This window comes from Streptomyces sp. CA-135486, assembly GCF_050936555.1.
Taxonomy (GTDB): domain Bacteria; phylum Actinomycetota; class Actinomycetes; order Streptomycetales; family Streptomycetaceae; genus Streptomyces.
Map to the genome: position 1 here is coordinate 1,471,229 of NZ_JBNJMM010000002.1, position 228,491 is coordinate 1,699,719.

Sequence of the window (228,491 nt, forward strand, 5' to 3'; positions counted from 1 at the left end):
CCCTGAACGCCCTGCACGGCAAGCTGCGGGACCTCGGCGTACGGGCCGAGCGGCTGGACAGCGACCGCGGCGACCTGGCCGGCGCTCGCGACGCGCTGGCCGCCGAACTCGCCGCCGAACGCGCCGAACTCCAGCAGCGCACCCACGAGCTGACCGCCGAACTCGAACAGCTGCGGCACGCCGTCCAGCACACCTTCGTCAATCTCTCGCTGCGCACCCTCGGTCTCGTCGAGCGGCAGCTCGGCGTCATCGAGCAGCTGGAGGACCGCGAGCAGGACACCGAGCGGCTCGCCACCCTCTTCAAACTCGACCACCTGGCCACGGTCATGCGCCGCCACAGCGAGAATCTGCTGGTCCTCGCGGGCGCCGAGCACGGCCACGGGCATCAGGGCCCGGTCCCGCTCGTCGACGTACTGCGTGCTGCCGTCAGTGAGATCGAGCGGTACGAACGGGTCGTCATCCAGTCCCTGCCGCCGCACTCCCAGGTCGCCGGCTTCGCCGCCGACGACCTCAGCCATCTGCTCGCCGAACTCCTGGAGAACGCGACCTCCTTCTCACCGCCGGACGCCCAGGTCGAGCTCTCGGGCTGGCTGCTCGAGAGCGGCGAGGTGATGCTCTCCGTACAGGACACCGGCATAGGGATGACCGCCGGGCGGATCGCCGAGCTGAACGCGTGTCTGGAAGACCCGGTGGCGTACGGGGCGGGGACCGGCCGGGACGGCGAGGGCCTCGGGTTGCGGGTGGCCGCGCTGCTGGCGGCGCGTCATGGCGTACGGGTCCAGCTGCGCGAGCAGAAGCAGGGCGGGATCGCGGCGGTCGTCGTGCTGTCGCAGGCGTTGCTGCCGGCCGGGCCGCCGGCCGCGGAGTCGCAGCCGGCGAAGCCGGCCGGCGGGGCGCCCGGGCTGCAGCTGCCCGGGTCGGTGGCGGAGGCCAACTCCAACGCTCTGCCGACCAGTTCACGCCGCCTCGACCCGGCCCCGGACGCCCCGGCGGCCCCGGAGCCTTCGGCCTGGGAGGACCCCCTGGTGGCGGCCGCGGAGGCGGCGATACAGGAGCGGCAGGCAGAGCCCGATGCGCAGCCCGAGGCGGCGGAGATCGAGCCCGCCGTGGTGCGTGCCGGGGAGCCGGACGCGCACGAGCGGACGGTGGACGGCGAGCCGGACGGCGCCCTGGCCGACCAGGACCAGGCGACCTTCGAGTTCAGGCTTCCGGAGCCGGAGCCGGAGCCGGGTCCGGGTCCGACGGCCGAGCCGACGCTCGCGCCCGCGCCGAGGACCGAGGCCGTGCCCGCGCCCGAGCCGGTGGACGTGCCCGAGGCCGAGCCGGCAGCCGAGCCCGAGCCGCAGGCCGCGCCCGTCTGGGACCGCGTCACCGACAAGGGCCTGCCCAAGCGCACTCCCAAGGTCGTCAAGCCCACGTCCGCGCCCAGTGAGCGCTCCGGCAGCGTCGACGCCGAAGCCCTGCGCCGCCGCCTCGGCGGCTTCCACCAGGGCGCCAAGGACGGCCGCCGCGACGCCGAGGCGGAGATCGCCGAGCAGTCTGAAGTACGCGCCGAAGCAGCAGAATCGGGGGACACAGTCGAGGAGGCACGCAGTTGACTGCGACCGGGACATTCGGCCTGAGCAGTGAAGCCCGCAATCTGCACTGGTTGCTGAGCAATCTCGTGGAGGAGGTACCAGGGGTCCGCTCGGTCGCCGTCGTCTCGTCCGACGGGCTGCTGCTGCTCTCCTCCGACCCGGCACAGAACGCCGCCCCGGCGGCTGCCGCCCGCCCGGACGGCCCCAGGGGTTCCAGCGCGGACCTCGCCACCATCGTCTCCGGAATCGGCAGCCTCACCATCGGCGCCGCGAAGCTGATGGACGGCGGCGGCGTCAAGCAGACGATGGTCGCGATGGAGGAGGGCAGCGTCTTCGTGATGTCGATCAGCGACGGCTCGCTGCTCGGCGTGCAGGCCGCACCCGACTGCGACATGAGCGTCGTCGCCTACCACATGGCGCTCTTCGTCGGCCGCGCCGGACATGTCCTGACCCCCGAACTCCGCAGTGAGCTGCGCAAATCGTTGGAGAGCGCCAAGTGACGCCCGCCGCCGAACCCATCCGAAGGCTCCCCGTACGCGGCGAGGGCCGCCGCCCCGCCCGGGTCCGCCCCTACTCGCTCACCGGCGGCCGCACCCGCTTCGGCCATGTGCTGCTCGTCGAGACCTTCGTCGCCGCGCTCGAAGCGCCGGCCGAACGCAGGGAGCTACCCAAGGGCGATCTCTCCTCGCGGGTCATGCCCGAGCTGCGGGCCATCGTCGAGCTGTGCCGGCGTATGCGTACCGTCGCCGAGATCTCGGCGCTGCTGAAGATGCCCCTGGGCGTGGTCCGGGTGCTGCTCAGCGACCTGGCCGACCAGGGAAAGATCCGCGTCTACGGGACCGGGCACGGCACCGGCCAGCCCGACCGCGCGCTGCTCGAAAGGGTGCTGAGTGGACTCCGCCGACTCTGACACGCTCCTCGCCCGGCCTCACCCGCAGCCCGAAGAGGGACCGCGTCCGCAGTCCGCACCGGGACCGCGTCCGCAGCCCGACGAGGGACTGCAGGACTGGCAGTTGGACCACACCCGCGCCCCCATCGCCACCAAGATCGTGGTCGCGGGTGGCTTCGGTGTCGGCAAGACGACCTTCGTCGGGTCGGTCTCCGAGATCACGCCGCTGCAGACCGAGGCGCTGATGACACAGGCGAGCGAGGAGACCGACGATCTCGCCGCGACGCCCGACAAGCTCACCACCACCGTTGCCATGGACTTCGGCCGGATCACGCTCGACGACGATCTGGTGCTGTACGTCTTCGGCACGCCGGGACAGCAGCGCTTCTGGTTCATGTGGGACGACCTGGTGCGCGGCGCGATCGGCGCCGTCGTCCTGGCAGACACCCGCAGGCTGTCGGACTGCTTCCCGGCGCTGGACTACTTCGAGAGCAGCGGCCTGCCGTACATCGTCGCGGTCAACCACTTCGAGGGTACGGAGCTGTTCGAGGCCGAAGACGTGCGCGAGGCCCTGACGGTGCCGCCGCACGTGCCGGTTGTGATCATGGACGCGCGCAGCCGGATCACGGTGGTCGAGTCCCTGCTCGCGCTGGTCGCCCACGCCCTCGAAGCAACTCCCGAATAGCTACGCAACGGAGAACACCCGCCATGCGGAAGATACTCATCGTCGGAGCCGGCCAGTCCGGTCTCCAGCTCGCGCTCGGCCTCCAGTCCCAGGGCTACGAGGTCACCCTGATGTCCAACCGCACGGCTGACGAGATCCGGTCCGGCCGGGTCATGTCCACACAATGCATGTTCGACACGGCGCTGCAGCACGAGCGCGATCTCGGCATCAACTTCTGGGAGTCCCAGGCCCCGCGCATCGAGGGCCTGGGCGTCTCCGTCGCCGCCCCCGACGCCTCCCGGCCCATCGACTGGGTCGGCAAGCTGGAGGGCTACGCCCAGTCGGTCGACCAGCGCGTGAAGATGGCCGGCTGGATGGAGACCTTCGCCCAGCGCGGCGGGCAGCTCGTCATCCACGGCGCGGCAGTCTCCGACCTGGACTTCTTCTCCCGTACCTACGACCTGGTGATGGTCTCGGCCGGCAAGGGCGAGCTCGTCTCGATGTTCGGCCGGGACGCCTCCCGTTCGCCGTACGACGCCCCGCAGCGCGCGCTGGCCGTCTCGTACGTGCACGGCCTCGGCCCGCGCCCCGAGCACCCCGAGTACGACGCGGTCCGCTGCAACCTGGTCCCGGGCGTCGGCGAGCTCTTCGTGATGCCGACCTTCACCACCACCGGCCGCGCCGACATCCTCTTCTGGGAGGGCATCCCCGGCGGCCCGCTCGATGTCTTCCAGGGCGTCAAGGACCCGGCGGAGCACCTGTCGCTCACCCTCGAACTCATGGAGAAGTTCACGCCCTGGGAGTACGCGCGTGCCACCAAGGTCGAGCTGACCGACGCGGGCGCCACCCTCGCGGGCCGTTACGCCCCCACCGTACGCAAGCCGATCGGCCGCCTTCCCGGCGGCGGGCTCGTGCTCGGCGTCGCGGATGTCGTCGTCGCCAATGACCCCATTACCGGACAAGGCTCCAACTCGGCGTCCAAGTGCGCCGCCGCATACCTTGCCTCGATCACGGAGCACGGTGACAAGCCGTTCGACGAGGCGTGGATGCAGTCGACCTTCGACCGCTACTGGGACACCGCCCAGCACGTCACCAAGTGGACGAACGCGATGCTCGGTGTCCCGCCGGAGCACGTACTGAACCTGATCGGGGCCGCGGGTCAGCTCCAGCCGGTCGCCGACCGGTTCGCGAACGGCTTCAACGACCCGGCGGACTTCGAGAACTACTTCTACGACCCGGCGCTCACCGACGCCTACCTGGCCGAGGTGTCGGGAGCGTCGTCCGGCGGCTCCGTCCCGGAGTAGCCGGTGTCCGGCCCCGCCGTGGCTCCGTCCGGGAGCCGCGGCGGGGTGTACTCGCCCAGCGGGCGCCCGTCCGGGTCCGGGCGGACCGCGCCGAGCAGCGGATTCGCGGCGATGGGGGAGACCTTGACGGTGGCGCCGGGGCGCGGCGCGTGGATCACCATGCCGTTGCCCAGATAGATCGCCACATGCGTGGCGCCCGGGAAGTAGACCACCAGGTCGCCGGGGCGCAGTGCGGTCAACCGGACCTTGGGGAGCTCTTCCCACTGCTCCCGGCTGGTCCGCGGGATCTCGACACCGGCCCGTGCCCAGGCCCCCGAGGTCAGCCCCGAGCAGTCGTACTCCGCGGGGCCTTCCGCGCCCCACAGATACGGCTTGCCGATCTGTTCGACCGCGTACTCCAGCGCCCGGGCGCCCTCCTGGGTGGGCATGCGCCTGCCGTCGAGCGCACCGGACGCGATGAGCTCTGCCTGGGCCTTCGCCGTGGCGGACCGCTCCAGAGCGGCCACTTCGGCGATCTGATCCGGGGAGAGGGAGGCGAGCAGTTCCTCGACGCCCTTCAGCCGGGCCTTCGCCCGGTCGCGGGCCTGTTTGTGCCGGGCGGCGAGCGTCTGCTCGCGGTCCAGGGCTTTGCGGGAGGCGGCCGCGAGGTAGCCCGCCCGCTTGGCACCCCACTCCAGCCTGGCCATCCTCGCCAGCCGGTCGCTGGCCAGGCGCTCCATCAGATGGCCCTCGTCCAGCGCCTGCTGGGGGTTCCGGGCGAGCAACAGCCGCAGATACGAGGAGAGCTCGGACCGGCCCTGGTACTGCTCGCGGGCCAGCCGTCCCGCGTCGTCGCGGCCGATGACGACCGCGTTGCGCGCCTCGGCGAGCTCGTGGCCGAGACGTGCGGTCTCGGCGTGCTGCCTCCTGAGCTCCTCCTTCATGGCGTTGTACGTCTCCCCGGCCTCCTCGGCCTGCCGGTACCGCTTCTGAAGTTCCGTCAGCATTCCGGAGACGGTGGCGGGCGGGCCTGCGGCGGGTTCGGCGCCGGGATCGGCTGACGGGGGGACCGCCGCGAGGGCGGTCGCAGCCGCCAGCGCCGTCGTGCAGACCGAACGGAGCAGGCTGCCTGACATCTCGTCACCTCCGGCTGCGGGCGGGCCGTCCACTCCCCAGCCGATCATGCGAGCGCGCAACGGGGGGCGCCCGGCGGGTGGTCGGTTCAGCGCAATCCGGCCACTCGTCCAGGGGGTGTCGCGAGCCCAGCAAGATCCGCAAGACACCCCCTGGGTCCCTCCGGCGTGTCAGTCCACGGGCAGCGCGTAGAAGGCCCGGTCCCGCTGGACGACGACATTGCGGCCCCCGCCGGGCAGCGGCACATAACGCGGCCCGCCCGGGGTGTCCTGCACGCCCGCCTCCTGGAACTTCCACAGCCGTCTGCCGTCCCGCGCGGCGAACGCGGTGAGCTGCGCGCCGTCCCCCGCGAGTACCGTGCGGCCGCCGGCGCTCAGGGCCGTTGCCGGGACGCCGTTCCAGACCGGGGCCTCGGTGGAGCGCCGCCAGAGCGGGCGGCCGGTCGCGGTGTCGACGGCGGACACCTGCTGATGGCGGTTGGCGACGTACAGCACCGGACCTCGCAGGACGCCCTTCCCGTACGGGAAGATCCCCGTCTCACCGGCCGCGGGCGCGGCCGCGGCCACCCGCCACAGCCGTGCGCCGGTACGGCTGGTGTACGCGTGGAGCTCGCCACCCGCGGCGGCGAAGACCTTGTCCGTCGCATCGCCGACGAGGGCCGCGGCGGGTACGACGCCGGGGAGCGCGAACAACTGACGCAGCTTGCCCGTCGTCCGGGTGAACACAAGCAGCGTGGCGGCGCCCTTGGAGGCCTTGCGCTGCGCGGGGGTGAGCGATGCCGCGTCCTGCCGTACCACGATGTCGGCCGGGCGGACGGCGATCAGCTCGTACCGGGGGATGAGCGGCGGTTCGCCGCCTGCGATCGGGGTGCGCCAGAGCAACTTGCGCGCGACGAGGTCGTACGCGAAGAAGTACGCCGCGAGCGCGGCGCCCTTCTTGATGTGGCCGGTCAGCCAGAGCGTGGCGCCCTCCGAGCCGGTGATGCTGCCGAGAGTGAGCGTCTCGCCCAGGCCGGCGAGGGTGGTCTTGGCGATCCGGTGCTTGATCTGCCCGTTCAGCGCGGAGATCCACAGGAACTCGGCGGCGGCGTCGACGAGACAGAGCGCGTCGTCGACGGGCACGGCGCGGGAGGCCGACGCGGCCTCCTCGAGCCGCCAGATCTGCCGCCCGGTGCGCACATCGACGCCGACGGCCCGGTCACTGCCGGTCAGTACGAGTACGCGGTCGCCCAAGAGGGTGGCACTGGGCGCGGCGTCACCGTCCTTGCCGGGATGCTCGTACCGCCAGCCGGGCTCGGGCGCCACCCCGACGACGCGGGTGCGCCGGGGCGCGGGGGCGGCCTGGGGCTTGGCGTCTGACTCTCCGTCACCGATGGCGTATCCGGCCCCACCTCCGACCACGATCCCGGCGACACCGGCGGCGACCCCGAAGAGGAGGGCACGCCGGTCGGTCGCGGGGGCGGCCGGTGGCGGCGCGGCGGGCAGGGGCAGGGGTGCGCTCCGGGCGGCGGGCACGGCGAGGACGGCGGTGGCCCGATCGCCGGGGCCCGATCCGGGCGGCGGCCCGGGTACGACTCCGCACCGGCCCGACACCGACGGAATACTGCGCGGGCACAGTGCTCATGGGCATCGCGGCCTGAGGCGCCGGGCTCAGCGCGGGCGCACCTGCCGGATACTGCCCAGGCACCGCACCCGCAGGAACCGCCGCCACGAGTGCCCTATCCCCGGGCGCGCCCGCGCCCGCCCCCGCGCTCCCGCCGGACCGCAAGGACTCCGCCCCGCCCGCCTGGGACTCCACCGCTCCCACCAGGACCGGCGGCAGCCAGCCCTCACGCGCCAGCGCCGATGCGCCCTCCAGCGCGAGCTCCGCCGCCACCTTGCCCGCCGGCGGGCGGTCCTCCGGGCGCTTCGACAGGCAGCTCGCCACCAGCGGGCGCAACTCCGACGGCACCCCGGCGAGGTCCGGCTCCGCATGGGCGATGCGGTCCGCGTCGCCCAGCGGAGTGGTGCCCGTCGCCGCGTACGCCAGAAGCAGGCCCAGGACGAAGATGTTGGACGCCGGGCCCGGCTCCGAGCCCGTCGACTGTTCCGGGGTCAGATAGTTCAGCTGGACCGACAGTTGCCCGCCGGGACCGGCGTGGGCGACCGCCGCCGCGCCCAGTGCGCCGAAGGCCGTCAGCCGGGGGCCGTCCGCCGCGAGCAGCACCGTGTCGGGTGCCAGTCCGTGCAGCACCGTCCCGGTCGCATGCACCCGGGACAGGGTCTCCGCGAGCCCCGCGCCCAGTATCCGCACGGCACGCTCCGGCAGCGGCCCGGCGAGCGCGATCGCCTCACGCAGGGTCAGCGCCGGGACGTACGCACTTGCCGTCCACAGCAGTTCCCCGTCCGTACGGGACTCCAGCGGCTCCTGCACCCACCCGCCGGCGAGGCGCTCCGCGGTCCGCGCCTCCGACTGGAAGCGCCGCCGGAACGCCGGCACCGCCGCGAGCGCGGGCCTGGCCACCGACACGACCGCGACCGCACCGTCGGGCCCCTGCGCCAGATAGCGGACACTGCTCGCCGACTCCCCCATGCGCGCCAACGCGCCGTAGGGGCCGATCTGGCGCGGATCATCCTGCTGCAGCGGCTCCATGGCGAGCATCCCCCCTGGCGACACGGTCCTCGCGATCTTATGGCGCGCTGTTCGGCTTCGACCAGGGCCACTTCAGCGCGCGCCGCGGCACGCCCTCGGGGGCGTACTGGTACTTCCAGCCGCGCAGCAGACCGAGCCGCCGGGTGTGGCCCGCGGGGACGCGCTGGTACGCGTACACCGTCGGCGGTGTGCCGTCGTCGTTCGGCACGGGGATCTCGTACCACTTCGGGGGATGCCCGGTCGGCCCGACCAGGACCGGCAGCACCCGCCCGTCCAGTGGCCCTCCCTCGAAGGGGGTGTTCTCGCTTCTCACACGGGCCAGTCTCACGCAGTCCCGGCGCGTCGCCCGCACCGGGCGCGCCCGCTGTCCGAAGGATGGCCATTGCATGGGCCCAATGGAGTGCTGTCCCGTTCCCGCTCGGTCCGCGCCGTTGACGCCCCAGTGGGCGTGGCGTATCACTTTCGGCTAGTGCCGTAACTCCCGTTCTTTTCGGAGGTGTTACCACCTGTGACGACGCGACGAGCGTTTCTCGCCGGCTCGACCGCAGCACTCTCCGCCTCTGTACTGTCGTTAGCAGCTCCGAGCTCCGCGTCCGCCGAGGAGGCTCTGATGCGCGACCCCGTATCACTGGGTGTACCACTGGCCGACGTTCTCCTTCTGGGAGGCACGGTCGCACCGGGACCGGGTGGCAGGCCGGCCCTGTGGAACGTTTCGACGGGCAAGCCCGCCTATCTCAACGCCATCGACCCGGCCACCGGAAACCAGCTGGTCAGCGTCCCGCTGACCGGCGCCGACGGCTCCTGGGCGGTGGCCGCCGCGCCCGACGGCGTGTACGCGGGGACCTACGGCAACGCGCATCTGTACCGCTGGCGTCCCGGCAGCCCCGACGCCGCGGAGGACCTCGGCCTGGCGCTTCCCCGGCAGACCTTCATCTGGTCGCTGACCGCCGACGCCGACGGCAAGATCTGGGGCGGCACCTTCCCCGAGGGCAAGGTGTTCCGCTTCGACCCCGCGACCAAGGCGTTCACCGACTTCGGGCAGGTCGTCGCCGGTCAGACGTACGTACGCTCCATCGCCTGCTCCGGCGGCAAGGTCTACTCCGGCTCGTACGCTGCGGCACACATCGCCGAGCTGAACCCGGCGACCGGCTCGGTCACCGAGCTCCCCAAGCCGCCGGGCCTGGGCACCATCGAGGGCAAGGCCGTCTACGACCTGGACGCCTTCGGCGGCCGACTGTACGCACGCATCGGCTCCGACCTGCCGGGACCGCTCTTCGTCTACGACCTCGAGGCGCGCGCCTGGACCGACGAGATCCCCGACGCGCACGGCCTGAAGATCTCCCCGCCCGACTCCGGGGGCGGCGTCCATCTCATTCAGCGCAGCGAACTGCGCCGCTACGACCCGGCCACCAAGCAGCTCACCGGCACCGGTCTCACCTTCACCGGCAAGGTGCAGAACACCCGGTCCATCGGCTGGGCCGAGCTGGGCGTCGCGAACTACCCGGGACGCAGCGTCGTCGGCACGCTCTGGCGTGGCGAGATGTTCCGCTACAACCCCACCTCCGGGGCGTTTGCGATCCTCGACACCAAGGTCCGCAAGGAGCCGATCGAGATACTGGCGCTGGGCGCGGGCGGACGCAAGACCGTGTACGCGGGAGGGTTCCTCAACGGCGGCCTGGGCGCTGTCCGTACGGACACCGGCGTCTCGTCGTTCCACCGCTTCGCGCAGATCGAGTCGATACTGACGGCATCGGACGGCACGGTCTGGCTCGGCGTGTACCCCGAGTCGAGGCTCTACCGCTACCGGCCCGACCAGCCCTGGAACAGCCCCGAGTACTCACCGGGCGGCCCTCCCGGCACCGCCCCCAACCCGGAGCTGGTCTTCAATCTGGGTCCGCAGCTGCAGGCCCGCAGCAAGTGTCTCGCGGAGGTGGACGACGGCAGGATCGCCGTGGGCACCGTCCCGGCCGGCGACCGGCTCGGCGGCGGGCTCGCCGTCTACGACCCGTCCTTGGGCGACTGGCACTTCACCCGCAATGTCGCGCAGGACCAGAGCCTGTTCGCCCTCGCGGCGTACGACGGCGTGGTCTACGGCGGCGGGTCGGTGACCGGCGGTCTGAGCACCACGCCGCCCACGCGCAAGGCGGGCGCGGTCTTCGCCTGGGACGTGGACCGCGCCGAGAAACTGTGGGAGTTCGAGCCGGTCGGCACCGAGGGAACGGTCAGCGCGCTGGCCATCGGCCCCGACCGGAAGCTGTGGGGACTCGCCGGGCACACGCTCTTCGCGCTCGACCGGCAGGACCACCGGATTCTGCACACCATCGAGCTGGGCACCCGGAGCACCGGCGGTTCCATAGTGGTGTCGCGCTCGAAGCTGTTCGTGAGCGTGGACGGCGGGCTCGTCTACCGCATCGATCCGTTCGCGCCGCACCGCGACCCGGTGCTGATCGTCGCTTATCCGCACCGGCGGCTGATGGCACATCAGGGGCGGCTGTACTTCAACCGTGTCGCCGAGCTGTTCGTCGTCGATCCGCGCAACTGACTCCGCGCCTCTGACCATGCGCCCCTGACCAACCGTCATCGATTCCCGGTCAATTGGGCATTGACATGTCAAATCCTGCCCGGTTACTTTCGGCCCAGGCCGAAACTAGCCGGGCTCTGGCTCCCTTCTCAGGCCTTCCGGAGGCCCCCATGAAGACAGGCTTCACGCGCGCCGCCGCACCTCTCGCGCTGTTCACGCTCGCCGCCCTGCTCACCGGCTGCGGCGGCGACAGCAGCTCGGGGTCGAAGAAGGTCACCGTCTGGATGTATCCGGTGATCGCCGACCCCAAGGCCAACACCGCCTACTGGACACAGATCGAGAAGGACTTCGAAAAGGCGGAGTCCGGCACGCAGCTCACCATCGAGCAGCAGCCCTGGGAGAACCGCGACGAGAAGCTCGCCACCGCGCTCAGCGGCGGCAAGGGCCCGGACGTCGTGCTGCTCGGTCCCGACCAGATCCCGCAGTATCTGAGCAATGGCGCCATCCGGCCGGTCGACGGGGCACTCAAGGGCACCGAGGACAAGTTCCTGCCGGCCGCCCTCGAAGCCATGAAGCAGAACGGCAAGCTCTACGCCGCGCCGATCTACCACACCGTCACCACCACGCTCTACAACAAGAAGCTGCTGGACAAGGCGGGCATCACCAAGCCCCCGGCCAGCTGGGACGAGATCAGGGCCGCCGCCCCCAAGCTGAAGCAGTCGGGCGTCGCCGCCCTCGACTACTCCGCGGGCAACGAGGCGACCCAGAACCTCAACTTCTACCCGCTGCTCTGGCAGGCGGGCGGCAAGGTCTTCGCCGACGGAGGCAAGAAGGTGGCCTTCAACGGTCCCGAGGGCGTCGAGGCCCTCACCTTCATCACCGACCTCTACAAGGCGGGTGAGATCCCCAAGTCCGCGCTGACCAACATCAACGCCGTTGCCGACCAGGCGCTCGGCAAGCAGCAGGCGGCGATGGGCTTCTCCAACACCCCCGCCGACGCGGCGACGGCGGCCAAGGCCTGGGGCGCGGATAACGTACTCGTCGGGCCGCCGCTCACCGGCGCCAAGCAGGTGACCTTCGGCATCCCCGGCGGGCTCGGCATCAGCGCCAAGTCCAAGAACGTCACCGGGGCGGAGAAGTTCCTCGCCTTCATGACCAAGCCCGAGCAGCTCCAGAGCATGGGCAAGGCCAGCGGCTTCCTCTCCCCGCGTACGGACGTCACGGTCTCCAGCGACGCCCCGTTCGCCCAGGAGTTCCAGGCGGCTCTCGCCAAGGCGTACCCCGGTGAGCCCAACCCCACCGCGCGCCAGCTCATGTCGCTGATCGCGCCCGAGATCCAGGCCGCGCTCACCGGCAAGAAGACCCCGAAGGAAGCCCTCGACTCGGCGGCCAAGCAGGCCGACGACCTGCTGGCGCGGCAGCGTTGACCAGGACCACCCTCAGCACGGTTCCCCCCGCCAAGACCACCGCGCCGGGGCGCGGAGGTCGCGGCGGGGGCTCGCTCAGCAAGGCCGTACGACGGCGCGAGGCGCGCGTCGGCCTGGTGTTCGTGGCCCCGATGCTGCTGCTGTTCATCGTCTTCCGCTTCGGACCGACCCTCGGCGCGGCGTTCCTGTCGCTCACCGACTACCGGCTGAACGGGGAATGGCAGTTCATCGGGGCCGAGAACTACACCAGGCTCCTCCACGACGACCTGTTCTGGTCCAGCCTGGGCGTCACGGCCCTGTACACCGCGTTCTTCGTACCGCTGACCGTGCTGCTCTCGCTCGGTACCGCCCTGCTGCTGCACCGCACCCTATGGGCGCGCGGCTTCTTCCGCGGGGTGTTCTTCCTGCCGTACGTCACCAGCATCGTGCTGGCGGCCGTCATCTGGAAGTGGATCTACGAGGTCGAGGACGGCCTGCTCAACGCCTCGCTCGGGGTGTTCTCGCTCGGCCCGATCGACTTCCTCGGCAACGAGCACCTGGTCCTTCCGTCCATCGCGGTCACTTCCGCCTGGAAGGGCTTCGGCTACTCGATGCTGATCCTCCTCGCCGGGCTGCAGTCGATCCCGCGGCATGTCGTCGAGGCGGCCACCATCGACGGCGCGAACGGCTGGCAGCGGCTGTGGTGGGTGACGCTTCCGCTGCTGCGGCCCGTGCTGTTCTTCGTCCTCGTCATCGAGGCCATCGGCTCGTTCCAGGTCTTCGACGCGATGTATGTGATGACGGCGGGCGGCCCCGTACGGGCCAGCTACTCGCTCGTCTACCTGCTGTACGACACGGGCTTCAAGTTCTTCGACTTCGGCTACGCGAGCGCGATCGGCCTGGTGCTCTTCCTCGTCGTACTGACCTTCTCGCTCATTCAGCGCCGGCTCATCGGAAGGGACGCGGACTGATGGCGCGGCTGCGACTGCCCGTCCTGCTGATCCTGGTGGCGCTCGTGACCGTCACGCCCTTCGTGGTGATGGTGCTGGTCGCCTTCGCACCGGCCGGCGGCCAGACGCTGCCCGGCGCCTTCAACCTCACCAGGGCCACCTGGCAGAACTTCTCGGACGTCCTCGGCAGCGAGGACATCATGCGCTGGGCGTTCAACTCGCTCATCTACTCGGTGGTCTCCGTCGCGCTCATCCTGCTGTTCTCGTCCATGGCGGGATACGCCTTCGCGAAGAAACGGTTCCCGGGCCGCGAGGTGCTCTTCTGGTCGTTCCTGGCGACCCTGATGGTGCCGTTTCAGGCCACGCTCATCCCGTACTACGTCCTCGTCTCGCAGCTCGGCGGCGTGGACACGTACTGGGGAATGATCGTGCCGACGCTGGCCAACTCACAGGCGGTCTTCCTCATGCGGCAGTTCATCCACCAGCTGCCCGACGAGCTCTTCGAGGCCGCGAAGATCGACGGGGCGTCGGAGTGGCGCATCTACACCACCGTCGTCATCCCGCTGATCCGGCCGGTCCTCGCGACCCTCGGCGTGTTCGTCTTCCTCTGGCACTGGAACGACTTCCTGTGGCCGCTCGTCATCGGCCAGTCCTCCGAGATGCGCACGCTCACCGTCGGCCTCGCCACGCTCGAGGGCGAGAACGTCGCCGTCAACCAGATCATGGCCGGGGCGACCATCACCGTGATCCCCTGCCTGCTCGTCTTCGGGCTGCTCCAGCGGTATCTGACCGACTCGATCGCCACCACCGGCCTCAAGACGTGACCGCCCGGGACCTGACCGCGCAGGAGGTCGGCGCCCGGGCCATGACCGTCGTCGACATCAACCGGCTGCTCGGGCCGCTGCCGTACGAGGAGGTGGCGAGCCGCGATCCGGCCGGACTCGTCGGCGAACTCGACCGGCTGCGCATCGACACCGCGTGTGTGGTGCACACCCACGCGCTGTACGGGGACCCGCGCGACGGGAACGCCGCGCTCAAGGAGGCCGACGGCGCACGGCTGCAACCGGTGCCGGTGCTGATCCCGGGACCGCTCGGCACGGCGGAGAGCGATGCCCCGCTGGTGCGGCTCTGCCCCGCCGAGCACCGCTGGTCCCTCACCGGCGCGCATGCGCTCACGCTCGCCGCCGCGCTCGCGAAGGCGCGTACCACCGTGCTGCTCGGCTGGGAGTCCACGACCGCCGCGGAGATCCATCAGCTGGCGAGCGCCCTGCCGATGCTGCGGATCGTGCTGACCGGCACCGGCTACCGCAGCATGCGGGAGCTCGCCGAACTCATGGACCACCACGTGGAGTTGTCCGTGGACACCTCCACCCTCGCCGGACACCTGCAGGTCGAGTGGTTCGCCGGACGGTACGGAGCCCGCCGCGTCCTGTTCGGCACGGGCGCCCCGGTCACCGACGACGCCGGACCCCGCTACCAGCTCGACACGCTGGAGCTCCCGGAGGCCGACACGGCCCTGATCGCGGGCGGAAACGCGCTGCGGCTGCTGGGCGTTGTCGACCCATGAGGATCGTCGACGCCCATGGCCACCTCGGCCGCTGGTACGCCTTCGCCGTCACCGACGGCTCCGCACGCGGCCTCGTCTCCGTGATGGACCGGTGCGGGGTCGCCACCGCCTGCGTCTCCCATCTGCTCGCCGTGGGCCCGGACGCCCGCGCCGGAAACGAGCTGCTGCTGACGGAGCTCGCACAGTACCCCGGGCGCCTGCTCGGCCATGCCGTCTTCAACCCCCACGATCCCGAGGCCCCGGACCGGCTGCGGGATCTGCTGGAGGTGCCCGGCGTCATCGGGGCCAAGCTCCACCCCGAGGTCCATGAACTTCCGCTCGACCACCCGGCGTACGTCCCGGCCTTCGACATCGCCGCCGAGCGCGGCCGTATCGTGCTCGCGCACAGCCAGCACGCCTCCACCTTCTGCGACCCGGTGCGCTTCGCCGCCGTCGCCCCCCGCTACCCCGAACTCCCGCTGCTGATGGGCCACTCGGGCCTGTGGACCAGCGGCTTCGCGCCCGCCGCCGACGCCGCGTCCCGCTGCCCCAATCTGATCCTGGAGACCTGCGGCTCCCGGATGACCGCCCGCCATCTCGGGCGGCTCGTCGCCGAGGCCGGAGCCGAGCGCATCGCCTTCGGCTCCGACGCCGTCTTCCTCGATCTGCGCACCGGACTCGGGCGCGTGCTGCTCGCGGACATCAGCGAGGCGGACCGCGAGCAGATCCTGCACGGCACCATGGACCGCCTGCTGAAGGGGCTCCGTTGACTCCCGTACGTACCAAGGGGTGGCCGCAGTGGCCCCCGCCGGCGACCGACGAGCAGCGCGAGCGGCTGCTGCGGGTGCTGGAGGGCGGCGCGTGGGGAGCGACCGCGGGCGGCGAGACGGAGTCCTTCGCGACGGCCTTCGCCGAGAGCGTCGGCGCTTCGTACGGCGTCTGTACGGTCAATGGCACCGTCGCGCTCTTCCTGGCGCTGCGCGCGCTCGGTGTGCGGCCCGGGGACGAAGTGATCGTGCCCGCCTATACGTTCGTGGCGAGCGCGACCGCGGTGGTACTGGCGGGGGCCCGGCCCGTCGTCGCCGACGTACTGCCCGACACCCTGCACCTCGACCCGGCGGCCGCGCGGCGGCTGGCGGGCCCGCGGAGCCGGGCCGTCATGCCGGTGCATCTGGCGGGGGCGCCCGCCGACACCGCGTCGCTGCGCTCCCTGGGCGTCCCGGTGGTGGAGGACGCGGCCCAGGCGCACGGGGCCCGGCTGCACGGACGCCCGGCCGGGAGCCTCGGGGACGCCGGCTGCTTCAGCTTCCAGTCGGGCAAGGCGATGACCGCGGGCGAGGGCGGCATCGTGGTGACCGACGACCGGCACGTGTACGAGCGGCTCTGGTCGCTGCACAATGTCGGCCGCCGTATCGGGGGCGGCTGGTACGAGCATCCGCAGCTCGGCTGGAATCTGCGGATGACCGAGTTCCAGGCCGCGGTACTGCATCCTCAACTTGCTGTTCTGGAAGCCCAGTTGGAGCACCGCTCGGCACGGGCGGCGGCACTTGCGGGGGCCCTGAGGGAGGTCGAGGGGCTGGAGCCGGTGGGGGTCCCGGAGGGCACCACGAGACACACCTGGCACCTGGCCATGCTGCGATACGACCGGGCGGCGTTCGGCGGGCATCCCAAGGCCGCGTTCCTGGACGCCATGGCCGCCGAGGGCATCCCGCTGGACGCCGGCTACCGCTCGCTGTCCCGGGAGCCGTACACCGAGGGTGGGCCGTGTCCGGTCGCGGAGGCCGCCGAGGACACGGTCGTCTGGGTGAGGCAGCCGATGCTGATGGCCGACGACGCCGCCATGGCGGACATCGGCCATGCGGCTCTCGTCGTCCAGCAGGCCTTCCGGAAGCGCCCGTTCAGCCGTTGAGGCGCGCGCGTTCAGCCGTTGAGTTGCGGCAGCACCTCGGTTCCGAACGACTCGATCGCGCCGAGCGCGTCCGACTGCGGCATGCCGGGCGGCTGGACGCGCAGCACCACGCCGTCGGCACCCATCTCGCCGTACTCCCCGAGCCGCTGCACACACTGGTCCACCGAGCCGATCACGGAGCGCGCCTCGATGTCCTCCCACTGCTGGGCATAGCGCGCGGCATCGGCCGAGGTGCGCTTCCAGTCGCCGTACGCGTCGTACAGACCGCGCAGCGGGCCCTCCAGGGCGACCCGTGCCTGCTTCGACGTGGCGGCGGCATAACCCTCGCGGCAGACGATGACCTCCGCGCCGAGGCTCGCCGCGCCGCGCGGGTAGGAAAGGTACTCGGCGATCTTGCCCGGGAGTTCGGAGTCGAGCTCGTTGAAGGACGTCGTCCAGCCGTCGCACATCCTGGCCGTACGCTCCAGAGCGGCGGAGACCCGGCCGCCGTTCCAGATCCGCGGCCGCGGTTGCTGCACCGGCCGCGGCGAGAGAAACGCTCCGTCCACCGATGTCCAGCGCCCCTGATGGCTGACCTCGTCCTGCATCCACAGCGCTTTGACCAGCTCCAGACACTCCTCGAAGCGCGACACGCGCTCGCGCGGCTGGGTGCCGTAGAGGGTGAACTCCTCGGGCCGGTAGCCCAGTACGAATCCGGCCGTGAGCCGCCCGCCCGACAGCACATCGATGTGCGCGAGCGTCTCGGCGAGCCACACCGGCTGGTAGACGGGTGCGATCAGCCCGGCCGTGGCAAGCCCGATCCGCTCGGTGTGCGCGGCGAGATACGCCAGGGAGGTGACGGCCTCGTGGTAGCCGGGCCGGTGCAGATGGCGTTCGCCCAGCACCACCCAGTCGAACCCGGCCTGCTCGGCGAGGATCGCCTGCTCCACCGCGTCGGCGAGCCGGGGCCGGTCGGCCTTGTCCGCGTAGAGATTGACGTACAGGCCGAGACGCATGGGGCGCTGGGACATTCGCGGGGCCTTTCCTTTACGGTCCGGGCCGTAAAGGCTAGCGTGTCGGCAACGACCGCAACAGACGGGAGAGATCGCCCATGTCTGCGCCGGAGACCCTGACGGAGAGCCTGGTGCGCAGGCTGCGCGGCACGGTGCTGCCCGCGGTGGCCACCCCCATGGATCCCAGGGGTGTCGTGGATTTCGGCGCGCTGCGCGGATACGCGGAACGGATCGCGGCCGCCCCGATCGGCGGGGTCGCGGTCTGGGCACACACCGGCCGCGGCCTGTACCTCTCCGAGGCCGACCGGCAACAGGTGCTGCGCGTCTGGCGTGCGGCGGTCGCCGGCCCGATCGTGGCCGGAGTGGGGGTGCCGCGATCGGTCCCCGCCGGCACCTTGCGGGAGGCCTGGGACGCAACCATCGACATGGCCGTACAGGCCGCGGACCTCGGCGCGGACGCGGTCATGGTCTATCCGCTGGCACAGTTCGCCTCCCGCCCCGAGGGCGGACACGAGGCCGTACGACTGCACGAGCGGGTGGCCGAGGCGAGCGGCCTGCCGGTGCTCGGCTTCTTCCTGCACGGCGAGGCGGGTGGCTACCCCTACCCGCCGGAACTGATCCGCCGGCTGCTCGCCCTGCCGTCCGCCGCCGGGGTCAAACTCGCCACCCTGGACCGGGCGATGTCCTGCCAGGACGCGATCCGCGCGGCCCAGGAGAGCGGAAAGCTTGTGATCACGGGCGAGGACCGGATGTTCGGCCCCTCGCTGATGTGGGGCGCGGACTCGGCGCTGGTGGGCATCGCGGCGGCGCGGGTGTCGTTGACGAGCGCGGTGCTCGGCGCGTGGACGTCGGGCGACCACACGGGCTTTGTGCGGGCGTCGGCACGGCTGGACCGCTTCGCGGAGTCGACGTTCCTGGCACCGATCGAGGGATATGTGCAGCGGATGCTGTGGGCGGCGGTGTGGGAGGGCCTGCTTCCTGAGGAGGCGGCGCATGACCCGTACGGGCCGAGGCTCGGTGGGGGAGAGCGGGATGCGGTGGTGGCGTGCCTGGAGGACCTGGCGAAGGAGGAGGACTAGGGGGTACCTTCCGTGCCCGAACGGCTACGGGGGAGTGCGTGCCAGGGCACGCGAGCCCGGCAAGATCCGAAAGACACCCCCTAGGGCGGGGTGGGGGAAAACTCAAGCCCGAACAGATCCACCGCGTTCCGCCACAGCACCCGCTCCAGTTCATCCGGACCGAACCCCGCGTCCCGCACCACCCCCAGCGCCACACAGGGATCGATCAGCGTCGAATCCGTTCCGAACAGCAGCCGTTCCACCGGGACCCCGACCTCGCGTGCGTACGCGATCCGGCCCGCGTCCGTCACCGTGCGGCAGTGCTCCAGGTACAGCCGGTCGCAGGCCGCCGCCGCGTGTGCCGCCTCGCGCCAGGCATCGCCGCCGGCGTGGCCCACGATCACCCGCAGCCCCGGCCGGGTCTCCAGCAGCGAAGGCAGCAGCGCGACCTCCGGGCCCCAGGTGTGCAGCAGCAGCGGCACGCCCGCCTCGGCGATCAGGTCGAACGCCTCGTCCATCTCCCGTGAGCCGATCAACCGCCCCGGATAGTGCGTATGGATCTTCGCGCCGACGAACCGCCCCGTGTCCAGGCAGCGCCGCAGATCCTCCGCGCTCGCCTCGATGCGGTTCGGGTTCACCACGGCGTAGCCGAGCAGCCGCGGATGGACCGCCAGCACATCCCGCAGCGCCGCGTTGCCCGCGACCGCGTCGTACACCACCGCCTCGGCGGCGGAGACCAGTTGCAGGTCGATGCCGTAACGGTCCATCAAGCGGAGGTTGAACCCCGCGTCTCCCGTGTCCATGTGGAACGGCCACGGACCCACATGCGCATGCACATCGATGATCGGCATCAGCCCAGCAGCTCCTCGACGTTACCGCCCGCGATCGCCGCGCGCTCCGCCGCCCCGATGCCCGCGTACCGCAGCCGCAGTGTCTGCGGGGAGATGTCCATGAAGGGGGTGCGCGAGCCGAAGACCAGGTGGCGCGCCCCGACCGTCTCGACGACCCGTTCGATCGCGTCGGGCGCGGAGAACAGCCGGGTGGTGGCCCGGAAGCCCGGTTCACCGCGGGCCAGCAGCAGAAAGTCGGCCAGGTGGTACGAGTGGACGTCGAGGAAGACGACATCCGCGCCGCGTCCCGCCAGCACCGGGCCGTAGCGGCGCGGGTCCCCGTCGTGGAGGAGTACGAGTCCCCGGGCGACGGCCTGCCCGACCACATGGCGGTAGCCGGGGAAGTCCGGGCCCACGTCCTGCTCCTCGGTGAACAGCCGCAGGAACCGCACCCCGTCCGCGTCCAGCGCGTCCAGCCGCTTCTCGACGGCCAGCGCGTCCCGCAGATCCACCGTGCCGACCGGCAGCAGCTCGGGACAGTCGGCGAGCTCCTTGACCGTGGCCATATTGCCCGCGGCGTCGTCGAACAGGGCGCCGCGCGTGGACATGGCCAGCGCCCGGGAGACGGGGGAGCGGGCCAGGCGCGCCCTGACCTCGGCGAGGCCGATGTCGGCGTGGTGCCTGGGCCATGGCCCGTACAGCACGTCGACGTCCCAGCCGATGTGCTCCTCGGGCGTGGTCCGCAGCCAGTCGTACGTGCTCAATGTGCACCGGCCCGGTGGTGGACGGCGCGGACCGCGCGGGCGATGTGCTCGACGTCGGCCTCGGTGTACGCCTCGTTCCAGGGGAGAGCGAGCAGCGTACGGGCCACCAGCCGCTCCGCCTGCGGGCACAGGCCCGGCGGATACCCGGGCAGCGCCGGATTGGCGTACAGCACTCGCTCCAGATAGCCCGGCATCGCGGGGACGCCCTCCGCCTCCAGGTCCTTCGCCCAGCGGGAGTTGTCGTCGACCAGCAGCGGGAACACCCACCAGGCGTGACCCGGCAGGGGCTCGGGCACGGTGACCCGGTCGAGCCCGCCGAGCGCGGAGACGAGCTGTCCGGCCCGCTCCCGGCGGCGCCGCACCACGCCCGCCACCTTGGTGAGCTGCGCGCGGGCCACCGCCGCCGTGAGCTCGGTCATGCGGTAGTTGAGGCCCATCTCGCGGTGGATCCGGCCCTCCGTACGGTCCCAGCCCTTGTCCATGAACAGCCGCATACGGCGGGCGAGCTCGGGGTCGTCGGCCAGCGCCAGACCGCCGTCGCCCGCGGTGATGTGCTTGTACTGCTGAAGACTGAAGCAGGCGATGTCGCCGACGGTGCCCAGCAACCGGCCCTGCCCGTCCTCGCCCAGCCAGGCCTGTGCGCAGTCCTCGATGAGGACGAGCGAGTGCCGGTCGCAGATCGCGCGCAGCGCGCCGATGTCCGCGGCCGCGCCGAAGAGATGTACGGCGATGACGGCCTTGGTGCGCGGGGTGAGCGCCGCCTCGACCGCGCCCGGGTCGAGGTTCCCGTCGTACGGGCGTACGTCGGCGAACACCACGCGCGCCTGCTGGGCCAGTACCGGCGCGACCGTGCCGAAATCCGAGATGGGCGTGGTGATGACCTCGTCGCCCGGGCCGACCCCGGCCGCCGCGACCGCGAGATGCAGGGCCGCCGTGCCCGAGCTGCAGGCGACCGTTTCCGCGCGGGAGTACAACGTGCTCATCTCGGCTTCGAGGGAACGTGCTTCACTGCCGAAGGCACTGCACAGCACCGCCGATTCCACAACGCGCAGCACCGCGGCCCGTTCCTCGTCGCCGAGGGTGCGGCCGCGCGGGCCGAGAACTGTGGGCAGCGGCATTTCCCGTTCGGGCATCGGGGCACTATCCTCTCCGCAAGTCTGCGGTTATGGCCTGGGCCGAAATTAGGGCCGCGATCGGCGGGGCGTCAACCCCGTCCAGGCGGGCTTCAACCCGTCCAGAAGTACCTCAGAACCACTCCAGAAGAACGGAGACCGGCCGATGTCTCTCACGGTCGGCGTTGTCGGTCCCGATGACCTCGTGCACAAGGTGGTCGCCGTCGGCGGCTCGTCCGGGGCGGACCGGCTTGTGCCTCTCCCGTACCGCCACGAGAACGAGACCCCCGACGTGGTCGGCAGGGCACAGGCCGAGGTGGACGCGCTGCTCTTCACCGGGGTCGTGCCGCACACCCTCGCCACGGCCGCCGGCCTGCTCGACCGCCCCGCCATGTACGTCCCGTACAGCGGTGCGACCCTGCTGCGCGCCCTGGTCGAACTGCTCCGCCTCGGCCATGACGTCTCCCGCATCTCCATCGACACACTGCGCCGCAGCGAGGTCATGGAGACGCTCACCGAGGCCAAGCTGCCGACCGAGCATGTGCATGTACTGCCGTACCGGCCGGGGCTGACCTCGCAGGACCTCGCCGAGTTCCATCTCGCCGCGCGGGACAGGAAGCAGACCAGGGTCGCCCTGACCTGCCTCGGCTCGGCGTTCCATCTGCTGGACCACGAGATGCACGCGGTACGGCTCGCCCCGTCCCGGCACTCCATACGCTCCACGCTCCAGGCCCTCGTACTGGCCACCGCGGGGGCGCACAGCGGCGACGCCCAGGTTGCCCTCGGCATCATCGACCTCCCGGCGGCAGACCGCGAACTGGCCGCCGACCTGCGGGTGCTGGGCGGCAGCCTCGCCGATCTGCCGGACGGGCAGCGGCTGGTCGTCACCACCCGCGGTGTCCTGGAGAAGGTCAGCGAGCAGTTCACCCGGCTGCCCTTCCTCGACGACCTGGCGGCGCGGCACGGCGCCGCCCATGTGGGCTTCGGGCTCGGGCGCACCGCCGCGGAGGCCGAGTCGCTGGCCAGGCGCGCGGTCAACCGGGCACGCTCGGTGGGCGCGGTCGCCGGAGTGGTGTCGATGACCGACGACGTCGACATCGTGATAGACGCGGAACGGACCGCGGGCGCGCTGTTCTCGGCGGGACCGGAGAGCAGCGTCACCCTCGCCCGGCGCGTCGGACTGAACCCCAGGACGCTGGACCGGCTGCGCGAACTGGCCGCGGCGGAAGCGGACGACGGCATCACCGCGCACCGCGTGGCCGAACACCTCGCCGTCCAGCAGCGCACCGCACGCCGCATCCTCAAGCGACTGGAGCGTGCGGGCGTGGCCGTGCCGACCGGCAGCCGGCAGGAGGGCCGCACGGGGCGGCCCCCGATCGTGTACCGCGTACGCCTCTGAGCCCGCCCTTTACGGTCCGGGCCGTAACTCGAAGGAGCCGTGCTTGAAGATCGCCTCGGTCCACACCCGCGTCGTCAGGGCCCCGTACCGGCGCCCCTTCGTCATCAGCAGCGGAACCAGCCCCGAACTGATCAGCCTGGTCGTCGAAGTGCGCACGGCGGAGGGCGAATCCGGGTTCGGCGAGGCCTCGCCGATGACCGCCTACACCGGCGAAACCCTCGCCGGCCTCGAGTCGGCGCTCACCGAGCACGCCGCCCCCGCGCTCATCGGCCGCGACCCGCGCGACCTGGCGGGTGCGCACGCGGCCATGGACGCCGCGATCCGCGGCCAGCATCTCGCCAAGGCGGCGCTGGACATCGCACTGCACGACCTGGCGGCGCGGGCCGCGGGCTGGCCCGTGCACCTGCTGCTCGGCGGCTGCGTCCGCCCGCGGGTCCCCACCACCTGGGTGGTCGGCCTCGGCACGATCGAGGAGATGGTGGAGGAGGCGACCGCGTACGCCGCGAAGGGCTTCACCCACATCAAGGTCAAGGGAGGCGAGGACCCGGATCTGGATGTGCGACTTGTGAGAGCCGTACGGGACGCCGTGCCGGACGCCGTCGAGCTCTGTCTCGACGCGAACGAGGGCTACGACCCCGGGACCGCGGGCCGGACGGTGGCCAGGCTGGCCGACGCGGGGCTCGATCTGGTCGAACAGCCGCTGCCGCGCTGGGACTTGACCGGCCTTGCCGCGCTGCGCAGCACCGGGGGTGTGCGGGTGATGGCCGATGAGAGCATGCAGTCGCTGCACGACGCCATGGGGATCGTCCGCCGCGGCGCGGCCGACGTCCTCAACATCAAGATCCTCAAGGTGGGCGGGCTGCACCGGGCGCGGCAGATCGCCGGGCTCGCGGAGTCCGCGGGCCTGTCCGTGAAGCTCGGCACCATGCCGGAACTGGGCGTCGCCACACTGGCCGCGGCCCATCTGGCGGCCGCGCTCCCGCAGGCGACGGTGCCGGCGGACCTGGTGGGGCCGCTGCTGGTGGACGCGGAACCGCTCGCGCCGACGGCGTTTGCGGGGGTGGGGGACACGGGGTGGGTGGACGTGCCGGTGGGGCCGGGCCTGGGCCACGACTTGTGACGCCTGCGGCGGGCTTTCATCCCCCGCATCTCAACCGTATAGCGGACAGGGGGCCTTGCCGCAAGGCCCCTATGAGGGGCGAAAATCGCTTCCCACGCGCCGGGGCTCCGGCGCGAGAGGGGGAGCGGGATGCGTTTTCTGTTGTCCACGATCGGGTCACGTGGGGAAGTCCAGCCAGTCGTGGCGCTGGCCATGCAGTTGACGGCAATGGGTCAGGACGCCGTGGTGTGCGCGCCCCCTGACTTCCATGAATGGGCCGAGTCTCTGGGGATCACGTACGTGTCCGTCGGACCCGAGCTGCGTGGGACCGCAAAGCAGAGCGCCGGAACCATCCCCACGCCTGAGCAGCGGCGTCAGATGATCGAGGGCACGGTCGCCGCGCAGTTCGAGGCGGTCCGCGCGGCCGCCGAGGGCTGCGACGTCATCGTGGGAGGCGGAGGGCTGGCGATCGCCGCTCACTCGGTGGCCGAGCAGTGTGGCATCGGCTACGTCTACGCCGCATTCGCCCCGATCACGCTGCCGTCTGCGCACCATGCACCGCCTGTCTTCCGGATGCTCGGACAGAAGCCGGCGGACGGGGCGGTCGACGACCGCACGCTCTGGGCCGAGGACGCCGAACGCTGGAACGCCCTGTGGGGCGCAGCTCTCAACGCGCAGCGTGCAGCCGTTGGATTGCCGCCCGTCGAGGACGTGCGCAGCCACATCTTCACCGGCGCCCCGTGGCTGGCCGCAGACCCGACACTGGCACCCTGGCCGAAGCCATCCGAGCTGGACGTGGTTCAGACCGGAGCCTGGGTGATACCGGACAACCGGCCGCTGTCTCCCGAACTGGAGACGTTCCTGGATGCCGGCGAGCCACCCGTCTATTGCGGGTTCGGCAGCGTTCGCGCGCCCGAGGGCGTCACCAAGACGATGATCGATACGGCCCGCACGCTCGGACGGCGCGTGATCCTGTCGAGCGGCTGGGCCGACCTGTCGCTCGTGGACGACGAGCCCGACTGCCTGTCGATCGGCGAGGTGAACCAGCAGGCCCTGTTCCAGCGGGTCTCCGCGGTGGTGCACCACGGCGGCGCCGGCACCACCACCGCCGCCGCGACATCCGGAGCACCGCAGGTGATCGTCCCGCAAATGTTCGACCAGTTCTACTTCGCCCGCCGCGTCGACCGGCTCGGCATCGGCAGTGCACACCCGTCCAGCGAACCCACCGCCGACTCGTTGCTCGCAGCTCTCCGCCACGCCCTCGACATCAAGGTGGCGGACAGGGCCCGAACCGTCGCCGGCGAGGTGCGCACCGACGGCGCATTGACCGCCGCCCGGCGACTGATCGAAATGCAGTAGCGAAGTCTCCCCGACCGGAGGGGCTGGGCTTGAGTCCTGCACGACGGCCTCGCCACTACGAGGTACGCGAGGGCAGGGGCACTCGCACAGGCAGGCGTCGCCCACTTCGGGTAACCGGCCGCCTGCACCAACCTGATGCTCGGTGGACGGCTCGCCCGCCCGGACGGCCTTGCCGCCTGACGTCGGCTAAAGCGGGCGCCCCGCGTCCCCCACCACCGGACCCACCCGCCTCGCCAGCGTCCCCACCGGACCCGTCGGCGTCTCCAGCGCCACCAGTGAACGCATCGCCCCCGCCGTCTCCTCGTCCGTCGCCGCCGTCGCCGCGAGCAGCGCGATCAAATGGTCCACCAGCCAGTCCCGCAGCTCCTCGGCCGACGGCTGCTTCCCCTCGTCCAGCCAGATCAGCGACGCCGCCTCGACCGCCGCGATCCACGTACGCACCATCATCCGCAGCCGCGGTCCCGGCCGGTCCACGCCGATGTGGACCAGGATCTGTTCGGCCGCGGCCCGCCGCACCTCGTCCACGATCGCCGTCGTACGGGAGGTCTCGGCGACGCTCCCGCCCCGCAGCAGCGCGCTGAACCCGGCGTCGTGCTTGTCGACGAAGTCGAGGTAGCGGTCGAGCACCCGGGAGAGCCGCTCGGTGGCCGGCCCGGCCGGCGGCTCGGTGAAGCACAGTTCCAGCTGGTCGGCGGCGGAGCGGAGCGCCGTCTCGTACAACTGCTGCTTGCCGCCGGGGAAGTAGCGGTAGACGAGGGGCCGGGAGACCCCGGCCGCCTCGGCCACATCGTCGAGGGAGACCTCGTCCGGCGGCTGGTGCGCGAAGAGCGTGAGCGCCGCGGCGAGGAGCTGCGTACGGCGCTCTTCGACGCTGAGCCGTCGGTACGCACGGGTCGCTGGAGCGGGACTGGTCATGCTCGCAGCGTAACCGCACGGTTCGCCCCGCACCGGGTGAGCGACGACTATCACGCCAGCAGCCCGGAGCTCTTCCACAGCCTGCGTCCGGGTCCTCGCAGGACCCCGATGTCGTCCAGGAAGTCCGTCAGCCGCTTCGCGCCCGACTGCATCACCTCTCGGCGGTGTCCGCTCGCCTTCACCTGGGCGACCGCCTCCCGCCGGTCGAGCCCGATGTTCGTGTAGACCTGCGGATTCACGAAGCAGATCGAGAAGACCCGCGCCGCCTCCCCGCAGCTGAGCCGGGTGAACTCCTGTTCCCAGCGTGACGCGGTCACCATCTGGCGGCGCAACTCCTCGCGGGCGTAGCGGACATGGCGCGCCTCCTCGACCACGTGGATACGCGTGACTCCGCGCACCAGTGTCTGGACGCGCTCGTCGGGGAAGGTCAGCCGCTGCATCCAGTCGAGGATTTCCTCGCCGAGCAGTGTCGCCGCGAACGAACCCGGCGTGGTCGAGACGGCCTTCAGCACGCGCGCCAGATTGTGGTAGAGCCGCGGTACGGGATATGCGGGCGCCCCGGCCTTCTGGATCATCCTGGCGAACATCATCGAGTGCCGGCACTCGTCCGCGATCTCGGTGAGCGCGTACCGCACATGGTTGCTGGTCACGGACTTGTCATAGATGTGCCGCACCAGCAGCTGCATCAGGATGATCTCGAACCAGATGCCCAGGGAGGCGAGCGACGCGCCCTCGTGCCGGGCCAGTTCGAAGCGCTGTTCCTCGGACATCTTGTGCCACAGCGGGGTGTCGTAGAGGGAGAGCAGCTCCGGCGGCCAGAACCACTTGCCGTCCTCGACGGGGGAGTCCCAGTCGAGCTCCTTGTCGGGGTCGAAGGAGTGCTTGGCGGAGGATTCGAGCAGGCGCTGGGCGACCTGTTCCCGGTCCCGGAGGGGGCCGAGTGCGTCGCGGAGCAGCCGCACGTCGCGTTCGGTCACTGTCGTCATGGCTGAGGGCACCTCGCGAATGGGTTACCTGATGTCGCCACTTATGAGACTGCCTGTCAGCAAGGTCGTCAATCCCTCGCACACGACTTGTTGACTCCGCGTCTACCAACGTGTGAGCCTGCCAATTGTCCTTAGTCGTTGGCGATATGAGGCGAAGGAGCCGTCAGTGTCGACGCACGATCGCTACACGAACGCCCCCGAAAGCACGCTCTGGCAGATCCCGGCCACCGGCGCCGCGCGCTTCAGCTGGGAGTACGAGGACGGCCGGGACCGGCTCCTCGCCCTGTACCAGAAGGGCAAGGACAAACAGTGGGACGGCGCCAAGCGCATCGACTGGGACCTGGAGGTCGATCCGTACGACCCCCTCGGCACCCCCGACGAGGTGCTCAATCTCTACGGCACCCGTCACTGGGCGAAGATGACCGAGAAGGACAAGGGTGAGCTGCGCAGGCACTACACGTCCTGGCAGTTCAGCCAGTTTCTGCACGGCGAGCAGGGCGCGATGGTGTGCGCGGCACGGATCGTCGAGTCCGTCCCCGATCTGGACGCGAAGTTCTACTCCGCGACCCAGACCATGGACGAGGCCCGGCACGCCGAGATCTACAGCCGGTTCCTGCACGAGAAGATCGGGATGCTCTACCCGATCAACGACAACCTCCAGGGGCTGCTCGGCGACACCCTGCGCGACTCCCGCTGGGACATGCCCTATCTCGGCATGCAGGTCCTCATCGAGGGGCTCGCGCTGGCCGCGTTCGGCATGATCCGCGACACCACGGACAGGCCGCTGCCCAAGCAGATCCTTGCGTACGTCATGCAGGACGAGGCCCGTCATGTGGCCTTCGGGCGGATGGCGCTGCGGGACTACTACAGACAGCTGACGGACGCCGAGCTGCGCGAACGCGAGGAGTTCGTGATCGAAGGCTGCTATCTGATGCGCGACCGGCTGCGTGGGGTGGAAGTCCTGGAGAACTTCGGTATCCCGCGGAAGGAGGCCGAGGAGATCTCCGAGCAGTCCGAATTCCTGGCGCTGTTCCGGAAGCTCCTCTTCAGCAGAATCGTGCCGTGCGTCAAGGACATCGGACTGTGGGGCGAGCGGCTGCAGAAGGCGTATCTGGACATGGGTGTCTTCGAGATGGGCGACGCCAACCTCGACCTGCTGATGTCCGAGGACGAGGAGATCGCCGAGCAGCTCGACCGCGAACGCTTCGCGGCGGAGGAGGAGGCGCGGGTGGCTGAGGTCGAGGAGGCGATCGCGGCGGGAGCGGAGGACGCTCAGGCGGCCGGCTGACGCGTGAAGCCCGCCGGGATGCCGGCTGAGGCCCTTCGAGTGCGCCTCCAGCAGCGTGTCGAACGATTTCCTGCCGGGCCCCGGCGGCTGCGGACGCCGGGCCCGGACCATGTACGCGGTAGCGGGCGGTCAACGCAGGAGTGTCGCTCACTCGTACGAGGGGCGGGTGCGCATCCCCGCTGGGTACGCTGGCTGTACCAGGCAGACTCCGCCGCATGGGAGCAATCATGAGCGCCGCACGCGAGTACGGGCTGGACGAGCAGTATGAGTGGGCCCGTCCGCCGGCCGGCGGCTGGACGGGACCTCGACCTCACCGCCATCGGCCGGCGGGGCGGCTGATCACTCCGCCCCCGGCGGCGGAAACGACGTCCGCAGGGTGAACGCCCTCCGTGTCGGGCCGTGTTCGCGGATGTGGAGCAGGCGTTCCTCCGCTTCCGCGACCGTCGGGCGGTGGCCCTGCTCCACCCACCACAGCGTCGACATGACCTCCTCCATCCGCTCGAAGAACTCGTGGCGGCGGGCCAGCAGCTCCCGGTGCAGGCCCTGGTACATGAACGCCGTCAGCGCGTTCGGGTCCCGCCAGACCGACATGTTCACCAGCATCCAGTCGTCGCCGAAGATCCGCAGATCCGTCGCGTTCCCGCTCTCCTCCTGCATGCGCCAGATGAAACCGTCCGCCGCGTCTGCGATCGCGTTCACCGGGTCGAGGCCGTCGACGAAGGGCTTCAACTCCGGGGAGTCCAGGGGGAATTTGAGGCGGGCTATGTTCACTTGGGCGAGTTCGTGGGTCATGGGCGCACGATAATCGCGTGCGGCTCCGCCGCCACCGCCATTTCGAGGAGTGAGACGTCCGTGCCGCGCGGCGTCACCAGTTGCAGGCCGACCGGGCAGCCGTCGCTCGTGAAGCCCGCCGGGATGCTGGCCGCCGGGTGGCCGCTCAGGTTGAAGGCCCAGGTCAGGGCCGTGGAGTAGAGCTCGCCCGGGCCGTCGTGGCCGTGCGGGCGGTTCGGGGTCGAAGGCGTCAGCAGCAGGTCCACGTCCGCGAAGAGAGCGTCCAGACGGCGGTCGTTCTCCGCGCGTACCGCCGCTCCCGCCGACGGGTCCGCACGGCGCACGGACTGCCAGGCCCCGGCCGGGTCGAGCAGGGCGAGCGGGCGCCCGTCGAGGTGCACCACTCCCGCCGAGGCAAGCCGTTCCGCCGCCGCCAGCGCGACCGACTCCACCTCCGGTTCCGTCCGCGCGAAGCCCAGGTCGGGCGACCAGCGCGCCCGTACGGGATACTCCAGGCCCACCGGCGCGTATCCGTCCAGTACGGAGTCCAGATACGGCCGGGCGTCCGCAGCCGAGGGCGTCAGCACGCCCGCCGACGCCAGGCCCGTCCGGTCCGGCGACGGCAGCAGCCCGTTCGTCGTCTTCAGGCCGAACACCCCGCACCACGCCGCCGGGATCCTTACCGACCCCGCCCCGTCGCTCCCCGTGGCCAGCGGCACCATCCCCGCCGCGACAGCCACCGCCGAACCCGCCGACGAACCGCCCGGTGTGCGGTCCGCCCGCCAGGGGTTGAGCGTGCGGCCGTGCGCGCCGAGACCCCAGGTCTGCCAGTACGTGCCCGGGCCCGGCACCGATGTCGCGCCGACCGGCACCGCGCCCGCCGCGATCAGCCGCCGGGCCTCGTACGAACGGATTCCGGACGGGCCTTTGACGGCGAACGGCAGCCCTGCGAGGGGGAGTTCGGACTCCGGTGCGCCAGTCCGCGCCGCCTCGGGCCACACCTCGATGAACGCGCACAGGGACGGGTCGAGGTCCGCGATCCGGTCCAGGGCTTCCTCGACCCTCGTGCCGGCATCCCTGACGTGGTCAGTGCTCACGCGACCAGTCTCCCAGCGCCGCCTCCATCACCGCACGCGCGATCGGCGCCGCGCTCCCCCCGCCGCTGATCTCACGCCGCTCGAACGACGCCTCCTCGACGACCACCGCGACCGCCACCGCCGGCCGGCTCGCGCCCCGCACCTGCGCCCAGGAGATGAACCAGGCGTACGGCGTACCGGCGTTGCCCAGTCCGTGCTGTGCCGTGCCGGTCTTGCCGCCGACCGTAGCCCCCTCGATCGCCGCGTTCTCGCCCGTACCCTCCTCGACCGCCTTGATCATCAGCCGCTGGAGCTGCTGCGCCGTCACGGGCTTCATCGCCTGCCGATACCGCCTCGGGCTGTTCTGCGCCACGATGTCGCCGTTCGACCTGGTCACCTTCTCCACCAGATAGGGGTATCTGATCTCCCCGCCGTTGGCGACCGCGGCCGACACCATCGCCATCTGCAGCGGCGTCGCCGTGGTGTCGAACTGCCCGATCGAGGAGAGCGCCAGCTGATCGACGGTCATATTGCGGTCGAAGTTGGACGGCGCGACGCCCGAAGGGATCCTCAGCCGACGGTCGTTGAAGCCGAACCTGTCCACCGTGTCCAGCATCGAGACCAGCCCGACCCTCACCCCGATGTGCGCCATCACCGTGTTGCACGACCACTGGATCGCGTATGCGAGCGAGGCGTCCTCACAGCCGTCCGCCGCGTTCGGCAGCGTGGTGCTCGTGCCCGGCAGGACATACGGATCGGGCGCGCCGCTCGGCGCGTCGACATCGGTGACCACGCCCGAGTCCAGCGCGGCCGCCGCCGTCACGATCTTGAAGGCCGAGCCCGGCGGATACGTCTGCCGGATGGCCCTGTTGAGCATCGGCTGTCTGCCCGAGGCATTGAGCCTCGCCCACGCGGTCTTGACCTGTGCCCCGGTGCCGGAGAGCTCTCCGGGATCGTACGAAGGGCTGCTGACCAGCGCCAGAATCCGCCCGGTCGACGGCTCGACCGCGGCGACCGCACCCCGTCGGCCGCCGAGCCCGTCGTACGCCGCCCGCTGCATCGACGGCCTGATGGTGGTGACGACATTGCCGCCGGGCGGCCGGCCGCGGCTGACGTCGTTCCAGAAGGGCAGCCGCGAGAGCAGCGTGTCCGTGCCGGACAGGACGCCGTCCTCGGCGTTCTCGATCAGGCTGGTGCCGTAGGTCTGCGAGGCATAGCCGGTCACCGGCGCGTACATCGGGCCGTCGGCGTAGGTGCGTTCGTAGCGCAGCTGCTGGCCGGTGTCCTTGGAGCCGGTGACGGGCTGCCCGCCGACCAGGATGTCGCCGCGCGGCGCGTGGTAACGCGCAATGGCCACCCGGCGGTTGGCCGGGTTCTTGTCGAGCGAGGTGGCCTCGAAGATCTGCACGCGTGCGGCGTTGACGAGCAGGGCGACAAGGAGCAGCAGACACAGGACGGCCGCGCGCCGGATGTAGCGGATCACCGTTCGTTCTCCAGCACCGGGGCGACGACCCCTGTTTCGACGCTGTCGGGGTGGGGCGCGCGGGCCGAGTCGCTGACCCTGATCAGCAGCGCCACGATGATCCAGTTGGTGACGACGGACGAACCGCCCTGGGCCAGGAAGGGCATTGCCATACCGGTGAGCGGGATCAGGCCCATCACCCCGCCCGCGATGACGAAGACCTGAAGGGCGATGATCGAGGCGAGCCCGATGGTGAGCAGCCGTCCGAAGGGATCGCGCAGGGCGAGCCCGGTGCGGTATCCGCGGGCCACCATCAGCGCATACAGCAGAAAGATCCCGGTCAGGCCGACCAGGCCGAGCTCCTCGCCCGCGGTGGCCAGGATGAAGTCGGACTTGGCGGCGAAGCCGATGAGGATGGAGTGCCCGAGGCCGAGGCCCGCGCCGAGCATCCCGCCGGCGGCGAACGCGAACAGTGACTGGGCGAGCTGGCTGGGCCCCTGGCCGGCGTCGATGGTGGCGAAGGGGTCGAGCCAGTCCTGCACCCTGCTGTGGACGTGCGGTTCCAGGGCGCCGACGGCGAACGCGCCGGCCCCGGCGAGCAGCAGACCCACCGCGATCCAGCCGGTCCGGCCCGTCGCCACGTACAGCATGATCACAAAGAGCCCGAAGAAGAGCAGCGAGGTGCCGAGGTCGCGCTCGAGCACCAGCACGATCACGCTGAGCAGCCAGATGGCGACGATGGGGCCCAGCACCCGGCCGGTGGGGAGTTGGAGCAGCCGCCAGATCCGGCGGCCGGTGTAGGCGAGCGCGTTGCCGTTGGCGGAGAGATACGCCGCGAAGAAGACGGCCAGCAGGATCTTGGCGAACTCCCCGGGCTGGAAGGAGAATGCGCCGATCCGGATCCAGATCTTGGCACCGTTCACGGCGGGGAAGCCGATCGGCACGATCATCAGGACGAGAGCCGCGGCCATCGAGAGATACGCGTACCGCTGCAGGACCCGGTGGTCGCGCAGGAAGACGACCACGGCGATGAACAGCGCGACGCCGATCGTGGACCAGATCAGCTGGGTGGGCGCGGCCTCGAAGCGCGGTGTCGCCAGGTCGAGGCGGTAGATGAGCACCAGGCCGATGCCGTTGAGGAGTACGGCGATGGGGAGCAGCAGCGGATCGGCGTAGGGGGCGCAGAAGCGTACGGCGAGATGGGCGAGGAGGGCCAGCACGCCGAGGCCGGCGCCGTACCGGGCGGCGTCCGGCGGAACCGCGTTGTTCCTCGTCATGCCCACGTCGATATAGCCGTAGACGGAGATGAGGACGGCGCAGACGAGGAGCGAGAGCTCGACGCCCCGCCGCTTGGCCAGGCGTAGTTCCGGCGGGGGAGCGTCCACCGCTGTCGTTGCGGTCATGACCCGCAACGTAGCCGGGGCTCAGTCCCGGACCCCGGTCGTGAGGCGCCGGACGGGCTGAATTCAGCCCGTCCGGCCCCCTTCCGCCGCATCGTCATCCAGGAACCGCACGTACTCGGGCAGCGTCAGCCGGGCCACCGCGCCGCCCTCGGCGGCGTTCAGGAAGCACAGCTGAGCGCCGATCACCGCCGACTGCCCGACCGCGATGGTCAGCCCGAGGCCGTGCCCCTTGCTGTTGCCGTCCGTGCGGAAGCGCTGCGGCCCGTGCGCCAGCAAATACTCCGGATAGCCCGGGCCGTGGTCGGCGACCGTCACCTCCGCGCCGTCCACGGTGAGCACCACCGGCGGCTTCCCGTGCTTGTGGGCGTTGGCGACGAGATTGCCGAGCACCCGCTCCAGGCGGCGCCTGTCGGTCTCGACGGTGGCATCGCGTACGACCCGTACCTCCGTGTCGGTGGCGGAGGCCAGCACCACCCGCTCGGCCAGGTGCGCCAGCTCGTGCACATCGAGGTCCACCCTCTCGCTGCCCGCGTCCAGCCGGGAGATCTCCAGCAGATCCTCGGTCAGCGAGCGCATCGCCCGCACCCGATCGCGCACCAGCTCGGCCGGACGCCCCTCGGGCAACAGCTCGGCAGCGGCACTCAGCCCGGTCAGCGGGGTACGCAACTCGTGCGCCACATCAGCCGTGAAGCGCTGTTCGCTCAGCAGCTTGCCCTGCAGGGACGAGGCCATCGTGTCCAGGGCACCGGAGACCGTCGCGACCTCGTCCTGGGGGCGCGAAGGATTCCTGGTACGCGGGTCGTTGACGCGTGCGTCCAGATCGCCCGCGCTGATCCGCCGAGCCACCTGCGCGGTGAGATGGAGCCGCCGCGTGACCCTGGTGACGGCGAACGCGCCGACCAGCAGGGTCGCCCCGATGGCGAGCACCGAGGAGCCGACGATGGCCTGGTCGAGGCCGTTGATCGTGTTCGCGCTGGTGGTGAAGTCGACGCGGACGGCGATCGCCCGGCCGTCGGCGGGACCGGCCGCCCACATGACGGGGCGGCCGTCGAAGGTGGCCACCATCGTGCCGCGCCGTCCGCCGACGGCGAGTTCGCGCAGCGAGTCGGGCAGGCCCGGCGGGTCGATTCCGCCGTACCGCGGCACCGGCTCGCCCGACTCGTACTCCCGGGTGACCTCGACCAGCCGGCCCAGCGCCTTCTCGCGCGACTGGTCCACCGTCTGCTTGGTGACCGCGGCGTGCACCAGGGCGCCGAGCAGCGCCGCGAGAGCGCAGCACATCACCGTGATGAAGACCGCAGCCTTCCAGGTGAGGGTCGCGGTCCAGCGGGGCAGCCGAGGCCGCCTCACGGTGCGGCCGCCGGGGGCTTGGGCTCGGGGGAGCGGGACGGCTTGACCCGGACGATCTCGTCGCGCGTGGGCAGCATCGCGCGCTGATGCCCGTCCCAGGACCAGGCCGTGCGGTACTCGTATCCCGGAATGCCCGCCGAGACGGACCGCAGGATCACGTCCCGGCCCGCCAGATCCACGCTGACGAGCTGGTCGGCCGTGGCCATGATCCGGGTGAGGCCGTTCCTTCCGGGCATGTAGCAGCGCACCGCCGTCTGCTGCTCGGGCATCCTGATGCCGATGATCAGCTCGTCCCGGCCGTCGCCGGTCAGATCGCGGTAGTACGGCTTGAGCACCGGGCAGGACTTCGGCCTCTGCCCGCACTCGCCGATCTTCTTGACCGTCTCCTGAGAGAGCCCGTCGATGCCGGTGAACGAATCGGGGTGCGCCTTGGCGTCGGCCTGGACGACGTCGACGGGGTCGAGGGCGCGGACGTCCTGGCCCGGCACCTTGATACCGGGCACGAGCTGGGTGTCCGACTCGCCGTAGTCGTACGGCGGCGCGGTGACGGGCGGCAGATCCGGCCACAGATGGACGGGGCCGACGGCCGTCGGGGTCTCGCCCGCGCTCTTGATCCGTCCCTCGCTGCCGCAGCCGGACAGCAGTACGGCTGCGGACGCCGTCAGCAGGACGGCGTACCGCAGGCGGTGCGGGCTCGGGCTCAAGGTTCTCCTCGCCGGGCGGGCACCCGGGGTGCTGCTCTCCTTCACCGGGCCGGGCGAGGGAGTTGGTGTTGTCGGTGCGGCCGCCGCCCTTGAGGGGACGCCGCGGATGATCAGGCGGAGACGAGTTGTGGAGCCGCCCGCCCGGCCGGCCTCGATTGTGCCACCGACCTGCACGTTCGCGATGTGCCGCAGCAGGGCCCCGGCCCTGCTGCGGCGCCGGGTGCCGGCCCCCGGCCCGTGCCCGCGCCTCGTCAGTGCTGGTACGGCTGCCCGCCGGGCTGCTGCTGCGGCTGCCCGTACGGCTGCCCGCCGGGCCCGCCCGCGCCCTGCGTCTGCAGCTGCTCCGCCTGCTCCTTGCTGATCTGCTGCTCCATGCCGCAGAACGTGCACTGCGTCGCGAACTTCGTCGAGAACGGGAACAGCGGCACGAAGAACAGCGTGAACTTGGTGACGCGCTTCCTGAGTGTGTGTGCGGAGGGATTGCCGCAGTGCCCGCACACCAGCGTCATTATCGCCAGCTGGTAGAGGTAGCCCCTGGTGCCAAAGATGATCATGCTGGTGGTCTCTCCCTCGTCAGTGCTCGCCGGCACAGAGCCAGCAGCTTCTCGTCCGTAAAGATGTCATGGCTGCCGTATCCGCCGTCGATCGCGTTATGCCGTCGTACGGATCCGAGCTCCTCGCGCAGCAGTTGGTCCGCTCCCTCGGCCGCCAGCTCCACCAGGCAATGGGCGATCGGAACGCGCGTGTACGGCAGCCGCTCCCAGGCCGACAGCAGCACCGGCCACGCCCGGCCGGCATCGCCCGTCACCCGCCACAGCGCGATCGCCGCGTCCACCCGGGTCCATGGCTCGGCCACCCGCAGCAGCTCACCCAGCGCCGGAGCGGCCTCCTCGCCCGTCGGTCCCAGCGCGCCCAGTGCCGTCGCCGCCGAGCGACGGCCTCCGATGTCCGCCCCCGACAACGCCGCGCACAGCACGGGCAGTACGGCCTTGGCGTCACCCTCTATCGCCCACAGCGCCCCCGCCGTGCGCGCCGCGAGGGACGCCGACAGGCCGGAGCCGACGCCGACGCGGCGCATCAGCGCGCGTAGATCCGGCACAGCCTCGTGCGCCGCGGGCCCGAAGGCGGTGAGCGCCCGCAGTGCCGACTCGGCCACCCACTCCTTGCGGTACTCGGGCGCGCCCCGCAGCACACGCAGCACCTCCGGCACGGCATCGGTGGCCCGCAGTTCGGCAAGTCCGTGCAGCAGCGGCCCGGCCAGGTCGTACAGCCGCTCGTCAAGATCCAGCTCGCCGAGCCGGCGCCGCAGCGCGGGCGCGAGCGGTGCCGCGGCCGTGCCGAGATGGCCGAGCGCGTACCCCAGGTCGCGCGGCGCCTCGGGCAGTTCCAGCGTCCGCGCGAGCGCGGGCACGGCCCGCCGGTCCCCCGTCCGGGCCAGCGCCAGGACCGGGCTGCCGAGCGAGGGCGGGCCGTCGTTCCACTGACGCACCCAGGCCCCGGGCTCCGCGCTCACCCGGTCGGCGAGCGCGTCCGCGGCGGGCGCGGCCAGGCCGAACAGCTCCGCCAGCGCATCGGCGGCCGCGTCGGCCAACCGTTTCTCCGGGTCGGCCAGCTGCTCCCCGACCAGGCCGACCAGCTCCTCGTACGCGCCGCGCCAGGTCCGCAGCAGCCCGCTGCTCATCCGTACGGCATCGATCCGCTGCCCCCAGTCCGGGCTGCACAACTGGTCGGCGAGGAGCGCTATCCGGTCATCCACGCGATCGCCGAGACCGGAGTGGAGCGTGCGCAGCAGATCCGCCGTCCACGGTGCACCGCGGCCGACGGTGTCCTCCTCGTGCGCCTCGCGCAGCCGCCCGAGCAGCGTGGGTGTCGACGGTCGTTCGGGCACGGGCTCCGTGACCGGGGCCGCCACCGGCTCGGCGCGCAGCTCGCGCAGCAGGCCCGTCACCCCCGGCACCACATCGGCGGGCAGCGCCCCCGGCGCGCAGCGGGCGAGCTGGGCGAGCGCGGCCAGCCGCAGCCCCGCTCCGTACGGGACCCGGGTCAGCCCGGAGAGCCACCCCACCACCTCGGGCGCCAGCTGCCGGTGCCGCAGGGCTATCCGGCCGGCGGCCTCGACGCAGGCGAACCGCACCTCGGCGTCCGGCTCCGCGCCGAGCCGCTCCCGCAGCAGGACGAGCACCAGCTCGGGGTCGTCGTGCAGGGTGGCGAGCGCGAGCGGGGCGGCGAGCCGCACCCCGCGGTCCGCGTCGTCGATCAGTGCGAGGAAGACGTCCGCGCCCGCGGTCACGGCCGATGCGGCCATCGCATAGTTCGCGGCGTACTCGAACTCCTCGTCGTCCGGGTCCAGTTCGTCGTCGCCGTCCAGATCGATGCCGCCGATGCTGGTGAGCAACTCGACGATGCCGCCCCGGTCCTGGACCGCCGGATCGGCCACGAGCTCCAGCAGGAAGGGAATGCAGGCGAGCGTCGAGTCGTACACATCGCCCTGGTGGTGCACCGCGCCGTACATCCCGTCGAGCGCCGTCTCGCGCTCGGCGGGGTCCGCGGACGCCAGTCCGTACAACAGGCCCGGCACATCGTCGGCCGGTCCGTAGGCGTGCCCCATTGACGCCCAGTCGACCTCGTCGATCCCCCCGAACACGCTTGCCCCCTCCCAAGAACTTGCGCTTGGGGAGAGTGTGCACCACGGCTGAGACATCGCGTGGATATTGCCCCGAAGGCCACCGGGCTGTTCCCATGGTCGGGGGGTGGTGGCATGACGGAACTGCGCGTGACACCCGCACGGGAGCAGGGCCGGGAGAGGCTGTACGTCAGCCTCCCCGACGGCCGCCATGTCGCCTGGTACGACCAGGACAGCGGCCGGGTGAGCCTGGTCCTCGAGTCCCACCGGGCCGCGGTGCTGGCGGCGCTCGCACCGTATCTGACGGGCGATGTCACCGTCGGCCCGCCGCCCGTGCCCACCTCCGCCGACCTCGCCAGGCTGTCCCTGCACCCGGACGACGACCTGGCTCCCAACCGTCCCGGCGAGGCGCTGCACGCCGCGCTCGACTCCCTCCCGGTGAGCGCCCGTTCCCTCGCTGTGAGTCCCCGGCGCCTGCGGCAGGACCCGCGCCGCGGCGAACTCGCCGCCCAGCAGCTGCTCGGCGACGAGCTCGACCGGCTGGAGGGCGCGGGCTGGCGGATCCTGCACTCGGTGCCGCTGCCCGGCGCCGACCACATCGACCATCTGGCCGTCGGTCCTGGCGGGGTGCTCGCCGTGCACACCCTCGCGGCCCGCCGGCTGCGGGTGCGGATCGCCGACCCGATGGTGCAGGCCGGCCGCGGCGGGCCGAGTCCGTTGCTGCGGCTGACCCGCCGCCGGGCCGAGCGCGCGACGCTCGCGCTGGCGACGGCGGTGCGCCCGGTGCTCGCGGTGGTCGGGGCGGCGCGGCTGGATCTGCTGCCCGCGCCGCCGGACGTACGGATCCTGCGGGACGACGAGGTGCCGGCGCTGGCCAGGCTCGGCGGCGTGCTGAAGCCCGCGGACATCGAGTCGCTGTACGCGACGGCCAGGGACCGCCGGACCTGGCTGCGCGCCTAACCCGGTCGGGGTCGAGGTTGTGGCCCCGGCCGCTCGGGGCCGTTCCTCGTACGCCGGAGGGCGCAGCCGCATGGCATGGCCACGTTCCTCAAGCGCGGGCGGCACCCAGGAGCCCGGCTGCCATTGCCTGGTCTAGACCTTTTTGTTTTCCATGTGATGGTATGCCCTTGCCTGCGCGAGTAGGTCACTATTCACTTACTCTTGAAGAGTTAATCCAAGTTTATATACGCATTGTGTAAACCTGAATCACCGCGTCGACAGTGGGGCTAAAATCTCTTGACGTGCGCTCCTGGTGATCGATAACGTTTGAACATCAGGAGCGCAAAACGAAACGGGAATCCACACGGGGCGCGCGTGGTTGCGCCTGATGAATTCGGCACATGTGGATCGGTCATGGGGGAGATTTAGGTGTTGCAGGTTCCAGGTGATTTAGGTGTTGTCGGTGCCAGGCGTGGCCTCGAACGATTACCGTCCCCGGACGAAAATTCTCCCCCCACCTGCCCACAAGTCGCTCTCACGGTTGACGTCACGCCGTTGACCGACGCCCACCTCGGCATCGCTGACCTGCACTGATTGCCAGGCTCGGCCGACTTTGCGGACTGCGTCCGCATGCTCGCACGCCTCGTCGCGGCCCTCCGGAAGCGACCGAGCGCAACGACCCAACAGCCGGAATCCGACTTCCCAAGTCACTTCTGTCGACCCCGGACGGTATTTCCCTCCCGCATTCACCGGCGTGCCTACGGCCGCCCGTCAACGCCGACGGCGTGGTATCGCGATTTCGCGACCGCCGAAGTGAATTCTCAAGCCCCCGCCGTTCAATTGACGACCGATAAGACCAGTCACAGCGGTGTGCCGGCCCGGGCTTCGGCCTGCCCTGCGCGCGGCACGGTCGCGCCGTCGCCGGCGGTTCCCTGTCCACCATCGGTTCCATCGAGATCATGCCAAACGGAAGGATCCCCATGACGGTGAACTCTGACCTTACGCAGGCGCAGATCTTCCAAGAAAACGGATTCGTCACCACTGGCTCCTTACTCTCCGTCTCGGAGGTCGAAACCTACCGGGAGATTTACGACCGCTTCCTGAGCGGGGAGATCGAAAGCGGTGACAAGCGCTCCGACCTCGGTTCCCACGTACCGCGCCGGGACGGGGTGAAGGAGAACATCACCCAGATCATGTGGCCCTCCGCCCTCCACGCGCCGCTGCTGGAGATGCCCCTGCACGCCCGGGCACTTGAGATGGCCAAGGCACTGATCGGTGACGACGCCGTGCTCGACTTCGACATGCTGATCCACAAGGCGCCGCACACCGACGTACCGACGCCGTGGCACCAGGACGCGGCCTACTGGATCGACCTGCCCGACAAGCGAGCGGTGTCGATCTGGGTGGCCCTGGACGAGGCCGTTCTCGACAACGGCTGCATGTGGTACGTCCAGGGCTCGCACAAGCAGCCCCTGCGCCCGCACTACCCGACCAGCGACGGCAAGAACATCCAGTGCGACTGTTCCGAGGACGAGCCCGGTGCGACCGCTGTGCCACTCGGGCCGGGCGAGGGGGTCGCGCACTCGGGCAGCACGCTGCACTACTCCCGCGGTAACACCACCGACTCGGTGCGCCGTGCTTACATCCTCAACTTCCGGTCCGCCGAGATGCTTCGGCTCGAGCGGGAGCGGGGCTTCGACGTGGGCCTGACGAACAACGTGCGCCTGGTGCGCAATTCCAACGCCGTTGATTCCGGCAACTGAACCACACTCCGCCCGCCCCTACTCACGCCTACGAGGTATTTCATGGACACCCTGAATCGTCCGGTGAAGCTCAGCGGCGCGGTGATGACACACCCGCGCCGACTGGAGGAAGCCCAGCTCCTCGCCGCCGTCGACGTCCAAGGCCGGATCAAGGTGGTGGTGGACCCCGAACCCGAGGGCCGGCCGACCGCGCTGCGGGTCGCGCCGCTGTCGTGGGAGTGCGTCGATCCCGACGCCACGCACCACCTGGTACTGCAGGACGACGTGGTGCTCGCCGAAGGGTTCTTCGACTACGCCGAGCAGGCCGCGGCGGCGGCCGGGGACGAGGCGGTCGCCTTCTACGCGGGCTGGGAGACCCGCAACGGTGCCGTGGCCCGTCTCGCGGCGCTGACCGGCGCACCGTGGGCGTACACCCTCCAGGAGCACGTGCCCTGCTACGCGCTGATGCTGCCGGCCGAAGTGGCCCGGGGGTACACGCGCTTCCAGCAGGAGGACGAGCCCGGCTGGCCGTACGACGTGGTGGTGCAGCGGTACCTGAACGCCCGCGGCATCCCCGTCCGGTTCTGCACTCCCAGCCTGGTGCAGCACATGGACATGCCCAGCCTCGCAGGCAACGCCTACCACGGGCTCCGCCAGGCCACGCTGTTCGCCGACAAGGCCGTGGAATCGGCGACGTACGACAGCGTCCGGTTCCCTGTTGTGCCGTTCTACCAGTACGGCCAAGCCCGGTGCGCGGTGCAGAACGGCACGGGCTGGGAGTACGTCGAGACCGAACGGCACCTGCGCCGGACCGGACTGCTGGACGCGTGCCTGACCGGCTTTGCTTCGGCCGCCCCCTCCCCGCTCCCCGAGCAGGTGCGCCGGGCCGTATGGGTGACCGCGTTCGCCACCGGTGTCGTCACGGCCGACGCGCCGGAGCCGGATCCGGCGACCGCGACCGCGGCGATGCAGACACTGGGACCCGGCGGTCTGTGCGAGGACTACCCCGTCGATGAACTGCTCGCCCTGGCCCACCCGGTACGCGACCTGGCGCTGGCCGCGCTCGAAGAGGGACGCAAGGCCCCGCGTTCCGGCGGACGCCCGGCAGGGTCCACGCCTCGTGCTCGGATCGCCGTGACCGGGGGCGAGAGCAGCTTCGGAAGCCAGTTGGCGCGGCTGCTGGGCGACCTGGACCACCCGGCCGACCATCTGGCGGGATCGCCGGCGGTCCATGACCTGGACGATGTCTCGTACGTGGTCCATCTGGGACGTCCTGCCGCCGGCGTCCAGGTCTTGGAGGACGTGCTGAAGGCCGCGGAGAAGGCGGGGGTGGAGCGCCTGATCTACGCCGGCTCCGCCGCGGTGTACCGGGGCAGTGGTGACCAGGCCGCCACCGAGGGAGGTCTGACCGAGCCGCCTGTGGACCCGATCGCCCTGGCGTGGTGGCAGGAAGAGGAGCGGTGCCGCCAGTGGGGCGAGGACACCGGGGTCGCCGTACAGGTGCTGCGGCTGGCCGACCCGGTCGGACCCCACGCGCCCCGGGAGAGCCCGTCCGTGCGGTGGGTTCACCTGGCCTGGACGCGCCGCCCGCTGTCGCTGAACCCCCAGGGGGTCCACCAGGTACTGGACTACCGGGACATGGCCGACGCGATCGGCGCCGTCCTCGCCGCACCGCCGTCGCAGCCGGTGCTCAACGTGGCCTCGGCGACCTACGCGGAGGAGGAGCTGGCCGGGTTGCTCGCGGAGGTCTCCCGCCGTACGCCCTGGGAACGCAGCCCGGAGGACGGGGCGGAGAGGTGGAGCATGACGACGGAGCTCATGGAGAGCGAACTGCGCTGGACCGGCTCGGCCTCGGTCTTCGAGGGCATGCGTGACCTGGCCCAGTGGTACGCCTGCGACATCCACGGCGGCGAAAACATCCGGTAGCCGGACAACGATGTCTGGGGCCCGTGTTCGCCCATGAGAAACGATTCCCTGATGTGGCGAACCCGGGCCCGCCACCGACAGTTCCGCAATTCTTCAAGGAGCACATGATGTCCGGTATCGCCGGGTTGGTAGATTTTTCGCGCAAAGTAACGGAAAGCTCGAACATCGCAAGGGCCATGACGGAGACCATGGTTCGGCGCGGTCCGGACGCCGGAGGTGTCTGGTTCTCGGACCATGCCGCCCTGGGACAGCGGAACTTGTCCGCGGCCGGCCTCGAAGGCGAAAGCCTCCCGATCGCATTCACGGACGGCGCCGGCTCGCATGCGGTGATCACCTACAGCGGAGAGCTCTACAACGTCCGGGAGTTGCGCGCCCGGCTCCAGTCTCTTGGTCATTTCTTCAAGACCAGGAACGACGCCGAAGTGGTCCTCCACGCATACCTGGAATGGGGGGCGGATTTCGTCGCGCAGATCGAGGGGGTCTACGGGTTCGCCATCTGGGACGAGCGCCGCCAGGAACTGCTTCTGGTGCGTGACCGGATGGGCGTAAAGCCGCTCTTCTACGCGCCGACCCCCGCGGGAGTCCTCTTCGGCTCCGAACCGAAGGCCATCCTCGCCCATCCGGACTTCTCTCCCGTTCTGGACGCCGACGGGCTGCGCGACATCCTGTCGGTCGCCAGGGTGCCCGGACACGCGATCTTCCGCGGCATGAAAGAGGTCCTTCCGGGCTGTACCGTGCGCGTCACCCGGTCGGGCACAGCGGAACAGCGCTATTGGGGACTGCGGGTCAGGGAGCACACCGACTCGCTGGACCAGACCATCGCGACCATTCGCGAGCTGCTCGAATCCGCCGTGGCCCAGCAGATGGTGGCGGACATCCCCCCGTGTTCACTGCTCTCGGGAGGTCTGGATTCCAGCTCTCTCACCGCGCTCGCGGCTCAGGTCGCCCGTCGCGAGGGTCTGGGACGCATTCGTTCCTTCGCGGTCAACGACCACGATCCCTCACAGGCGGGCGACGCACTCGGCAACGAAGACCACATCTATGCGCGCCTGATGGCAGAACACGTCGGTTCAGACCTGAGTGAACTGTCGCTCAACGGACTTGACCTGCTCGACCCGGCGCTGCGGGCATCCGTACTGGCTGCCTACGATCTGCCCATCAACAAGGGCGATCAGTACGCCTCACTGCATCAGCTCTTCGGCACTGCGCGAGAGCACGCCACCGTGGCCTTGTCAGGGGAGTGCGGTGACGACGTCTTCGGGGGGTACAACTGGCAGCGCCTTCCTGAGTGGGTTTTCAGCAACACCTTCCCGTGGGTGCAGGAAGGCCGGGGACGCTACAAGGGGAATGAGGCCATCTTCGATTCCGGCCTGCTCTCCAAGCTCGACCTCGCCGCGTACGAGCGCGACTCTCACAGCACGGCGGTGGCGGAGATCGCGGCCGCGGACCACATAGCCGATACGGACGAGGCGCGTTATCGGGAGGTCACCTATCTCGCGCAGACACGCCATTCCCGCGTGCTGTTCGATCGGCTGGACAGGCTGGGGATGACGTGCGGACTCCAGATCAGAGTCCCGTTCGCCGACTATCGGCTCGTCGACTACACCTTCAACATCCCATGGTCCATGAAGAGCTTCGACGGCAGGGAGAAGAGCCTGCTGCGCGCGGCAATGCGCGATCTGCTCCCGGACTCGGTGGCCCTGCGGATCAAGACGCCGTATCCCAATCTCCGGGCCGGCGCCTATGACCAGATGCTGCGAGCACGACTCGTCGATGTCGTACAGAACGCGGAGAGCCCGAGCGCGCCGCTCTTCTCTGCCGAACTCAAGCAGGCAGTGGCGAGGAGCGGTGCGGCCGCACTGGAAGGCGGTGTGAGCCGGGCGGCTCTGGAAACTGCGCTCCAACTGGACAGCTGGCTGCGGTCCTACGGCGTGCGAATCGCTCTCTGAGTCCGGCTCTCGCTCACCGGCTCTCCAGTACCGCACGGCCCTGGAGAGCCGGTGAACCAAGGCTGGAACAACCAGAGAAGTCCCAGCACGATCGGTTCGGCCGTTCGCGCCTGACGCGATACCCATAGACCTTGAGTAGGAACCTCAATGAGCTTGTCCGTCGCCCTACCGTCCCGTCTGTGGACGTCGAACTTCGGCCTCTATTTCGTCGCCCGCGTCGTCTCGCAGGTGGGCGACACGATGATCCCGGTCGCGACGGCGGTCGCGATGTTCTCGCTCGGATACGGCGTGAGCGGTATCGGGTTCGCGCTCGGTGCCTGGATGGGCGCGTTCGCGCTCTTCGTCGTGTTCGGAGGGGTGTTCGCCGACCGGTTCCATCCCAGGCCGCTGATGATCGGCGCGGACGTCGCCCGGTTCCTGGTCCAGGGCTTGCTCGCGATCTATCTCTGGCTCGGGCACCCGCCGCTGTGGATCATGATCGTCGGGGCACTGGTCGGCGGTATCGCGACGGCGATGTTCCAGCCGGGCACGTCGAGCCTGGTGCCCCAGGTCGCCGCCGACGCGCAGAAGGCCAACGGGGTGCTGCGGGTGAGCGAGGGGTTCGCCACGATGGCCGGCCCGGCGCTCGCCGGGACACTGGTCGCCGCGACGTCGCCGGCCTGGGTGTTCGGGATGGACGCGGCCACCTTCGCGGTCAGCGGGATCTGCATGGTGGCGCTGCGGCTCCCCCCGTTCGAGGTGGACCGGACCGCCTCCACGCTCACCAACCTCCGCACCGGATGGGATGAGTTCCGGTCCCGGTCCTGGTTGTGGGGGGTCATTCTGATCTGGTGGGTGCTGGGCGTGTTCGTCTGGGGCCCGATCACCCCGCTCGGCGCCGCGTCGATCATCGAGGCGCACGGCAAGGCCGCCTTCGGCTACGCCGAGGGGGCGTTCGGCGCGGGCTGTGTCGTCGGCGGCCTGATCGCGATACGCATCCGCCCCGCCCGCCCGCTCCTTGGCGGCGGCATCGCGATGCTCCTGTTCCCGCTGATGCCGCTGGCGGCCGCCCTGGTCCCCGCCCTGCCGCTGGTCATGCTCGGGTACGCGGTGAGCGGGATCGGCTGGGCCTTCTGGGGCGTCCAGTGGTCCACCACGGTGCAGACCCAGATCCCCGAGGACCGGCTCAACCGGGTCGCCGCCTACCAGGTCGCCGGTTCCATCCTCGCTGTCCCGCTCGGCCAGGTGATCGCGGGCCCCGCCAGCAGCCTCGTCGGACTCCACCGCCTCCTGCTGGTCGCCACCGTGGCCGCTCTCGGCTGTGCCATCGCCCTGCTCGCCAGCACTCCCATTCGCGGCCTGCGGCGCATCCCGAAGTGAGACCGGGCCGCACCCGGCCGACCACCCGGCGAGTCCTTTGTCGAACATGTCAGGCAAATCCAGAACTTGGCTTTCGGAGGATTGAGATCTTGCGCGCACGGTATCGAATGACAGTGATCGGAACCGGCTATCTCGGAATCACTCACGCTGCATGTATGGCGGAGCTGGGCTACGAGGTCCTGGGCCTGGACATCAATGCGGAGAAGGTCCGTCAGCTGAACAACGGCGAGTTGCCGATCTACGAGGGCGGCCTGGACGAACTACTGCGACGGGGCCTGGAATCAGGAAATCTGAAGTTCACCACCTCTTTTCAGGAGGCAGCCGAGTTCGGTGATGTGCATTTCTTGTGCCTGGGCACGCCGCAAGTCGGAGGTGGGTGCGCTGCGGACACCTCGCAACTCGATGCGGCAGTTGAGGCTCTGGCGCCGCACCTGGAGAGGCAATGCCTCGTCGTCGGAAAGTCCACGGTGCCGGTGGGGACGGCTGAACGGCTCGCTCACAAGCTGATCGATCTCGCACCGTCCGGTGCGGCCGTCGACCTGGCGTGGAACCCTGAATTCCTGCGTGAAGGGTTCGCCGTCAAGGACACGCTCAGTCCCGACCGCATTGTCCTCGGTGTGCGCACCGAGGCCGCTGAGAAGACGCTTCGTGATATCTACCAGCCCCTCGGTGACATCCCATTGGTGGTAACCGATTTCGCCACCGCCGAGCTCGTGAAGGTTGCGGCGAATTCGTTCCTGGCCACGAAAATTTCGTATATAAATGCCATGGCCGAGGTGTGCGAGGCCGCTCACGGCGACGTTATGGCATTAGCCGAGGCCCTGTCCTATGACGACCGTATCGGCAGGCGTTTCCTGAGCGCCGGAATCGGGTTCGGCGGTGGCTGCCTGCCGAAGGACATCCGTGCCTTCATGGCCCGCGCCGAGGAACTGGGTGCCGGCGAAGCGCTGTCGTTCCTGCGCGAGGTCGATGCCATCAACATGCGTCGCCGTGCCCGGGCCGTCGACCTGGCGCGTGAGCTTGCGGGCGGATCGCTCGAGAACTGCGCCGTGGCCGTCCTGGGAGCGGCCTTCAAGCCGGATTCGGACGATATCCGCGATTCGCCCGCCCTCGCGGTGGCGAAGGCGATCGAACAGGAAGGCGGACTCGTCTCCGTGTACGACCCGGTCGCGCTGGACAATGCCCGTAAGGCTTATCCCGAGCTGAGCTACGCCGGCTCCGCGATCGAGGCGGCACAGGGGGCACGTGTTTCGCTTCTGCTTACCGAATGGTCGGACTTCACGGAGCTTGACCCGGAAGAATTCGGCTCGGTGGTTGCTGCGCGCAACATTGTCGACGGACGTAACGTCCTTGACCCGGTTGTCTGGCGGGCGGCCGGGTGGAACTTCCGGGCTCCGGGGCGTCCCTGAGGCCGACCGAATTCCCTGCGCGTGCAATGGCGCCGCGCCACCCATGGCAGGTCCCGTAGAACCACTTGCCCGAGTTGAGACCTGGAGTGCGTGAAAGTGTCCCCACCTGATCCGCGACTGGCCGGAATCATAGTTGTGAACGAGAGATATTTTCCCGAAAGTGAGTTAGTGCCGGCGAACGTCGGCGCCACATCGTTCTCCCGCTCCGTGTTGCGCTGTCTTCAGCGGGCCGGCCTCTCCGCCGGGATAATTCTCTACAAGCGAGATGAGCGGCTGGACGAGCCCCGGGTCGATATCGTATGCCGGTCGGGCGTCATATGCGCGATCCTTCGGTTCAATTTCGACATGAGCGAAGGTGCGGTGAGCCGCGCCATCGCCGAGGCCGCGACGCTTCTGCTGGCCGAGCACGGCATGAACGGCCAGGGGATGCTCTACTACCAGACGGACGCGCTGCTGGGATTCCATCCGGAAGAGTTCGCATGCTGCGTGACTCACCATGGACCTTTCGTGTACGACTTCATCGGGACGTTCCCCGCGGTGGCGACCGGAAGGGCGTTCGGTGACGCCGGCAAAGCGCTGCACCTGCTGAAGCACCAGGAGTTGGGCCTGAGCAAGGTCCGGTCGAGCGAACGAATGTTTGTGCTGCAGCACTCGCATCTGCAACGGGAGCATCTGGTCAGCCGGGGTGTCGATGAGCGACGCATACGCGCGGTACGGCCGCCCATCGCGCTGATAGAGGAGCCGGAGACCCTTGAGGACGAGAACCTCCGGGCGTTCGCCGAGGACGCCGAGCTGCTTGTGTTCACCGCGGTCGCTCGACTGGACTACTTCAAGAACGTCGAACTGCTCGTCGACGGCTGTGTCCAGGCGCGCAGGCGTGGCGTACCTCTTCGGATCCTGGTCGTCGGAGACGGCACTGACGACGATGTCGCGCGGGAGGGGCTTCGAGCCCGTGTACCGGCAGAGCACGCAGCGGAGTTCATGGCGATCGGGAAGCTCTCCAAGCCTCAACTCTATGCCCTGTTCGGCCAGGTGAGGTCCAACGGGATCTTCGTCTGCCCCTCGCGGTACGAGACGCTCGGTATCACTCCGCTCGAGGCTGCGCTCTCCGGTATCTGCACCCTGATGACCGACTCCGACAAGGTGGAAGCGCGCAGGTTCTTTCCCGCCGCTCATCGGTTCGGACCCAGCAGTGACGGTCTTGCCGATGCGATCGAGCGCATGCACGCGAGTCACTTGGGCGTTGAGCAGCTGGGCAAGGAACTGCAGGCAACTATTTCGGCCGAGATCTCCGAGGAGAATTTCGAGCGCGACACCCTCAGCGCCTGGCGCCACTTTTCGCGAGCCGCACAGAGGCTCAATGTCTGACCTGCCGACGGCAGAGCGTCCTCAAGACCTTACGCAGGGAGCAGCGATGGGATTCCACGAAACGATCTCGCCCGACGGCCTCCCGGTGCGCGCCGCGCACCGGCGCAATCCGTACGAGTACCTGATGAACGGTCAGCAGCTCGACGAGCTGCTGACGCGGCTGGGCCAACGCCGCGCGGCCAGCATCTGGCGCAACCGCACCGTGGCCGCGGAGCGCGCGCCTCGTGATGTCTACCCGCGACCGTGCATGGCGTTCGTCCTGATGGACCCGACCGCGGGACCGTGGGTGTCCAATGCGGATGCGGTCCTGGGTGTGATCACCGTAGGTGAGGGTGGATCTACGTTCCTGCCCTACGCCGCGGCCAAGGCGGCCGGGCATCGACGCCTGGGCCGTAACTACGGTGAAGCGGTCCTCGTCGACCCGCACCTGTGCGGTGACGGAAACTTCCGGTACGGCCACTCCGCGCGGGTCCGCGGCCAGATCGTCGGCTCCAGCTCGCAGACACCGGACCAGGACCTGTACGAGGCCGCGGCACTCGCCACCGACCTGGTCAACGAGTTGGCCGAGCTGCATCTGGCCTGGGAGGAGCGCACCGGCCCCGGCGAGTGGTTCACCGGCGACGGCCGCCCGGGTGCGGAGTACTCCGCGATGGTGGAGTGGTTTCCCAGCAGCGACAACGCCGCCGTCTGAGGCCGGCGACGTCGGATGGGGGAAGGCCCGCGTCCTCGCGTGTCGGTGCTCACCCATCGGGCCGTACGCGGACGAAACGGGCGGTCTCGTGGCGTCCGGCTGCCTGGCGCAGTTCGACGAGGAGAGGCGCGGTGAGCATCCGCACGGGCCCGTGGTCCGGGTGGTCCGTCAGCTCTCCCAGGCGACCGCGTACCAGCTCGCCGACCTGCCGGGACTGCGTCGGGGTCAAGCGAGGCGACGTCTTCACGGTGCGATCGTCGGGAAGCTGGACGAGAAGGGCCTGCGGCCGCTCCACCGGGCCGAAAACGCCGAGTAGCGCGCCGTCCCGTGTATCGGAATGCCGGATCTTCCGCCAGGCCCAGGTTCCTCCTGCCCGATAGGGCGAGCTCAGTGCTTTCGCCACGATCCCCTCGACGCCCACGGCTCTCATGTCGCGAAACCACACGTGGGCGGTTTCCTCGTCCAGCGTTGCCAGCACACGCTGGAGGGGTGGGCCCACGTCCTGCAGCGAGGCTCCGAGCAGCTCCCAACGCTCCCTCAGGGGCAGGGCCCTGACATCCCGACCTGGAACAGCGAGAATGTCGAACGCGATGTAGGACACGGGGACTCCCAGCCGCTCGCGATCACGGTGCGACCGGAGCAGGTCGGTAAAGCTCAATCGCCCCTCCCGGTAGGCGCACAATTCACCGTCCAACACGATTCCCGGCGGCACGTTCTCGCCCAGATATCCGGCGATCTCGGGGAATTCTCTGGAGAGGTCTCTTCGTGAGCGAGACTGCAAGAAGACTTTTCCGCCCTCGAGGATGAAGGCGAGGGCGCGGAAACCATCGAGCTTGAGGGAGTACTGAAAGCCTCCGGGCGTGCTGCCCGGCTCGGGGATCTCGTCCGCCGGCCGGGGGCGCATGACGTCGACGGGTGGTCGTAGGGCTACTGCCGGCGACGACCGCGCGTTCATGGCAGCGGCCCGGCCCGGCCGGGATCGAGGAGCGGGCCGAGCAGATCCCCGTACCGCTCGACCCGTGGCGCGATGTCGTCGATCCGGAAGACGAGGTCCGCCGGCGACCCGGCCTCCTCGACCTCCTCCCAGGAGACGGGCGCCGAAACGGTGGGCTCGGTACGGGCGCGCAGCGTGTAGGGGGTCGCGGTCGTCTTCTTCGAGGAGTTCTGGCTGTGGTCGACGAACACCTTGCCCGGCCGCAGGGAGCGCTTCATCCGGTGCAGGATCAGCCCGGGCTCCGCCGCCTCGCCCTCCACGGCCAGGCTCTTCGCATACGCCGACACCTGCGCGGAGGGGGTGCGCTCCAGCGGCACCAGGATGTGCAGCCCCTTGGAACCGGAGGTCTTGGCGTACGCGTGCAGCCCGTCGGCGGCCAGCCGATCGCGCAGCCACAGCGCGACGGCGCAGCACTCGACGACGGTCGCGGGGGCGCCCGGGTCGAGGTCGAAGACCATGCGGTCGGCCATGCCCGGCTCGTCCGCCTGCCACTGGGGCGTATGGAACTCCACCACCAGATTCGCCGCCCACATCAGCGAGGCCAGGTCCTCCACGACGACCTGGTGCGCGTGCTTGTCCTCGGAACGCGGCACTGCGACGGTCCGTACCCAGGACGGCGTACCGGGTGGCGGATTCTTGGTGAAGAACACCTCGCCGTCCGGTCCGTCCGGATATCTGAGGAAGGAGAGCGGCCGGTTGCGCAGATGGGGCAGGATCGCGTCGGCCGTGGTGGCGTAGTAGTGCAGGATCTCGCCCTTGGTGGTCCCGGTGGCGGGGTGGATGACCTTCTCCAGGTTGCTGAGCGCCAGCCGTCGCCCCTCCACGTCGGTGATCGGCGTCATACGATGAGAATCCCACGAATCCTGAAATTTCGGATGAAAGGGATCAAAGGTGCGATCCATATGGAACGGCGCGATCTCCTTCGGCCTGGTCAGCATCCCGATCAAGCTGGTGAACGCCACCGAGAACCACTCCATCTCCTTCCGCCAGATCCACACCGCCGACGGCGGCCGGATCCGCTACCGCAAGGTCTGCGAGCTGGAGGAGAAGGAAGTCCCGACCGAGGAGATCGGCAAGGGGTACGAGGCCGCGGACGGGTCGATCATCCCGATCACGGACGAGGACCTGGCGTCTCTGCCGCTCCCCACCGCGAAGACGATCGAGATCGTGGCGTTCGTGCCCGCCACGCGGATCGATCCGCTCCAGATGGACGCGGCGTACTACCTCGCCGCGAACGGCGTCCCGGCCGCCAAGCCGTACACGCTGCTGCGTGAGGCGCTCAAGCGCAGCCAGAAGGTCGCCATCTCCAAGTTCGCCCTGCGCGGCCGGGAGCGGCTGGGCATGCTGCGGGTCGTCGACGATGTGATCGCCATGCACGGACTGCTGTGGCCGGACGAGATCCGTTCCCCCCAGACCGTGGCCCCGGACACCGAGGTGACGGTGCGGGAGGCCGAACTCGACCTGGCCGATGCCCTGATGGACACACTGGGTGAGGTCGACCTGGACTCGCTGCATGACGACTACCGGGCGGCGGTGGAGGCGATGATCACGGCAAAGGTGGAGGGCGGCGGGGTACTGCCGGAGGCCGAACCGGTGGAGCGCGGTGGGCAGGTCATCGACCTGATGGCGGCGCTGGAGAGCAGTGTGCGGGCGGCGAAGGAGGCGCGGGGGGAGGAGGGCGCGGAGGTCGCCGAGGTCACGTCGATCAAGGGGCGCAAGCGGGCGGCGAGTGCGCCGAAGGGGTCGGGAGGGAAGAAGTCGACGACGGGGGCCGCGAAGAAGACGGCGGCGAGCAAGTCGACGGCGAGCAAGTCCACGGCGAGCAAGTCCACCGCGGGGGCGAAGAAGACGGCCGCGAAGAAGACTGCGACGAAGAAAACGGCGGCGAAGTCCACGGCCAAGAAGGCCACTCCGAAGAAGCGCGCCTCGGCCTGACCACCGGGTCTCCGCCCCGAGCCCCGCGCAGCCACCTACTCGCGTCGCAGCAGGTTGTCCAGCACCGATTCGAGATAGCCCTGGCGCTCCGGACCCACCGGCAGCGCCTCCGGCACCGCATGGCTCAACTGTGTGTGTCCCAGATAGCTCGTGTACGCCAGCAGCCCACGCCGGCGCGCCTCCTGAGGCGGGAATCCCAGTTCCTCGAAAAGGTGCGCGACGTAGCCGACCCGACGCTCCGTCACCCGCTGCAGCACGGGCGCGACGTGGGGGTCGTCGGCGGTGGCGAGCAACGAGACCTCGAGCGGGTCATCCGCGGCCAATGCCGTCGCCTGCGCGAAGAGGGTACGCAGCCGCCGCTCCGGGTCCGGCTCGGCCTCCAGCGCAGTGATGATCTCTTCGGTGTCGATCTCCTCCCAGCGGACCAACGCCGCCTCGATCAGCGCGTCCCGGCTGGCGAAGTGCCAGTAGAAGCTGCCCTTGGTGGTGCCGAGACGGGCGGCCAGCGGCTCCACGGCGACCCCGGCAAGACCGCGCTCCCCGATGGCGGCGAGCGCCGCATCGGCCCAGTCGCGTGCCGTGAGTCTCTTGCGGGACTGCCCCGCCCGCTCTTCCCTCATGTCCATACGCTACCGTACGGTGAAACATACGCCACCGTATGGAGGTGCGTCATGCGCACGGTACGGAACGTCCACGAACGCAACGTCGACGCCCCGGTCGAGGTGGTCGGCGCCCTGCTCGACCGCGTCTCGTCCCCCGACGACCCGCTCAGCCCGACCCCTGTCTGGCCCCCGATACGCTTCGACGGCCCCCTCGCCGTCGGGGCGGACGGCGGCCACGGCTTCATCCGTTACTCGGTGGGTGCGTACGACCCCGGGCGCCGTATCCGCTTCGACTTCGCCCCGCCGTCCAACGGCTTTCACGCCCTTGAGCTGGAGCCACTGGACGGAGGCGGCTGCCGGGTCCGCCATGTCCTCGAACAGAAGCAGGGCCTGAAGTCATCGCTGCTCTGGACGCTGGTGATCCGCCCGCTGCACGACACGATGATCGAAGAGCTCTTCGACAACGTCGAACGCGCCGCGACACCCGGCGCCCTGGCCCGGCCCTACCGATGGACCCGCCGCGCGCGCCTGCTGCGCCGGCTGATCTGGGTCAGACCGGTCGCCACGGCAGTCCCCACCGCGGCCACGCTGGCCCACCAGGCCTTCGACCGTCCGGACTTCGCGGACGCCTGCCGCATCCCGCTGGCCCCGGGGATGCCCCTCGACCCCGTGGCCTGGCACGGTGTCCTCCCGTTCGAGATCAAGGCGACCGCCCCGAACGAGCTCCTGCTCGGCGAGGACGCCGGGCATCTGGACTTCCGCGCCTCGGTACTGATCGCCGACGACGACGTCACGCTCACCACGGTGGTGAAGTTCCACAACTGGCGCGGCAGGCTCTACTTCGCCGTCGTACGCCGCTTCCATCCTCTGATGGCCCGCATGATGCTGCGCCGGGCCCACCGCCGGCTGGCCTTCGCGGCGCCACCGGCCCCCGACCGGACAGCACCCGTACGGACGGACGGCTGACGGCAGGGCACGGGCAACAGGCCTCCCGGCCGCCCAGTAGAGTGCGCCTTCGTTCTCTCTCCGTCCCCGAGGTGTACGTCCGTGAGTCCCGCTTCCCCCACCACACCGGCAGTGACCGTCGTCGGGATCGGAGCCGACGGGTGGGAAGGGCTGCCCGCCGTCTCGCAAGCCGCCCTCATCGACGCCGAGGTCGTCGTCGGCGGCCCGCGTCAGCTGGAGTTGCTGCCGGAGGTGTGCGCGGGGGAGCGGGTCGGCTGGCCGTCGCCGCTGCGGCCCGCCGTGCCCGGGCTGCTCGCCGCACACGCCGGGCGGCGCATCGCCGTGCTGGCCAGCGGTGACCCCATGTTCTACGGGATCGGGCGGGCGCTCACCGAGGTGCTCGGCGCCGACGCGCTGCACGTACTTCCGCATCCGTCCTCCGTGTCGTACGCCTGCGCCCGCCTGGGCTGGCCGCTGGAGGACACCGAGGTCGTGACGCTCGTGGGCAGGCCCATCGCGCAGCTCGGCGCGGCCCTGCACGACGGGCGACGGCTGCTCGTGCTCAGCGCCGGGGCCACCACGCCCGCCGAGGTCGCCGGCTTCCTGCGCGAGCAGGGGTTCGGCCCCAGCCGGATGCGCGTCCTCGAACAGCTCGGCGGCGAGCGCGAGGCGCAGGCGGACGGGACCGCCGGCGGGTGGGAACGGCCGCCCGGCGACCCGCTGAACGTCATCGCCCTCGACTGCCGCCGCGCGCCCGGCGCCCTGCGGCTCGGCGCCGTGCCGGGGCTGCCGGACACCGCGTACGAACACGACGGGCAGCTCACCAAGCGCCATGTGCGGGCCGCCACGCTCGGCGCGCTCGCACCCGCGCCCGGCGAAACCCTCTGGGACATCGGCGGCGGCTCCGGCTCCATCGCCGTCGAGTGGATGCGTACGCACCGGTCCTGCCGGGCCGTGACCGTCGAACGCGACCCGGTGCGGGCCGAACGGATCGCCCGCAACGCCGAGCAGCTCGGTGTCCCCACGCTGCGGGTGGTCACGGGAGCGGCACCCGCTGCCCTGACCCGACTTCCCACGCCGGACGCCGTGTTCATCGGCGGCGGCCTGACCGTGCCCGGCCTCATCGAAGCGTGCTGGGAGGCGCTGCCCGCCGGCGGGCGTCTGGTGGCCAACACCGTGACCCTGGAGTCCGAGGCGCTGCTCGCCGACTGGTACCGGCGGCACGGCGGCGACCTCGTACGTCTCGCGGTCGCGCACGCCGTCCCCGTCGGCGGCTTCACCGGCTGGCGACAGGCCATGCCCGTCACCCAGTGGGCCGCAACCAAGTCTGGATCTGGAGAAAAGCGATGACTGTGTACTTCATCGGCGCCGGCCCCGGCGCCGCCGACCTGATCACTGTGCGCGGCGCCAGGACGCTCGCGGCGTGCCGGGTCTGTCTGTACGCGGGCAGCCTGGTGCCGCGCGAACTGCTCGCCGAATGCCCGCCGGACGCCCGTCTGGTGGACACCGCGCAGCTCAACCTGGACGAGATCACGGCCGAGCTGATCCGCGCGCACGAGGAGGGCGACGACGTGGCGCGGCTGCACTCCGGCGATCCGTCCGTCTTCAGCGCGGTCGCCGAGCAGATGCGCCGCCTCGACGCGGCGGGTGTGCCGTACGAGATCGTGCCGGGCGTGCCTGCGTTCGCGGCCGCGGCCGCCGCGCTGAAGCGGGAACTGACCGTGCCGACGGTCGGCCAGACGGTCATCCTCACCCGGATCGCCAACCGCGCCACGGCCATGCCCGAGGGCGAGGACCTGGCGACGCTGGGCCGCAGCGGGGCGCTGATCGTGCTGCATCTGGCCACGCGGTATGTGGACCGGGTGGTCGAGGAGCTGGAGCCGCACTACGGGGCGGACTGTCCGGCGGCGGTGGTGGCGATGGCGAGCCGTCCGGACGAACTGATCCTGCGCGGCACACTGGCGGACATCGCGGACCAGGTGAAGGCGGCGGGTGTGCTGCGCACGGCGGTGATCATGGTGGGGCGGACGTTGGGGGCCTCGCAGTTCGGGGACAGCCACCTGTACTCGGCGGAACGGGAGAGGCGGGGGTTCTGCGCGCCGGTCCCGGGGGCGCCGGTCGCCTGAACATCTCAAGCCCGTCCGGCGATTGAGGACGAACCCCCCGGCCCGCGCGCAGTGCAGCGGCCCACCACGGCGCCCCCGCGGTCGATGCAGACCACGTCCACCTCCACCGGTGCTCCCCGCAGCACACCCAGCGCCTGGTCCCGCGCCGCCACCGCCACCAGGTCGCCCAGCCGGACGCCGCGCGCAGCGCACAACTGGAGTGCGGCCAGGCCCGTGTTCGCCGCGGCCACCTCGGCTGCCAGGGAATCGGACGCGCCGCCCGTACGAGCCAGTTCCGCCAGGAAGCCCTTGTCGACCTGGGAGCGGGCCGAGTGCAGGTCCAGATGGCCCGCCGCCAGTTTGGACAGCTTGGCGAAGCCGCCGCAGAGGGTGAGCCGGTCCACCGGATGCCTGCGTACGTACTTCAGCACCGCGCCCGCGAAGTCCCCCATGTCCAGCAGCGCGTCCTCCGGGAGGTCGTACAGAGCCATGACCGTGTTCTCGGACGTCGACCCGGTGCAGCCCGCGACATGCGTGCGCCCCGCCGCCCGCGCCACATCCACACCGCGCCGGATCGAGTCGATCCAGGCCGAGCAGGAGTACGGGACGACGATCCCGGTCGTCCCCAGGATGGACAGACCGCCCAGGATCCCCAGGCGCGGATTCCAGGTCGAGCGGGCGATCTCCTCACCATGGTCGACGGAGACGGTGATCTCGACGTCGCCCGTCCCGCCGTACCGCTCGGCGACCAGCGCGACATGCTCGCGCATCATCTGCCGCGGCACGGGATTGATCGCGGGCTCGCCGACGTCCAGCGGCAGTCCGGGCCGCGTGATCGTGCCCACACCCGGCCCGGCGGCGAAGACCACCCCGGCCCCGCGCGGCGCGGCCCGTACCGTCGCACGGATCAGCGCGCCGTGCGTGACGTCCGGGTCGTCACCCGCGTCCTTGACCACGCCCGCCATCGCCCGGCCGTCCGCCAGCTCCTCCGCGGCCAGCGCGAAGGACGGCGTCTGCCCCTTCGGCAGTGTGATCGTCACCGGGTCGGGAAAGTCGCCGGTCAGCAGCGCGGTGTACGCCGCGGTCGTCGCGGCGGTCGCACAGGCCCCGGTCGTCCACCCGGACCGCAGACCGGTGTGCTTCAGTTGGGCGCTGCGCCCGCCCTTCGCTTCACTCATGAACGGACCCGAGACCCGATGCACGTACTGATCCTCGGAGGCACGACGGAGGCACGGCGGCTCGCCGAGATCCTGCACGGGAGGGTACGCGTGACCTCCTCGCTCGCCGGGCGGGTGGAACAGCCGAGGCTGCCCGCCGGCGAGGTCCGTATCGGCGGCTTCGGCGGCGCCGAGGGCCTCGCCCAGTGGCTGCGCGCGCACGACGTGGACACCCTCATCGACGCCACCCACCCTTTCGCCGGGACGATCAGTTTCCATGCGGCCGCTGCCGCCGCCGAGACCCATGTTCCCCTGCTCGCCCTGCGCCGCCCCGGCTGGGTCGCGGCCGAGGGCGACGACTGGCGCCCGGCCGCGTCACTGCACGAAGCCGCGGCGCTGCTGCCGGGCCTCGGGCAGCGGGTCTTCCTCACCACCGGCCGGATGGGTCTCGCCGCCTTCGCGGACCTCGCCGAACCATGGTTCCTCGTACGGTCCGTGGACGCCCCCGAGCCCCCGCACCCGCCCCGCATGGAGGTGCTGCTCGACCGCGGCCCCTTCACCCTCGACGGCGAGCGCGAACTGCTGGCCCGCCATCGCATCGATGTCGTGGTCACCAAGGACAGCGGAGGGGCCGCCACCGCCCCCAAGCTCACCGCCGCCCGGGAGGCCGGACTCCCGGTGGTCGTCGTGCAGCGGCCCCCCGTCCCGCCGGGCGTCCCGGTCGCGGCCACCCCCGACGAGGCGGCCGGCTGGCTGGCTCAGCTCCCGCTCTCGGGATAGCGCCGCGGCGTCCAGACGATCTGCTCGCCGTCCCCGCGCCGTACCGTCTGCGTCTGCGACGAGCCGACGATCAGGATCGTGCGCATGTCGACCTCAGCCGGATCGAGTTCGGCGAGCCGCACGATGCGTACGCTCTCCTGTGCCCCGCCCACGTCCCGGCCCAGCACCACCGGCGTGTCCGCAGCCCGGTGCTCAAGGAGCAGATCGCGCGCCTTGCCGACCTGCCAGGTCCGGCTCCGCGACCCGGGGTTGTAGAGGGCGAGCACCAGATCGGCCGCGGCGGCCGCGCGCAGCCGTTCCGCGATGACCTCCCACGGCTTGAGCCGGTCGGAGAGCGAGATGGTCGCGTAGTCGTGGCCGAGCGGCGCACCCGCGCGGGCAGCGGCCGCGTTCGCGGCCGTCACTCCCGGCAGCACCCGCACCGGCACGTCCTTGTACGCGTCCTGTCCGGCAGCCTCCAGTACGGCGGTGGCCATGGCGAAGACGCCCGGGTCGCCGCCGGACACCACGGCGACCCGCCGCCCGCGCCGTGCGAGGTCGAGCGCGAACTCGGCACGCTCGGACTCGACCCGGTTGTCGGAGCCGTGCCGAAGCTGGCCGGGGCGCACCGGCACCCGGTCCAGATACGTGGTGTAGCCGACGAGATCGTCGACCGCGGCGAGTGCGCCCCGCGTCTCGGGGGTCAGCCACAGCGGACCCGCGGGCCCGGTGCCGACCACGACGACCTCGCCCCGTTCCCGTACCTCCGAGGGAGCATCGATACGGCTCGGCAGCACCGCCACCGAGAAGTACGGCACCGACTCCGGGTCCACGTCGGCCAGTTCGCCCGTACGCTCCCCGGCCATCGTGGCGCGCTCGACATAGCGCGCCTCCTCCAGCCGCCCGGAGCCCTCCATCGCCCGGCGCACCTTGGTGAACGTACGGCCCAGCTTCATCACCACCGCCGAGTCCGTCGAGGCGAGGCGCGCGGTCAGCTCCTCCTCCGGCAGCGTGCCGGGCAGGATCGTCAGCACCTCCTCGCCCTCCGCCAGCGGTGTGCCGAGCCGGGCGGCCGCGGCGCTCACCGAGGTGACTCCGGGGATCACCTCCGTCGGATAGCGGTCGGCCAGCCGCTTGTGCATGTGCATGTACGAGCCGTAGAAGAGCGGGTCGCCCTCAGCGAGCACCGCGACCGTGCGGCCCGCGTCGAGATGCACGGCCAGCCGGGCAGCGGCCTCGGTGTAGAACTCCTCCATCGCGCCCCGGTAGCCGCCGGGATGGTCGGTGGTCTCCGTGGTGACCGGGTAGACCAGCGGCTCTTCGACATGGTCGGCCCGCAGGTGCTTCGCGGCGATGGATCGCGCGATGGAGCGGCCGTGCCGGGCACTGTGGTACGCGATCACATCCGCCTCGGCGATGACTTCCACGGCACGCAGGGTCATCAGGGACGGATCGCCGGGCCCGAGCCCGACCCCGTACAGCCGGCCGGTCTGTTTGGTGCTCATTCCGCCTCGCTCGCTATCGCGTTGATCGCGGCCGCGGCGATGGCGCTGCCGCCACGGCGTCCGCGTACCACCAAGTGCTCCACGCCCGAGGGGTGTCCGGCGAGCGCGTCCTTGGACTCGGCGGCGCCGATGAAGCCGACCGGCACCCCGATGACCGCGGCCGGGCGGGGAGCGCCCTCTTCGATCATCTCCAGCAGCCGGAACAGAGCGGTCGGGGCGTTGCCGACGGCCACCACCGCCCCCTCCATGCGATCGCGCCACAGTTCCAGGGCCGCGGCGCTGCGGGTGGTGCCGAGCTTCGCCGCGAGGTCCGGGACCGAGGGGTCGGACAGCGTGCACACGACGTCGTTGTCCGCGGGCAGCCGCTTGCGGGTCACCCCGCTGGCCACCATGGCGACATCGCACAGGATGGGGGCACCGGCCCGCAGTGCCTCACGGGCGCGGGCCACGACGTCCGGCGTGAACGAAAGGTCGCGTACCAGGTCGACCATGCCGCAGGCGTGGATCATCCGGACCGCGACCTGGCTGACGTCGGCGGGCAGCCCCGTGAGGTCCGCCTCCGCGCGGATGGTGGCAAAGGACTGGCGGTAGATCGCCGCGCCGTCCTTCTCGTAGTCGAACACTGTGCTCTCGCTCATTTCGTCAACGCGTCACGGCGGTCGTGCGCGCAGCCGCCACGGTGGCGGCGAGTTCTGAGGGTGCGGTCACGCCGGTGTGCCGGCGCTCGCCGCGTACGGAGATGTCGTAGCCGTGGGCGGTGGCCACGACGTCCACCCGGTCACCGTGCGGGTGACCGCAACGGCGCTCGCACCCGGACCAGTACACGGGCAGCCCGGAGGCCTCCGGGCCGAGTGCCGCCGCCGCGTCGGCGCGTACGTCGGCGAGGGACTTGGCACATCCGGGCCGTCCGATGCAGGCGCCGACGCCGAGCCAGGGGGAGGCGGGGGAGGTGACGAGCCCGGCGGCAGCCAGGTCGGCGCCGGGGACGTCGCACCCGGGCAGGACCACACCGCGCCAGGGAGTGAGACGCAATTCACCGCTGCCGTCGCGCTCGGCGACGGCAGCCAGCAGCCGCCACTGTGCGCCGGTGAGCCGCCCCAGGGGAGCCACGACCGACAGCGAGGTGCGCCCGCCCGGACCCGTGACGGTCCCGGGAGCGGGCGCGGACCCGGCGGCCGGGGCAACGGCGGACAGCCGGCCACGGACCCCTTCCGCGGCCAGCCGATGTGCCACGCCCCGGGTCAACTGCGCGGTACCACCGGGCAGTTCACTCACCCGCCAGGAGCGGGAGCCGGCGGCGTCCAGAAAGACCTCGGCGGCGAGCAGCGCGGCGCGCGGCGCATCGTCGGCACCTACCGACAGCGCCGCATCGTCCGGTCCCAGCCGCAGCAGCGCACACCCGCCGTCCGCCGCGACGAGCGTCACATCCGCGCCCAGCGCGGCCACGTCCCCGCGCCCGTCGTCGCACGCGAACAGAAAGCGTCCGGACAGACCGAGTGCCGCCTCGCTCGCGCACAGCAGCCGGTCCAACTCCCGTGCCCAGGGCTGCACATCGGCATGACCGAGCCCGTCGAGACCGGAGAGAGGGGAGGCGAGGATGTTCCGCACCCGCTCGTGCCGGGGCGAGGGCAGCAGGCCCGCCGCACCGAGTGCGTCCGCCAGCTCTGCGCCACACCCCGCCGCGAGCCCACGCAGCTGCACATTGCCGCGGGACGTGAAGTGCAAAGACCCGTCGCCCAGGCGCTGCGCGGCATCCGCAAGGGCCAGCGCCTGCCGCGCCGTGAGCACCCCGGCCGGTATCCGCACCCGGGCGAGCGCCCCGTCGTCCGCCGTGTGCAGCCGCAACGCGCCGGGGCATGCGTCACCGCGATCCCGCAGGGGAAACGTCGCCCCGGTCGTGCGGGGGCCCGGGGTCGTCGGCATGGCGGCGAGCATACCCACCGCCCCCTCACCGCCCCGTACGCCCTCCACCTGCGGCCCGGGCCTTACTATGCTCATCGACGGGCCACCCGGCCCGTCATCGCCTGCGACGGCGACATGGAGGAAGCCCGGTGCGAATCCGGCGCGGTCCCGCCACTGTGAGCCCGGTCCACACCGGGTGAGCCAGGAACTCCCGCCGTCCACACCGCCCGGGGCGCGGACACCCCGAGGAAGGCCTCCGCACGCATGCTTCTGCTGCTGTCGACCTCCGACACCGACCTGCTGAGCGCTCGCGCGGCCGGGGGCCCGGTCGAGTACCGCTTCGCCAATCCGACTCGGCTGGACCTCGCCCGGCTGCCCGCCCTGCTGGACGGCGTACAGCTCGTCGTCGTACGTCTCCTCGGCGGCGTACGAGCCTGGCAGGACGGACTCGACCAGCTGCTGGCGGCCGGCCTGCCGGTCGTCGTACTCACCGGCGAACAGGCACCGGACGCCCAGCTGATGGAGGCGTCCACGGTCCCGGTCGGCATCGCCGCCGAGGCCCACGCCTACCTGGCTCACGGCGGCCCCGCCAACCTGGAACAGCTGGCCCGCTTCCTCTCCGACACCGTGCTGCTCACCGGCCACGGCTTCGAGCCGCCCGCCCCCGCGCCCACCTGGGGCCCGCTGGAGCGCTCAGCCCGCGAGGTCAGCGGCCCGACGCTCGCCGTGCTCTACTACCGCGCCCACCACATGAGCGGCAACACCGCCTTCGTGGACACCCTGTGCGGCGCGATCGAGGACGCGGGCGGGCGGCCTCTGCCGCTGTACGTCGCGTCCCTGCGCGCCCCCGAACCCGAGCTGATCGACGCGCTGGGCGCTGCCGACGCCATTGTCACGACGGTCCTCGCCGCGGGCGGCACCCGCCCGGCCGACGCGTCCGCGGGCGGCGACGACGAGTCCTGGGACGCGGGCGCGCTGAGCGCTCTGGACGTGCCGATCCTCCAGGCCCTGTGCCTGACCGGCTCGCGCAGCACCTGGGAGGAGAACGACGAGGGAGTGTCGCCGCTGGACGCGGCGAGCCAGATCGCCGTGCCGGAGTTCGACGGCCGTCTGATCACCGTCCCGTTCTCGTTCAAGGAGATCGACGAGGACGGTCTTCCGGCGTACGTCGCCGACCCCGAGCGGGCCGCCCGAGTGGCCGGAATCGCCGTACGCCACGCGCGTCTTCGCCATATCCCGGCCGCCGAGAAGCGTCTGGCGCTCGTGCTCTCCGCCTACCCCACCAAGCACTCCCGTATCGGCAACGCGGTCGGCCTGGACACCCCCGCCTCCGCGGTCGCCCTGCTGCGCCGCCTCCGGGCGGAGGGCTACGACTTCGGTACGGAGGAGGTCCCCGGCCTTGCATCGGGCGACGGCGACGAGCTCATCCACGCCCTCATCGAGGCGGGCGGCCACGACCAGGAGTGGCTCACCGAGGAGCAGCTGGCGCGCAACCCGGTCCGTATCCCGGCGGCGGACTACAAGCGCTGGTACGCCACGCTGCCGGAGGAACTGCGCTCGTCGGTCGAGGAGCACTGGGGCCCGCCGCCCGGCGAGATGTTCCTGGACCGCAGCCGCAACCCGGAAGGGGACATAGTCCTCGCGGCCCTGCGCCGCGGGAACCTCCTCATCCTCATCCAGCCGCCGCGCGGCTTCGGCGAGAACCCGATCGCGATCTACCACGATCCCGATCTGCCGCCCTCGCACCACTACTTGGCCGCCTACCGCTGGATCGCGGCCACCCGGTCCGACGGCGGCTTCGGCGCCGACGCCATGATCCACCTGGGCAAGCACGGCAATCTGGAGTGGCTGCCCGGCAAGAACGCGGGCCTGTCCGCCGCCTGCGGCCCCGACGCGGCGCTCGGCGACCTCCCGCTGATCTACCCCTTCCTGGTCAACGACCCGGGCGAGGGCACCCAGGCCAAGCGGCGCGTCCACGCCACCCTCGTCGACCACCTCGTACCGCCGATGGCCCGTGCCGACAGCTATGGCGACATCGCGCGCCTGGAACAACTCCTGGACGAATACGCCCAGATCTCCTCCATGGACCCGTCGAAGCTCCCGGCGATCCGTGCCCAGATCTGGACCCTCATCCAGGCCGCCAAGCTGGATCACGATCTGGGCCTGGAGGACCGCCCGGACGACGACGGCTTCGACGACTTCCTGCTCCATGTCGACGGCTGGCTGTGCGAGATCAAGGACGCCCAGATCCGCGACGGACTCCATGTCCTGGGCAGCGCCCCTTCGGGTGCGGACCGCGTCAACCTCGTCCTGGCCATCCTCCGGGCCCGCCAGATCTGGGGCGGCACGTCGTCGCTGCGCGGGCTGCGGGAGGCGCTGGGCCTGGACGAGTCGGCGGCGACGCGTACGACGGCCGACGAGGCGGAGGACAAGGCCCGCGCCCTGGTCCAGGCAATGGACGACGCCGGGTGGAACCCCGGGGCAGTGCCCACCGAGTACGGGGAGGAGGTCGCCGCCATCCTGGACTTCGCCGCTCGGGAGGTCGTCCCCCGCCTTTCCGCCACCACGTCCGAGCTGGACCACGCGGTTCACGCGCTGAACGGTGGCTTCGTGCCGGCCGGCCCCTCCGGCTCCCCACTGCGCGGCCTGGTCAATGTCCTCCCGACGGGCCGCAACTTCTACTCGGTCGACCCGAAGGCGGTCCCGTCCCGGCTGGCCTGGGAGACGGGCCAGGCCCTGGCGGACTCCCTGCTGGAGCGCTACCGCACGGACAACGGCGACTGGCCGCCCTCCGTCGGTCTCTCCCTCTGGGGAACGAGCGCGATGCGCACGAGCGGCGACGATGTCGCGGAGGCGCTGGCGCTGCTGGGCATCCGCCCGGTCTGGGACGAGGCGTCGCGACGCGTCACGGGCCTGGAGCCGATCCCGCCGGCGGAGTTGGGCCGCCCCCGTATCGACGTGACGCTGCGCATCTCGGGCTTCTTCCGGGACGCGTTCCCGCACACGATCGGCCTGCTGGACGACGCGGTCCGCCTGGCCGCGTCCTTGGACGAATCGGAGTCGGAGAACTTCGTACGGGCCCACACCCAGGCGGACCTGGCGACCCACGGCGACGAACGCCGCGCCACGACCCGCATCTTCGGCTCCCGCCCGGGCACCTACGGCGCGGGCCTGCTCCAGCTGATCGACTCCCGCGACTGGCGTACCGACGCCGACCTCGCCGAGGTCTACTCGGTCTGGGGCGGCTACGCGTATGGCCGTGAGCTGGACGGCCGCCCCGCCCGGGCGGAGATGGAAACGGCGTACAAGCGCATCACGGTCGCGGCGAAGAACACCGACACCCGTGAACACGACATCGCGGACTCGGACGACTACTTCCAGTACCACGGCGGCATGATCGCCACGGTCCGCGCGCTGCGCGGCACGGCCCCCGAGGCCTACATCGGCGACTCCACCCGCCCGGAAACGGTCCGCACCCGCACTCTCGTCGAGGAGACCTCGCGCGTCTTCCGCGCCCGCGTGGTCAACCCCAAGTGGATCGAGGCGATGCGCCGCCACGGCTACAAGGGCGCTTTCGAACTCGCCGCGACAGTGGACTACTTGTTCGGCTACGACGCGACAACAGGGGTGGTGGCCGACTGGATGTACGACAAGCTCACCCAGACGTACGTCCTGGACCCGACGAACCGCGCATTCCTCCAAGAGGCCAATCCCTGGGCCCTGCACGGCATCGCGGAGCGGCTGTTGGAGGCGGAGTCGCGCGGCATGTGGGCGAAGCCGGACCCGGACGTCCTCGCGGCCCTGCGCCAGGTCTTCCTGGAGACGGAGGGCGAACTGGAGGGTGAGGACTGACGGGTGAGGGCCGAAGTGTGAGAGGAAGGGCACCATGGATCCTCAAGAGCTTCGGCGGCGGTTCGCGACCCTGACGACCGCCCACCTGGCGGATGCCTGCATTCGCGCTCGTATCCCGGTGCGCTGCGCGCCTGCGCCTGTGCACGCCGTGGTGCCCGGGAGCCGCTTGGCGGGGCGTGTGTCCCCTGCTCGCCATGTCGGCAGCGTCGACATCTTCCTGGAGGCGTTCGAAGGGGGCGCGCCCGGCGATGTGCTGGTGGTCGACAACGGCGGACGACTCGATGAGGCGTGTGTCGGAGATCTCGTCGTTCTGGAGGCCCGGGCCGCCGGGCTGGCGGGAATCGTGATCTGGGGCCTGCATCGCGACACGGCCGACATCCGGGCAATTGGCCTGCCGGTCTTCAGCCTTGGAGCGATCCCCACCGGCCCGCTGAGCCTGGATGCCCGTTCCCACGATGCGCTGGAGTCCGCCGGCGTGGGCGAATGGACGGTGAGCCGTGAGGATGTGGCCCTGGGCGATGACGACGGCGTGCTCTTTGTGCCGGCCGCCCGCGCCGCGGACATCTTCACGCTTGCGGAGACGATCCGCGACACCGAGCGGCGCCAGGCGGAACAGATCCGCGCGGGTGTCTCGCTGCGCAGTCAGGTGCGGTTCGACACCTACCTCGCCCGGCGCCGGCCTGCGCCTTCCCTGAGCTTCCGTGACCATCTGCGTGAAGTGGGCGGTGCGATCGAGGAATAACCCGCATCGGGTCCGGCCGGACGCGAACAGCGCCTCAACTGGGGTGACCCCGGGTAGCGCCACCATACGTCTGCTGTCAAGTGGTGTGACGCTCACGAATGTTTAACGAATCGCTGACTTTTGCGCCGTCGTGCTGTCACAGTGACTGATGAGGCTGGTGTTACTGACCAGTTGGACCAATCGCTGAGACGAAGCCAAGGACGAAGTCGGGGTGGGACCGTGACACGGCGTACCGCAGTACCGGACACACTCGCCGCACTGTGCTCCCTGTTGCTCACGGTCTTTCTGCTCTGCCAGTCGGCGGTATCCGCCGCCGGGGGAGTGGAGTTGGGCGCCGGAAAGACTTCCCGCGAGGCCGACGCCTTACCCGAGTCGCAAGGTGAACCCGAGTCGCCAGGTGAACCCGAGTCGTCCGGTGAATCGGACCCGGCCAGTGACTCGGGCCCGGAGCCCAACTCGCCCAACGGGCCCGGCTTTCGCTTCTGGCCCGTCGGCTTGTCCTGGGACGATCCGGATCCCCTGGACGAGCCGCCCCCCTCCCGCAACGGCGGCCGGCCCAACAGGCTGCCGACCGCCCACGCCCCGCCCACAGGCAATCGCCCTTCCTCGGCCACGACGGGTGCGGACGGCTCCGCCGCCTTCCTGGTGCTCCGCCGCACAGCGGGACCACCCCCTGGTCCACCCGTACAGCCCCCCGCAGCACGGCTCCCCGTTCTGCAGGTGTTCCGCCTCTGATCGTTTCGTCGCCCGCACGGTTTCCCCCACTCCGTACCTGCGATTCGACATGACGACCCACCACCGCGCGCCCTGGGCGCGCTGGAGGAACACCCCCATGCACATGCTCATGCAGAATGCCCGTGCCTTCCGGGACCGGGCCGCCGCCCGCGCCGACGAGTTCGGCCGCCTCGCGGACGGTCAGTCCCCGCAAGCGCTGTTCATCACCTGCTCCGACTCGCGGGTGATCCCCTCACTGATCACCGGAGCCCGCCCCGGCGAGCTCTTCGAACTCCGCACGGCGGGCAGCATCATCCCCGAACACGACCCCGACCGGCACTCGAGCGAGGCGGCGACCATCGAGTACGCCGTCGAGGTGCTCGGTGTCGCGGACATCGTCGTCTGCGGCCACTCCCACTGCGGTGCCGTCGGCGCGATGGTGCGCGGCGAAGACCTCTCCAACGTCCCCGCGGTCCGCGGCTGGCTGGAGAGCACGTCACCCCCGCCCCTCTTCACCGACTCCTCGTCCCCTGCCATCGCCGAGGCGGTCCAGGACCATGTCCTGCGCCAGCTCGGGCGGTTGCGCGACTACCCGTGCGTCGCCCGCCGGGCAGCGGAAGGACGGCTGATGGTGCACGGCTGGTTCTACGAGATAGACACCGGCTCCGTGCTCGCCCACCGGCCGCACGACGACGCGTTCCTTCCGCTGTGAGCGCCGCCGACACTCGCGAACGCGACGCCCGCGAACGCGACACCAGCGAACCGGACACCAGCGAACGCGGGAACCGCGGACGCCACCGACGGGCGGCGGCGCAGCGCGGGGAGCGACCATCCGCCTCGACGCTGCGAGCCGATCTCACCGCGTCCGTCGTCGTCTTCCTCGTCGCCCTGCCGCTCTGCGTGGGCGTGGCCGTCGCCTCCGGCGTCCCGGCCGAACTCGGCCTGGTCACCGGCATCGTCGGCGGGCTCGTCACCGGACTGCTCCCCGGGAGCAGCCTCCAGGTCAGCGGACCCGCCGCGGGGCTGACCGTCCTCGTCCTCGAAGCCGTCAACGAATTCGGACTCGGGGCCCTGGGCGTCTTCGTCCTCACGGCGGGCGTGCTCCAGCTGGTCATGGGCGCGCTGCGACTGGGCCGCTGGTTCCGCGCCATCTCCATCGCCGTGGTGGAAGGGATGCTCGCCGGGATCGGCCTCGTACTGATCGCCGGTCAGCTGTACGCGATGACCGACGCGAAGGCCCCCGGCTCGGGCCCCGCCAACCTCATGGGCCTGCCCGGGCTGCTCATCCGTACGGCCGGCTCGTCCGAGGCGCTGACCGCATTCGGTCTGGCCGCGGTCACCGTGGCGATGATGGCCTTCTGGAAGCATCTGCCGCCGAAGGTCCGGCTGATCCCCGCACCGCTGGCGGCCGTGGCTCTGACCACCACCGTCGTGGCGCTGTTCGGGCTGCCCGTGAAGCGGGTCGAGGTGCAGGGGCTGCTGGGCGCGATCCGGCCACCCTCCGCCGACGACCTCGGCGCGATCGCGGATGCCGGAGTGGTCGGGGCGCTCGGCACGGTCGTCGCCATCACGCTCATCGCGTCGGCGGAGAGCCTGTTCAGCGCCGCTGCCGTCGACCGGCTGCACACCGGCCCCGGCACCGACTACGACAAGGAGCTGATGGCGCAGGGCGCGGGCAACGCCTTCTGCGGAGCCCTCGGCGCACTGCCGATGACCGCGGTCATCGTGCGCAGCGCGGCCAATGTGCAGGCGGGTGCCCGGACCAAGGCGTCACGGGTACTGCACGGCGTATGGCTGCTGCTCTTCGCGGCGCTCGTACCGGCCGCGCTCGGCCTCATACCGGTCGCCGCGCTCGCCGGCATCCTGGTCTTCTCCGGCTGGAAACTCATCCCGCTGAAGGAACTCGGGCCGCTGTGGCGCGAGCACCGCGGGGAGGCGCTGATTCTGATGGCGACCGCGGTCGCCATCGTCGCGACCAACATGTTCGAGGGCGTGCTGGCCGGGCTGCTGCTCGCCGTCGCCAAGACGGCGTGGGAGACGTCGCACGTCCAGGTGCACGTCGACGAAGACGGCGACCGGAGCGAGCCCCTGCGTGTGGTCGTCTCGGGCAACGCGACCTTCCTCCGGCTGCCCCGGATCCTCGACACCCTCGAGGGCCTGCCGAAGGACCGGCACATCGAGCTCGACCTGCTCGATCTGCGCCATGTCGATCACGCGTGCAGTACGGCCCTCGCCAACTGGGCCGACCGGCACAACAAGGAGGAGGGAGCCACCAAGGTACTGATGCCCGCGGTCTGACCTGACCTGACCCGGCATGGTCCGTACGGCGCCCCGACCGGGCCGCCGTACGGACCATGCCTCGGCCGCGACGGCGGAGGACGAGCGTTCTCTGCGTCACCCCATCTCGACGGGCGCGCGTACCAGTGAGCCGTACTCGGTCCAGGAGCCGTCGTAGTTCTTGACGTCCGGGTAGCCGAGCAGCTCGTGGAGCGCGAACCAGGTGTGCGAGGAGCGCTCTCCGATACGGCAGTACGCGATGATCTCGCGGTCCGGCGTGATGCCCTGCCGTGCGTAGAGCTCCTTGAGCTCGTCGGCCGATTTGAACGTCCCGTCGTCGTTGGCCGCCTGCGCCCAGGGGATGTTGGCCGCGCCGGGGATGTGGCCGGGCACCTGTGCCTGCTCCTGCGGCAGATGAGGCGGCGCCAGCTTCTCGCCCCGGTACTCCTCCGGCGACCGTACGTCGACCGTCCGAGTGGCGGACCCCAGGCCTTCCAGCACTTCGCCGCGCAACGCGCGGAACTGCGGGTTCTCCTGGCCCGTCACCGTGAAGCCGGTGTGCGGGTAGTCCATGACCTCCTGAGTCATCTCGAGGCCTTCCAGCTCCCACTTCTTCCGGCCGCCGTCGAGCAGCTTCACCTTGTTGAAGCCGCGCAGCCGCAGGATCCAGTAGGCGTACGCCGCAAACCAGTTGTTGTTGCCCCCGTACAGCACCACGGTGGTGTCGTCCGCCACGCCGGCCGCGGCCAGCAGCTGCCCGAGCGCCTCCCGGTCCAGATAGTCCCGGCCCACGGCGGTGTGCAGATCCTTGGTCCAGTGCCAGCCGACGGAACGTGGAATGTGGCCCTGTTCGTACGCGGTGGTGTCCTCGTCCACGTCGATGACGCGTACTGTCCCGTCGTCGAGATGGGCGGCCAGCCAATCGGTGTCCACCAGCGTCTCGGGATGTGAGTAGCCGGTGTCGCCCATGATCGTCTCCTCTCTCGGGTCTCTCGGCTCTCTCGGGCGTGTGGCTTTCACCATGCAGCTCTCAGGCGTGTGCCATCAGGTCCCCCACACCACCGCTGACCACCCCCGTCACGGGGATGCCCACCCGGTCGAGCAGACTCGCCGCGATGGTCGCCCGCCGGCCGCTCCCACAGACCGTCCAGATCTCGCGGTCCCTGGGCAACTCGCCGAGCCGCTTGGGCAGTTCGGCGAGCGGCACGGCGAGCGTTCCCGGGATTCCGCCCTCGGGGCGCTCCGGCCGTACGTCGAGCACCCGCCGTTCGGCGATGTGCCCGGCCAGTTCGGCCACGTCCGCGGCACGGAAGGAACGCAGCGGCCGACCGGCCGCCTGCCAGGCGTCGATGCCACCTGCCAGATACCCCGCGACGTTCTCGTATCCGATCCGCAGCAACTGCATCAACGCCTCGTCGGCCGCTCCCTCCTCCGGCTCCGGCAGCACCAGCACCAGGCGCGCGCCGAACGGCACGACCTCCCCGACCAGGCTCGCGAAGCGGTCGTCCAGCTCGTCGCAGAGCGACCCGGGCAGATGGCCTGCGGCGAACGTTCTGCGGTCGCGCCCGTCGATGACCTGCGCACCGCCCCCGACCAGCCCCTCCACCATGCTCGGCGTGAGCGCCCGGAGTGTGGGCCGGCCACCGAGCACCTGCGGTCCGGATCGGTTGATCGGTGCCATGTAGCGGTAGTAGGCGGGGTACGGCGGCAGGCCCGACAGCCGCCCGCTGACGAACCTCTCCTCGTCCTGGATGGTCAGCGAGGGGTTGGTACGCCGCTCGGCCCCCACGGTGGTGGTCCTGTTCCCCGACACCGGCCCGGCCGCACAGGAGCTGCCCGCTCCGTGCGTCGGCAGCACCCGGGTGGCGTCCGGCAGCAGCGACAGTCGCCTCAGCGAACGGAACTGTGCCCGGGCCAGCTCCTCCGTACGGTCGTCCCCGGACAGGTCGGTACGGCCCGCGCTGCCGACGAGCAGACTGCCTCCGGTGAAGACGGCCGTCGGCGCCAGTCGTGTGTCCTCGAAAACGAGGTATGAGGTGTGCTCCGCCGTGTGCCCGGGCGTCTCCATCGCCCGCACGGTCACATCGCCGACGACGATCTCGTCGTCCTCCGCCAGCGGCAGATGATCGAAGGCGTACGGCGCCCGGGCGGGGCAGGCCACCGTGGCCCCGGTCGCCGCGCGGACCTCCAGTGCCCCGGAGACGTAGTCGTTGTGCACATGCGTCTCCAGGACGTACCGGATCCCGACCTCCCTGTACGTACAGGACTCCATCAGCCCCCAGCTGTCCCGCTGCGGGTCGACCAGCGCGGCCTCGTCGCCGCTGACGAGGAGATAGCTGGTGTCACCGAGTGATGGGGTGGTGATGATCTCGATCTCGCTCATACCGTCACCTCTGTTGCCTGTACGGGGCCTGCTGTCCCGGGGCCCTCTCGGCTCCGGCGAAGACGACTTCCACGGCAGCCGGCTCGAGCCGGGCCAGTTCGGCGAGCGGGCGGAACGGCACACCCGCGAAATGTGCGCAACCGACGGCCCGTTGGTCCCACTGCAGAAGGCTCATGGCGAGCCGACGAGGGTCGCTTCCAGCGTACGACCGGGATCCCTGCGGGAGATATCCGCAGATATAAGAACAAAAACCTTGACTCGTGCGAAATATGGAGGAGACTCATTAATACACCGGACAACCGGAAAGAGCCGCACCGCCCGAGGAGACGTCCAAAGGCCCGCGTGACCCTTGTCCCGGCTCTGGCCAGGCCCCCGGCAGATTCTGTCGGTGAAGGAGCGTCTAGCGACGACTGAGACGCTTCGCATCGACAAGAACCGCCGGGGACTGTCGTGTCTGCGCCTGTTCTTGGCGCAGCGTCCTCCTCCATCAATGGCAGGACGACGGAGCATGCACGGCAACCACGTGGCCTTGCGCATCGACGGTCAGCGCGACCCGCTCGACCCTGTTCGTCACGCTGAGAGCGACCCACACGAAGGCCCACAGAAAACAGGTGACGAGGCTCAGGATGGCGTGCAGCACGTGGTTCACCGGCTCGCCGCGGACCAGGATTGCCTGCGTCTCCGAGCGGGACTCCACCCGCCATCCGCTCGCGATCCGCTGATTCACCGCCCAGTCGAGGATGAGACGCCGCTGCATTTCATCGGGCACGCTGCCGTCGAATCCGAAGTAGCCGGGTGGCGGCTGAAGAGGCTCCCCCCACCCGGGTGGCATCTTGCGGAGCTTCATGAGCTCACCTCCGGATGCGCGGCCATGTGTCCAGGGTGCGTCGAGTGGACGTACACAGCACGCCGAGATCGACACATGCCGCACGGCTGATGCGGACCCCGCGGGCCGACTCTAGACTGACGAAAACGTGGGAAAGTCTGGAAAGTTCTGAATGAGGGAGATGCGCACCATGGCCAAACGAGGCAATAAGCGACGCGCCCGCAAGAAGAAGAAGGCCAACCACGGCAAGCGCCCCAACGCCTGAGCGGCCCGAGCGCACCGCCCCCTGAATTGCGCGTGCGTGCGAGATGAGAGCCGGACCCGGTGAGACTGGGTCCGGCTCTTGATGTCTGCCACTTCGGCTGATCAACGGGCCGATGCCGTCCGCCCGGGCCAGGGCGAGCCGGCCGAACGTCCCGGTCGCGCAGTGCGACCTTGGTCGGCCCTTCCCTGTCGAGGACCCTCTTGCGTGTTCTCTCTTGGTCGCGAGAGGTTTGACGCAACCCGGTGGAGGTACCACACTGGTTGCGTGTTCTCTCTTGCTTTCGCGAGAGAAGACGCAAGGAGGTGTGATCGTGGAATTTGTGTCTGTGAGGGAGGCGGCCGAGGGCTTGGGCGTGCATGACTCGCGTGTGCGCCAGCTGCTCCAGGCCGGCAAGCTGCACGGTTCGAGAGTCGGGGGCCGATGGCTCGTTGACGCCGGCAGCCTGCGGAACCGCAAGAAGTTCGCCCCTGAGCCAGGTCGGCCTCTGTCGGCACGCAACGCCTGGGGTGCCCTGGCCATACTCTCTGGCTGCCGCCCGCCCGGGTTGTCAGACCCTGAGCGCTCACGCCTTCGGGCACGGCTACGAGACATTGCTGCGCACGAGGAAGTGCCGGCAGCGCGCATCCAACAGCTTCTCGTATCGAGAGCCGACGTGAGGCGATACAGCGTGCACCGTGGCCTCTTGCCGGCGCTGCTCGGCGAAGCGGACGTTGTGCGCGCCGGCGCCAGTGCGGCACCGCGCGTGGGCGCCGACTATGTGGCTCCGGGCCGAGCCGAGATCTACGTACATCCGGAGCGGATCGGAAAGCTGGAGGCTGCATTCGGTCTCGTCCTGGACGCTCAGCGCGGAAACCTCGTTGTTCGCGTGCCGCCGGCCGGCGCCTGGTCGTTCCTGGTGTCGGCTGCTCGGGATGCGGACGAAGGGAAGGACGCCCCGGCCGCCGTGATTGCGGCCGACTTGCTCGATGCGCACGAAGACCGAGCCAGTGTTGCGGCCGTCGGCATTCTTGAATCATTGCTCGAATCCGCGGTGCTGAGGAGGGACGCTACGTAATGCTTGAACCCAGGGTCCGGATTCAGTCCGACTTGCTGACAGGGCCGGTTGTGGGGCTGTGGCACACACTCTTGGATTTATCGGAGAAGGTGCCACAAATGTGGACCCTGATCGGCGGTCAAATGGTGCTCCTGCACGGTCTGGAGCACGACAGGACCCCGCCGGCTGCGAGTCTCGATCTCGATGTGCTGGCTGATGTGGTTTCCCACCAGAGAAGCCTCCGACTGCTCGTGGCTGCGCTGCAAGGGTTGGGGTTCGAATCTGCCGGAGTATCACCTGAGGGCAAGACGCACAGATACAGGCGTGATGACGGTGCGGGAGAACTGGTGGTCGACCTGCTTGCTCCGGACAACCTCGGGGAGAGGGCCGACCTCACGACCACGCCTCCAGGCTCAACCCTTGAGGTTCCCGGCGGCCGCCAGGCAGTGCAGCGGACTCAAAGTGTGACAGTCCAGCTTGATGAGCGCGCCGGAGTCATCTACCGCCCCAGCCTGCTGGGCGCGATCGTGGGAAAGGCTGCGGCGCTGAGCATCCCGACTGCTCCCAAGGACAAGCACTACCGGGACCTGGCGTTCTTGCTCTCGCTGCCGGCCAATCCGCGAGCCTTGAAGCAGGAGCTGACGCGGGGGGATCGCAGGAGGCTGGCCACGGCGACGGCGCTGCTTGACCCTGCCCATGAGGCGTGGCGGGAACTGGGCGATGCCGATGCTCAGGCCGACGGTCAGGCCATGTACCGCTTCCTCTCATCATGAGTGGCGCTGCTGCTCCCGGGCGCGCTGCAGCTGATCCCCCTCGGTCTCTTTGTCGGTGATCGGTCCGTCCGGCGGGCCTCCCACAACCAGGAGCTCAGGCCCAGACCGTCTTCCCGGACGGCGGCCGTGGGCCGATGCCCCAGCGGTTGGCGAGCGCTTCGATCAGCAGTAGCCCGCGCCCGCACTCCTCGATGGGCAGCGGGGCGAGCGGGCCGGCGGCCTCATTTACGGGTCAGCCTTAGGACTGCCGGGCGGTCTCGGAACGGGTGCGTTCGTATTCGGTCGGGTCCAGGATTTCCCAGACTGCCTGGCCGATGGCGAGGACGCCGCGGGCCGGCAGGGCCACGTCACCGATCCGCGGATTGTCCTGCAGCCGGACGGGGAGTCCGAGGTCGACGCCGTCGAGCGTGGCTCGTGAGTCATTGATGAAGTACATCTGCTGCGGCATGAGGGTTCCGGTGTGACCGCTCGGCATCACGCCGGACATCTGAAGGCGCCCCATTCCCAGTGCGCGGGCCGCTCGCTCCCGAGCCCGTACCAGAGATCGCGCTCGCCACGTGGCGAGCGGCAGCGCCACGCTGATGCTGTTGAGGAAGCCGAGGAGGCGGGTCGAGGAGGCGGTGAGAGTCCAGTCCAGTGAAGGAGCATCCATCGTCACCCGCAGGGAGGCCGGGCCCGTCCAGGTGAGCCCGATACGGGAGTATCCCGTGTGGTCGCAGGCCGCGCCGTAGTACCGGGGGCATGCTGTGTCCAGTCGTGCCCCGTGGACGTGGATCGACCAGCTTCGGCTCGGATCGCGATGCCACAGCGTGCGGTAGGGCCCGAAGCTGTTCTCAGGAAAGACTCGGAGCGCGAGCACGTGACCGGAGTCGAAGGGCAGCGCAAACACGCCCCAACCCTTGACGTACTCGTGATGGGGCCAAGGTGCCCGACCCCGCACAGTGGGGATGTCCGACAACCTGGATGCCAAGTCGAGCATCGTCATCACCCCGGGGCGTTGACCAAGAATTTCGATGCCTCGGTTCAAGCGTAGGACGGACAGGAGGCGGGAACCCGTCGAAGCCTGCCCATGGGCTCTCCGACATTGGGGAGTGAGGACAGCGCCGGGTCGGCCGTGCATCTTCGGTCGGTGTCCCGCTGCTCGTCGAGGGAGCACAGGGCGGCAACGGGGACGGCCGACAAACCGGCAAAGCGAACCAACACGTGCCCACCTCAAGGGTGGACAGCATCTGAGGTTGTGTCGGAGGTCTATCGCGACCAGTGCGAAACAACGAGAGAGAGCGGGAGTCAATGAGACTGGCTCCCGCTCTCTCATGCAGACATCCACCCTGGTCAGACCTTGATTTCTGCTGACTGTCGGCGAGTGCCCTCGGCAGGACTCGAACCTGCGCACACGGCTCCGGAGGCCCCTTGAGCCCCGGGCATTCACACTGGTCACAGGCCTGTCGATGATCCTCTTGCGTCATCCTGTCCACGAATAGGCCGCAGCTCGGTGATCAGCGTGATAGTCAGCTGTGCGTGACCTACTTTGAGGACCTGACGCCGTACAGCTACGCCGATGAGGGGATGACGGGGGAGCCAACCACGCACTGGCGGGGCATGCCAGTGGTCAACGTCGGCTGGCTCTCGCGCCGCAAGCGGTTCCCGAAGTGTGCTCCTCCGCAAGGCCTGGTCGATGCCTTGGCGTACCTGACGCGCGAAGGGAGGGTGCTGCAGACGCGCGGCTACCACTTCTGCCCCTGGTGCTTTGGATGGCTTGTTGGCGCGCGGGATGACTGCCCGAGAGGGAGCGCTGAGATACGAGTGATGGGCAACGGAGTGGCGTACGCCGCCCCTGAACTCGTCGCCCACTACGTCAAGGCGCACCACTACCGTCCGCCGGCCGAGTTCGTTCGAGCTGTCATGGAGCCCGGTGGTTGATTGCTGTTGGTCGCTAGGGCCGATGTACTTCGAAGGCGCCTGGAGGCTCAAGCCAGCCAGAGTGTGTGACCTGCACGAATACGCTGAAGGGCGCCGCTGATCTGGCTTACTTCGACACGCGTTCGACAGACAGCGTCAACGAGCCGTAGGGCAATGCCTGGTGGCCCGGCCCGCCTCAGTCCTCTTCGGCTTCGTCGCGTCGTTCCAAAACCAACCCGACGGATCCACCCTTGAGCGCAGCCTCATCGATGCCACGAGGTCTGCATCGGTGACTCCCGTCGTGCGCCCTTGTGGCAAGCCTGACCGTGGGCCACTGTCGGAGCTTGGCAGTTGCCTCTGACAGTGCCATCTGTACACGGGGGAACGTTGATGCGGGAACGGACCGCAGGATCGTGGTCACGTATCGTTTTCGGGGAGCTGGCCACCCCACTGTCCCGACTCGTACCAGCGTGCATCGTCCGAGCTCACGAGCGGGCGCGAAATGGTCATCAGGGAGTGCGTACTCAGACTCTGGAGGCGTACGGGCACGGCCTCCATGCATGCCAGTACGAGGAGCTGTCTACCGGCTTAGCCGACCTCCCCGGCGCCATTCCAGTGCGGCTTCAAGCTCGGACGGTGATGGTGGTCGCCAGCCAGGTCCTCTACCCGATCCGCTACGCCAAGCGGGATGTCCCCGTAACCGTGGCTCGGCTCCGGCGAGCCGTTGGTCTTCGCGCTGACCTGATCCGCCGACACGGACCGGAACCCATGCAGGAAGAGCTGGACTTAGGACTCGAAGAGTTGCAGGAGCAAGAGTTTCACGAGGATCTCAACCAGCTCGATCCAGAGGTGGGGCTCGTGCTCGTTGCCTACGCATGCGCCATGGACAAGGGGGTTATGCGCCTCGAGTGGGGCGATGCAGAGTTGCGCCGCGGCGACCGCCACCTGCTGTGGCACCACCATGAGCCACTGGACCTACCCGGCGAACAACGATCCGCATAACGGTGCGAGGCAGGCGGCCAGGGGCGGTCACGCTTGGGCCCTCGTTGTGACGACTGTTCCTTTGAGGAGCAGTGTGGGGTCCTGGCGTTCTATTGGGCAGGCGCAGGGCATCGAAAGGAGATCGTGCTCTCGATAGGAAATGATCTGGTCAGCAAACCCGATCTTGCATTTTCGGCACGGTCGTTCGAAAGTACCCTCGATCGAGGTATGGAACCTTCCACTCCGGGGACGGCGGCCATGCTAGCCTCCCGATCTGGGGATATTGAAGGGTCATCTAGCTTTCGGTTGGGGCAAGTTGGAGGCGTCCCGCCGATGCGGGGTCTTCGATGGATCAGGGCGCGAACTGTCGCCAGTCGGCCACAGATGGTTATTTATCTGCTACTTTGGGTAGGCGTAATAGGCGGGGCGTGATCTTCGGGGGGTGGTCGTCGTGCGTTGGGACAATTTCGGAATTGGTGCGCGTGCTCTCCTGGATCCGACTGGCACGGTTTTGCCTGCGCGGGCAAAGAGTCGTCAGATCGATTTGCGAAGCTTCGATGACGGGGTTGAAGCGCTGATTTCGGCCTTGGATTCAGAAGATTCCAGCCGTCTCGCCTTGGCGATGAAATCTGAAGATACTTTGCGTTCCTTCGGTGTCTTGCCAAACTTATCCTCCCTGCGCCTTGTGGCTGTAACGGGAAGTTTTCTCTCCGCTGTGCTGACGTCAGTTCTGGGAGCACTTGCGTTGGTGAGTGGCACGAGCTGGCCTATCGCCGTAATCTCGGTCAGCTCGGCAGTTGCCACGCTCGGAATCGGTGTATTTTTCGTTGCACTTCAACATTCCCTGAGGCAGAAAGCTCGAAGTCTGCATGAGAGGGAGCTTGAGCTAGTGCGTGAGGCAGTGCAGCGAATGGCGAAGAGTCAAGTTGAGGCTCTTGAAGCAAGAGGGCTCATTAAGCGCAGTAAGGGGGATCCCGAGCTAGCGGGGGCCCTATTAATGGAGATCGTCTCAGAATACAACGAGGAAAAGAGCAGCGGCATCACGGCTCCGGAATTTCATTCTCCTGCAGTCACCGTTGAGCAAGTTATGAGCACGGCAAGCGAAGATCACCCTGTCGTCCGTATGCTCCGACGCCTGGCGTCAGACGTGCAGGAGGCGCGCTGAAATGCCCGAGCTGGGCGGCGATGATGGCTCGAAGGTCGAAGTCGATCAGATTATCGAGCTGGCGGCGAAACTTGAGAACGTTCCCAAGGGGAACCTGCGTCGGGCTTTGAAAGCGATAAACTACACCGCGCGCACGCAACGTCTTGATGTATACCTTGGACACGCCACGACGGCCATGGGAAACCTGGTTGCCGCGGGTATTGTGGCCGCCTTCTTGTGGCTAGGCTACTCGATGGTCGAGGCTAATGAGGCGGGTTACGGTGTCCTTTTGTGCGGGCTTCCGACTTCTTCAGTAGCAGCTATTTTTGTCGTAAAGAAACTTCCAGACTTTAAAGCTCTTGCGGCTATGGCGCGACAAATTCAGCCGCCACAGCAGCCTGTTGATCAGGTTCCGCCCGCGCGGGTGGCTCCGGAAAGCGGCATGACGGCAACCGAACAATCTGGAGGGGCCGTTCCATAGGTGGACACCCGCCTAGAGTGAGACCGGCACCAGGCCTCTGCGTTGGCGTCCAGGCGGGATCCCCGGCGGTGCGTACTCGTGCGCCTGTCGCTGACCCACTCAACCTATGTGGGGTCATCGAGCAGGGCAACGCGGTCGGCAGTCCGACTCGGTCTAGGCCCTGGCCGCCTGGCCCTGATTGGCCGTCCTTGTTCATCGCTGGCCACTGCCGATCGGCCTCCTCCGCTTCCTCTGGCACGAGCTGCCCGCCATCGTTGCATCCGGAATTCGCCCCCCACCCCCCGGTCGGCGCCGCCGGGCTGTGCGCGGCACCCTCTGATCCTTGCATCAGACTGCTACGCAGTTCAGGAGGGCCTGGACTGCAGACGTTCGCGCATGGCGGGCGTGGGAAGAGGCCAGCCCTGCTGGGCTTGCGATGATCCCCTGTTCACGCCCCTAACTGGGAGCGAGCGCAGCGAGCCTTGATAGACGTAGGGAAACTCTGTCCGCGGACGAGCTCTGAGAAGAAGTCCGGGCCTCGCGGCGGCTCACCAGCGCGTGCTGACCGGGCTTCGCAGAATGGACCGTTTGTGAGAGGGCACACGAGGTCCGGAGGTGGCACTCCTGTCCCTGGGGTCCGAGGATGCTCGTATGAAGGTGCCGATCGGTCGCCCGAGTCTGCGGCCCTACCTGCCTTACCAGCAGCGCACTGCAGCGCACCGTGAGGGGCTGAGCGCTCACTTCTTGGGCACCAGTTCAGTGCTGCTGTCGGACGGGCAGACCTCGGTGCTCAGCGACGGGTTCGTCACCCGCCCGGGGATTCTGCGAGTGGGCGTGGGCAAGATCGCCCCGAACCGCGGGCTGGTCCGTGCCGCCATCGAGCGGCTGCGGGTGGACACCCTCGCCGCTGTGGTGTGCGCGCATTCCCACTACGACCACGCCCTCGACGCACCGGTGTGGGCGCTGGAGACCGGCGCCGAACTGGTCGGGTCGGAGTCCACCGCCAACATCGGCCGCGGCCTGGGGGTCCCCGAGTCGTCCTTGCGGGTGGTCGGCGGCGGCGACACCGCCACCTACGGCAGCTTCACGCTGACCTTCCTGGACTCCGTGCACAGCCCCGGCGACCACTACCCCGGTACCGTCGACCGGCCCTTGGTCCCGCCGGCCCGCGCCGGTGCCTGGAAGACCGGCACCGCCTACTCCGTGCTCGTCACCCACCCCCAGGGCCGCGTGCTGCTGCAAGCCAGCGCCAACTACCGGCCCGGCGCGCTGCGCGGTCATCACGCCGACGTCATCTACCTGGGCGTCGGCATGCTGGGCAAACAGCCCGCCGAGTTCCTTCACACCTACTGGGACGAGGTCGTGGCCACGACCGGGGCCAGGCGGGTCATCCTGGTGCACTGGGACGACTTCTTCTTCGGCCTGGACCGGCCACTGCGCCCCATGCCCTACCTGCTCGACGACCTCGACACCACCATGAGCCGACTGCTGCCCCTGGCCCGCCGTGACGGCGTCGACGTCGTTCTGCCCGTTTCCTGGCAACCCAGCGCCCCCCTCAACGGTCTTGCGTGAACCGTCACTGAACCTAGACAGGCTGCGACATCGTGTGCAGCCCATGCACCGAAGGTCAGCAGCGGGACGTTGTAAAGGTCCGGATTCTGCGGACGGTCATGACCGGTGAGATGACCTCGACCACGAGCATCTCGACAAGGAATTGCACGTGCGCGCTGAGCAGATGACTCGTGTGTCCGTTGGCCGAGCGGCCCTTCTCGCCGAGTGAGGTATGGATGTGCGGCAGCACGGTGTCCGTCTCGGCGTCGTACGCGAGAGTTCCGCATCCCATCGCCTCGACCCCGGCCAAGTGGACCTTGCTCCACACGGGGGCCTCTGGGTCTTCCAACTTCTCGCAAGCGCCGACGATCTCGGCCTCGGCGCAACCCGCGATGAACATGGGGATGGATCCGTGCCGAACGCCGTTGCTCCGGCAGAACTCGTATCGAGGATCTGTTACGTGAGTACGAGTGGCATGCCCACTGCGGTATGTCCCGAGGCCTCTGGATCTTTCCGAGGGCCTTCGCCATATCGAAAACCGACCTGGGCCGATGCTCGGCATTCCTGTCCCCAGACAGTCCGCAGCAGTGAGCTTTGGGACTCGGTGTTTCGGGTTCGTGCTGGGGAGCCGGCCACCGCTCGAGGAGTTCGATCGCTCATTGCTCGTATCACTCGTCCGGCCTGCTTCTACATGCGCCTTGCGCGCATGGTGATCAGAATTGAGCGACGATGTGTTGTGTCTCCTTCATAGGGGTGAAAGACCATGCCGACGTACGTCTCGTTGCTGAACTGGACCGATCAGGGGATCCGGGGCTACAAGGACACTCCGCAGCGCGCCGAGGCCTTCGCCGCAGCGGCACAGAAACTGGGGGTGAAGGTCCTGAACCTCTACTGGACCGTCGGTCCGTACGACATCGTGGCCGTCGTAGAGGCGCCCGACGACGAGACCGCCACTGCGGTGCTCCTGCAGGTCTCTGGGGTGGGCAACGTCCGTACCACCACCCTGCGGGCCTTCGGCCGGGAGGAGATGGACCGCATCATCGCCAAAGCCACTGGCTGAGGGTTTTGAGATCGAGGACCCGCTTCGCGAGTATGTGTGACCCGCCCAGGGGCGGGACACTCCGAAGCCTCCGGATCGGTCCCAGGGCTTCGCCATGTCGCGGCCGACCTGCGCCGATGACCGGGCTTTCCTGTCCACGAACAGTCCACGGACGCCGACATACGGCGGCTTTGAGTGGCGTACCGCTGCACATACGCGAAGACCCCGTTCTCAGCTAAAGCGCTGATGGCGGGGTCTTTGGGCACCTCATACCGGCTGCCCCCGGCAGGATTCGAACCTGACAGGGCTCCGGAGGCCTCGCGCCGACGACTCTCCATTGTACCGTTGACCTGCGAAAACGCTGGCGCGAGATCGCCCGCTGACGAAGCTCACTCGCCACTCACTCGTACGCCCCCCGAGAGCGGTCTGATCGTGGAGTGACGCACGCCCCTCAAAGGACTACTCCGAGGCCTCGAATTGCAGCTGGGCGCTGCAGAGTATCCGCCCGTTGGCGTGCTCGGGGCACCAGCGGTAGCAGCTGTCGTCGAGGCTCCAGCTGGGTGCTGCCCGGCCGTGCTGGGGCTGCCGGCCGTGCCAGTGCCGGGTGTTGCACAGATTGCACAGCGGCGCGCGCACAAACCCGTGTGTGTGGCAGTGGTCCCACACGCTCGCCCGCACGGTCATACAGCCGGCGCACATGAACCGTGCAGTGGTCGGCCAGCCCCGTCGGCCGGCGCGATCGACGCGGTAGCGCTCGCCTGCCAGTTCGCCGTCATACACCACGGCGTCCACGTCGCTGCCTCTCGCGCCGTAGACGACCGCGGTGCGGGTGCACTCGCCGCGGTCGGCCGCCACCGCGTCCCCGACGCGTTCGAACCATACGGAGCTAGCGATCGAACTCGTGGAAGCCGTGGATGCAGCCGCGGATCCGTTCCTCGTTCCTGAACTTCAACACGGAGCTGCAGAGGCACAGTCGATCGTTTTGGGCCAGAGTGATCGACTCGTTCGACGCGGTTTGATCGAACTTCGGTGCCCACCCCGCCATGTTGTGCCCGTACTGGCCGTTGCCCAGCGGCTTTATTCGATCCATGGGATGACCCCAATCGAAACGGACTGATCAAGCCAACCTGGGCCGACTGCGTCACGGGCAAGATCGGGACTACCTAGGGTTGCGCCGACCGCTTGATCAGTTCGAAGGGGAACGCTCTTGAAGAAACTCCTGGCAACAGTTGCGGTTTCAGCCGCTGTCGTCCTGGTGGCGCCAACTTACGCCGCCGCGGACGCTGTTGACACCACCCAGGTTCAGGCCGCGAACTGTGTGAATCATCCTTGGGGGCACCTTAAGCTCGGGGGCTACAACCACGTGGCTTGCTGGGACCTGAGCCAGCATGGTGACTACGTTCGGGCCTGGGTGAAGTGCTCACGGGCCAAGACCTCGCCATCGTCGGCTTGGGTCACCCGCTGGGGTCCGTATGTGAAGGAGCAGACGGCGTCGTTCGCCTACTGCGACGACAACGAGTACCTGCAGGACTGGGGATACAAGTACAAGCGCTAGTCGAAGGATTCCTTCCCCCAGGCCGCGCCTGGGGGAAGGGGCGATCCTGCGGCCTCAGAGGTCGTTGAGTCCGTTTCTAGTAGTGGCCTTGCGCGGTTGGGTGAGGAAGCCTTGGCGTCCGAGGCGGCTGCGGGTGACGTTCATGTCTGGGCCGTCGGTGGGCAGGCCGAGTAGTCGTGCCGTTCGCAGACCCTGAATGTCTGGTCGGGGGTGCTGGTTGAAGGCATGCACGATCTGCTGGTAGGCGGTGCCTTGGTCGTGAGGGCCGGACCGTGATCGGATATTCGGTGTTCTGCCCGCCCCATGAGGACACAAGATGGTGCGCATGACTGTGGCCACCCCCATACTGCACACCGCTCGCCTGCGACTGCGACCCATCACCGACGCCGACACGGACCCCCTGTTCGCGCTGCACAGCAGCACCTACGTGATGCGCTACTGGGACTCCCCGCCGTGGACCGACCGGGCCCGCGCCGAGCGTTTCATCGCGATGTGCCGGACGATGGCGGACGAAGGCACCGGGGCGCGGGTGGCCATCGACCGTGCTTCTGACGGGGCCTTCGTCGGCTGGTGCGTTCTGGCCGAATGGAACCCGGACTACCGCAGCGCGTCGTTGGGCTACTGCCTCGCCGAGGCGATGTGGGGCCACGGCTACGCGACGGAGGCGGCACACGCCCTGCTGCAGTGGGCATTCGACACACTGGACCTGAATCGAATCCAGGCCGAGACCGACACGCGCAACGTGGCATCTGCCCGGGTCCTGGAGAAGATCGGATTCATGCGTGAAGGGACGTTGCGGGAAGACTGCGTCGTGAACGGCGAAGTGTCCGACTCGTGGGTGTTCGGATTGATCAGGCGAGAGTGGCGGCCGTCGGACGTGCCGATTCCAGCCCACGCAAGGCGGCGCTAAGCCCGTTTCTGGTAGAGACCGCGTCCGGGTTGAGTGAGGAAGCCTTGACGCGTGAGGCGTCCAAGACGGCTGCGGGTGACGTTCATGGCCGGGTCGTCGGTGGGCATGCCGAGGAGTTCGTGCAGCTCACGGACCTGGAACGCCTGGTCGGGGTGGGTGTTGAAGGCGTTCACGATGACCTGGTAGGCGGTGGTCAACTCAGGCGGTTCGGATTCGGGTCCTGCCAGTGCGACTTCTGCGATGACCTTTCGGGCAGTGGCCAGATCGGCAAGCCGTCCTTCGGTTTTGGCCAGGGCGGAGGTCAAGTGCTTTATCTGGTCGTGTAGTTCACCGGCCCGGGCGGTGGTCTCGTCGTGCTGGGCCTGGAGGTCTGCCAGGAGTTCGTTGACGTTCATGCGGCCAGTCCGAGGGTGTCGCGCCAGGCCGGACTCGGGGTGGTGAGGCGGCGGGTCATGTTCGCGGTGGAGGCCCAGTAGACGCGCGAGGCGGAGGTGTCTGGTCGGTGGTCGTACTCACGGGCGAGGCGCCGGTGCAGGAGCAGGGTGCCGTTCGTCTGCTCCACCACCCACCGCTTCGGCTGCGGGACGAAGCCTTTGGCCTGGTCGGCGGGGTTGCGGCGGACGACGTCGACGGTGATGTCGAGCATCGCGCCGTGGGTGACGACTTCGTCCTTGAAGCCCTGGTCCACCAGGGCCTTCTCCAGGCGGTGTCCGCATCGTTCGGCGGCCTGGTCGAGCAGAGCGGTGCCGGCGGCGTTGTCGTGGGCGGACGCGGCCAGCACGACGACGCCGATAATCAGCCCCATCACGTCCACGGCCAGCCCCCGCTTGCGGCCCGACACCTTCTTGTTGGCGTCCAGTCCCGTCGTGGTCTTCGGGACACCGGCTGCCGCGCGGACCGACTGGGTGTCGGTGACCACGAGGGACGGGTCCTCTAATCGCCGGGCTCTCTCCCGCACCTGGCAGCGCAGGAGTTCCTGGATCCGCTGGTCAAGCCCGTCCTCGCGCCACGACGAAGACTCCCCCTCCGCACAGGAGACAAGCAGCCCGCGATCACCGAATGGGAGAGTCGCGCCACCACCGACCGCGAACGCATCCACCGTTGCTGGACCCGCGCTCCCTACAACATCGGCATCGCCACCGGCCCCTCCCGCCTGGTCGTCCTCGACCTGGACACCGCCAAAAGCCCGGACGACCTTCCGCCGGCTCAATGGGGGGGAGCACGGCGTGCGCAACGGAGCCGACGTATTTCGCGTGCTGCGTGAGCAGCACGACACGTACCCCTTCCCGCCGGACACCTTCGGAGTGGGCACCGTCAGCGGCGGGGCGCATCTGTACTTCGCCGCCCCCGCCGGGCCGGAGCTGAGGAACAGCGCGGGCAAGCTCGGTTGGAAGGTCGACACCCGTGCCGCAGGCGGGTACGTCGTCGCCGCAGGCAGCTTCGTCAACGGCCGCGTCTACGAGATCACTTCGGATGCTCCCGTACCCGCCCTTCCGGAATGGCTGGCGGAGTTGCTGTGGCCAGCACCGCTTCCGCCGCAACGGCCCATCACGGTCACGCTCGCATCCGACCGGCGCGGCAAGTGGCTGCAGGCCGCGGCCAACGGGGAGTTGGAGCGCGTCACCCGCGCCCAGGAAGGGGCGCCGCTCTACCTCGCCTCCATCGCCCTCGGACAGCTCGTCGCCGGGGGAGAGCTGGGCGAAGCCGAGGTGGCCGAATGGCTCACCGCCGCCCCGCTCCAGACCGGGCAGGGCGAGCGTGAGGCCCGGCGCACCATCGCCTCGGGTCTGCGGGCCGGAGCCAAGCGCCCCAGGACGGTCGCGGCATGAGCACCAACCCGATCCCGCCCCTGCACCTGTACTCCGTGCCCAGTGACCCGCAGACTCCCGCTGCGGCCCCGGCTGCGCGGGAGCGGCCGCGGACCGCGGATCAGCTCAAGGCTGAATGCCGGGGTGCCCATTGCCGAGGTGGCTCGTCGTGTCGGCAACTCGCCCGAGGTGATCCACCGCCGCTACCACGGATGCGTGGACGGACATGAGGAAGCCGCCAACGCGAAGATTGCAAAAGTCACTAGAGCAAGACGGTGACGCCGTATAGCAATGCGCCAACATCGTGAGGGCGGTGCTGGAACTTCCCGACCGCCCTCGTTTGCGTAGCTCGGCGAGTGGCTGGACACACGCTCCGGCCGCAGAACTACTCCTAGTAGTCGCAGGTCAAACGCGATAAGCTGGCCGAAAATCGCCGCCGTCTCGGTACCATCCTAGGCGGATAACGTCGTTTGCCAAGTCTTCAAAAGATTTGCGCTGGGAGGCGCCAGTGCGATCCCGCAGGTCTTCTATATAGGGACGCAGTACGTTCCAGTGGCGAACGACCGTATTTCCGTACGCATAGTGAAGATAGAGGTTTGGAAGCGCGCCAACCATCCATAGATCAGCTGCGATGGTCCAAATTCTCGCGACTATGTCGGCACTCTGAACTTCCTCGGCAGTCCAGTCTGCGTGGGGCTTGCCAGCTAGACTCCGCATTGCCGCTCGCGCTTGCAGATTTCGAGGCTCCTCAAGCATTTTAATTATCTCCAGCGCGGTCTGGCGTTGCATCTGTGCGGTCATTGCGTTGACGCTCTCGCTGACGCCGTCGCGCTGCGCTTGGAGCTGGTGACCCATTAATCGAAACTGTAGGAAGAAAATCACCAGGTTGAACAGCACCAGGAGTGTGTTGGTGATTTGACTGGCGACGTTCCACGTATCCATTGCTCCCCCGGCAAGAAGCGTCTTGCTGACAGTCTTTAAGTGGACAGTGCCACGGCCCGGCGTCCGGCAACCGAGCACATCGAGGGCGGGCCCCCGAGTGGCGGGTCGCAACTGCGAGTGTGTCGGACGTGTGTTGCGAACAGTGAGACACAACGAGAAAGAGCGGGAGTCAGTGAGACTGACTCCCGCTCCTTCATGTCGGCATCCGCCCAGGTCAGAGCTTTAATTTGCTGGCTGACTGGCGAGTGCCCCCGGCAGGATTCGAACCTGCGCACACGGCTCCGGAGGCCGTTGCTCTATCCCCTGAGCTACGGGGGCGTTCCGCCGCTCTTCGCGGCGACGGGTAGAACCCTACCAGCTCCCACACGGTCCCCGTGAACAGGTATTTCGGGCCCCTGAGCCGTGCTCTCCGAGTCCGAAAGGTCGCCCGCACGGGGTGGAAGTGGGCAAAACCCGGACGCAGCCCTGCCCCCCGACCTACTCTCGAGTTGTGTCAGGCGCGTCCGGTCGGGTGCTCGTTGTCGACGACAACAGGGTCATCCGGCAGCTGATCAGGGTCAATCTCGAGCTGGAGGGCTTCGAGGTCGTGACCGCGGCCGATGGTGCCGAGTGTCTGGAAGTCGTCCATCAGGTCTGTCCCGATGTCGTCACCCTCGATGTTGTGATGCCCCGGCTCGACGGGCTGCGCACTGCCGCGCTGCTGCGGGACGATCCGCGGACCAGTCATCTGCCGATCGCGATCATCAGTGCCTGTACGCAGTACGAGGTGGAGAGCGGCCTCGTCGCCGGTGTGGACGCGTTTCTCGCGAAGCCCTTCGAGCCTGCCGAGCTCGTCCGTCTCGTACGGCAGTTGATGCACAGGGAGGGTCCGCCGTCTGTCGACGGCAGGCATGGTGCCGGGCGGGCGGGGAGCGCGCGCGGTTGACCGCATGGCGAAACCGGTTCGCGAAGGGCCCCCCTCCCTCCCATACGCTTGTCCCGTGACCCCCGCTGAGCTCTCCCGTACCGTGCTGCACGCCGTGTGCCGTGCGGTGGAGGACGGTGTGCTGGATGCGCCCGTGCCCGAGAGTGTCAGTGTCGAGCGGCCGCGGCCCGGGGGGAGTGGTGATTACGCCACCAATGTCGCGCTCCGGCTGGCCGGGCCTGCCGGGCAGCAGCCCCGTGACGTCGCCGAAGTGCTGCGGGACCGTATCGCCGAGGCTCCGGGGATCGCTTCGGTCGAGATCACCGGGCCCGGGTTCCTCAACATCACCCTGGGCGAAGGTGCGCAGCAGGCTCTCGTACTCCGTGTGCTGGAGCAGGGGAGTGACTACGGGTGGGTCGAACTGACCGGTGAGGTTGCCCAGCCCAGTTATCGCGCCGAGGTGCGGGCGGCCGTCGTCGCCGATGCTCTGCGGCGGATTCTGGGCTCGCAGGGTGTCCTCGTCCGTACCAGCTGTGCGGGGAAGGCCGATCCGGCCTGGGTGGAGCTGCGCGTACGCATCGAGGCTCAGGAAGGACGCGACCATTTGCCCGCCGACGTGACGCCGGTCCCCGCCGATGACGACGCGACCACCCTGGTGCGGCGGCTCGGGGTCGATGCCGCCCGGTGGGGGCTCCTGTCCGCCGCCTCGCACGACCGCCCGAGGACCGGCGACGAGCTCCTGGTGCAGCAGGAGAGCAATCCGTTGTTCAAGGTGCGGTACGCCTGCTCCCGCACCCGAGCCCTCGCCCGCGGTGCCAAGGAGCTCGGGTTCTCACGCGCCGCCGATGCGCACGTCGACGCCCCGGCGCTCACCGCCGCCATCGGCGACTACCCCGCCGTCCTCGCCTCCGCCGCCCGACTGCGCGCGCCCGACCGGCTCGCCCGGCATCTGGAAGCCACCGCCGACGCTCTGCTCGCCTTCCAGCACACCGTGCTGCCCTTCGGCGACGAGAACGACGAGAAACCCATGGCCGCCCACCGTTCCCGCCTCGCGCTCGCCGAAGCCGCCGGGACGGTGCTCGCCGGTGGCCTGTCCCTGCTCGGCATCAGCGCACCCGAATATTTGTGAGACGTGAGAGAGACCGAGAAATGAGCCGTTCCGCACATCCCGCCGGGCCCCGTCACGCAGACGTCTATCCCGAGGGGCACTACACCGCCCCTCCCACCGACCTCAACGTCCTCGACGAGAAGGTCTGGGCGAAGACCGTCTCCCGCAACGGTGACGGCGTCGCGACCGTCGGCGGAATCGAAGTGACCAGGCTGGCCGAGGAGTTCGGCACCCCCGCCTACTTCCTCGACGAGGCCGACTTCCGCGCCCGCTGCCGCGCCTGGGCCGACGCCTTCGGCAAGGACGCGGATGTCTTCTACGCCGGGAAGGCGTTCCTGTCCCGGGCAGTGGTGAAGTGGCTCTACGAAGAAGGGCTCAACCTCGACGTCTGCTCCGGCGGCGAGCTCGCCACGGCCCTCGGCGCCGGCATGCCCGCCGAGCGCATCGCCTTCCACGGCAACAACAAGTCCGCGGACGAGATCGAACGAGCCGTGAGCGCCGGCGTCGGGCGCATCGTCCTCGACTCCTTCGAGGAGATCGTCCGCGTCGCCCACACCGCCCAGCGCCTCGGCAAGCGCCAGCGGGTCCAGATCCGCGTGACGGTGGGAGTGGAAGCGCACACCCATGAATTCATCGCGACCGCGCACGAGGACCAGAAGTTCGGCATCCCGCTCGCCGGCGGCCAGGCCGCCGAGGCCGTACGGCGCGCCCTCAAGCTCGACGGCATCGAGCTGATCGGCATCCACTCCCACATCGGCTCGCAGATCTTCGACACCTCGGGCTTCGAGGTGGCCGCCCATCGCGTGGTCCGCCTTCTCGCCGAGATCCGGGACGAGCACGGGATCGAACTGCCCGAGATCGACCTCGGCGGCGGGCTCGGCATCGCGTACACCTCCGACGACGACCCGCGCGAGCCGCACGACATCGCCAAGGCGCTCAACGAGATCGTCACCCGTGAGTGCGAGGCCGCCAAGCTGCGCACGCCCCGGATCTCCGTCGAGCCGGGCCGCGCGATCGTCGGGCCCACCGCCTTCACCCTGTACGAGGTCGGCACCATCAAACCGCTCGAGGGCCTGCGTACCTACGTCAGTGTCGACGGCGGCATGTCCGACAACATCCGGACCGCTCTCTACGACGCCGAGTACAGCGTCGCGCTGGTGTCCAGGACGTCCACCGCGGCGCCGATGCTCGCCCGCGTCGTCGGCAAGCACTGTGAGAGCGGTGACATCGTGGTCAAGGACGCGTTCCTGCCCGCCGATCTGGCGCCCGGTGATCTGATCGCCGTGCCCGCCACCGGCGCGTACTGCCGATCCATGGCCAGCAACTACAACCACGCACTGCGCCCGCCCGTCGTCGCGGTCAGGGACGGCGAGGCGCGCATGATCGTCCGGCGTGAGACGGAGGAAGATCTCCTGCGTCTTGACGTCGGATAGCTGAGATACATGTCTCGTATGCCGGACGGGGGATAGAAACTTCCGTCCGGTGAGTGAGACTGGTCCACACCGTAGAAGTAATGAGAAGCGAGGTCGGATGATGCGTACGCGTCCGCTGAAGGTGGCGCTGCTGGGCTGTGGAGTGGTCGGCTCAGAGGTGGCGCGCATCATGACGACGCACGCCGACGACCTCGCCGCGAGGATCGGCGCCCCGGTGGAGCTCGCCGGGGTCGCGGTCCGCCGGCCGTCCAAGGTGCGCGAGGGCATCGACCCGGCGCTGATCACCACCGACGCGACCGCCCTGGTCAAACGCGGCGACATCGACGTCGTCATCGAGGTCATCGGTGGCATCGAGCCCGCCCGCACGCTCATCACCACCGCCTTCGAGCACGGCGCCTCCGTCGTCTCCGCCAACAAGGCGCTGCTCGCCGAGGACGGCGCGACGCTGTACGCCGCCGCCGAGGAGCACGGCAAGGACCTCTACTTCGAGGCTGCCGTCGCCGGCGCGATTCCGCTGATCAGGCCGTTGCGCGAGTCGCTCGCGGGCGACAAGGTCAATCGGGTGCTGGGAATCGTCAACGGCACGACGAACTTCATCCTGGACAAGATGGACTCCTCCGGGGCGGGGTACTCCGAAGCGCTCGACGAGGCCACCGCCCTCGGATACGCCGAGGCCGACCCGACCGCCGACGTCGAGGGCTTCGACGCCGCCGCCAAGGCCGCCATCCTCGCCGGGATCGCCTTCCACACCCGCGTACGACTCGACGACGTCTACCGCGAGGGCCTCACCGAGGTCACCGCCGCCGACATCGCCTCCGCCAAGCGCATGGGCTGTACCGTCAAGCTGCTCGCCATCTGCGAGCGCGCGGCCGACGGCCAGTCCGTCACCGCCCGCGTGCACCCCGCGATGATCCCGCTCAGCCACCCGCTCGCCTCCGTCCGCGAGGCATACAACGCGGTCTTCGTCGAGGCGGATGCCGCCGGGCAGCTGATGTTCTACGGTCCGGGCGCCGGCGGCGCGCCCACCGCGTCCGCGGTCCTCGGTGACCTCGTCGCCGTCTGCCGCAACAAGCTTGCCGAGGCCACGGGCCCCGGCGAGTCCGCGTACACCCAGCTGCCCGTGAGCCCCATGGGCGACGTGGTGACGCGATACCACATCAGCCTCGACGTGGCCGACAAGCCTGGCGTGCTCGCCCAGGTCGCGACGGTCTTCGCCGAGCACGGCGTATCGATCGACACGGTGCGCCAGCAAGGTCGACAGGGCGGAGTCGGCGAAGCCGACCTCGTCGTCGTCACTCACCGTGCGCCCGACGCCGCCCTGTCCGGGACCGTCGAGGCGCTGCGCAAGCTCGACACCGTGCGCGGTGTCGCCAGCATCATGCGGGTTGAAGGAGAGTAACCAGCAATGACTCACCAGTGGCGCGGAATCATCGAGGAGTACCGGGACCGGCTGCCGGTCACGGACACGACCCCGGTCGTCACACTCCGTGAGGGGGGCACGCCGCTCGTGCCCGCGCAGGTTCTCTCCGAGCGCACGGGCTGCGAGGTGCACCTCAAGGTCGAGGGCGCCAACCCCACCGGGTCCTTCAAGGACCGGGGCATGACCATGGCCATCACCAAGGCCAAGGAGGAGGGCGCGCAGGCGGTCATCTGCGCTTCCACCGGCAATACCTCCGCCTCCGCCGCCGCCTACGCCGTACGGGCCGGAATGGTCTGTGCGGTCCTGGTGCCGCAGGGCAAGATCGCGCTGGGCAAGATGGGGCAGGCCTTGGTGTACGGCTCGCGCATCCTGCAGGTCGACGGGAACTTCGACGACTGCCTGAACCTGGCCCGGAGTCTGTCGGAGAACTACCCGGTGGCGCTGGTCAATTCGGTCAATCCGTATCGCATCGAGGGTCAGAAGACCGCCTCGTTCGAGATCGTCGACGCGCTCGGCGACGCCCCCGACATCCATGTGCTGCCGGTCGGCAACGCCGGCAACATCACGGCGTACTGGAAGGGGTACAAGGAGTACGCCGCGGACAAGGTGTCCACGCACGCTCCCCGAATGTGGGGCTTCCAGGCCTCGGGTTCGGCTCCGATCGTCCGCGGCGAGGTGGTCAAGGACCCCTCCACCATCGCCACCGCGATCCGCATCGGCAACCCGGCCTCCTGGAAGCAGGCGCTCGCCGCACGCGAGGAGTCGGGAGGCTTCATCGACGAGGTGACGGACCGTGAGATCCTGCGCGCCTACCGGCTGTTGGCCTCGCAGGAGGGTGTCTTTGTGGAGCCCGCCTCGGCCGCGTCCGTCGCGGGCCTGCTGAAGGCCGCCGAGCAGGGCAAGGTCGACCCGGGTCAGCGGATCGTGTGCACGGTCACCGGCAACGGTCTGAAGGATCCGGACTGGGCGGTCGCCGGAGCGCCCCAGCCGGTCACCGTGCCGGTGGACGCGGCAGCGGCGGCCGAGCGCCTCGGCCTCGCCTGAGCCGTCCCGACTCGTGGGGACCTTTACAGGGAATCCTCCGTAGGGAATTCTCGTACGGACTTCTCGTACGGGCGTCTCGTCTGAACGCTGTCCGCGGTGCGGCCGTACCCCTTGGGGAAGGCGCCATACCCCTTGTGAAAGCAAGGCAAGCCGGACAACGGCGTACGTAGGGGCACAGGAGGCTTGCGACACGCATCGTGCGCCTCCTGCGCGCCCTATGTCGCCACTGAACCTTCCTTCGATAAGCTGTACCGAACCCGCCCCGCCGCATATGCCGCGGTGTTGTTGCCGTCACGGCCCACGGGTGTTGGTACCTCTCGAAAAAACCTTCGCAGTCAGAACCAAGGAGAGTCATCGAGCGATGGCCGGTCCAGCGTTCCGCGCCGCCGCCGTCCGAGTGCGCGTCCCCGCCACCAGCGCCAATCTCGGCCCGGGCTTCGACGCCCTGGGGCTGTCCCTGGGGCTGTACGACGATGTCGTCGTACGGGTCGCGGACTCCGGTCTGCACATCGACATCGCGGGCGAGGGCGCCACGACGCTGCCCCGCGATGAGAGCCATCTGCTCGTACGTTCCCTGCGTACGGCCTTCGACCTGCTCGGCGGACAGCCGCGCGGCCTCGAGGTCGTCTGCGCCAACCGCATCCCGCACGGGCGCGGCCTGGGGTCCTCGTCGGCAGCCATCTGCGCCGGCATCGTCGCCGCCCGCGCGGTGACCATAGGCGGCGACGCGAAACTCGACGACGCGGCCCTCCTCGAGCTCGCCACCGAGATCGAGGGGCACCCCGACAATGTCGCCGCCTGTCTGCTCGGCGGCTTCACGCTCGCCTGGATGGACGGGGGAGCGGCGCGCGCCATCAGGATGGAGCCGGCCGATTCCGTCGTTCCAGTGGTTTTCGTGCCGGCCAAGCCGGTGCTCACGGAAACGGCGCGCGGGCTGCTGCCGCGCTCTGTCCCCCATGTGGACGCAGCCGCCAACGCCGGTCGCGCCGCCCTGCTCGTCGAGGCGCTGACCAGGCGTCCCGAGCTCCTGCTGCCTGCCACGGAGGACCGGCTCCACCAGGAGTACCGGGCCCCGGCGATGCCGCAGAGCGTCGACCTCGTCAACCGACTGCGCGCCGACGGCGTCCCAGCAGTCATCTCCGGCGCGGGTCCCACGGTCCTTGCGCTGGCCGAGGACAGTGCGGCCGACAAGGTCGCACGGCTGGCGGGCGAGGGGTGGGCGGCCAACCGGCTCACCTTCGACGCCGCGGGAGCGAGTGTTCTGCCGCTCGCCCCGCAGTGACACGAGATTGCCGGTGATGGAGAGGGGGAATGTTTGTTGGAGCCGGTAGTGTTAACCTCAAGTCTGCAACCGACGTCTTTGTGGCGCGGTGCTTCGTGTCCCCATTAGGGACCAACATTCTTCCGGGAGCCTCCCCGACTGCCTGAGCAGCCTGCCTGAGCAGTTTCGAGCACGCTCCGGAACCGGCACGACACCCCTCGCTTTGCCAGGAGTGGGCCGAGCAGGGGGACCTCGGGCCGGGCCTTGCACGTTTATTTCTCCGCCGTTACTCCCGGCGGGACCACCGCCCCGGCACCGGTCCGTGATACGCAACATCACAGGCCGACGTCGGACAGCACAACCGGTCGCCGAGCCAGAAGGCCGACGTCCGCTCCAGGGAAGGACCCTTCGTGAGCGACACCACCGATCTGATGGGCGTGAGCGCCGACAACAGTGTCGACACCTCCGCGCCCGCCGCAGGTGCTGCCTCCGGCACCACCTCACGGCGCCGCCGCTCCGGCACCGGCCTCGAGGGCATGGTCCTGGCCGAGCTGCAGCAGGTCGCGTCCGGCCTCGGCATCAGGGGCACCGCGCGGATGCGCAAGAGCCAGCTGATCGAGGTCATCAAGGAGGCGCAGGCCGGAGGCTCCGCGCCGGCGAAGAGCGCCGACGCTGCCGAGGCCAAGCCGAAGCGCCGCGCCACCTCCAAGGCCCGTACGGGCGACGCGCCCGCCGCTGCCGAGGAGAAGGCCGAGAAGGCCGTGGCCCAGCAGCAGATCGACATTCCTGGCCAGCCGGCCAGTGACGACCAGCCGGCCGGCGAGCGCCGCCGTCGGCGGGCCACCGCGCAGGCGGGCAGCCCGGAGGCCAAGGCCGAGGGCTCCGTCGACGTCAAGACCGACGTCAAGACGGAAGCCCAGCCGGACACCAAGGCCGAGGCCGCCGTCGCCGTCTCCGCACAGGACGGTGAGGGCCGTCGCGACCGCCAGGAGCGGGGCCAGCGAGGCGAGCGCGGCGGCGAGCGCCGTGACCGCCAGCGCGAGCGCGGCCGCGGCAAGGGCGACGAGCAGCAGGGCGGCCAGCGCCAGCAGCGCCAGGGCGGTCAGCAGGGCGGTCAGCAGGGTCCGCGCGCCGACGAGAGCGACGACGACTTCGAGGGCGGTCGGCGCGGACGCCGTGGCCGTTACCGCGACCGCCGTGGCCGCCGTGGCCGCGACGACTTCGCGACCGGCGAGCCGCAGGTCTCCGAGGACGACGTTCTGATTCCCGTCGCGGGCATCCTGGACATCCTCGACAACTACGCCTTCATTCGTACGTCGGGTTACCTCCCGGGTCCGAACGACGTGTACGTGTCGCTGGCCCAGGTCCGCAAGAACGGTCTGCGCAAGGGTGACCACGTCACCGGAGCGGTCCGTCAGCCCAAGGAGGGCGAGCGCCGCGAGAAGTTCAACGCGCTGGTCCGCCTGGACTCCGTCAACGGCATGGCGCCCGAATCCGGCCGTGGCCGCCCGGAGTTCCAGAAGCTGACCCCGCTCTACCCGCAGGACCGGCTCCGTCTGGAGAGCGACCCGGGTGTGCTGACGACCCGGATCATCGACCTCGTCGCGCCCATCGGAAAGGGCCAGCGAGGCCTGATCGTGGCCCCGCCGAAGACCGGCAAGACCATGATCCTTCAGGCGATCGCCAACGCGATCACGGTCAACAGCCCCGAGTGCCACCTGATGGTCGTCCTCGTCGACGAGCGTCCGGAAGAGGTCACCGACATGCAGCGGTCGGTGAAGGGCGAGGTCATCTCCTCGACCTTCGACCGCCCGGCCGAGGACCACACCACGGTCGCCGAGCTGGCCATCGAGCGCGCCAAGCGTCTCGTCGAGCTGGGTCACGACGTGGTCGTCCTGCTGGACTCGATCACCCGCCTGGGCCGTGCGTACAACCTCGCGGCCCCGGCCTCCGGACGCATCCTGTCCGGTGGTGTCGACTCGACCGCGCTCTACCCGCCGAAGCGCTTCTTCGGTGCCGCGCGCAACATCGAGGACGGCGGCTCGCTGACCATCCTGGCCACCGCGCTGGTCGACACCGGCTCGCGCATGGACGAGGTGATCTTCGAGGAGTTCAAGGGCACCGGCAACATGGAGCTCAAGCTCGACCGCAAGCTCTCGGACAAGCGCATCTTCCCGGCGGTGGACGTGGACGCGTCCAGCACCCGCAAGGAAGAGATCCTGCTCGGCAGCGACGAGCTCGCCATCACCTGGAAGCTGCGCCGGGTGCTGCACGCCCTGGACCAGCAGCAGGCGATCGAGCTGCTGCTGGACAAGATGAAGCAGACGAAGTCGAACGCCGAGTTCCTGCTGCAGATCCAGAAGACGACGCCGTCCGCCGGCAACGGTGGCGACTGACGCCCTTCACGGCGGCCCCTGGAGAGGCCTTTCCAGAGCCTCTTCAAGGTCGCGGGCGGGAGACCTTCGCCACAGTCGTAGGACGTGACCCGGCTCCCGCGCCCCGGCTCCCCGCTCCCCGAACTCGCAGGTGAGAACGGAGAGTCAGGCCGGCAGGCAACGCAATGTGCCCACCGTGCGATGCACGGTGGGCACATTGCGTTCTTAAGAAGTCTCAAAACCCCTGTGCAACCCTTCTTCCTGCTTCACCGTCTGAACAAGTAACAACAAACCGCGCCTGAACAGCACGGCAGGGGGTAGCGGGAAGAGCGGAAGCAAGGGAGACCATGACCGAGCAGAACAGCGGCGGCCGAATACGCAGCCGCGGCAAGCGCCGTAAAAAGCCCACCACGCGCCGCAGGGCACTGACCGTCGCCGCATGGTCGGCCGCGGGTCTGGTGCTGATCGGCGGATCCGGACTCGGTTACGTCTACTTCAAGCTCAACGGCAACCTCAAGGGCGTCGACATCAACGCCGCACTCGGCACCGACCGCCCCGAGAACGTCGACAACGGCTCCATGGACATTCTGGTCCTGGGCTCCGACTCCCGCTCCGGCGCCAACGCCAAGTACGGCGTCGACGAGGGCGTCGCCCGCTCCGACACCGCGATGATGGTGCACGTCTACGAGGGCCACAAGAAGGCCAGCGTCGTCTCCATCCCGCGCGACACCCTCGTGGACCGCCCGCAGTGCACGGACGGCAAGGGCAAGTCCGTCTCCGGCGGGAAGCGCGCCATGTTCAACACGGCGTACGAGGTCGGCGGCCCGGCCTGTGCGGTGAAGACCGTCGAGAAGATGTCCGGTATCCGCATGGATCACTACATCGAGGTCGACTTCACCGGCTTCAAGAAGCTCATCGACGAGCTGGGCGGCGTGGAGATCACCACCACCAAGCCGATCCACGACGGCAAGAGCCATCTGGACCTGCCGCCGGGCAAGCACACCCTGAACGGGGAGCAGTCGCTCGGTCTCGTACGCACCCGCAAGAGCGTCGGCGACGGCAGCGACCTCGGACGCATACAGCTCCAGCAGGCCTTTATGAAGGCCTTCATCAACCAGGTCAGGGGCATCGGTCTCTTCAGCAACCCGAAGAAGCTCCTCGACGTCGCGGACACCGCCACCAAGGCGATCACGCCCGACTCCGAGCTCGACTCGGCGAAGGAGCTGATGAGCTTTGCCCAGGGCCTGAGCGGGCTCGGTGCGCAGGACGTGCAGATGATCACGATGCCGGTGCAGTACGACCCGGTCGACCCCAACCGCGTGATTCCGCTCAAGGCCGCCTCCCAGCAGGTGTGGACCGCGCTCCAGCAGGACAAGCCGATCCCGCCGTCCGCGATCAAGAAATCGGCGGGCGACAAGGGCGCGGCCGGCTCGCTCGTCCAGAGCCGCTAGGCACGCCTCGGCAGCCACCGGCGGCAGGGCTCGGCAGCCGCTGGACACGGCTCGGCGCACCCGCCGCGCGCCGGGGAATAGTTCTGCCCGCCCCCCGGTTTTGGGAGATACGGCCAGTCCTGGCAGACTGGTACGTCGGCCCCGGTTCACGTACGAGCAATCCGCCCGTGCGACCCGGTGCCCTCCCGAAACTAGGAGACACCTTGAAGCGCGACATCCACCCCGAGTACGTCGAGACGCAGGTCAGCTGCACCTGTGGCGCGTCGTTCACCACCCGTAGCACGATCGAGGCCGGCAGCATCCGTGCCGAGGTCTGCTCCGAGTGCCACCCGTTCTACACGGGCAAGCAGAAGATCCTCGACACCGGTGGCCGTGTGGCCCGCTTCGAGGCCCGCTTCGGCAAGGCTGCCGGCTCCGCCAAGAAGTAGCGAGCCACTGCGCCGGTCTTCGGCTGCCCCCGCGCGGGGCGGCTGGGACCGGCGCTTTGCCGTCTCCCGCAGCCCTTCCGTACGCAAACCCAGGAGCCCCCGATGTTCGAGGCGGTCGAGGAACTGATCGGCGAACACGCCGATCTCGAGAAGAAGCTCGCCGACCCGTCGGTCCACGCGGACCAGGCCAACGCGCGCAAGCTCAACAAGCGCTACGCCGAATTGACCCCGATCGTCGGCACGTACCGCTCCTGGAAGCAGACCGGGGACGACATCCAGACCGCGCGTGAACTCGCCGCCGACGACCCGGACTTCGCGGCCGAGGTCAAGGAACTCGAGAAGCAGCGCGAAGAGCTCACCGAGAAGCTGCGGCTGCTGCTCGTGCCGCGCGACCCCAGCGACGACAAGGACGTCATCCTCGAGGTCAAGGCGGGCGCGGGCGGCGACGAGTCCGCCCTCTTCGCCGGCGACCTGCTGCGGATGTATCTGCGCTATGCCGAGCGCGTCGGCTGGAAGACCGAGATCATCGACGCCACCGAGTCCGAGCTGGGCGGCTACAAGGACGTCCAGGTCGCGGTGAAGACCAAGGGCGGCCAGGGCGCGACCGAGCCCGGACAGGGCGTCTGGGCGCGGCTGAAGTACGAGGGCGGGGTGCACCGCGTGCAGCGGGTGCCCGCCACCGAGTCGCAGGGCCGTATCCACACCTCCGCGGCCGGTGTGCTGGTGACGCCCGAGGCGGAGGAGATCGACGTGGAGATCCACGCCAACGATCTCCGTATCGATGTCTACCGGTCCTCCGGGCCCGGCGGCCAGTCCGTCAACACCACGGACTCCGCGGTGCGCATCACGCACCTGCCGACCGGCATCGTCGCGTCCTGCCAGAACGAGAAGAGCCAGCTCCAGAACAAGGAGCAGGCGATGCGTATCCTGCGCTCCAGGCTGCTGGCCGCGGCCCAGGAGGAGGCCGAGAAGGAAGCGGCGGACGCCCGCCGCAGCCAGGTTCGAACGGTCGACCGCTCCGAGAAGATCCGTACGTACAACTTCCCGGAAAACCGCATCTCGGACCACCGTGTCGGGTTCAAGGCGTACAACTTGGACCAGGTGCTCGACGGGGATCTCGACGCGATGATCCAGGCCTGTGTCGACGCCGACTCCGCCGCCAAGCTCGCCGCCGCCCAGTAACAACAACATCCTGCAGCCCCGGAGGACCAGCGTGAACCTGCTGCTTGCCGAGGTGGCCCAGGCCACCCAGCGGCTGGCCGACGCCGGCGTGCCCTCACCGCGCTTCGACGCGGAGGAACTCGCCGCGTTCGTGCACGGCGTGAAGCGGGGAGAGCTGCACAACGTCCCGGACGGTGACTTCGACGCCCGCTACTGGGAGGCCGTGGCCCGCCGCGAGGCCCGCGAACCGCTCCAGCACATCACCGGACGCGCCTTCTTCCGCTATCTGGAGCTGCAGGTCGGGCCGGGGGTCTTTGTGCCGCGCCCGGAGACCGAGTCGGTGGTCGGCTGGGCCATAGACGCCGTACGGGCCATGGATGTCGTCGAGCCGCTGATCGTCGACCTGTGTACGGGCTCCGGGGCCATCGCGCTCGCCATGGCACAGGAGGTGCCGCGCTCGCGGGTGCACGGAGTGGAGCTCTCCGAGGACGCGCTGCGGTGGACCCGTAAGAACGCCGAGGGCAGCCGGGTCACCATTCACCAGGGCGACGCGCTGAGCGCCCTGCCGGAGCTGGACGGCCAGGTCGACCTGGTCATTTCGAATCCGCCGTACATTCCGCTCACGGAGTGGGAGTATGTCGCCCCCGAGGCACGCGACCACGACCCGGACATGGCGCTGTTCTCCGGCGAGGACGGCCTGGACACCATCCGCGGCATCGAGCGCACCGCCCACCGGCTGCTGCGACCGGGCGGCCTCGTCGTCGTCGAGCATGCGGACACGCAGGGCGGCCAGGTGCCGTGGATCTTCAGCGAAGAGGCCGGCTGGGCTGACGCCGCCGACCACCCCGACCTGAACAAGCGGCCGCGCTTCGCGACCGCGCGCAAGGCAACGCCATGACCAAGCTTGTGTACGTGTCCATGTACGAGGAGGCCCGCTGATGGCTCGGCGATACGACTGCAACGACGCGACGGATCGCACCACCGGTCTGCGTGAAGCCGCATCGGCCGTACGCCGCGGCGAGCTGGTCGTGCTGCCCACCGACACCGTGTACGGGATCGGTGCGGACGCCTTCAGCTCGGAGGCCGTCGCGGACCTGCTGGAGGCGAAGGGGCGCGGCCGCAATATGCCCACCCCTGTCCTCATCGGATCCCCGAACACCCTGCACGGCCTGGTCACCGACTTCTCCGAGCAGGCCTGGGAACTGGTCGACGCGTTCTGGCCGGGCGCGCTGACGCTGGTCGCCAAGCACCAGCCCTCCCTCCAGTGGGACCTGGGTGACACCCGGGGCACCGTCGCGATCCGGATGCCGCTGCACCCGGTCGCGATCGAACTGCTCACCGAGGTGGGCCCGATGGCAGTCTCCAGCGCCAACCTGACCGGGCACCCGTCGCCGGAGGACTGTGACGCGGCGCAGGAGATGCTCGGCGACTCGGTCTCGGTCTATCTGGACGGCGGCCCGACGCCGGGCATCGTGCCGTCCTCGATCGTCGACGTCACGGGCAAGGTGCCGGTGATGCTGCGCGAGGGAGCACTCTCGGCGGACGAGCTGCGCAAGGTCGTACCCGACCTCGAGGTGGCCAGTTGACCGCCCCTGAGGGGCGTGGCATAGCGGGACCTACGGACACTTTCCGCATCCTCCACGTCAGCACCGGCAACGTCTGCCGCTCGCCGATCACCGAGCGGCTGACCCGCCATGCCCTGAGCGACCGCCTCGGCGATCCGCTCACGGGCGGCCTGATCGTGGAGAGCGCGGGCACGTGGGGGCACGAGGGCGCCCCGATGGAGGCCAACGCCGAGATCGTCCTTGCCGACTTCGGCGCGGACGCGACCGGTTTTGTGGGGCGCGAGCTGCTCGACGAGCATGTGATCCGCGCGGATCTGGTCCTGACGGCGACCAGGGACCACCGGGCGCAGGTGATCTCGATGGGCCACTCGGCGGGCCTGCGCACGTTCACGCTCAAGGAGTTCACCCGGCTTGTACGGGCGATAGACCCGGCAACGTTGCCGGACCCGCGCGAGGGCGTCGTGGCCCGGGCCCGCGCGCTGGTCCGCGCGGCGGCGGCGCTGCGGGGCTGGCTGCTTGCGCCGAGCCCGGACGCGGATGAGGTGTACGACCCGTACGGGGCGCCGATCACGTTTTTTCGCTCGATCGGGGACGAGATCAATCAGGCGCTGGATCCGGTGGTGACGGCGCTGACGGGGGTGCGGGCGCGGCGCTGAGTCGGTGGCGGCCGCCCCTGAACCGGGGCTCCGCCCCAGACCTCGCGCCTCATCTCGCCCAGACTTCGTCCGGGGCCCCACGGGGCTTGTTATGCCCGGGCCGTTGTCGGGGCTCTGCCCCCGAACCCCCGCGCCTCAATCGGTGGCGGGGCTTGGTTTCGGGTCTCTGCCCCCGAACCCCCGCGCCTCAATCGGCGGCGGGGCTTGGTTTCGGGTCTCTGCCCCCGAACCCCCGCGCCTCAATCGGCGGCGGGGCTTGATTTGGGTCTCTGCCCCCGAACCCCCGCGCCTCAATCGGCGGCGGGGCTTGATTTGGGGCTCCGCCCCGAACCCCCCTGCGGTCCGCCCGCGAAACCACCCACCGGACAACAACCACCAACGCCCCCTGGCCCACGGCAACCACGACCCCGGTGACCTGCCCGGCCGGCGATTGAGGGCAACGCCCGACGGGCCGACGGGTGGTACGCGGCGAAGCCCCCAAGTCCGCGCCGCGGAGCGGGCGCACAGGGGCCTGGGGGCCTGCCCCCAGTTACGGGAAGGGGCGGGGTGGGGAAAAGAAAGATCCCCCGACACCGCGCAGGCCGCGAAACCCCGGCCTACATTGGAGACGCCGCCCACTCCACGCAAGGCCTGGAGCCACAGATGCCGGTCACCGCTGCACCAGACGCCGTCCGCATCACCCATCACGGCGCCGACTTCGACGCCCTGCGCCGCCAGGACCCCGAGATCGCCGAGGTGATCCTGGGCGAGCTGGGGCGGCAGAGCGACAGCCTCCAGCTCATCGCCGCCGAGAACTTCACCTCACCCGCGGTCCTCGCCGCTCTCGGCTCGCCGCTCGCCAACAAGTACGCCGAGGGCTATCCCGGCGCCCGCCACCACGGCGGCTGCGAGCTCGTCGACACCGCCGAGCGGATCGCCGTCGAGCGCGCGACCGCCCTGTTCGGGGCCGAACACGCCAATGTGCAGTCGCACTCCGGCTCCTCCGCCGTCCTCGCGGCCTACGCGGCGCTGCTCAAGCCCGGCGACACGGTCCTCGCCATGGGGCTTCCTTACGGCGGTCATCTCACCCACGGCTCGCCCGCCAACTTCTCGGGCCGCTGGTTCGACTTCGTCGGCTACGGCCTCGACGCCGAGACCGGTCTCATCGACTACGACCACATGCGCACCCTGGCTCACCAGCACCGGCCCAAGGCCATCGTCTGTGGCTCGATCTCGTATCCCCGCCACCCCGACTACGCGGCGTTCCGCGAGATCGCGGACGATGTGGGCGCGTATCTGATCGCCGACGCGGCCCACCCGATGGGGCTGATCGCGGGCGGCGCCGCTCCCAGCCCCGTCCCGTACGCGGATGTGGTGTGTGCCACAACCCACAAGGTGCTGCGCGGACCGCGCGGCGGAATGATCCTGTGCGGTTCCGAGCTGGCCGAGCGCATCGACCGCGCGGTGTTCCCCTTCACCCAGGGCGGCGCCCAGATGCACACGATCGCGGCCAAGGCCGTGGCCTTCGGCGAGGCGTCGACCCCGGCGTTCACGGCGTACGCCCACAAGGTCGTGGCGAACGCCCGGGTGCTCGCCGACGGGCTCGCCGAGGAGGGTTACGCCGTCCTGACGGGCGGCACCGACACCCATCTGATCAGCGCGGATCCGGCGCCGCTCGGCGTGGACGGCAGGGTGGCCCGCGGCCGTCTCGCCGCGGCCGGACTGGTCCTCGACACCTGCGCCCTCCCGTACGGCGACGGGCGCGGCATCCGGCTCGGCACCGCCGCCGTAACCACCCAGGGCATGGGCGAGGCGGAGATGACGCGGATCGCCGCGCTCTTCACGGCGGCGATGCGTGAAGAGGGCGAAGAGGCGAGAAAGGTACGTGCGGAAGTGCGCGAACTGGCCGGTAGATTTCCGCCTTATCGGGGGTAGCCGCGACATTGTGCAACCATCGCGGCTCTCCGTATGTCCTCAAGCATGTGGCTACCAGAGCTAGTGTGTGGGGCTGAGATGGCCAGCGATTCCTGTGGGGCAGCCCGTGCGTGATTACCTGCTGACGCTCTGTGTCACGGCCGCGGTGACCTATCTGCTGACCGGTCCGGTGCGTAAGTTCGCCATCGCGACCGGAGCGATGCCTGAGATCCGCGCCCGCGATGTACACCGAGAGCCGACGCCGCGACTCGGCGGCATCGCCATGTTCTTCGGCCTGTGCGCCGGTCTGCTGGTCGCCGATCATCTGCAGAATCTGAACAGCGTCTTCGAGCTGTCGAACGAACCACGCGCACTTCTGTCCGGCGCGGCCCTGATCTGGATCATCGGCGTTCTGGACGACAAGTTCGAGATCGATGCCCTGATCAAGCTCGGCGGCCAGATGATCGCCGCCGGTGTGATGGTGATGCAGGGGCTGACGATCCTGTGGATCCCCGTGCCCGGCATCGGCACGGTCTCCCTGACCTCCTGGCAGGGCACCCTGCTGACCGTCGCCCTGGTCGTTATCACCATCAACGCGGTGAACTTCGTGGACGGCCTGGACGGTCTCGCCGCCGGCATGGTCTGCCTCGCCGCCGCCGCCTTCTTCCTGTACTCGTACCGGATCTGGTACGGCTACATGATCGAGGCGGCCGCCCCCGCGACGCTCTTCACCGCGATCCTGATGGGCATGTGCCTGGGCTTCCTTCCCCACAACATGCATCCCGCGCGGATCTTCATGGGTGACTCGGGCTCGATGCTGATCGGCCTGGTGCTCGCCGCCGCCGCGATCTCGGTGACCGGCCAGGTGGACCCCGACGCCCTGAAGATCTTCGAGGGCAGCACCCGCCAGGCCACGCACGCGGCGCTGCCCGTCTTCATTCCGTTGCTGCTGCCGCTGACCATCATCGCGATCCCGGTCGCGGACCTGGTGCTCGCGATCGTGCGCCGCACCTGGAACGGACAGTCGCCGTTCGCCGCCGACCGCGGCCATCTCCACCACCGGCTGCTGGAGATCGGACACTCGCACAGCCGCGCGGTCCTGATCATGTACTTCTGGTCGGCGCTGATCGCCTTCGGCGTCGTCGCGTACTCCGTGCACTCGGCGTCGATGTGGATCGTGCTGGCCATCGTGGCGCTGAGCGCCGTCGGACTGGTGCTTCTGCTGCTGCCGCGCTTCACGCCGCGGGCTCCGCGCTGGGCCGAGGCCTTTGTGCCGCCGCGCTACCGGCGCCGTGCGGTGCAGCCCGAGCCGACGGCGGTGCCCGCGCTCGCGTACGGGGCGGAGCTGTCCGAGGCGCCGGAGGAGCGCGCCCCGGTCGCGGTGGGCGCCCCTGGGCTCAACGGCGTCAACGGAGCGACCGCGATCGGCCCCCGTTCGCGTTTCCCGGACCGGAAGAAGGCCGGGACCCGCGGCTGATGATGTACCGGATGTCCGCCCAATAGCAGACATAGCGACCGGCTAGGGTGCACACACGCGCGCGGTCACTCTCATGTGTGATGGTTGGCACACTCCTGGGTAAAGACCTATTCAAATAGTTTGTGATACGGTTCACGAGACCCGGAGACAGCGCCGAAGGGCCGTAGTGCGACGGCCCGTTGGCCCCGAGGCCCATCTCGGACCGGGATTACGCTCGTCCATGACGACACCACTGCCCCCACCAGCAAGCGGAGCTGCCGCCATGCCGACCAATGACGTCCGGACTCTCCTTCACACCGCCGTGCCCGCGGCTGTCGTCGGCGCTGTCGCCGTTGCCGTCAGCGCTGGAGTCGCCGGTGGCAAGGGAGCGATCGGGGCGGTCGTCGGCACCTTGGTGGTCCTCCTCTTCATGGGGATCGGGATGGTCGTGCTGCAGCGGACGGCGAAATCACTTCCGCACCTGTTCCAGGCCATGGGGCTGATGCTCTACACGGCACAGCTGCTGCTTCTCTTCATCTTCATGGCGGCGTTCAAGGACACCACCCTGTTTCACCCCAAGGCCTTCGCTTTCACCATTCTCGCGGTGACCCTTGTCTGGGTCTCCGCGCAGGCGCGCGCCTATATGAAGGCCAAGATCCTCTACGTGGATCCCGATGCCGCGAAGGGTGAAAAGCCCGAGAACGCGGGGTCGTCGACGTGAAGGGTAGGGCCGGGATAAACGCCCGTTCGCGATCCTGCTATCGTCCGGTGCCAACTGCGGCACTGCGGGCGCGGGTGTCCGAGCTGACGCCTGTCCCAGCGCGAGGCTCGATGCCGAACCGTCGCCCCCACATCCGTAAGACCACCAGTCCAGTGCCGTCCCGCGGCTCAGCGCCGCGCCGACACAACGAGGTTGCCGTACCTATGCGCCACGCTGAAGGAGCCCGCGGTGAGTGCTGACCAGACGCTCGCCTTCGACGCGAGTTGCCACATCTTCACCGGATGCGGATTCCCGGCTCCGGGCCTGCATACGTTCATCTACGAACCCATCGCCACGGTGGGCGGCTTCGAATTCACCAAGCCGATGCTGCTCGCGTTCCTGGGCTCGTTCGTGGTCGTCGCCTTCTTCTGGGCCGCCTTCCACAAGCCCAAGCTGGTACCGGGCAAGCTGCAGATGGTCGGCGAGGCCGGTTACGACTTCGTACGCCGCGGAATCGTCTACGAGATCATCGGCAAGAAGGACGGCGAGAAGTACGTCCCGCTGATGGTGTCGCTGTTCTTCTTCGTCTGGATGATGAATCTCTGGTCGATTGTGCCGCTCGCCCAGTTCCCGGTGACCTCGATCATCGCTTACCCGGCGGCGCTCGCCCTCGTCGTGTACGTGCTGTGGGTCAGCCTGACCTTCAAGAAGCACGGCTTCGTCGGCGGCTGGAAGAACATCACCGGGTACGACAAGTCCCTCGGCCCGATCCTTCCGCTCGTGGTCGTGCTGGAGTTCTTCTCGAACCTGCTCATCCGGCCCTTCACCCACGCGGTCCGGCTCTTTGCGAACATGTTCGCGGGCCACCTGCTGATCTCGATGTTCGCCATCGCGACCTGGTACCTCGCCAACGGCATCGGCTTCGTCTACGCCGGAACCTCGTTCCTGATGGCCGTCGTGATGACCGCGTTCGAGCTCTTCATCCAGGCCGTCCAGGCGTACGTCTTCGTCCTCCTGGCCTGCAGCTACATCCAGGGCGCGCTCGCCGAGCACCACTGAGCAGAGCCCGACCCGCACACCTGAAATCAGTCGTCCGGTGGCCAACCCCCACCGGGTCCTTGAAAGAGAAGGAAGAACCGGCATGTCCGCTCTCCAGACCCTTGCTGCCGTCGAAGGTAACGTCGCCTCCATCGGTTACGGTCTCGCCGCCATCGGCCCCGGCGTCGGCGTCGGCATCATCTTCGGTAACGGCACCCAGGCCCTCGCCCGTCAGCCCGAGGCGGCCGGCCTGATCCGTACCAACCAGATCATGGGTTTCGCCTTCTGTGAGGCGCTCGCCCTCATCGGCATCGTCATGGGCTTCGTCTACTAAGCCGGTCTGACGACAGCCCCATCTTTTTCACGGAAGGCACTGATGTGAACGCTCTGTTCCTTGCGGCAGAGGCGGAGACGCAACCTCCGCTCATCCCGCATCTCGACGAGCTCGTCATCGGCCTGATCGCCTTCGTCATCGTCTTCGGCTTCCTCGCCAAGAAGCTCCTCCCGAACATCAACAAGGTTCTGGAAGAGCGCCGAGAGGCCATCGAGGGTGGCATCGAGAAGGCCGAGGCGGCGAGGATCGAAGCCGAGAGCGTGCTCGAGCAGTACAAGGCTCAGCTCGCCGAGGCCCGCCACGAGGCCGCTCGGATGCGCCAGGAGGCGACCGAGCAGGGCGCCGCGATCATCCAGGAGATGAAGGCGGAAGGCCAGCGGCAGCGTGAGGAGATCATCGCGGCCGGCCACGCCCAGATCGAGGCCGACCGCAAGGCTGCGGCCGCCGCGCTGCGTCAGGACGTGGGCAAGCTCGCCATCGAGCTGGCCGGCAAGCTCGTCGGTGAGTCCCTCGAGGACCAGGCCCGGCAGAGCCGCACCGTCGACCGCTTCCTCGACGAGCTCGAGGAGAAGGCCGAGGCCGCCCGATGAACGGAGCGAGCCGCGAGGCACTGGCTGCCGCACGCGAGGCTCTCGACGCGCTGACCGACAACACCTCGGTCGACGCGGCGAAGCTCGCGGAGGAGCTGGCCGCCGTCACCGCGCTGCTCGACCGCGAGGTCTCGCTGCGTCGGGTCCTGACCGACCCGGCGCAGTCCGGCGAGGCCAAGGCCGAGCTGTTGGCGCGGCTGCTCGGCGGTCAGGTGGGCGGCACGACCGTCGACCTGGTCTCCGGCATGGTCCGCTCCCGCTGGTCGCAGTCCCGTGACCTGGTCGACGCGATCGAGGAGCTGGCGGCCACCGCCGACCTCACCGCGGCGCAGCAGACGGGCGCGCTCGACGATGTCGAGGACGAGCTGTTCCGGTTCGGCCGGATCGTCGAGTCCAACATCGAGCTGCGGGCCGCGCTGACCGACCGGTCGGCGACGAAGGCAGCCAAGGCCCAGCTGGTGAGCACACTGCTCGGCGGCAGGGCCAATCCGGTCACCGAGCGACTGGTAGTCCGTCTTGTTACGGCGCCCAGGGGACGTAGCCTGGAGGCGGGACTCGAGTCCCTGTCCAAGCTTGCCGCGGCGCGTCGGGACCGGATGGTAGCGGTCGTCACCTCGGCGGTACCGCTCACCGACCAGCAGAAGCAGCGCCTCGGCGCCGTGCTGGCGGAGCTGTACGGCCGCCAGATGCACCTGAACCTCGACGTGGACCCCGAGGTCCTCGGCGGGATCTCGGTGCGTGTCGGCGACGAGGTCGTCAACGGCACGATCGCGGACCGTCTCGCCGAGGCAGCCCGCCGTATCGCCGGCTGACAGCCAGTAACTGAACAAGCAGGACGAGCGGCCCGGTTGGGCCGTGCAGAAATTGCAGAAGATTCCTGGGGGTCGGCCCCCAGACCCCCTTAAGAAACTTCGGGCCCAACAAGGAGAGCAGGGAACCCAGATGGCGGAGCTCACGATCCGGCCGGAGGAGATCCGGGACGCGCTGGAGAACTTTGTCCAGTCGTACAAGCCGGACGCGGCCTCGCGCGAGGAGGTCGGTACGGTAAGCCTTGCCGGCGACGGTATCGCGAAGGTCGAGGGTCTTCCCTCGGCCATGGCGAGCGAGCTGCTGAAGTTCGAGGACGGCACCCTCGGTCTCGCCCTCAACCTCGAGGAGCGCGAGATCGGTGCGATCGTCCTCGGCGAGTTCAGCGGTGTCGAGGAGGGCCAGCCGGTGCAGCGCACCGGTGAGGTTCTCTCCGTCGGCGTCGGCGAGGGCTACCTCGGCCGCGTTGTCGACCCGCTCGGCAACCCGATCGACGGCCTCGGCGAGATCGAGACCGACGGCCGTCGCGCCCTCGAGCTGCAGGCCCCGGGCGTCATGGTCCGTAAGTCGGTGCACGAGCCGATGCAGACCGGCTACAAGGCTGTCGACGCCATGGTGCCGATCGGCCGCGGCCAGCGTCAGCTGATCATTGGTGACCGTCAGACCGGCAAGACCGCTCTGGCCGTCGACACGATCATCAACCAGCGCGACAACTGGCGCTCGGGCGACCCGAAGAAGCAGGTCCGCTGCATCTACGTCGCCATCGGCCAGAAGGGCTCCACCATCGCGTCCGTGCGCGGTGCGCTGGAGGAGGCGGGCGCGCTCGAGTACACGACGATCGTCGCCGCCCCCGCGTCCGACCCGGCCGGCTTCAAGTACCTGGCGCCGTACACCGGTTCGGCCATCGGCCAGCACTGGATGTACCAGGGCAAGCACGTCCTGATCATCTTCGACGACCTGTCCAAGCAGGCCGACGCCTACCGCGCCGTGTCGCTGCTGCTGCGCCGCCCGCCGGGCCGTGAGGCCTACCCGGGCGACGTCTTCTACCTGCACTCGCGTCTGCTGGAGCGCTGCGCCAAGCTCTCCGACGACATGGGCGCCGGTTCGATGACGGGTCTGCCGATCGTCGAGACCAAGGCGAACGACGTGTCGGCGTTCATCCCGACCAACGTCATCTCCATCACCGACGGCCAGTGCTTCCTGGAGTCCGACCTGTTCAACGCCGGCCAGCGTCCGGCCCTGAACGTCGGTATCTCGGTCTCCCGTGTCGGTGGCTCCGCCCAGCACAAGGCCATGCGGCAGGTCTCCGGCCGTCTGCGGGTGGACCTCGCCCAGTACCGCGAGCTGGAGGCGTTCGCCGCCTTCGGTTCCGACCTGGACGCGGCCTCGAAGGCGCAGATGGAGCGCGGCAAGCGCATGGTCGAGCTGCTCAAGCAGCCTCAGTACCAGCCCATGCCCATCGAGGAGCAGGTTGTCTCCATCTGGGCCGGTACCACCGGCAAGATGGACGACGTCCCGGTCCAGGACATCCGCCGCTTCGAGTCCGAGCTGCTCGAGCACCTGCGCCGTGAGCGCAAGGAGCTGCTGACCAGCATCGCCGAGGGCGCCAAGATGTCCGACGACACGCTCCAGTCCATTGGCGACGCGATCGCCGCCTTCAAGCGTCAGTTCGAGACCTCGGACGGCAAGCTTCTGGGCGAAGACGCGCCGGTCAGCACGGCCAAGTGACGACGGAAGGGACCTGACTCATGGGAGCCCAGCTCCGGGTCTACAAGCGTCGCATCAAATCCGTCACCGCGACCAAGAAGATCACCAAGGCGATGGAAATGATCGCCGCCTCGCGCATCGTCAAGGCGCAGCGCCAGGTGACCGCCTCCACTCCGTACGCGACCGAGCTCACCCGCGCGGTGACCGCGGTGGCGACCGGGTCGAACACGAAGCACCCCCTCACCACCGAGGTGGAGGCGCCGGTCCGCGCCGCGGTCCTGCTCATCACGAGCGACCGCGGTCTGGCCGGCGGCTACTCCGCCAACGCCATCAAGGCGGCGGAGCAGCTCACCGAGCGGCTCCGTACGGAGGGCAAGGAGGTCGTCACGTACATCGTCGGCCGCAAGGGTGTGTCGTACTACGGCTTCCGTGAGCGCAAGGTCACGGACTCGTGGACCGGGTTCACCGACGCCCCGACGTACGCGGACGCCAAGAAGGTGGCAGGCCCGCTGATCGAGGCCGTCCAGCAGGACACGGCCGAGGGCGGCGTGGACGAGCTCCACATCGTCTTCACCGAGTTCATCTCGATGCTGACGCAGACGCCGGTGCAGAACCGGCTGCTGCCCCTCAGCCTCGACAAGACGGTCGAGGAGTCGGGGACGAAGGGCGAGATCCTTCCGCTGTTCGACTTCGAGCCGTCGGCGGAGGACGTCCTCGACGCCCTGCTGCCGCGCTACGTCGAGAGCCGTATCTACAACGCGCTGCTCCAGGCCGCTGCTTCCAAGCACGCTGCCACCCGCCGCGCGATGAAGTCGGCGACCGACAACGCCGGTGAGCTCATCAAGAGCCTCTCCCGGCTTGCCAACGCGGCCCGCCAGGCCGAAATCACCCAGGAAATCAGCGAGATCGTCGGTGGCGCGAGCGCCCTGGCCGACGCGACCGCGGGGAGTGACAAGTAATGACGACCACTGTTGAGACGGCCGCCGCCACGGGCCGCGTCGCCCGGGTCATCGGCCCGGTCGTCGACGTGGAGTTCCCCGTCGACGCGATGCCGGAGATCTACAACGCGCTCACCGTCGAGGTAGCCGACCCGGCCGAGGACGGCAAGCTCAAGACCCTGACCCTCGAAGTCGCCCAGCACCTGGGTGAGGGCATTGTCCGAGCGATCTCGATGCAGCCCACCGACGGTCTGGTCCGCCAGGCCACGGTGACCAACACCGGCGCGGGCATCACCGTTCCGGTCGGCGACTTCACCAAGGGCAAGGTGTTCAACACCCTCGGTGAGGTGCTGAACGTCCCCGAGGCGAACAGCGAGACCACCGAGCGCTGGCCGATCCACCGCAAGGCGCCCAGCTTCGACCAGCTCGAGTCCAAGACCGAGATGTTCGAGACGGGCATCAAGGTCATCGACCTTCTCACCCCGTACGTCAAGGGTGGAAAGATCGGTCTGTTCGGTGGCGCCGGTGTCGGCAAGACCGTTCTGATCCAGGAAATGATCTACCGCGTCGCCAACAACCACGACGGTGTGTCGGTGTTCGCGGGCGTCGGTGAGCGTACCCGTGAGGGCAACGACCTCATCGAGGAGATGACCGACTCCGGCGTCATCGACAAGACGGCGCTTGTCTTCGGTCAGATGGACGAGCCCCCGGGCACCCGTCTCCGTGTCGCGCTTGCCGGTCTGACCATGGCGGAGTACTTCCGCGATGTGCAGAAGCAGGACGTGCTCTTCTTCATCGACAACATCTTCCGGTACACCCAGGCCGGCTCCGAGGTGTCCACCCTGCTCGGCCGTATGCCGTCCGCGGTGGGTTACCAGCCGAACCTGGCCGACGAGATGGGTCTGCTGCAGGAGCGCATCACGTCGACGCGTGGTCACTCGATCACCTCGATGCAGGCGATCTACGTCCCCGCGGACGACCTGACCGACCCGGCGCCGGCGACCACCTTCGCCCACCTGGACGCGACGACCGTTCTGTCCCGTCCGATCTCGGAGAAGGGCATCTACCCGGCGGTCGACCCGCTGGACTCGACGTCCCGCATCCTGGACCCGCGCTACATCGCGCAGGACCACTACGACGCCGCCACGCGCGTCAAGGGAATCCTGCAGAAGTACAAGGACCTCCAGGACATCATCGCGATCCTCGGTATCGACGAGCTGGGCGAGGAGGACAAGCTGGTTGTCCACCGTGCCCGTCGTGTCGAGCGCTTCCTGTCGCAGAACACCCACGTCGCCAAGCAGTTCACCGGCGTGGACGGTTCGGACGTGCCGCTCGAGGAGTCGATCGCCGCGTTCAACTCGATCTGCGACGGCGAGTACGACCACTTCCCGGAGCAGGCGTTCTTCATGTGCGGTGGCATTGAGGACCTCAAGGCCAACGCCAAGGAGCTCGGCGTCTCCTGAGTCGGCTGACTCGTAGAAGGGGGGCGGGCACCGTCCCGCCCCCTCTTCGTACGCCCTTCCCGGGGGCCATCCCCGGACCCCCTGCCGTCAGGCGGGGCGGGCCCCGGCGTTTCGGCGTCCGGAGCCCTACTAGACTTATGACCCAACACCCGGCAGTACCGCCGGGTGGTGACCCGAGGAGCCACCCTTGGCTGCTGAGCTGCATGTCGAGCTGGTCGCCGCGGACCGGCAGGTCTGGTCCGGCGAGGCCACCCTGGTCGTCGCGCGCACCGCGTCCGGCGACATCGGCGTCATGCCCGGTCACCAGCCGCTACTCGGTGTGCTGGAGTCGGGCCCGGTGACAATCCGTACGAGTGAGGGAACGGTCGTCGCAGCAGTGCACGGCGGTTTCATCTCGTTCGCCGACAACAAGCTGTCGCTGCTGGCGGAGATCGCCGAGCTGGTGGACGAGATCGACCCCCAGCGCGCCGAGCGCGCGCTGGAGCGCGCCAAGTCGGACGACGACGCCGCCGCCGAGCGGCGCGCCGATGTCCGGCTGCGTGCGGTGGCGGTGCGCTGAGCACCCCGCCGACAGTCGTAGCCCTCAGCCGCGGCCCGGGCTGGAGTTCTCCAGACCGTGCCGCGGCTGCGGCAATGCAGATGCACGTGGGATTGCGTGAGCAGACTCGGACGAGAACGATGCGAGGAGGTCGGTGGACATGTTCCTCGCTCTGCTTGTGAGCGGCCTGGTCGTCGTCGCACTGGTGGCGGTCGGGCTGTTCGTCTTCGGACTGCGCCGACGGCTGATCCAGCGCTCCGGCGGGACCTTCGACTGCAGTCTGCGCTGGAACGTCCCGGAGAAGACCGACTACTCCGGCAAGGGCTGGGTGTACGGCGTCGCCCGCTACAGCGGTGACCGGATCATGTGGTTCCGGGTCTTCTCGTACGCCCCCCGCCCCCGCCGGGTCCTTGAGCGCTCGGCCATCGAGGTCGTCTCCCGGCGTACGCCCCAGGGCGAGGAGGAGCTGGCGCTGCTCTCCGACGCGACCGTGCTCGGCTGTCTGCACCGCGGGACGCGCCTGGAGCTGGCGATGAGCGAGGACGCGCTGACCGGCTTCCTCGCCTGGCTGGAGGCGGCGCCTCCGGGCCAGAGAGTGAACGTGGCGTGAAACAGGGTTGTGGCGTAGGACATGACAAAGCCCGGGAGAACGAGTCTCCCGGGCTTCGGTGTCTGCGGGATCAGCGGGCTTCGGTGTCTGCGGGATCAGCCCAGACCGCTGTTGATCGCGCTGACCAGCTCTCCGTTCGTCGTGTCACCGCTGAATTCCCAGAAGAAGGCGCCTCCCAGGCCCTGGCCCTTCGCCCAGCTCATCTTCGAGGTGACGGTGGCCGGGGTGTCGTAACTCCACCAGTTGCTGCCGCACTTCGCGTACGCGGTGCCGGCGATGGTGCCGGTGGACGGGCAGCTGTTCTTGAGGACCTTGTAGTCCTCGATGCCCTGTTCGTACGTGCCGGCGGCGGGCCCTGTCGCGGTGCCGCCCGGTGTCGCCTGGGTGACTCCGGTCCAGCCGCGCCCGTAGAAGCCGATACCCAGCAGCAGCTTGGCCGACGGCACACCCTTCGCCTTGTACTTGGCGATCGCCTCGGCGGAGTTGAAGCCCGCCTGGGGGATGCCGGGGTACGAGGTGAGCGGGGAGTGCGGGGCGGTCGGGCCCTGCGCGGCCCAGGCGCCGAAGAAGTCGTACGTCATCACGTTGTACCAGTTGAGGTACTGCGCGGCGCCCCCGTAGTCGGCGGCGTCGATCTTGCCGCCGGACGAGGCGTCCGCCGTGACGGCCGCGGTGACCAGGTTGTTCGTACCGAACTTGGCGCGCATCGCCTGCATCAGGTTCTTGAAGGCGGCGGCGCCGCTGGTGTCGCAGGACAGACCGCAGGCGTTCGGGTACTCCCAGTCCAGGTCGATGCCGTCGAAGACATCGGCCCAGCGCGGGTCCTCCACCAGGTCGTAGCAGGACTGCGCGAAAGCGGCCGGGTTCGCAGCCGCCTGGCCGAAGCCGCCGGACCAGGTCCAGCCGCCGAAGGACCAGAGCACCTTGATGTTCGGGTACTTGGCCTTGAGCTTGCGCAGCTGGTTGAAGTTGCCGCGCAGCGGCTGGTCCCAGGTGTCGGCGACGCCGTCGACGGACTGATCGGCGGTGTACGCCTTGTCGTAGTCGGCGTAGGAGTCGCCGATGGCGCAGCGGCCGCCGGTGACATTGCCGAAGGCGTAGTTGATGTGGGTGATCTTGGCGGCGGAGCCCGAGGTCACCAGGTTCTTCACGTGGTAGTTGCGACCGTAGATGCCCCACTCGGTGAAGTAGCCCAGCTTGACCGAGGAGCCGGGGCCAGGGCCAGGGTCGGTGGTGCCGGTGGTGCGGACCGCGCGGGCGCCGCTGACCGGTCCTGTCTGGTCGGCGGTGTCGCGGGCCTGCACGGTGTACGAGTAGTCGGTGCCCGCGCTCAGTCCGGTGTTGGTGTACGTGAGACCGGTGACCGTGGCGATCTTGGCGCCGTCGCGCAGTACGTCGTAGTTCTTGATGCCCTTGTCATCACTGGCCGCGGTCCAGCTCAGCGTCACCGAGGTGTTGGTGATGTTGCTCGCGGCCGGGGTGCCGGGGGCGGACGGCGGGTTGTCCCCGGGGACGCTGCCGCCGTCGCAGGAGGCGCCGTTGAGCTTGCAGCCGGAGGGGGAGCCGGAGCCGGTGCCGTTGAAGCCGAAGGAGACCGACGCGCCGGGCGCGAGGGTGCCGTTCCAGCTCTTGTTCTTGGCGGTCCAGTGGGTGCCCGCGCTGGTGACGTCGGCGTCCCAGGCGGAGGTGACGGCGGTGCCGGAGGGGAAGTCCCACTCGACGGTCCAGGAGCTGAGGGAGGTGGTGCCGGTGTTCTGCACCGTCCACTTGCCCTCGAAGCCGGTGCCCCAGTCGGAGACCTTGGTGTAGGTGGCGGTCGCCGATGCGGCGGCCTCGGCGGGGGAGGCGAGGCCGACCATGGCGGCCAGCGGGAGGAGCAGCGCGGTCAGTCCCGCGGCGGCTCTGGATCTGAGTCCGAATCTGAATCTGGTTCTGTGCAGTGGAGGTTGCGTGTTCACGGGTGCTCCTCGAGGAGGTCCGGACGAGCGGCGGTTGGTCCGTGCACTGCGCACCCTGCGTGGCTCACCGCAGTGTGTTGTGCCGTGAGACTAGGAAGGTCTGGACCAATCGTCAATAGGTCCAGACCAAAGGTGGGGGAGGCGCGAGGTCAGATGCCCAACTCCTGAGCCAGTACCGCCGCTTGGACCCGGCTGCGCAGCTTCAGCTTGCCGAGGAGACGGCTCACATGGGTCTTCACCGTCGCCTCCGCCATCGCCAGCCGACCCGCGATCTCGGCGTTCGACATCCCCTCGCCGAGGCACGACAGCACCTCGCGTTCCCGACGGGTGAGCCCATCGAGGATCGCGAGTTCGGAAGCGTCCCGTGTCCGTACGGGAGTGGGCGCCGCGAACTCCGCGATCAGCCGGCGGGTGACGGCCGGCGCGATCAGACCCTCGCCGCGCGCCACCGTGCGCACCGCCTCCAGCAGATCCGCGGCCTCGGTGTTCTTCAGCAGAAAGCCCGCGGCGCCCGCCCGCAGCGCCCCGAAGACATACTCGTCCAGATCGAACGTGGTCAGGACGAGCACATCGGCGAGCTGGGCGTCGACGACCTGCCTGGTGGCCGAAACCCCGTCCAGGCGTGGCATCTGAATATCCATCAGCACGAGATCGGGGCGCAGTTCGCGGGCGAGCCGCACCGCTGCCTCACCGTCCGCCGCCTCGCCGACGACCTCGATGTCCGGAGCGCTGCCCAGGATGAGGACCAGACCGGCGCGTACGGCGCGCTGGTCCTCCGCGACCAGTACCCGGATCGTCATGCCTTCGCACTCCCTTCGTCGACGGGCAGCCGAGCCCGTACCCGCCAGATCGTGGCCCCGTCCCCGTTGGTCACAGGGCCCGACTCGAACTGCCCGTCCAGCAGCGCCACCCGCTCGCGCATGCCGACCAGACCGGCCCCCGAGCCGGGCGCCCTCGGCCCGGGCCGCTCGCCGTAGGGGCTGGTGACTTGCACCGTCAGCGTCTCCTCGTCCTGGCCCAGGCTGACCATGATCTGCCCGGGCGAAGCGTGCTTGAGGGCATTGGTCAGCGACTCCTGGATGATGCGGTACGCGGCCAGCTCGACCGGAGCGGGCAGCGGGGGGCCGTCCTTGCGGGTGTCGGCGAGCGTGAACTCGAGGCCACTGGACCCGCCGTTCGTCCGCGCCTGGTCGAGCAGCGCATCGACGCCGGTCAGCCTGGGCACGGCCGCGGGCTCCGCGTCGGCGCCCCGGTCCCGCAACAGGCCGATCAACCGGCGCATCTCGGCCAGGCCCTCGACGCTGTTCTCGCGGATGACGGCCAGCGCGTCGCGGCTCGTTCCCGGGTTGTCGATGGAGAGCGCGGCCGTGGAGTGGATCGCGATCGCCGAGAGATGGTTGGCGACCATGTCGTGCAGCTCGCGGGCCATCCGGGCGCGCTCTGCGGTCACCGCCTGGGTGCGGTCCACCTCGGCGAGCAGGGCCGTCTGCTCGGCGCGCAGCTGCGCCGCCTCGGCGGCATCGCGGTGGGTGCGTACGCTCACGCCGGTCCAGGCCGGGGCCACGCTGACCAACGCGAAGACCAGGCCGAGCAGCACGGCCTGCGCGTCCTGGAAGACGACGAGCGCGGTGACCGTCACGGCGGCCGTGGCCACCATGGACACGGCGGGGATACGGCGGGCGGCGGCGGGGGTTCCGTACAGCACGGCCGCGTAGACCAGATCCGTGAACATCGCGATGGTGGCGACGTTCCCGTCGGTGAACTGGTCGGCGAGCATCGCGGTGCAGCCGATGGCCAGCGCGGTGTTCGGCATCGTCCGGCGCAGCAGCTCGGCGCCGCTCATCGCGGCCAGCGGCAGCAGCAGGAGGGCATGCGGGTCGACGCCGTGGCCGCCGCGGGTGTCCAGCCCCAGCGCCCACAGCACCAGGCCGCCGAGGAATCCGGCCACGGAGATGAGCACATCGTCGCGGTGCCAGCGGGCGGGAGCGGTCACGCACCCATCAAACACGGCGGGCGGCGCGCGGGCCTCCACGTCCGGAGTGAAGGCCGGCTACATCGAAGGATGCAGTGCCACTTCGTCACTGGCGACGACGACCTGCGGCGATACGGACGGGAGGCTTGCGGGGAACGAAAGGGGAGGGCCGTGATCGTCACGCTGATCGTGATCTGCGAGGTCGGCTTCTGGGTGCTGCTGGCCGGCGGACTGGCGCTGCGCTATGCGGCGCGGCTGCCGCGGCTCGGGGCGGGCGTGCTGCTGGTGGAACCGCTGCTGGAGGTCGTGCTGCTGGTGGTGACGGCGATCGACCTCAAGAACGGCGCGGAGCCGGACTGGAAGCACGGGCTGGCGGCGCTCTACATCGGCTACACCATCGCCTTCGGCCACTACACGATCAAGTGGATCGACGGGCACGTGGCGCACCGCTTCGCGGACGGCCCGCCGCCGCTGAAGCCGCCGCGGTACGGAACGGCCCGCGCCAAGCACGAGGGCAAGCTGTGGCTGCGCACGGTCCTCGGCGCGGGGATCGCGATCGGTCTGCTGCAGCTCGCGATCTGGTACGTCGGCGACGCGAGCCGGACCGGTTCGCTCAGCTCCTGGCAGTTCACGGCGCTCAGGACGGCGGGGATCCACGGCGTGATCGCGCTCACGTACACGATCTGGCCGAAGAAGGGGCCCAAGGCGGCGAAGGAGACGGAGCGCGAGCCGGTCCGGGTCGAGCGCTAGGGGCCTGCGGCGGGCCGCACGCGCTTCGAGCGCTCCCCCTCAAACGTCGTCCGGGGGGACCCCAGACGGGCTTGATGTGTGCGGCCCAGCCGCACACATCGAGCCCCACCGGCTACCGCTCCCCGCCCGGGACCCAGAGCACGTCCCCGACCTCTTTGTTCGCCGTCCTCGCCAGAATGAACAGGAGGTCGGAGAGGCGGTTCAGATACGTCGCCGTGAGGGCGTTCATGATGTCGCCGTGCACCTCGAGCGCCGCCCAGGTCGAGCGCTCCGCGCGCCGTACGACCGTGCACGCCTGGTGCAGCAGCGCCGCCCCCGGCGTACCCCCGGGCAGGATGAAGCTGCGCAGCTTCTCCAGCTGCTCGTTGAAGCGGTCGCAGTCCGCCTCCAGCTTGTCGATGTAGAACTGCTCGACCCGCAGCGGCGGATACTTCGGGTCCTCCACCACCGGCGTCGACAGATCCGCGCCCACGTCGAACAGGTCGTTCTGGACGCGGACGAGGACCTTGACGACCTCCTCGGGGAGCTGTCCCAGTGCGATGGCCGTGCCCAGGGCGGCATTGGCCTCATTGGCGTCGGCGTACGCCGCGATCCGCAGATCGGTCTTGACCGTCCTGCTCATATCGCCGAGCGCCGTCGTGCCCTGGTCGCCGGTACGGGTGTAGATGCGCGTCAGATTGACCATGTGACCAGCGTAGTTACGCTCCAGCCCGGCGGAAGACACGTGTGCCGACCGTCACGGCGAGCCCGCGAATCCCAGGGCGACAAGCACGCCGTACAGCATGGCGGCCGTGGCGTACTCGCCGATGTACGCGTCCCGCACCGCGTCCACCAGATAGCGGAACGGCATGAGGTGCGAGAGCACGTTCAGCCAGCCCGGCGCCAGGGTCATCGGCAGCATCAGCCCGGACAGCAGCATCGAGGGCATGGCGAGGGCGTTGATGGCCGGGCCGAACTCCTGCGGCGTACGGACCTTCATCGCCAGCGCGTACGACAGTGAGGCGAGCGAGAGAGTCAGCAGGGCGACGAACGCGAAGCCGATCAGGACCCCGGCCAGGGGCGCGCGCAGACCCAGGGCCAGCGCGGCCAGTACCAGCAGCACCGCCTGGAAGACGAAGAGCGCGGCATCGCGCAGCACCCGTCCGAGCAGCAGCGCGAGCCGGCTGACCGGGGTCACGCGCATGCGCTCGACCACCCCGTGGTTCTTCTCGATGATGATCGAGAAACCCGCGAACGCGGCGCCGAACAGGCCGAGTTGGAGCAGCAGCCCGGGGACGAGAACCTGCCAGGAGTCGGCCTGCGCGGAGAGCGGCAGATCGGTGAGCAGCGGTCCGAAGAAGAGCAGATAGAGCAGCGGCATCAGCACGCCGAAGAGGATCTGGAACCTGGACCGCAGGGTCTGGCGGGCGTACCGCTCGAAGATCAGACCGGTGTCGGAGAGAAATTCACGCATCAGGACTCCTAGACGGCTACGGGGGCTGTGGCCACCGGCGCGGGCCCGCGTCCGGTGATGGCGAGGAAGGCGTCCTGCAGCGTGGCCCCGGAAGACCCGGCGTGCCGCGCCTTGAGCGCGTGCGGGGTTCCTTCCGCGACGACCACGCCCTTGTCGACGATCACCAGCCGGTCGGCCAGCGCGTCGGCCTCGTCGAGGTAGTGCGTGGTGAGGAAGACGGTCGTGCCGTGCTCCTGGCGGATACGGCGTACGAGCTCCCACAGATCGGCCCGGCTGGCCGGGTCGAGTCCGGTGGTCGGCTCGTCGAGGAAGAGGATTGCCGGCCGGTGGGTCAGGCCCAGCGCGATGTCGAGCCGCCGCCGCTGCCCGCCGGACAGCGCCCCGGTCCTGCGCTCGAGGAGGTCGGCCAGGCCCAGGTCCCTGGCCAACTCCTGTGCGCGGGCGTCGGCTTCGGACTTCGGCAGCCGGTACAGCCGTCCCTGGGTGACGAGTTCCTCCCGCACGGTCACCTGCGGGTCGACGCCCCCGGACTGGGCGACATAGCCGGTCCTGCGCCGTACGCCGCCTGGATCGCGGGCCAGGTCGAAGCCCGCGACGGTGGCCGCGCCGCCGGTGGGCGGCAGCAGGGTGGTGAGCATCCTCAGGGTGGTGGTCTTGCCGGCTCCGTTCGGGCCGAGGAAGCCGAGGATCTCGCCCGGCTGGACGGTCAGGTCGATGGAGCGAACGGCCTCGACAGGCCCGTTCTTGGTGTGGAAGGTCCGGGCGAGTCCGGCCGTACTGATGATTGCCATGCCTCAGAAAAACAGAGTCGCTTAAATTTTGCAATGACCCCAAGTTTTCAATGAGCCCAACGAAGTTACGATGAGGTCATGGCTGAGGGACTCAGAGAGCGGAAGAAGCGGCAGACCAGACAGCACATCTCGGACATGGCCACCGGCCTGTTCCTGGAACGCGGCTTCGATGCGGTGACCATCGCCGAGATCGCGGCCGCGGCCGATGTCTCGGTCAACACCGTGTACAACTACTTCCCGGCCAAGGAGGACCTCTTCCTCGACCGCAGCAGGGGCATCGTCGAGCGGCTCTCCCGCTACGTACGCGGCCGCGACATCGGGGAGTCGGCCGCCGAGGCCGTACTGCGTGAACTGCGCGAGCAGGTCGAAACCGTCTCACCCGCCGTCGGGTTGATGGAGGGATATGACCGTTTCCTGCGGGTCATCCATGGTGCGCACACCCTCCGCTCCCGTCTGTGGCGCATCCAGCAGGAGGCTTTGGAGCACCTCGAAGACACGCTCAGACAGGAGACCGGCGCGGCGCCCGACGACACGCTCCCCACCCTTGTCGCCGGCCAGCTCGCCTGGGTACAGGCCACCCTCATGGGTTCCATCGGCCGCGAGATGGTCAAGGGCCGCCCGCCCAACGAGGTTTCCCGCGAGGCTCTCGTGCTCCTCGACGACATGGAGGAAGTGCTGGGGGAGAAGGTGCTCAAGTTCGCGGTCCGTGATGCGTGATGAACCGGGTCGGTGTGATGTCCTCGGGATGAGACGTGACTCGCATCTCTTCGCGCACACACGGCCCCTCACGGGCGCTAACCTCCGCCGGAGAGCAGAAATGTAAACAGGTGTTAAGGGGTGCCGCAGTGGCCAGGAAGCTCGCTGTCATCGGGGCCGGACTCATGGGGTCCGGTATCGCGCAGGTCTCGGCCCAGGCGGGCTGGGACGTGGTGCTGCGCGATGTCACCGACGCGGCCCTGGCCCGTGGCAAGGACGGCATCAAGACCTCGTACGACAAGTTCGTCTCCAAGGGCAGGCTCGAAGCGGCCGACGCCGAGGCGGCGTTGGCGCGCATCACCACCACGACCGACCTGGACGCCGTCGCGGACGCGGACATCGTCGTCGAGGCGGTGTTCGAAAAGCTCGAGGTCAAGCACGAGATCTTCGGGACCCTCGACAAGCTCGTACGGGACGACACGGTCCTCGCCTCCAACACCTCCGCCATCCCGATCACCAAGATCGCGGCGGTGACGGAGCGTCCGGAGCGCGTCGTCGGCGCGCACTTCTTCTCGCCCGTGCCGATGATGCAGCTGTGCGAGCTGGTGCGCGGCTACAAGACCAGCGACGAAACCCTGGCCACCACGCGGGAGTTCGCCGAGTCCGTGGGCAAGACCTGCATCGTCGTCAACCGCGATGTCGCCGGTTTTGTCACCACCCGCCTCATCTCGGCCCTGGTCGTCGAGGCGGCAAAGCTGTACGAATCGGGTGTCGCGTCCGCCGAGGACATCGACATCGCCTGCAAGCTGGGCTTCGGCCACGCCATGGGGCCGCTCGCCACCGCCGACCTGACCGGCGTGGACATCCTGCTGCACGCCACCAGCAACATCTACACCGAGTCCCAGGACGAGAAGTTCGCCCCGCCGGAGCTGATGCGCCGGATGGTGGATGCCGGTGACATCGGCCGCAAGAGCGGGCAGGGCTTCTACGCGTACTGACCTTCATCGACCGATTTGGTGTCACCCGGCAGGGTGAATTCAGTATCGGTTCGCTTACAAGCAGCAACCGCCCTGCCCATGTGGCAGTCAGTTGTTGCAAGGCATTGAGATGTTGCAACGCATCGAGAGCAAACCAGAGCAGCAAGAAGCAACAAGAAGAGTCAGAAGAGACAGACACAGGGCACTGACGCACTCACGGGGAGCGCATATGCACATCAGGGGCGACCACGCCGAGCTGGTCGTCGGGGGCCGCCTCGACGTCCGCAGCGCGGCGGACGCCCGTACGGTTCTGCACTCGGCCGTCGACGACGGAGTCGGCGACCTGGTGCTCGACCTGACCGACCTCGACTCCTGGGACGCCACCGGGCTCGGGGTCATCATGGGCGCACACCGGCGGGCCGGCCGGTGCGGTCGCCGGCTGGTGCTGCGCGGCGTGCCGCCACAGATGCAGAGACTCCTCGTGGCGACCCGGCTGCACCGCATCCTTGCCATCGAAGGCGGCATCGCGGCCGAATCGCTCCCTCGGGTGTGAACCGTACGACGCTCGCAATCCTCACGAGAACGTCACGGCACGGGCGGGGTGGCACCCCACACGTGACGAGATACTGAGCGAAGGTCTAGGGTTCGGACGCCTGCCGAATCCGACGAACCCATGCGGTGGGCACCGGACCGAAGCTACAGCGGGGCGTGCAGAAAGCCGGGAGGGACATACGCACGCGGCTCCGCCACCAGGAATCACACACCTCGGCGGGGACGAAGCTGAGCCAATCGCATCTGGGGGGCTTGACCATGGACAACGACACTTTCGGCGAGGGCGCGGGACAGGCCCGCCCCCAGCGCGACACCGGCAATGCGGACTTCGGGCAGCCCACACCGGCGCTGGCCCGTACCGTCCAGCTCGTCACGGGAGACTTCCTGCTCACGGTCAATCCCGTGGACGGCAGCGAGATAGAGCCCTGCCCGCCGGGAGAGCAGCCCCCGCGGCCGGCCCGGCGCAGCGCCGCCGAGCGTGCTGAGCTGCAGCGCGCCGCGCGGCCGCCCGTGCCGCCGGGTCCGCCCGCGCCGCCGCTGCCACTGCTCGAGCGCGACGAGGAGCGTGAGCGGCTGGTGCGACTGCTGGGCCGCGGGCGTTCCGTACGGCTCACCGGACCCGCGGGCTCCGGGCGCAGCGCCCTGCTCGACACCGTCGCCGAGGACTGCGCGGATCTCGCGCCCGACGGAGTCGTACGCCTCAGCGGCCATCACCGCACCCCCACCGAGCTGCTGTACGAGCTCTTCGCCGTCGTCCACAGCGCTCCCAAGCACCGGCCCGACCGCGCCACGCTGTTCCAGTACGTCCGGGAGATCGGCGCGATCGTCGTCCTCGACGACCTGGAGTTCGGCGGCGCCGCCCTCGGCGAGCTGCTGGACGCCGCGCCCGAGTGCGCCTTCCTGGTCGCCGCCACCCCCGATGTGCCCGCACCCGCCGCCGACTCGCACCTCGAAGAGGTCTTCCTCGCCGGACTGGGCCGCAGTGCCTCGCTGGACCTGCTGCAGCGTGCCGTGGAACGGCCGCTCACCGAGGACGAGGCGAACTGGGCGGGCGACCTCTGGTTCGAGTCCGAGGGACTGCCCCTGCGCTTCATCCAGGCGGGCGCACTGCTGCGGCAGGCCGACAGCCTGCGCTCCGACCCGGACGAGCTCGACGAGTACACACCCTTCGACGGGATCGCGGAGGTCGAAGTACCGCTGCCGACGCTGGGGGAGGGCGCCGCACCGGCGTCACTGCTCGCCTCCCGGCTGAGCGAGGCCGCCCGCGACACCCTGCGCTTCGCCGTCGCGCTCGGCGGCGAGGTCCCGCACCAGGCGCATCTGCCGGCGCTCGTCGGAGACACGCACGCGGACGCCGCGCTCGGCGAGCTGATGGCGTGCGGGCTGCTCTCCCCGGTCGGCAGCCGCTACCGGCTCGCGGCCGGTGTGATCGCCCAGCTGACCGAGAAGGGTTACGCCGAGGACGCCGCCGACCACGCCCACACCGCCGCCCAGCACTACGCCTGGTGGTCCGGGCACCCCTCCGTCACCCCCGAGCGTGCGGTCGCCGAGGCGGACGCCGTACTTGCCACGCTGGCCGCGATGGTGCCGGGGCAGGAGGCGGGACACCCCAACGCGGCCGTACTACTGGCCCGCAGCGCCACGCCCGTCTTCGCTGCCGGACTGCACTGGGGCGCCTGGGAGCGGGCCCTGCGGGTCGGCTCCGAAGCGGCCCGGCTCGCCGGCGAGGTCGCCGAAGAGGCATACTTCCACCATGAGCTGGGCGTCTTCGCGCTCTGCACCGGCAACCTGGACCGGGCCCGTGCCGAGCTGGAGACCTCGATCGGCATGCGCGGCGCGCTCGCCGACAAGCGCGGCACCGTCGCGAGCCGCCGGGCACTGGCGCTTGTCACGGACCGCGAGGGCGGCCTCGTCCCCGCCGGCCGCACCCCCGCGGGCGAGGAGGTGCCGGCCGCGCGCCACGACGAGTCGGCGTCGCCGCCCGGCGGTGTACCGGCGGCCGTGCTGCCGCTGGGCCTGCGTAGGGGAATGGGCACGGGGGCCGCGGGACAGCCGAAGTCCACGGAGGAACCCGCGACGCTGGTGTCGCGGTCGTCGGCGGGCGGTGCGAAGTCCGGCCGCCGCTTCTCCGTCCTCGGCGGAGCCCGCCGCAACCTGGTCGCCGCGGGCGCCGGTGCGCTGCTCGCCGCGGTGCTCGGCACGGTGGTCACGCTCGGGGCGACCTCGGAACACCAGGACCCGCCGGGCAACAAGGTCAGGAACGGTCAGTCCGCGAACGAGGACGACGCCGAGAACGGCCTGGACGCGGATGTGCCGGCCGACGGTTCGACCCGCAGCCCCGGCGACGAACCGAAGAACCCGGCTGCGGTGACGCCGGGGGCGAGCTCGTCCACGGGCAACGCGTCGACGCCGAGCGGGAAGCCGGCGCCGAGTGAGACGCCGGAGGGAATGCCGACGACGTCGGGCAGGCCCACGACGAAGCCGAAGCCGACTCCTTCGGCGTCGAGCAGCAAGCCGACTCCGCCCAGCACGCCTCCGAGCACTCCGCCTACGACGCCGTCCTCCCCTTCGCCGACGACGTCGACGTCGCCGAGCCAGCCCGGCGGGTCGACCTCGGCCAGCGCTCCCATGACCAGCAGCGCCCCCGCGTCCAACGACCCCTCCACAGGCGGCTCACCCGTCATCTGACGGCGCCCAGCACGCAGTACGGCCCCGGGCAGCATCCCGCCCGGGGCCGTACTCATGTCGTAACAGCGCTCAGAAGAGCCGCAGCTTGTCGTCCTCGATGCCCCGCAGAGCGTCGTAGTCCAGCACCACGCACCCGATCCCGCGGTCCGTCGCGAGCACCCGCGCCTGCGGCTTGATCTCCTGCGCCGCGAACAGGCCCTTCACCGGGGCCAGATGCGGGTCGCGGTTCAGCAGTTCCAGATAGCGTGTGAGCTGCTCGACGCCGTCGATCTCGCCGCGCCGCTTGATCTCCACGGCCACCGTCGCGCCGTCCGAGTCCCGGCACAGAATGTCCACCGGGCCGATGGCCGTGGGGTATTCGCGGCGGATGAGGCTGTAGCCCTCGCCCAGTGTCTCGATCCGGTCGGCGAGCAGCTCCTGCAGGTGCGCTTCCACACCGTCCTTGATCAGACCGGGGTCCACACCGAGTTCGTGCGAGGAGTCATGGAGGATTTCCTCCATCGTGATGATCAGTTTCTCGCCCGCTTTGTTGATGACCGTCCAGACGCTGTCGCCACCCTCTTTGAGGGTGCAGGGCGGGGACATCCAGTTCAGTGGTTTGTACGCCCTGTCGTCCGCGTGGATGGAGACGCTGCCGTCTGCCTTGACCAGGATCAGACGGGGAGCGGAGGGCAGATGGGCGGTGAGCCGGCCCGCGTAGTCGACGGAGCAGCGGGCGATGACAAGGCGCATGGTCCGCAACGCTACTCGACGCACGCCGCCGCGCGCGATTCGCCCCGGAAGCCCTGTTCATTATTGGCCGGTTGTGCTCCCAATCTCCTGGTGCGCTCCGGACAGCGCACTTACCGTGGAAGCGAGAGGTTGTCGGTCGTGCACTCTGCGTCGTCGTACGTGTTTTGTATGTCGCCGTTGTCCCTCATCCTCCTTCCCTGCCCGTAAGGCCCCGCAATCCGGGGCCGCGAGAGGAGAACCCATGTCGCTCGACGTCTCACCGGCGCTGTTAGAACAGGCCGAGCGAGGCGAGGTCGACGAAGCTGCCTTCGTCGACTGCGTCCGGACCTCCCTGCCCTTCGCATGGGAGATGATCAGTTCTCTGGTGGCTCAGCTGAAGGTGGACGGCGGCGACTTTGCCGACAACCAGACGCCCCCGCCGGACGAGCAGGCACGTGGTCAGCTGCTGCGCGCGCTCGCAAGTGACGCGATACGCGGGGCGCTCCAGCGGCACTTCGGGGTGCGTCTGGCATTCCAGAACTGCCACCGCGTCGCGGTGTTCCCGCTGGACTCCTCGGTCGACAAGCGGCTCGCCCGCTTCACTTCCGTGCGGGCCCAGTTGCTCAATCAGTCGCCCGAACTGCGCGACTGCTGACGTCTTTCGCTGTCGCTCCGCATCGCGGGAGGTGCTACTGATGTCGGAGCGGCAGCACCTCCCGTACGGCTGCGAAAACCCGGACTCAGCTCAGCAGCGGCAGCACCTCTGCGCCAAGACGCCGTACGTTCTCCTCGGTGGCGGCGAGGTCGCCCGAGCCCTCGGCGAGCAGGGCGAAGCGTGTGATGCCGGTTCGTTCCGCGGTGGCCGCGATCCGGTCGGCGGCGAGCCGGGGCGGGCCCACCGGATGCACCCCGCAGAGCAGTTCGGTGTACGCCACGGGGTCCCGCATCGGGCGATGCCGGCCGTCGACCGTGACATGCGCTTCCAGTCCCTGCTTGAGCCAGCCCGGCATCGCTTTCAGGAGAGTCTCCGTGGCATCGACCCTGCGGTCCGCGATCTGGACCACGCCGGCCGACACATGCCCGGCGTGCTCGATCTCGTCGTGCGTACGCCCCGCGGCTCGCGCATACGTCCGCCACAGGGCGACCATCTCCGCCTTTTCCTCGTCGCCGCAGTGCATCCCGAGCAGCATCGGCAGCCCGCGTGCGGCGGCGAGCCGCGCGCTCTCCTTGGACGTGCAGGCGACGATCACCTCGGGACCCTGGTCGGGGCGGCCGATCGGCTCGGGACCCGGCTCGGGGCCGCCGATCAGCTCGTCCGGCCTTGGTACGACCGGGACTTCACGGAAAGTGAATCGTTCCCCCCGGGCTGCGACGCGGGGTTCGCGCAGCCAGCGCAGCAGCAGGTCCAGGGACTCCGGAAAGTCCTTTTCGTACGCGGCCAGACCGGTGCCGAAGACCTCGAGGTCGACCCAGGGCCCGCCCCGCCCCACCCCGACGGAGAACCTTCCTCCGCTTGTGAGATGCAGCAGGGCCGCCTGCTCGCCGAGCGCCACAGGATGGGCGTTCGGCAGGACGCTCACTGCGGTGCCGACCCGGATCCGCCGGGTGCGGCCGAGCAGCAGGGCGGCGAGTGTCACGGCCGACGGGCACACGCCGTACGGCACGAAGTGGTGCTCGGCGAGCCAGACCGAATCGAGCCCGGATTCCTCCGCGACCTCGGCGGACCGCACCGCCCGGTGCAGCGCCTCCCCCTGCCCCTGGCCCGGGAATTGGGCCGCCAGCACAAAAGTTCCCACGCGCATCGCCTTCTGCCTCCTTGCGGCCGACGCGTCACTCCCCTACTGGCAACAACGTCTGACACGTGCCAAAGGCACGGCCATTCGTGAAGTTGTTGCGATTTTCCGGTAACCGCCCCTTGTGTGTGCCGCGGTCTCACGCCGTGCTGTACGTGTACCCCTGACTGCGGCCCGTAGGCTGGACGGGAACTGTTCTGACTTGCCCCGTGAGGTGTCACGTGTCCCCGCGCCGCAACCGCCCCCGAGGCGGCGAGAAGCCGACCGAGCAAGCCGCCGAGCCGGGCGACAGGTATGGCGGCTTCGGCCGGACCGAGTCCTGGCAGGGGGAGGAGTGGTCGGTCCGCCATGTCGCAGGGGCAAGTGCGGCGGGCAAGCGGTACCGGTGCCCCGGATGCGACCAGGAGATCCCGTCCGGGGTGCCGCATGTGGTCGCCTGGCCTGAGCACGGCGGCGGGGTCGAGGAACGGCGGCACTGGCACAAGGCGTGCTGGAACGCGAAGGACCGCCGCACCACTCGGGTGCAGCGGTCCCGTAACGCGCCGAAGTACTGAAGCCCTTACGGTTCTTGCGCGTCTGTGCTCATGCGTTCCGTGCTCATGCGTCTGTGCTCATGCCGTCCGGACGAATGCCCGCGTGCTCACACGTCGCGCGCGTTGAGTGCGGCGAAGGCGCCGGCCATCGCGGCCGCCGTCACGCCCATGACGATCCACAGCGGGTCCCAGCCGGCCGGTCCGGAGTCGGCGACGGAGGTGTCGTAGAAGACGCCGAGCTGGTTGGGGATCGAGTACTCGAAGAGGGCCTGGCGCAGATCCGCCAGCGACTCCGAGAACATGAACATGGCCAGCACGAGCGGCAGCAGCACCACGCCGATCATGACGGTGATGGCGCCTGCCGAGTGGCGGATCAGCGTGCCGACGGCGAGCGAGAACAGACCGAGGAATGCGACGTAGAGGCCGACGCCGACCGTCGAGCGGAACCACTCCTCGCCGGTGGCGGAGCCCTGGTCGATGATCGAGAGCTGCAGCGCGCCCACGAGCGCGGCGATCACCGTGGTGATGGTGAAGACGAGCAGGAAGAAGACGATCGACTTGGCGATGAGCACCCGGGTCCGGCTCGGGCAGGCGGTCAGTGTCGTCCTGATCATCCCCGTGCCGTACTCGGACGCGATGGTCAGCACGCCCAGCGTGATCACGCAGATGATGCCGAGCAGTACGCCGAAGAAGCCGAGGGAGAGGATCGGCTGACCCTCCAGTTCGGTGCCCGACGAGGCGACGGCCACCGCGGAGAGGATGCCGATGCCGACCATCAGCACGATCATCACTCCGAGCGTCCACATCGTGGAGCGTACGGAACGGATCTTGGTCCACTCGGAGGCGAGGGCGTCGCCGAGGTGCGCGCTGCGCACCGGGATCGGCGACGAGTACGCGCCGGCGGGCGCGCTCTGCTGCTGGTAGGGGGTGGTCATCGGGCGTCCTCGGGCTTGGTCAGGTCGGCGGGTGCGGCGGCCGGGGGCATGGCGGGCGGGGCGGCGGGAGCGCCGTACGGACCGGCCGGAGCCGCCGGAGCGCCCCCGTACGGGCCGGCGGGAGCTCCCGGAGCGCCCGCGTACGGGTTCGGGCCCTGGCCGGGCTGGGGCGGCGGCGGGGCGTACCAGCCCTGCTGCGGCACCTCGGGGATCTGCTGCTGCGGTGGGACGTAACCCATCGGCGGCTGCTGCATCAGACCCGACTTCTGGTCGGCCGTCGAGCGGTAGTCCACGGCGCCCTGCGTCATCCGCATGTACGCCTCCTCCAGTGAGGCCTGGTGCGGCGAGAGCTCCCACAGCCGGACGTCCGCGGCATGCGCGAGATCGCTGATCTGCGGCAGCGGCAGCCCGGTCACGCGCAGCGCCCCGTCCGGCTCCGGCATGACCTGCCCGCCGGCCTCCGTGAGCGCGGCGGACAGCTTCTCGCGCTGTTGCGGCTCGGTCCCCGGCGTACGCACCCGGGCGAAGTCCGCGGAGTTGTGCGAGATGAAGTCCTTGACGCTCATGTCCGAGAGCAGCTGGCCGCGCCCGATCACGATCAAGTGGTCGGCGGTGAGGGCCATTTCGCTCATCAGGTGCGAGGAGACGAAGACCGTGCGGCCCTCGGCTGCCAGCCGCTTCATCAGATTGCGGACCCAGAGGATGCCCTCCGGGTCCAGGCCGTTGACCGGCTCGTCGAAGAGCAGCACCTGCGGGTCGCCGAGCAGCGCGGCCGCGATGCCGAGGCGCTGGCCCATGCCGAGCGAGAAGCCCTTGGAACGCTTCTTGGCGACCTCCTGGAGCCCGACGACGCCCAGCACCTCGTCGACCCGGCGGGCCGGGATGCCGGAGAGCTGCGCCAGCGAGAGCAGGTGGTTGCGGGCGCTGCGGCCGCCGTGCACGGCCTTGGCATCGAGGAGGGCGCCGACCTGGCGGGGCGCGTTCGGCAGCTGCCGGAAGGGGCGGCCGCCGACCGTGACATGGCCCTCGGTCGGCTGGTCGAGCCCGAGGATCATGCGCATTGTCGTCGACTTGCCGGCGCCGTTGGGGCCGAGGAAGCCGGTGACGGCGCCGGGCCGCACCTGGAAGGAAAGGTTGTACACGGCCGTCTTCGCGCCATAGCGCTTAGTCAGGCCGACTGCCTCGATCATGCTCCAGCCCCATCGACTGTTGGGTCGTCGGGGCCCACGCCATCCGGCCGTACGCCCCCGTAAGAGTTAGGAGGATATCCGGGCCTTGACGGTTCCGGCCAAGCCGTAACGCTACGGTCTCGGTGGGAGGGAGTCACCCGGCCATTGTCCGCCAGAAGTCGGCCCCTGTCCGATCACGATCAAGTGGTCGGCGGTGAGCGTCATTTCGCACATCAGGTGCGAGAAGATGAACATCGTGCGTCCTTCTGACGCAAAGTCTTCACCGGAATGCGGATCCCGTGAATTCCCTCCGGATCCAGGCCATTGACCGGCTCGTCGAACATCAAGATCTCCGGATCGATCTCCGTATCACCCGGCGGCGCGGACGGGCGCGTGCCCTTCGCCACCGGGTGCGAACCTGCTTCGCCGGGCGCGGACGCACGAATGCCCGGCGCCGCAAGGACGCCGGGCATTCTCAGACGTACCGCTCAGGCCCTAGCGGGACTGCTGGGCCGGGACGCCGCGGGAGATCGGCTCGTCGTCGGCGGGGGTGCCCGCCGCGGCCACGGCCGCACCGGTCAGCGTGGCCAGCATCTCGCGGACGTTGGTCAGCTGCGCGTTGATCGAGTCGCGGCGGTTGGTGAGCGCCGCCAGCTCGCGCTCCGATTCGCTGCGGATCCGGTCGGCCTTGGCGTTCGCGTCGGCCACGATGTCCTCGGCCTGGCGCTGCGCGGTCTCCACCGTCTGACGGGCCCGGCGCTCCGCGTCCGTACGCAGCTTCTCGGCCTCCAGGCGCAGCTGCTCGGCGCGGTGCTCGATCTCGGCCAGGCGCTTCTCGGCCTTCGCCTGACGCGAAGCCAGGTCGCGCTCGGACTGCTCGCGGCGCTTGGCGAGGTTCGTCTCGAAGTCCGCGGCGGCCTGGGCGGCCTTGGCGCGGGTCTCCTCGAAGAGCGCGTCCGCCTCCTCGCGCTTGGACTGCGCGTCCTTCTGCGCCTCGGAACGCAGCGTAGAGGCCTCGCCCTTCGCCTTCTCGACGATACGGACGCCCTCGTCCTCGGCCTTGGCCTTGCGCTCGGCGGCGAACGACTCGGCGTCGTTGCGCACCTGCTGGGCCGCGGACTCGGCGAGGTCACGGTGCTGCTCGGCCGCGCGACGGGCCTCCTCGCGCAGGTCCTTCGCCTCCTCCTCGGCGAGGCGGAGGATCTTCTCGACACGCGCACCGAGACCGGCGTACGACGGCTCCGCGTCGCTGACCTGGGCCTGGGCGTTCTGCGTCTCGAGGTGGAGCTCCTCGATGCGCTTTTCCAGAGAGGTGATTCGGGCCAGAGCACTGTCACGGTCGGCGACGAGCTTGGTAATGCGGTCGTCCACCTGACCGCGGTCGTAACCACGCCGCACGAGCTCGAAGCCGAAGGGGGAGGAAGTGTCGCTCATGGGGTTCCTGTCGAATGAGACCGGTGAGGTGATAGGGGGAATCCTAGGGGTCGAAGCGGTGTGTCATCGAGCGGATGCCCGTTTGATCTGGAGAATGTCCAGCCTTTTGAGTGGCTAGGTGTCGGACGACTTGCCACTCGAACGTGTAACCCCGGCTGTCACACCCGCTTTCACACCGCCGCCCTCCTTGCTACCCCCCGACGGCGCTTCGAAAGATTCCAACGCTTCAAGAACGTCCTGGACACGGGAAATCTCCGCCTGAATGTCCTCGCGTCTGCGCACCAGCACCTCGAGCTCCCGCTTGCCCTCGCCGACCAGGCGGTCCGCCTCGGCCTGGGCGTCCGCCCGGATCCGCTCCGCCTCGCGGATCAGCTCGGCCTTCTTCTGCCCGGCCTCCTTGAGCAGCCCCTCCGCCTTCTTGACCGCGGCGATACGGACCTTGCTCGCCTCCGAATTCGCGTCGGAGACCAGCTCCTTGGCCTTCGCCTCGGCCTCGGCCTGCTGTTCGGTGGCTGCCTTCACCAGCTGGTCGACGCGCTCGCCGGCCGACTTCATCTGTTCGGCGGTCTCCCGGCGGGCCCGCTCGTGCAGTTCCTCGATCTCGGCCTCGACGCGGGCACGCAGCTCCTCGCCCCGCTCCCGGATGGCGGTGGCGTCCCGGCGCGCTCCGACCAGCAGCTCGTCCGCGTCCGTGCGGGCCTTCTCCACCAGGGAGTTGCCCTCGACAGTCGCCTCGCCGACCAGCCGGTCGGCCTCCGTGCGGGCCGCGCCGACCATCGTGTCGGCCTGCTGCTCGGCCTCGGTGGCAGCGCGCAGCGCCTCCTCCTGGGCCTTGTTGACGAGCTGGTCGGCCTGTTCGGCGGCGTCCGCGCGGCGCTTGGCCGCGGCCTCGCGCGCCTCGTCGACCGTACGCTCCGCCTCCTGCCGGGCCTCCGCGCGCATCCGCTCGGCCGCGGCCTCGGCGTCCGCCTTGATCTTCTGCGCCTCGGACTTGATGCGCTCGGCGGCCTGCTGGGCCGAGCCCACCGTCTCGGCGGCCTCGGCGCGCAGCCGCTCTGCCTCGCCGGACGCCTCGGAGATCAGCTGGTCGGCCTGGGTGGCCGCGTCGCCGCGGCGCTTGTCGGCGGCCTGGCGGGCCTCGTCGAGGATCTGCTCGCCCTCGGCCCGGATGCCGGCGTGCAGCCGCTCGGCCTCGGCCTCGGCGTCCGCCTTGACCTGCTCGGTCTCGGCGCGCAGCCGCGCAGCGGCCGCCTCGGCGCCGGACAGTGCCTCCGCCGCCTCGGTGCGCAGCCGCTCGCTCTCGCTCGACGCCTCGCCGATGAGCAGGTCGGCCTGTTCGGCGGCGTCGGAGCGGATGCGGTTGGCGTCCTCGCGGGCCTCGGCGCGGGCGCGCGAGGCGTCCTGCTCGGCCGATGCCAGGGCGTCCGACGCCTCCATACGCATGCGCTGGACGTACTCGGCGGTGTCGGCGCGCAGCCGGTCCGACTCGGTGATGGCCTCGCCGACGGTCCGCTCGGCGAGCGCGTTGGCCGCGTCCGTCTCCTCCTGGGCCCTTGCCCGCAGGCGGCTGGCGTCCTCGGCGGCCCGCTCCCGCTCGGCGTACGCATCGGCGCGGACCCGGTCCGCCTCCTCCTGCGCCTCGGTCCTGGTGCGGTCGGCCGCGTGCTCGGCGGCGGAGCGCAGTCCGGCGATCTCCTGCTCGGCCTGCTCGTGGAGGCCGTTGACGGAGTCCCGTACCTGCTGGGCGGTCTGCTCGGCGGCGCCGATCATCTCGGTGGCCCGGCGGTCGGCCTCTTCGACGAGGCGCTGCGCCTCGGCCTGGGCCTCCTCCACCCGCTTGCGGGCGGAGGCGAGCAGCTCCTCGCTCTGCTCGCGGGCGAGATCGCGCTCCTGATTCGCTTCCGTGCGCGCGGAGTCGAGGATCTCCTCGGCCTCCCGGCGGCGGCGGTTCGCCTCCTCCTGGGCGGCGGCCAGCGCCTCGGCGGCCTCGACGCCGATCCGGTCGGCGGCGGCCGCAGCCTCGGCGCGCAGCCGGTCGGCGCTCTCCTGCGCCTCGGTCTTGAGCCGCTCGGCCTCGTTGGCGGCGTCGCTGCGCACCCGCACCGCGACGTTCTCCGCCTCGGCCCTGGAACTGGACGCGTCGGCCGCGGCCTCCGTGCGCAGTCGCTCGGCCTCCTGCTCGGCCTGCGCCTGGAGCGTACGGATCCGCTCGGCCGCCTCCGTGCGCAGCCGCTCGGTCTCCTCGGCCGCCTCGCGGCGAAGCCGCTCGGCCTCGCCCCGGGAGTCGGCCAGGTTCTGCTCGGCGGCGGCGAGCCGGGACTCGGCCTCGGTGTGCAGCCGCGTCAGCTCGTCGGCGGCCTCGGCCTGGCGGGCGGCGATGCTCCGCTCGGCCTCCTCGCGCAGTTCGGCAGCGGTCGCCTCCGCCGCGGACCGTACGCCCTCGGCCTGCTCCTCGGCCTCGGTGCGCAGCCGCTCGGCCTCGCCGCGGGTGCGCTCCAGGGTCTCCTCTGCCTGCCTGCGCAGGGTGGTGGCGCGCTCGATCGCTTCCGTACGGACCCGCTCGCTGTCGCTGCTCGCGGTGGCGCGCAGCTCGTCGGCGTCCGCCCGTGCCTTGGTCAGCAGCTCCTCGGCGGTGCTCGCCGCCTCCTCGATCTGCTGAACGGCCTCGCGTCGCGCCTCGCCGCGGATCCGCTCGCCCTCGGCGACGGCCTCGGCGCGCAGCTGCTCGGCCTCGCCGCGCAGCCGGCGTGCCTCCTCCTGCAGCTCGACGGTCTTGGCGCGGTACTCCTTGGTGTCGTCCTTGGCCGCGCCCTTGAGCTGATCGGCCTGTTCGGCGGCCTCGCCGCGCAGCCGGTCCGCCTCGGCCTCGGCCTCGCGGCGGATCCGCTCGGCCTCCTCGCTCGCCGAGCGGATGGTGGCCCGGGCGTCGTCGGAGGCCTTGTTCAGCACGTCCTCGGCGGTACGGGCGGCCTTGGCGAGCTGCGCCGCGGAATCCTCGGCCGCGACCGTACGGGCCTTTTCGGAGGCGGCCGCCAGAAGCTTCTCGGCCTCGGCCTTGGCGTCCGCGAGTGCCTGCTCGGCCTCGCGCTTGAGCGCCTCGGACTCCTTGGTGGCCTCGCCGACCAGCCGGGCGATCTCCGCCTTGGCGGTACGGGTGCGCTGCTCGTTGACCGACTCGGCGGACGTCAGCTGCTTGGCCGCCGACTCCTTGGCCTCGGTCAGCAGCTTCTCGGACTCCGCGCGGGCCTCGCGCAGCTTCTCCTCCGCCTCCTGGATCCGCTGCTCGGCGGCGCGGCTCAGTTCGGCGGCCTGCTGGCGGGCCTGGTCGGACTCGGCGCTGGTGGACGAGCGCAGCTGCTCGGCGTGGGAGGTGGCTTCCTGCGCCTGGTTGGAGGCGGCGTTCAGCAGCCGTTCGGCGTCCTTGCGGGCGCGCAGCAGGATCGCCTCGGCCTCGGCACGGGCGGACTCGGCCTCGGAGCCGAGCCGCTGACGTGCCTCCTCGGCGACCCGGGTGGCCTCGGCGCGGGCCGCGGCCAGCGACTGCTCGGCCTCCGCGCGGGACTCGTCGAGGAGCCGGCGGGCCTGCGCCTCGGTGCGGGCGCGCAGCTGCTCTGCCCAGGCGACGTTCTCGTTGACGTGCGCCTCGACGGTCTGCCGGCGCTCGGCCAGCTCCTGGTCGAGGCGCTGGCGGCGCTGGTTCGCCTCGGAGTGCAGTTCGGCCTGGAGACGGGCCTGGTGCTCGGCGTGCTCCTGGAGGATGCGCTGGGTCTGGGCGCGGGCGTCGCGCAGTTCGCGCTCGGCGTCGGAGCGCAGCTGGTCGGCCTGGATCTGGGCGTTACGCAGCAGCTGCTCGGCCTGGTAGCCGATGTCGGCACTGTCGTAGGCAGGACGGGAGGCCAGAGTGCGCCTCGCCTCATGGAGCTTGGCGCGCAACACCTCGACCTGGTAGCCGAGGTCCTCGGCGTGCTGGACGGCCTTCTCCCGCTCGGTCTTCAGCCGGTCCATCTCGGCTTCGAACCGCGAGAGGTGGTCGTCGTCAGCTCGGTGGCTCTCCTGGCGTTCGTAGCCCCGCACTGCGCGGTCCCATCCGTCCCCTGGTCGCAACTGACTCCTGACGAGCACCGTTCGCCGGCGAACGGCCCCCCGGGGAATGGTGACAGATCAGCGGAGGGAACGCGTCGCGGCCCCGACCCGGCCCCGGCCCGGAATCGCCCACTCTACCGGGCCGGGAATCCGGAGGTCAGTGGTCCGTTGCAGAGGTGACGAGTTCGGTGAGAACGCCGTGGCAGTCCTTGGGGTGGAGAAAAGTGATACGGGAGCCCATGGAGCCGATACGTGGCTGGTCGTAGAGGACTCGCACACCCTTCTCGCGGATGGACTGTGCGTCACCGTCCACGTCGGCGGTGCCGAAGGCGATGTGGTGCACGCCCTCACCGTTCTTGGCCAGCCACTTTCCCACCGCGGAGTCCTCCCGGGTGGGTTCCAGGAGCTGGAGGTAGGAGGCGCCGCCGTCGGACGTCTCATTGATCTTGAGCATGGCTTCGCGTACGCCCTGCTCCTCGTTGACCTCGGTGTGGAACACCTCGAAGCCGTATGTGGCCCGGTAGAACTCAACAGTCTTGTCGAGGTCGAAACAGGCGATCCCGATGTGGTCGATTCGCGTCAGCATTCCCCCAGTGCAGCGCCCCGGACGGTGGTTACGCAACGTGCGCGCGATCACACTGGCTGCCCGGTGACCTGGGACCGTACCGCTCAGTACATTGAGGTAAACCCTCGTTCACTCCTCAGCTCCGTGCTGGAAGGGGATCGTGCCTCATGTCAGGAACGACCGGTAACACCTCAGTGATCGTCGCGGGCGCCCGTACGCCCATGGGACGCCTGCTCGGCTCGCTCAAGTCCTTCTCCGGCGCCGATCTTGGCGGCTTCGCCATCAAGGCCGCGCTGGACCGGGCGGGCATCGGCGGCGATCAGGTGCAGTACGTGATCATGGGCCAGGTGCTGCAGGCCGGGGCAGGGCAGATCCCGGCACGCCAGGCCGCGGTCAAGGCGGGCATCCCGATGAGTGTGCCCGCGCTCACGGTCAACAAGGTCTGTCTCTCCGGGCTCGACGCCATCGCGCTGGCCGACCAGCTGATCCGCGCGGGTGAGTTCGACGTGGTCGTCGCCGGCGGTCAGGAGTCGATGACCAACGCGCCGCATCTGCTGCCGAAGTCCCGCGACGGCTTCAAGTACGGCGCCGTCGAGATGCTCGACGCCATGGCGTACGACGGTCTGACCGACTCCTTCGAGGGCGTCGCCATGGGCGAGTCGACGGAGAAGCACAACACCCGGCTCGGCATCGCGCGCGCCGCGCAGGACGAGATCGCGGCGCGCTCCCACCAGCGGGCCGCGGCCGCGCAGAAGAACGGCATCTTCGAGGCGGAGATCACGCCGGTCGAGATCCCGCAGCGCAAGGGCGAGCCGGTCGTCTTCGCCAAGGACGAGGGCATCCGTGCCGAGACCACGGCGGAATCGCTGAGCAAGCTGCGCCCCGCGTTCGCCAAGGACGGCACGATCACCGCCGGTACGTCCTCGCAGATCTCCGACGGTGCGGCGGCGGTCGTGGTGATGAGCAAGGCCAAGGCCGAGGAGCTGGGCCTGGAGTGGATCGCGGAGATCGGCGCCCACGGGAACGTGGCCGGCCCCGACAACTCCCTCCAGTCGCAGCCGTCCAACGCCATCCGGCACGCGCTGGGCAAGGAGGGCATCGGCGTCGAGGACCTCGACCTCATCGAGATCAACGAGGCCTTCGCGGCGGTTGCCGTGCAGTCAATGAAGGATCTGGGGGTATCCCCGGAAAAGGTGAACGTCAACGGCGGCGCGATCGCACTCGGCCACCCCATCGGCATGTCCGGCGCGCGGGTGGTCCTTCACCTGGCGCTCGAGCTGAAGCGCCGGGGCGGCGGAGTGGGTGCGGCCGCGCTGTGCGGTGGCGGCGGCCAGGGCGACGCCCTGATCGTCCGCGTCCCGGGCAACGGCAAGTAAGGAGCGCTCGCATGGTGGACGTCCCCCAGCTGGTTGCCCAGGCGAGAGAGGGCCGGCCGCGTGCGGTGGCCCGGCTGATCTCACTCGTCGAGGGGGCGTCACCGCAGCTGCGCGAGGTGATGGCGGCGCTGGCTCCGCTGGCGGGCGGGGCGTACGTGGTGGGCCTGACGGGTTCGCCCGGCGTCGGCAAGTCCACGTCCACGTCGGCGCTGGTGTCCGCGTACCGCAAGGCGGGTAAGCGGGTCGGCGTCCTGGCCGTCGACCCGTCCTCGCCCTTCTCGGGCGGGGCGCTGCTCGGCGACCGGGTCCGGATGTCGGATCACGCGTCCGACCCGGGCGTCTACATCCGCTCGATGGCCACCCGCGGGCATCTGGGCGGTCTCGCCTGGGCGGCTCCGCAGGCGATCCGGGTGCTGGACGCGGCGGGCTGCGACGTGATCCTCGTGGAGACGGTCGGCGTCGGCCAGTCGGAGGTCGAGATCGCCTCCCAGGCCGATACGTCGGTGGTTCTCCTCGCCCCCGGGATGGGCGACGGGATCCAGGCGGCGAAGGCGGGCATCCTCGAGATCGGCGATGTGTACGTCGTGAACAAGGCGGACCGGGACGGGGCGGATGCGACGGCCCGCGAGCTGAACCACATGCTGGGCCTGGGCGAGGCTCGTGGCCCCGGGGACTGGCGTCCGCCGATCGTGAAGACGGTGGCGGCGCGGGGCGAGGGCATCGACGAGGTGGTCGAGGCGCTCGAGAAGCACCGCGCGTGGATGGAGGAACACGGCGTGCTGGCGGACCGCCGCGCCCGCCGCGCGGCGGGCGAGGTGGAGGCGATCGCGGTGACGGCCCTGCGGGAACGGATCGGCGACCTGCACGGGGACCGCCGGCTGGGCGCGCTGGCGGAGCGGATCGTGGCGGGGGAGCTGGACCCGTACCGGGCGGCGGACGAGCTGGTGGCAGGCCTGACGGAGGCCTGACGCGGGGGTCTCCTCCGGCGGCCGGCCCCCGGCCCCCGGAGGTGTCCGGGAAGCCCGGGGCGGCACCGGTGCGACGCGCGTAGCGCCGCACCCTCACGGTGCGGCCCGGCGGGCTACGGCTTGCCCCGGTGCCCCCGCAGGTGGTCCGCCACCGGTGACAGTGACTCCCGCAGGTCCGCCAGCGCCTCCGGCGTCAGCAGGTCGATGAAGTGCTTGCGTACGGACGCGACATGATGCGGCGCGACCTTCTGCATCGTCTCCATGCCCTGCTCGGTCAGGACCGCGTACAGCCCGCGCCGGTCCGACTCGCAGTTCTCCCTGCGGACAAGACCCGCGTTCTCCATCCGGGTGATCTGGTGGGAGAGGCGGCTCTTGGACTGCAGCGTGGCCGCGGCCAGGTCGCTCATCCGCATACGCCGGTCCGGCGACTCCGAGAGGTTGACCAGGATCTCGTAGTCGTTGTTGGTCAGGCCGAACGGCTGGAGGTCCTTCTCGAGCTGGTGCATCAGCAGCCTGCTGACGTCCAGGTGAGTGCGCCAGGCGCACTGCTCGTCATCGGTCAGCCAGCGGGTGGCCGTCTCGGTCTCCATATATGGATTCTACCTAAGAAGTTGAAAGACGGACGAAGTCGGGAAGTGTGACGCCCGGCCCCCGGCGCGCAAGAGTCGCCGCGCGCAGAAGGGTGCAGACGTTCGACGTCACACTCCGCAGACTACCGCTCACAGGCCGAAGCGACGCTGGAGGTCCCCCAGCTGACCGGGAAGCCGAGGGGTGGACCCATGTTGACCTGGGACTCCGGCTCCGGCGTGGCCCCCGGGGACCCCCGCCTGCGCGGGCACCGCACCGGTCGCGGTCTCGGCCATCAGCGCCTCCGTCGACTGCAGCAGCACCGTTCCCGCGCCCACGAACTCGAACTGGTGCTCCTCGCCCGAGGCCCCGCCGATCCCCGTCATCGCCCGCAGACCGCCCATCACGCCCGTCATATAGCCGTGGTCGTAGTGGTGGCAGGGGGACGGACAGTCCGCCCACCCCACCAGCGCCTGCGGATCCACCCGGATCGGCGGCTCCATGAAGACCACCGGACCATTGGACGCGGCCACGAACTTCCCCGTGCCGATCAGCGTCAGAAAGCCCGGCACGATCGACTGCTTCAGCGCCAGCGTCGGCTGGTACGCCAGCAGATTCCCGGACCGGATCGTCAGGTTCCCGTTGTCCAGGTCGTACGAGTTGACGTCGAAGGCGCGGTCGGCGAGCAGCATCTTGCCGCTGCCCTCCGCCACCACCCAGTCGCTCGCGTGCAGCGGCGAGTGGAAGGAGGTCCGCAGCAGCCGGTCCAGCCGGCCGTGGCCGATGCCGTTGAAGTCGATGCGCCCGTAGTAGGCGATCATCTTCCCCTTCTGCAGGAACCACTGACTGCCCTTGAGCTCCACGCAGAAGGTGTACGCGTTGACGCTGTCGTCGCTCGGCAGCGTCATGGGGTCGAAGACCACAGGACCGGTCACAGCTTCTCCTCCGAGGCCTGTACGTACACCGCGCCGCTGCCGGTCAGCTCCAGCTGGAACGCCTCGCCGGAGCCGCGCCCCACCATGTCGCGCCAACCCAGCGCCGTGGAGAGCTTGTTGCGTACGTCGCCGTGGTGCGCGACATACGCCTGCGGGTCCACATGGACCGCCCGACCCGGCGTGATCGGCAGCTCGATCACCCCGCCGTGCGCCATGACCGCCACCGCGCCATGCCCTTTGAGGGTCGTCGTGAAGAGCCCCTGACCGGTCACCTGGCCGCGCACCATGCCCATGACCCCGCCCTGCGAGCCCATGAACATCGTGCCCTGCTGGAGTGTCCCGTCGAAGGCGAGCAGCCGGTCCGCCTCGACGAACAGGGTGTCGCCGGTGAGCTGGATGACCTGGATGTGGTGCCCGCCGTGGCCGAACATCACGGTGCCGTTTCCTTCGACCGTCATCAGCGGGGTCGCCTCGTTGGCCACCCGCCGGCCGATCATCGACATCAGGCCGCCCTGGCCGCCCTGGATGTTCGGCGTGAAGCTGACATCGCCGCGGTACGCGAGCATCGCGCCGCGCTGGCTGAACATCTTCTGGCCGGGGACCACCGTCGCCTCGACCATCTTCGAGTTGATCTCACGGAACGGCATCAGACATCGCCCCCGATGGTGTTCCGCTCGCTCGGCTGCACGTACACCAGGCCGTCGCCCTCGAAACGTATCTGGAAGGCCTCGCCGCCGCCCTCGCCCAGGAAGGTCCGGAAGGTCACCCCGGACTGGAAGTCCTGCCGCAGATTGCCCTGGTGCGCGATGTACGCACCGGGGTCGACGGAGAGTGGGTACTGCGGCGTGACGCGCAGCACCACCGCCGGGCCGTCCGACATGATCGCCGCCTGGCCGGTGCCCTCGACGGTCGTGGTGAACAGGCCGTTGCCCGTCGCCCCGCCGCGCAGTCCGGTGAAAGTCGTCCCGGTGCGCAGCCCGGCGTCGGTGGCGAGCAGATTGCTCGCCTCGACGTAGAGCTTGTCCCCGTGCAGATTCACCAGGTTGATCTCGGACGCGCGGTCGGCGAAGTAGCAGGTGCCCTGCCCCTTCACCTCCATCACGGTCATCTGCTCGCCGGTGAGTCGGCGGGTGACCATCCCGCGGATGCCCTCACCGCCGCCGGACATCTTTTTGAACGCCATCTGGCCGTCGTAGGCGACCATCGATCCGTTCTTCGCTTTGACGGCGTCGCCGGTCATGTCGACGGCGAGCACCTTGCTGCCTTGGAGTCGGAACGTTGCCACGGGGTGACGTTAACCGTCGGTGCGCTGCGCGAACAGATCCCCCGGGAGGATACGAACCCCGACTTGTCCCCGATGCCGTGGTTTACGCCGGGACACCCCGGGCCCCGGCTCGGCGCGGACGGCTGTCACAATGGGCGGGCGCTTGTGAGCGCGTTCACAAGATCACTGCCGCCTCACCCCACCGAAGGTGCCCCCGTGGACATCAAGACCGCCTCGTCCCTCCACCGCCTCCGCCTGGTCTCCGCGCCGGAGGCCGTCTCCTTCCTCCTGCTGCTCGTCTGCTCGGTGCTCAAGCGCACAACGGAGTTCAACGCGGTCCCGGTCATGGGCGCGGTCCACGGCGTGCTCTTCATCCTGTACGTGCTCTTCTGGCTGGACGCCTGGAACCGCACCAAGTGGGACAAGAAGACCGCGGCCCTCTACTTCGTGCTCTCCGTCCTCCCCTTCGGCGGCTTCGTCGCCGAGCGCAGGCTCGGGCGCGCCGCCGAGGACGAGGTCATCGCCTCCCGCGCCCGCCGCGAAGGCAAGGTCGACGCATGATCGTCGCCTTCTCCGTCACTCCGCTGGGCGTCGGCGAGGACGTCGGCGAGTATGTCGCCGACGCCGTCCGCGTCGTCCGCGAGTCCGGTCTGCCCAACCGTACGGACGCGATGTTCACGTCGGTCGAGGGTGACTGGGACGAGGTGATGGACGTTGTCAAACGCGCCGTCGCCGCGGTCGAGGCCCGTGCCCCGCGCGTCTCCGTCGTCCTCAAGGCCGACATCCGGCCGGGCGTCACCGACGGTCTCACGTCCAAGGTCGAGACCGTGGAACGGCATCTGACCGCCTGAACCCCCTCGGCCATGACGATCCAGGGCGTCGGCATGGCGCCGGCCGGGCTGGCGGCCGAGTTCTTCCCCGTGAGCACGGTCGTCGCGGCCGCCGGAAGCCTCGGCGCACTCGGCTGCCTGCTGCTGGTCGCCGAGGCCAAAAAGACCGAAGGGCGAGACAGGGCTGACCGCGATATGACCAGTGGGTAGGGTCGGTGCCGTGCCGAAGCCGCTCAGCCTCCCCTTCGATCCCATCGCCCGCGCCGACGAGCTCTGGCAGCGGCGATGGGGCCCCGTGCCCTCCATGGCCGCGATCACCTCGATCATGCGCGCACAGCAGATCCTGCTCGCCGAGGTCGACGCCGTCGTCAAGCCGTACGGACTCACCTTTGCGCGCTACGAGGCACTGGTGCTGCTCACCTTCTCCAGAGCCGGTGAGCTGCCGATGTCCAAGATCGGCGAGCGGCTGATGGTCCACCCCACCTCGGTGACCAACACCGTGGACCGCCTGGTGCGGTCCGGCCTGGTGGACAAGCGGCCCAATCCCAACGACGGCCGCGGCACCCTCGCCTCCATCACCGACAAGGGCCGCGAGGTCGTCGAGGCGGCCACCCGCGACCTCATGGAGATGGAGTTCGGGCTCGGCGCGTACGACGCCGAGGAGTGCGCCGAGATCTTCGCGATCCTGCGCCCGCTGCGGATCTCCGCCAACGACTTCGACGAGAAGTAGGCGAGAAACAGGCGGGGAGCAGGCGGGAAGCTGCGAGAGGCAGGCCACACGACCCGCACGAAGATCGCCCTTTGCGCCCGGTTACGCTCGTATCCATGAAGCAAAGCGTGCTGTCCCGCTACCGGGTGATGGCGTACGTCACCGCCGTCTGGCTGCTGGTGTTCACTGCGGCGATCATCCTGAAGTACGGGTTCGAGACCGGCGACACCATGTTGATCTCGCAGATCCACGGTGTGCTGTTCATCGTCTACGTGATCTTCGCCTTCGATCTCGGCTCCAAGGCGAAGTGGCCGCTCGGCAAGCTGCTCTGGGTGCTCGCCGCGGGCTGCATTCCCGTGGCCTCTTTCTTCGTCGAGCCGAAGATCACCCGCGAGGTCCGTCCGCTGGTCACGGGCGCCCCCGCCACCGCGGAAGCGTAAACCCCAACCGGCGCGCGCAAGGCTCGCGCCGGTCAGCCATCGACATTTACTAGGGCGTCCTAGTAAATTCATAGGTATGGACGCAGACGCCATCGAGGAAGGCCGCCGACGCTGGCAGGCCCGTTACGACAAGGCCCGCAAGCGGGACGCGGACTTCACCACGCTCTCCGGGGACCCGGTGGAGCCGGTCTACGGGCCCCGGCCCGGGGACACCTACGAGGGCTTCGAGCGGATCGGCTGGCCGGGGGAGTACCCCTTCACCCGTGGCCTGCACCCGACCGGCTACCGCGGCCGCACCTGGACCATCCGCCAGTTCGCCGGCTTCGGCAACGCCGAGCAGACCAACGAGCGGTACAAGATGATCCTCGCGGCCGGTGGCGGTGGTCTGAGCGTCGCCTTCGACATGCCGACCCTGATGGGCCGCGACTCCGACGACCCGCGCTCCCTCGGCGAGGTCGGTCACTGCGGTGTGGCCATCGACTCCGCCGCGGACATGGAGGTCCTGTTCAAGGACATCCCGCTCGGCGATGTCACGACCTCGATGACGATCAGCGGGCCCGCCGTGCCGGTCTTCTGCATGTATCTTGTCGCCGCCGAGCGCCAGGGCATCGACCCTGGCGTGCTCAACGGCACGCTGCAGACGGACATCTTCAAGGAGTACATCGCGCAGAAGGAGTGGCTCTTCCAGCCGGAGCCGCATCTGCGTCTGATCGGCGACCTGATGGAGCACTGCGCGCAGGGCATCCCCGCGTACAAGCCGCTGTCGGTCTCCGGCTACCACATCCGCGAGGCGGGCGCGACGGCCGCGCAGGAGCTCGCGTACACGCTCGCTGACGGCTTCGGCTATGTCGAGCTGGGCCTGAGCCGCGGCCTGGACGTGGACACCTTCGCGCCCGGCCTCTCCTTCTTCTTCGACGCGCACCTCGACTTCTTCGAGGAGATCGCCAAGTTCCGTGCGGCACGCCGGATCTGGGCGCGCTGGATGAAGGAGGTGTACGGCGCGCAGACCGACAAGGCGCAGTGGCTGCGCTTCCACACCCAGACCGCAGGCGTCTCGCTCACCGCGCAGCAGCCGTACAACAACGTCGTACGCACCGCGGTGGAGGCGCTCTCCGCGGTGCTCGGCGGCACCAACTCCCTGCACACCAACGCCCTGGACGAGACCCTCGCCCTCCCCAGCGAGCAGGCCGCGGAGATCGCCCTGCGCACCCAGCAGGTGCTGATGGAGGAGACCGGCGTCGCCAACGTCGCCGACCCGCTGGGCGGTTCGTGGTACGTCGAGCAGCTCACCGACCGCATCGAGGCCGACGCCGAGAAGATCTTCGACCAGATCAAGGAGCGCGGCCGCCGGGCGCACCCGGACGGTCAGCACCCCATCGGCCCGATCACCTCCGGCATTCTGCGCGGTATCGAGGACGGCTGGTTCACCGGCGAGATCGCCGAGTCGGCCTTCCGCTACCAGCAGTCCGTGGAGAAGGGCGACAAGCGGGTCGTCGGCGTCAATGTCCACCACGGGTCGGTCACCGGCGATCTGGAGATCCTGCGGGTCAGCCACGAGGTGGAGTGGGAGCAGGTCAGGGCGCTCGGCGAGCGCAAGGACAAGCGGGACGACGCACGCGTGCGCTCCTCGCTGGACGCGATGCTGGCCGCGGCACGGGACGGCTCGAACATGATCGAGCCGATGCTGGAGGCGGTGCGGGCCGAGGCCACGCTGGGCGAGATCTGCGATGCGCTCCGGGACGAGTGGGGCACGTACACCGAGCCGCCCGGCTTCTGACGGACTGTCCGGCGGCGGGGCGCTGTTCCGCCCCGCCGCCGGCGGCCGGTCCGCGCGCCCCGCCTCAGGCGTCAGTTCTCCAGTGAGGCAAGGCCCGACACCAGCAGCGTCGTAAAGCTGCGCGCCCACTCCTGGTCCACCGGCTCCGCGCTGACCAGCGCCCGGTGCACCACGGCTCCCGCGATCACGTCGAAGATCAGATCCGCATTGCGCGCCGCCGCCTGCGCGTCCTCCTCGTACGGAAGCTCGCCGCGGGCCTGCGCGCGGGCGCGGCCCTCCAGTACGAGCCGCTTCTGGCGGTCCACGATCGCCGAGCGGATACGGCTGCGCAGCGCGTCGTCCCGCGTCGACTCCGCGACCACGGCCATCAGCGCCGTCTTGGCCTCGGGCCGGGCGAGCAGCGCCGCGAACTGCAGCACGACCCCTTCCACATCGGCCATCAGGCTTCCGAGGTCGGGGAGTTCGAGCTCGTCGAAGAGGACGGCGACAGCGTCGACGACGAGCTCGTTCTTGTTCGCCCAGCGCCGGTAGAGGGTCGTCTTGGCGACCCCCGCGCGGGTTGCCACGTCCCCCATCGTCAGCTTCGACCAGCCCAGTTCCACGAGCGCGGCGCGCGTCGCCTCCAGGATCGCGGCGTCGGCCTCGATGCTGCGAGGGCGTCCCGTACGACCCGTACGCAGGGATTTGGGGCGGGTGTGGCTGCACATGCGGCCGACCATACCGGCCGGTAGGCGATTCGCTGTGAGCCAGTTCACCGGAGGAATCTCACACGCGTGCGGGCTCATGCAGTTACGCTACGACTCGTAGCGAAAAGCTGGGCGAAAGCCGGGCACTCGCAGCGACAACCACAGGCGCCGGGTGGGGACCCGGTGCCGAACATTCTTGCCAGTGCGGCGGGCTTTTGGCTGCACTTTTCACATGCGCGCGCGGAAGGGGGAGGATGTACGCATGCAGCCTAGGAACATGTCCATGAGCGGCGTCGTCGACCTCGCCGCGGTGAAGGCGGCCGGTGAGGCCAAGGCCAAGGCGGAGCAGGCGCGTGCCGAGTCCGCCCGGCAGGGCGGCGGCGGTGCCGTGTCCCCTGCCAGCCTCGTGATCGACGTCGATGAAGCCGCCTTCGAGCGCGATGTCCTCCAGCGCTCCACCGAGGTCCCGGTCGTCATCGACTTCTGGGCCGAGTGGTGCGAGCCGTGCAAGCAGCTCAGCCCGCTCCTGGAGCGGCTGGCCACGGAGTACAACGGACGCTTCGTGCTGGCCAAGATCGACGTCGACGCCAACCAGATGCTGATGCAGCAGTTCGGGGTCCAGGGCATCCCGGCCGTGTTCGCGGTGGTGGCGGGCCAGGCGCTGCCGCTCTTCCAGGGCGCGGCCCCGGAGGCGCAGATCCGCCAGACGCTGGACCAGCTGATTCAGGTCTCCGAGGAGCGCTTCGGTCTGACCGGTGTCACGGTCGACTCGGACGCGACGGCCCAGCCCGCCCCCGCCGCGGTGCCGGCGGGTCCGTACGACGCCCTCCTGGAGGCGGCCGTACAGGCGCTGGACGCGGGCGACTTCGGCGGCGCCGTCCAGGCGTACAAGAACGTGCTCTCCGACGACCCGGGCAACAGCGAGGCAAAGCTGGGCCTCGCCCAGGCCGAACTGCTGGCCAGGGTGCAGGACATGGATCCGCAGAAGGTGCGCCAGGAGGCCGCTGAGAACCCGGCCGACGTGGCGAAGCAGATCGCCGCGGCCGACCTCGACCTGGTCGGCGGTCATGTGGAGGACGCTTTCGGCCGGCTCGTCGAGACGGTGCGCCGCACCGGGGGCGAGGACCGGGACGCCGCGCGGGTGCGGCTGCTGGAGCTATTCGAGGTCGTCGGTCCGGACGATCCGAGAGTGACGGCGGCGCGCTCGGCGCTGGCACGAGTGCTCTTCTGATCGGATGTTTGAAATGCTTGTGCGGAATGCACGGTTCCGCCTGGTGTGACGGATTTGCGGCGGCGGTGTCTACAAGATGCCGCCGCCGTTTTGGCGACACAGTGACAAAACGCGACCCTGCTTTACCAAAACTTGGCAATCGCACGCGCTGTTACTCGCAGTAAATCAACCTGTATGTTCTGTCCGCTTATTGGCGGTAATTTCCTCCCCCTGCTCACCCCCCTGCTCCACCCTGCGTGGCCACCCGACATCACCCGGTCGTTGCGTGGTTATCGGGCCGTTACTAGTGGGTAACGAAGCCTCTTGTGCCGCGGCCGGGAATGGACCACGATCGGCCACGCTCGGTCCAATACCGCACCAGCCCGGCCCCCAGCCGTGCCGCGGGGTGTTGGGTCCCCACCGAGTCGACCGGCGGCAGTGGCGCCGGTCGCGGACAGGGGGGTTCCTGCTCAACGGCGGGGCCTGTCCGGCAGGTTGTGCGTGATGCGTCAGGCGCGACCAGTGGTTGTCGCTCGGGGGTGATCGCCGGTGTTTCGGACGCAGCAAGCGCCTGAAAGTACAGGCGCTCTCCTTCCCGAGGACGTAGCACTTCTCCCATCCCAGGCCGGACCTGAGGGTCCGGACCGGAGATGTACGTCCGAGAAGGAGGAAAGTCATGGAGTCAGTGACTCGGGGCGGAACCAGATGGAAGCGGTTCGCCCTTGTCATGGTGCCGAGTGTGGCCGCAACGGCTGCGATAGGCGTCGGTCTGGCACAGGGAGCGCTCGCAGCGTCCTTCGCTGTGTCCGGCCAGGAGTTCAAGGTCAAGGCCGGTCACCTTACGGGCCATGGCTTCGCGCAGTACGGCGGCGTGGACATGGGATACGCCGACGTCAAGGGTGACGCGAAGACCGCGCACCCGGTGGCGATCTCGTCGTTCCAGAACGCCACGATCAACAACATGTGCCAGTCCGTGGTGACCGATGTGCCGTTCGTCGGCAAGGTCACTCTGAAGCTGAAGGCCGGCGACAAGGAAGCGGTTCAGGCGAAGAACCTCTACCTCGACGTCTCCGAGCTGGACGCCGATGCGACGTTCACCAACATCGACATCGGCGTCGCGGCCAGGGACACGGCCGCGTCCAAGGGCGGCAAGGGCCCCGAGATCAAGCCGCGCGAGAACTTCCTCGAGAACGGGTTCGCGCAGCAGGCCGAGGTCGCGGAGCTCGATGGTGTCGAGCAGAAGGCGTGGGCGACCACCGCCGGCACCTTCAAGCTCAGCGGTCTGAGCATGCGCCTGCTCAAGGGCTCGGGCGCCGGCATCGAGTGCTACTGACGGTCATCCCGTCAGGGCGGGCGGGGAAGCCTGTGGCAGCCTCGCCCGCCCGCCTTCTTCTTCACAGAGCAACGCCAGTTCCAGGGAGCTGTTTTCCATGAGCGCCGAGTCTGCAGTGTCACCGGGGCGGGACGAGCACAACCTTCGCGCCATTCGGCGGGGCTTCCGCACCTGGCGGGGGCAGCGGCCCTTCTGGGCAGGTCTGTTCACCGTGCTCGGCGGAATCCCCATCGCCTACTTCCCGTACGCGAGCTTCAAGCTCGGCCACATGACGCTCTCCATGTCGACGACCGCGGGCGCTGGCTCGCTGATCATCGGCGTGCTGCTGGTCACGCTGGGTCTGACGCTCTGGTTCCACCCCATCGTCAGGGTATTTGCGGGTGTCGCCTCGATTTTGCTGGCACTGATCTCGATTCCGATCGCCAACCTGGGCGGCTTCGTGATCGGCTTCCTGTTCTCCCTCATCGGCGGTGCACTCGCGCTCTCGTGGGTGCCGGTGAAGAAGCCTGTTGCCCAGCCGGCCGCGGCCGAGGAGTCGGTGCCCACGTCCGATCCCGCAGAGGCACCCGTAGCGGAGCAGTGGGACACGTACGGCCTGGACATGCACAAGACCAATGACGAAGGCAACGGCGGGAGGAACAGTGCCGGGTGATGTCACACCGCTGACCACGGCTGGAGGCGATGGCACGCAGCCGAGAAAGGGGCCGCGGCACGCGGCCCCCCGCAAGTCGCTGCTGACCAAGCTCCAGATGCCGGCCGGCAAGGCGATAGCCCTGGCTGCGATGCCGACCGCCGTGTTCGTGGGCATGGGGCTCACCCCGAAGCTGGCACTGGCCGAGGACAAGGACATTCCGTTCGCCCCGGGGCCATGTGTGACCCGGTCGGACGAGCCCGCGGAGTCCGAGTCCCCGAAGCCTTCCGACTCGGCGAAGCCGTCCGAGTCGCCGTCGGAGAAGCCTGACCCGACCGCGAGCGAGTCGGCCGGTGACAAGGACGAGCCGAAGCCGTCCGAGACGCCGTCGGCCCCCGACGCGGGCAAGACCGGAGAGACCAAGGCGCCCGTGGAGCAGGCGACCCCGACTCCGAGCGCGACCGAGACCAAGAACCCGCTGGACCCGCTGGGTCTCGGCGACGCGCTCAAGGACCTGTTCGACGGCCCCGACAAGGAGCCCACGGCCAGCCCCACGCCGACCGAGACCGAGACCGCCAAGCCGACCGACGAGCCGACGGCGAAGCCGTCTGCGACTCCGTCCGAGAAGCCGTCGGAGAAGCCGTCCACCAAGCCCACCGCCCCGGCCGACGGGACGGCGGACAAGGCCAAGGACGCCATCAAGGACGCGGCGGACAAGGCCGGGGCCACGACCGAGGAACTCGACGACGCGGTCAAGGGACTCGACCCCAAGAAGGACGAGGACATCCCGGACGGCGCCAAGCCGCGCTTCCCGTGTCCGACGTCGGACCCCAAGGCCATGGCCGCGGCGGACATGGAGCAGGGCATCCCACTGCTCCCGGACGACCCGTGGATCCTCGAGAGCTCGAAGCTGACCCTGACGGGCCTGGACTACAAGGGCATCGTCGAGGTGAAGACGGGCAGCGGCAAGGTCAAGAAGGTACTGAAGTTCACGGCGTCAGGTGTGGACATCAAAGACCTGCACCAGCTGGTGGTCGGCCCGAAGGGCACCACCTCGCACGTCGAGGCGAGGAAGGGCTCCACCTCGACGATCCGCAACGGCACGGTGACCATGTACACGGAGGAGCTGAAGGGCAATCTCTTCGGCCTCATCCCCATCACCTTCAGCCCACAGACCCCTCCGCCGCTGAATGTCCCCTTCGCCTTCTTCACCGACGTGAAGGTGACCCAGGCGGGCCAGTTCGGCGGAACGCTGACGGTGCCGGGCCTGCACAACTACTTCACCGGTGGCAGCATCTGATCTTCCGGGAGCCGCGGAAAGGGCTGTGGGCCGCACCCTCAGGGGTGCGGCCCACAGTCGTTTCTCTCAGCGAGTCGTCCATGCGCCGACTGATGGCGGCTCCATGGAGCGACCATGGTCGACCAGCCACACCCGCGCGCGATGCCCGAGGGCGGGACCCCGGATCCTCTCCAGGGTGCCGCCCTCATCGGTCATGCAGCAGGCGCGGGGTCAGGCGTGCGACTCCCCGCCCAAGTGGTGCACCCGCACCATGTTCGTCGTCCCCGGCACACCGGGCGGCGACCCCGCCGTGATGATCATGGTGTCGCCCTCGTTGAAGCGCTGCAGCTTCAGCAGCGCCCCATCGACCAGGTCGACCATCGCGTCCGTCGTCTCCACGAACGGTGCGAGGAAGGACTCCACGCCCCAGCTCAGAGTCATCTGGTTACGCGTGGACTCGTCCGTCGTGAAGGCCAGGATCGGCTGCTCCGCGCGGTAGCGGGAGAGCCGACGGGCCGTGTCGCCGGACTGGGTGAAGGCGACCAGGGCCCTGCCGCCCAGGAAGTCCGCGATCTCGCAGGCCGCGCGGGCCACCGAACCACCCTGTGTACGCGGCTTCTTGCCCGGGACCAGCGGCTGGAGGCCCTTGGAGAGCAGTTCCTCCTCCGCCGCGACCACGATCTTGGACATCGTCTTGACGGTCTCGATCGGGTAGGCGCCGACCGAGGACTCGGCGGAGAGCATGACGGCGTCCGCGCCGTCCAGGATCGCGTTCGCCACGTCCGACGCCTCGGCGCGCGTCGGGCGGGAGTTGGTGATCATCGACTCCATCATCTGGGTCGCCACGATCACCGGCTTGGCGTTGCGGCGACAGAGCTCGATGAGGCGCTTCTGCACCATCGGGACCTTCTCGAGCGGGTACTCGACGGCCAGGTCGCCGCGCGCGACCATCACGCCGTCGAACGCCATCACGACGTCCTGCATGTTCTCGACGGCCTGCGGCTTCTCCACCTTGGCGATGACGGGGACGCGGCGGCCCTCCTCGTCCATCACCTTGTGGACGTCCTTGACGTCGCTCGCGTCCCGTACGAAGGAGAGCGCGACCAGGTCGCAGCCCATCCGCAGGGCGAAGCGGAGGTCCTCGACGTCCTTCTCGGACAGGGCCGGGACATTGACCGCCGCGCCGGGCAGGTTGATGCCCTTGTGGTCGGAGATCACGCCGCCCTCGACGACGATGGTCTTCACGAGCGGACCCACGACCTCGACGACGCGCAGCTCGACATTGCCGTCGTTGATCAGGATCTGGTCGCCCTTGGAGACATCGCCGGGCAGGCCCTTGTACGTGGTGCCGCAGATGGACTTGTTGCCCTCGACATCCTCGGTGGTGATGGTGAACTCGTCGCCGCGGACCAGTTCGACCGGCCCCTCGGCGAAGGTTTCCAGACGGATCTTGGGGCCCTGGAGGTCGGCGAGCACGCCGACAGCGTGGCCGGTGTCCTCGGACGCCTGACGGACGCGGTGATACCGCTCCTCGTGCTCAGCGTGGGTCCCGTGGCTCATATTGAAACGGGCCACGTTCATACCGGCCTCGATGAGCAGCTTCAGCTGCTCGTACGAGTCGACGGCGGGGCCCAGTGTGCAGACGATTTTGGAACGGCGCATAAGGCGGATCCTATCGGTTTGTTTCTATGGGGAATATTCCGTCTGGTGGAATGTACAAATGGGCGGGCCGCCGCTCAGGCGTGGGCCCTTTATGCGCCCTTTATTCGCCCTCGGGGGCGACCAGAGCGAAGGTCTGCCGGGCGATCTCCATTTCCTCGTCCGTCGGTACCACTGCCACCGCGACCCGTGCGGAAGCCGCCGAGATGATCCGTGCCCGGTCGGAGCGCTCGGCGTTGAGCTCCAGGTCCAGAGCCATCCCCAGCTCCTCCAGGCCGGCGATGGCAGCCTCGCGCACCGGCGCCGCGTTCTCACCGACCCCGGCGGTGAAGACGATCGCGTCCACCCTGCCGAGTACCGCGTAGTAGGCACCGATGTATTTCTTCAGCCGGTGGATGTAGATCTCGAAGGCGAGCCGCGCACGCTCGTCGCCCTCGTCGATCCGGCGGCGGATCTCCCGCATGTCGTTGTCGCCGCACAGACCCAGCAGGCCGCTCTTCTTGTTGAGAAGTTCGTCGATATCGTCCGCCGACATTCCCGCGACCCGCTTGAGGTGGAACGTGACCGCGGGGTCGATGTCACCGGAGCGGGTGCCCATCACCAGGCCCTCCAGCGGCGTCAGCCCCATCGAGGTGTCGACGCACCGGCCGCCGGCCACCGCCGAGGCCGATGCGCCGTTGCCCAGGTGCAGCACGATGACGTTCACCTCGGACGGGTCCTTGCCGAGCAGGGCCGCCGTCTCGCGGGACACATACGCGTGCGAGGTGCCGTGGAAGCCGTAGCGGCGGATCCGGTGGGCGTCCGCCGTCTCGACGTCGATGGCGTAGCGGGCGGCCGACTCCGGCATCGTGGTGTGGAACGCGGTGTCGAAGACCGCGACCTGCGGCAGGTCCGGGCGCAGCGCCTGGGCGGTACGGATGCCGGTGATGTTCGCCGGGTTGTGCAGCGGGGCGACCGGGATCAGCCGCTCGATCTCCGCCAGCACCTCGTCGGTGATGACGGTCGGCGCCGTGAACTTCAGCCCGCCGTGCACCACCCGGTGGCCGATGGCGGCCAGTTCGGGTGAGTCGAGGCCGAGTCCGTCCTGCGTCAGCTCCTCGGCGACCGCCTTGAGGGCCGCGCTGTGATCGGTGATCGAGCCGAGGCGCTCGCGCTTGCCGGCGCCGCCGGCAAGCGGGGTGTGCACAAGACGCGATGTCTCCTCGCCGATGCGCTCGACGAGCCCGACGGCCAGCCGGGAGGCGTCGCGCATGTCCAGAAGCTGGTACTTCACCGACGAGGAACCGGAGTTGAGTACGAGGACACGATTGGCGGTCATGCGGGGAGCTCCTGACCCTGGGCCTGGATCGCGGTGATCGCGACCGTGTTGACGATGTCGCTGACGAGCGCGCCGCGCGACAGGTCGTTCACCGGCTTGCGCAGACCCTGCAGCACCGGCCCGACCGCCACGGCGCCGGCAGAGCGCTGCACGGCCTTGTAGGTGTTGTTGCCGGTGTTGAGATCGGGGAAGATCAGCACCGTCGCCCGGCCCGCCACCTCGGAGTCCGGCAGCTTCGTCGCGGCGACGGACGGCGCCACTGCCGCGTCGTACTGGATCGGGCCCTCGATCCGCAGATCCGGGCGCGCCTCGCGCACCAGCTTGGTCGCCTCGCGCACCTTGTCGACATCGGCGCCGGAGCCGGAGGTGCCGGTGGAGTACGAGAGCATCGCGATCCGCGGCTCCACCCCGAAGCGGGCGGCCGTCGCCGCCGACTGCACCGCGATGTCCGCGAGCTGCTCCGCGTTCGGGTCGGGGTTGACGGCGCAGTCGCCGTACACCAGCACCCGGTCGGCGAGGCACATGAAGAAGACGGACGAGACGATCGCGGCGTCCGGCTTCGTCTTGATGATCTCGAAGGCCGGGCGGATCGTCGCGGCCGTGGAGTGCACCGCCCCCGAGACCATGCCGTCGGCCAGGCCCTCCTGGACCATCAGCGTGCCGAAGTAGTTCACGTCCGCCACGACGTCGTACGCCAGCTCCACCGTCACGCCCTTGTGGGCGCGCAGCTGCGCGTACCGCTCCGCGAAGCGCTGGCGCAGCTCCGAGGTCTGCGGGTCGATCAGCCGGCTGCCGCCGAGGTCGATGCCCAGGTCCGCGGCCTTCTTGCGGATGATCTCGGTGTCGCCGAGCAGGGTCAGATCGCAGACGTCGCGGCGCGCCAGCACATCGGCGGCGCGCAGGACCCGCTCCTCGGTGCCCTCGGGGAGCACGACGCGGCGGCGGTCGGCACGGGCCTGCTCGAGGAGATCGTGCTCGAACATCATCGGGGTGACCCGGCCGCTGCGGGCCACCGCGAGCCGGGCCAGCATCTCGCCGGTGTCGACATGGCGCTCGAACAGGCCGAGCGCCGTTTCCGCCTTGCGCGGCGTGGAGGCGCTCAACTTGCCTTCAAGGCCGAAGAGTTCGGTCGCGGTGGGGAAGCTGTTGCCGGGTACGGAGACCACCGGGGTGCCGGGTGCGAGCCGGGCGGCGAGCGTCAGGATCTCCTCGGTCGGCCGCTCGTTCAGCGTCAGCAGTATGCCCGCGATGGGCGGCGTGCCCGCCGAGTGCGCGGCCAGCGCGCCCACCACGATATCGGCGCGGTCGCCGGGGGTGACGACCATGCAGCCGGGAGTCAGAGCGTTCAGGAGGTTCGGCAGCATCGCACCGCCGAAGACGAAGTCGAGCGCGTCCCGGGCCAGGCCCGAGTCGTCGCCGAGCAGCACGGTGCCGCCCAGGGCGTGGGCGATCTGGGCGACCGTGGGGGCCGCGAGCGCCGGCTCGTCGGGCAGCGCGTAGCAGGGGACCGGGAGGCGGGCCGCCAGCCGCTCGGTGATGCTCTCGCGCTCCGCGGGGGCGACCCGGTTGACGACCATGGCGAGGACATTGCAGCCCAGGGCCTCGTACGCGCGATGGGCGTTGCCCGTCTCGGCCCGTACCGATTCGGCGGTCTGGCCCTTGCCGCCGACCACCGCGATCACCGAGGCGCCGAACTCGTTGGCGAGCCGGGCATTGAGCGCGAGCTCGTCGGGAAGCTGGGTGCCGGAGTAGTCGGTGCCGAGTACGAGCACGATCTCGTAGTCCCGGGCGACCTGCAGAAAGCGGTCGACGATCCGGGCGACCAGTTCGTCGGTGCCCTTCTCGGCCTGCAGGGCCGCGGCCTCGTGATAGTCCATGCCGCAGGCCGAGGCGGGATCCTGCGACAGGCGGTAGCGGGTTCTCAGCAGGTCGAAGAGCCGGTCCGGGCCGTCGTGCACCAGCGGGCGGAAGACGCCCACCCGGTCCACCTGGCGGGTCAGGAGCTCCATGACTCCCAGCTCGACGACCTGCCGGCCGTCTCCGCGGTCGATCCCGGTCACGTACACGCTGCGCGTCACGTGTGCTCTCCCGTCCATGCTGTCGTGTACGGAATGGGTGTTCCGCACAAAGGGGCCATATGGTCGTGCGTAAGGTGGTGTATACAAAAAAACCGCTCGGGGCGGCGCCGCCCTCTTGACAGTACCTCCGCGGGTGGTTAAGGCGCCCGCCGGGCGAGGCCGGATCCAAGGGCCCCGCGAGCGAGCGCCAAGCGCGGTCCGGCCCAGTAGGCGGAGCGGCTGGGAGCGCGGGTTCCCCGAGGCCCGTGGAACAATCGAATCCGGGCTCACGTGTACCACCGACGGGCAGGAGACACAGCACAATGCGCATCGGAGTTCTCACGGCAGGCGGCGACTGTCCCGGCCTGAACGCAGTGATCCGGTCGGTTGTGCACCGCGCCCTCACCGGCCACGGCGATGAAGTCATCGGTTTCGAGGACGGGTTCAGGGGGCTGCTCGACGGCCACTACCGCATGCTCGACCTCAACGCGGTCAGCGGCATCCTCGCCCGCGGCGGCACGATCCTCGGCTCCACCCGCCTGGAGCGGTCCAGGCTGCGTGAAGCCGCCGAGAACGCTTCGGAGTTGATGAAGAAGTACGATCTGGACGCGCTCATCCCGATCGGCGGCGAGGGCACGCTCACCGCGTCCCGGATGCTCGCCGACGCCGGGATGCCCGTCGTCGGCGTACCGAAGACCATCGACAACGACATCTCCTCCACCGACCGGACCTTCGGCTTCGACACCGCCGTCACGGTCGCCACGGAGGCCATCGACCGCCTCAAGACCACCGCGGAGTCGCACCAGCGCGTGATGGTCGTCGAGGTCATGGGCCGGCACGCGGGCTGGATCGCGCTGGAGTCCGGAATGGCGGGCGGTGCGCACGGCATCTGTCTGCCCGAGCGGCCCTTCCAGGTCGAGGACCTGATGAAGATGATCGAGGAGCGCTTCTCGCGCGGCAAGAAGTTCGCGGTCATCTGCGTCGCGGAGGGCGCGCACCCGGCCGAAGGCTCGATGGAGTACGGGAAGGGCGAGATCGACCAGTACGGCCATGAGCGTTTCCAGGGCATCGGCAACCGTCTGGCGGCGGAGCTGGAGAGGCGGCTCGGCAAGGAGGCGCGGCCGGTGATCCTCGGGCATGTGCAGCGCGGCGGCACGCCGACGGCGTATGACCGGGTGCTCGCGACGCGCTTCGGCTGGCATGCGGTGGAGGCGGTGCACCGCGGGGAGTTCGGGATGATGACCGCGCTGCGCGGCACGGACGTGGTGGTGGTGCCGTTGGCGCAGGCGGTCACCCGGCTGAAGACCGTGCCGGAGAACCGCATGCTGGAGGCGGAGTCGGTCTTCTGACCCGCGCCTGCGAGGTCTGCCGACGAGTGGCCTTGATCGCACCCCCCGTGGGCGATCAAGGCCACTCGCGCTTCTCCCGCCGTTTTCCGCCGCGGTTGGCGCAGATCACTCTTGAGCGAAGTGGCGTGAATGGCAAGGCTGTTCCGTGTCCGGGACATGTCCCAGCTCTGTCCCAGCACGTGAAGTGGAGAGTGAGGGATGTATGGCCTCAGCCGGGCAGAGCGCTCCGGATCCGGAACTGGCCCAGAATTCGGCCGAGTTCGTCGCCCGGATGCAGGCGCTCAAGGAGTGGTCGGGCCTTACCTACCGGGAGTTGACGGCCCGGGCCGACGCCGCCGGTGACGTACTGCCGCGCTCGACCGTCGCCAATATGCTCAGCCGCTCCACGGTGCCGCGCGAGGAGCTGGTGGCGGCTTTCGTACGTGCCTGCGGCTGCGGCCCCGAGGCGACCGAGACCTGGCTGCGCGTCCGCAAGGAGCTCACCCGGCGGGAACGGCAGTCCCTGGAGGTGCCTGAGTACGGCGTCGGCGACATCGAGCCGGACCCCGGCGCCGATGAGCCTCCGCCGGCCCAGCCGCGCAGGCCCTGGCTGGTCCGCGCCGTACTGCCGTCGGCCGTCGTGGCGCTGGGTGTGGTCGCGCTTGCGGTGACGCTCGCGACCCGCGACTTTGACGACTCGAAGGAGGAGCGCGAGAAGCAGCGGCCGAGCGCGGCGAAGACGGAGAAGCAGCCGACCTTCCTGCCGCCGGGACCACCTCAGCCCGGACGCCTGCAGATCAGGGCCGTCCACTCGGGGCTGTGCCTGGCGGAGGACGGCGGGCAGAACGGACAGCTCTACCAGCAGCCGTGCGCCCCCGGCACCACCCCGCGCTTCTCCCTGAAGCGGGTCGAGCCCGGCTGGCGGATCGTGACCTTCCACAAGCAATACGGCGAGGGCTGCACCGGCGTCATGGAGAAGTCGACGGAGATCGGCGCCCCCGTCGAGGACCAGGAGTGCGGCAAGCGTGGCCCGGCCGAGGCCTTCCGCCTCGAGCCGGTCGGCACGCCGGTACGCGGCTACCGGCTGCGGCCGCTGCACACCGACCTCTGCGCCGGGGTGGAGAAGGCCGTCACCAGGCCCGGCGCCGAGATACGGCAGCTGGTCTGCACGGATGATGCGAAGGGTCAGCTGTTCGCGTTCGAGCGCCAGGCTGGTACGCCGTAGCGGGCACGAGTGGATCGCCGAAATCGACGGCTACGACCTGCTGACCGTTCCCGCGTCGGATCGGCCAGGCCCTGAGCTCAGCACGTGCGGCGGTAGTCGATCCCGGGCAGATACGTTTTCCAGTCCTCCCGCGACAGCCCCGAGCCCGACCGCGCGCACACCCGGGCGGCGACCCGCGCGGGATCGATGTCGTACGTCTGGTACGGCACATGCGCTCCCGCGGCCCGCAGAGCCCCGCCGTCCGGGCTGAACGCGAGCGCAAGAACCATGTCGCCCGGCGTGGGCAGCGCCGAGCCGAGCAGCCTGCGCGAATCGGCGTCCCAGAGCTGGACCGTGCCGACGTCCCCGGCGACGGCCAGCACTGAGCTGTCCGGGGAGAAGGCCAGCGCCGTAACCCCCTCGCTGTCGCCGCGCCGCGCGGTGTACGTACCCGAGAGCGCGCCGAGACGATTGCGCAGCTCCCCGTCCCAGACGGTGACCCGGCCGAAGCCGTCGCCCACGGCGAGATATCTGCCGTCCGGGCTGAAGGCGAGCGTGGTCGTGTCGTCCTCACCGAGCACGAGCGGGCTCACCCGCCCCGACCGCAGATCGGCCGCCTTGTTCTGCCAGGACACGAGCGTGTCGCCGTCGGGGCTGAAGGCCATCTCGGCTCCGGAGAAGTCGCCGAGCGTCCGCAGCCGCTTTCCCTTGCGTACGTCCCACAGTTCGAGCGTCTGGGACAGGGAGGTGAAGGACACGGCCAGAGTGCGGCCGTCCGGGCTCAGGGCGATCCCGCTGACGTCGACGGGGACATCCTCGGCGTCGCGCCGGGGTCCGACGGCCAGGGTCGCGTGCGGGCGGCGGGCGCGTACGTCCCACACGGTGACGCGCTGCGGACCGGCGGAACCGCCATCGGCGTCGGGTCCGTGGAAGCGGCCGTACGCGAAGTATCGGCCGTCGGCGCTCAGGGCCATGAGGTCGCTGCACCGGGAGCCGACGGTGGTACCCGCCGGCTCGTCCGGCAGCCCCTCGGTCCCGTCGGGCCGCCTCTCGGGTTCCTGAGGCGCGTCCGCCTCATCCGGGCCCTGCGGCGGCTCCTTCGCGTCCTCCGCCTCCTGCGGATCGCACGGCTTCCCCGGCAGTTCGGCGGCCTCACTCCCGTCGCGCCCGTCCAGCAGCTCGAACCCGTCGCTGTCGCTCGTGCGGTGCAGGGTCGCCAGCGTGCGGCCGTCCTCGCTCCACGTGGCCCCGCCGACCGGGTACGCCTGCCACTGCCCGGTCACCGCCCCGCCGAGGCTCAGCGAGCGTACGGCCCTGCCGCTGCCCGTCGCATACCGCACGGCGCCCCCGGCGATGTCCAGACGCAGCTCGGACGGGGACTCGCTGATCAGGGGATGACGGAAGACGGGCGCGTCCGGTGCCGTGAGCCGCCACAGCAGGATCTCCCGGGTGGAGGTGGTGGCCGCGAGGAAGGCGCCGTCATCGCTGAAGCGGATGTCACCCAGCCCGCCTTGGGCGTCCAGCCGCGTCAGCACACGTCCGGAGGGCAGGTCACGGATCTCGACGCCGGTGGCGGTCGCGAGCGCGATCCGCTTGCTGTCGGGCGCGAGGACGAACCCGCCGACGAGGCAGTGGTCGTCGCTTCTCAGCCTGTCCACCCAGGGCAGGGGGAGCACCCGGCGCTTGCCGATGTCCCAGATCTCCAGCCCCCGCTTGTCGGTGCACAGCGCCAGCCTGCTCCGATCGGGGCTGACGTCCGAGGCCTGGAGGGCCTCGGACTCGCTCAGGGGAAGGTGCATGAGCCGCTTCCGTTGCCGCAGATCCCACACCTGGACGTCGATCGCGTCCTCGAGGTCGTCCCCCGAGTCCTCGACGAGGAGGATGCGCCCGTCGTCCGCGAACCGGTGTGGCGGGAGGGGCCTGCTGAACAATGGGCGGGGCTGTTGAACTCCTGTTGCCGGCCCGATCGGGGGCCGGACACAGCCCCGGTCGGGGGCAGCAACGGGAGGAACTGATCATGAGCATGCGTACGAGGCGCCCGGCGCGCCGGGCTCTTCAGGCGATTGCGGCGGCGGGCACGGCGGCGGTGGCGGTGGGCCTGCTGCCGGCGGCGGCAGGCGCCCAGGAGACGCGGGAGGCGGCTCCGGTCGCGGCGACCGAGGTGACTGAGGCGGCCAAGGCGAAGAACTTCACTTACCTGTCGTTCAAGAAGAACAAGAAGAACCCGTCGAACTCGCGCCTCTCTCTGGTGTTCGTGCAGCAGGTCAACCCGGACAAGGTACGCACGTGGACCGTCGACACCTGGCGCGCGGGCTCGGGCCTGGGCACGGCGAAGAACAAGATCGGCCGCAATGCGTGCGTCAGCAATGTGGGCTGGCTGCCCAACGGCACGTACAAGATCAAGGGCTACTACAACAACTTCGATGGCCGGATCAAGGGCCATGTGTGGCAGCTCCAGGACATGAGGTGCAAGAACGGCGGCAAGAAGGGCACGAAGCGCGACGCGCTCTTCATCCACAGCGAGATGAGGCGCGACGGCTCGCGGGGCACGTCCGAGCCGCAGCGCTGGGACGGAAACTCGGACTACCTGTCGGAGGGCTGCATCAAGCTGAAGCCGGCGGACATCCGTGAGCTGCGGGACTACCGGTCGGTCTACCCGCGGCCGTCCAAGCTGTACGTGTCGTAGGCCGGCAGGGGCCGGGGTGATGCGCGGCGCGGGGCTGACGAGCCCCGCGCCGCGCGTCCCGGCGCGTCAGTGTTGCGTCAAGCCCCGCCTCATACCGTCCGGAGCGATCCGTTGCCAGGACGGTCACCTCGACCCGTCGGACACGCCCCAGGCGCGGGCCAGCTCCCAGAAGTGCTCGACGATCCGGTCCAGGAACTCCCGGCCCGGCTCACCGGTGTCCTGCGAGGCCGTACCCCAGCTGAGCGTCGCCACCATCCGGGACTGGTACTCCGAGTGCAGCTGCTCCAGCACGTCCTCGATGTGCTCGCGCTCCATCGGCAGCATCTTCACCACCGGGCGCACATATGCCTGCCAGCGCGCCTTCACCGCGTCCCGCAGCACCTCCGCGAGCTCGGGGTCCCGCCCGGTGGCCATCAGCAGCTCGCGCGGCCCCAGGCCCAGCACCTCGGCGAGCAGGCCGGTCTGCCGCTCATTGCCGCGCCAGCGCCCGGCCTGCTCCATACGCAGATACGCACCCGCCTCCATGCCCACCCGCCGCGCCAGGTCGTCGGGCGCGAACCCGCGCGACATCCGGTGTTCGCGCAGGGTGGTGGCCTCGGTGAGCAGATCGGTCGGCGCACACCACAGCACCCCGGCGAGCGCGGTGAGTTCACGCGAGCCGGGAGCGGCGAGCCCCCGTTCCCAGGAGACCACCGTGTCGGGGGAGACATGGAGCCCGTACTGCGCGCGCAGACCGTAGGCGACATGGCCGGGAGCCAAACCGAGGGCCTCGCGCAGTCGGCGCGCGGCCGGGGCGTTGAAGGGCTGGGACGGGGTGGGGTGCACGCGGACACGTTAGAGGAGGAAGGGGCGTGGCGACTACGGTGCGTTCACCCGGCGCCACTTGTTGTAGGAAGGTATGAGCTGATCGCTACCACTTGGTAACGTCGCGTGAGGGATCATGCTGTCGAGGGGATGCACCGGCCGTCAACCCTTGACCGCGCCACCCAGCGCGAAGCCGCCGCCCAGCCTGCGGGCGATCAGCACATACAGCACCAGCACCGGCGCCGAGTACAGGATCGAGAACGCCGCGAGTTGGCCGTAGATCACCGAGCCGTAGTTGCCGAAGAAGGTGAAGATCGAGACGGACGCGGGCAGTTGCTCGGGGCTCAGGATCAGCATGAACGGTACGAAGAAGTTCCCCCAGAGCTGGATGAAGGTGTAGATCGTCACCACGGCCAGCCCCGGGCCCATCAGCGGCAGCACCACCCTGACCAGCGTCTGCAGGCTCGACGCGCCGTCCGTCCAGGCCGCCTCCTCCAGTACCACCGGGACGCCGTCCATGAAGTTCTTCATCAGCCAGATGGCGAACGGCAGGGAGGAGGCGGCGAGGAAGAGACCCGTGCCGTACATCGTGTCGATCAGATCGACCTGTACGAACAGGCCGTAGACCGGGACCATGATCGCGGTGATCGGCAGACATGTCGTGAACAGGACCGTCAGCAGATACGAGCGGCCCCAGCGCGACTGGTGGCGTGAGAGCGGATAGGCGGCGAGCGCCGCGCAGACAACCGTCAGCAGGGTCGCGCCGCCGCACAGCAGCAGGCTGTTGAGCATCGGCGTGAAGGTGATCTCGTCGGTGAGCACCGCGTCGAAGTTGTCCGCGCTGACCGACGAAGGGGCCCGCAGGCGCAGGTCCGCCTCCGTGTCCAGCGAGGCCAGCATCAGCCAGATCAGCGGCAGCGCGAAGGCCGCCGCGGTCAGCAGCAGGGCGGCGTCGGCCGTGAGCCGGGTCCGGGTGGTCCGGCGCATCACGGCTCCACCTTCATCAGACGCAGATAGACGACCGAGAAGAGCGAGCCCACCAGCAGAAGCAGCAGCGCCACCGCCGTGCCGTAGCCGATCAGGCTCTTCAGGAACGCCTGGTCGTACATGAACACCGGCAGCGTCTGGCTGCGGTTACCGGGTCCGCCGCGCGTCATCGCCCAGATCAGGCCGAAGACCGACAGCGTGGAGAGCGTGTTCAGCATCAGATTCGTGCCGATGGAGCGGCGGATCATCGGCAGCGTGATGTGCCAGATGCGACGCGGGCCGCTCGCCCCGTCGACCTCTGCCGCCTCCGTGATCTCGCGCGGGATCTCGGCGAGCGCGGCCGAGTAGATCAGCATCGAGAAGGCGGTACCGCGCCAGACGTTGGCGAAGGACACGGCCAGGATCGGCAGCGTGAACAGCCAGTTCTGGGAGGGCAGATGGAGCCAGTCGAGCAGGGCGTTCAGCGTCCCCTCGCGGCGGAAGAAGGTGTACAGCAAAAACGCCGCGACGATCTCCGGCAGCACCCAGGCCGTGATCACGAGGGTGCCGGTGAGGGTCCGTACACGACGGGACGCGGCCCTCATCAGACCGGCCAGCGCCAGGCCCAGGGTGTTCTGGCCGAGCACCGCCGAGACAAAGGTGAAGACGAGCGTGAGCCGGACGGCGTTACGGAAGTCGGCGTCCGCGAACGCCCGGCGGAAGTTGTCCAGGCCTACGAAGGAGGAGCCGGACGCGCCCGTCAGCTGGGTGTCGGTGAAGGCGATCCAGACGCAGTAGCCGATCGGGCCGGCCAGGAAGAGCAGCAGCAGGAGGGTGGCGGGGGCGATCGGCGCCCACCGCCAGGGCCCCCTTCTCGCCGTGCTCACCTGGTGACGACCGCGCCGTCGACGATGGTCTTCAGCTGGTCGTCGTACGCCTTCGCCGCGTCCTGTGCCGAAGCGTCACCCGTCGTCACCTTCTCCATCGCCTCGCCGATGGCCGAGGAGACCTGCGGATAGACGGGCAGCGCGGGCCGGTAGTGCGTGTACTGCACGAGCCCGGTGAAGAAGTCGATGCCCGGCATCGACTTGAGATACCTCGGATCGCCGGCGACGTCCTTGCGTACCGCGATCTGGGCGTCGACGATCGTCCACTCGACCGCATTCGCCCTGGTCTGCATCGTCTTGATGAACTCCCAGGCCAGATCCGCGTTCTTGGACTTCTGCGGGATCGCCCAGGTCCAGCCGCCGGACATCGACACCTTGCCGGGCGCCTGGCCGTTCTGTGTCGGCATCGGGGCACGGCCGAGCTTCCGCTCCCAGTCGGGCCATGCCTTGGGGCCCTTGTTCACCCAGTTCTGGCCCATCCACGATCCGTCGAGTGCGATCGCCAGCTTGCCCTCGGGCAGAAACTCGGTGGCGACACGGGTGTTGACGTTGGGGTCGAGGGCGTCGGAGACGTCGGGGCCGAGCTTTTGCGCGTACACCGTCCGTACGAAGTCGAGCGCGTCCCTGAAGCCCTTGCTGCCCGTCACCCACTTCTTGGCGGCCGGGTCGTAGAGGGGGTCTGCGCCGGTGCCGTACACCAGCATCTCGAAGCCCTGCATCACGGCGGCCTCACCGACTTCCTTGCCGGTGTAGACATTGAGCGGGATGACGCCGGGGACCTTCCGCTTGATGGTGCGGGCGGCGGTGAGGATCTCGGCCCAGTTCTTGGGCTGCCAGTTCGCCGGCAGGCCGGCCTTGGCGAAGAGTTCCCTGTTGAACCAGAGGCCGCGGGTGTCCGTGCCGTCCGGGATGCCGTACGTCCTGCCGTCCTCGGCCTTGGCCGCGGCCTTCGCCGTGTCGGCGAACCGGCTCCAGTCCGCCCAGGTGGCGAGGTAGTCGTCGAGCGGCTTCAAATACCCGGCCTTGATGTCCGAGTTGATCCGGAAGGTGTCCTCGTAGACCAGGTCGGGCGCGGTCTTGGGGGAGCGCATCATCTGCTGCGCCTTGGTGGCGTAGTCGTTGTCCGGCGCCTGGATCGGGACGAGCTTGACCTTCTTGCCCGGGTGGTCCTTCTCGAACCGCTTCTTCATCGACTCCAGGAACTGGTCCTTGAAGCGGATGTTGTTGTCGGTCGAGCGGTTGTAGGCGACCTTGACGGTGTCGGCGCTGCTGCCGGAGCCGGAGCCGCAGGCGGTGAGCGAACCGGCGGCGAGCGCGGTGGCGAGGAATAAGAGTGGGGCGGTGGGGCGCACGGGCACGACCTCCTCTTCAGCCGTGAGGGCTGCCCGGTGACCGTAGGACTGCCCGTGACCAAGGTCAATCCCCATGCAGGCCAAGGTCGTTGGCTAGTGTTTGGCCGGCTTCCAGCGGTACTGGAGCTCGGGGCGCCCGATCTGCCCGTACTGCGGGGCGCGTACGGCGCGGCCCTCGGTGACCAGATGCTCCAGATAGCGGCGCGCGGTGATCCGCGAGATCCCGACGGCGGCACCGGCCTCGGTGGCGGTGAGCCCGGCGGCGGACGCGCGCAGGGTACGGGTGACCGCGGCCAGCGTCGGGGCGCTCAGCCCCTTGGGCAGACCCCCGCCCTGGGGCGCGCGCAGGGCGCCGAGCGCGCGGTCCACCTCGTCCTGGCCGCTGGCCTCACCGGCGGCGGCGCGGAACTCGGCGTACCGGGTGAGACGGTCGCGGAGGGTGGCGAAGGTGAAGGGCTTCAGGACGTACTGGACGACTCCGAGGGAGACGCCCTCGCGGACGATGGCGAGGTCGCGGGCGGAGGTGACGGCGATGACATCGGCTGAGTGCCCGGCGGCACGCAGGGACCGTACGAGATGGAGGCCGTGCCCGTCGGGCAGATAGAGGTCCAGCAGCAGCAGATCGACCGTGGTCCGCTCCAGCAGTCGCACGGCCTCGGACCGCGAGTGCGCGACCCCGGCGACGTCGAACCCGGCGACGCGACGGACATAGAGGGCGTGTGCGTCGGCGGCGACGGGGTCGTCCTCGACGACAAGAACTCTGATGAGGGTGTCGCTCATGCGGCCCTACCTTCTTGAGTGCGTCCGCGGTCTGGCCCTGCGCGGGGCGTTCGTCATGTGCGCACCTCACTCGTGTGCAGCGGCAGGCGTACGGTGAACTCCGCACCGCCGTCCGGACCCTGGGTCAGGTCCACCGTGCCGCGGCTACGGTGCACAGCCTGGCGGACGAGCGCCAGGCCCAGGCCCCGGCCCGCGCCGTGGGTGGACCAGCCGCGGCGGAAGACCTCCTCCGCGTCCGCCGGATCGATGCCCGCGCCCGTGTCCGCGACACTCAGCAGCAGCTCGTCGTGGTCCACATGCGCGGTGACCGTCACCCGGGCACGCGGCGGCCGGCCTCCGTCCCCGGTCCGGCCGCCCGCCGCCGCCTCCGACGCCGCGTCGACCGCGTTGTCGATCAGGTTGCCCAGGATCGTCACCAGGTTGCGGGCCGACAGCGAGGGCGGCAGGACGCCGTCGTCGATACGGCTGTCCTCCGCGAGGACCAGTTCAACGCCGCGCTCGTTGGCCTGCGCCGCCTTGCCGAGCAGCAGCGCGGCCAGTACGGGCTCACCGACCGCGCCCACCACGCGGTCGGTCAGCACCTGCGCCAGCTCCAGCTCCGCGGTGGCGAAGTCGACCGCCTCGTCCGCCCTGCCGAGCTCGATCAGCGAGACGACCGTGTGGAGGCGGTTGGCCGCCTCGTGCGCCTGGGACCGCAGGGCCTGGGTGAAGCCGCGTTCGGAGTCCAACTCGCCGGAGAGCGCCTGGAGTTCGGTGTGGTCCCGGAGGGTGACCACCGTGCCGCGCTGCTCCCCGCCCACAACGGGGCTGGTGTTCACCACGATGACCCGGTCGGCGGTCAGATGGACCTCGTCGACCCTCGGCTCCGCCGCCAGCAGCGCGCCGGTCAGCGGGGCCGGCAGGCCGAGCTCCGCCACCTGGCGGCCGACCGCGTCCCCGTCCAGGCCGAGCAGCTCCCGCGCCCCGTCGTTGACCAGCGCGATCCGCCGCCCCCCGTCGAGCATCAGCAGCCCTTCGCGCACCGCGTGCAGCGCGGCCTCGTGGTAGTCGTGCATCCGGCTGAGCTCGGCCGCGTTCATACCGTGCGTGTGCCGCCGCAGCCGCGCGTTGATCACATACGTGCCGAGGCCACCGAGCGCCAGCGCCCCGCCCGCCACCACGAGCAGCCCGGCCACCTGCTTGCTCGCCTGCTCGCTGATCTTCTGGATGGTGATGCCCGCGCTGACGAGCGCGGTGATCTTCCCGTTGTCGTACACGGGAGCCACCGTCCGTACCGAGGGGCCGAGCGTACCCAGGTGCTTCTCGCTGTAGATCTTGCCCCGCAGCGCCTCGTCGATGCTTCCCAGGTACTTCCTGCCGATCTCGCCCGGCTCCGGATGCGTCCACCGTGTGCCGTCCGGAGCCATGATCACGACGAAGTTGACGCCCGCGTCGCGGCGCAGCCGCTCCGTGTACGGCTGAAGCTGGTCCGTCGGATGCGCCGAGCGCGCCGCGGCGACCACCGAGGGCGACCGGGCGACGGCGGTGGCGGCAGCCCGGGACTGCCGGCGCGCGGTCTCCTCGGCCTGGGAACGGTCGGTGAGGTAGGTGAAGAGCGCACAGCCCGCGACGATCGCCGCGACCAGCACGACCTGCATCGCGAAGAGCTGACCCGCGAGGCTGCGGGGCCGGGGTATGCGCATGCAGCCAGTCTGCCTGGCCGGGATTGTGTGAACGAAACGAACGTAACGGTGACCGGGGTCACAGGGTGGTGGATAGTCGCGGCATCCATAGGGACATGGACGCATGTGACATCTAGGAGGACCCCGTGGCTACTGGAGCCATTAGGCGGGACCGGACCCACTATCTCTACATAGCCGTGATCATCGCGGTGGCGCTGGGCATCGCCGTTGGCCTGGCTGCCCCCGAGTTCGCCGTCGAGCTCAAGCCACTGGGTACCGGCTTTGTGAACCTGATCAAGATGATGATCTCGCCGATCATCTTCTGCACGATCGTGCTGGGCATCGGCTCGGTACGCAAAGCCGCCAAGGTCGGCGCGGTCGGCGGTATCGCGCTCGGCTACTTCGTGGTGATGTCGCTGGTCGCGCTCGGCATCGGTCTGGTCGTCGGCAACATCCTGGAGCCCGGTACCGGCCTGGCGGTGACCGACGCGGTCAAGGACGCGGGCCAGGGGGCGGTCTCCACCGAGGCCAAGGACACCACCGAATTCCTGCTCGGGATCATCCCGACCACGATCGTCTCCGCCTTCACCACGGGTGAGGTCCTGCAGACGCTCCTCATCGCACTGCTCGTCGGTTTCGCGCTGCAGGCGATGGGCTCGGCGGGCCGGCCGGTGCTGCGCGGCGTGGAGCACATCCAGCGGCTCGTCTTCCGCGTCCTCGCGATGATCATGTGGGCCGCGCCCATCGGTGCCTTCGGCGCGATCGCCGCGGTCACCGGGTCGGCCGGTGTGGACGCGCTCAAGAGCCTCGCCGTGCTGATGCTCGGCTTCTACGTCACCTGCTTCCTCTTCGTCTTCGTCGTGCTCGCCGCGCTGCTGCGCGTCGTCGTGGGCCTCAACATCTTCACGCTCTTCAAGTACCTGGGCCGTGAGTTCCTGCTGATCCTGTCCACCTCCTCCTCCGAGTCCGCCCTGCCGCGGCTCATCGCGAAGATGGAGCACCTGGGCGTGAGCAAGCCGGTGGTCGGTATCACCGTGCCGACCGGCTACTCCTTCAACCTCGACGGCACCATGATCTACATGACCATGGCTTCGCTCTTCATCGCCGATGCGATGGGGCAGCCGATGTCGCTCGGCGAGCAGATCCCGCTCCTCCTCTTCCTGTTCGTCGCCTCCAAGGGTGCCGCGGGCGTCACGGGCGCCGGCCTGGCGACACTGGCGGGCGGTCTGCAGTCGCACCGTCCCGAACTGGTCGACGGCGTCGGCCTGATCGTCGGTATCGACCGCTTCATGAGCGAGGCGCGTGCGCTGACCAACTTCGCGGGCAACGCGGTGGCGACGGTGCTGGTCGGAACATGGACGAAGGAGATCGACAAGGCGCGGGTGGACGAGGTGCTGACGGGCCGGATTCCGTTCGACGAGAAGACGCTGCTCGACGACAGCCACGGTCACGAGACGCCGCAGGCCGACGTCGAGGTGCCGGAGCAGCGGGACGAGGACGGGGTCCCGGCGAAGGTCTGAGAGCGGGATCTTCAGCGGGCCCGACATCCGGAGGGTCTGACCTTACGAGGACCTGACATCCGCAGGGCATGACATGAGCCGGGACCGGCGCACTCGGGGCGCCGGTCCCGGCTCTTTCACCAGCGCCGACCCCCAGCAGGTCGGCGAACGCAGGCTCCGCTCACACCAGTGACCGGCGCCCCCCCACGGACCGGGACGCCCTGCTCCGTTCAGGCAGCTGGGCGCCCCGGACCCGGAGGCGGAGCAGCGGTCACTGCTGGATCGGATTGCCGTCCGTCCCGCAGATGTACCCCGCGACGATGCAGTTGGCCACCCGGCGCTTCAGCTCACCGTCGTCCCAGGCGTTGAAGAAGTCGCCGTGGAAGGTGTAGCCGGGCGCGGTGGTGACATTCGCGCCGTTCCTGGTGCCCGCGAGGGTGAGCCCGCCGCCGTTCACCGGCCAGGTGATCAGCAGTTCAAGACGCGGCACGACCACGGGGTGCGAGGCGGGACAGCTCTGCCCCACCGCGTACGCCATGTGATCCCGGTGGTTGGCGGAGTCCAGGTTCTTCCCGTCCCAGCAGGTCGGGAAGTCCAGATAGTTCTCCAGCTTGGTGCCGGGCGGGCAGTTGATGAAGTCCCGGCCGGACTCCGGCCGGCCGACGCACGACCAGCGTGCGGCCGGGTTCTGGTCGGGCGATGTGGCCAGGGCGTTGCCGACGACATATCGCAGACCGCGCGGATGGGCCACGGCCCGGGTGTGGTCGGTGACGCCCTGGTAGTAGACGGTGACCCGCTCGGGGGCCACGGGCACTCCGTTCTGGTAGAGGGTGGGGGTCCAGTACGAGGAAAGGTCGGTCTTCGGCGTGCAGTTGGTCGTGCCGGCGGCCAGCGACTGGAGCGTCGAGGACGCGTTGGCCGTTCGGTTCCCGTAGAACTCATGGATGTGCGAGCGGCCCGCCTGACCGGGGAAGACGATCGGGTCGTCACCCTGGCGGTGGCTGGAGAAGCAGTCCGCGCGGAATTCGCTGCCGCGGACCGGGGCCGCCGCCTGGGCGACGATCGCGGCCGCCTGTTCAGCGGTGAAGGTGTACGTGTGGCCGGCATGGCCTGTGTGACCCGAGGCCGTGTCAGGGGCCGGTGAATCGCTCCTCGTGGTCACCCATCCCGCCGTGACCAGGAAGATCACGGCCGCGGTGCTCGCGAGCATTCGGCGGAACATGTGTCTGCCCTCCCGTCAGGATCAGCCGAAGGGGATGCGTACGACGGACTGGTTGCCGACGCCGACCGTGCTGGCGCCGTTGCCGATGGCGTTCCAGACCTCGATCCGCACCTTGCCGTTGGTGAGATCGCCGAGTGCTCCGGTGGCCGACCTGAGGCCCTTGGCCTGGGTGTAGTGCTCGTAGCCCGGCACGGGATCGGTGGCGAAGTAGTTGTACGTCTCCGTCCGGTCCCAGCTGCCGTCGCCCGTACGGTCGTAACTCACCCTGATTTGCTGGCCGTTGGCGACCGTGGAGCCCGCGTCCACGAACAGGTCGAACTGCGTGGCCCCGCCGTTGTACTTCCGGGTGATCCCGGTCGAGGTGAAGACCTGTGGGTTGTGCGGGGTGCCGTCGTAGTTGGCGCCGCCCGCCGACGCCAGGCTCACCGTCGCCGCCGAAGCCGCCGCGTCGCCCGCGCCGCCTCCCGTACGCAGATACAGCTGCGAGGAGCCGGACGGGGGAGTCGTGGGCGGCGGAGTGGTCGGCGGGGTCGTCGAGCCGCCGCCGCGGGTCCAGACCGCCACATAGTCGACGAGCATCGGCCGTCCGGGGACGGTCGCCGCAGTGGGGGTCTTGCCCGCCAGCGCGTCGGGGAACGCGCCGCCGATCGCGACATTGAGGAGGATGAAGTAGCCCGCGTGATTGGTCATGTTCGCCCAGGTCCCGGCGTCCACGCGGTTCTCGGCGACGCTGTGGAAGAGCTGGCCGTCCACGTACCAGCGCAGCTCATTGGGGGAGACGGAGCGGTCCCACTCGAAGCGGTAGGTGTGGAAGGCCGACTGGCAACTGGCCCCGGGGCAGGCGCGGTTGTTGGCGATGCCGCTGGTCTCGTTGCAGGGGCCGCCGGGGTTGACGCCGCAGTGCAGCACGCCCCAGACGGAGTTGATCCCGTTGACGTTCTCCATGATGTCGAACTCGCCGATGGACGGCCAGTTCCAGTAGTTGCCGCGGTAGGGGGAGCCGAGGGCCCAGAAGGCGGGCCAGTAGCCGAGCGCGGCCTGGCCGGTGACATTGGGCATCTGGATGCGGCTCTCGATGCGCAGGGTGCCGCCGGCGGGGGCCTTGAAGTCGGCGCGCCGGGTCTCGATCCGGCCCGAGGTCCAGTTGCCCGCGCCGTCACGTAGCGGGTTGATGCGGAGGTTGCCGCCGCCGTCGAGGGAGAGGTTGTCGGGGTTGTCGGTGTAGTTCTGGATCTCTCCGGTGCCCCAGTTGCCGGGCCCGTTCGGGTAGGCGTGGCCGAGGTCGATCTGCCAGTTGGCGGACGAGGGCAGGGTGCGGTTGGCGCCGTTGAAGTCGTCGCTCCACTGGAGGTTCCAGCCGGGCGTGGGGGGTACGTCGCCGCGCGCGGACCCGGCGCCGGTGACGGCGATGAACCCGGCGAGGGCAACGGCGAGGGCGACGATCAGGGTGAGGAAGGGGGTGCGTCTGATGCGGCTCGTGCTCAAGGAACACCTCCGGGAGGATGGTGCATTTGCGGGGCTTGAGAGCGCTCTCAACACAGTTTTGTAGATGTAGACAGTGCAGGCGTCAATGACCCTGGACCCTTAACTTCCTGAACGCAGTATCCGGTTGGGCTGAATGGCTGGTCAGGAGCGAGGAGGGGCGGTGCGCACCCGGAATTTGTTCATCCGCGAGTGCGGCGGTCGCGGGGCCGACGATCGTCTGCGGACCGGCGGTGGTGGCGTCGGCTCGGCGGCCGGGCGGTCGGGGTCCAGGCGTGCGGGCGCGCGGGGCGCCGAGCCCGATGTGAAGTGCCGGCCCGTCCCGAGGTGATCGAGGCGCACCATGTCGTCGGCGAGGACTGCTGGATCCTCAAGGTCGCGGTGACCGACACCGTCCACCTCGAAGACGTACCGGGGCAGACCTCGGCACTCGGGCGCACGACGACATCGGTCGTGCTGGCCTCGCCGCTGGAGCAGAGGCCACTGCTGCCACCGCAGTGACCTCGATGCTTATGCGGTTGCCTTGACGCCGACGTCAAGGCTTACGGTCGAAGGCATGCGAATCGGCGAGCTGGCGGAGCGGGCCGGGACGACCACCCGCACTCTGCGTTACTACGAGTCCCGCGGGCTCCTGCCCGCCCGGCGCGCGGTGAACGGCTATCGCACGTACGACGAGGACGATCTGCGGCTGCTCCAGCAGATCCGGACCCTGCAGGACTTCGGGTTCGACCTGGAGGAGACCCGGCCATTCGTCGAATGCCTGCGTGCCGGGCACCCCGCCGGGGACTCCTGCCCCGCCTCGCTCGCCGTCTACCGGGCCAAGCTCGGCGAACTGGACACGCTCATCGAGCAGCTCCAGTCGGTACGGGCCCAGGTGGGCGCGCAGCTCGCGCGGGCCGAGGCGGAACTCGCGGGCGGTCCGGAACCACGGTGCGAATTCGGAGGGTGACGAATGATTCAGGCAAAGGGTGTCGCGGCGGTGACGGACGCGGACTTCGACACGGAGGTGCTCAAGGCTCCGCTGCCGGTCCTGGTGGAGTTCACCGCCGACTGGTGCGGCCCGTGCCGCCAACTCGCGCCGGTACTGAGCTCGATCGCGAGCGAGGAGGCCGGCCGGCTCAAGGTCGTGCAGCTCGATGTGGACACCAACCCGGAGATCATGACGAGGTACGGCGTGCTGTCGATGCCGACGCTGATGGTGTTCCGGGCGGGAGAACCGGTGAAGTCGATGGTGGGCGCCCGACCCAAGCGCAGGCTGCTGCAGGAGCTGGCGGACGTGATCTAGTCGCCCGCTCCAGTACGTGCCGGTTCGCGCATCGGCGCAGGGCGCCCGGCAGGCTGTTCCGTCCGGGCGCCCGTCCGGACTCCCGTGTTTCACAGACCGGGTCGGGTGGCGTGAATGCTCTGCGTGTCAGAGGCGTGTCAGAGGCGTGCCGGAGGCGTGGGTGCCAGTGTGCGGTGGCACAGATTGATGAACTCGTCGTTCCGGGATGACCCGCCCGCACGGTCCCCCTGGTTCCTCTCTCGTTTCAGGCGGGGAGTTGCCAGGATGGTCCCGTTGGCGTTCCGAGCCAGACGGTCTGCGCGTCGTCCGTGACGGTCATGCCGAACGCGGCTTGATCGGGTGCACCCGCCTCCTGCCAGGTCGTCAGAGCGCCCTCCACCTGGTCCCACAGTCGCAGCGGCCCGTGTTGGTGCACTGCCCAGCCGCCTCCTGCCGGTTCGGTCCATGCCTGAGAACCGGTTGCCACGTCCACGAGGATCACACTGTCGCCGGTCGTGGCGAGTTCGGCGGACGGGGCGGCGAGCTGGGCGAGGAAGTGCCCGGTCCAGGTCTCGATGAGGGCCGGGTCGACGAGGGTGGTGCGGGTGCTGCCAGGGCGCTGGATGAATTGCGGCCTGGGCGGTCGTTCGTGGGGGCGGGCGAGCATGTAGCCGATGGTTTCGCCCGTGAAGCGGCCGGTCGCGGTGCCGTCCTTGCCCATCGTGAGGCGGATCAGGCCGGATGCGAGCATCCATCCACTGATGGTGGTGGTGATGGTGCCGCCTTCACGGAGTTGCCACAGCCAGGAGCGCGGGATGCTGCGCACCGAGCATGTGGCCACGATGGCGTCATAGTCCGCGCCGTCCTTGTGCCCTTGGAGACCGTCGCCGGTGACGAGGGTTGGCGTGAAGCCGACGGCATGGATGCGGTCGGCAGCGAGGGCTGCCAGCCCGGGGTCGTATTCGACGGAGAACACGAGCTTGTCCCCGAGCCGGTGGCACAGGATCGCGGTGGAGTAGCCGGTGCCGGTGCCGATTTCCAGCACTTTGTCACCGTCCCGCAGCCCCGCGAGTTCGAGCATCCGGACGACGAGAGACGGCAGCGTGCTGGACGAGGTCGGCCGCCCCGCCAGCGGGCCGGGCGCGTCGGCAGCGTCAGTGCCGTCGACCTGAGTGACCCATGTGGTGTCGGAGTAGACCAGGCGCAGCCATTCGTCCACACCGAGCTGGTCGCGATGTACGGGGTCCCACTGGGAGCCGGAGGGCCGGTAGAACGTGTGTCCCAGGAATAGTTCCCGGGGCGCTTTCTCGATGGCGGTGCGCCATGCGGGGTCGGTGAGGTGGCCGCGTTCGGCGAGGGTCTCGGCGAGTTCGCGGCGCTGGGTGGCGGCGGTCGTGGTCATGCTGCGGCCCCTGGAGGGTTGTGGAGTTGGTCGGCGATGGCAGCGGTGATCTGGCGGGTGATGGGCTCGGGGAACCATGCCCATTGGCCGTTGGGGTTGCACTCGTAGAACCACCACCGGCCGTCGATGTCCAGCCCGAAATCAAAGGCGCCGAAGGTGAGGCCGAAGGCGTCCAGGTAGGCGCGTACTCCCTCGGCCACGTCCGGCGGAGCGTCGAGCAGTGTGTACGTCAGAGACTCGTAGTGACGCCGCCAGTCCACACCGGGCGAGCCGTCGATACGGACGGGGAACGGGCGGTCGCCGACGACGGTCATCCGGATGTCGGCGATCTTGTTCACGCGCTGCTGGAACAGGTGCGCGGTATGCGCTGTGCCGTCGCCGAGCTGATCGGCTCTCACATCGTCGATCCATACCGTGAGGGCGCGGCCGTGGTCGTCGAGATAGTTGGTTTCCCGTAATGGCTTGTAGATCACGGGCTCGTACTCGTCAGCGAATCGACGCGCCTCGTCGGGCTCGTTGGTGATGACGGTCGGCGGGATGGTCAGCCCACAGCGTGCGGCCGTTGCAAGCTGCGCGGGCTTGTACTCGGCGTCACGGTTGCGCCAGGGGTGGTTCACATAATGCGCGCCGGGTAATGCGCCGAGGAGGCCGCCGAGCCCGTACCGGGCCTCTTCAGCGCACCAGCGGGCATCCTGCCCGGCGATGCCTTCGGGCGCCGCGTAGGGGTTGGGGCGACGCCAGTACACCGACCGCACGTCGCCTACATCCATGGCCCGGGTCGCCGTGCGCAGCATGCCGGAGGGTCCGCAGGAGTCAAATGCCGAGGTCACGGTGACTGTGTCGGGGAAGTTGCCCGGGTCGAGACGGACCACGGGCACCTTGCGCCGGTTCAGTTCGCAGATGACGGTGTCGGCGGTGATGTCGTCCAGACGGGTCACTACGAGCACGGGCGGGTTGCCGCCCGGCATCAGTCGGAGTCTCCGGACTGGTCACTGCCCTGGTCGGAGTTGCCGTCAAGGCTCGTCTTCGTCGAGGTCTCCTTTGATGTCTCCGACCGCTTGTGCCGGTCCCACATCGGGAGGCCGTCGCCAGCCTTGGTGATCCACTGGCCTGTCTGCGCGTCCGGGTCAAGGACGATCGCGGCACACGGGAGAACGGTGGAGGCCGGGAAGGGCTTCATACGGGTGAGCCCCCAGGGGGCTACGGCGGTAGTCGTCATCGCTGTTCACCTTTCGTGGTGGAGACTTTGTCAGGCGGGGAGGTGGCGTGGGCTCTTCACAGTTCGGCCGACATTGCCGAGGAGGGCGGCGTGGCATTGACGTACGCGCGCTGAGCAGCGGTCTTCGTACGGCGTCGCAATGGTTCACTGCGTGCGATCGGCGTCGGGGTTGGAACGTCGAACTCGGCCCACACCTTCTTGCCTCTGGCCGTGGGCTCCCAGCCATTGCGTGCGGCGAGGAACTCCACCAGGGCCAGACCCCGCCCCGCCTCCTCGTCCGCGGCGGCGCACCCACGTCTGGGCTCGCCCGAGTCGCCGTCGTGGACGACCAGGAGGAGGCGGCCATCGTCGTAGTACAGCCCGACCGTGGCGAACCCGCCGCCGTGCACCACAGCGTTTGTGATCAGCTCCGAGGCGACCAGCCTCACGCCCTCCCGCAGCTCTTCGGCCAGCGGCACTCCCCATGCCCGGACGTGAGTGAGGACGCGTTCGCGGGCGAAAGCGACGGCGGATGCGTCACCTGGAACGACAATGCGGGCATGGCGGGTCATGAGGAGGACTCCTCGCGAAGAGGGCGGAGAGCAGTCGATCCCTGACGGGGGCCCAGGGACCGACTGCCGATCTTTGTGCCGCCTGAAGTCCGCTCCCGAGCGGGAGCCCGGTGTGCTTGACCGATAACTCCGGGTGGCTGGTAGTCATTCAACTGGGGTACACCGAACGAGAGAACGGGCCATGCTGGTACGTCCGTTGAATGCGTTGAATACCAGGGAGCTGGAATGGGACGCACGCCGAACACGGCCCTTGCCGCCTTGATGGCTGAGGCCGACTGGGGAAATGGGCAGCTCGCGCGAGCCGTGAACCGTGCCGGTTCGGAGGCGGGCCTGGCGCTGCACTACGGTGCAAGCACGGTGACGTACTGGCTCAGGGGCGCGCTCCCGAAGGAGGCCGCCCGGCCGGTCATCGTCGAAGCGCTCTCCCGCCGGATCAGGCGCCCGATAACGTGCGCCGACGTGGGATTCCCCGGCCACGCAACGGAGGAGGCCGCCGATCTGGCAGACCTCGTTAGGGGCGACATGGACCCGTCACGGCGTGGAGTGCTCTCGGCCGGGCTCTACTCGGCGGCGCTGATGGTGCCCCATTTCTCCGATGTGGGCGACCGGCTCGACACCTCCGACGATGGCGTAAAGGCCGGGCGTACGGTCCGGATCGGCCAGGGTGAAGTCTCCACGGTTCAGAAGATGACGGATCACATCGCGGCGATTCTCGACGACCTCGGCGGTGGCCATGCACGGCCGATGGCGGCGGCGTTCCTCGCGAACACAGTCCTGTCGTGGCTCGACGCCGACGCCACGCCGAAGGTGCATGACGACATGCTCGGCGCTGCCGCTGACTTCGTGTACCTCACGGGGTGGATGGCCATGTACGAGCGGGCACACGGTCTCGGGCAGAGATATTTCGTGCAGGCCCTCGACCTTGCGAAGGACGCACAGGACCACGTCACCTACTGCCGCACCCTGCGAGGCATGGCCCTTCAGGCCTCGAATCTCGGATACGGGCCGAAGGCGCTGGAGTACGCGGATTCGGCGGCGGAAGCTGCACCGGCTGCCGGCCCGAGACTGACCGCATTCCTCCGGGGCCAGCAGGCCCACGGCGCGGCGATGGTGAAAGACCGGCGTCAAGCGTTCAGCCGTCTGCGTGAAACCGAGGCGGCCTTGGCCAAGGCTGACGGCCGCAACGACGCGGTTGGCGGCTACGACCAGGCTGCTTATCAGTTCCACGTCTCCCACGTCCTGTACGAGCTGGGAGACCTTCCCGGGTCGATCAAGGCCATGCAGCAGTCCAACGGGGTCCGGCCCGTGAACGAGCGCCAGGGACGCGTCCACGCGAACGGCGTTCTCGCTTCCCGCCAATGGGAGTTCGGGCACATCGAAGCGGCGTGCGCAACATGGGAACGATTCCTCGACGACTACACGTCACTCTCCACAGCGCGGGGGGACGAGCACTTCGCCACACTGCGGAAGTCCGTCCAGGCACAGCCGAACAGCCGGGTCGTGCGGCAACTTGGCGAGCGGGTCCGGGTGGTGGCTGGACAGAAAGCCGCCACATGACCGCAGGGCATGACGCCGTCCTGGCGGACTGCTCAGCTGCTCCCGTTGAGGCAGAGCGCGAGGCGGACCCGGCGCGAGTTGATGTTGATTGCCGCGATCTCGACGTCGACCTCGTCACCGGGGTGCAGTTCGCGCCCGTCGAGTTCGTCCCGGCCGACGAGCCCCTCGATGCCGTCGTGCACCCGGATGAACACTCCGAACGGCACCGACCTGGTGACCTGACCGCGCACCACGTCTCCGAGTCGCCGCGTGCGCGCGAATTCCCGCATCGGGTCGGGCGTCAGGTCCTTGAGCGAGAGCGAGACCCTCTCGCGTGACATGTCGACGCTCAGGACCGTGAAGGGCAGCTCCTGGCCCTCGCGGATCACATCGGCTGGTGAGTCGACGGGGCTCCAGGACACCTCGGGAATGTTCATCTGCGCCTCTACGCCGCCCAGTTCCACGAAGGTGACACCGAAGCTCGCGATGTGGGAGACCACGCCGGCGACGACCTGGCCCCGCTCAAGGCCCTGGAGAAATTCGAGCCGTTCCTCGGCCCGCAGGGTGAGCACGTCGCGTACGTCCGCCCACGCCGCCTCGCTCAGCAGCCCGCGCCACCCGGTGAACAGCCGCAGCAACTCCCCGCCCCACCGCGCTCGGAACGCGGCGTCTCCCCGCGCCAGGTCGAGCTCGTTGACCGCCGTCAGTTCGGCGAAGTCCTGCCGCTGAGCAAGACTCGGCGTGTACGTCACTCCCGTGAAGCGGTCGCGGAAGGCCGCGTCGTCGTCCGCGAGCCTTGCGTACGAGGCCGACCGGTCGCAGCTCGCGTAGAAGTACACGAGCTCCTCCGCCTCCGTGCCGATCACCGCCGCCAGCTCCGTCCGCCTCTTCAGTGGCAGCAGCCCGGTCGCGAAGCCGTCCGTGCCGTAGAACGCATGGCACAGGCCGGCCAGTTGGAGTTCCGGGCGGGCGCCCCAATCCGACAGGCGCTGCCGGACCCGTTCCAGGTGGGCGAGCAGTGTGCCGCCGGGGTGGTCCAGGTCCCCGGCGCCGTGGCTGCGCAGCAGTGCGGTTGCTTCTGTTGTGCTCCCCGATATGTCCACGAACACAAAAATACCCCGGAACCGAATTGACGGCCGGGGTCTTTCCTTGGGTATATTTGGTGTTTGAGTGTTCGCGTGCACTAAAGAACGCAAAGAAGTTCAATAAAGGCACTGTATCGCGTCAGGAGCTGAATTGTCAACCGGGGAAATGCGGCAGGAGCAGCAATTCGTCTCGCTCGCCCATGAGCGGCTCGACCAGCTCAGGGCCGAGGCCGAAACGGCCATGAACGCCACGATCGCGCAGGTCAGCACGGGTCGTCAGGCGCGCGTGGAACGCGATGTCGGTGTGGTCGAGCACTCCGCATCGCTCGCCGCGCTGAATGCCGCCGACTCCGGGCTCTGTTTCGGGCGGATCGACCGGCGCGACGGAGTCACGTACCACATCGGGCGCACGGGAATCCGGCGGGACGACGCCGAACGGACTCCGTTGCTGATCGACTGGCGGGCTCCCGTCGCGCGGCCGTTTTATCTCGCGACCGGATATGAACCGATGGGGCTGCGCCGGCGGAGGCACATCACCACCGAGGGGCGCACCGTCACCGCCCTGCACGACGAGATCATGGATCTCGCCGACACCACCCGCACCGGATACGAGTCGCACGACGCCGACGAGGTGCTGCTCGCCGCGCTGAACAGCGCCCGTACCGGCCGCATGGGCGACATCGTGTCGACCATCCAGGCCGAGCAGGACCACATCATCCGCGCACCGCAGCGCGGAGTGCTCGTCGTCGAGGGCGGGCCGGGGACCGGGAAGACCGCGGTCGCACTGCACCGGGCCGCGTATCTGTTGTACGCGTACCGGGAGCAACTGGCCAAGCGTGCCGTGCTGATCGTCGGACCCAACCCGGTCTTTCTGGGCTACATCGGCGAGGTGCTGCCCTCGCTCGGTGAGACGGGCGTGCTGCTGGCCACGGTCGGCGAGCTGTTCCCCGGCGTCACGGCCACCGGCACGGACAGCCCCGCGGCCGCGGCCGTCAAGGGCCGGGCGGACATGGCCGGCGTACTGGCGGAGGCCGTACGGGACCGGCAGCAGGTGCCCGAGAAGGATGCGCCGATCGTCGTCCGGCACGACGACGGGGATCTGCTGCTCGACTGGGACATGGCCGTCGAGGCCCGGCACAAGGCCCGTGAGACGGGTCTGCCGCACAACCTGGCCCGCCCGCACTTCGTCTTCCGGATCATCGACGACCTGACCACCCAGCTCGCCGACCGGATCGGCGCCGACCCGTACGGCGGCCCGAACTTCCTCGGCCCCGACGACATCGCCCAGCTCGGCAAGGGCATCGCCGCCAGCGCCGAGGTGCACTCCACCATCGCGACCCTGTGGCCCCCGCTCACCCCCGAGGGGTTCCTCGCCGAATACCTGGAAAATCCGACCCATCTGCCCGAAGACGACGCGGAGTTGATCCGGCGCCCCGGCAGCGCGCGTACCGGCACCGCGTGGACCCCCGCCGACGTGCCCCTCCTCGACGAGGCCGCCGAGCTCCTCGGCGAGGACAACTCCGCCGCCCTGGCCGCCGCCGAGGCCGAGCGGGCCCGGCAGATCGCCTACGCGCAGGGCGTCCTCGACGTCTCGTACGCCTCCCGTACCTACGAGTTCGAGGACAAGCAGGACATCGACGAAGAAGCGTCCGAGGTCCTCGCCGCGCACGACATCATCGACGCCGAGCGCATGGCCGAGCGGCAGGAGGAGGCCGACCACCGCAGCGCCGCCGAGCGCGCCGCCGCCGACCGGACGTGGGCCTTCGGGCACATCATCGTCGACGAGGCGCAGGAGCTGTCGGCCATGGCCTGGCGGCTGCTGATGCGGCGCAGTCCGACCCGCTCGATGACCCTCGTCGGCGACCCGGCGCAGACCGGGGACCTGGCGGGCTGCGACTCCTGGCAGGAGATCCTCACCCCGTACGTCCAGGACCGCTGGGAGCTGGCCCGGCTCGGTGTCAACTACCGTACGCCTGCCGAGATCATGGAGTACGCGTCCCAGCGGCGCCGGGCCAGCGACCCCGGCTTCGAGCCGCCGCGCTCCATCCGCTCGACGGGGGTACCGCCCTGGGAGCGCACCCTGCCGCTCGGCGAGGTCGCCCGGCTCGCCGCCGAGGAGACCCCGCGGGAGGGCAGGCTCGCGGTGATCGCCCCGCGCGAGCGGCACGCCGAACTCTCCGGGCTGGAATCGGGCGACGGGCCGCTGGATCTGTCCCGGCCCGTCGTGCTCATCGACCCTCGCCAGGCGAAGGGCCTCGAGTTCGACACCGTCCTCGTCGTCGACCCCGACCGGATGAGCGCCAACGACCTCTATGTGGCGCTCACCCGGGCCACTCAGCGACTCGGGATCATCAGACCGGCCGCAGCCACACCGTAGCCAGCGGCGGCAGCGTCAGCTGGATGCTCCCCGGGCGGCCGTGCGACGCGACCGACTCGGGCTTCAGCGGGTCCGGGTTGAGTACGTCGCCGCCGCCGTAGCGGGCCGCGTCCGTGTTGAGGACCTCCGTCCACGCCTGGGCCGCGTCCGGCACGCCGAGGCGGTACTCGTGGCGCACCACCGGCGAGAAGTTGCTCACGGCCAGCAGCGGGGAGCCGTCCGCGGCATGGCGCAGGAAGGCGAAGACATTGTCCTCGGCGGCGTCGCCCACGACCCAGGCGAAGCCCTCGGGGACGGTGTCCCGCTGCCAGAGCGCGGGGGTCGCCGCGTACACCGTGTTCAGCTCGCGGACCAGGTCCCGCACGCCCCGGTGGTCCGCCTCCGCCGCGTACGACGGGTCGAGCAGCCACCAGTCGGGGCCGTGGCCCTCCGACCACTCCGCACCCTGCGCGAACTCCTGCCCCATGAAGAGCAGTTGCTTGCCCGGATGGGCCCACATGAAGCCCAGATACGCGCGATGGTTGGCCCGCTGCTGCCACCAGTCGCCGGGCATCTTGCTCACCAGCGACCGTTTGCCGTGCACCACCTCGTCGTGCGAGATCGGCAGCACATAGTTCTCGCTGTACGCGTACACCATCGAGAACGTCATCTCGTTGTGGTGGAACTTGCGGTGCACCGGCTCGTGCGCGACATAGCCCAGCGAGTCGTGCATCCAGCCCATGTTCCACTTCAGGCCGAAGCCGAGGCCGCCGAAGCCGCCCGGGCCCACATGGTGGGTGGCGCGCGTGACGCCGTCCCAGGCCGTGGACTCCTCGGCGACGGTCACGACGCCGGGGCAGCGCCGGTAGACGGTGGCGTTCATCTCCTGCAAGAAGCCCACCGCGTCCAGGTTCTCCCGGCCGCCGTGCTCATTCGGCGTCCATTCGCCCTGCTCGCGGGAGTAGTCGAGGTAGAGCATCGAGGCGACCGCGTCGACCCGCAGCCCGTCGATGTGGAACTCCTCGCACCAGTACACGGCGTTGGCGACCAGGAAGTTGCGCACCTCCTTGCGGCCGTAGTCGAACTCGAGCGTGCCCCAGTCGGGGTGCGCGGCACGCGCCGGGTCCGCGTGCTCGTACAGCGGGCGGCCGTCGAACTGAGCCAGCGCCCAGTCGTCCTTCGGGAAGTGCGCCGGCACCCAGTCCACGATCACGCCGATGCCCGCCCGGTGCAGGGCGTCCACCAGATGGCGGAAGTCGTCGGGGGTGCCCATCCGGGCGGTCGGGGCGTAGAAGCCGGTGACCTGATAGCCCCAGGAGCCACCGAAGGGGTGCTCGGCGACCGGCATCAGCTCCACATGGGTGAAGCCCAAGTCCTTGACATATGCGGGGAGTTGGACGGCGAGCTGGCGGTAGGTGAGTCCCGGGCGCCAGGAGCCCAGATGTACCTCGTAGACGGAGAGGGGGGACTCGTGGACCGTCCGGTCGGCGCGGCGTGCCAGCCACTCATCGTCCCGCCACACATGGTGGGACTCCGTCACGATCGAGGCGTTGGCGGGCGGCACCTCGGTGCGCCGGGCCATCGGGTCGGCGCGCAGGGTGTGCGAGCCGTCCGGCCGGGCGATGTCGAACTTGTAGAGCGCGCCCTCGCCGACCCCCGGCAGGAACAGCTCCCACACGCCCGACGAGCCGAGCGAGCGCATCGGATACCCCGTGCCGTCCCAGTAGTTGAAGTCGCCGACCACGCGCACACCTTGGGCGTTGGGCGCCCACACCGTGAACCGCGTGCCGGTCACGCCCTGGTGCGTCATCGGGTGCGCGCCCAGCGCCCGCCACAGCTCCTCGTGCCGCCCCTCGCCGATCAGATGCAGATCGAGCTCCCCGAGCGAGGGCAGGAAGCGGTACGGATCCTGCACCTCGATCTCGATCCGGGCCCGGTTCCCGTCCGAGGCGTCGCCCGCATCGCCGTCCGACGCCTCGTCCGAGGTCTCGCCGCTGTCGTAGGCGACAAGCAGCTGGTACTCCGGGGCGGTGCGCAGCGGCAGCACCCCCGAGAAGAACCCGTCGCCGTCCTCGTGCAGTTCGGCCCGCAGGCCCTTGGCGAGCATGGTCACCGACCGTGCGAACGGACGCAGTACGCGCAGCTCCATACCGCCGCGCACCGAGTGCGCCCCCAGCAGGGCGTGCGGATCGTGGTGGGCGCCGGCCAGCAGCCGCTCCCGGTCCCCGTCCGCGAGCGGGCGCGCGGCTCGCACTCCATGACTGGCCCCGGTGCGTGGTGGCGGCGCCGCGCTCTGCCGGCGGCCGGGCCCGGTGTCGGACGTCCGCCTGGGCCCATCGGGGACGGAGGAATTACGGGACGGGGGTCGGGCGCTCACGGGGGTCGGCCTCCTTGGGCAGTGGGGTTCAGGTGAGGGCGGCGAGGCGGTCGATCGCCGCCATCGGTACCGGCAGCCAGTCGGGGCGGTGCCGGGCCTCGTAGACGACCTCGTACACGGCCTTGTCCGTCTCGTAGGCGCGCAGCAGTTCGGGCTCGGTGCGTGGATCGGCGCCGCCGGCCTCGGCATAGCCCTCGCAGTACGCCGTACGGCAGCACTCCGCCCACACCGGGTTCCACGGGCGGTGGGTGCGCGCCGCGTAGTCGAACGAACGGAGCATGCCCGCGACATCGCGTACCGGGGGCTGGGGCCTGCGGCGTTCGCCGAGCGGGCGCGCGGGCTCGCCCTCGAAGTCGATGACCGACCAGTGGCCGTCGCCCCGCCCGCCGCCGCCGCGCAGCGTCTGTCCGAGATGGAGGTCGCCGTGGACGCGCTGGGCCCGCCAGGAGCGGCCGCGCCTGCCCAGCGTGGCGATGGCGTCGAAGGCCGCGCGCAGCCGGGGTGCGTACGGCTGCAGCGCGGGCACCGCCTGCGCGGCGGCGTCCAGACGCTGGGTCATCGCGGCCGCCAGGTGCTCCGTCTGCGGTCGGTTCAGCATCACCGTGGGAAGTTCGCCCGCGAGCGCGGTGTGCACCTCGGCGGTGACCCGGCCGAGCGCGCGGGCCTCGTCGGCGAAGGAGTGCCCGCCGGCCAGCGAGTCCAGCGCGAGCAGCCAGCCGTCCCGCGAGCCGCGCAGGAAGGGCTGCAGCACACCGAGGGTGTACGGCTCGGGCGCGGTGGTCTCGTACCAGGCGACGGGCGAGGGCACCCGGCCGCACCCGGCGCGGGCCAGCGCGAGCGGCAGCTCCAGATCGGGGTTGGGGCCGGGTTGCACCCGGCGGAAGAGCTTGAGGATGTACGCATCGCCATAGACCAGCGAGGAGTTGGACTGCTCGGCCTCCAGTGGGCGGGCGGCCAGGCCGCCGGGGATCGCCGGGGCCACCTCGGACCGGTCGAAACGCAGCGGCCCGAGCGCGCCCGGGGTACGCAGCCGCTCCAGGATCAGATCTGCGAGGCGCGGGTCGTGCAGGCCCTCGTAGACCGTGCGCCCGGCCAGCGGGCCCTCGGTGAGATGGCCGATCAGCGCGGGTGCGAGATGCGGCGGCAGTGTGGTGCGTACGCCGAGGAGAAGTTGATAGCAGTCCTGCGCCGAGGGGGCGGGAAGCCCGGGCTGCTGGACGCGCAGCAGCAGATGCAGCAGTCCCGGACCGGGCGCCGAGTCCAGGGGCAGCAGCTCGGTCGCGGAGACGAGGGAGAAGCCCGTGACGGGATGCCCCTTGCCGGCGAACCACCGCTGCCTCGGCAGCCAGCTGTGCAGGAGTGGGGCGAGTGACGGGAGAAGAGCGACGGGAGTCCGGGTGGATGCAGCCTCCGACATGGCATCGCGTCCTTTCCCCGGGTACACCACGAATGCGCAGAGTGTCCCGGATTACAGCAGTGGCTGTCCGGCGGCGCGCGGGGATGAAGGGGAGAGTGCCCAGTGCGGGGCGGCGGAAACCGCCCCGCGGGAGGTACCTCTCGTTACACGTGCCTCAGATGGCGCCGGCATCCTTTCTCAGCCGGAACCAGTAGAAGCCGTGGCCGGCGAGAGTCAGCAGGTAGGGCCACTGGCCGATGGCGGGGAAGCGGACCCCGCCGATCAGCTCCACCGGATGCCGTTCGGCGAAGGCACGCAGATCGAGCTCGGTGGGCTGCGCGAACCGCGAGAAGTTGTGCACGCAGAGCACGAGATCGTCCTTGTACTCGCGGGTGAAGGCGAGCACGGCCGGGTTCGACGAGGGCAGTTCCGTGTACGAGCCGAGCCCGAAGGCGCGGTTCTGCTTGCGGATCTCGATCATCCGCCGGGTCCAGTGCAGCAGCGAGGACGGGGACGCCATCGCCGCCTCCACATTGGTGACCTGGTAGCCGTAGACCGGATCCATGATCGTGGGGAGGTAGAGCCGGCCGGGGTCGCAGGAGGAAAAGCCCGCGTTCCGGTCCGGGGTCCACTGCATCGGTGTCCGCACGGCGTCCCGGTCACCGAGCCAGATGTTGTCGCCCATCCCGATCTCGTCGCCGTAATAGAGAATGGGCGATCCGGGCAGCGACAGCAGCAGCGCCGTGAACAGCTCGATCTGGTTGCGGTCGTTGTCCAGCAGGGGCGCGAGCCGGCGGCGGATGCCGATGTTGGCGCGCATTCGCGGGTCCTTGGCGTATTCCGCGTACATGTAGTCGCGCTCTTCGTCCGTGACCATTTCGAGCGTGAGCTCGTCGTGGTTGCGCAGGAAGATGCCCCACTGGCAGTTCTTCGGGATGGCCGGGGTCTTGGACAGGATTTCCGAGACCGGGTAGCGGGACTCGCGCCGTACGGCCATGAAGATGCGTGGCATCACCGGGAAGTGAAAAGCCATGTGGCACTCGTCGCCGCCGGCCGCGAAGTCGCCGAAGTAGTCGACGACGTCCTCGGGCCACTGGTTGGCCTCGGCGAGCAGCACGGTGTCGGGGTAGTGCGCGTCGATCTCCTTGCGCACCCGCCTGAGGAAGGAGTGGGTGGCGGGGAGGTTCTCGCAGTTGGTGCCCTCCTCCTGGTACAGGTAGGGCACGGCGTCGAGACGGAAGCCGTCGATGCCCAGGTCCAGCCAGAAGCGCAGCGCCGAGATGATCTCCTCCTGCACCGCGGGGTTCTCGTAGTTGAGATCGGGCTGGTGGGAGAAGAAGCGGTGCCAGTAGTACTGCTTGCGGACCGGGTCGAAGGTCCAGTTGGACGTCTCGGTGTCCACGAAGATGATCCGGGCGTCCTGGTACTGCTTGTCGTCGGGCGCCCAGACGTAATAGTCGCCGTACGGCCCTTCGGGGTTGCTGCGGGACTCCTGGAACCACGGGTGCTGGTCGCTGGTGTGGTTCATGACGAAGTCGATGATGACGCGCATGCCGCGCTGGTGCGCGGCGTCGACGAACTCCACGAAGTCGGCGAGGTCGCCGAAGTCGGGGAGGACAGCGGTGTAGTCGGACACGTCGTAACCGCCGTCCCGGAGAGGGGACTTGAAGAACGGTGGCAGCCAGAGGCAATCGACCCCCAGCCACTGCAGATAGTCAAGTTTGGCGGTGATGCCCTTGAGGTCGCCGATGCCGTCGCCGTTGCTGTCCTGGAAGGACCGCACCAGGACTTCGTAGAACACGGCCCGCTTGAACCAGTCGGGGTCGCGGTCCTTGGCGGGGGTGTCCTCGAACGTGTCGTGGACGGGCTCATTGACGATCATGATGTGGGTGACCCTCCGGTCGGCGGGGACGGTCGCAGGACGACGATGTGCGCGGGCGTGACACCCGGCTCGAGGCGCACATAGGTGGCTCTGCCCCAGTGATAGGTCTCGCCGGTGAGCTCGTCGCGCACCGGTGCGCTCTCGTGCCAGTCGAGGCCGAGGTGCGGCATGTCCAACGAGACCGTGGCCTCCTGGGTGTGGTGGGGGTCGAGGTTGGCAATCACGATGACGGTGTTGCCGGTGTTCGACCCCGAAGGGCTCCCGGCGGACTTCGAGTACGCGATCACCGCCTCGTTGTCGGTGTGGTGGAAGTGGATGTCCCGCAGCTGCTGGAGGGCGGGGTGGCGGCGCCTGATCCGGTTGAGCGCGGTGATCAGGGGCGTGATGCTGCGGCCCTCGCGATCCGCCGACTCCCAGTCGCGCGGCCGCAGTTGGTACTTCTCCGAGTGAAGGTACTCCTCGCTGCCGTCCCGCAGGGGAACGTTCTCGCACAATTCGTAGCCCGCGTACACACCCCAGGAGGGCGACATGGTCGCCGCGAGCACGGCCCGCACCTCGAAGGCCGGGCGGCCGCCGTGCTGGAGGTAGGCGTGCAGGATGTCCGGGGTGTTCACAAAGAAATTGGGACGCATGTACGAGGCGGCGTCGCCGGACAGCTCGGTGAGGTAGTCGGTCAGCTCCTGCTTGGTGGTACGCCAGGTGAAGTAGGTGTACGACTGCTGAAAGCCGATCGCGGCGAGGGTGTGCATCATGGCCGGACGGGTGAACGCCTCGGCCAGAAAGACCACGTCGGGGTCGGTGCGGTTGATGTCCGCGATCACCTTCTCCCAGAAGACGACGGGCTTGGTGTGCGGGTTGTCGACGCGGAAGATCCGTACACCGTGGTCCATCCAGAAGCGCAGCACCCGCAGGGTCTCGTTGACCAGACCGCGCATGTCCTTGTCGAAGGCGATCGGGTAGATGTCCTGGTACTTCTTCGGCGGGTTCTCGGCGTACGCGATGGTGCCGTCGGCGCGGTGGTGGAACCACTCGGGGTGCTTCTCGACCCAGGGGTGGTCCGGCGAGCACTGCAGCGCGAAGTCGAGGGCCACCTCCATGCGCAGGTCCCGCGCGGTCCCGACGAAGTGGTCGAAGTCCTCGAGCGTGCCGAGGTCGGGGTGGAGCGCGTCGTGGCCGCCGTCGGCGGAGCCGATGGCCCAGGGGACGCCGACGTCATGGGCCGCGGGGGAGAGGCTGTTGTTCGGGCCCTTGCGGAACGTGGTGCCGATGGGGTGGACGGGCGGCAGATACACGACGTCGAAGCCCATCGCGGCGACGGCGGGCAGCCGTTCGGCGGCGGTGCGGAAGGTGCCGGAGACGGGCGGGGCGTCTTCCTCGACGACGGCGCCTTCGGAGCGCGGGAAGAGCTCGTACCAGGAGCCGAACAGCGCCCGGCGGCGCTCGACGACCAGGGTCAACGGGCGGGAGCATGTGACCAGTTCGCGCAGCGGGTGACGGGTGAGGGCGGCGGTGGCGTCGGGGGCGAGGGCGGCGGCGAGCCGGGCGGCGGCGGACCGGTCCTCGTCGCGCAGCGCGTCGACGGCGGCGAGTACGGCCTCGCGGCCGTCGCGCTTGGGGACGTCGGCGGCGGCCCGCTCGTACAGCTCCGCGCCCTCGGCGAGGACCAGCGCGGTGTCGATGCCGGCGGGGATCTTGATCTGGGCGTTGTGCCGCCAGGTGGCGACGGGGTCGCTCCATGCCTCGACGGCGTACGTCCAGCGCCCCTCGGAGTCCGGGGTGACGTCGGCGCCCCACCGGTCGGTGCCGGGGGCGAGCTCGCGCATGGGGGTCCAGGGCCCGGGGTGCCCGCTCGGGTCGCGCAGTACGACATTGGCGGCGACCGCGTCATGGCCCTCGCGGAAGACGGTGGCGGTGACCGGGAAGGTCTCACCTTCCACGGCTTTCGCGGGCCTCCTGCCGCAGTCGACTTGAGGGCGGACGTCGAGGACGGGGATGCGACCGATCATGGGATCACCTGAGGGCTGTGCGGGCAGGGCGGTTTGAGCGGGTTGTTCCTTTTTGCGGGGCTGGTGGGTTCTTTGTAGCTGCTCAGTCGACGACTGGCGGGCTGCGGGCATGGCCGCTCCTGTCCGCGTTCACTCGGGTGGGCGGAAGAATGTTGAGAAGCGTGCGGTGGCCCCCGTACCGAATGAGCCTTCCCACGGTCTTCGGGTGGGCAATCCGGTGCTTTGTTAACTACTAGGACGTAGGTGCTCGCACAAGAGAGGCGGGACGCGGAGAGACCGGCCGCGTCCTGATGACGAGGCCGGTCCCAGTGGTCCGGTTCTTCTTCCTACGCACCCCAGCTCGGCTCGGGCCTCTTCCGGCTCACGGCTGCTCACCCGACCACATCTGCCACGGCCGGCGTGCCACCCACTCGTCCACCTCGGCCGGCTTCAGGGAGAGCGCGGCCGCCGACTCCCCCCGGTCGCCCGCCATCAGGCCCGGCTCCAGGCCCGTCGCCATGTAGTGGTAGATCCCCGCCACCCCGGCCGCCGACTCCGGCCCCAGGATCTGTGCGAGGCCCTGCTCGAAGACGGCCGGCTCCAGATGGACGTAGCGGACCTCGCGGCCCAGACCCTGGCCGAACGCCTTCGCCAGCTCGTCGCCCGTCAGCGTCTGCGCGCCGCCGATGTCGAACGCACGGCCCGCCACGCCGTCCACGGTGAGCGCCGCATAGACCGCCTCCGCCAGGTCGCGGTGGGAGATCCAGGCCGTGGGCGCGTCGGTGGGCAGGGGATAGGCGAGCACGCCCTCGTTCACCAGGGCCGGGCCGTTCCACGGGCTGAAGAGGTTGTCCAGATAGACCGGCGGCCGTACCACCACCACCTCCACGCCGCTCTGCGCAAGGCTCTCGCGGAACACGGTCTCCGCCAGGCGGCGCGTCTCGAAGGCCGCCACATTCGTTGTGCGGTCCGGGACACGGGTGTTGGAGTTGTAGACGAGCCGCCGCACGCCCGCCTCGCGCGCCGCCTTCGCGATGTGCTGGGCGTACCGCATGACCTTCTCGGCCTGGTACACCAGGGGCATCATCACCGCCGCGTGCGTGGCCCCCTCGAAGAGCTGGCGTACGTCCTCGTAGCGCCCGAGGTCCCCGCCCGCGACCGAGATGCCGTGGAGCTCCGGCCGGTCCGCCTCTGGTTTGCGGCTCAGCGTGCGGACGCGGTGGTTACGCTCCGCCAGCAGACGGGCCGTCGCACCGCCCTGGAAGCCGGTCGCCCCCACGACCGCTACGCGCATCGGATTGTGATCGGACATGAGTCTGAAGAGCCCTTCGATAGGGTGTGGCAGCTGCTGCCGTGAACGGCTCTTCCAGGCTCGCTTCGGCGGCTTCGGCCGATCAATTAACAAACCGGGGCGGGAGTTGAAGGATCGTCCATGGAACCGACGGAGCGCGAAGGCGAGGATCTCCTCAGCGAGCTGCTCAAACCCCTGCGTCTCACGGGGGTCTTTGACAGCCGCTGGCATGTCCGCGCCCCCTGGGCCATCGAGGGCGACGCAGAACAGAGCTGCGCCGTACTCCACTTCATCACCCAGGGCGGCTGCTGGATCACCGCCGATGACCAGACCCCGATCGAAATGCACGAGGGTGACCTCGCCGTATTCCCCACCGGCACCGCCCACCGGCTCGCCGACCGGCCCGACCGGCGGGGCCTCGCGCTGGCCGCCGTGCTGCCCGAGCGGGCACCCGGCACCTCGGGCGAGATCCGGATCGACGGCGAGGGCCCGGAGAGCAGGCTGCTCTGCGCGGGGCTGCACTACGACGCCTCCGCGGCCACCGGCCTCTACAAGGCGCTGCCCTGGGCACTGGTGCTGGATCGCACCCAGGTGGACAAGGAGCCGCTGCTGCGCGACACGCTGCGGCTGCTCGCCGCCACCGACCGCCCGGTGGGACCCGGCGACCGGCTGATCACACTGCGCGCCTTCGAGATGGCGTTGGTGCTCGCGCTGCGGCCGCTGCTGCGCGAACTCGCCCGTAACCCCTCCGCGCTGCCCGTGTTACGCCATCCCGGCATCAGCAAGGCGATGGTGATCATCGCGACCCGGTTCGCCGAGCCGTGGACCATCGAGTCGCTCGCCCGCGAGGTCGGCATGTCCCGCTCCGCGTTCACCGCCGCCTTCCGGGAGCTCGTCGGCGAGGCGCCCGCCCGGCATCTGACCGGCCGTCGGATGCAGGAGGCGGCCCGGCTGCTGGCCGAAACCACGCTGCCCCAGTCGGCGGTGCCGGAGCGCGTCGGGTACCACAGCGCTGTCGGCTTTCACCTCGCCTTCCGTAAGTGGTACGGCATGACGCCGGGAGAGTACCGAACGGGAAGCCCCTCAGCTGCATCACTGGCCGGTTCTTAATCACCGCTGGACGGTCGTTCATTGCCCAGCGTCCATGGCTGGAGCGAGGCTCGGCTGTGTCGGGGGACATTCCGTTTGAGGAGAGACGTTGACAAGGTCCGGCCAGGAATACCTCGAATCGCTGCAGGACGGGCGAGAGGTGTGGCTCGACGGCGAGCGCGTCAAGGACATCACCCGTCACGCCGCGTTCCGCAACACCGCCGCGTCCGTCGCGCACCTGTACGACCTGGCTCACGACCCCGTCCACCGCGACGTACTCGTATCCGGTGGCGTCCACCGCGCCTACGCCGTGCCGCGCAGCTACGAAGACCTCGTCGGGCGCCGCAGGGCGTACAAGGTGTGGGCCGAGTCGAGCTTCGGTTTCCTGGGCCGTACGCCCGACTACATGGCGGGCGGTGCCGCGGGCTTCGCCGCCGTGCCGCACATCTTCACCACCGACACCTTCGACGGCGCCGCCAACGCCCTCGCGTACCACCGCAGGCTCGCCGAGGGCAGTCTGTACTCGGCGTTCACCATCACCAACCCGCACTCCGGCAAGGGGGACGACGACCTGGTGGTGCGGGTCGTCGAGGAGCAGGACGGCGGGATCGTGGTACGCGGCGCCAAGATGATCGGCACCGGCGCGGTCTTCGCCGACGAGGTGATCGTCGGCACCATCGAGCCGCTCGCCCCCGGGGACGTCGACCACGCCCTCTGCTTCTCCGTCCCGGTCGGCACCCGCGGGCTGAAGTTCGTCTCGCGCACGTCGTACGAGGCCCAGGCGCGTGGCGTCTTCGACAATCCGCTCTCGTCCCGCTTCGACGAGAACGACTCGCTGCTGGTGTGCGACGACGTCTTCGTGCCCTGGGAGCGGGTGCTGACCTACCGCAACGTGGAGGCCACCGCCGCCATGTGGTGGCAGACCCCGGCCTACCTCAACTTCGTCCACCAGGCCGCCACCCGCTTCTGGACCAAGCTCGAATTCCTCACTGGCCTCGCCATCCTGCTGACCCGGGCCGGCAACACCTACCAACTGCCGCCCGTGACCCAGGCGGTGGGACGGCTCCTCGGCATGGTCGCCCAGGCAAAGGCCTTCGTGCTGGCCGCCGAGGCCTCGTACGAACAGGTCGACGGCGGCCGCGGCGGGGTGATGCCGGGCACGGAGATCTCCCATGCCCAGCGCATCATGGCCGGCGAGCTGTATCCGCGCGCCGTCCAGGAGATCAAGCAGCTCGCGGGCGGCTCGATCATCCAGCTGCCCGCCTCGGCCGAGGATCTGCTCCACCCCGAGATCGGCCCGGTCCTCTCGACCTATCTGCGGGCGCCCGGCACCCCGGCCGAGGACCGGATCAAGCTGCTCAAGCTGGCCTGGGACGCGCTCGGTTCGGAGTTCGCCGCGCGCCACGAGCAGTACGAGCGCTTCTACCACGGGGCCCCGCATGTCTATCTGACCATGCAGACATGGGCGGGCGGCGCCGAGAACTGCGAGAACCTGGCCCGGACCTGTCTCGACGGCTATGGGCTCGGACAGGGTCTGGGGACCGGCCAATGACCTCGACCCGTCCGGGCGCCGCGCTCTCGCTGCTCGCCTCCACCCAGCTACTGCTGATCATGGACACGGCGATCATCAATGTCGCGCTGCCGTCGGTCGGCGAGGACCTCGGCTCCGGCTCGGCCGGACTGTCCTGGGTGGCCAACGCCTATCTGATCACCTTCGGCGGGCTGCTGTTGCTCGGCGGCCGGGCCGCCGATCTCCTCGGCCACCGGCGGCTCTATCTCACCGGCCTCGGCCTGCTCGCCGCCGCCTCCGCGGCCGGGGGACTGGCCGGGACCGAGGGCGTCCTCATCGCCGCGCGGGCCGTGCAGGGCATGGGCGCGGCCCTTGCCGCCGCGGCCGCTTTCGCGCTGCTGCTGAGCCTGTTCCCGGACGGGCCCGGACGGCACAAGGCACTCGGTGCGTTCGCCGCGATGGGCGGACTCGGCGGCGTCACCGGCACCGTGCTCGGCGGGGTGCTCACCGATCTGTTCGGCTGGCGTTCCACCTTCTGGCTCAATGTGCTGCTCGGTCTTGTCCTCGCGGCACTGGCACTGCGCGTTCTCAACGGGGGGACGCGCAGCGCCGGTGCCGGCTTCGACATCGGCGGAGCGCTCACCGCCACCGGCGGCCTGGGCCTGGTCGCGTACGCACTCGTCGGCGCGGGTGAGGCGGGCTGGACCGGCCCGCGCACCCTCGCCGCGGGCGGCGCGGGACTCCTCCTGCTCGCCGCCTTCGCCGTACTCGAGTCGCGCATCGCCCGCCCGCTGGTGCCGCCCGCAGTGCTCCGGCGCCCCGCACTGCGCGACGCCAACATCCTCAGCGCGCTTGCCCAGATGGCGCTGTTCCCGATGTTCTTCCTGGTCAGCCTCTATCTGCAGAGCGTGCTCGGACAGCCCCCGCTGACCGGCGGCCTCGGACTGCTGCCGCTGTCGCTGGTCGTCGTCGCCGTCGCACCGGGGACCGGCCGCCTCATCCACCGGATCGGGCTCAGGCCCGCCATGACACTCGGCTTCGGACTGCTCTTCTCGGGAATGATGTGGCTCGGGCTCGCACTCACCGCCGACGGCACCTTCTTCACCACCGTCCTCGCGCCCAGCCTGGTGCTCGGCGTCGCCCTGCCCCTGGTCATGGTCACCACGAATGTGGCCGCCACCGCCGAGGCGGCGCCCGAGGAGACCGGAATCGCCTCCGGACTCATCAACACCAGCCAGCAGTTCGGCTCGGTCCTCGGGCTCGCCGTCCTGGTGGCCGTCGCCACCGCCGGACATGGCGCGACGGCCGGCGCCCAGACCGCCGGCTTCCGCTCCGCGCTGCTGGTGGGAGCCGCCTTCGCGGCCCTGGCCGCCCTGCTCTCCGTACGGCTTCGGCTGCCCGTGCCCGCCATGGCGCCCCCGCGCCAGGACCGTGTGGGCGGCGCCTTGGAGTGACCGTGTGAGGCGAGAGCGTGCGGCACACGCGCACGCATGCGGCGGAAGCGTCCGGTGACCGTGGACGCGAGCAACCCCGCATTCCACCCATTGAAGTGACATTGCCCGAGGGGGGCATTCCGTTGACCCTGTACGACCTAGTCGCGCCCGGTCCCGATCTCGGGGGCGAACCGCGCTACCGGATAGCCGAGATACGCGCGGCCGATCCGCTCGGCGCCGACGCCCTGCTCGCCGCACTGCCCGCGATGAATGCCGACGCCGATGTGCCCGCGCTCACCGTCGCCCTGCGCACCCTGGTGCCCGACCCCGACCGGGTCGCCGCCCTTGCCGTCACCGACGCGCTCGCCGCGATGCGCGACCTGGGCATCCTCCTCGGCTCGCTCAAACGGCACGGCACCGAGCCCGTCGCGGCGGTCCCCGAAGTCCTGCCGGTGCTGGAGGAGCTGGGCAGGCGCACCGACATGGTGCCGCGCGACACCGTGCACCACTACACGACGTGGAACCCTCGCGGCGCCCGGCAGCGCATGTACACCGGGCACACCATGGAGGGCAATCTCCAGGACGCGGTCCGGATGGTCTTCCCCAGCCTGGTGACCGCTCTCGGCACCTGCGCCGAGCTCGCCCGGATGGAGCCGTACGAACCGGGCTTCTCCCTCTCGCTCGAGCGCACCGCCCAGCATGTGCGGTCCATGGTCGACTCCATCGACTTCACCGTCGCCAATGTCTCCCCGGTCTTCTTCGCCAAGGAGATGCGCTCCTACTTCGAGGAGATCGACATCGCGGGCGTCGACTATCTCGGCCCCGCCGCCGCCCAGGTGCCGCTCTGGCTGGTCGATCTGACGCTGTGGCAGAGCGACCGCAGCGACCCCGCCTACGACGCGTTCCTCGACGAGTCGATGCGGTACAGCCTCCCCTCCTGGCGCGACCACTACGCCGCGCACCGGGGCGGCACCTCCGCGGTCTCCAAGCTGTCCGCCGCCATCAGCTGGGAGGACGCCGAACGGCTGCCGCCGCAGCTCGCCGCGTCCGCCGTGTCCCTCGTACGTGTGCTGCGCATCCTCAAGACCTTCCGCGCCCGCCATATGACCATCGCCCGCAAGGCGTACAGCGAGGAGGTGCGCCACTATGAAGTGGGCAGCGGAGGGGCCCCGATCGAACTTCTACGCGCGGTGCTCGACCTGACCCGGGACAACGAGACCCTCGTGCGCCAGTCCGCCGAGCGGCCGCGCACCCCCGTCGCCTGACCGTCCCCAGGAGGTCCCTCCCCATGCCCCACATAATGATCGCCGGCGGTGGAATCGCCGGTCTGACCGCGGCACTCGCCCTGCACACCGCCGGATTCCAGCGCATCACCGTCGTCGAGACGGTCCGCGACATCCAGCCGATCGGCGCCGGGCTGAACATCATGCCCAACGCGGTCCGCGAACTCGACGCACTCGGCCTGCTCGACCGGCTCGAAGAGCGCGCCGTACGCACCCGGGAGCTGCGCTACTACCACTGCAGCGGCGGTCTCATCTCCCGCGACCGGCGCGGCCTGGGCGCCGGATACCACTGGCCCCAGCTCTCCATCCACCGCGGCGAACTCCAGCTCGCGCTCGCCGAGGCGGTACGCACCCGGCTCGGCCGCGGCGCCCTGGTCGGCGGCGTCAAGGTGACCGGCGTCGAACCGCTGCCCGACGGCAGACCCCGGGTCCAGCTGGAGCACCGCGACGGCGCACGGCGCGGCAAGGCATCGCTCGAACCCGATGTCCTCATCGGCGCCGACGGCATCCGCTCCGCCGTCCGGGCCGCGCTCAATCCGGGCGAGGGCGAACCGCCGTGGAACGGCATGCTCATCTGGCGGGGCGTCTCCCGGATACCCGCCCACCGCATCGGGACCTTCATGTTCATCGCGGGCGACGACCGCCGCAAGGCCGTGGTCTACCCCCTCACCGAGCCCGCCGGGGACACGGGCGAGGTGCTGGTCAACTGGGCGCTTGTGATGCCGGCCGACTCCGTCGAGGACGCCTGGCGCGGCGACTGGAACCGTCGGGTCCCCGTCGAATCGTTCCTGCACCACTACGAAGGCTGGGAGTTCGACGGAGTCAGCGTCCCCGACGTGGTCCGGGCCGCCGACACCGCGTACGAGTACCCCATGGTGGACCGCGAGCCGCTCGCGCGCTGGTCCCACGGCCGTACGACGCTGATCGGCGACGCGGCCCACGCCATGTACCCGGTCGGCTCCAACGGCGCGACCCAGTCCATCGTCGACGGCCGCGCACTCGCCCACGCCATGGCACTGCACGCCGACCCCGCCGACGCGCTCGCGGCATTCGAGGCCGAGCGCAGGCCCGCCATGAGTGAACTCCAGCAGTCCAACCGGCAGCTCGGCCCCGAGGTCGTCATCAGCCTGGCCCACCAGCGGGCCCCCGGCGGCTTCAGCGACATCGACGAGGTGATCCCGCAGGCGGAACTCGCCGAGATCGCCGCCCGGTACGCGGCCACCGGAGCCTTCGACCCCGGGACCGTCAACCGGGGGTCCCCGTACGACCTGGCGACGCGTTCGCCGCGCTGAACGCCCCGGCGAGCGCCCCCCGGACGGCCGCGCGCCGTGGCTGCGGAGGGCGGGGTACAGATACCGTCATGGGTGACGGAAAGGACGCACACCGTCGTGCGTCCCCTCGGATGCGTACCTCCCCTGCGAAGGTGGAACCTGTGAAGGCCATTCGTCGATTCACCGTCCGCCCCGTCCTCCCCGAACCTCTCCGACCGCTCAGCGACCTCGCGCGCAATCTGCGCTGGTCCTGGCATGCCGAGACCCGTGACCTCTTCCAGTCCGTCGACCCCGAGGAATGGCAGTCGGCGGGCGGCGACCCCGTACGGCTGCTCGGGGCCGTATCCGCAGCCCGGCTCGCGGAACTGGCCGGCGACCGGCGCTTTCTGCGCAGGCTGTCCGCCGTCGCCGACGACCTGGACGACTATCTGCACGGACGCAGGTGGTACCAGGCTCACGGCGGCGCAGGCACATCCGAAGGGACCGAATTCCCTGCCGCGGTCGCCTACTTCTCGCCCGAGTTCGGCGTCACCGCCGCACTGCCCCAGTACTCCGGCGGTCTCGGCATCCTCGCCGGCGACCATCTCAAGGCAGCCAGCGACCTCGGCGTACCGCTGATCGGCGTCGGGCTGCTCTACCGGCACGGCTACTTCCGCCAGTCCCTGTCCCGCGACGGCTGGCAGCAGGAGCACTATCCCGTCCTCGACCCGAACGAACTTCCCGTCAGTCTCCTGCGGGAGCCCGACGGGACACCCGCCCAGGTCTGTCTCGCACTCACCGGCGGCCGCTCGCTGCGCGCGCACATCTGGGTCGCGCACGTCGGTCGCGTACCGCTGCTCATGCTCGACTCGGACGTCGAGGAGAACGGCTCCGGCGAGCGCGATGTCACCGACCGGCTGTACGGCGGCGGCAGCGAGCACCGGCTGCTCCAGGAGATGCTGCTGGGCATCGGTGGCGTACGCGCGGTGCGTACCTACTGTCGGCTGACCGGCCACCCCGAGCCCGAGGTGTTCCACACCAACGAGGGGCATGCCGGCTTCCTCGGCCTGGAGCGCATCCGCGAACTCGGCGAGTCCCCGGAGGACGGCGGCCGGGGGCTCGACTTCGACGCTGCTCTCGAAGCCGTGCGCGCCGGCACCGTGTTCACCACCCACACCCCGGTGCCCGCGGGTATCGACCGCTTCGACCGGGAACTCGTCGCCCGTCACTTCGGCGAGCGCGGGGAGCTGCCCGGGGTCCCGGTCGAGAAGGTGCTCCAGCTCGGCATGGAGACCTACCCGGGTGGCGAGCCCAACCTCTTCAACATGGCGGTGATGGGACTGCGGCTGGCCCAGCGCGCCAACGGGGTCTCCACCCTCCACGGCGCCGTCAGCCGCGGAATGTTCGCCGGGCTGTGGCCCGGCTTCGACGCCGAGGAGGTGCCGATCACCTCGGTCACCAACGGCGTGCACGCGCCGACCTGGGTGGCGCCCGAAGTGTTCCGGCTCGGCGCGCGCCAGATCGGCGCAAGCCGCGCCGAGGACGCCCTGTCCGTCGGCGGCCCGCAGCGCTGGGACACCGTCACGGACATCCCGGACGCCGAGATCTGGGAGCTCCGCCGGGAGCTGCGCGAACAGCTCGTCATGGAGGTGCGCGACCGGCTGCGCGCCTCCTGGCGGCAGCGTGGCGCCGGCGCCGCCGAACTGGGCTGGGTCGAGGGGGTGCTCGACCCCGATGTGCTCACCATCGGCTTCGCCCGCCGGGTCCCGTCGTACAAGCGGCTCACGCTCATGCTGCGCGACCGGGACCGGCTGATGGAGCTGCTGCTGCATCCGACCAGGCCGATCCAGATCGTCGTCGCGGGCAAGGCGCACCCGGCGGACGACAGCGGCAAACGCCTCGTACAGGAGCTGGTGAAGTTCGCGGACGATCCGCGGGTGCGGCACCGGATCGTCTTCCTGCCCGACTACGGCATGGCGATGGCAAAGAAGCTCTACCCCGGCTGCGACGTGTGGCTGAACAATCCGCTGCGACCGCTCGAGGCGTGCGGCACGAGCGGGATGAAGGCGGCGCTGAACGGCTGTCTCAACCTGTCCGTCCTGGACGGCTGGTGGGACGAGTGGTTCGAGCCGGACTTCGGCTGGGCGATCCCGACCGCGGACGGCTCGGCGACCGATGAGGACCGCCGTGACGAGCTGGAGGCGGCCGCGCTGTACGAGCTGATCGAGAACCGGGTCGCGCCGCGCTTCTACGACCGTGGGGCCGGCGGACTGCCTCAGCGCTGGATCGAGATGGTCCGGCGCACGCTGTCCACCCTCGGCCCCAAGGTGCTCGCGGGCCGCATGGTGCGTGAGTACGTGGAGCGGCTGTACGCCCCCGCTGCCCAGGCCCACCGGGCCCTGGACGCGGACACCGCCCGGGAGCTGGCGGCCTGGAAGGCGCGGGTTCGGGTGGCCTGGCCGCAGGTGGCCGTCGACCATGTGGAGGCTCTTGAACAGGCCGCGGCATCCGGCACGGCGGAGCTCGGCGACACGCTCGCGCTGCGGGTGCGGGTCGCCCTCGGCGGACTCCAGCCGGACGATGTGGAGGTGCAGGCGGTGGCGGGCCGCGTCGACTCCGACGACGCGATCGGCGACGCGCAGACCTCGCCGCTGAAGCCGGCGGGCGGCCCGGACCTGGAGGGCCGCTGGGTGTACGAGGGGCCGCTCTCCCTCGGCCGCACGGGGCCCTTCGGCTATACGGTGCGCATTCTGCCCGCCCATCCGCTGCTCGCGGCCAGCGCGGACCTGGGTCTGGTCGCGCTGCCGACGGAGGCGACGGGGGAGGGCGCGGGAGTGCTGATGCGCTGAAGGAGGGCGCGCTGATCCACGGTGCGGACGGGTTTCGGCCCGTCCGCACCGAGCCGTATTGACGGGCGCCGAACGGGCGCCCTTTTTCATGGCGTGAAGTCAGAGTCTTGACGTGCCCATGGGATGCCTTTAGTTTCCTGAGCCACCACCGAGTTCACTCTCGCGCCCAATGTTCATATGAGTGAACGCGGTTGGCCCACCCCCACACCCGGAAGGCACCCCCCCATGCGTACCGGATCGCGCGCCCTGCGCAGACCGAAGCTGCTGCTGTCGGTCCTCGCCGCCGTCCTCGCAGGAGTGCCGCCCGCCGTACTGGCGGCCCCGGCCTCGGCCGTGAAAGACCCCGCCCACCAGGCCGCGAAGGCGCAACAGGCGGCCGCGCCCGGGAACTTCACCCACCCCGGGGTGCTCGTCAGCCGTCCGGAGATCGCCGACCGGCTCCGGTACGCGCTGGGTCTGCACGCCAAGTACCAGCTCGGCGAGCCGGTGCCGGGCAACCTCTGCGACGGCAGCCTCAAGGACAGGCTCGGCCCGGTCACCGAGGTCGGCTTCAATGCCCTGCACACCCGGCTGGGCATCGACATGAGCAACGCCCGGCGCCTCACCGAGCAGCAGCGGCCCGCGGGCTCCAACAACCTGTTCGTGGCGTGGGAGACCCTGACCCACGCGAACAACCCGGCCTAGGCCCGGCGCGGGCATCGGACGACGAGTGGACGGCACGGAACGAGCCACAGTTCGAAACGATCGCGGCGAGCGGCAACTACCCTCCGCTCAACACCCTGTTCACACAGGATGAGTTCGAGCCGGACCTCGAAACCCGCTTCGAGGTCGGGCTCCGCCGAACCCTCGACGGCATCGCGATGATGATCAGCGAAACGTTCGCTTAACGAACATGACCATTCGGGCAACGGACGAGTTCCGGCCAACTTGTTGACGCGCTCCTGACAGATGGCGTCCATAGCTGCCACTCTTCCCCCGATCCACGCTCCACATGCTCCGCATGCTCTGCCCGGCCGGCCTACCCAGTCGCCCGGTACCCCCCTCGCAGAAGGAGTTCGCGTGAGACCCACGCCTCGCCGTCGCACCACCGCGACCGGAGCTCTCATAGCCACCGCCGCCCTCCTGGCGGTCGGATTCCAGACCGGCACCTCCGCAGCCGAACCGGCGTCAACCGCCGCACCGGCAGCGGCGAAAGCAGGCAAGGCCAACCCCGGCGCCCTGCCGTTGAACCTCAGCCCGGCCCAGCGGGCCGAGCTGATCCGCAAGGCGAGCGCCACCACGGCGGCCACCGCCAAGGAACTGGGCCTCACCGCCCAGGAGAAGCTCGTCGTACGCGATGTCACCCAGGACCGCGACGGCACCACCCACACCCGCTACGAGCGCACCTACGGCGGACTCCCGGTCCTCGGCGGTGACCTGGTGGTCGCGGAGACCAAGACCGGTGCGACCGAGTCGGTCAGCAAGGCGTCGACCGCGGTTCTCAAGAACGTCGACACCAGCGCCGATGTCGCCCCGGCCACCGCCGAGAAGCAGGCGCTGGGCGCGGCGAAGGCGGAGGGTTCGGCGCGGACCAAGGCCGAGCGCGCGCCCCGCAAGGTGGTCTGGCTGGCGCAGGGCAAGCCGACTCTCGCGTATGAGACCGTCGTCGGCGGCCTCCAGCACGACGGCACCCCGAACGAGCTGCACGTCGTCACCGACGCCACCACCGGCAAGAAGCTCTTCGAGTGGCAGGGCGTCGAGAACGGCACCGGCAACACGCAGTACAGCGGCTCGGTGACGCTCGGCAGCGTGCAGTCCGGCTCCACGTACAACCTCACCGACACCGGGCGCGGCAGCCACAAGACGTACAACCTGAACCACGGCAGCAGCGGCACCGGCACCCTGTTCTCGGGTTCCGACGACGTCTGGGGCAACGGCCAGGCCTCCGAGCCGGAGACCGCGGGCGCCGACGCGGCCTACGGCGCCGGGCTCACCTGGGACTACTACAAGAACGTGTACGGCCGTTCCGGCATCCGCGGTGACGGCGTCGGCGCGTACTCCCGGGTGCACTACGGCAACGCCTACGTCAACGCGTTCTGGCAGGACAGCTGCTTCTGCATGACGTACGGCGACGGCTCGGGCAACGCCAAGCCGCTCACCTCGATCGACGTCGCCGGGCACGAGATGACCCACGGTGTCACCGCCGCCACCGCGAAGCTGGTGTACAGCGGCGAGTCCGGCGGCCTCAACGAGGCGACGTCCGACATCTTCGCCTCCGCGGTCGAGTTCTACGCCAACAACGCCACGGACAAGGGCGACTACCTCATCGGCGAGAAGATCGACATCAACGGCGACGGCACCCCGCTGCGCTACCAGGACAAGCCGAGCAAGGACGGCGCGTCCAAGGACGCCTGGTACTCGGGCATCGGCAACATCGACGTCCACTACTCCTCAGGACCGGCGAACCACTGGTTCTACCTGGCCTCCGAGGGCAGCGGCGCCAAGACCATCAACGGCGTCAACTACGACTCGCCGACCTCCGACGGACTGCCGGTGACCGGCATCGGCCGGGACAAGGCCGCGCTGATCTGGTACAAGGCGCTCACCACGAAGTTCAACTCCACGACCAACTACGCGGCGGCGCGCACCGGCACCATCGCGGTCGCGACGGAGCTGTACGGAGCCACCAGCGCCGAGGTCAAGTCCGTCACCGACGCGTGGGCCGGCATCAACGTCGGCGCCCGTCCCGGCGGCGACCCCGGCCCCGGCACGGTCTTCGAGAACACCGCCGACGTCTCCATTCCGGACAACGGCGCGGCGGTCACCTCGTCGGTCACCGTCACCGGCCGCACGGGCAACGCCCCGAGCACGCTCAAGGCCGGCGTGGACATCATCCACACCTGGCGCGGTGACCTGGTCGTGGACCTGGTCGCCCCGGACGGCACGGTGTACAACCTGAAGCCGTTCAGCGGCTCCGACTCGGCGGACAACGTCCAGGAGACCTACACGGTCAACGCCTCCTCCGAGGTGGCCAACGGCGTCTGGAAGCTGCGAGTCCAGGACAAGGCCGCGCTGGACACCGGCTACATCAACAGCTTCAAGCTCACCTTCTGAGGCTGCTGAGCCTGTCGCACGAGGCTGCCCGGGGGCATCTGCCCCCCCGGGCAGCCTCCGCGTTCCGTGCGCCCTTGCCCCCACCCCGGCGGTGGCCGAGAAGTAGTGCGCCGTTGCCCGCGCAGTCGCGGATCCCGCACGTGGCTCACCCCACCAGACTGTCGCGCCATGCCCGGTGCAGACCCGCGAACCTGCCGTCCCCGCCGATCAGTTGGTCCGGTGCGCCGTCCTCCACGATCCGCCCGTTCTCCATCACAAGCACGCGGTCCGCGATCTCGACCGTCGACAGCCGGTGGGCGATCACGACGGCCGTACGCCCGTGCAGCACCGTGTCCATCGCGCGCTGCACGGCCCGTTCGCCCGGGATGTCGAGCGAACTCGTCGCCTCGTCGAGGATCAGCACGGCCGGGTCGGCGAGCAACGCGCGGGCGAAGCCCACCAGTTGTCGCTGACCGGCGGAGATCCGGCCGCCCCGTTTGCGTACGTCGGTGTCGTACCCGTCCGGCAGACCGCTGATGAAGTCGTGCGCCCCGATCGCCTTCGAGGCCCGCTCGATCTCCTCGCGGGTGGCGTCCGGCCGCCCGATCGCGATGTTCTCGGCGACCGTTCCGGAGAACAGGAAGGCCTCCTGGGTCACCATCACCACGCCGCGGCGCAGTTCGGGCGTGGACAGCTCGCGCAAATCGACGCCGTCGATCAGTACCCGCCCCTCGCTCGGGTCGTAGAAACGGGCCAGCAGCTTGGCGAGGGTGGACTTGCCGGCGCCGGTCGAGCCGACGACGGCGACCGTCTGGCCGGCCGGGATGGTCAGATCGAAGCGGGGCAGCACCTCGCCGCCGGTGCGGTAGGCGAAACGGACGCCCTCGAAGACGACCTCGCGACCGGGGTGCTCGCCGTCGAGCGCGGGCAGCTGCCTGGGGTCCCGCGCCTCGGGCACGGACGGGGTCTGGGCCAGCAGCCCGGCGATCTTCTCCAGCGAAGCCGCCGCGGACTGGTAGGAGTTCAGGAACATCCCGAGCCGGTCGATCGGGTCGTACAGCCGCCGCAGATAGAGCACGGCGGCGGCCAGCACACCCAGCGCGAGCGTCCCGCCCGCGACCCGGTACGCGCCCCAGAGCACGATCCCCGCGACCGCGGCGTTGGCGACGACCCGGGAGCCGACGACATAGCGCGCCATCTCCAGCAGGCTGTCGCCGTTGCTGCGCTCATGGCGGTGGTTGAGTACCCGGAAGTCCGCGTCGTTGGCGCCCTCGCGCCGGAAGGCCCGCACGGGCCGGATGCCGTTCATCGTCTCCGCGAACTTCACGATGACCGCGGCGATCGCGGTGGAGCGGACGCTGAAGACGACGCCGACACGGCGCTGATAGCGGCGTACGAGCAGATACAGCGGTACGAACGAGAGCACCGCGAGCCCGCCGAGGCCGAGGTCGAGCCAGAGCAGCATCGACGAGATGTAGACGAAGGCGAGGACGACCGTGATCAGCTCCTGGAGCCCCTCGCTGAGCAGCTCACGCAGGGACTCAACGTCCGCCGTCGAACGGGAGATCAGCCGTCCCGAGGTGTAGCGCTCGTGGAAGTCGACGCTCAGGGCCTGGGCATGGCGGAAGATCCGGCCGCGCAGGTCGAGGAGAACGTCCTGGTTGACCCGGGCGGCGGCGGTGATGAAGCAGTACTGGAACAGCCCGGCGCCGAGCGCGCACCCGGCGTACCCCACGGCGACGGCGATCAGCGGCCCGTAGTCGCGTCCCCGGAAGGCGGGCACGCCGCGGTCGATGGCGTACGCGACGAGCAGCGGCCCGGCCTGGACGGTGGCCTGCTGGAGCAGCAGGAGCAGCCCGGCGAGTGCGACGCGCGCGCGGCGGGGCGCGAGGAGGGACCGCAGCAGGGCGCCGGTCGCGCCCTTGGGCGCGGGCAGGGCGTCCCGGTCGAAGGGATCGTCCCCACCGGGCGCGGTCGTCCGCCGCTGTGGCTCCTCCGGCTGCTCGACTGGCGGCGCGGCGGTTGTCGACGACGTCATCGGACACCTTCCTCGGCGCTTGCTTTCACGCCGGACATGAGCCACGCGTACTCGGTATTCGTACGCAGCAGTTCCTGATGTGTGCCCACCGCCGCGATGCGGCCCTGCGACAGCAGCGCCACGCGGTCCGCCAGCATCACGGTCGACGGGCGGTGCGCCACCACCAGAGCCGTCGTGTCCTCGAGCACGCTGCGCAGGGCCGCTTCCACCAGTGCCTCCGTATGCACGTCGAGGGCCGAAAGAGGGTCGTCGAGCACCAGGAAGCGCGGTCGGCCGACCACCGCCCGGGCCAGCGCGAGGCGTTGGCGCTGGCCGCCGGAGAGGGTGAGGCCCTGTTCGCCGACCTGGGTGTCGCTGCCCTGCGGCAAGGAGCCGACGAAGCCGGCCTGGGCGATGTCGAGCGCCCGCCCCAACTCCTGCTCGCCCGCGCCTGCTCCGGCGCCCATCAGGACGTTCTCGCCGACGCTCGCCGAGAACAGCGTCGGCTCCTCGAAGGCGACGGACACCAGCTCGCGCAGCCGCTCCCGCGGCATCGCGGCGATGTCCTCGCCGTCGAGCGTGATCCGCCCCTCGGTCACCTCGTGCAGCCGCGGGACGAGCGCGGTGAGGGTGGTCTTTCCGGAGCCGGTGCCGCCGACGAGAGCCATGGTCTCGCCCGGCCGCACGCGCAGGTCGATTCGGGCGAGCACGGGCGCCGAGTCCGCGTGCGCGTCGGGATAGCGGAAGGTGACCCCTTCGAACGCCAGGCCCGCCGCCCCGGACGGACCCGCCCCGGCGCGCGTGCGCGCTTCCGCGGTCGGCTCGGCCACCGGGGACGCCAGGCCCGCTGCCCCGGACGTCCCCGCGAACGCGTCCGACTCCTCCTTCGCGTCCATCACCTCGAAGTACCGCTCCGTCGCCGTCGCCGCCTCCTGGCTCAGCGCCAGCAGAAAGCCGATCGAGTCCACCGGCCACTGCAGCGCCAGCGCCGTCGACAGGAAGGCCACGAGCGTGCCCGCGGACAGTTCGCCGTCCGCGACCTGGACCGTGCCCAGCACGAGCGCCGCACCAATGGCCAGCTCGGGGATCCCCGTGATCAGCGCCCAGATGCCGCCCAGCAGCCTCGCCTTGCCCAGCTCGGTGCCGCGCAGCTGCTGCGAGAGCTCCCGGAAGGCGCGGGCCTGGCTGCGGTGGCGGCCGAAGCCCTTGATGATGCGGATGCCGAGCACACTCTCCTCGACGACCGTCGTCAGATCGCCGACCTGGTCCTGAGCCCGCCGCGCGACGACCGCGTACCGCGACTCGAAGAGCCAGCAGAGAATCACCATCGGCACGATCGGCGTGAGCAGTACCAGCCCCAGCGACCACTGCTGGGCCAGCAGAATGGCGATCCCGACGAGGATCGTCGTCGCATTGACCACCAGGAACGTCAGCGGGAACGCCAGGAACATGCGCAGCAGCATCAGGTCGCTCGTGGCGCGCGAGAGCAGCTGGCCCGAGGGCCAGCGGTCGTGGAAGGCCACCGGCAGCCGCTGCAGATGCCGGTAGAGGTCGGCCCGCATCGCCGCCTCGACCCCGGCGAGCGGCCGGGCCACCAGCCATCGTCTGAACCCGAAGAGCACCGCCTCGACGATCCCCAGTAACAGCAGCGCCAGCGCCCCGAGCCAGACCCCGCCGGGGTCACGGCCCGCGACCGGGCCGTCCACCATCCACTTCAGTACGAGCGGAATGACCAGGCCCAGACATGAGGCCACGATGGCGACGAATGCCGCGCTGAACAGGCGAGTACGGATGGGGCGTACATACGGCCACAGCCGCAGCAGCGTACGCACGGCGGACCGTTCCTTGGCAGTTGCATGGGTTCTGGGCATCAGTTGCGAGCCTACGGTTCACCACTGACAGTGCTCACGTGGTTTTTCGGCAGCATCCGCGGCCGTCGCGGGACACCTTCTACGTCCTGACCTTCAGCAGCAGCACCGACCGGGCCGGCACCGTCAGCGTCTCCCCGCCCCCGTGCACCGTTCCCGGCGCCGCCTGCTGGTCCTCCCGCGAGGTGTCGACCACCAGCTCGTACGTCTGCGCCCAAGGCGGGCCGGGGAGCTGGAAGCCCGTCGGGCGGTCCGCCGCGTGCAGGATCGTCAGGAAGCTGTCGTCCGTCACCTCCGCCCCCCGCGCGTCACGTCCCGGGATGTCGAGGCCCGACAGATAGAGCGCCAGCGTCGACGCCGGTGCGTACCAGTCCTGTTCCGTCATCTCCGTGCCGTGCGGCGTGAACCAGGCCAGGTCCCGCAGGCCGTCCGCCGCATGGGCGCGGCCCGAGAAGAAGGCGCGGCGGCGCAGCACCGGGTGATGGTGGCGCACGGCCAGCAGCCGGGTGGTCAGCTCCAGCACCCCGCGCGGTCCTGGGCGTTCCAGCAGGGACCAGTCCAGCCAGCTCACCTCGCTGTCCTGGCAGTACGCGTTGTTGTTGCCGCCCTGCGTACGGCCCATCTCGTCGCCCGCCACCAGCATCGGTACGCCCGTCGACACGAGCAGAGTGGTCAGCAGATTGCGCACCTGGCGCCGCCGCAGTGCGTTGATGTGCGGATCGTCCGTCTCGCCCTCCGCGCCGCAGTTCCAGGACCGGTTGTCGTTCGTGCCGTCGCGGTTGCCCTCCCCGTTGGCCTCGTTGTGCTTCTGCTCGTAACTGACCAGGTCGCGCAGGGTGAACCCGTCGTGCGCGGTGACGAAGTTGATGGAGGCGTACGGCCGCCGCCCGCCCCAGGCGTACAGATCGCTGGACCCCGAGAGCCGGTATCCCAGATCGCGTACGTCGGGGAGCGCGCCGCGCCAGAAGTCCCGTACGGCGTCCCGGTACCGGTCGTTCCACTCGGTCCACAGCGGGGGGAACGCGCCCACCTGGTAGCCGCCGTTGCCCACGTCCCAAGGCTCGGCGATCAGCTTGACGCGCCGCAGCACCGGGTCCTGGGCGATGACCGCGAGAAAGGGGGAGAGCATGTCGACGTCGTGCATGGAGCGGGCCAGCGCCGCCGCCAAATCGAAACGGAAGCCGTCGACACCCATCTCGGTCACCCAGTAGCGCAGCGAATCGGTGATCAGCCGCAGCACATGTGGCTTCACCACATGCAGGGTGTTGCCGCAGCCGGTGTAGTCCGCATACGCCCGGGCGTCCGACTGGAGCCGGTAGTAGCCGCGGTTGTCGATGCCGCGCAGGGACAGCGTCGGCCCCAGCTGACCCGCCTCCGCAGTGTGGTTGTAGACCACATCGAGGATCACCTCGATCCCGGCGGCGTGCAGCGCCCGCACCATCCGTTTGAACTCGCCTACCTGCTCACCGCGGGTCCCGCTCGCCGAGTAGGCGGCATGGGGCGCGAAGTAGCCGATGGAGTTGTAGCCCCAGTAGTTGCGCAGCCCGCGCTTGAGCAGATGGTCCTCGTGGGCGTACTGGTGCACGGGGAGCAGTTCGACCGCGGTGACTCCGAGCCGTACGAGATGACCGATCGCCGCCGGATGGGCAAGGCCGGCGTAGGTGCCCCGCAGCTCCTGCGGAATGTCGGGATGGAGCTTGGTGAAGCCGCGCACATGCAGTTCGTAGATGACCGAGTCCGCCCACGGGGTCTTGGGCCTGCGGTCGTCCGACCAGTCGTCGTCATCGTGGACGACGACGCCCTTGGGTACGAACGGGGCCGAGTCCCGGTCGTCGCGCACCGTGTCGGCGACATGCTGCTGCGGCCAGTCGCGCACATGCCCGTACACTTCGGCGGGCAGCTCGCAGTAGTCGTTCCCCCGGCCCGCGTCCACCGCGCGTGCGTACGGATCGAGCAGCAGCTTCGCGGGGTTCCAGCGGGCGCCCGTCCACGGGTCCCAGCGCCCGTGCACCCGGAAGCCGTACCGCTGCCCCGGCCGGATCCCGGGCACGAAACCGTGCCAGATCTCATGGGTCAGCTCGGTCAGCGGCAGCCGCGTCTCCACCCCCGAGTCGTCGAAGAGGCACAGCTCGGCCGCCTCAGCTCCGCCCGCCCAGAGCGCGAAGTTGGTCCCCGCGACCCCGTCGGGGCCGACCCGGAAACGGGCCCCGAGCGGCGTCGGCGCGCCCGGCCACACCGATGGCCTGCCGGTGCCCGGCTCCCGGTGGCGGCCGTTGACTCCGGCCGTGGTTCCGGCCGTGTCCCCGGCCGCCAGGAGTGGGCCGGGGAGGTCGCCCGGCACCTCCTCCTGCACTGTCTCCTGCTCGGCTGCGCTCGACACCTGCCGGCCTCCCGCGGCTCGTCGGGCCCCGCTGACGTGAAGGGGCTCACGGCGTCCCGGCCGCAGCGTCCCACGCGTGGTCCTCCCACCTGTTCTGCCCGCGCTGCTCCTGTCCCAACATGGCCCTGCACTCACGTTTCCCCTGGAGGGGCTGGTCGTTGGGCGGTATGTGAAACACGTACTGAAGCGGGCAGGACAGGGCATGACCTTCGCCCTGGCATGGGCAGGACTGATGGCCGGGCTCACCGGCTGCACCGGCGGGGACCTCGACATCGGCAACAAGCCGCGGTCGGCCGCTGACGTCATCCGAGTGACCCCCGAGGACGGCGCGAAGGGGGTCGGCCCCCAGGGCCCTCTCGAGGTGCGACTGCCCAGCGGGCGTCTCGAGCGGGTCAAGGTGGTGCAGATCGAGGACGCTCAGCCCACCGAGATCCACGGTCTGATCTCCGAGGACGGCCTGCGCTGGACTCTGGACCGCGGCACCCGGCTGGACCTCGCCGCCAAGTACAGCGTCGACGTGGTCGCCCTGGACGCGCACGGCCATCGCTCGGCCCGCCACACCACGTTCACCACCCGGGTCCCCGAGCGCCGGTTCATCGGCTACTTCAAGCCGGAGAACCGCGCGACCGTGGGCACCGGAATGATCGTCTCCTTCGACTTCAACCGGGAGATCGAGAACCGCGCGGCCGTCCAGCGCGCCATCCGCGTCAGCTCGGAGCCGCCGGTCGAGATCGTCGGCCACTGGTTCGGCAAGGAGCGCCTGGACTTCCGCCCGCGGGAGTACTGGAAGCCGGGCACCAGGGTCACGGTCGACCTGCGGCTGCGCGACGTCGAGGCGGCGCCCGGGGTCTACGGCATCCAGCAGCGGACCATCGCCTTCACCGTGGGCCGCTCGCAGGTCTCACTGGTCGATGCGAAGGCGCACACCATGGAGGTCCGGCGCGACGGGGGGATCCTGGCGAAGGTGCCCATCACGGCCGGGGCGCCCAAGTCGACCACGTACAACGGAAAGATGGTGGTCGCGGAGATGTTCGACGTGACCCGGATGAACGGTGCGACGGTCGGCTTCAAGAAGCGGAACGGAAAGGGCGAGTACGACATCAAGGACGTCCCGCACGCCATGCGGCTGACCGACTCGGGCACCTTCATCCACGGCAACTACTGGGCGGCGTCAGAAACCTTCGGCTCGGTGAACGTCTCGCACGGCTGTGTCGGACTGCGTGATGTGAAGGGCGGCAGTGAGGACACCCCGGCCGGCTGGTTCTTCGACCGGACCCTGATCGGCGATGTGATCGAGGTCGTCAACTCGAAGGACAAAAAGGTCGATCCCAGCAATGGTCTCAGTGGCTGGAACCTGGGCTGGCAGGAGTGGAAGGCAGGTTCCGCGCTGAACTGACCCTCGCCACGACCTCGCTGACCTGCTGGACCCGCACCGCTTCAGATGAGCTCCCCGGACAAGTTGGGACTGAACGGTGACATTCGTGGGGACGATCCACTACCCACGGTGTGATTATCTATCGCCGTGCGTGCGTGAGGCGCGCGGGGGTGCGGGCCGTGGCGGGGCCAGGCCGTGCGAGGGGAGAGACCATTTTGAACGGGCAGCCGATATCGGGGGCGTCGGCCAGGGGCTTCGGCGGACGTAGGCGTGGGGGCGCCGCTGTGCCGGCTCTGGTGCTGAGTGCGTTGCTGCTGCTGGTCACGGCGTGCGGGGGCGGCGACGACAAGGGCAGCGACGGCAAGGGCGGGAAGGACGGCGGGAAGGTCGGCAACGCGGCCTCCCAGGCGGTGGTGACCATAGCGCCCAAGGACGGCGCCTCCTCGGTCGCCACCAGCGGTGTACTCAAGGTCACCGCGGCCAAGGGCAAGCTGGTCACGGTCACGGTCCAGGACGACAAGGGCGCCGCAGTCGAGGGCAAGGTCGCCGCGGACGGCGCCAGTTGGCAGCCGCTGCAGCATCTGGCGGGCTCCACCAAGTACAAGGTGCACGCGGTCGCGAAGGACGCGGACGGCCGTGAGTCGGCGAAGGACACCAGCTTCACCACGCTCGTTCCGAAGAACACCTTCATCGGGCAGTACACGCCCGAGGACGGTTCGACGGTCGGCGTCGGCATGCCGGTCTCGATCAACTTCACCCGCGGCATCACCAACCCCGAGGCCGTCGAGAAGGCCATCAAGGTGACCGCGCTGCCGGCGGTGCCGATCGAGGGCCACTGGTTCGGCAACGACCGCCTCGACTTCCGGCCGGAGAAGTACTGGGCGGCGGGCACCAAGGTGACCGTGAAGCTCAATCTGGACGGCGTCGAGGGCCGCCCCGGTGTGTACGGCAAGCAGTCCAGGACGGTGAAGTTCACCATCGGCCGCAGCCAGGTCTCCACCGTGGACGCGAAGGAGCACCGGATGAAGGTCGTCCGGGACGGCAAGCAGATCAAGGACATCCCGATCACCGCAGGCGCGCCGTCGACCACCACGTACAACGGTGAGATGGTCATCAGCGAGAAGTACAAGGTGACCCGGATGAACGGCGCCACCGTCGGCTTCGGCGGCGAATACGACATCAAGGACGTGCCGCACGCGATGCGTCTGTCCAACTCGGGCACGTTCGTGCACGGCAACTACTGGGCCTCGTCCGGGACCTTCGGATCGGCGAATGTCAGCCACGGCTGTGTGGGCCTGCGCGACGCACGCGGCGCGGGGGACAGCGGCACCCCGGCGGCCTGGTTCTTCGACAGCTCGATCATCGGCGACGTGGTGATCGTGAAGAACTCCAAGGACAAGCAGATCTCCCCGGAGAACGGTCTGAACGGCTGGAACATGTCCTGGGCCGAGTGGATCAAGTAACACCTTCGCCCGACGGGCCCGGTGCTGTGAGCAACAGCACCGGGCCCGTTCGCGTTAACGGGGACTAACCTCGCCCTCATGACTGTTTCTCTCGAGGTCTCCGAAGGCATCGGCACCATCCGTCTCGACCGCCCTCCGATGAACGCGCTGGACATCGCCGTCCAGGACCGGCTGCGCGAGCTGGCAGAGGAGGCGACGCGCCGTGACGACGTACGGGCCGTGATCCTTTACGGCGGCGAGAAGGTGTTCGCGGCCGGAGCGGACATCAAGGAGATGCAGGCCATGGACCACGCGGCGATGGTCGTACGGTCCCGGGCCCTGCAGGACTCCTTCACCGCCGTCGCCCGTATCCCCAAGCCGGTCGTCGCCGCCGTCACCGGCTATGCGCTGGGCGGCGGTTGCGAACTGGCGCTCTGTGCCGATTTCCGGATCGCCGCGGACAACGCCAAGCTCGGCCAGCCGGAGATCCTGCTCGGGCTGATTCCGGGCGCCGGTGGCACCCAGCGACTGTCCCGGCTGATCGGTCCCTCCAAGGCCAAGGACCTGATTTTCACCGGTCGCATGGTGAAGGCGGACGAGGCGCTGGGGCTGGGCCTGGTGGACCGTGTGGTCCCCGCCGCAGAGGTGTACGAGCAGGCGCACGCCTGGGCCGCGAAGCTGGCGCAGGGGCCGGCGCTGGCGCTGCGTGCCGCCAAGGAGTCCGTCGACGCGGGTCTTGAGACGGACATCGAGACGGGCCTTGCCATCGAACGGAACTGGTTCGCGGGCCTGTTCGCGACGGAGGACCGCGAGCGCGGGATGCGCAGTTTTGTGGAGGAGGGTCCTGGTAAGGCCAAGTTCCTCTGAATTCAGTCCTGTTGGGCGCTTGCGCATTCGGCGTCAACCCTGTGTGTGGCTTAGCTGAGTCTTAAGACAGTCTTAAGTACCCTCGGCCCGCTGCTCTTTGCGATCATTCATAAGCAAGGCGTCAGTGCAGCTCACGATGGGCATCAGGGCTGGTATGCGGCCACAGTCATATGCCAATGGGTCTCCCCGGAACAGCTGGTTCCGGGGGCCCTATTCCGCTGGAACGGCCCCGACGGTCACTCTTTGCGGCCATGATGGAGGCATGGCGGGCCTCGAAGATGTGGATCAGCCGCGGCAGCGCGGCAGCTCTGCCGCGGCGCGGTGGGCGCCCGTGGTCGAGGACGAACAGGGGCTCAAGGCGCTGGAGTTGCTCGGCAATCCCACGGACGAGGAAGTGCGACTCCCCTCCCGCCCCGAGTCCGCCGCCACCGCCCGGCGACTCACCCAGTGCGTGGTGCTGCGTCAGTGGGCGCTTCCCGCGCAGACCGCCGAGCACGCGGTGTTACTGGTGTCGGAGCTCGTGGGCAACGCCGTACGACACACCGGCGCGCGGGTCTTCGGGCTGCGGATGCAGCGCCGCCGCGGCTGGATCAGGATCGAGGTCCGCGATCCCTCGCGCGGTCTGCCGTGTCTGATGCCGGTCCAGGAGCTGGACACCAGCGGCCGCGGGCTCTTTCTTGTCGACAAGCTCTCCGACCGGTGGGGCGTGGATCTGCTGCCGCGCGGCAAGACCACCTGGTTCGAGATAAGGGTCACCGACCGCTGACACACAGAAGCCCCCTTGGCGGGGGCTTCTGCGGAGCGCCGTGAATCGGGGGGGTGTATCCACGGCGGCTTGCGACGACCTGGCCCGGGTCAATGGGGGTCGTGTCACCGACTATGGCAGACGGGGGCTCTCTCGCCAAAAGTCCTTACACGGACATAGGTCAGCAAACGACGCTATATTGGATATGAATCGTAGGTGAGATGGGCCACCTGCCTCGCAAATAGTGAATGAATATGAAGTCGGGCGAGTGATTCCTTGATTGCCCGACTGGTGGGTCGATGCTGTCGGTGGTGACCGGCAGGCGCCCAGAATTGGGTCAATCGTTATATTTTGCCCGCTTCGCCCCTACTGTGCTTTCCCGTGACCCCGATCGACCGCCGCGGCGCACTGCGCGCCGGAGCGGGAGCCGTCGCCGCGGGCGCCCTCGCCTCGGGCTGCACCGGCAGCGGTCCCGCTCCGGCGTCCCCTGCCGCCCCGGCCCCGCCGTCCCGCCCTGCCCCGGCGCCGCCGTCTCGTTCCGCCCGCCCGGCATCCGCCCCCCGCCGCTTTCCCGGCCGGCCCGCCCAGATCGCGCACGGCCCGCGCGAGCGGGACCGGGTGGCCCTGACCTTCCACGGCCAGGGTGACCCGGCCACCGCCCAGGCCCTGCTCGCCGAGGCCGAGCGGGCGGGCGCCCGCGTCACCGTGCTCGCCGTCGGCAGCTGGCTCGACCAGTACCCGCAGATCGCCCGCCGGATCCTCGACGGCGGTCATGACCTCGGCAATCACACCCAGCGGCATCTGGCCGTCTCGACGATGCCCGAGACCGAGGCATACGCCGAGATCACCGACTGTGCCGAGAGACTGCGCCGGCTCACCGGCTCCGTCGGCACCTGGTTCCGCCCCTCCCGTGCGAAGGACGCGACACCTCTCGTCACCAGACTCGCCGCCCGGGCGGGCTACCCGCACGTCCTCTCGTACGACGTCGACTCCCTCGACTTCACCTCACCCGGCGCCGCCGCCGTCATCGGCAATGTCACCGGGCAGATCCAGCGCGGATCGGTGGTGAGCCTGCACTTCGGCTATGCGGACACGGTCGCCGCGCTGCCCGCCATCCTCGACGACCTCCACCGCCGTGGACTGCGCGCGGTGACCACCACGGAGCTGCTGAGCTGATGCACCCGACGACTTCCCTCGCCAAGAGAACCACCCGGCGGACCGCCGGGAGAATCGCCATGAGGAGCGCAACGCGGGCCGCCGCGCTGTTCGCCGGCGCACTGCTCGCCCTCCTCGCGGGCTGCGGCTCACCTCCGGCCAGGACGGAGGCGCTCGACACCAAGGCCGCCGTGCCGCCCGACGGGCCCAAGAAGGCCGCCCCGGCCGGGCTGCCCGGTATGCCTCCGGTGCTCGACCCGAAGGACATCTACACGGCGGACCGGCCGGGTCAACTCTCGCCGGTGGTCCGGGACTTCCCGTCGCGGGTGTACGTCCCCAACACCAACTCCAACTCCGTCTCGGTCATCGACCCCACGACGTACAAGGTCATCGAGACGATCCCGGTCGGTGTCCAGCCGCAGCACGTCGTCCCGTCCTGGGACATGAAGACGCTCTGGGTCAACAACAACCGCGGCCATACGCTCACTCCGATCGACCCGGCCACCGGAGTCGCGGGCAAACCGGTCGAGGTGCACGACCCGTACAACCTCTACTTCACGCCCAACGGCAAGTACGCCATCGTCATGGCATCGCTGGACCGTGAACTCGTCTTCCGCGATCCGCACACCATGAGCCCCCTCAAGGTCACCCCGGTCTCCTGCTACGGCGTCAACCACACGGACTTCTCCGCGGACGGCAAGTACTTCATCGTCTCCTGCGAGTTCTCCGGCGAGCTGCTCAAGGTGGACACGGAGAAGATGGAGGTCATCGGCCAGCAGAAGCTGCCCTTCCACGGCGCGATGCCGCAGGACGTGAAGATCTCCCCGGACGGCAAGACCTTCTACATCGCCGACATGATGGCGCACGGTGTGTGGGTGCTCGACGGCGCGAACTTCACCACGCCCCTGCTGCTGCCCACCGGCAAGGGGTGCCACGGCCTCTACATCAGCCGGGACTCCAGGGTGATGTACATCTCCAACCGTGGCGAGGGATCCGTCTCGATCTTCGACTTCGCGCAGGACAGGCTGACCGACAAGTGGTGGCTGCCGGACGGCGGCAGCCCCGACATGGGCGGTGTGTCGGCGGACGGCAAGGTGCTGTGGCTGTCCGGGCGTTACAACTCCGAGGTGTACGCGATCGACACCACGACCGGCAGGCAGCTGGCGCGTATCCCGGTGGGCAGCGGCCCGCACGGACTGGCGGTCTATCCGCAGCCGGGACGCTACTCGCTGGGCCACACGGGCGTCTTCCGCTGACCGTGGCCGGCCCCGGACCCCCGCCTCAATCGCCGGCGGGGCTGAAATTTCAGCCCGTACGGCGATTGAGGACACGCCCGAAGGGCGTGCGCTTCAGCCGTTCCAGGCTGAGGTTCCGCCACGGGCGCACGCGTCCGTCGGGCTCCGCCCCGAGCCCCGCGCCTCAATCGCCGGCGGGGCTTGAAGGTGTCAGCCGGCCATGAACAGTGCCTCCGAGCCCACCGGCCGGAAGCCCGCCGCCTGGAAGGTCCGCACGCTGCGCGCGTTGCCGGGCGACTGCTGGGCCCACAGAACCGAGTCCGGCACCAGATGACGGGCAGCCGTCGCCAGCGCCAGGCCGAGGCCCCGGCCGCGCGCCTGGTCGTCCACCTCGATCGCGGTCTCCCAACGGCTGGCCACCCCCCGGCCAAGGATCAGCACACCGCCCTCGGCGGCCCACACCCGTACGCCGTCGCGGTACTTCATGGCCCGCGCGACCCGCGTGTGATCCGGGTCCTCGATCTCACGCAGCTCGAGCTCGGGCCGGCCGGGCAGCGCCGGGGCGACCGTCACCAGGTCGATGGTGTTCATCGAGCGGCCGGTGCGGGCCAGCATCGCGGCCAGGAACGACGGGTTCATCGCGGCTGCCAGCCGGTCGGAGTCGGTCGCGGCGAGCTCGGCCCGTACCCACTCCGGATCCTCGTCCGTGAAGATCACCGAGTGCGCGGTGAAGGCCAGTACTCCGGCGTCGCGGGCGTTCGGCTGCCCGATCACCGTCGTACAGCCGTCCGGGGGCGGGAACTCCCCGGCCGCCGCGGCTGCCAGGATCCTCGCCAGTGCCTCGCTCATTCCGGGTCCCTTTCTCCTTGTGAGTCTCCACCCGCGGAGGCCCAGGTCTCTCCCTTGAGGACGTAGGACGGGTGCATGCGGGTGAGCGGAGCGTGGGCCGATAATCTGACCCCGTCAGTAGTGCACGAAGAAGGGGCGGAAGCAGTGGCGGACATCGAAGAGGCGCGCAGGGCGTTCGAGCGGTACGACCTGAACGGCGACGGCCTGATCACGGCGGCGGAGTACAAGAGCGTGATGGCGCAGCTGGGCGACTTCCATGTCACCGAGACGGTCGCCGAGGCAGTGATCAGGACGAAGGACGCGAACGGCGACGGTCAGCTGACGTTCGAGGAGTTCTGGGACTCGCTGAACAAGGCCTGATTCACCTGGGGACCCCTCCCGGGCCGAAGGCTCTGGAGGAGGCCCCGGCCCGCCGGGGACCGCCGGCGCTGCGGCCGCTCAGTCAGCCGCGAGCGCCGCCTCCAGCGTCGGCAGTGTGCCGAACGCCTCCAGCAGCCCTCCTGCCCGGAACACCCGCAGGACCGCCGGGCCGTCGCACACCACCCACATCCGCCCGTCGTTCTCGTCGGTGCGCCGCCGCGCCCCGCACAACAGCGCAAGGCCGGAGCAGTCGAAGAACGCCACATGCGTCAGGTCGACCACCACTTGGTGCTCGCGTATGGCGGTGACGACATCCAGATACGCCCCGATCAGCGTGGCCGCGGCAATGTCGATCTCACCGTGCAGCTCGACGACCGTACGGGTACGGCTGCGGTAGACGCGGCCGTACGGCCCCGGAAGGGGCACGCGTAAGTCGTACGAGCTGGAAGTCAGCCCCTCGGTCATGGCTGTGCCTCCTTGCTGCGGCGGGCGTGGTCTGGCGGCCGGGAGCCTGGGTGAACAGGACCCGACACTAGTGCGAGGCACTGGGGGCGCGGAGGAGAAAAAACGTTCGGAGCTCTCGAAACTCCCTCGTGCGGGTGAACTCTCGTGAACTGGCTTGACCGCCGAGGCGGGTGGCGGTGACGATCACCCGCCGATGTACTCCCCACCCACCCACTGACCCCTCGCTGAGCCCTGCCGCCGGGGTCTAGCACTCGATGATGTTCACCGCGAGGCCGCCGCGCGCGGTCTCCTTGTACTTCACCGACATGTCCGCGCCCGTGTCCTTCATCGTCTTGATGACCTTGTCCAGCGAGACCTTGTGGCTGCCGTCCCCGCGCATTGCCATCCTCGCCGCCGTCACGGCCTTCACCGCCGCCATGCCGTTGCGCTCGATGCACGGGATCTGGACCAGGCCGCCGACCGGGTCACAGGTCAGCCCGAGGTTGTGCTCCATGCCGATCTCGGCTGCGTTCTCGACCTGCTCGGGGGTGCCGCCGAGCACCTCCGCGAGTGCGCCCGCAGCCATCGAACAGGCGGAGCCGACCTCGCCCTGGCAGCCGACCTCGGCGCCCGAGATCGAGGCGTTCTCCTTGAAGAGCATGCCGATCGCGCCCGCGGCGAGCAGGAAGCGGACCACGCCCTCCTCGTCGGCGCCGGGCACGAAGTTCATGTAGTAGTGCAGCACCGCCGGGATGATGCCCGCGGCGCCGTTGGTGGGGGCGGTCACGACGCGCCCGCCCGCGGCGTTCTCCTCGTTCACGGCCATCGCGTACAGAGTGATCCACTCCATGGCGCGGGCCTGCGGGTCGCCCTCGGCGCGCAGCTGGCGCGCGGAGTTCGCCGCGCGGCGGCGGACCTTGAGGCCGCCGGGCAGGATGCCCTCGCGGGACATGCCGCGCGAGACACAGGCCTGCATGACCCGCCAGATCTCCAGGAGTCCCTCGCGGATCTCGTCCTCGGAGCGCCAGGCCTTCTCGTTGTCCAGCATCAGGGCGGAGATGGAGAGGCCGGTGTCCTTGGCCATCCGCAGCAGCTCGTCGCCGGTGCGGAAGGGGTGCTTCAGCACGGTGTCGTCGAGCACGATCCGGTCCTCGCCGACGGCGTCCTCGTCGACGACGAAGCCGCCGCCCACCGAGTAGTACGTCTTCTCCAGAACCGTTTCGCCCTTTGCGTCGTACGCGAAGACCGTCATGCCGTTGGCGTGGTACGGCAGCGCCTTGCGGCGGTGCAGGATCAGGTTCTTGTCGAAGTCGAAGTCGATCTCGTGCATGCCGAGGATGTTGATGCGTCCTCGCTGCTTGATCCGCTCCACCTGCTCGTCGGCGGTCTCGACGTCGACCGTACGGGGGGAATTGCCCTCAAGCCCGAGCAGGACTGCCTTCGGGGTGCCGTGGCCGTGGCCGGTCGCGCCCAGGGAGCCGAAGAGCTCGGCGCGTATCGCGGTGGTGTGGGCCAGCAGACCCTCGTTCTTGAGCCGCCGCGCAAACATGCGGGCGGCGCGCATCGGGCCCACCGTATGGGAGCTGGACGGGCCGATACCGATCGAGAACAGGTCGAAGACCGAGATGGCCACGGAGAACTCCTAGCGGGGTTGGTAGACGCCGTTGTCTGCCGGGTGGTGCAGAAGGCAGTACGTGGTGCGGGGCACCGCGCGCACGGTCCAGTGTGCGCGGTGCCCCATATGTTTTGCTTCGGGCTGTTACAGCCCAGGGTAAAGCGGGTGCTTCGCGGCCAGGGCGGTGACCCGGGTGCGCAGCGCCTCGGTGTCGTACGACGGCTTCAGCGCCTCGGCGATGATGTCCGCGACCTCGCGGAAGTCCTCGTCCTGGAAGCCGCGGGTGGCCAGCGCCGGGGTGCCGATCCGCAGACCCGAGGTGACCATCGGCGGCCGCGGGTCGTTCGGGATGGCGTTGCGGTTGACCGTGATGCCCACCTCGTGGAGCCGGTCCTCGGCCTGCTGGCCGTCCAGTTCGGAGTTGCGCAGGTCGACCAGGACCAGGTGCACGTCCGTGCCGCCCGACAGGACCGAGACCCCGTGCTCGGTCACATCGGCCTGGACCAGACGCTCGGCGAGGATCCGCGCGCCGTCCAGCGTGCGCTGCTGGCGCTCCTTGAAGTCGTCGGAGGCCGCGACCTTGAAGGAGACCGCCTTCGCCGCGATCACATGCTCCAGCGGACCGCCCTGCTGACCCGGGAAGACCGCGGAGTTGATCTTCTTGGCGAGCTCCTGCGTGGACAGGATGACGCCGCCGCGCGGACCGCCGAGGGTCTTGTGCGTGGTCGTGGTCACGACATGGGCGTGCGGCACGGGGTTGGGGTGCAGACCCGCGGCGACCAGACCCGCGAAGTGGGCCATGTCGACCATCAGATACGCGCCGACCTCGTCCGCGATCCGGCGGAAGGCCGCGAAGTCCAGCTGACGCGGGTACGCGGACCAGCCGGCCACGATCAGCTTCGGACGGGACTCCTTGGCGAGCCGCTCGACCTCGGCCATGTCGACCTGGCCGGTCTCGCTGTCCACGTGGTACGCGACCACGTTGTACAGCTTGCCGGAGAAGTTGATCTTCATTCCGTGGGTCAGATGACCGCCGTGGGCGAGGTTCAGACCCATGATCGTGTCGCCCGGCTTGAGCAGCGCGAACATCGCGGCCGCGTTCGCCTGGGCGCCCGAGTGCGGCTGGACGTTGGCGTGCTCGGCGCCGAACAGGGCCTTGATGCGGTCGATGGCGATCTGCTCGACGACATCGACGTGCTCGCAGCCGCCGTAGTAGCGACGGCCCGGGTAGCCCTCGGCGTACTTGTTGGTGAGGACGGAGCCCTGGGCCTCCATGACCGCGACCGGAGCGAAGTTCTCCGAGGCGATCATCTCGAGGGTGGACTGCTGGCGGTGGAGCTCGGCGTCGACAGCGGCGGCGACCTCCGGGTCCAGCTCATGGAGAGGGGTGTTGAGAAGCGACATCAGGCGGTCCCTAGGGTCGTGGTCAGCTGGCGAACTCGGTGTACTCGTCCGCGGAGAGCAGGTCCTTCGGCTCGTCCGCGACGCGCACCTTGAAGAGCCAGCCGCCCTCGAACGGTGCGGAGTTCACCAGCGACGGGTCGTCCACGACGTCCTGGTTCGCCTCGACGACCTCGCCGCTGACCGGCGAGTACAGGTCGCTGACGGACTTGGTCGACTCCAGCTCGCCGCAGGTCTCGCCCGCGGTCACCGTGTCACCGACCTCCGGGAGCTGTACGTAGACCACATCGCCGAGCGCGTTGGCCGCGTGCTCCGTGATGCCGACCGTCGACACGCCGTCCTCGGCGGCCGACAGCCACTCGTGCTCCTTGCTGTAGCGCAGCTGCTGGGGGTTGCTCATGACCTGAATTCTCCTGTACGCGGGGGAGTGCTGATGAACGATGACTCGGTGCGCAGTGTCACTTCTGGCGCTTGTAGAACGGCAGCGCCACGACCTCGTACGGCTCGTGCGTGCCGCGGATGTCGATGCCGACGCCGGGGGTGCCCGGGGCGGCGTGCGCCGCGTCCACATACGCGATGGCGATCGGCTTGCCGAGCGTGGGGGACGGAGCGCCGGAGGTGACCTCGCCGATCACCCGGCCGTCGGCGACCACGGTCATGCCGGCGCGGGGAACCCGGCGGCCTTCGGCGATCAGGCCGACGAGCTTGCGCGGCGGGTTGGTCTCCGCGCGCTCGGCCGCGGCGCGGAGCGCGTCCCGTCCGACGAAGTCCCCAGCCTTCTCGAACTTCACGACCCGGCCGAGGCCCGCGTCGAAGGGGGTCAGCGCGGTCGTCAGCTCGTGCCCGTACAGCGGCATGCCCGCCTCCAGGCGCAGCGTGTCGCGGCAGGAGAGCCCGCAGGGGATGAGGCCCACCGGGGCGCCCGCCTCGGTCAGTGCCTGCCAGAGCTTCTCGGCGTGCTGCGGCTCGACGAAGAGCTCGAAGCCGTCCTCGCCGGTGTAGCCGGTGCGGGCGATCAGCGCGGGGACGCCGGCGACCGTGCCGGGCAGGCCCGCGTAGTACTTGAGACCGTTCAGGTCGGCGTCGGTGAGGGACTTCAGGATGCCGGGGGACTGAGGGCCCTGGACGGCGATCAGCGCGTACGCTTCACGGTCGTCGCGCACCTCGGCGTCGAAGCCCTCGGCGCGTGCGGTCAGGGCGTCCAGCACCACCTGGGCGTTGCCCGCGTTGGCGACGACCATGTACTCGGTCTCGCCGAGGCGGTAGACGATCAGGTCGTCGACGATCCCGCCGTCCTGCTGACAGATCATGGTGTAGCGCGCGCGGCCCACGGCGACGGAGCCGATGTTGCCCACCAGCGCATGGTCGAGGAGGCCCGCGGCCTGCGGTCCGGTGACGGTGATCTCGCCCATGTGCGAGAGGTCGAAGAGACCGGCCTTGGTACGTACGGCGTTGTGCTCGTCGCGCTCACTGCCGTACCGCAGCGGCATGTCCCAGCCCGCGAAGTCGGTCATGGTCGCACCGAGCGAACGGTGCAGGGCATCGAGGGCGGTGAGACGGGGGGCGTTGCTCATAGATGTGGCTCCCAGGGCAGGCCGGCGAGGACAATCCTCCCCATCTGTCATCGGAACCTGAGAGGTTCGTCTCGACCGCACATAGTGGTGGTCGTGACTTGCACCTTGGGTGGAGCCACTCGACAGCGGCTCGCTTTTCAGATCTGCCTCATCACACGCGGTACGGGGCCTGAGAGATTCAAGGGAGGAACTTGCTCCTTCGGCGCCCGGCACACAGTGGCCAGGACTCTCCCGCGCGGATTCAAGCGGCCGGTATGCAGTTGGCGGGCACATCATTGCACGCATCGCCGCCATGTGGGGTGTCCGGCCCCGATCCGGGCAGCCGCACTTCACGGGCAGTCCACAGCTGCAAAACGGTTGTGCCACATTACTAATTCTTTACACTTCATGGGCAAGGGTGAAGGTGACCCGAGACAGGGGAGGGCGATGACGGTGCAGCGGTCCGGTGCATACGTGACGACCGCGGGGGTGTCCGTCCAGCAGGACGCGCCCGTGCGGGAGCTTTTCGAGGCGCCCCTTCCCGTGCTGCGCGACCTGAGAGACCGCTCCGGGCGCAGTCCGCACACCCTGGGCTTCGCCGACGGCGATGTCGTGGTCGTCTCCGGCCTGCCGGGCAGCGGAAAGTCCACGCTGATCAGACAAGCGGCGAGCGGCAGGGGGATCGACTCGCAGGACACCCGGGACCGCTGGGACGCGTGGATGCCGCGGCTGCTGCCGTACGCCGTCTACCGCCCGCTGGTTCGGATCGCCCACTACGCGGGACTGCGGCGCGCGCTCCGTTCCGGCCTGGGCGTGGTCGTGCACGACTGCGGCACCCAGGCCTGGGTGCGGCGCTGGCTGGCCCGGGAGGCGCGCCGCCGCGGCAGCGGCCTCCATCTGGTGCTGCTCGACGTCACGCCGGCCGTGGCCAGGGAGGGGCAGCGCGAGCGCGGCCGCGGGGTCTCCGGCTATGCCTTCGCCCGGCACAGACGGGCTGTGGGCCGGCTGATCCGCGACGCGGAGGCGGGGCGGCTGCCCGCGGGCTGCGCATCGGCCGTCCTGCTGGACCGGGACGCGGCGGCGGCGCTGACGCGGGTGGGCTTCGAGGAGTCGTAGTGCGGTGCGCGGCTTCTCGCGGCCACCATTCGGGCCCGACTGCGTGCCGCGCGGTCGCGGCGCTAGGGTCGGTGGCGCAAGACCGGAGAAAGCCGGGGGAGAAGGACGCACATGCACACACCGGAGCAGGCCCATCCGCATCCGTACGGCGGCTGGCCGGCGAACGAGCTCGAAGAGGTGCTCGGCGCATCCCTCGGCAACGCCTCGGCCGGCGGCCGTCTCGTCGAGGTGCTCGGCCGCAGCCACATCTGGGTGCCGCTGCCCAACGGGGGCAGCCCCGACAGCCCCAACCTCGACCTGCCCACGATGGACATCGAGGGCGCCGCGTACGTTCCTGTCTACAGCTCCGAGCAGCAGTTCATGGCATGCGTCGGCAGCCATATGCCCTTCACCGTCGCCCCCGCCCGCGAATTCGCCCGGGGGCTGCCCCCGCAGCTCGGCATCGCGGTGAACCCGGACGGCGCCGTCGGCGCCCCGCTGCCGCCGCCCGCCGTCGCCGAGTTGTGCCGGGTGGGACGCACTCTGCTGGACGGGCCCGCGACAGGCGGCCGGGTGCGGCTCTTCGAGCCGGACTGGCAGGAGGAGCCGGTCGACTTCCTCGCCGCCGCGGCCGGTGAGTTCGAGGCCTCCGGTGTCGTCCTCACCGCCCGCCGTGCCCTCGCTTCCGTCGAGGGCGATCCGCCCACCCTGTTCATCGGCGTCCAGCTGTCCTCCTGGGAGGGCGCGGACCGCAACGCCCCCATGGACGCGCTCGGCCGGGCGCTGGGCCGGGCACAGGTGTGCTGGCCCGTCAATCTCGTACTTCTGGATGTGGCGCAGGACCCTGTCGGAGAGTGGATGCTTGAGCGGCTGCGGCCCTTCTACCAACGACAGCACGTGTAGTCGTCAAGTGGGTGTCAGGGCTGCCGTTTAAGCTGGAATGGTCGATCGAAGAGGGGCGGAACCCAGGGTGAGTGCGTCAGGCACCGCGGCGGCGGGGCAGGTCGAGCACATGCTGCGCCAGGTGACACCCGGACGCTACGACGCGTACGAGGCGCTGCTGCACGCGATCGCCGACCCGGCGAGCAGCAGGCTCTGGATGCTGCTCTGGCACGGCCAGGCCGGCTCGCCCGACGCCCAGTACGGGAACATGGAGGTCGACGGCGTCGGCTACGCGCCGTGCGTCACCTCCGCCCAGGAGCTCGCCGTCTCCGGCTGGAACCGCGCCCACGAAGTGATCAGCGGCCCCGACGTTGCCCGCGCCCTGTACCCCGAGCGCTGGGGGATCTGGCTCAACCCGCACGCACCCGGCGGCGGTGTGGGCATCCCCTGGCTGGATCTGCGCCGGATCGCGACCGGCCTCGACCGGATGCCCGCCGGACCCCTGCGGCTGTCCGAACCGGCCGTCGACATGCCGCATTTCTACGCCCTGCTCTCGCAGAACGCCCACCGCACCCCCGCGGTCCGCTCGTTGCGCCGCGCCTGGGTGCAGCCCGCGCTCGGCGCTCCGTACCTCGCCATCGGGCTCGATCTGTACGACACGAGCAGACAGTCCGTGGACACGGTGCGGGCGATGATGCAGCAGTCGATCGGTTCCGTGCCGGACGGGCTGCCGGTCTCCACGGTCGCGATGTCCGACGAGTACGACCCGGTCACGATGTGGCTGCGGGCCAACGCCCGTCCCTTCTACGACCGTGACGCGCACGGCGGCGCACCGGCCCCCGGCCCGGCCGGCGGGACCCCGCTGCACGGCCGCTGACGGACCCTCTGCAGGGCCGCTGAGCCGAGACACTTCCATGCTGCGCGTGAAGGTCTGGGTGGGATTGTGTGTGCCCAAGACCTCGAACGCCTTGCAATCGAATGAGCCGCTGTTGTCCGCATAGCGGTATCTCACTCAACTTTCGCCCCATTTGCGGTAGATGACGTTCCGCTCAGGCGTCGACTCCGTCCGTATAACGGAAACCCTCACTGTGCATCACGTTTGAGCAAACATTCCCCAAGGGGGCTGGTGCGTGATCGCGAGACCATTGAAGACTCCCGCAGCAAGGGGATATTCGCCCCTGTGTGCGGCGCGCTTCACGCGTTCTTCTCGTGCCAAAGCTCCACGTGCACCACATGTTGTGAACAAAGCCGCTACAGCGGCGGGTACGGGCCGGTCACCTCCGGCCGAGAGGGGTCCCCACCACGATGACGGCACCATTGCACGACACGAGCGCGGACGCGGACAAGACCGCTGCCGTCGATGTCGCGGCGGCTGAAGTCAAGAAGTCGGTAGAAGGGCGGTCGCTCCGGCAGATTGCCTGGACCCGCCTGAAGCGGGACAAGCTGGCACTGGCGGGCGGCATCGTTGTCATCTTCCTGGTGCTGGTGGCGCTCTTCGCGCCCTGGATCGTGAGCCTGCTCGGTCACCCGCCCAACGAGTTCCACCAGGACCAGATCGACCCGCTGTTCGGCACCCCCAAGGGCTCCTTCGGCGGCATCAGTTCGGACTTCCTGCTGGGCCTCGAGCCGCAGAACGGCCGCGATGTGTTCAGTCGCATCGTCTACGGCGCGCGCATCTCGCTCCTGGTGGCCTTCCTCGCGGCACTGGTCGCCGTACTGCTCGGCACGATCTTCGGCATCGTCGCGGGCTACTTCGGCGGCTGGGTCGACGCGATCATCAGCCGGGTGATGGACATGCTGCTGGCCTTCCCGCAGCTGCTCTTCATCATCTCGCTGGTCTCCGTGCTCCCCAGCGATCTGTTCGGCCTCACCGGCAGCAACGTCCGTATCGCCGTCCTGGTCATGGTGATCGGCTTCTTCGGCTGGCCGTACGTGGGCCGCATCGTGCGCGGTCAGACCCTCTCACTGCGCGAGAAGGAGTACGTCGAGGCGGCCCGGAGTCTGGGAGCCGGCCAGCGCTATGTGCTCTTCAAGGAGCTGCTGCCCAACCTGGTCGCCCCGATCACCGTCTACACCACCCTGATGATTCCCACGAACATCCTCACCGAGGCGGCGCTCAGCTTCCTTGGGGCAGGTGTGCGGCCGCCCACGGCCTCCTGGGGGCAGATGCTCTCCAAGGCCGTGGAGTACTACCAGGAAGACCCGACGTTCATGGTCGTCCCGGGTCTGGCGATCTTCGTCACGGTACTGGCCTTCAACCTCTTCGGCGACGGCGTGCGCGACGCGCTCGACCCCAAGGGCACCCGTTGACGGCCACTCACCCCGCGGCGCCGTCCGGCCGCAGACAACTGAACGTGCCCCTGCCACAGACGTCAGGCGGCTCCCAGATGGTTCCTCGGCATCCAGCCAAGAACCGCGCTATCCCGGAGGTTGCAGGAACAATGACAGCCCTACGTTCGTCGAGAACCAGGCGGATCGCCGGAGCGGCGCTCGTCGTGGTCGCGCTCACGGCCACAGCGGCTTGTGGTGGCGGCGACAAGGACGACAACGGCGGCAAGGCCGCCGGGTACAACGCTGGTACGAAGGGTGTTGCCAACGCGTCCGCCAAGAAGGGCGGCACGCTGAAGTTCATCGGCAAGCAGGACTTCGACTCCACCGACCCGCAGCGCCAGTACTACGGCATGGCCTGGGACTTCTCCCGGTTCTACGCGCGCCAGCTGGTCTCCTACGCGCCGAAGCCGGGCGCCGGCGGCGCCGAGCTCGTGCCCGACCTCGCCAAGGCCAAGGGCGTGGTCTCCAACGGCGGCAAGACGTACACGTACGAGCTGCGCGACGGGATCACCTGGGAGGACGGCACGCCGATCACCTCCAAGGACATCAAGTACGGCATCGAGCGCATCTGGGCCACGGACGTCATCACCGGCGGTCCGGCCTACCTGCGCCAGGTCCTCGACCCCAAGACCGAGTACAAGGGTCCCTACAAGGACACGACGCCGGACAAGCTCGGTCTGAAGGCGATCCAGACGCCGAACGACAAGACCATCGTCTTCAACCTGGCGACGCCCAACGGTGACTTCGAGCAGATGCTCGCGATGCCGGCCGGCTCCCCGGTGAAGAAGGAGAAGGACACGGCGGGCAAGTACCAGCTCAAGCCGTTCTCCTCGGGCCCGTACAAGTTCGAGTCGTACACGCCCAAGAAGGGCGCTGTCCTCGTCCGCAACGACAAGTGGCAGAAGGCCTCCGACCCGATCCGCCCGGCCCTGCCGGACAAGATCACGGTCACGATCAACTCCAACATCGAGGCGATCGACCAGCTGCTCATCAAGGGCGAGTACGACCTCGACCTGAACGCCACCGGCATGTCCCAGTCGGGCCGAACCACGGCGCTCAAGCAGCACAAGGACAACGTCGACAACATCTCGACCAGCTTCATCCGCTACGTCGACATCGCCACCAAGGTCGCGCCGTTCGACAACATCGAGTGCCGCAAGGCCGTGCTCTACGCGGCCGACTACAAGTCGATGCAGACGGTCCGTGGTGGCCCGGACGCCGGTGGCGACATCGCCACCAACATGCTGCCCAAGTCCATCGCGGGCTCGGACGACTACGACCCGTACGGCATCCTGGCGCGCGGCGGCAAGCCCGACGTCGCCAAGGCCAAGGCGGCCCTGCAGAAGTGCGGCAAGCCCGCCGGCTTCTCCACCGTCATCAGCGCCCGCAGCAACAACCCGGGCGAGGTCCAGGTCGCCGAGGCCCTGCAGCAGTCCCTGCAGGCGGTCGGCATCAAGGCCGAGGTCGAGCCGATCGACGGCGCCGAGTCCTCCAGCATCACCGGTTCGCCGGCCGTCGTGAAGAAGCGCGGTCTCGGACTGATCATGACCGGCTGGGGCCCGGACTTCCCGACCGGTCAGGGCTTCTCGCAGCCGCTGATCGACGGCCGCTTCATCGTGGCGAACGGCAACTACAACGGTTCCGAGACGAACGACCCGAAGATCAACAAGCTCTTCGACGACGCTCTCAAGGAGACCGACCCCGCCAAGGCCGGTGAGATCTACAAGCAGATGAACCACGCTGTCGCGGACCTCGCCGTCCAGATGCCGTTCATCTACGAGAAGAACTTCACCTGGCGCAGCTCGAACCTGACGAACGCCTACTCCACCGCGGCGTACAACGGCCGTTACGACTACGTCTCCCTGGGCGTCGTCAAGTAACCGTCGTCAAGTAACCGTCACTCGTGACGAGTCACACCCCACCATCGCCCAACCCGCCAGTCCCGAAGGGCAGGTGATGGCCTCGGGCGGCGGTCCGGGGAACCCGTAATCCGGGTTTCCCGGGCCGTCGCCGGGCCGCGCACAGTGCTTGCTTATGTCATCCGGCGTTTGTTCGCCGTCGCCATGATGCTGTTGGTCGTGACCCTGACGACCTTCGTCATCTTCTTCGTGCTCCCGAAGTGGGCCGGTTCCGACCCGGCGTATCTCTTCGCCGGCAAGCAGACCGACCCCGCCTCCATTGAGGGAATCCGGCAGAAGCTGGGCCTCTCCGACCCGGTGCTGGTGCAGTTCTGGCACTTCGTCCAGGGCCTTTTCGCCGGTCGGGACTACACCAACGGCGCGGATGTCACCCACTGCCCTGCCCCCTGCTTCGGCTACTCCTTCCGCACCGAGCAGGAGGTCTGGCCGCAGCTGACCGAGGCGATCCCGGTCACCCTGTCGCTCGCCGCGGGCGCCTGCCTGCTGTGGGTCGTCGGCGGTGTCGCCGCCGGCGTCGTCTCGGCGCTGCGCCGGGGCACCCTGTGGGACCGGACCGCGATGACCGTCGCACTGGCCGGCGTCTCGCTCCCCATCTACTTCACCGGTCTGCTCTCGCTGGCGATCTTCAGCTATCAGCTGGACTGGATCAGCGGTGAGTTCACGTCCTTCGGCGAGGACCCGGCACAGTGGTTCCAGACGCTGATCCTGCCGTGGATCACACTCGCCTTCCTCTACGCGGCGATGTACGCCCGGCTCACCCGGGCAACCATGCTGGAGATCATGGGCGAGGACTACATCCGTACGGCCCGTGCCAAAGGCCTCACGGAGCGGGTCGTCATCGGACGGCACGCGATGCGCTCCACCTGGACGCCCGTGCTGACCCTGCTCGGCCTGGACCTCGGTGCGCTGCTCGGCGGTGCGGTCCTCACCGAATCCACGTACAACCTGCCCGGCCTGGGCCGGCTCGCGATCGACTCGATCAACACCAAGGATCTTCCGCTGATCCTGGGAGTCACGCTGTTCGCGGCCCTGTTCATCTGTGTGGCGAACCTCCTCGTGGACCTTCTGTACGCCGTGATCGACCCGCGAGTGAGGATCGGATGAGCAACCTCGACAAGCCCAGTGGCGAGCTTCCG

At 69.5% G+C, this 228,491-nt stretch carries 202 protein-coding genes, 1 tRNA gene, 8 pseudogenes and 2 riboswitches (2 of these 213 running past the window's edge); of the genes and pseudogenes, 124 read left to right on the forward strand and 87 right to left on the reverse strand.

Annotated elements, in window-relative coordinates:
• The 5 genes in view from ACQEVG_RS26115 to ACQEVG_RS26135 are tightly spaced (at most 23 nt apart) and all read left to right on the forward strand, a layout consistent with a single transcriptional unit that may run on beyond the window.
• Positions 1-1,598: the 3' portion of a sensor histidine kinase gene (locus tag ACQEVG_RS26115; RefSeq protein ID WP_432988108.1), read on the forward strand. It extends 1,270 nt beyond the left edge of the window; 1,598 of the gene's 2,868 nt are visible here — the last part of the coding sequence; the start codon falls outside the window, past its left edge; the stop codon is at positions 1,596-1,598.
• On the forward strand, positions 1,595-2,077 hold the full coding sequence (locus ACQEVG_RS26120; RefSeq protein ID WP_432988110.1) for a roadblock/LC7 domain-containing protein: 483 nt from the start codon (positions 1,595-1,597) through the stop codon (positions 2,075-2,077). Before ACQEVG_RS26115 ends, ACQEVG_RS26120 begins: the two co-directional genes overlap by 4 nt.
• On the forward strand, positions 2,074-2,487 hold the full coding sequence (locus tag ACQEVG_RS26125) for a DUF742 domain-containing protein (protein ID WP_432988112.1): 414 nt from the start codon (positions 2,074-2,076) through the stop codon (positions 2,485-2,487). The genes ACQEVG_RS26120 and ACQEVG_RS26125 overlap by 4 nt, the downstream gene beginning before the upstream one ends.
• Complete coding sequence (locus tag ACQEVG_RS26130; protein ID WP_432988114.1) at positions 2,468-3,151, forward strand: GTP-binding protein; 684 nt, start codon at positions 2,468-2,470, stop codon at positions 3,149-3,151. Before ACQEVG_RS26125 ends, ACQEVG_RS26130 begins: the two co-directional genes overlap by 20 nt.
• Before the next feature lie 23 nt (positions 3,152-3,174).
• The gene (locus tag ACQEVG_RS26135; protein WP_432988116.1) at positions 3,175-4,434 is read left to right on the forward strand and encodes a styrene monooxygenase/indole monooxygenase family protein; all 1,260 of its coding nucleotides are present in this window, start codon (positions 3,175-3,177) and stop codon (positions 4,432-4,434) included.
• Here ACQEVG_RS26135 and ACQEVG_RS26140 read toward each other — a convergent pair.
• From ACQEVG_RS26140 to ACQEVG_RS26155, 4 genes are all read right to left on the reverse strand, one after another.
• Positions 4,383-5,549, reverse strand: coding sequence for an NlpC/P60 family protein (locus tag ACQEVG_RS26140; RefSeq protein WP_432988118.1), 1,167 nt, complete (start codon positions 5,547-5,549; stop codon positions 4,383-4,385). The genes ACQEVG_RS26135 and ACQEVG_RS26140 overlap by 52 nt on opposite strands.
• A 168-nt stretch (positions 5,550-5,717) precedes the next feature.
• Entirely contained in the window at positions 5,718-6,947 is a 1,230-nt protein-coding gene (locus ACQEVG_RS26145; protein WP_432992913.1) for a PQQ-binding-like beta-propeller repeat protein, read from the reverse strand.
• Complete coding sequence (locus ACQEVG_RS26150) at positions 6,913-8,202, reverse strand: hypothetical protein (RefSeq protein WP_432988120.1); 1,290 nt, start codon at positions 8,200-8,202, stop codon at positions 6,913-6,915. Before ACQEVG_RS26150 ends, ACQEVG_RS26145 begins: the two co-directional genes overlap by 35 nt.
• A gap of 13 nt (positions 8,203-8,215) precedes the next feature.
• Positions 8,216-8,491, reverse strand: a complete 276-nt coding sequence (locus tag ACQEVG_RS26155) for a hypothetical protein (RefSeq protein ID WP_432988122.1) — start codon at positions 8,489-8,491, stop codon at positions 8,216-8,218.
• 297 nt (positions 8,492-8,788) lie between these two features.
• Between ACQEVG_RS26155 and ACQEVG_RS26160 the strand changes: the two genes are divergently transcribed.
• The 7 genes from ACQEVG_RS26160 (at position 8,789) to ACQEVG_RS26190 (ending at position 16,510) form a co-directional block, all read left to right on the forward strand.
• Entirely contained in the window at positions 8,789-10,720 is a 1,932-nt protein-coding gene (locus ACQEVG_RS26160) for a hypothetical protein (protein ID WP_432988124.1), read from the forward strand.
• Between the two features lie 149 nt (positions 10,721-10,869).
• Positions 10,870-12,126, forward strand: coding sequence for an ABC transporter substrate-binding protein (locus ACQEVG_RS26165; RefSeq protein ID WP_432988126.1), 1,257 nt, complete (start codon positions 10,870-10,872; stop codon positions 12,124-12,126).
• Positions 12,123-13,076: a carbohydrate ABC transporter permease gene (locus tag ACQEVG_RS26170; RefSeq protein WP_432988128.1), complete on the forward strand. Its 954-nt coding sequence runs from the start codon at positions 12,123-12,125 to the stop codon at positions 13,074-13,076. Before ACQEVG_RS26165 ends, ACQEVG_RS26170 begins: the two co-directional genes overlap by 4 nt.
• Positions 13,076-13,879, forward strand: a complete 804-nt coding sequence (locus ACQEVG_RS26175; RefSeq protein ID WP_432988130.1) for a carbohydrate ABC transporter permease — start codon at positions 13,076-13,078, stop codon at positions 13,877-13,879. Before ACQEVG_RS26170 ends, ACQEVG_RS26175 begins: the two co-directional genes overlap by 1 nt.
• Positions 13,876-14,622 carry an amidohydrolase family protein gene (locus ACQEVG_RS26180; protein WP_432988132.1) on the forward strand — a complete coding sequence of 249 codons (747 nt, stop codon included), beginning with the start codon at positions 13,876-13,878 and terminating at the stop codon, positions 14,620-14,622. The genes ACQEVG_RS26175 and ACQEVG_RS26180 overlap by 4 nt, the downstream gene beginning before the upstream one ends.
• Complete coding sequence (locus tag ACQEVG_RS26185) at positions 14,619-15,371, forward strand: amidohydrolase family protein (protein ID WP_432988134.1); 753 nt, start codon at positions 14,619-14,621, stop codon at positions 15,369-15,371. Before ACQEVG_RS26180 ends, ACQEVG_RS26185 begins: the two co-directional genes overlap by 4 nt.
• The gene (locus tag ACQEVG_RS26190; protein ID WP_432988136.1) at positions 15,368-16,510 is read left to right on the forward strand and encodes a DegT/DnrJ/EryC1/StrS family aminotransferase; all 1,143 of its coding nucleotides are present in this window, start codon (positions 15,368-15,370) and stop codon (positions 16,508-16,510) included. Before ACQEVG_RS26185 ends, ACQEVG_RS26190 begins: the two co-directional genes overlap by 4 nt.
• Before the next feature lie 11 nt (positions 16,511-16,521).
• Here the strand turns inward: ACQEVG_RS26190 and ACQEVG_RS26195 are convergent, their stop codons facing one another.
• Positions 16,522-17,520, reverse strand: coding sequence for an LLM class flavin-dependent oxidoreductase (locus ACQEVG_RS26195; RefSeq protein ID WP_432988138.1), 999 nt, complete (start codon positions 17,518-17,520; stop codon positions 16,522-16,524).
• 80 nt (positions 17,521-17,600) lie between these two features.
• Here ACQEVG_RS26195 and ACQEVG_RS26200 point away from each other — a divergent pair, with 80 nt between their 5' ends.
• Positions 17,601-18,581 carry a dihydrodipicolinate synthase family protein gene (locus ACQEVG_RS26200; protein WP_432988140.1) on the forward strand — a complete coding sequence of 327 codons (981 nt, stop codon included), beginning with the start codon at positions 17,601-17,603 and terminating at the stop codon, positions 18,579-18,581.
• 80 nt (positions 18,582-18,661) lie between these two features.
• On the opposite strand, the gene ACQEVG_RS26205 is transcribed toward ACQEVG_RS26200, so the two are convergent.
• From ACQEVG_RS26205 to ACQEVG_RS26215, 3 genes are read right to left on the reverse strand one after another with little or no spacing between them, the layout of a single operon-like run.
• The gene (locus ACQEVG_RS26205) at positions 18,662-19,411 is read right to left on the reverse strand and encodes an amidohydrolase family protein (protein ID WP_432988142.1); all 750 of its coding nucleotides are present in this window, start codon (positions 19,409-19,411) and stop codon (positions 18,662-18,664) included.
• A complete protein-coding gene (locus ACQEVG_RS26210) occupies positions 19,411-20,154 on the reverse strand; it encodes an amidohydrolase family protein (protein WP_432988144.1) in 744 nt (247 codons plus the stop codon). Before ACQEVG_RS26210 ends, ACQEVG_RS26205 begins: the two co-directional genes overlap by 1 nt.
• Positions 20,151-21,287: a DegT/DnrJ/EryC1/StrS family aminotransferase gene (locus ACQEVG_RS26215; RefSeq protein WP_432988146.1), complete on the reverse strand. Its 1,137-nt coding sequence runs from the start codon at positions 21,285-21,287 to the stop codon at positions 20,151-20,153. The genes ACQEVG_RS26210 and ACQEVG_RS26215 overlap by 4 nt, the downstream gene beginning before the upstream one ends.
• A 145-nt stretch (positions 21,288-21,432) precedes the next feature.
• On the opposite strand from ACQEVG_RS26215, the gene ACQEVG_RS26220 reads away from it, so the two are divergent.
• From ACQEVG_RS26220 to ACQEVG_RS26230, 3 genes are all read left to right on the forward strand, one after another.
• On the forward strand, positions 21,433-22,665 hold the full coding sequence (locus ACQEVG_RS26220) for a hypothetical protein (protein ID WP_432988148.1): 1,233 nt from the start codon (positions 21,433-21,435) through the stop codon (positions 22,663-22,665).
• A gap of 43 nt (positions 22,666-22,708) precedes the next feature.
• Positions 22,709-23,785, forward strand: a complete 1,077-nt coding sequence (locus ACQEVG_RS26225; protein ID WP_432988150.1) for a mandelate racemase/muconate lactonizing enzyme family protein — start codon at positions 22,709-22,711, stop codon at positions 23,783-23,785.
• Between the two features lie 129 nt (positions 23,786-23,914).
• Entirely contained in the window at positions 23,915-25,123 is a 1,209-nt protein-coding gene (locus ACQEVG_RS26230) for a glycosyltransferase (protein WP_432988152.1), read from the forward strand.
• 186 nt (positions 25,124-25,309) lie between these two features.
• Here the strand turns inward: ACQEVG_RS26230 and ACQEVG_RS26235 are convergent, their stop codons facing one another.
• Together ACQEVG_RS26235 and ACQEVG_RS26240 are read right to left on the reverse strand one after the other, a co-directional pair.
• Positions 25,310-26,038, reverse strand: a complete 729-nt coding sequence (locus tag ACQEVG_RS26235; protein ID WP_432988154.1) for a TetR/AcrR family transcriptional regulator — start codon at positions 26,036-26,038, stop codon at positions 25,310-25,312.
• 50 nt (positions 26,039-26,088) lie between these two features.
• Complete coding sequence (locus tag ACQEVG_RS26240; RefSeq protein WP_432988156.1) at positions 26,089-27,024, reverse strand: AurF N-oxygenase family protein; 936 nt, start codon at positions 27,022-27,024, stop codon at positions 26,089-26,091.
• A gap of 166 nt (positions 27,025-27,190) precedes the next feature.
• Between ACQEVG_RS26240 and ACQEVG_RS26245 the strand changes: the two genes are divergently transcribed.
• Both ACQEVG_RS26245 and ACQEVG_RS26250 read left to right on the forward strand, forming a co-directional pair.
• Positions 27,191-28,312, forward strand: a complete 1,122-nt coding sequence (locus ACQEVG_RS26245; protein WP_432988158.1) for a ferritin-like domain-containing protein — start codon at positions 27,191-27,193, stop codon at positions 28,310-28,312.
• Positions 28,313-28,539: 227 nt separating this feature from the next.
• Positions 28,540-28,611: pseudogene (locus tag ACQEVG_RS26250) on the forward strand (Uma2 family endonuclease); the annotation flags it as partial.
• Between the two features lie 40 nt (positions 28,612-28,651).
• Here the strand turns inward: ACQEVG_RS26250 and ACQEVG_RS26255 are convergent.
• The 8 genes from ACQEVG_RS26255 to ACQEVG_RS26290 form a co-directional block, all read right to left on the reverse strand.
• Complete coding sequence (locus tag ACQEVG_RS26255; protein WP_432988159.1) at positions 28,652-29,104, reverse strand: DUF3291 domain-containing protein; 453 nt, start codon at positions 29,102-29,104, stop codon at positions 28,652-28,654.
• Complete coding sequence (locus ACQEVG_RS26260) at positions 29,101-30,180, reverse strand: amidase family protein (RefSeq protein ID WP_432988160.1); 1,080 nt, start codon at positions 30,178-30,180, stop codon at positions 29,101-29,103. The genes ACQEVG_RS26255 and ACQEVG_RS26260 overlap by 4 nt, the downstream gene beginning before the upstream one ends.
• Positions 30,170-31,642, reverse strand: a complete 1,473-nt coding sequence (locus ACQEVG_RS26265) for a penicillin-binding transpeptidase domain-containing protein (protein WP_432988162.1) — start codon at positions 31,640-31,642, stop codon at positions 30,170-30,172. Before ACQEVG_RS26265 ends, ACQEVG_RS26260 begins: the two co-directional genes overlap by 11 nt.
• Positions 31,639-33,024: an FtsW/RodA/SpoVE family cell cycle protein gene (locus ACQEVG_RS26270; protein WP_432988164.1), complete on the reverse strand. Its 1,386-nt coding sequence runs from the start codon at positions 33,022-33,024 to the stop codon at positions 31,639-31,641. Before ACQEVG_RS26270 ends, ACQEVG_RS26265 begins: the two co-directional genes overlap by 4 nt.
• A 63-nt stretch (positions 33,025-33,087) precedes the next feature.
• Positions 33,088-34,374 carry a histidine kinase dimerization/phospho-acceptor domain-containing protein gene (locus tag ACQEVG_RS26275; protein ID WP_432988166.1) on the reverse strand — a complete coding sequence of 429 codons (1,287 nt, stop codon included), beginning with the start codon at positions 34,372-34,374 and terminating at the stop codon, positions 33,088-33,090.
• The gene (locus ACQEVG_RS26280) at positions 34,371-35,078 is read right to left on the reverse strand and encodes a hypothetical protein (RefSeq protein WP_432988168.1); all 708 of its coding nucleotides are present in this window, start codon (positions 35,076-35,078) and stop codon (positions 34,371-34,373) included. Before ACQEVG_RS26280 ends, ACQEVG_RS26275 begins: the two co-directional genes overlap by 4 nt.
• A gap of 251 nt (positions 35,079-35,329) precedes the next feature.
• Entirely contained in the window at positions 35,330-35,632 is a 303-nt protein-coding gene (locus ACQEVG_RS26285; protein WP_432988170.1) for a zinc-ribbon domain-containing protein, read from the reverse strand.
• The gene (locus ACQEVG_RS26290; protein WP_432988172.1) at positions 35,629-37,722 is read right to left on the reverse strand and encodes a HEAT repeat domain-containing protein; all 2,094 of its coding nucleotides are present in this window, start codon (positions 37,720-37,722) and stop codon (positions 35,629-35,631) included. Before ACQEVG_RS26290 ends, ACQEVG_RS26285 begins: the two co-directional genes overlap by 4 nt.
• A 114-nt stretch (positions 37,723-37,836) precedes the next feature.
• Here ACQEVG_RS26290 and ACQEVG_RS26295 point away from each other — a divergent pair, with 114 nt between their 5' ends.
• The 8 genes from ACQEVG_RS26295 (at position 37,837) to ACQEVG_RS26330 (ending at position 49,084) form a co-directional block, all read left to right on the forward strand.
• A complete protein-coding gene (locus ACQEVG_RS26295; RefSeq protein ID WP_432988174.1) occupies positions 37,837-38,661 on the forward strand; it encodes a nuclease-related domain-containing protein in 825 nt (274 codons plus the stop codon).
• A 959-nt stretch (positions 38,662-39,620) separates the two neighbouring features.
• The gene (locus ACQEVG_RS26300; RefSeq protein WP_432988176.1) at positions 39,621-40,403 is read left to right on the forward strand and encodes a phytanoyl-CoA dioxygenase family protein; all 783 of its coding nucleotides are present in this window, start codon (positions 39,621-39,623) and stop codon (positions 40,401-40,403) included.
• Positions 40,404-40,445: 42 nt separating this feature from the next.
• On the forward strand, positions 40,446-42,308 hold the full coding sequence (locus ACQEVG_RS26305; RefSeq protein ID WP_432988178.1) for an NAD-dependent epimerase/dehydratase family protein: 1,863 nt from the start codon (positions 40,446-40,448) through the stop codon (positions 42,306-42,308).
• A gap of 107 nt (positions 42,309-42,415) precedes the next feature.
• Positions 42,416-44,257: an asparagine synthase (glutamine-hydrolyzing) gene (gene asnB / locus ACQEVG_RS26310; RefSeq protein ID WP_432988180.1), complete on the forward strand. Its 1,842-nt coding sequence runs from the start codon at positions 42,416-42,418 to the stop codon at positions 44,255-44,257.
• Positions 44,258-44,404: 147 nt separating this feature from the next.
• Positions 44,405-45,616 carry an MFS transporter gene (locus ACQEVG_RS26315; protein WP_432988182.1) on the forward strand — a complete coding sequence of 404 codons (1,212 nt, stop codon included), beginning with the start codon at positions 44,405-44,407 and terminating at the stop codon, positions 45,614-45,616.
• 107 nt (positions 45,617-45,723) lie between these two features.
• Positions 45,724-47,025: a UDP-glucose dehydrogenase family protein gene (locus tag ACQEVG_RS26320; protein ID WP_432988184.1), complete on the forward strand. Its 1,302-nt coding sequence runs from the start codon at positions 45,724-45,726 to the stop codon at positions 47,023-47,025.
• 168 nt (positions 47,026-47,193) lie between these two features.
• Positions 47,194-48,393 carry a glycosyltransferase gene (locus ACQEVG_RS26325; protein WP_432988185.1) on the forward strand — a complete coding sequence of 400 codons (1,200 nt, stop codon included), beginning with the start codon at positions 47,194-47,196 and terminating at the stop codon, positions 48,391-48,393.
• Positions 48,394-48,439: 46 nt separating this feature from the next.
• Complete coding sequence (locus tag ACQEVG_RS26330; protein ID WP_432988187.1) at positions 48,440-49,084, forward strand: hypothetical protein; 645 nt, start codon at positions 48,440-48,442, stop codon at positions 49,082-49,084.
• Positions 49,085-49,133: 49 nt separating this feature from the next.
• On the opposite strand, the gene ACQEVG_RS26335 is transcribed toward ACQEVG_RS26330, so the two are convergent.
• Positions 49,134-49,988 (reverse strand): ATP-dependent DNA ligase, encoded by an 855-nt coding sequence (locus tag ACQEVG_RS26335; protein WP_432988189.1) that lies wholly within the window; start codon positions 49,986-49,988, stop codon positions 49,134-49,136.
• Positions 49,989-50,035: 47 nt separating this feature from the next.
• On the reverse strand, positions 50,036-50,920 hold the full coding sequence (gene ligD, locus ACQEVG_RS26340) for a non-homologous end-joining DNA ligase (RefSeq protein WP_432988191.1): 885 nt from the start codon (positions 50,918-50,920) through the stop codon (positions 50,036-50,038).
• Positions 50,921-50,969: 49 nt separating this feature from the next.
• Here ligD and ACQEVG_RS26345 point away from each other — a divergent pair, with 49 nt between their 5' ends.
• Complete coding sequence (locus ACQEVG_RS26345; protein ID WP_432988193.1) at positions 50,970-52,013, forward strand: Ku protein; 1,044 nt, start codon at positions 50,970-50,972, stop codon at positions 52,011-52,013.
• Positions 52,014-52,048: 35 nt separating this feature from the next.
• On the opposite strand, the gene ACQEVG_RS26350 is transcribed toward ACQEVG_RS26345, so the two are convergent.
• Entirely contained in the window at positions 52,049-52,639 is a 591-nt protein-coding gene (locus tag ACQEVG_RS26350; protein WP_432988195.1) for a TetR/AcrR family transcriptional regulator, read from the reverse strand.
• Between the two features lie 45 nt (positions 52,640-52,684).
• On the opposite strand from ACQEVG_RS26350, the gene ACQEVG_RS26355 reads away from it, so the two are divergent.
• The 3 genes from ACQEVG_RS26355 to cobM all read left to right on the forward strand — a co-directional run bounded on the left by ACQEVG_RS26355 (position 52,685) and on the right by cobM (position 55,686).
• The gene (locus tag ACQEVG_RS26355) at positions 52,685-53,581 is read left to right on the forward strand and encodes a DUF2867 domain-containing protein (RefSeq protein ID WP_432988197.1); all 897 of its coding nucleotides are present in this window, start codon (positions 52,685-52,687) and stop codon (positions 53,579-53,581) included.
• Positions 53,582-53,662: 81 nt separating this feature from the next.
• Positions 53,663-54,910 carry a precorrin-6y C5,15-methyltransferase (decarboxylating) subunit CbiE gene (cbiE, locus tag ACQEVG_RS26360; RefSeq protein ID WP_432988199.1) on the forward strand — a complete coding sequence of 416 codons (1,248 nt, stop codon included), beginning with the start codon at positions 53,663-53,665 and terminating at the stop codon, positions 54,908-54,910.
• On the forward strand, positions 54,907-55,686 hold the full coding sequence (gene cobM, locus ACQEVG_RS26365) for a precorrin-4 C(11)-methyltransferase (protein ID WP_432988201.1): 780 nt from the start codon (positions 54,907-54,909) through the stop codon (positions 55,684-55,686). The genes cbiE and cobM overlap by 4 nt, the downstream gene beginning before the upstream one ends.
• A gap of 5 nt (positions 55,687-55,691) precedes the next feature.
• Here the strand turns inward: cobM and ACQEVG_RS26370 are convergent, their stop codons facing one another.
• Positions 55,692-56,843 carry a cobalt-precorrin-5B (C(1))-methyltransferase gene (locus ACQEVG_RS26370; RefSeq protein ID WP_432988203.1) on the reverse strand — a complete coding sequence of 384 codons (1,152 nt, stop codon included), beginning with the start codon at positions 56,841-56,843 and terminating at the stop codon, positions 55,692-55,694.
• 18 nt (positions 56,844-56,861) lie between these two features.
• Here ACQEVG_RS26370 and ACQEVG_RS26375 point away from each other — a divergent pair, with 18 nt between their 5' ends.
• Entirely contained in the window at positions 56,862-57,602 is a 741-nt protein-coding gene (locus tag ACQEVG_RS26375; protein ID WP_432988205.1) for a cobalt-precorrin-6A reductase, read from the forward strand.
• Here the strand turns inward: ACQEVG_RS26375 and ACQEVG_RS26380 are convergent.
• Genes ACQEVG_RS26380 through cobG form a run of 3 tightly spaced genes read right to left on the reverse strand, consistent with a single transcriptional unit; the run spans position 57,581 to position 61,009 of the window.
• Positions 57,581-59,086, reverse strand: coding sequence for a precorrin-2 C(20)-methyltransferase (locus tag ACQEVG_RS26380; protein ID WP_432988208.1), 1,506 nt, complete (start codon positions 59,084-59,086; stop codon positions 57,581-57,583). The genes ACQEVG_RS26375 and ACQEVG_RS26380 overlap by 22 nt on opposite strands.
• Entirely contained in the window at positions 59,083-59,724 is a 642-nt protein-coding gene (locus ACQEVG_RS26385) for a precorrin-8X methylmutase (RefSeq protein WP_432988210.1), read from the reverse strand. The genes ACQEVG_RS26380 and ACQEVG_RS26385 overlap by 4 nt, the downstream gene beginning before the upstream one ends.
• A gap of 4 nt (positions 59,725-59,728) precedes the next feature.
• Complete coding sequence (cobG, locus tag ACQEVG_RS26390; RefSeq protein ID WP_432988212.1) at positions 59,729-61,009, reverse strand: precorrin-3B synthase; 1,281 nt, start codon at positions 61,007-61,009, stop codon at positions 59,729-59,731.
• 117 nt (positions 61,010-61,126) lie between these two features.
• Positions 61,127-61,199: riboswitch (cobalamin riboswitch) on the forward strand.
• Between the two features lie 53 nt (positions 61,200-61,252).
• Here cobG and cobN point away from each other — a divergent pair.
• The 4 genes from cobN to ACQEVG_RS26410 all read left to right on the forward strand — a co-directional run bounded on the left by cobN (position 61,253) and on the right by ACQEVG_RS26410 (position 68,594).
• Positions 61,253-64,840, forward strand: coding sequence for a cobaltochelatase subunit CobN (gene cobN, locus ACQEVG_RS26395; protein ID WP_432988214.1), 3,588 nt, complete (start codon positions 61,253-61,255; stop codon positions 64,838-64,840).
• A 34-nt stretch (positions 64,841-64,874) separates the two neighbouring features.
• On the forward strand, positions 64,875-65,582 hold the full coding sequence (locus ACQEVG_RS26400; RefSeq protein WP_432988216.1) for an RraA family protein: 708 nt from the start codon (positions 64,875-64,877) through the stop codon (positions 65,580-65,582).
• A gap of 832 nt (positions 65,583-66,414) precedes the next feature.
• Positions 66,415-67,008: a carbonic anhydrase gene (locus ACQEVG_RS26405; protein WP_432988218.1), complete on the forward strand. Its 594-nt coding sequence runs from the start codon at positions 66,415-66,417 to the stop codon at positions 67,006-67,008.
• A 131-nt stretch (positions 67,009-67,139) separates the two neighbouring features.
• The gene (locus tag ACQEVG_RS26410) at positions 67,140-68,594 is read left to right on the forward strand and encodes a SulP family inorganic anion transporter (RefSeq protein ID WP_432992916.1); all 1,455 of its coding nucleotides are present in this window, start codon (positions 67,140-67,142) and stop codon (positions 68,592-68,594) included.
• Between the two features lie 96 nt (positions 68,595-68,690).
• Here the strand turns inward: ACQEVG_RS26410 and ACQEVG_RS26415 are convergent, their stop codons facing one another.
• The 4 genes from ACQEVG_RS26415 to ACQEVG_RS26430 all read right to left on the reverse strand — a co-directional run bounded on the left by ACQEVG_RS26415 (position 68,691) and on the right by ACQEVG_RS26430 (position 71,803).
• Positions 68,691-69,542: a sulfurtransferase gene (locus ACQEVG_RS26415; RefSeq protein ID WP_432988220.1), complete on the reverse strand. Its 852-nt coding sequence runs from the start codon at positions 69,540-69,542 to the stop codon at positions 68,691-68,693.
• A gap of 61 nt (positions 69,543-69,603) precedes the next feature.
• Positions 69,604-70,956 carry an MBL fold metallo-hydrolase gene (locus ACQEVG_RS26420; protein ID WP_432988222.1) on the reverse strand — a complete coding sequence of 451 codons (1,353 nt, stop codon included), beginning with the start codon at positions 70,954-70,956 and terminating at the stop codon, positions 69,604-69,606.
• Positions 70,957-70,960: 4 nt separating this feature from the next.
• The gene (locus ACQEVG_RS26425) at positions 70,961-71,131 is read right to left on the reverse strand and encodes a molybdopterin-dependent oxidoreductase (RefSeq protein WP_432988224.1); all 171 of its coding nucleotides are present in this window, start codon (positions 71,129-71,131) and stop codon (positions 70,961-70,963) included.
• A gap of 312 nt (positions 71,132-71,443) precedes the next feature.
• Positions 71,444-71,803: a hypothetical protein gene (locus tag ACQEVG_RS26430; RefSeq protein ID WP_432988226.1), complete on the reverse strand. Its 360-nt coding sequence runs from the start codon at positions 71,801-71,803 to the stop codon at positions 71,444-71,446.
• Between the two features lie 169 nt (positions 71,804-71,972).
• On the opposite strand from ACQEVG_RS26430, the gene ACQEVG_RS26435 reads away from it, so the two are divergent.
• The 4 genes and pseudogenes from ACQEVG_RS26435 to ACQEVG_RS26450 all read left to right on the forward strand — a co-directional run bounded on the left by ACQEVG_RS26435 (position 71,973) and on the right by ACQEVG_RS26450 (position 73,853).
• The gene (locus ACQEVG_RS26435) at positions 71,973-72,047 is read left to right on the forward strand and encodes a 50S ribosomal protein bL37 (RefSeq protein ID WP_100661309.1); all 75 of its coding nucleotides are present in this window, start codon (positions 71,973-71,975) and stop codon (positions 72,045-72,047) included.
• A 112-nt stretch (positions 72,048-72,159) separates the two neighbouring features.
• Positions 72,160-72,477 (forward strand): annotated as a pseudogene (locus ACQEVG_RS26440) (helix-turn-helix domain-containing protein); the annotation flags it as partial.
• 252 nt (positions 72,478-72,729) lie between these two features.
• Positions 72,730-73,101: a type IV toxin-antitoxin system AbiEi family antitoxin gene (locus tag ACQEVG_RS26445; protein WP_432993207.1), complete on the forward strand. Its 372-nt coding sequence runs from the start codon at positions 72,730-72,732 to the stop codon at positions 73,099-73,101.
• 98 nt (positions 73,102-73,199) lie between these two features.
• Complete coding sequence (locus ACQEVG_RS26450; RefSeq protein ID WP_432988228.1) at positions 73,200-73,853, forward strand: hypothetical protein; 654 nt, start codon at positions 73,200-73,202, stop codon at positions 73,851-73,853.
• A 238-nt stretch (positions 73,854-74,091) separates the two neighbouring features.
• On the opposite strand, the gene ACQEVG_RS26455 is transcribed toward ACQEVG_RS26450, so the two are convergent.
• Positions 74,092-74,742 carry a hypothetical protein gene (locus ACQEVG_RS26455; RefSeq protein ID WP_432988230.1) on the reverse strand — a complete coding sequence of 217 codons (651 nt, stop codon included), beginning with the start codon at positions 74,740-74,742 and terminating at the stop codon, positions 74,092-74,094.
• Between the two features lie 629 nt (positions 74,743-75,371).
• Between ACQEVG_RS26455 and ACQEVG_RS26460 the strand changes: the two genes are divergently transcribed.
• From ACQEVG_RS26460 to ACQEVG_RS26480, 5 genes are all read left to right on the forward strand, one after another.
• Positions 75,372-75,773, forward strand: coding sequence for a hypothetical protein (locus ACQEVG_RS26460; protein WP_432988232.1), 402 nt, complete (start codon positions 75,372-75,374; stop codon positions 75,771-75,773).
• A 747-nt stretch (positions 75,774-76,520) separates the two neighbouring features.
• On the forward strand, positions 76,521-76,754 hold the full coding sequence (locus ACQEVG_RS26465; protein WP_432988234.1) for a hypothetical protein: 234 nt from the start codon (positions 76,521-76,523) through the stop codon (positions 76,752-76,754).
• A gap of 430 nt (positions 76,755-77,184) precedes the next feature.
• Positions 77,185-77,898 (forward strand): hypothetical protein, encoded by a 714-nt coding sequence (locus ACQEVG_RS26470; RefSeq protein ID WP_432988236.1) that lies wholly within the window; start codon positions 77,185-77,187, stop codon positions 77,896-77,898.
• 1 nt (position 77,899) lies between these two features.
• Entirely contained in the window at positions 77,900-78,358 is a 459-nt protein-coding gene (locus tag ACQEVG_RS26475) for a hypothetical protein (RefSeq protein ID WP_432988238.1), read from the forward strand.
• Between the two features lie 723 nt (positions 78,359-79,081).
• On the forward strand, positions 79,082-79,909 hold the full coding sequence (locus ACQEVG_RS26480; protein ID WP_432988240.1) for an MBL fold metallo-hydrolase: 828 nt from the start codon (positions 79,082-79,084) through the stop codon (positions 79,907-79,909).
• A gap of 55 nt (positions 79,910-79,964) precedes the next feature.
• Here ACQEVG_RS26480 and ACQEVG_RS26485 read toward each other — a convergent pair whose 3' ends face one another.
• Positions 79,965-80,288 carry a hypothetical protein gene (locus ACQEVG_RS26485; protein ID WP_432988242.1) on the reverse strand — a complete coding sequence of 108 codons (324 nt, stop codon included), beginning with the start codon at positions 80,286-80,288 and terminating at the stop codon, positions 79,965-79,967.
• 363 nt (positions 80,289-80,651) lie between these two features.
• Here ACQEVG_RS26485 and ACQEVG_RS26490 point away from each other — a divergent pair, with 363 nt between their 5' ends.
• Positions 80,652-80,948 carry a GYD domain-containing protein gene (locus ACQEVG_RS26490; protein WP_432988244.1) on the forward strand — a complete coding sequence of 99 codons (297 nt, stop codon included), beginning with the start codon at positions 80,652-80,654 and terminating at the stop codon, positions 80,946-80,948.
• Positions 80,949-81,386: 438 nt separating this feature from the next.
• On the opposite strand, the gene ACQEVG_RS26495 is transcribed toward ACQEVG_RS26490, so the two are convergent.
• On the reverse strand, positions 81,387-81,782 hold the full coding sequence (locus ACQEVG_RS26495; RefSeq protein ID WP_432988246.1) for an endonuclease domain-containing protein: 396 nt from the start codon (positions 81,780-81,782) through the stop codon (positions 81,387-81,389).
• Between the two features lie 352 nt (positions 81,783-82,134).
• On the opposite strand from ACQEVG_RS26495, the gene ACQEVG_RS26500 reads away from it, so the two are divergent.
• Together ACQEVG_RS26500 and ACQEVG_RS26505 are read left to right on the forward strand one after the other, a co-directional pair.
• Positions 82,135-82,482, forward strand: coding sequence for a hypothetical protein (locus ACQEVG_RS26500; protein ID WP_432988248.1), 348 nt, complete (start codon positions 82,135-82,137; stop codon positions 82,480-82,482).
• A 325-nt stretch (positions 82,483-82,807) separates the two neighbouring features.
• Entirely contained in the window at positions 82,808-83,392 is a 585-nt protein-coding gene (locus tag ACQEVG_RS26505; protein ID WP_432988250.1) for a GNAT family N-acetyltransferase, read from the forward strand.
• Here the strand turns inward: ACQEVG_RS26505 and ACQEVG_RS26510 are convergent.
• Positions 83,389-83,787, reverse strand: coding sequence for a hypothetical protein (locus ACQEVG_RS26510; protein WP_432988252.1), 399 nt, complete (start codon positions 83,785-83,787; stop codon positions 83,389-83,391). The genes ACQEVG_RS26505 and ACQEVG_RS26510 overlap by 4 nt on opposite strands.
• Positions 83,784-84,407: pseudogene (locus ACQEVG_RS26515) on the reverse strand (transposase); the annotation flags it as partial. The pseudogene ACQEVG_RS26515 and the gene ACQEVG_RS26510, both read right to left, overlap by 4 nt.
• Positions 84,408-84,443: 36 nt before the next feature.
• On the opposite strand from ACQEVG_RS26515, the gene ACQEVG_RS26520 reads away from it, so the two are divergent.
• Positions 84,444-84,656: a bifunctional DNA primase/polymerase gene (locus ACQEVG_RS26520; RefSeq protein ID WP_432992920.1), complete on the forward strand. Its 213-nt coding sequence runs from the start codon at positions 84,444-84,446 to the stop codon at positions 84,654-84,656.
• A complete protein-coding gene (locus tag ACQEVG_RS26525; RefSeq protein WP_432988254.1) occupies positions 84,619-85,221 on the forward strand; it encodes a bifunctional DNA primase/polymerase in 603 nt (200 codons plus the stop codon). Before ACQEVG_RS26520 ends, ACQEVG_RS26525 begins: the two co-directional genes overlap by 38 nt.
• Before the next feature lie 384 nt (positions 85,222-85,605).
• Here the strand turns inward: ACQEVG_RS26525 and ACQEVG_RS26530 are convergent, their stop codons facing one another.
• Together ACQEVG_RS26530 and ACQEVG_RS26535 are read right to left on the reverse strand one after the other, a co-directional pair.
• Complete coding sequence (locus tag ACQEVG_RS26530; protein ID WP_432988256.1) at positions 85,606-86,142, reverse strand: DUF4760 domain-containing protein; 537 nt, start codon at positions 86,140-86,142, stop codon at positions 85,606-85,608.
• Between the two features lie 246 nt (positions 86,143-86,388).
• Positions 86,389-86,460, reverse strand: a tRNA-Arg gene (locus tag ACQEVG_RS26535).
• Between the two features lie 172 nt (positions 86,461-86,632).
• Here ACQEVG_RS26535 and ACQEVG_RS26540 point away from each other — a divergent pair.
• The 25 genes from ACQEVG_RS26540 (at position 86,633) to ACQEVG_RS26660 (ending at position 113,022) form a co-directional block, all read left to right on the forward strand.
• Positions 86,633-87,067 carry a response regulator gene (locus tag ACQEVG_RS26540; protein WP_432988258.1) on the forward strand — a complete coding sequence of 145 codons (435 nt, stop codon included), beginning with the start codon at positions 86,633-86,635 and terminating at the stop codon, positions 87,065-87,067.
• Between the two features lie 55 nt (positions 87,068-87,122).
• Positions 87,123-88,175, forward strand: a complete 1,053-nt coding sequence (gene nrtL / locus ACQEVG_RS26545) for an ArgS-related anticodon-binding protein NrtL (RefSeq protein ID WP_432988260.1) — start codon at positions 87,123-87,125, stop codon at positions 88,173-88,175.
• Between the two features lie 20 nt (positions 88,176-88,195).
• Positions 88,196-89,587 (forward strand): diaminopimelate decarboxylase, encoded by a 1,392-nt coding sequence (gene lysA, locus ACQEVG_RS26550; protein ID WP_432988262.1) that lies wholly within the window; start codon positions 88,196-88,198, stop codon positions 89,585-89,587.
• Positions 89,588-89,684: 97 nt separating this feature from the next.
• Positions 89,685-90,986 carry a homoserine dehydrogenase gene (locus ACQEVG_RS26555; RefSeq protein ID WP_432988264.1) on the forward strand — a complete coding sequence of 434 codons (1,302 nt, stop codon included), beginning with the start codon at positions 89,685-89,687 and terminating at the stop codon, positions 90,984-90,986.
• A gap of 6 nt (positions 90,987-90,992) precedes the next feature.
• Complete coding sequence (gene thrC / locus ACQEVG_RS26560) at positions 90,993-92,051, forward strand: threonine synthase (RefSeq protein WP_432988266.1); 1,059 nt, start codon at positions 90,993-90,995, stop codon at positions 92,049-92,051.
• A 361-nt stretch (positions 92,052-92,412) separates the two neighbouring features.
• On the forward strand, positions 92,413-93,333 hold the full coding sequence (gene thrB / locus ACQEVG_RS26565) for a homoserine kinase (protein ID WP_432988268.1): 921 nt from the start codon (positions 92,413-92,415) through the stop codon (positions 93,331-93,333).
• Positions 93,334-93,722: 389 nt separating this feature from the next.
• A complete protein-coding gene (gene rho / locus ACQEVG_RS26570) occupies positions 93,723-95,708 on the forward strand; it encodes a transcription termination factor Rho (RefSeq protein ID WP_432988270.1) in 1,986 nt (661 codons plus the stop codon).
• A 326-nt stretch (positions 95,709-96,034) separates the two neighbouring features.
• Positions 96,035-97,138 carry an LCP family protein gene (locus tag ACQEVG_RS26575; RefSeq protein WP_432988272.1) on the forward strand — a complete coding sequence of 368 codons (1,104 nt, stop codon included), beginning with the start codon at positions 96,035-96,037 and terminating at the stop codon, positions 97,136-97,138.
• Between the two features lie 203 nt (positions 97,139-97,341).
• Positions 97,342-97,566, forward strand: coding sequence for a 50S ribosomal protein L31 (gene rpmE / locus ACQEVG_RS26580; RefSeq protein WP_432988274.1), 225 nt, complete (start codon positions 97,342-97,344; stop codon positions 97,564-97,566).
• Between the two features lie 102 nt (positions 97,567-97,668).
• A complete protein-coding gene (gene prfA, locus ACQEVG_RS26585; RefSeq protein WP_432988276.1) occupies positions 97,669-98,748 on the forward strand; it encodes a peptide chain release factor 1 in 1,080 nt (359 codons plus the stop codon).
• Between the two features lie 31 nt (positions 98,749-98,779).
• Positions 98,780-99,625: a peptide chain release factor N(5)-glutamine methyltransferase gene (prmC, locus tag ACQEVG_RS26590; RefSeq protein WP_432988278.1), complete on the forward strand. Its 846-nt coding sequence runs from the start codon at positions 98,780-98,782 to the stop codon at positions 99,623-99,625.
• A gap of 40 nt (positions 99,626-99,665) precedes the next feature.
• Positions 99,666-100,313, forward strand: a complete 648-nt coding sequence (locus ACQEVG_RS26595; protein ID WP_432988280.1) for an L-threonylcarbamoyladenylate synthase — start codon at positions 99,666-99,668, stop codon at positions 100,311-100,313.
• A complete protein-coding gene (locus ACQEVG_RS26600; RefSeq protein WP_360872228.1) occupies positions 100,310-100,948 on the forward strand; it encodes a protein-tyrosine-phosphatase in 639 nt (212 codons plus the stop codon). The genes ACQEVG_RS26595 and ACQEVG_RS26600 overlap by 4 nt, the downstream gene beginning before the upstream one ends.
• Before the next feature lie 642 nt (positions 100,949-101,590).
• Entirely contained in the window at positions 101,591-102,862 is a 1,272-nt protein-coding gene (gene glyA / locus ACQEVG_RS26605; protein WP_432988283.1) for a serine hydroxymethyltransferase, read from the forward strand.
• Positions 102,863-102,968: 106 nt separating this feature from the next.
• Complete coding sequence (locus ACQEVG_RS26610; RefSeq protein WP_432988285.1) at positions 102,969-104,318, forward strand: MraY family glycosyltransferase; 1,350 nt, start codon at positions 102,969-102,971, stop codon at positions 104,316-104,318.
• A 262-nt stretch (positions 104,319-104,580) separates the two neighbouring features.
• Positions 104,581-105,018 carry a hypothetical protein gene (locus ACQEVG_RS26615; RefSeq protein ID WP_432988287.1) on the forward strand — a complete coding sequence of 146 codons (438 nt, stop codon included), beginning with the start codon at positions 104,581-104,583 and terminating at the stop codon, positions 105,016-105,018.
• A gap of 228 nt (positions 105,019-105,246) precedes the next feature.
• On the forward strand, positions 105,247-106,056 hold the full coding sequence (gene atpB, locus ACQEVG_RS26620) for a F0F1 ATP synthase subunit A (RefSeq protein WP_432988289.1): 810 nt from the start codon (positions 105,247-105,249) through the stop codon (positions 106,054-106,056).
• A gap of 82 nt (positions 106,057-106,138) precedes the next feature.
• Complete coding sequence (gene atpE, locus ACQEVG_RS26625) at positions 106,139-106,369, forward strand: ATP synthase F0 subunit C (RefSeq protein ID WP_137993321.1); 231 nt, start codon at positions 106,139-106,141, stop codon at positions 106,367-106,369.
• Between the two features lie 44 nt (positions 106,370-106,413).
• Entirely contained in the window at positions 106,414-106,959 is a 546-nt protein-coding gene (locus tag ACQEVG_RS26630; protein ID WP_404724022.1) for a F0F1 ATP synthase subunit B, read from the forward strand.
• The gene (locus ACQEVG_RS26635) at positions 106,956-107,771 is read left to right on the forward strand and encodes a F0F1 ATP synthase subunit delta (protein ID WP_432988292.1); all 816 of its coding nucleotides are present in this window, start codon (positions 106,956-106,958) and stop codon (positions 107,769-107,771) included. The genes ACQEVG_RS26630 and ACQEVG_RS26635 overlap by 4 nt, the downstream gene beginning before the upstream one ends.
• Before the next feature lie 130 nt (positions 107,772-107,901).
• On the forward strand, positions 107,902-109,494 hold the full coding sequence (atpA, locus tag ACQEVG_RS26640; RefSeq protein WP_432988294.1) for a F0F1 ATP synthase subunit alpha: 1,593 nt from the start codon (positions 107,902-107,904) through the stop codon (positions 109,492-109,494).
• 20 nt (positions 109,495-109,514) lie between these two features.
• Complete coding sequence (locus ACQEVG_RS26645) at positions 109,515-110,432, forward strand: F0F1 ATP synthase subunit gamma (RefSeq protein ID WP_432988296.1); 918 nt, start codon at positions 109,515-109,517, stop codon at positions 110,430-110,432.
• Complete coding sequence (atpD, locus tag ACQEVG_RS26650) at positions 110,432-111,874, forward strand: F0F1 ATP synthase subunit beta (RefSeq protein ID WP_432988298.1); 1,443 nt, start codon at positions 110,432-110,434, stop codon at positions 111,872-111,874. The genes ACQEVG_RS26645 and atpD overlap by 1 nt, the downstream gene beginning before the upstream one ends.
• 187 nt (positions 111,875-112,061) lie before the next feature.
• A complete protein-coding gene (locus ACQEVG_RS26655; protein WP_432988300.1) occupies positions 112,062-112,433 on the forward strand; it encodes a F0F1 ATP synthase subunit epsilon in 372 nt (123 codons plus the stop codon).
• Positions 112,434-112,572: 139 nt separating this feature from the next.
• Positions 112,573-113,022: a DUF2550 domain-containing protein gene (locus ACQEVG_RS26660; RefSeq protein ID WP_432988302.1), complete on the forward strand. Its 450-nt coding sequence runs from the start codon at positions 112,573-112,575 to the stop codon at positions 113,020-113,022.
• Positions 113,023-113,117: 95 nt separating this feature from the next.
• Here the strand turns inward: ACQEVG_RS26660 and ACQEVG_RS26665 are convergent, their stop codons facing one another.
• From ACQEVG_RS26665 to ACQEVG_RS26675, 3 genes are all read right to left on the reverse strand, one after another.
• A complete protein-coding gene (locus tag ACQEVG_RS26665) occupies positions 113,118-114,980 on the reverse strand; it encodes a glycosyl hydrolase family 18 protein (protein ID WP_432988304.1) in 1,863 nt (620 codons plus the stop codon).
• 149 nt (positions 114,981-115,129) lie between these two features.
• On the reverse strand, positions 115,130-115,780 hold the full coding sequence (locus ACQEVG_RS26670; protein ID WP_432988306.1) for a response regulator: 651 nt from the start codon (positions 115,778-115,780) through the stop codon (positions 115,130-115,132).
• Complete coding sequence (locus ACQEVG_RS26675) at positions 115,777-116,973, reverse strand: sensor histidine kinase (protein ID WP_432988308.1); 1,197 nt, start codon at positions 116,971-116,973, stop codon at positions 115,777-115,779. The genes ACQEVG_RS26670 and ACQEVG_RS26675 overlap by 4 nt, the downstream gene beginning before the upstream one ends.
• Positions 116,974-117,123: 150 nt before the next feature.
• Here ACQEVG_RS26675 and ACQEVG_RS26680 point away from each other — a divergent pair, with 150 nt between their 5' ends.
• Positions 117,124-117,702 (forward strand): hypothetical protein, encoded by a 579-nt coding sequence (locus tag ACQEVG_RS26680; RefSeq protein WP_432988310.1) that lies wholly within the window; start codon positions 117,124-117,126, stop codon positions 117,700-117,702.
• Positions 117,703-117,814: 112 nt separating this feature from the next.
• On the opposite strand, the gene ACQEVG_RS26685 is transcribed toward ACQEVG_RS26680, so the two are convergent.
• The 3 genes and pseudogenes from ACQEVG_RS26685 to ACQEVG_RS26695 form a co-directional block, all read right to left on the reverse strand.
• Positions 117,815-118,387 (reverse strand): cob(I)yrinic acid a,c-diamide adenosyltransferase, encoded by a 573-nt coding sequence (locus tag ACQEVG_RS26685; RefSeq protein ID WP_432988312.1) that lies wholly within the window; start codon positions 118,385-118,387, stop codon positions 117,815-117,817.
• Positions 118,388-118,400: 13 nt separating this feature from the next.
• Positions 118,401-119,155: pseudogene (locus ACQEVG_RS26690) on the reverse strand (ABC transporter permease).
• A gap of 8 nt (positions 119,156-119,163) precedes the next feature.
• Positions 119,164-119,946, reverse strand: a complete 783-nt coding sequence (locus tag ACQEVG_RS26695; protein ID WP_432988314.1) for an ABC transporter ATP-binding protein — start codon at positions 119,944-119,946, stop codon at positions 119,164-119,166.
• 78 nt (positions 119,947-120,024) lie between these two features.
• Between ACQEVG_RS26695 and ACQEVG_RS26700 the strand changes: the two genes are divergently transcribed.
• The 4 genes from ACQEVG_RS26700 (at position 120,025) to ACQEVG_RS26715 (ending at position 124,859) form a co-directional block, all read left to right on the forward strand.
• Complete coding sequence (locus ACQEVG_RS26700; protein ID WP_432988316.1) at positions 120,025-120,663, forward strand: TetR/AcrR family transcriptional regulator; 639 nt, start codon at positions 120,025-120,027, stop codon at positions 120,661-120,663.
• Positions 120,664-120,791: 128 nt separating this feature from the next.
• On the forward strand, positions 120,792-121,640 hold the full coding sequence (locus tag ACQEVG_RS26705; RefSeq protein ID WP_432988318.1) for a 3-hydroxyacyl-CoA dehydrogenase family protein: 849 nt from the start codon (positions 120,792-120,794) through the stop codon (positions 121,638-121,640).
• Between the two features lie 208 nt (positions 121,641-121,848).
• A complete protein-coding gene (locus ACQEVG_RS26710) occupies positions 121,849-122,172 on the forward strand; it encodes an STAS domain-containing protein (protein ID WP_041984301.1) in 324 nt (107 codons plus the stop codon).
• A 257-nt stretch (positions 122,173-122,429) separates the two neighbouring features.
• Positions 122,430-124,859 carry an ATP-binding protein gene (locus ACQEVG_RS26715; RefSeq protein WP_432988321.1) on the forward strand — a complete coding sequence of 810 codons (2,430 nt, stop codon included), beginning with the start codon at positions 122,430-122,432 and terminating at the stop codon, positions 124,857-124,859.
• Between the two features lie 69 nt (positions 124,860-124,928).
• Here the strand turns inward: ACQEVG_RS26715 and nucS are convergent, their stop codons facing one another.
• A complete protein-coding gene (gene nucS / locus ACQEVG_RS26720; RefSeq protein WP_432988323.1) occupies positions 124,929-125,591 on the reverse strand; it encodes an endonuclease NucS in 663 nt (220 codons plus the stop codon).
• Between the two features lie 241 nt (positions 125,592-125,832).
• Between nucS and ACQEVG_RS26725 the strand changes: the two genes are divergently transcribed.
• Positions 125,833-126,225, forward strand: a complete 393-nt coding sequence (locus ACQEVG_RS26725; protein ID WP_432988325.1) for an SCO5389 family protein — start codon at positions 125,833-125,835, stop codon at positions 126,223-126,225.
• A gap of 85 nt (positions 126,226-126,310) precedes the next feature.
• Here the strand turns inward: ACQEVG_RS26725 and ACQEVG_RS26730 are convergent, their stop codons facing one another.
• Entirely contained in the window at positions 126,311-127,372 is a 1,062-nt protein-coding gene (locus ACQEVG_RS26730; RefSeq protein ID WP_432988327.1) for an LLM class flavin-dependent oxidoreductase, read from the reverse strand.
• A 212-nt stretch (positions 127,373-127,584) separates the two neighbouring features.
• Between ACQEVG_RS26730 and ACQEVG_RS26735 the strand changes: the two genes are divergently transcribed.
• Entirely contained in the window at positions 127,585-127,917 is a 333-nt protein-coding gene (locus ACQEVG_RS26735; RefSeq protein WP_432988329.1) for an ATP/GTP-binding protein, read from the forward strand.
• An 86-nt stretch (positions 127,918-128,003) separates the two neighbouring features.
• Here ACQEVG_RS26735 and ACQEVG_RS26740 read toward each other — a convergent pair whose 3' ends face one another.
• From ACQEVG_RS26740 to mce, 6 genes and pseudogenes are all read right to left on the reverse strand, one after another.
• Entirely contained in the window at positions 128,004-128,831 is an 828-nt protein-coding gene (locus ACQEVG_RS26740; protein ID WP_432988332.1) for an ABC transporter permease, read from the reverse strand.
• Complete coding sequence (locus ACQEVG_RS26745) at positions 128,828-130,021, reverse strand: ABC transporter ATP-binding protein (protein WP_432988334.1); 1,194 nt, start codon at positions 130,019-130,021, stop codon at positions 128,828-128,830. Before ACQEVG_RS26745 ends, ACQEVG_RS26740 begins: the two co-directional genes overlap by 4 nt.
• A 162-nt stretch (positions 130,022-130,183) precedes the next feature.
• A pseudogene (locus ACQEVG_RS26750) lies at positions 130,184-130,359 on the reverse strand (ABC transporter ATP-binding protein); the annotation flags it as partial.
• Positions 130,360-130,495: 136 nt separating this feature from the next.
• Positions 130,496-131,434 carry a cellulose-binding protein gene (locus ACQEVG_RS26755; protein ID WP_432988336.1) on the reverse strand — a complete coding sequence of 313 codons (939 nt, stop codon included), beginning with the start codon at positions 131,432-131,434 and terminating at the stop codon, positions 130,496-130,498.
• A gap of 114 nt (positions 131,435-131,548) precedes the next feature.
• Positions 131,549-135,508 carry a polarized growth protein Scy gene (gene scy, locus ACQEVG_RS26760; RefSeq protein ID WP_432988338.1) on the reverse strand — a complete coding sequence of 1,320 codons (3,960 nt, stop codon included), beginning with the start codon at positions 135,506-135,508 and terminating at the stop codon, positions 131,549-131,551.
• Positions 135,509-135,674: 166 nt separating this feature from the next.
• Positions 135,675-136,103 (reverse strand): methylmalonyl-CoA epimerase, encoded by a 429-nt coding sequence (mce, locus tag ACQEVG_RS26765; RefSeq protein WP_432988340.1) that lies wholly within the window; start codon positions 136,101-136,103, stop codon positions 135,675-135,677.
• A gap of 146 nt (positions 136,104-136,249) precedes the next feature.
• Between mce and ACQEVG_RS26770 the strand changes: the two genes are divergently transcribed.
• The gene (locus ACQEVG_RS26770) at positions 136,250-137,458 is read left to right on the forward strand and encodes an acetyl-CoA C-acetyltransferase (protein ID WP_432988342.1); all 1,209 of its coding nucleotides are present in this window, start codon (positions 136,250-136,252) and stop codon (positions 137,456-137,458) included.
• An 11-nt stretch (positions 137,459-137,469) separates the two neighbouring features.
• Positions 137,470-138,426 carry a methylmalonyl Co-A mutase-associated GTPase MeaB gene (meaB, locus tag ACQEVG_RS26775; protein ID WP_432988344.1) on the forward strand — a complete coding sequence of 319 codons (957 nt, stop codon included), beginning with the start codon at positions 137,470-137,472 and terminating at the stop codon, positions 138,424-138,426.
• Between the two features lie 113 nt (positions 138,427-138,539).
• Here the strand turns inward: meaB and ACQEVG_RS26780 are convergent, their stop codons facing one another.
• From ACQEVG_RS26780 to ACQEVG_RS26795, 4 genes are all read right to left on the reverse strand, one after another.
• Positions 138,540-139,016, reverse strand: coding sequence for a MarR family winged helix-turn-helix transcriptional regulator (locus ACQEVG_RS26780; RefSeq protein WP_432988346.1), 477 nt, complete (start codon positions 139,014-139,016; stop codon positions 138,540-138,542).
• A 129-nt stretch (positions 139,017-139,145) separates the two neighbouring features.
• A complete protein-coding gene (locus ACQEVG_RS26785) occupies positions 139,146-139,928 on the reverse strand; it encodes an AIM24 family protein (protein WP_432988348.1) in 783 nt (260 codons plus the stop codon).
• Entirely contained in the window at positions 139,925-140,575 is a 651-nt protein-coding gene (locus tag ACQEVG_RS26790; protein WP_432988350.1) for an AIM24 family protein, read from the reverse strand. Before ACQEVG_RS26790 ends, ACQEVG_RS26785 begins: the two co-directional genes overlap by 4 nt.
• Entirely contained in the window at positions 140,575-141,213 is a 639-nt protein-coding gene (locus ACQEVG_RS26795; protein ID WP_432988352.1) for an AIM24 family protein, read from the reverse strand. The genes ACQEVG_RS26790 and ACQEVG_RS26795 overlap by 1 nt, the downstream gene beginning before the upstream one ends.
• Before the next feature lie 195 nt (positions 141,214-141,408).
• On the opposite strand from ACQEVG_RS26795, the gene ACQEVG_RS26800 reads away from it, so the two are divergent.
• The 6 genes from ACQEVG_RS26800 (at position 141,409) to ACQEVG_RS26825 (ending at position 144,948) form a co-directional block, all read left to right on the forward strand.
• The gene (locus tag ACQEVG_RS26800; RefSeq protein ID WP_432988354.1) at positions 141,409-141,753 is read left to right on the forward strand and encodes a DUF3817 domain-containing protein; all 345 of its coding nucleotides are present in this window, start codon (positions 141,409-141,411) and stop codon (positions 141,751-141,753) included.
• Entirely contained in the window at positions 141,750-142,043 is a 294-nt protein-coding gene (locus tag ACQEVG_RS26805; RefSeq protein ID WP_432988356.1) for an MTH1187 family thiamine-binding protein, read from the forward strand. Before ACQEVG_RS26800 ends, ACQEVG_RS26805 begins: the two co-directional genes overlap by 4 nt.
• 12 nt (positions 142,044-142,055) lie before the next feature.
• Complete coding sequence (locus tag ACQEVG_RS26810; RefSeq protein ID WP_432988358.1) at positions 142,056-142,232, forward strand: hypothetical protein; 177 nt, start codon at positions 142,056-142,058, stop codon at positions 142,230-142,232.
• Between the two features lie 10 nt (positions 142,233-142,242).
• Positions 142,243-142,752, forward strand: coding sequence for a MarR family winged helix-turn-helix transcriptional regulator (locus tag ACQEVG_RS26815; RefSeq protein WP_432988360.1), 510 nt, complete (start codon positions 142,243-142,245; stop codon positions 142,750-142,752).
• A 95-nt stretch (positions 142,753-142,847) separates the two neighbouring features.
• Positions 142,848-143,171 carry a DUF3817 domain-containing protein gene (locus ACQEVG_RS26820; protein WP_432988362.1) on the forward strand — a complete coding sequence of 108 codons (324 nt, stop codon included), beginning with the start codon at positions 142,848-142,850 and terminating at the stop codon, positions 143,169-143,171.
• 76 nt (positions 143,172-143,247) lie between these two features.
• Complete coding sequence (locus tag ACQEVG_RS26825; RefSeq protein ID WP_432988364.1) at positions 143,248-144,948, forward strand: acyl-CoA mutase large subunit family protein; 1,701 nt, start codon at positions 143,248-143,250, stop codon at positions 144,946-144,948.
• A gap of 71 nt (positions 144,949-145,019) precedes the next feature.
• On the opposite strand, the gene ACQEVG_RS26830 is transcribed toward ACQEVG_RS26825, so the two are convergent.
• Positions 145,020-145,655 (reverse strand): TetR/AcrR family transcriptional regulator, encoded by a 636-nt coding sequence (locus ACQEVG_RS26830; protein WP_432988366.1) that lies wholly within the window; start codon positions 145,653-145,655, stop codon positions 145,020-145,022.
• A 241-nt stretch (positions 145,656-145,896) separates the two neighbouring features.
• On the opposite strand from ACQEVG_RS26830, the gene ACQEVG_RS26835 reads away from it, so the two are divergent.
• The 4 genes from ACQEVG_RS26835 to ACQEVG_RS26850 all read left to right on the forward strand — a co-directional run bounded on the left by ACQEVG_RS26835 (position 145,897) and on the right by ACQEVG_RS26850 (position 150,108).
• Positions 145,897-146,865: a tetratricopeptide repeat protein gene (locus ACQEVG_RS26835; protein WP_432988368.1), complete on the forward strand. Its 969-nt coding sequence runs from the start codon at positions 145,897-145,899 to the stop codon at positions 146,863-146,865.
• 655 nt (positions 146,866-147,520) lie between these two features.
• Complete coding sequence (locus ACQEVG_RS26840; protein ID WP_432988370.1) at positions 147,521-148,177, forward strand: DUF6230 family protein; 657 nt, start codon at positions 147,521-147,523, stop codon at positions 148,175-148,177.
• 97 nt (positions 148,178-148,274) lie between these two features.
• Positions 148,275-148,829: a DUF6114 domain-containing protein gene (locus tag ACQEVG_RS26845; RefSeq protein WP_432988372.1), complete on the forward strand. Its 555-nt coding sequence runs from the start codon at positions 148,275-148,277 to the stop codon at positions 148,827-148,829.
• On the forward strand, positions 148,819-150,108 hold the full coding sequence (locus ACQEVG_RS26850) for a hypothetical protein (RefSeq protein WP_432988374.1): 1,290 nt from the start codon (positions 148,819-148,821) through the stop codon (positions 150,106-150,108). Before ACQEVG_RS26845 ends, ACQEVG_RS26850 begins: the two co-directional genes overlap by 11 nt.
• 210 nt (positions 150,109-150,318) lie before the next feature.
• On the opposite strand, the gene pyk is transcribed toward ACQEVG_RS26850, so the two are convergent.
• The 3 genes from pyk to pta all read right to left on the reverse strand — a co-directional run bounded on the left by pyk (position 150,319) and on the right by pta (position 155,142).
• A complete protein-coding gene (pyk, locus tag ACQEVG_RS26855; RefSeq protein ID WP_432988376.1) occupies positions 150,319-151,749 on the reverse strand; it encodes a pyruvate kinase in 1,431 nt (476 codons plus the stop codon).
• Positions 151,750-151,849: 100 nt separating this feature from the next.
• Positions 151,850-153,064, reverse strand: a complete 1,215-nt coding sequence (locus ACQEVG_RS26860; protein WP_432988378.1) for an acetate kinase — start codon at positions 153,062-153,064, stop codon at positions 151,850-151,852.
• Positions 153,061-155,142, reverse strand: coding sequence for a phosphate acetyltransferase (pta, locus tag ACQEVG_RS26865; RefSeq protein WP_432988380.1), 2,082 nt, complete (start codon positions 155,140-155,142; stop codon positions 153,061-153,063). Before pta ends, ACQEVG_RS26860 begins: the two co-directional genes overlap by 4 nt.
• Before the next feature lie 302 nt (positions 155,143-155,444).
• On the opposite strand from pta, the gene ACQEVG_RS26870 reads away from it, so the two are divergent.
• Positions 155,445-156,470 carry an ATP-dependent 6-phosphofructokinase gene (locus ACQEVG_RS26870; protein ID WP_432988382.1) on the forward strand — a complete coding sequence of 342 codons (1,026 nt, stop codon included), beginning with the start codon at positions 155,445-155,447 and terminating at the stop codon, positions 156,468-156,470.
• A gap of 202 nt (positions 156,471-156,672) precedes the next feature.
• Positions 156,673-157,674 carry a helix-turn-helix domain-containing protein gene (locus ACQEVG_RS26875; RefSeq protein ID WP_432988384.1) on the forward strand — a complete coding sequence of 334 codons (1,002 nt, stop codon included), beginning with the start codon at positions 156,673-156,675 and terminating at the stop codon, positions 157,672-157,674.
• A 77-nt stretch (positions 157,675-157,751) separates the two neighbouring features.
• Here ACQEVG_RS26875 and ACQEVG_RS26880 read toward each other — a convergent pair whose 3' ends face one another.
• Positions 157,752-159,584 carry a WD40 repeat domain-containing protein gene (locus tag ACQEVG_RS26880; RefSeq protein WP_432988386.1) on the reverse strand — a complete coding sequence of 611 codons (1,833 nt, stop codon included), beginning with the start codon at positions 159,582-159,584 and terminating at the stop codon, positions 157,752-157,754.
• A gap of 86 nt (positions 159,585-159,670) precedes the next feature.
• Between ACQEVG_RS26880 and ACQEVG_RS26885 the strand changes: the two genes are divergently transcribed.
• Complete coding sequence (locus tag ACQEVG_RS26885) at positions 159,671-160,339, forward strand: L,D-transpeptidase family protein (protein ID WP_432988388.1); 669 nt, start codon at positions 159,671-159,673, stop codon at positions 160,337-160,339.
• 123 nt (positions 160,340-160,462) lie between these two features.
• On the opposite strand, the gene ACQEVG_RS26890 is transcribed toward ACQEVG_RS26885, so the two are convergent.
• The 6 genes from ACQEVG_RS26890 to ACQEVG_RS26915 form a co-directional block, all read right to left on the reverse strand.
• Complete coding sequence (locus ACQEVG_RS26890) at positions 160,463-161,164, reverse strand: helix-turn-helix domain-containing protein (RefSeq protein ID WP_432988391.1); 702 nt, start codon at positions 161,162-161,164, stop codon at positions 160,463-160,465.
• 141 nt (positions 161,165-161,305) lie between these two features.
• Positions 161,306-162,130, reverse strand: a complete 825-nt coding sequence (locus ACQEVG_RS26895) for a carbohydrate ABC transporter permease (protein ID WP_432988393.1) — start codon at positions 162,128-162,130, stop codon at positions 161,306-161,308.
• Positions 162,130-162,996 (reverse strand): carbohydrate ABC transporter permease, encoded by an 867-nt coding sequence (locus ACQEVG_RS26900; protein WP_432988395.1) that lies wholly within the window; start codon positions 162,994-162,996, stop codon positions 162,130-162,132. Before ACQEVG_RS26900 ends, ACQEVG_RS26895 begins: the two co-directional genes overlap by 1 nt.
• Positions 162,993-164,348, reverse strand: coding sequence for an ABC transporter substrate-binding protein (locus ACQEVG_RS26905; protein WP_432988397.1), 1,356 nt, complete (start codon positions 164,346-164,348; stop codon positions 162,993-162,995). The genes ACQEVG_RS26900 and ACQEVG_RS26905 overlap by 4 nt, the downstream gene beginning before the upstream one ends.
• Before the next feature lie 93 nt (positions 164,349-164,441).
• The gene (locus tag ACQEVG_RS26910) at positions 164,442-165,128 is read right to left on the reverse strand and encodes a response regulator (protein WP_432988399.1); all 687 of its coding nucleotides are present in this window, start codon (positions 165,126-165,128) and stop codon (positions 164,442-164,444) included.
• 53 nt (positions 165,129-165,181) lie between these two features.
• Positions 165,182-166,810: a sensor histidine kinase gene (locus ACQEVG_RS26915; protein WP_432988401.1), complete on the reverse strand. Its 1,629-nt coding sequence runs from the start codon at positions 166,808-166,810 to the stop codon at positions 165,182-165,184.
• A 125-nt stretch (positions 166,811-166,935) separates the two neighbouring features.
• On the opposite strand from ACQEVG_RS26915, the gene ACQEVG_RS26920 reads away from it, so the two are divergent.
• Positions 166,936-168,309 carry a cation:dicarboxylate symporter family transporter gene (locus ACQEVG_RS26920; protein WP_432988403.1) on the forward strand — a complete coding sequence of 458 codons (1,374 nt, stop codon included), beginning with the start codon at positions 166,936-166,938 and terminating at the stop codon, positions 168,307-168,309.
• Positions 168,310-168,559: 250 nt separating this feature from the next.
• Here the strand turns inward: ACQEVG_RS26920 and ACQEVG_RS26925 are convergent, their stop codons facing one another.
• Together ACQEVG_RS26925 and ACQEVG_RS26930 are read right to left on the reverse strand one after the other, a co-directional pair.
• A complete protein-coding gene (locus ACQEVG_RS26925) occupies positions 168,560-169,498 on the reverse strand; it encodes a DUF1996 domain-containing protein (RefSeq protein WP_432988405.1) in 939 nt (312 codons plus the stop codon).
• Between the two features lie 33 nt (positions 169,499-169,531).
• Positions 169,532-170,995, reverse strand: a complete 1,464-nt coding sequence (locus tag ACQEVG_RS26930; protein ID WP_432988407.1) for a glycoside hydrolase family 16 protein — start codon at positions 170,993-170,995, stop codon at positions 169,532-169,534.
• Positions 170,996-171,298: 303 nt separating this feature from the next.
• Between ACQEVG_RS26930 and ACQEVG_RS26935 the strand changes: the two are divergent.
• The 3 genes and pseudogenes from ACQEVG_RS26935 to trxA all read left to right on the forward strand — a co-directional run.
• Positions 171,299-171,493 (forward strand): annotated as a pseudogene (locus tag ACQEVG_RS26935) (Lrp/AsnC ligand binding domain-containing protein); the annotation flags it as partial.
• Between the two features lie 55 nt (positions 171,494-171,548).
• On the forward strand, positions 171,549-171,941 hold the full coding sequence (locus ACQEVG_RS26940; RefSeq protein ID WP_405805968.1) for a MerR family transcriptional regulator: 393 nt from the start codon (positions 171,549-171,551) through the stop codon (positions 171,939-171,941).
• A 3-nt stretch (positions 171,942-171,944) separates the two neighbouring features.
• Positions 171,945-172,277, forward strand: a complete 333-nt coding sequence (gene trxA / locus ACQEVG_RS26945) for a thioredoxin (RefSeq protein ID WP_432988410.1) — start codon at positions 171,945-171,947, stop codon at positions 172,275-172,277.
• A gap of 244 nt (positions 172,278-172,521) precedes the next feature.
• On the opposite strand, the gene tgmC is transcribed toward trxA, so the two are convergent.
• From tgmC to ACQEVG_RS26965, 4 genes are read right to left on the reverse strand one after another with little or no spacing between them, the layout of a single operon-like run.
• Positions 172,522-173,658: an ATP-grasp peptide maturase system methyltransferase gene (tgmC, locus tag ACQEVG_RS26950; RefSeq protein ID WP_432988412.1), complete on the reverse strand. Its 1,137-nt coding sequence runs from the start codon at positions 173,656-173,658 to the stop codon at positions 172,522-172,524.
• Positions 173,655-174,626 carry an ATP-grasp ribosomal peptide maturase gene (tgmB, locus tag ACQEVG_RS26955; RefSeq protein WP_432988414.1) on the reverse strand — a complete coding sequence of 324 codons (972 nt, stop codon included), beginning with the start codon at positions 174,624-174,626 and terminating at the stop codon, positions 173,655-173,657. The genes tgmC and tgmB overlap by 4 nt, the downstream gene beginning before the upstream one ends.
• Positions 174,626-174,877: a putative ATP-grasp-modified RiPP gene (gene tgmA / locus ACQEVG_RS26960; RefSeq protein ID WP_432988416.1), complete on the reverse strand. Its 252-nt coding sequence runs from the start codon at positions 174,875-174,877 to the stop codon at positions 174,626-174,628. The genes tgmB and tgmA overlap by 1 nt, the downstream gene beginning before the upstream one ends.
• Positions 174,878-174,933: 56 nt before the next feature.
• A complete protein-coding gene (locus tag ACQEVG_RS26965; protein ID WP_432988418.1) occupies positions 174,934-175,428 on the reverse strand; it encodes an ATP-binding protein in 495 nt (164 codons plus the stop codon).
• A 225-nt stretch (positions 175,429-175,653) separates the two neighbouring features.
• Here ACQEVG_RS26965 and ACQEVG_RS26970 point away from each other — a divergent pair, with 225 nt between their 5' ends.
• Positions 175,654-176,985, forward strand: coding sequence for a hypothetical protein (locus ACQEVG_RS26970; RefSeq protein ID WP_432988420.1), 1,332 nt, complete (start codon positions 175,654-175,656; stop codon positions 176,983-176,985).
• A gap of 32 nt (positions 176,986-177,017) precedes the next feature.
• Here ACQEVG_RS26970 and ACQEVG_RS26975 read toward each other — a convergent pair whose 3' ends face one another.
• Positions 177,018-177,536: a S1 RNA-binding domain-containing protein gene (locus ACQEVG_RS26975; protein WP_432992923.1), complete on the reverse strand. Its 519-nt coding sequence runs from the start codon at positions 177,534-177,536 to the stop codon at positions 177,018-177,020.
• A pseudogene (locus ACQEVG_RS26980) lies at positions 177,531-178,061 on the reverse strand (DUF6817 domain-containing protein); the annotation flags it as partial. The pseudogene ACQEVG_RS26980 and the gene ACQEVG_RS26975, both read right to left, overlap by 6 nt.
• 154 nt (positions 178,062-178,215) lie before the next feature.
• Between ACQEVG_RS26980 and ACQEVG_RS26985 the strand changes: the two are divergent.
• Positions 178,216-180,426: a HelD family protein gene (locus tag ACQEVG_RS26985; RefSeq protein WP_432992926.1), complete on the forward strand. Its 2,211-nt coding sequence runs from the start codon at positions 178,216-178,218 to the stop codon at positions 180,424-180,426.
• On the opposite strand, the gene glgB is transcribed toward ACQEVG_RS26985, so the two are convergent.
• The 5 genes from glgB to ACQEVG_RS27010 form a co-directional block, all read right to left on the reverse strand.
• Positions 180,401-182,782 (reverse strand): 1,4-alpha-glucan branching enzyme, encoded by a 2,382-nt coding sequence (gene glgB / locus ACQEVG_RS26990; RefSeq protein WP_432988422.1) that lies wholly within the window; start codon positions 182,780-182,782, stop codon positions 180,401-180,403. The two genes, ACQEVG_RS26985 and glgB, sit on opposite strands and share 26 nt — an antisense overlap.
• A 28-nt stretch (positions 182,783-182,810) precedes the next feature.
• Positions 182,811-184,199 carry a maltokinase N-terminal cap-like domain-containing protein gene (locus ACQEVG_RS26995; RefSeq protein WP_432988424.1) on the reverse strand — a complete coding sequence of 463 codons (1,389 nt, stop codon included), beginning with the start codon at positions 184,197-184,199 and terminating at the stop codon, positions 182,811-182,813.
• A gap of 154 nt (positions 184,200-184,353) precedes the next feature.
• The gene (gene treS / locus ACQEVG_RS27000) at positions 184,354-186,060 is read right to left on the reverse strand and encodes a maltose alpha-D-glucosyltransferase (protein WP_432988426.1); all 1,707 of its coding nucleotides are present in this window, start codon (positions 186,058-186,060) and stop codon (positions 184,354-184,356) included.
• Positions 186,057-188,066 carry an alpha-1,4-glucan--maltose-1-phosphate maltosyltransferase gene (locus ACQEVG_RS27005; RefSeq protein ID WP_432988428.1) on the reverse strand — a complete coding sequence of 670 codons (2,010 nt, stop codon included), beginning with the start codon at positions 188,064-188,066 and terminating at the stop codon, positions 186,057-186,059. The genes treS and ACQEVG_RS27005 overlap by 4 nt, the downstream gene beginning before the upstream one ends.
• A gap of 361 nt (positions 188,067-188,427) precedes the next feature.
• The gene (locus tag ACQEVG_RS27010; protein ID WP_432988430.1) at positions 188,428-189,357 is read right to left on the reverse strand and encodes an SDR family oxidoreductase; all 930 of its coding nucleotides are present in this window, start codon (positions 189,355-189,357) and stop codon (positions 188,428-188,430) included.
• 120 nt (positions 189,358-189,477) lie between these two features.
• On the opposite strand from ACQEVG_RS27010, the gene ACQEVG_RS27015 reads away from it, so the two are divergent.
• The 8 genes and pseudogenes from ACQEVG_RS27015 to ACQEVG_RS27050 all read left to right on the forward strand — a co-directional run bounded on the left by ACQEVG_RS27015 (position 189,478) and on the right by ACQEVG_RS27050 (position 201,843).
• The gene (locus ACQEVG_RS27015) at positions 189,478-190,446 is read left to right on the forward strand and encodes an AraC family transcriptional regulator (RefSeq protein ID WP_432988432.1); all 969 of its coding nucleotides are present in this window, start codon (positions 189,478-189,480) and stop codon (positions 190,444-190,446) included.
• An 88-nt stretch (positions 190,447-190,534) separates the two neighbouring features.
• Positions 190,535-191,977, forward strand: coding sequence for a 4-hydroxyphenylacetate 3-hydroxylase family protein (locus tag ACQEVG_RS27020; RefSeq protein ID WP_432988434.1), 1,443 nt, complete (start codon positions 190,535-190,537; stop codon positions 191,975-191,977).
• Positions 191,974-193,389 carry an MFS transporter gene (locus tag ACQEVG_RS27025; protein ID WP_432988436.1) on the forward strand — a complete coding sequence of 472 codons (1,416 nt, stop codon included), beginning with the start codon at positions 191,974-191,976 and terminating at the stop codon, positions 193,387-193,389. The genes ACQEVG_RS27020 and ACQEVG_RS27025 overlap by 4 nt, the downstream gene beginning before the upstream one ends.
• 122 nt (positions 193,390-193,511) lie before the next feature.
• Positions 193,512-194,633 (forward strand): monodechloroaminopyrrolnitrin synthase PrnB family protein, encoded by a 1,122-nt coding sequence (locus ACQEVG_RS27030; protein ID WP_432988438.1) that lies wholly within the window; start codon positions 193,512-193,514, stop codon positions 194,631-194,633.
• Positions 194,634-194,656: 23 nt separating this feature from the next.
• Positions 194,657-195,943, forward strand: a complete 1,287-nt coding sequence (locus ACQEVG_RS27035; RefSeq protein ID WP_432988440.1) for an FAD-dependent monooxygenase — start codon at positions 194,657-194,659, stop codon at positions 195,941-195,943.
• A 140-nt stretch (positions 195,944-196,083) separates the two neighbouring features.
• The gene (gene glgP, locus ACQEVG_RS27040) at positions 196,084-198,750 is read left to right on the forward strand and encodes an alpha-glucan family phosphorylase (RefSeq protein WP_432988442.1); all 2,667 of its coding nucleotides are present in this window, start codon (positions 196,084-196,086) and stop codon (positions 198,748-198,750) included.
• Positions 198,751-199,170: 420 nt separating this feature from the next.
• Positions 199,171-199,434 (forward strand): annotated as a pseudogene (locus ACQEVG_RS27045) (alginate lyase family protein); the annotation flags it as partial.
• 375 nt (positions 199,435-199,809) lie between these two features.
• Entirely contained in the window at positions 199,810-201,843 is a 2,034-nt protein-coding gene (locus ACQEVG_RS27050) for a M4 family metallopeptidase (RefSeq protein WP_432988444.1), read from the forward strand.
• A gap of 145 nt (positions 201,844-201,988) precedes the next feature.
• Here the strand turns inward: ACQEVG_RS27050 and ACQEVG_RS27055 are convergent, their stop codons facing one another.
• The 3 genes from ACQEVG_RS27055 to glgX all read right to left on the reverse strand — a co-directional run bounded on the left by ACQEVG_RS27055 (position 201,989) and on the right by glgX (position 208,087).
• Entirely contained in the window at positions 201,989-203,860 is a 1,872-nt protein-coding gene (locus ACQEVG_RS27055) for an ABC transporter ATP-binding protein (RefSeq protein ID WP_432988446.1), read from the reverse strand.
• On the reverse strand, positions 203,857-205,710 hold the full coding sequence (locus tag ACQEVG_RS27060) for an ABC transporter ATP-binding protein (RefSeq protein WP_432988448.1): 1,854 nt from the start codon (positions 205,708-205,710) through the stop codon (positions 203,857-203,859). The genes ACQEVG_RS27055 and ACQEVG_RS27060 overlap by 4 nt, the downstream gene beginning before the upstream one ends.
• A gap of 79 nt (positions 205,711-205,789) precedes the next feature.
• A complete protein-coding gene (gene glgX / locus ACQEVG_RS27065) occupies positions 205,790-208,087 on the reverse strand; it encodes a glycogen debranching protein GlgX (protein ID WP_432988450.1) in 2,298 nt (765 codons plus the stop codon).
• A gap of 169 nt (positions 208,088-208,256) precedes the next feature.
• On the opposite strand from glgX, the gene ACQEVG_RS27070 reads away from it, so the two are divergent.
• The 6 genes from ACQEVG_RS27070 to ACQEVG_RS27095 all read left to right on the forward strand — a co-directional run bounded on the left by ACQEVG_RS27070 (position 208,257) and on the right by ACQEVG_RS27095 (position 214,927).
• On the forward strand, positions 208,257-209,483 hold the full coding sequence (locus ACQEVG_RS27070) for an Ig-like domain-containing protein (protein WP_432988452.1): 1,227 nt from the start codon (positions 208,257-208,259) through the stop codon (positions 209,481-209,483).
• A 194-nt stretch (positions 209,484-209,677) separates the two neighbouring features.
• On the forward strand, positions 209,678-210,925 hold the full coding sequence (locus tag ACQEVG_RS27075; protein ID WP_432988454.1) for a L,D-transpeptidase: 1,248 nt from the start codon (positions 209,678-209,680) through the stop codon (positions 210,923-210,925).
• A 78-nt stretch (positions 210,926-211,003) separates the two neighbouring features.
• Complete coding sequence (locus tag ACQEVG_RS27080) at positions 211,004-211,771, forward strand: enoyl-CoA hydratase/isomerase family protein (RefSeq protein WP_432988456.1); 768 nt, start codon at positions 211,004-211,006, stop codon at positions 211,769-211,771.
• A gap of 262 nt (positions 211,772-212,033) precedes the next feature.
• Positions 212,034-212,537, forward strand: a complete 504-nt coding sequence (locus ACQEVG_RS27085; protein ID WP_432988458.1) for an ATP-binding protein — start codon at positions 212,034-212,036, stop codon at positions 212,535-212,537.
• A gap of 360 nt (positions 212,538-212,897) precedes the next feature.
• Entirely contained in the window at positions 212,898-213,692 is a 795-nt protein-coding gene (locus tag ACQEVG_RS27090; protein WP_432988460.1) for a polysaccharide deacetylase family protein, read from the forward strand.
• Between the two features lie 59 nt (positions 213,693-213,751).
• Positions 213,752-214,927, forward strand: a complete 1,176-nt coding sequence (locus tag ACQEVG_RS27095) for a YncE family protein (RefSeq protein WP_432988462.1) — start codon at positions 213,752-213,754, stop codon at positions 214,925-214,927.
• Between the two features lie 189 nt (positions 214,928-215,116).
• On the opposite strand, the gene ACQEVG_RS27100 is transcribed toward ACQEVG_RS27095, so the two are convergent.
• A complete protein-coding gene (locus ACQEVG_RS27100) occupies positions 215,117-215,755 on the reverse strand; it encodes a GNAT family N-acetyltransferase (RefSeq protein WP_432988464.1) in 639 nt (212 codons plus the stop codon).
• Between the two features lie 144 nt (positions 215,756-215,899).
• On the opposite strand from ACQEVG_RS27100, the gene ACQEVG_RS27105 reads away from it, so the two are divergent.
• Positions 215,900-216,115: an EF-hand domain-containing protein gene (locus ACQEVG_RS27105; protein ID WP_432988466.1), complete on the forward strand. Its 216-nt coding sequence runs from the start codon at positions 215,900-215,902 to the stop codon at positions 216,113-216,115.
• 78 nt (positions 216,116-216,193) lie between these two features.
• On the opposite strand, the gene ACQEVG_RS27110 is transcribed toward ACQEVG_RS27105, so the two are convergent.
• The 5 genes from ACQEVG_RS27110 to gcvT form a co-directional block, all read right to left on the reverse strand.
• Positions 216,194-216,580, reverse strand: coding sequence for an STAS domain-containing protein (locus ACQEVG_RS27110; protein ID WP_432988468.1), 387 nt, complete (start codon positions 216,578-216,580; stop codon positions 216,194-216,196).
• Between the two features lie 244 nt (positions 216,581-216,824).
• Positions 216,825-218,192 carry an L-serine ammonia-lyase gene (locus ACQEVG_RS27115; protein ID WP_432988470.1) on the reverse strand — a complete coding sequence of 456 codons (1,368 nt, stop codon included), beginning with the start codon at positions 218,190-218,192 and terminating at the stop codon, positions 216,825-216,827.
• Between the two features lie 126 nt (positions 218,193-218,318).
• Positions 218,319-219,578, reverse strand: a complete 1,260-nt coding sequence (gene glyA / locus ACQEVG_RS27120; RefSeq protein ID WP_432988472.1) for a serine hydroxymethyltransferase — start codon at positions 219,576-219,578, stop codon at positions 218,319-218,321.
• Positions 219,579-219,600: 22 nt separating this feature from the next.
• A complete protein-coding gene (gene gcvH, locus ACQEVG_RS27125) occupies positions 219,601-219,975 on the reverse strand; it encodes a glycine cleavage system protein GcvH (protein ID WP_432988474.1) in 375 nt (124 codons plus the stop codon).
• A 58-nt stretch (positions 219,976-220,033) separates the two neighbouring features.
• Positions 220,034-221,149, reverse strand: coding sequence for a glycine cleavage system aminomethyltransferase GcvT (gcvT, locus tag ACQEVG_RS27130; protein WP_432988476.1), 1,116 nt, complete (start codon positions 221,147-221,149; stop codon positions 220,034-220,036).
• 148 nt (positions 221,150-221,297) lie between these two features.
• Positions 221,298-221,393, reverse strand: a riboswitch (glycine riboswitch).
• Positions 221,394-221,575: 182 nt separating this feature from the next.
• Here gcvT and ACQEVG_RS27135 point away from each other — a divergent pair.
• The 7 genes from ACQEVG_RS27135 to ACQEVG_RS27165 form a co-directional block, all read left to right on the forward strand.
• Positions 221,576-222,244: an AAA family ATPase gene (locus ACQEVG_RS27135; protein WP_432988478.1), complete on the forward strand. Its 669-nt coding sequence runs from the start codon at positions 221,576-221,578 to the stop codon at positions 222,242-222,244.
• Between the two features lie 111 nt (positions 222,245-222,355).
• The gene (locus tag ACQEVG_RS27140; protein ID WP_432988480.1) at positions 222,356-223,126 is read left to right on the forward strand and encodes an enhanced serine sensitivity protein SseB; all 771 of its coding nucleotides are present in this window, start codon (positions 222,356-222,358) and stop codon (positions 223,124-223,126) included.
• Positions 223,127-223,193: 67 nt separating this feature from the next.
• Positions 223,194-223,982 carry an enhanced serine sensitivity protein SseB C-terminal domain-containing protein gene (locus ACQEVG_RS27145; RefSeq protein ID WP_432988482.1) on the forward strand — a complete coding sequence of 263 codons (789 nt, stop codon included), beginning with the start codon at positions 223,194-223,196 and terminating at the stop codon, positions 223,980-223,982.
• A gap of 428 nt (positions 223,983-224,410) precedes the next feature.
• Positions 224,411-225,415 carry an ABC transporter permease gene (locus tag ACQEVG_RS27150; RefSeq protein WP_404723932.1) on the forward strand — a complete coding sequence of 335 codons (1,005 nt, stop codon included), beginning with the start codon at positions 224,411-224,413 and terminating at the stop codon, positions 225,413-225,415.
• A 131-nt stretch (positions 225,416-225,546) separates the two neighbouring features.
• Positions 225,547-227,316: an ABC transporter substrate-binding protein gene (locus ACQEVG_RS27155; protein WP_432988484.1), complete on the forward strand. Its 1,770-nt coding sequence runs from the start codon at positions 225,547-225,549 to the stop codon at positions 227,314-227,316.
• Between the two features lie 186 nt (positions 227,317-227,502).
• Positions 227,503-228,459: an ABC transporter permease gene (locus ACQEVG_RS27160; protein WP_432992929.1), complete on the forward strand. Its 957-nt coding sequence runs from the start codon at positions 227,503-227,505 to the stop codon at positions 228,457-228,459.
• A protein-coding gene (locus ACQEVG_RS27165; protein WP_432988486.1) for an ABC transporter ATP-binding protein crosses the window boundary here: on the forward strand, positions 228,456-228,491 show its 5' portion. The gene runs 1,086 nt beyond the window's last position; the window shows 36 of its 1,122 coding nt (coding positions 1-36); the start codon lies at positions 228,456-228,458; its stop codon lies off the right edge, out of view. Before ACQEVG_RS27160 ends, ACQEVG_RS27165 begins: the two co-directional genes overlap by 4 nt.

What these genes read in the sequence shown, in the direction of transcription:
- ACQEVG_RS26135 (WP_432988116.1), top strand. Translation starts at nt 3,175, where the DNA reads ATGCGGAAGATACTCATCGTCGGAGCCGGCCAGTCCGGTCTCCAGCTC.
- ACQEVG_RS26140 (WP_432988118.1), bottom strand. Translation starts at nt 5,549, where the DNA reads ATGTCAGGCAGCCTGCTCCGTTCGGTCTGCACGACGGCGCTGGCGGCT.
- ACQEVG_RS26160 (WP_432988124.1), top strand. Translation starts at nt 8,789, where the DNA reads ATGCGCGACCCCGTATCACTGGGTGTACCACTGGCCGACGTTCTCCTT.
- ACQEVG_RS26165 (WP_432988126.1), top strand. Translation starts at nt 10,870, where the DNA reads ATGAAGACAGGCTTCACGCGCGCCGCCGCACCTCTCGCGCTGTTCACG.
- ACQEVG_RS26175 (WP_432988130.1), top strand. Translation starts at nt 13,076, where the DNA reads ATGGCGCGGCTGCGACTGCCCGTCCTGCTGATCCTGGTGGCGCTCGTG.
- ACQEVG_RS26185 (WP_432988134.1), top strand. Translation starts at nt 14,619, where the DNA reads ATGAGGATCGTCGACGCCCATGGCCACCTCGGCCGCTGGTACGCCTTC.
- ACQEVG_RS26195 (WP_432988138.1), bottom strand. Translation starts at nt 17,520, where the DNA reads ATGTCCCAGCGCCCCATGCGTCTCGGCCTGTACGTCAATCTCTACGCG.
- ACQEVG_RS26200 (WP_432988140.1), top strand. Translation starts at nt 17,601, where the DNA reads ATGTCTGCGCCGGAGACCCTGACGGAGAGCCTGGTGCGCAGGCTGCGC.
- ACQEVG_RS26205 (WP_432988142.1), bottom strand. Translation starts at nt 19,411, where the DNA reads ATGCCGATCATCGATGTGCATGCGCATGTGGGTCCGTGGCCGTTCCAC.
- ACQEVG_RS26215 (WP_432988146.1), bottom strand. Translation starts at nt 21,287, where the DNA reads ATGCCCGAACGGGAAATGCCGCTGCCCACAGTTCTCGGCCCGCGCGGC.
- ACQEVG_RS26220 (WP_432988148.1), top strand. Translation starts at nt 21,433, where the DNA reads ATGTCTCTCACGGTCGGCGTTGTCGGTCCCGATGACCTCGTGCACAAG.
- ACQEVG_RS26230 (WP_432988152.1), top strand. Translation starts at nt 23,915, where the DNA reads ATGCGTTTTCTGTTGTCCACGATCGGGTCACGTGGGGAAGTCCAGCCA.
- ACQEVG_RS26235 (WP_432988154.1), bottom strand. Translation starts at nt 26,038, where the DNA reads ATGACCAGTCCCGCTCCAGCGACCCGTGCGTACCGACGGCTCAGCGTC.
- ACQEVG_RS26240 (WP_432988156.1), bottom strand. Translation starts at nt 27,024, where the DNA reads ATGACGACAGTGACCGAACGCGACGTGCGGCTGCTCCGCGACGCACTC.
- ACQEVG_RS26255 (WP_432988159.1), bottom strand. Translation starts at nt 29,104, where the DNA reads ATGACCCACGAACTCGCCCAAGTGAACATAGCCCGCCTCAAATTCCCC.
- ACQEVG_RS26270 (WP_432988164.1), bottom strand. Translation starts at nt 33,024, where the DNA reads ATGACCGCAACGACAGCGGTGGACGCTCCCCCGCCGGAACTACGCCTG.
- ACQEVG_RS26285 (WP_432988170.1), bottom strand. Translation starts at nt 35,632, where the DNA reads ATGATCATCTTTGGCACCAGGGGCTACCTCTACCAGCTGGCGATAATG.
- ACQEVG_RS26295 (WP_432988174.1), top strand. Translation starts at nt 37,837, where the DNA reads ATGACGGAACTGCGCGTGACACCCGCACGGGAGCAGGGCCGGGAGAGG.
- ACQEVG_RS26300 (WP_432988176.1), top strand. Translation starts at nt 39,621, where the DNA reads ATGACGGTGAACTCTGACCTTACGCAGGCGCAGATCTTCCAAGAAAAC.
- ACQEVG_RS26305 (WP_432988178.1), top strand. Translation starts at nt 40,446, where the DNA reads ATGGACACCCTGAATCGTCCGGTGAAGCTCAGCGGCGCGGTGATGACA.
- asnB (WP_432988180.1), top strand. Translation starts at nt 42,416, where the DNA reads ATGTCCGGTATCGCCGGGTTGGTAGATTTTTCGCGCAAAGTAACGGAA.
- ACQEVG_RS26315 (WP_432988182.1), top strand. Translation starts at nt 44,405, where the DNA reads ATGAGCTTGTCCGTCGCCCTACCGTCCCGTCTGTGGACGTCGAACTTC.
- ACQEVG_RS26320 (WP_432988184.1), top strand. Translation starts at nt 45,724, where the DNA reads ATGACAGTGATCGGAACCGGCTATCTCGGAATCACTCACGCTGCATGT.
- ACQEVG_RS26330 (WP_432988187.1), top strand. Translation starts at nt 48,440, where the DNA reads ATGGGATTCCACGAAACGATCTCGCCCGACGGCCTCCCGGTGCGCGCC.
- ACQEVG_RS26335 (WP_432988189.1), bottom strand. Translation starts at nt 49,988, where the DNA reads ATGCGCCCCCGGCCGGCGGACGAGATCCCCGAGCCGGGCAGCACGCCC.
- ligD (WP_432988191.1), bottom strand. Translation starts at nt 50,920, where the DNA reads ATGACGCCGATCACCGACGTGGAGGGGCGACGGCTGGCGCTCAGCAAC.
- ACQEVG_RS26350 (WP_432988195.1), bottom strand. Translation starts at nt 52,639, where the DNA reads ATGGACATGAGGGAAGAGCGGGCGGGGCAGTCCCGCAAGAGACTCACG.
- ACQEVG_RS26355 (WP_432988197.1), top strand. Translation starts at nt 52,685, where the DNA reads ATGCGCACGGTACGGAACGTCCACGAACGCAACGTCGACGCCCCGGTC.
- cobM (WP_432988201.1), top strand. Translation starts at nt 54,907, where the DNA reads ATGACTGTGTACTTCATCGGCGCCGGCCCCGGCGCCGCCGACCTGATC.
- ACQEVG_RS26370 (WP_432988203.1), bottom strand. Translation starts at nt 56,843, where the DNA reads ATGAGTGAAGCGAAGGGCGGGCGCAGCGCCCAACTGAAGCACACCGGT.
- ACQEVG_RS26375 (WP_432988205.1), top strand. Translation starts at nt 56,862, where the DNA reads ATGCACGTACTGATCCTCGGAGGCACGACGGAGGCACGGCGGCTCGCC.
- ACQEVG_RS26380 (WP_432988208.1), bottom strand. Translation starts at nt 59,086, where the DNA reads ATGAGCACCAAACAGACCGGCCGGCTGTACGGGGTCGGGCTCGGGCCC.
- ACQEVG_RS26385 (WP_432988210.1), bottom strand. Translation starts at nt 59,724, where the DNA reads ATGAGCGAGAGCACAGTGTTCGACTACGAGAAGGACGGCGCGGCGATC.
- cobG (WP_432988212.1), bottom strand. Translation starts at nt 61,009, where the DNA reads ATGCCGACGACCCCGGGCCCCCGCACGACCGGGGCGACGTTTCCCCTG.
- cobN (WP_432988214.1), top strand. Translation starts at nt 61,253, where the DNA reads ATGCTTCTGCTGCTGTCGACCTCCGACACCGACCTGCTGAGCGCTCGC.
- ACQEVG_RS26400 (WP_432988216.1), top strand. Translation starts at nt 64,875, where the DNA reads ATGGATCCTCAAGAGCTTCGGCGGCGGTTCGCGACCCTGACGACCGCC.
- ACQEVG_RS26405 (WP_432988218.1), top strand. Translation starts at nt 66,415, where the DNA reads ATGCACATGCTCATGCAGAATGCCCGTGCCTTCCGGGACCGGGCCGCC.
- ACQEVG_RS26415 (WP_432988220.1), bottom strand. Translation starts at nt 69,542, where the DNA reads ATGGGCGACACCGGCTACTCACATCCCGAGACGCTGGTGGACACCGAT.
- ACQEVG_RS26420 (WP_432988222.1), bottom strand. Translation starts at nt 70,956, where the DNA reads ATGAGCGAGATCGAGATCATCACCACCCCATCACTCGGTGACACCAGC.
- ACQEVG_RS26425 (WP_432988224.1), bottom strand. Translation starts at nt 71,131, where the DNA reads ATGAGCCTTCTGCAGTGGGACCAACGGGCCGTCGGTTGCGCACATTTC.
- ACQEVG_RS26430 (WP_432988226.1), bottom strand. Translation starts at nt 71,803, where the DNA reads ATGAAGCTCCGCAAGATGCCACCCGGGTGGGGGGAGCCTCTTCAGCCG.
- ACQEVG_RS26450 (WP_432988228.1), top strand. Translation starts at nt 73,200, where the DNA reads ATGTGGACCCTGATCGGCGGTCAAATGGTGCTCCTGCACGGTCTGGAG.
- ACQEVG_RS26465 (WP_432988234.1), top strand. Translation starts at nt 76,521, where the DNA reads ATGCAGGAAGAGCTGGACTTAGGACTCGAAGAGTTGCAGGAGCAAGAG.
- ACQEVG_RS26475 (WP_432988238.1), top strand. Translation starts at nt 77,900, where the DNA reads ATGCCCGAGCTGGGCGGCGATGATGGCTCGAAGGTCGAAGTCGATCAG.
- ACQEVG_RS26485 (WP_432988242.1), bottom strand. Translation starts at nt 80,288, where the DNA reads ATGTTCATCGCGGGTTGCGCCGAGGCCGAGATCGTCGGCGCTTGCGAG.
- ACQEVG_RS26490 (WP_432988244.1), top strand. Translation starts at nt 80,652, where the DNA reads ATGCCGACGTACGTCTCGTTGCTGAACTGGACCGATCAGGGGATCCGG.
- ACQEVG_RS26505 (WP_432988250.1), top strand. Translation starts at nt 82,808, where the DNA reads ATGACTGTGGCCACCCCCATACTGCACACCGCTCGCCTGCGACTGCGA.
- ACQEVG_RS26510 (WP_432988252.1), bottom strand. Translation starts at nt 83,787, where the DNA reads ATGAACGTCAACGAACTCCTGGCAGACCTCCAGGCCCAGCACGACGAG.
- ACQEVG_RS26530 (WP_432988256.1), bottom strand. Translation starts at nt 86,142, where the DNA reads ATGGATACGTGGAACGTCGCCAGTCAAATCACCAACACACTCCTGGTG.
- lysA (WP_432988262.1), top strand. Translation starts at nt 88,196, where the DNA reads ATGAGCCGTTCCGCACATCCCGCCGGGCCCCGTCACGCAGACGTCTAT.
- ACQEVG_RS26555 (WP_432988264.1), top strand. Translation starts at nt 89,685, where the DNA reads ATGATGCGTACGCGTCCGCTGAAGGTGGCGCTGCTGGGCTGTGGAGTG.
- thrC (WP_432988266.1), top strand. Translation starts at nt 90,993, where the DNA reads ATGACTCACCAGTGGCGCGGAATCATCGAGGAGTACCGGGACCGGCTG.
- thrB (WP_432988268.1), top strand. Translation starts at nt 92,413, where the DNA reads ATGGCCGGTCCAGCGTTCCGCGCCGCCGCCGTCCGAGTGCGCGTCCCC.
- ACQEVG_RS26575 (WP_432988272.1), top strand. Translation starts at nt 96,035, where the DNA reads ATGACCGAGCAGAACAGCGGCGGCCGAATACGCAGCCGCGGCAAGCGC.
- prfA (WP_432988276.1), top strand. Translation starts at nt 97,669, where the DNA reads ATGTTCGAGGCGGTCGAGGAACTGATCGGCGAACACGCCGATCTCGAG.
- ACQEVG_RS26595 (WP_432988280.1), top strand. Translation starts at nt 99,666, where the DNA reads ATGGCTCGGCGATACGACTGCAACGACGCGACGGATCGCACCACCGGT.
- glyA (WP_432988283.1), top strand. Translation starts at nt 101,591, where the DNA reads ATGCCGGTCACCGCTGCACCAGACGCCGTCCGCATCACCCATCACGGC.
- ACQEVG_RS26615 (WP_432988287.1), top strand. Translation starts at nt 104,581, where the DNA reads ATGCCGACCAATGACGTCCGGACTCTCCTTCACACCGCCGTGCCCGCG.
- atpE (WP_137993321.1), top strand. Translation starts at nt 106,139, where the DNA reads ATGTCCGCTCTCCAGACCCTTGCTGCCGTCGAAGGTAACGTCGCCTCC.
- ACQEVG_RS26635 (WP_432988292.1), top strand. Translation starts at nt 106,956, where the DNA reads ATGAACGGAGCGAGCCGCGAGGCACTGGCTGCCGCACGCGAGGCTCTC.
- atpA (WP_432988294.1), top strand. Translation starts at nt 107,902, where the DNA reads ATGGCGGAGCTCACGATCCGGCCGGAGGAGATCCGGGACGCGCTGGAG.
- ACQEVG_RS26645 (WP_432988296.1), top strand. Translation starts at nt 109,515, where the DNA reads ATGGGAGCCCAGCTCCGGGTCTACAAGCGTCGCATCAAATCCGTCACC.
- atpD (WP_432988298.1), top strand. Translation starts at nt 110,432, where the DNA reads ATGACGACCACTGTTGAGACGGCCGCCGCCACGGGCCGCGTCGCCCGG.
- ACQEVG_RS26660 (WP_432988302.1), top strand. Translation starts at nt 112,573, where the DNA reads ATGTTCCTCGCTCTGCTTGTGAGCGGCCTGGTCGTCGTCGCACTGGTG.
- ACQEVG_RS26670 (WP_432988306.1), bottom strand. Translation starts at nt 115,780, where the DNA reads ATGACGATCCGGGTACTGGTCGCGGAGGACCAGCGCGCCGTACGCGCC.
- ACQEVG_RS26685 (WP_432988312.1), bottom strand. Translation starts at nt 118,387, where the DNA reads ATGGTCAATCTGACGCGCATCTACACCCGTACCGGCGACCAGGGCACG.
- ACQEVG_RS26695 (WP_432988314.1), bottom strand. Translation starts at nt 119,946, where the DNA reads ATGGCAATCATCAGTACGGCCGGACTCGCCCGGACCTTCCACACCAAG.
- ACQEVG_RS26700 (WP_432988316.1), top strand. Translation starts at nt 120,025, where the DNA reads ATGGCTGAGGGACTCAGAGAGCGGAAGAAGCGGCAGACCAGACAGCAC.
- ACQEVG_RS26710 (WP_041984301.1), top strand. Translation starts at nt 121,849, where the DNA reads ATGCACATCAGGGGCGACCACGCCGAGCTGGTCGTCGGGGGCCGCCTC.
- ACQEVG_RS26715 (WP_432988321.1), top strand. Translation starts at nt 122,430, where the DNA reads ATGGACAACGACACTTTCGGCGAGGGCGCGGGACAGGCCCGCCCCCAG.
- nucS (WP_432988323.1), bottom strand. Translation starts at nt 125,591, where the DNA reads ATGCGCCTTGTCATCGCCCGCTGCTCCGTCGACTACGCGGGCCGGCTC.
- ACQEVG_RS26725 (WP_432988325.1), top strand. Translation starts at nt 125,833, where the DNA reads ATGTCGCTCGACGTCTCACCGGCGCTGTTAGAACAGGCCGAGCGAGGC.
- ACQEVG_RS26730 (WP_432988327.1), bottom strand. Translation starts at nt 127,372, where the DNA reads ATGCGCGTGGGAACTTTTGTGCTGGCGGCCCAATTCCCGGGCCAGGGG.
- ACQEVG_RS26740 (WP_432988332.1), bottom strand. Translation starts at nt 128,831, where the DNA reads ATGACCACCCCCTACCAGCAGCAGAGCGCGCCCGCCGGCGCGTACTCG.
- ACQEVG_RS26745 (WP_432988334.1), bottom strand. Translation starts at nt 130,021, where the DNA reads ATGATCGAGGCAGTCGGCCTGACTAAGCGCTATGGCGCGAAGACGGCC.
- ACQEVG_RS26755 (WP_432988336.1), bottom strand. Translation starts at nt 131,434, where the DNA reads ATGAGCGACACTTCCTCCCCCTTCGGCTTCGAGCTCGTGCGGCGTGGT.
- mce (WP_432988340.1), bottom strand. Translation starts at nt 136,103, where the DNA reads ATGCTGACGCGAATCGACCACATCGGGATCGCCTGTTTCGACCTCGAC.
- ACQEVG_RS26770 (WP_432988342.1), top strand. Translation starts at nt 136,250, where the DNA reads ATGTCAGGAACGACCGGTAACACCTCAGTGATCGTCGCGGGCGCCCGT.
- meaB (WP_432988344.1), top strand. Translation starts at nt 137,470, where the DNA reads ATGGTGGACGTCCCCCAGCTGGTTGCCCAGGCGAGAGAGGGCCGGCCG.
- ACQEVG_RS26780 (WP_432988346.1), bottom strand. Translation starts at nt 139,016, where the DNA reads ATGGAGACCGAGACGGCCACCCGCTGGCTGACCGATGACGAGCAGTGC.
- ACQEVG_RS26790 (WP_432988350.1), bottom strand. Translation starts at nt 140,575, where the DNA reads ATGCCGTTCCGTGAGATCAACTCGAAGATGGTCGAGGCGACGGTGGTC.
- ACQEVG_RS26805 (WP_432988356.1), top strand. Translation starts at nt 141,750, where the DNA reads ATGATCGTCGCCTTCTCCGTCACTCCGCTGGGCGTCGGCGAGGACGTC.
- ACQEVG_RS26810 (WP_432988358.1), top strand. Translation starts at nt 142,056, where the DNA reads ATGACGATCCAGGGCGTCGGCATGGCGCCGGCCGGGCTGGCGGCCGAG.
- ACQEVG_RS26820 (WP_432988362.1), top strand. Translation starts at nt 142,848, where the DNA reads ATGAAGCAAAGCGTGCTGTCCCGCTACCGGGTGATGGCGTACGTCACC.
- ACQEVG_RS26825 (WP_432988364.1), top strand. Translation starts at nt 143,248, where the DNA reads ATGGACGCAGACGCCATCGAGGAAGGCCGCCGACGCTGGCAGGCCCGT.
- ACQEVG_RS26830 (WP_432988366.1), bottom strand. Translation starts at nt 145,655, where the DNA reads ATGTGCAGCCACACCCGCCCCAAATCCCTGCGTACGGGTCGTACGGGA.
- ACQEVG_RS26835 (WP_432988368.1), top strand. Translation starts at nt 145,897, where the DNA reads ATGCAGCCTAGGAACATGTCCATGAGCGGCGTCGTCGACCTCGCCGCG.
- ACQEVG_RS26840 (WP_432988370.1), top strand. Translation starts at nt 147,521, where the DNA reads ATGGAGTCAGTGACTCGGGGCGGAACCAGATGGAAGCGGTTCGCCCTT.
- ACQEVG_RS26845 (WP_432988372.1), top strand. Translation starts at nt 148,275, where the DNA reads ATGAGCGCCGAGTCTGCAGTGTCACCGGGGCGGGACGAGCACAACCTT.
- pyk (WP_432988376.1), bottom strand. Translation starts at nt 151,749, where the DNA reads ATGCGCCGTTCCAAAATCGTCTGCACACTGGGCCCCGCCGTCGACTCG.
- ACQEVG_RS26860 (WP_432988378.1), bottom strand. Translation starts at nt 153,064, where the DNA reads ATGACCGCCAATCGTGTCCTCGTACTCAACTCCGGTTCCTCGTCGGTG.
- ACQEVG_RS26870 (WP_432988382.1), top strand. Translation starts at nt 155,445, where the DNA reads ATGCGCATCGGAGTTCTCACGGCAGGCGGCGACTGTCCCGGCCTGAAC.
- ACQEVG_RS26875 (WP_432988384.1), top strand. Translation starts at nt 156,673, where the DNA reads ATGGCCTCAGCCGGGCAGAGCGCTCCGGATCCGGAACTGGCCCAGAAT.
- ACQEVG_RS26885 (WP_432988388.1), top strand. Translation starts at nt 159,671, where the DNA reads ATGAGCATGCGTACGAGGCGCCCGGCGCGCCGGGCTCTTCAGGCGATT.
- ACQEVG_RS26895 (WP_432988393.1), bottom strand. Translation starts at nt 162,130, where the DNA reads ATGCGCCGGACCACCCGGACCCGGCTCACGGCCGACGCCGCCCTGCTG.
- ACQEVG_RS26910 (WP_432988399.1), bottom strand. Translation starts at nt 165,128, where the DNA reads ATGAGCGACACCCTCATCAGAGTTCTTGTCGTCGAGGACGACCCCGTC.
- ACQEVG_RS26915 (WP_432988401.1), bottom strand. Translation starts at nt 166,810, where the DNA reads ATGCGCATACCCCGGCCCCGCAGCCTCGCGGGTCAGCTCTTCGCGATG.
- ACQEVG_RS26925 (WP_432988405.1), bottom strand. Translation starts at nt 169,498, where the DNA reads ATGCTCGCGAGCACCGCGGCCGTGATCTTCCTGGTCACGGCGGGATGG.
- ACQEVG_RS26940 (WP_405805968.1), top strand. Translation starts at nt 171,549, where the DNA reads ATGCGAATCGGCGAGCTGGCGGAGCGGGCCGGGACGACCACCCGCACT.
- trxA (WP_432988410.1), top strand. Translation starts at nt 171,945, where the DNA reads ATGATTCAGGCAAAGGGTGTCGCGGCGGTGACGGACGCGGACTTCGAC.
- tgmC (WP_432988412.1), bottom strand. Translation starts at nt 173,658, where the DNA reads ATGACCACGACCGCCGCCACCCAGCGCCGCGAACTCGCCGAGACCCTC.
- tgmB (WP_432988414.1), bottom strand. Translation starts at nt 174,626, where the DNA reads ATGCCGGGCGGCAACCCGCCCGTGCTCGTAGTGACCCGTCTGGACGAC.
- tgmA (WP_432988416.1), bottom strand. Translation starts at nt 174,877, where the DNA reads ATGACGACTACCGCCGTAGCCCCCTGGGGGCTCACCCGTATGAAGCCC.
- ACQEVG_RS26965 (WP_432988418.1), bottom strand. Translation starts at nt 175,428, where the DNA reads ATGACCCGCCATGCCCGCATTGTCGTTCCAGGTGACGCATCCGCCGTC.
- ACQEVG_RS26970 (WP_432988420.1), top strand. Translation starts at nt 175,654, where the DNA reads ATGGGACGCACGCCGAACACGGCCCTTGCCGCCTTGATGGCTGAGGCC.
- ACQEVG_RS26985 (WP_432992926.1), top strand. Translation starts at nt 178,216, where the DNA reads ATGCGGCAGGAGCAGCAATTCGTCTCGCTCGCCCATGAGCGGCTCGAC.
- ACQEVG_RS26995 (WP_432988424.1), bottom strand. Translation starts at nt 184,199, where the DNA reads ATGTCGGAGGCTGCATCCACCCGGACTCCCGTCGCTCTTCTCCCGTCA.
- treS (WP_432988426.1), bottom strand. Translation starts at nt 186,060, where the DNA reads ATGATCGTCAATGAGCCCGTCCACGACACGTTCGAGGACACCCCCGCC.
- ACQEVG_RS27005 (WP_432988428.1), bottom strand. Translation starts at nt 188,066, where the DNA reads ATGATCGGTCGCATCCCCGTCCTCGACGTCCGCCCTCAAGTCGACTGC.
- ACQEVG_RS27010 (WP_432988430.1), bottom strand. Translation starts at nt 189,357, where the DNA reads ATGTCCGATCACAATCCGATGCGCGTAGCGGTCGTGGGGGCGACCGGC.
- ACQEVG_RS27015 (WP_432988432.1), top strand. Translation starts at nt 189,478, where the DNA reads ATGGAACCGACGGAGCGCGAAGGCGAGGATCTCCTCAGCGAGCTGCTC.
- ACQEVG_RS27025 (WP_432988436.1), top strand. Translation starts at nt 191,974, where the DNA reads ATGACCTCGACCCGTCCGGGCGCCGCGCTCTCGCTGCTCGCCTCCACC.
- ACQEVG_RS27035 (WP_432988440.1), top strand. Translation starts at nt 194,657, where the DNA reads ATGCCCCACATAATGATCGCCGGCGGTGGAATCGCCGGTCTGACCGCG.
- ACQEVG_RS27055 (WP_432988446.1), bottom strand. Translation starts at nt 203,860, where the DNA reads ATGACGTCGTCGACAACCGCCGCGCCGCCAGTCGAGCAGCCGGAGGAG.
- ACQEVG_RS27060 (WP_432988448.1), bottom strand. Translation starts at nt 205,710, where the DNA reads ATGCCCAGAACCCATGCAACTGCCAAGGAACGGTCCGCCGTGCGTACG.
- ACQEVG_RS27080 (WP_432988456.1), top strand. Translation starts at nt 211,004, where the DNA reads ATGACTGTTTCTCTCGAGGTCTCCGAAGGCATCGGCACCATCCGTCTC.
- ACQEVG_RS27085 (WP_432988458.1), top strand. Translation starts at nt 212,034, where the DNA reads ATGGCGGGCCTCGAAGATGTGGATCAGCCGCGGCAGCGCGGCAGCTCT.
- ACQEVG_RS27095 (WP_432988462.1), top strand. Translation starts at nt 213,752, where the DNA reads ATGAGGAGCGCAACGCGGGCCGCCGCGCTGTTCGCCGGCGCACTGCTC.
- ACQEVG_RS27100 (WP_432988464.1), bottom strand. Translation starts at nt 215,755, where the DNA reads ATGAGCGAGGCACTGGCGAGGATCCTGGCAGCCGCGGCGGCCGGGGAG.
- ACQEVG_RS27110 (WP_432988468.1), bottom strand. Translation starts at nt 216,580, where the DNA reads ATGACCGAGGGGCTGACTTCCAGCTCGTACGACTTACGCGTGCCCCTT.
- glyA (WP_432988472.1), bottom strand. Translation starts at nt 219,578, where the DNA reads ATGTCGCTTCTCAACACCCCTCTCCATGAGCTGGACCCGGAGGTCGCC.
- gcvH (WP_432988474.1), bottom strand. Translation starts at nt 219,975, where the DNA reads ATGAGCAACCCCCAGCAGCTGCGCTACAGCAAGGAGCACGAGTGGCTG.
- gcvT (WP_432988476.1), bottom strand. Translation starts at nt 221,149, where the DNA reads ATGAGCAACGCCCCCCGTCTCACCGCCCTCGATGCCCTGCACCGTTCG.
- ACQEVG_RS27135 (WP_432988478.1), top strand. Translation starts at nt 221,576, where the DNA reads ATGACGGTGCAGCGGTCCGGTGCATACGTGACGACCGCGGGGGTGTCC.
- ACQEVG_RS27140 (WP_432988480.1), top strand. Translation starts at nt 222,356, where the DNA reads ATGCACACACCGGAGCAGGCCCATCCGCATCCGTACGGCGGCTGGCCG.
- ACQEVG_RS27150 (WP_404723932.1), top strand. Translation starts at nt 224,411, where the DNA reads ATGACGGCACCATTGCACGACACGAGCGCGGACGCGGACAAGACCGCT.
- ACQEVG_RS27155 (WP_432988484.1), top strand. Translation starts at nt 225,547, where the DNA reads ATGACAGCCCTACGTTCGTCGAGAACCAGGCGGATCGCCGGAGCGGCG.
- ACQEVG_RS27160 (WP_432992929.1), top strand. Translation starts at nt 227,503, where the DNA reads ATGCTGTTGGTCGTGACCCTGACGACCTTCGTCATCTTCTTCGTGCTC.